The organism is Pseudomonas sp. DD1, assembly GCF_044510355.1.
Taxonomy (GTDB): Bacteria; Pseudomonadota; Gammaproteobacteria; order Pseudomonadales; family Pseudomonadaceae; genus Aquipseudomonas; species Aquipseudomonas shahriarae.
This window is the reverse complement of the sequence record NZ_MSAJ01000011.1, coordinates 115,344-346,029: the sequence shown is the minus strand read 5'-3', so window position 1 is coordinate 346,029 and position 230,686 is coordinate 115,344. Positions and strand designations below refer to the sequence as shown.

The 230,686-nt window shown below is 59.5% G+C and carries 182 protein-coding genes and 3 pseudogenes (2 of these 185 only partly in view); 84 read left to right on the top strand and 101 right to left on the bottom strand.

The annotated features are described in order from the left end of the window. The 4 genes from PSFL_RS09395 to PSFL_RS09380 form a co-directional block, all read right to left on the bottom strand. Nucleotides 1–657: the 5' portion of a hypothetical protein gene (locus PSFL_RS09395; protein WP_057436713.1), read on the bottom strand. Its footprint begins 99 nt before the window's first position; 657 of the gene's 756 nt are visible here — the first part of the coding sequence; the start codon lies at nucleotides 655–657; its stop codon lies beyond the left edge, outside the window. Between the two features lie 68 nt (nucleotides 658–725). Continuing rightward, entirely contained in the window at nucleotides 726–1,280 is a 555-nt protein-coding gene (locus PSFL_RS09390) for a hypothetical protein (RefSeq protein ID WP_057436711.1), read from the bottom strand. After that, complete coding sequence (locus PSFL_RS09385; RefSeq protein WP_057959431.1) at nucleotides 1,277–1,738, bottom strand: hypothetical protein; 462 nt, start codon at nucleotides 1,736–1,738, stop codon at nucleotides 1,277–1,279. The genes PSFL_RS09390 and PSFL_RS09385 overlap by 4 nt, the downstream gene beginning before the upstream one ends. A gap of 344 nt (nucleotides 1,739–2,082) precedes the next feature. After that, a complete protein-coding gene (locus tag PSFL_RS09380) occupies nucleotides 2,083–3,081 on the bottom strand; it encodes a FecR family protein (RefSeq protein ID WP_057436707.1) in 999 nt (332 codons plus the stop codon). Between the two features lie 151 nt (nucleotides 3,082–3,232). Here PSFL_RS09380 and PSFL_RS09375 point away from each other — a divergent pair, with 151 nt between their 5' ends. Both PSFL_RS09375 and PSFL_RS09370 read left to right on the top strand, forming a co-directional pair. Next, on the top strand, nucleotides 3,233–3,502 hold the full coding sequence (locus PSFL_RS09375; protein WP_057436705.1) for a PepSY domain-containing protein: 270 nt from the start codon (nucleotides 3,233–3,235) through the stop codon (nucleotides 3,500–3,502). Nucleotides 3,503–3,842: 340 nt separating this feature from the next. Beyond that, nucleotides 3,843–4,874, top strand: coding sequence for an Ldh family oxidoreductase (locus PSFL_RS09370; RefSeq protein ID WP_115128290.1), 1,032 nt, complete (start codon nucleotides 3,843–3,845; stop codon nucleotides 4,872–4,874). Nucleotides 4,875–4,913: 39 nt separating this feature from the next. On the opposite strand, the gene PSFL_RS09365 is transcribed toward PSFL_RS09370, so the two are convergent. After that, entirely contained in the window at nucleotides 4,914–5,234 is a 321-nt protein-coding gene (locus PSFL_RS09365; RefSeq protein WP_057436701.1) for a YqjD family protein, read from the bottom strand. A 164-nt stretch (nucleotides 5,235–5,398) separates the two neighbouring features. Here PSFL_RS09365 and PSFL_RS09360 point away from each other — a divergent pair, with 164 nt between their 5' ends. Further along, nucleotides 5,399–5,650: a hypothetical protein gene (locus tag PSFL_RS09360; RefSeq protein ID WP_038441493.1), complete on the top strand. Its 252-nt coding sequence runs from the start codon at nucleotides 5,399–5,401 to the stop codon at nucleotides 5,648–5,650. Between the two features lie 18 nt (nucleotides 5,651–5,668). On the opposite strand, the gene PSFL_RS09355 is transcribed toward PSFL_RS09360, so the two are convergent. The 3 genes from PSFL_RS09355 to PSFL_RS09345 are packed head-to-tail and all read right to left on the bottom strand — an operon-like array spanning nucleotide 5,669 to nucleotide 8,126. After that, on the bottom strand, nucleotides 5,669–6,217 hold the full coding sequence (locus PSFL_RS09355; RefSeq protein ID WP_397469944.1) for a GNAT family N-acetyltransferase: 549 nt from the start codon (nucleotides 6,215–6,217) through the stop codon (nucleotides 5,669–5,671). Nucleotides 6,218–6,222: 5 nt separating this feature from the next. Next, nucleotides 6,223–6,690: an LEA type 2 family protein gene (locus PSFL_RS09350; protein ID WP_115128288.1), complete on the bottom strand. Its 468-nt coding sequence runs from the start codon at nucleotides 6,688–6,690 to the stop codon at nucleotides 6,223–6,225. Nucleotides 6,691–6,698: 8 nt separating this feature from the next. Continuing rightward, entirely contained in the window at nucleotides 6,699–8,126 is a 1,428-nt protein-coding gene (locus PSFL_RS09345) for a nucleobase:cation symporter-2 family protein (protein WP_057444103.1), read from the bottom strand. A gap of 235 nt (nucleotides 8,127–8,361) precedes the next feature. Between PSFL_RS09345 and PSFL_RS09340 the strand changes: the two genes are divergently transcribed. After that, nucleotides 8,362–9,987, top strand: a complete 1,626-nt coding sequence (locus tag PSFL_RS09340; protein WP_120733202.1) for a methyl-accepting chemotaxis protein — start codon at nucleotides 8,362–8,364, stop codon at nucleotides 9,985–9,987. 595 nt (nucleotides 9,988–10,582) lie between these two features. On the opposite strand, the gene PSFL_RS09335 is transcribed toward PSFL_RS09340, so the two are convergent. From PSFL_RS09335 to PSFL_RS09315, 5 genes are all read right to left on the bottom strand, one after another. Continuing rightward, nucleotides 10,583–11,560, bottom strand: a complete 978-nt coding sequence (locus PSFL_RS09335) for a D-glycerate dehydrogenase (RefSeq protein ID WP_170059194.1) — start codon at nucleotides 11,558–11,560, stop codon at nucleotides 10,583–10,585. Continuing rightward, nucleotides 11,560–12,858 (bottom strand): MFS transporter, encoded by a 1,299-nt coding sequence (locus PSFL_RS09330; protein WP_057959438.1) that lies wholly within the window; start codon nucleotides 12,856–12,858, stop codon nucleotides 11,560–11,562. The genes PSFL_RS09335 and PSFL_RS09330 overlap by 1 nt, the downstream gene beginning before the upstream one ends. 57 nt (nucleotides 12,859–12,915) lie before the next feature. Then, nucleotides 12,916–13,860 carry a sugar kinase gene (locus tag PSFL_RS09325; RefSeq protein ID WP_115128284.1) on the bottom strand — a complete coding sequence of 315 codons (945 nt, stop codon included), beginning with the start codon at nucleotides 13,858–13,860 and terminating at the stop codon, nucleotides 12,916–12,918. Next, complete coding sequence (locus PSFL_RS09320) at nucleotides 13,853–14,635, bottom strand: sugar phosphate isomerase/epimerase (protein WP_115128283.1); 783 nt, start codon at nucleotides 14,633–14,635, stop codon at nucleotides 13,853–13,855. Before PSFL_RS09320 ends, PSFL_RS09325 begins: the two co-directional genes overlap by 8 nt. 64 nt (nucleotides 14,636–14,699) lie before the next feature. Beyond that, the gene (locus tag PSFL_RS09315; RefSeq protein ID WP_115128282.1) at nucleotides 14,700–15,719 is read right to left on the bottom strand and encodes a LacI family DNA-binding transcriptional regulator; all 1,020 of its coding nucleotides are present in this window, start codon (nucleotides 15,717–15,719) and stop codon (nucleotides 14,700–14,702) included. A 257-nt stretch (nucleotides 15,720–15,976) separates the two neighbouring features. On the opposite strand from PSFL_RS09315, the gene PSFL_RS09310 reads away from it, so the two are divergent. The 3 genes from PSFL_RS09310 to PSFL_RS09300 all read left to right on the top strand — a co-directional run bounded on the left by PSFL_RS09310 (nucleotide 15,977) and on the right by PSFL_RS09300 (nucleotide 21,994). Next, nucleotides 15,977–17,224, top strand: coding sequence for a hypothetical protein (locus PSFL_RS09310; protein WP_397469943.1), 1,248 nt, complete (start codon nucleotides 15,977–15,979; stop codon nucleotides 17,222–17,224). A 225-nt stretch (nucleotides 17,225–17,449) separates the two neighbouring features. Continuing rightward, nucleotides 17,450–19,441, top strand: a complete 1,992-nt coding sequence (locus PSFL_RS09305) for a hypothetical protein (protein ID WP_397469942.1) — start codon at nucleotides 17,450–17,452, stop codon at nucleotides 19,439–19,441. Between the two features lie 288 nt (nucleotides 19,442–19,729). Next, the gene (locus tag PSFL_RS09300; RefSeq protein ID WP_397469941.1) at nucleotides 19,730–21,994 is read left to right on the top strand and encodes an autotransporter outer membrane beta-barrel domain-containing protein; all 2,265 of its coding nucleotides are present in this window, start codon (nucleotides 19,730–19,732) and stop codon (nucleotides 21,992–21,994) included. Between the two features lie 65 nt (nucleotides 21,995–22,059). Here the strand turns inward: PSFL_RS09300 and PSFL_RS09295 are convergent, their stop codons facing one another. The 4 genes from PSFL_RS09295 to PSFL_RS09280 all read right to left on the bottom strand — a co-directional run bounded on the left by PSFL_RS09295 (nucleotide 22,060) and on the right by PSFL_RS09280 (nucleotide 27,772). Next, nucleotides 22,060–22,521, bottom strand: coding sequence for a hypothetical protein (locus PSFL_RS09295; protein ID WP_115128278.1), 462 nt, complete (start codon nucleotides 22,519–22,521; stop codon nucleotides 22,060–22,062). A gap of 260 nt (nucleotides 22,522–22,781) precedes the next feature. Beyond that, the gene (locus PSFL_RS09290) at nucleotides 22,782–23,423 is read right to left on the bottom strand and encodes a DUF1345 domain-containing protein (protein ID WP_120734430.1); all 642 of its coding nucleotides are present in this window, start codon (nucleotides 23,421–23,423) and stop codon (nucleotides 22,782–22,784) included. Nucleotides 23,424–23,503: 80 nt separating this feature from the next. Further along, on the bottom strand, nucleotides 23,504–26,596 hold the full coding sequence (locus PSFL_RS09285; protein WP_397469940.1) for a multidrug efflux RND transporter permease subunit: 3,093 nt from the start codon (nucleotides 26,594–26,596) through the stop codon (nucleotides 23,504–23,506). An 18-nt stretch (nucleotides 26,597–26,614) separates the two neighbouring features. Then, on the bottom strand, nucleotides 26,615–27,772 hold the full coding sequence (locus tag PSFL_RS09280) for an efflux RND transporter periplasmic adaptor subunit (RefSeq protein ID WP_057436667.1): 1,158 nt from the start codon (nucleotides 27,770–27,772) through the stop codon (nucleotides 26,615–26,617). A gap of 198 nt (nucleotides 27,773–27,970) precedes the next feature. Between PSFL_RS09280 and PSFL_RS09275 the strand changes: the two genes are divergently transcribed. From PSFL_RS09275 to nudC, 4 genes are all read left to right on the top strand, one after another. After that, complete coding sequence (locus PSFL_RS09275; RefSeq protein WP_057436665.1) at nucleotides 27,971–28,672, top strand: response regulator transcription factor; 702 nt, start codon at nucleotides 27,971–27,973, stop codon at nucleotides 28,670–28,672. A gap of 4 nt (nucleotides 28,673–28,676) precedes the next feature. Next, nucleotides 28,677–29,972, top strand: coding sequence for an ATP-binding protein (locus PSFL_RS09270; RefSeq protein ID WP_397469939.1), 1,296 nt, complete (start codon nucleotides 28,677–28,679; stop codon nucleotides 29,970–29,972). 138 nt (nucleotides 29,973–30,110) lie between these two features. Then, nucleotides 30,111–30,923, top strand: coding sequence for a crotonase/enoyl-CoA hydratase family protein (locus tag PSFL_RS09265; RefSeq protein ID WP_057959447.1), 813 nt, complete (start codon nucleotides 30,111–30,113; stop codon nucleotides 30,921–30,923). Nucleotides 30,924–30,929: 6 nt separating this feature from the next. Next, a complete protein-coding gene (gene nudC / locus PSFL_RS09260) occupies nucleotides 30,930–31,763 on the top strand; it encodes an NAD(+) diphosphatase (RefSeq protein ID WP_057436654.1) in 834 nt (277 codons plus the stop codon). Here nudC and PSFL_RS09255 read toward each other — a convergent pair. Beyond that, nucleotides 31,731–32,510 carry a TSUP family transporter gene (locus PSFL_RS09255; protein ID WP_057436653.1) on the bottom strand — a complete coding sequence of 260 codons (780 nt, stop codon included), beginning with the start codon at nucleotides 32,508–32,510 and terminating at the stop codon, nucleotides 31,731–31,733. The genes nudC and PSFL_RS09255 overlap by 33 nt on opposite strands. Nucleotides 32,511–32,777: 267 nt before the next feature. Here PSFL_RS09255 and sfnG point away from each other — a divergent pair, with 267 nt between their 5' ends. Beyond that, nucleotides 32,778–33,884 carry a dimethylsulfone monooxygenase SfnG gene (sfnG, locus tag PSFL_RS09250; protein WP_057436652.1) on the top strand — a complete coding sequence of 369 codons (1,107 nt, stop codon included), beginning with the start codon at nucleotides 32,778–32,780 and terminating at the stop codon, nucleotides 33,882–33,884. Here the strand turns inward: sfnG and PSFL_RS09245 are convergent. After that, a complete protein-coding gene (locus PSFL_RS09245) occupies nucleotides 33,873–34,964 on the bottom strand; it encodes a peptidase C39 family protein (protein WP_397469938.1) in 1,092 nt (363 codons plus the stop codon). The two genes, sfnG and PSFL_RS09245, sit on opposite strands and share 12 nt — an antisense overlap. A gap of 92 nt (nucleotides 34,965–35,056) precedes the next feature. On the opposite strand from PSFL_RS09245, the gene PSFL_RS09240 reads away from it, so the two are divergent. Both PSFL_RS09240 and PSFL_RS09235 read left to right on the top strand, forming a co-directional pair. Beyond that, entirely contained in the window at nucleotides 35,057–36,643 is a 1,587-nt protein-coding gene (locus PSFL_RS09240; protein ID WP_115128273.1) for a RimK family protein, read from the top strand. Beyond that, nucleotides 36,637–37,578, top strand: coding sequence for a magnesium transporter CorA family protein (locus PSFL_RS09235; protein WP_057959452.1), 942 nt, complete (start codon nucleotides 36,637–36,639; stop codon nucleotides 37,576–37,578). Before PSFL_RS09240 ends, PSFL_RS09235 begins: the two co-directional genes overlap by 7 nt. 33 nt (nucleotides 37,579–37,611) lie before the next feature. Here PSFL_RS09235 and map read toward each other — a convergent pair whose 3' ends face one another. Both map and PSFL_RS09225 read right to left on the bottom strand, forming a co-directional pair. Next, on the bottom strand, nucleotides 37,612–38,367 hold the full coding sequence (gene map / locus PSFL_RS09230) for a type I methionyl aminopeptidase (protein WP_057436952.1): 756 nt from the start codon (nucleotides 38,365–38,367) through the stop codon (nucleotides 37,612–37,614). After that, nucleotides 38,367–38,567 (bottom strand): ParD-like family protein, encoded by a 201-nt coding sequence (locus tag PSFL_RS09225; RefSeq protein ID WP_057436650.1) that lies wholly within the window; start codon nucleotides 38,565–38,567, stop codon nucleotides 38,367–38,369. The genes map and PSFL_RS09225 overlap by 1 nt, the downstream gene beginning before the upstream one ends. Nucleotides 38,568–38,819: 252 nt before the next feature. Here PSFL_RS09225 and ilvA point away from each other — a divergent pair, with 252 nt between their 5' ends. Continuing rightward, nucleotides 38,820–39,842, top strand: coding sequence for a threonine ammonia-lyase, biosynthetic (ilvA, locus tag PSFL_RS09220; RefSeq protein WP_397469937.1), 1,023 nt, complete (start codon nucleotides 38,820–38,822; stop codon nucleotides 39,840–39,842). 698 nt (nucleotides 39,843–40,540) lie between these two features. Here ilvA and eco read toward each other — a convergent pair. Beyond that, a complete protein-coding gene (eco, locus tag PSFL_RS09215; protein ID WP_289138739.1) occupies nucleotides 40,541–41,023 on the bottom strand; it encodes a serine protease inhibitor ecotin in 483 nt (160 codons plus the stop codon). A gap of 267 nt (nucleotides 41,024–41,290) precedes the next feature. Between eco and PSFL_RS09210 the strand changes: the two genes are divergently transcribed. Then, the gene (locus tag PSFL_RS09210) at nucleotides 41,291–41,548 is read left to right on the top strand and encodes a DUF1652 domain-containing protein (RefSeq protein WP_057436646.1); all 258 of its coding nucleotides are present in this window, start codon (nucleotides 41,291–41,293) and stop codon (nucleotides 41,546–41,548) included. On the opposite strand, the gene PSFL_RS09205 is transcribed toward PSFL_RS09210, so the two are convergent. Next, on the bottom strand, nucleotides 41,549–41,929 hold the full coding sequence (locus tag PSFL_RS09205) for a hypothetical protein (RefSeq protein ID WP_397469936.1): 381 nt from the start codon (nucleotides 41,927–41,929) through the stop codon (nucleotides 41,549–41,551). A gap of 134 nt (nucleotides 41,930–42,063) precedes the next feature. On the opposite strand from PSFL_RS09205, the gene aqpZ reads away from it, so the two are divergent. Continuing rightward, a complete protein-coding gene (gene aqpZ / locus PSFL_RS09200) occupies nucleotides 42,064–42,750 on the top strand; it encodes an aquaporin Z (RefSeq protein WP_170044949.1) in 687 nt (228 codons plus the stop codon). A gap of 6 nt (nucleotides 42,751–42,756) precedes the next feature. Here aqpZ and PSFL_RS09195 read toward each other — a convergent pair whose 3' ends face one another. From PSFL_RS09195 to PSFL_RS09165, 7 genes are all read right to left on the bottom strand, one after another. Next, the gene (locus PSFL_RS09195; protein WP_397469935.1) at nucleotides 42,757–43,698 is read right to left on the bottom strand and encodes a carbohydrate kinase; all 942 of its coding nucleotides are present in this window, start codon (nucleotides 43,696–43,698) and stop codon (nucleotides 42,757–42,759) included. Nucleotides 43,699–43,710: 12 nt separating this feature from the next. After that, nucleotides 43,711–45,192, bottom strand: a complete 1,482-nt coding sequence (gene xylB, locus PSFL_RS09190; protein WP_198830712.1) for a xylulokinase — start codon at nucleotides 45,190–45,192, stop codon at nucleotides 43,711–43,713. Between the two features lie 51 nt (nucleotides 45,193–45,243). Beyond that, on the bottom strand, nucleotides 45,244–46,716 hold the full coding sequence (locus PSFL_RS09185; protein ID WP_057436640.1) for a mannitol dehydrogenase family protein: 1,473 nt from the start codon (nucleotides 46,714–46,716) through the stop codon (nucleotides 45,244–45,246). Between the two features lie 17 nt (nucleotides 46,717–46,733). Beyond that, the gene (locus PSFL_RS09180; RefSeq protein ID WP_057436638.1) at nucleotides 46,734–47,837 is read right to left on the bottom strand and encodes an ABC transporter ATP-binding protein; all 1,104 of its coding nucleotides are present in this window, start codon (nucleotides 47,835–47,837) and stop codon (nucleotides 46,734–46,736) included. Between the two features lie 27 nt (nucleotides 47,838–47,864). Beyond that, nucleotides 47,865–48,695, bottom strand: a complete 831-nt coding sequence (locus PSFL_RS09175) for a carbohydrate ABC transporter permease (RefSeq protein ID WP_057436636.1) — start codon at nucleotides 48,693–48,695, stop codon at nucleotides 47,865–47,867. Nucleotides 48,696–48,705: 10 nt separating this feature from the next. Next, the gene (locus PSFL_RS09170) at nucleotides 48,706–49,593 is read right to left on the bottom strand and encodes a carbohydrate ABC transporter permease (protein WP_057436634.1); all 888 of its coding nucleotides are present in this window, start codon (nucleotides 49,591–49,593) and stop codon (nucleotides 48,706–48,708) included. A gap of 100 nt (nucleotides 49,594–49,693) precedes the next feature. Then, nucleotides 49,694–51,004, bottom strand: coding sequence for a sugar ABC transporter substrate-binding protein (locus tag PSFL_RS09165; RefSeq protein WP_120733176.1), 1,311 nt, complete (start codon nucleotides 51,002–51,004; stop codon nucleotides 49,694–49,696). Between the two features lie 260 nt (nucleotides 51,005–51,264). Here PSFL_RS09165 and PSFL_RS09160 point away from each other — a divergent pair, with 260 nt between their 5' ends. Then, entirely contained in the window at nucleotides 51,265–51,546 is a 282-nt protein-coding gene (locus PSFL_RS09160) for a chitin-binding domain-containing protein (RefSeq protein ID WP_081044227.1), read from the top strand. An 89-nt stretch (nucleotides 51,547–51,635) separates the two neighbouring features. On the opposite strand, the gene PSFL_RS09155 is transcribed toward PSFL_RS09160, so the two are convergent. From PSFL_RS09155 to PSFL_RS09145, 3 genes are all read right to left on the bottom strand, one after another. Beyond that, nucleotides 51,636–55,391: a hypothetical protein gene (locus tag PSFL_RS09155; protein ID WP_397469934.1), complete on the bottom strand. Its 3,756-nt coding sequence runs from the start codon at nucleotides 55,389–55,391 to the stop codon at nucleotides 51,636–51,638. Between the two features lie 121 nt (nucleotides 55,392–55,512). After that, a complete protein-coding gene (locus PSFL_RS09150) occupies nucleotides 55,513–56,418 on the bottom strand; it encodes an AraC family transcriptional regulator (RefSeq protein ID WP_057436628.1) in 906 nt (301 codons plus the stop codon). Between the two features lie 72 nt (nucleotides 56,419–56,490). Then, nucleotides 56,491–57,783, bottom strand: a complete 1,293-nt coding sequence (locus PSFL_RS09145) for a glycosyltransferase (RefSeq protein ID WP_397469933.1) — start codon at nucleotides 57,781–57,783, stop codon at nucleotides 56,491–56,493. A gap of 167 nt (nucleotides 57,784–57,950) precedes the next feature. On the opposite strand from PSFL_RS09145, the gene tpx reads away from it, so the two are divergent. The 7 genes from tpx (at nucleotide 57,951) to PSFL_RS09110 (ending at nucleotide 70,792) form a co-directional block, all read left to right on the top strand. Next, on the top strand, nucleotides 57,951–58,451 hold the full coding sequence (tpx, locus tag PSFL_RS09140; protein WP_057436626.1) for a thiol peroxidase: 501 nt from the start codon (nucleotides 57,951–57,953) through the stop codon (nucleotides 58,449–58,451). 233 nt (nucleotides 58,452–58,684) lie between these two features. After that, a complete protein-coding gene (locus PSFL_RS09135; RefSeq protein ID WP_397469932.1) occupies nucleotides 58,685–59,989 on the top strand; it encodes an MdtA/MuxA family multidrug efflux RND transporter periplasmic adaptor subunit in 1,305 nt (434 codons plus the stop codon). Further along, nucleotides 59,986–63,084 (top strand): MdtB/MuxB family multidrug efflux RND transporter permease subunit, encoded by a 3,099-nt coding sequence (locus PSFL_RS09130; RefSeq protein WP_057436624.1) that lies wholly within the window; start codon nucleotides 59,986–59,988, stop codon nucleotides 63,082–63,084. Before PSFL_RS09135 ends, PSFL_RS09130 begins: the two co-directional genes overlap by 4 nt. Further along, nucleotides 63,081–66,188: an efflux RND transporter permease subunit gene (locus PSFL_RS09125; RefSeq protein WP_057959463.1), complete on the top strand. Its 3,108-nt coding sequence runs from the start codon at nucleotides 63,081–63,083 to the stop codon at nucleotides 66,186–66,188. The genes PSFL_RS09130 and PSFL_RS09125 overlap by 4 nt, the downstream gene beginning before the upstream one ends. Further along, the gene (locus PSFL_RS09120; RefSeq protein ID WP_169960340.1) at nucleotides 66,185–67,636 is read left to right on the top strand and encodes an efflux transporter outer membrane subunit; all 1,452 of its coding nucleotides are present in this window, start codon (nucleotides 66,185–66,187) and stop codon (nucleotides 67,634–67,636) included. The genes PSFL_RS09125 and PSFL_RS09120 overlap by 4 nt, the downstream gene beginning before the upstream one ends. Nucleotides 67,637–67,876: 240 nt before the next feature. Beyond that, nucleotides 67,877–69,958: a bifunctional diguanylate cyclase/phosphodiesterase gene (locus PSFL_RS09115; protein ID WP_120733163.1), complete on the top strand. Its 2,082-nt coding sequence runs from the start codon at nucleotides 67,877–67,879 to the stop codon at nucleotides 69,956–69,958. An 87-nt stretch (nucleotides 69,959–70,045) separates the two neighbouring features. Continuing rightward, the gene (locus PSFL_RS09110) at nucleotides 70,046–70,792 is read left to right on the top strand and encodes an SDR family oxidoreductase (RefSeq protein ID WP_057959466.1); all 747 of its coding nucleotides are present in this window, start codon (nucleotides 70,046–70,048) and stop codon (nucleotides 70,790–70,792) included. Nucleotides 70,793–70,810: 18 nt separating this feature from the next. Here the strand turns inward: PSFL_RS09110 and PSFL_RS09105 are convergent, their stop codons facing one another. From PSFL_RS09105 to PSFL_RS09090, 4 genes are all read right to left on the bottom strand, one after another. After that, nucleotides 70,811–71,170, bottom strand: a complete 360-nt coding sequence (locus PSFL_RS09105) for a hypothetical protein (protein ID WP_232544754.1) — start codon at nucleotides 71,168–71,170, stop codon at nucleotides 70,811–70,813. A 198-nt stretch (nucleotides 71,171–71,368) separates the two neighbouring features. After that, nucleotides 71,369–72,778: a GntR family transcriptional regulator MpaR gene (gene mapR, locus PSFL_RS09100; RefSeq protein ID WP_057436622.1), complete on the bottom strand. Its 1,410-nt coding sequence runs from the start codon at nucleotides 72,776–72,778 to the stop codon at nucleotides 71,369–71,371. Nucleotides 72,779–72,851: 73 nt separating this feature from the next. Continuing rightward, entirely contained in the window at nucleotides 72,852–74,267 is a 1,416-nt protein-coding gene (gene ccoG / locus PSFL_RS09095; RefSeq protein WP_057436620.1) for a cytochrome c oxidase accessory protein CcoG, read from the bottom strand. Between the two features lie 195 nt (nucleotides 74,268–74,462). Then, on the bottom strand, nucleotides 74,463–74,702 hold the full coding sequence (locus tag PSFL_RS09090; protein WP_057436618.1) for a DUF3203 family protein: 240 nt from the start codon (nucleotides 74,700–74,702) through the stop codon (nucleotides 74,463–74,465). Nucleotides 74,703–74,821: 119 nt separating this feature from the next. Between PSFL_RS09090 and PSFL_RS09085 the strand changes: the two genes are divergently transcribed. Then, nucleotides 74,822–75,316, top strand: coding sequence for an MgtC/SapB family protein (locus tag PSFL_RS09085; protein WP_057444089.1), 495 nt, complete (start codon nucleotides 74,822–74,824; stop codon nucleotides 75,314–75,316). Nucleotides 75,317–75,326: 10 nt separating this feature from the next. Here the strand turns inward: PSFL_RS09085 and PSFL_RS09080 are convergent, their stop codons facing one another. Both PSFL_RS09080 and PSFL_RS09075 read right to left on the bottom strand, forming a co-directional pair. Then, a complete protein-coding gene (locus PSFL_RS09080; RefSeq protein WP_162947732.1) occupies nucleotides 75,327–75,485 on the bottom strand; it encodes a hypothetical protein in 159 nt (52 codons plus the stop codon). Between the two features lie 321 nt (nucleotides 75,486–75,806). Then, the gene (locus tag PSFL_RS09075; protein WP_397469931.1) at nucleotides 75,807–76,976 is read right to left on the bottom strand and encodes a M10 family metallopeptidase C-terminal domain-containing protein; all 1,170 of its coding nucleotides are present in this window, start codon (nucleotides 76,974–76,976) and stop codon (nucleotides 75,807–75,809) included. 468 nt (nucleotides 76,977–77,444) lie between these two features. Here PSFL_RS09075 and PSFL_RS09070 point away from each other — a divergent pair, with 468 nt between their 5' ends. From PSFL_RS09070 to PSFL_RS09055, 4 genes are all read left to right on the top strand, one after another. Further along, nucleotides 77,445–79,418, top strand: a complete 1,974-nt coding sequence (locus PSFL_RS09070; protein WP_397469930.1) for an alpha-1,4-glucan--maltose-1-phosphate maltosyltransferase — start codon at nucleotides 77,445–77,447, stop codon at nucleotides 79,416–79,418. 153 nt (nucleotides 79,419–79,571) lie between these two features. Further along, the gene (gene treS, locus PSFL_RS09065) at nucleotides 79,572–82,886 is read left to right on the top strand and encodes a maltose alpha-D-glucosyltransferase (RefSeq protein WP_397469929.1); all 3,315 of its coding nucleotides are present in this window, start codon (nucleotides 79,572–79,574) and stop codon (nucleotides 82,884–82,886) included. 146 nt (nucleotides 82,887–83,032) lie between these two features. Further along, complete coding sequence (glgB, locus tag PSFL_RS09060; RefSeq protein WP_057436609.1) at nucleotides 83,033–85,261, top strand: 1,4-alpha-glucan branching protein GlgB; 2,229 nt, start codon at nucleotides 83,033–83,035, stop codon at nucleotides 85,259–85,261. Between the two features lie 179 nt (nucleotides 85,262–85,440). Next, entirely contained in the window at nucleotides 85,441–89,607 is a 4,167-nt protein-coding gene (locus tag PSFL_RS09055) for a hypothetical protein (protein WP_397469928.1), read from the top strand. Nucleotides 89,608–89,616: 9 nt separating this feature from the next. Here PSFL_RS09055 and PSFL_RS09050 read toward each other — a convergent pair whose 3' ends face one another. The 16 genes from PSFL_RS09050 to PSFL_RS08975 form a co-directional block, all read right to left on the bottom strand. Further along, nucleotides 89,617–92,193, bottom strand: a complete 2,577-nt coding sequence (locus PSFL_RS09050; protein ID WP_397469927.1) for an autotransporter outer membrane beta-barrel domain-containing protein — start codon at nucleotides 92,191–92,193, stop codon at nucleotides 89,617–89,619. A 247-nt stretch (nucleotides 92,194–92,440) separates the two neighbouring features. After that, the gene (locus PSFL_RS09045; protein ID WP_057959509.1) at nucleotides 92,441–93,202 is read right to left on the bottom strand and encodes a PIG-L deacetylase family protein; all 762 of its coding nucleotides are present in this window, start codon (nucleotides 93,200–93,202) and stop codon (nucleotides 92,441–92,443) included. Nucleotides 93,203–93,385: 183 nt separating this feature from the next. Further along, the gene (locus tag PSFL_RS09040; protein ID WP_273865654.1) at nucleotides 93,386–94,045 is read right to left on the bottom strand and encodes a glycosyltransferase family 2 protein; all 660 of its coding nucleotides are present in this window, start codon (nucleotides 94,043–94,045) and stop codon (nucleotides 93,386–93,388) included. Further along, the gene (locus tag PSFL_RS09035) at nucleotides 94,042–94,641 is read right to left on the bottom strand and encodes an SAM-dependent methyltransferase (protein ID WP_170044935.1); all 600 of its coding nucleotides are present in this window, start codon (nucleotides 94,639–94,641) and stop codon (nucleotides 94,042–94,044) included. Before PSFL_RS09035 ends, PSFL_RS09040 begins: the two co-directional genes overlap by 4 nt. Further along, nucleotides 94,638–95,396 carry a PIG-L deacetylase family protein gene (locus tag PSFL_RS09030; protein ID WP_170044934.1) on the bottom strand — a complete coding sequence of 253 codons (759 nt, stop codon included), beginning with the start codon at nucleotides 95,394–95,396 and terminating at the stop codon, nucleotides 94,638–94,640. The genes PSFL_RS09035 and PSFL_RS09030 overlap by 4 nt, the downstream gene beginning before the upstream one ends. Continuing rightward, the gene (locus PSFL_RS09025) at nucleotides 95,393–96,394 is read right to left on the bottom strand and encodes an acyl-CoA dehydrogenase family protein (protein WP_170059170.1); all 1,002 of its coding nucleotides are present in this window, start codon (nucleotides 96,392–96,394) and stop codon (nucleotides 95,393–95,395) included. The genes PSFL_RS09030 and PSFL_RS09025 overlap by 4 nt, the downstream gene beginning before the upstream one ends. Nucleotide 96,395: 1 nt before the next feature. Further along, complete coding sequence (gene glgX, locus PSFL_RS09020; RefSeq protein ID WP_057436597.1) at nucleotides 96,396–98,537, bottom strand: glycogen debranching protein GlgX; 2,142 nt, start codon at nucleotides 98,535–98,537, stop codon at nucleotides 96,396–96,398. Between the two features lie 112 nt (nucleotides 98,538–98,649). Further along, a complete protein-coding gene (locus PSFL_RS09015; protein WP_057444084.1) occupies nucleotides 98,650–98,880 on the bottom strand; it encodes a DUF2934 domain-containing protein in 231 nt (76 codons plus the stop codon). Between the two features lie 23 nt (nucleotides 98,881–98,903). Then, a complete protein-coding gene (locus tag PSFL_RS09010; RefSeq protein ID WP_273872803.1) occupies nucleotides 98,904–101,657 on the bottom strand; it encodes a malto-oligosyltrehalose synthase in 2,754 nt (917 codons plus the stop codon). After that, nucleotides 101,654–103,738, bottom strand: a complete 2,085-nt coding sequence (gene malQ / locus PSFL_RS09005; RefSeq protein ID WP_169960329.1) for a 4-alpha-glucanotransferase — start codon at nucleotides 103,736–103,738, stop codon at nucleotides 101,654–101,656. Before malQ ends, PSFL_RS09010 begins: the two co-directional genes overlap by 4 nt. Continuing rightward, nucleotides 103,735–105,492, bottom strand: coding sequence for a malto-oligosyltrehalose trehalohydrolase (gene treZ / locus PSFL_RS09000; protein WP_397469926.1), 1,758 nt, complete (start codon nucleotides 105,490–105,492; stop codon nucleotides 103,735–103,737). The genes malQ and treZ overlap by 4 nt, the downstream gene beginning before the upstream one ends. Before the next feature lie 14 nt (nucleotides 105,493–105,506). Beyond that, nucleotides 105,507–107,066 carry a glycogen synthase GlgA gene (glgA, locus tag PSFL_RS08995; RefSeq protein ID WP_057436591.1) on the bottom strand — a complete coding sequence of 520 codons (1,560 nt, stop codon included), beginning with the start codon at nucleotides 107,064–107,066 and terminating at the stop codon, nucleotides 105,507–105,509. A gap of 558 nt (nucleotides 107,067–107,624) precedes the next feature. Next, nucleotides 107,625–108,578, bottom strand: coding sequence for a D-2-hydroxyacid dehydrogenase family protein (locus PSFL_RS08990; RefSeq protein WP_397469925.1), 954 nt, complete (start codon nucleotides 108,576–108,578; stop codon nucleotides 107,625–107,627). Between the two features lie 34 nt (nucleotides 108,579–108,612). Next, entirely contained in the window at nucleotides 108,613–109,041 is a 429-nt protein-coding gene (locus tag PSFL_RS08985; protein ID WP_057436587.1) for a YqaA family protein, read from the bottom strand. 3 nt (nucleotides 109,042–109,044) lie between these two features. After that, the gene (locus PSFL_RS08980; RefSeq protein ID WP_057959482.1) at nucleotides 109,045–109,491 is read right to left on the bottom strand and encodes a DUF411 domain-containing protein; all 447 of its coding nucleotides are present in this window, start codon (nucleotides 109,489–109,491) and stop codon (nucleotides 109,045–109,047) included. A 172-nt stretch (nucleotides 109,492–109,663) separates the two neighbouring features. Further along, nucleotides 109,664–110,107, bottom strand: a complete 444-nt coding sequence (locus PSFL_RS08975; protein ID WP_397469924.1) for an SRPBCC family protein — start codon at nucleotides 110,105–110,107, stop codon at nucleotides 109,664–109,666. Nucleotides 110,108–110,370: 263 nt separating this feature from the next. On the opposite strand from PSFL_RS08975, the gene PSFL_RS08970 reads away from it, so the two are divergent. Continuing rightward, nucleotides 110,371–110,796 (top strand): hypothetical protein, encoded by a 426-nt coding sequence (locus tag PSFL_RS08970; protein WP_170059165.1) that lies wholly within the window; start codon nucleotides 110,371–110,373, stop codon nucleotides 110,794–110,796. A gap of 51 nt (nucleotides 110,797–110,847) precedes the next feature. Here PSFL_RS08970 and PSFL_RS08965 read toward each other — a convergent pair whose 3' ends face one another. From PSFL_RS08965 to arnC, 12 genes are all read right to left on the bottom strand, one after another. Next, complete coding sequence (locus tag PSFL_RS08965) at nucleotides 110,848–111,999, bottom strand: acyl-CoA dehydrogenase family protein (RefSeq protein WP_057436580.1); 1,152 nt, start codon at nucleotides 111,997–111,999, stop codon at nucleotides 110,848–110,850. A gap of 3 nt (nucleotides 112,000–112,002) precedes the next feature. After that, nucleotides 112,003–113,109: an enoyl-CoA hydratase/isomerase family protein gene (locus PSFL_RS08960; RefSeq protein WP_057436579.1), complete on the bottom strand. Its 1,107-nt coding sequence runs from the start codon at nucleotides 113,107–113,109 to the stop codon at nucleotides 112,003–112,005. A gap of 158 nt (nucleotides 113,110–113,267) precedes the next feature. Next, nucleotides 113,268–113,972, bottom strand: a complete 705-nt coding sequence (locus PSFL_RS08955) for an HPP family protein (RefSeq protein ID WP_057436577.1) — start codon at nucleotides 113,970–113,972, stop codon at nucleotides 113,268–113,270. 188 nt (nucleotides 113,973–114,160) lie between these two features. Continuing rightward, nucleotides 114,161–114,379 carry a type VI secretion system contractile sheath small subunit gene (locus PSFL_RS08950; protein ID WP_057436575.1) on the bottom strand — a complete coding sequence of 73 codons (219 nt, stop codon included), beginning with the start codon at nucleotides 114,377–114,379 and terminating at the stop codon, nucleotides 114,161–114,163. A 190-nt stretch (nucleotides 114,380–114,569) separates the two neighbouring features. Then, nucleotides 114,570–116,177, bottom strand: a complete 1,608-nt coding sequence (locus PSFL_RS08945; RefSeq protein WP_397469923.1) for an ArnT family glycosyltransferase — start codon at nucleotides 116,175–116,177, stop codon at nucleotides 114,570–114,572. Nucleotides 116,178–116,180: 3 nt separating this feature from the next. Next, on the bottom strand, nucleotides 116,181–117,554 hold the full coding sequence (locus tag PSFL_RS08940; protein WP_057436571.1) for a UDP-glucose/GDP-mannose dehydrogenase family protein: 1,374 nt from the start codon (nucleotides 117,552–117,554) through the stop codon (nucleotides 116,181–116,183). After that, nucleotides 117,551–117,955: a 4-amino-4-deoxy-L-arabinose-phosphoundecaprenol flippase subunit ArnF gene (gene arnF / locus PSFL_RS08935; protein WP_057436569.1), complete on the bottom strand. Its 405-nt coding sequence runs from the start codon at nucleotides 117,953–117,955 to the stop codon at nucleotides 117,551–117,553. The genes PSFL_RS08940 and arnF overlap by 4 nt, the downstream gene beginning before the upstream one ends. Next, nucleotides 117,952–118,299, bottom strand: coding sequence for a 4-amino-4-deoxy-L-arabinose-phosphoundecaprenol flippase subunit ArnE (arnE, locus tag PSFL_RS08930; RefSeq protein ID WP_057436567.1), 348 nt, complete (start codon nucleotides 118,297–118,299; stop codon nucleotides 117,952–117,954). Before arnE ends, arnF begins: the two co-directional genes overlap by 4 nt. After that, the gene (arnT, locus tag PSFL_RS08925; protein WP_057959491.1) at nucleotides 118,296–119,951 is read right to left on the bottom strand and encodes a lipid IV(A) 4-amino-4-deoxy-L-arabinosyltransferase; all 1,656 of its coding nucleotides are present in this window, start codon (nucleotides 119,949–119,951) and stop codon (nucleotides 118,296–118,298) included. Before arnT ends, arnE begins: the two co-directional genes overlap by 4 nt. Beyond that, entirely contained in the window at nucleotides 119,948–120,835 is an 888-nt protein-coding gene (gene arnD, locus PSFL_RS08920) for a 4-deoxy-4-formamido-L-arabinose-phosphoundecaprenol deformylase (RefSeq protein WP_170059307.1), read from the bottom strand. The genes arnT and arnD overlap by 4 nt, the downstream gene beginning before the upstream one ends. Beyond that, nucleotides 120,832–122,835 carry a bifunctional UDP-4-amino-4-deoxy-L-arabinose formyltransferase/UDP-glucuronic acid oxidase ArnA gene (arnA, locus tag PSFL_RS08915; protein WP_120733132.1) on the bottom strand — a complete coding sequence of 668 codons (2,004 nt, stop codon included), beginning with the start codon at nucleotides 122,833–122,835 and terminating at the stop codon, nucleotides 120,832–120,834. Before arnA ends, arnD begins: the two co-directional genes overlap by 4 nt. Continuing rightward, on the bottom strand, nucleotides 122,832–123,866 hold the full coding sequence (gene arnC / locus PSFL_RS08910; protein WP_057436554.1) for an undecaprenyl-phosphate 4-deoxy-4-formamido-L-arabinose transferase: 1,035 nt from the start codon (nucleotides 123,864–123,866) through the stop codon (nucleotides 122,832–122,834). The genes arnA and arnC overlap by 4 nt, the downstream gene beginning before the upstream one ends. Before the next feature lie 453 nt (nucleotides 123,867–124,319). On the opposite strand from arnC, the gene PSFL_RS08905 reads away from it, so the two are divergent. Both PSFL_RS08905 and xerC read left to right on the top strand, forming a co-directional pair. Continuing rightward, a complete protein-coding gene (locus tag PSFL_RS08905; protein WP_220172233.1) occupies nucleotides 124,320–125,105 on the top strand; it encodes a M949_RS01915 family surface polysaccharide biosynthesis protein in 786 nt (261 codons plus the stop codon). Between the two features lie 108 nt (nucleotides 125,106–125,213). Then, nucleotides 125,214–126,128: a tyrosine recombinase XerC gene (gene xerC, locus PSFL_RS08900; RefSeq protein WP_397469922.1), complete on the top strand. Its 915-nt coding sequence runs from the start codon at nucleotides 125,214–125,216 to the stop codon at nucleotides 126,126–126,128. On the opposite strand, the gene PSFL_RS08895 is transcribed toward xerC, so the two are convergent. The 9 genes from PSFL_RS08895 to PSFL_RS08855 all read right to left on the bottom strand — a co-directional run bounded on the left by PSFL_RS08895 (nucleotide 126,129) and on the right by PSFL_RS08855 (nucleotide 140,144). Next, entirely contained in the window at nucleotides 126,129–128,609 is a 2,481-nt protein-coding gene (locus PSFL_RS08895) for a fimbria/pilus outer membrane usher protein (protein ID WP_397469921.1), read from the bottom strand. It lies immediately after the preceding gene. A 181-nt stretch (nucleotides 128,610–128,790) separates the two neighbouring features. Then, entirely contained in the window at nucleotides 128,791–129,537 is a 747-nt protein-coding gene (locus PSFL_RS08890; RefSeq protein ID WP_115128233.1) for a molecular chaperone, read from the bottom strand. Nucleotides 129,538–129,610: 73 nt separating this feature from the next. Then, complete coding sequence (locus PSFL_RS08885; protein ID WP_057436544.1) at nucleotides 129,611–130,213, bottom strand: fimbrial protein; 603 nt, start codon at nucleotides 130,211–130,213, stop codon at nucleotides 129,611–129,613. A gap of 148 nt (nucleotides 130,214–130,361) precedes the next feature. Further along, entirely contained in the window at nucleotides 130,362–131,009 is a 648-nt protein-coding gene (locus PSFL_RS08880; protein ID WP_057436542.1) for a response regulator, read from the bottom strand. 73 nt (nucleotides 131,010–131,082) lie between these two features. Then, a complete protein-coding gene (locus tag PSFL_RS08875) occupies nucleotides 131,083–134,271 on the bottom strand; it encodes a response regulator (protein WP_397469920.1) in 3,189 nt (1,062 codons plus the stop codon). 82 nt (nucleotides 134,272–134,353) lie between these two features. After that, nucleotides 134,354–135,547, bottom strand: a complete 1,194-nt coding sequence (locus PSFL_RS08870; RefSeq protein ID WP_057959499.1) for an EAL domain-containing protein — start codon at nucleotides 135,545–135,547, stop codon at nucleotides 134,354–134,356. Beyond that, a complete protein-coding gene (locus tag PSFL_RS08865; protein ID WP_170059154.1) occupies nucleotides 135,534–138,344 on the bottom strand; it encodes an ATP-binding protein in 2,811 nt (936 codons plus the stop codon). Before PSFL_RS08865 ends, PSFL_RS08870 begins: the two co-directional genes overlap by 14 nt. Nucleotides 138,345–138,408: 64 nt before the next feature. Beyond that, nucleotides 138,409–139,395, bottom strand: coding sequence for a hypothetical protein (locus PSFL_RS08860; protein WP_397469919.1), 987 nt, complete (start codon nucleotides 139,393–139,395; stop codon nucleotides 138,409–138,411). A gap of 23 nt (nucleotides 139,396–139,418) precedes the next feature. Continuing rightward, the gene (locus PSFL_RS08855) at nucleotides 139,419–140,144 is read right to left on the bottom strand and encodes a molecular chaperone (RefSeq protein WP_057436537.1); all 726 of its coding nucleotides are present in this window, start codon (nucleotides 140,142–140,144) and stop codon (nucleotides 139,419–139,421) included. A 113-nt stretch (nucleotides 140,145–140,257) separates the two neighbouring features. Between PSFL_RS08855 and PSFL_RS08850 the strand changes: the two are divergent. Next, nucleotides 140,258–140,431: pseudogene (locus PSFL_RS08850) on the top strand (plasmid replication region); the annotation flags it as partial. A 124-nt stretch (nucleotides 140,432–140,555) separates the two neighbouring features. On the opposite strand, the gene PSFL_RS08845 reads toward PSFL_RS08850, so the two are convergent. Both PSFL_RS08845 and gspG read right to left on the bottom strand, forming a co-directional pair. Beyond that, on the bottom strand, nucleotides 140,556–141,743 hold the full coding sequence (locus tag PSFL_RS08845) for a type II secretion system F family protein (protein WP_057436535.1): 1,188 nt from the start codon (nucleotides 141,741–141,743) through the stop codon (nucleotides 140,556–140,558). A gap of 14 nt (nucleotides 141,744–141,757) precedes the next feature. Continuing rightward, nucleotides 141,758–142,192 (bottom strand): type II secretion system major pseudopilin GspG, encoded by a 435-nt coding sequence (gspG, locus tag PSFL_RS08840; RefSeq protein ID WP_057436533.1) that lies wholly within the window; start codon nucleotides 142,190–142,192, stop codon nucleotides 141,758–141,760. A 196-nt stretch (nucleotides 142,193–142,388) separates the two neighbouring features. Here gspG and PSFL_RS08835 point away from each other — a divergent pair, with 196 nt between their 5' ends. The 20 genes from PSFL_RS08835 to PSFL_RS08740 all read left to right on the top strand — a co-directional run bounded on the left by PSFL_RS08835 (nucleotide 142,389) and on the right by PSFL_RS08740 (nucleotide 164,587). Beyond that, entirely contained in the window at nucleotides 142,389–142,997 is a 609-nt protein-coding gene (locus PSFL_RS08835; protein ID WP_170059152.1) for a lytic transglycosylase domain-containing protein, read from the top strand. 204 nt (nucleotides 142,998–143,201) lie between these two features. Beyond that, nucleotides 143,202–148,991: a manganese-oxidizing multicopper oxidase MnxG gene (mnxG, locus tag PSFL_RS08830; protein ID WP_273879701.1), complete on the top strand. Its 5,790-nt coding sequence runs from the start codon at nucleotides 143,202–143,204 to the stop codon at nucleotides 148,989–148,991. A gap of 32 nt (nucleotides 148,992–149,023) precedes the next feature. Beyond that, nucleotides 149,024–150,976, top strand: a complete 1,953-nt coding sequence (locus PSFL_RS08825) for a cytochrome D1 domain-containing protein (RefSeq protein WP_315492275.1) — start codon at nucleotides 149,024–149,026, stop codon at nucleotides 150,974–150,976. A 13-nt stretch (nucleotides 150,977–150,989) separates the two neighbouring features. Next, a complete protein-coding gene (locus PSFL_RS08820) occupies nucleotides 150,990–151,643 on the top strand; it encodes an SCO family protein (protein WP_057436529.1) in 654 nt (217 codons plus the stop codon). After that, entirely contained in the window at nucleotides 151,640–152,257 is a 618-nt protein-coding gene (locus PSFL_RS08815) for an SCO family protein (protein ID WP_057436527.1), read from the top strand. The genes PSFL_RS08820 and PSFL_RS08815 overlap by 4 nt, the downstream gene beginning before the upstream one ends. A gap of 9 nt (nucleotides 152,258–152,266) precedes the next feature. Further along, nucleotides 152,267–153,808, top strand: a complete 1,542-nt coding sequence (locus PSFL_RS08810; protein WP_397469918.1) for an ABC transporter substrate-binding protein — start codon at nucleotides 152,267–152,269, stop codon at nucleotides 153,806–153,808. 15 nt (nucleotides 153,809–153,823) lie between these two features. Further along, a complete protein-coding gene (locus PSFL_RS08805) occupies nucleotides 153,824–154,774 on the top strand; it encodes a peptidylprolyl isomerase (RefSeq protein WP_170059148.1) in 951 nt (316 codons plus the stop codon). A gap of 221 nt (nucleotides 154,775–154,995) precedes the next feature. Beyond that, nucleotides 154,996–155,526 carry a response regulator gene (locus PSFL_RS08800; RefSeq protein ID WP_057436522.1) on the top strand — a complete coding sequence of 177 codons (531 nt, stop codon included), beginning with the start codon at nucleotides 154,996–154,998 and terminating at the stop codon, nucleotides 155,524–155,526. 84 nt (nucleotides 155,527–155,610) lie between these two features. Next, nucleotides 155,611–157,317 carry a GspE/PulE family protein gene (locus PSFL_RS08795; RefSeq protein WP_170059147.1) on the top strand — a complete coding sequence of 569 codons (1,707 nt, stop codon included), beginning with the start codon at nucleotides 155,611–155,613 and terminating at the stop codon, nucleotides 157,315–157,317. Further along, nucleotides 157,298–158,101: a hypothetical protein gene (locus PSFL_RS08790; protein ID WP_198848774.1), complete on the top strand. Its 804-nt coding sequence runs from the start codon at nucleotides 157,298–157,300 to the stop codon at nucleotides 158,099–158,101. The genes PSFL_RS08795 and PSFL_RS08790 overlap by 20 nt, the downstream gene beginning before the upstream one ends. A gap of 1 nt (nucleotide 158,102) precedes the next feature. After that, complete coding sequence (locus PSFL_RS08785) at nucleotides 158,103–158,648, top strand: PilN domain-containing protein (protein ID WP_273872822.1); 546 nt, start codon at nucleotides 158,103–158,105, stop codon at nucleotides 158,646–158,648. Beyond that, the gene (locus tag PSFL_RS08780) at nucleotides 158,635–159,183 is read left to right on the top strand and encodes a pilus assembly protein PilO (protein ID WP_315492278.1); all 549 of its coding nucleotides are present in this window, start codon (nucleotides 158,635–158,637) and stop codon (nucleotides 159,181–159,183) included. Before PSFL_RS08785 ends, PSFL_RS08780 begins: the two co-directional genes overlap by 14 nt. Beyond that, nucleotides 159,183–159,695 carry a hypothetical protein gene (locus PSFL_RS08775; RefSeq protein ID WP_057436513.1) on the top strand — a complete coding sequence of 171 codons (513 nt, stop codon included), beginning with the start codon at nucleotides 159,183–159,185 and terminating at the stop codon, nucleotides 159,693–159,695. The genes PSFL_RS08780 and PSFL_RS08775 overlap by 1 nt, the downstream gene beginning before the upstream one ends. Beyond that, complete coding sequence (locus PSFL_RS08770; RefSeq protein WP_397469917.1) at nucleotides 159,692–161,524, top strand: secretin N-terminal domain-containing protein; 1,833 nt, start codon at nucleotides 159,692–159,694, stop codon at nucleotides 161,522–161,524. Before PSFL_RS08775 ends, PSFL_RS08770 begins: the two co-directional genes overlap by 4 nt. A 2-nt stretch (nucleotides 161,525–161,526) precedes the next feature. Continuing rightward, nucleotides 161,527–162,000 carry a type II secretion system protein gene (locus tag PSFL_RS08765; protein WP_057436510.1) on the top strand — a complete coding sequence of 158 codons (474 nt, stop codon included), beginning with the start codon at nucleotides 161,527–161,529 and terminating at the stop codon, nucleotides 161,998–162,000. A 4-nt stretch (nucleotides 162,001–162,004) separates the two neighbouring features. Next, nucleotides 162,005–162,379 carry a type II secretion system protein gene (locus PSFL_RS08760; RefSeq protein ID WP_315492280.1) on the top strand — a complete coding sequence of 125 codons (375 nt, stop codon included), beginning with the start codon at nucleotides 162,005–162,007 and terminating at the stop codon, nucleotides 162,377–162,379. Continuing rightward, nucleotides 162,354–162,893 carry a type II secretion system protein gene (locus tag PSFL_RS08755; protein ID WP_315492281.1) on the top strand — a complete coding sequence of 180 codons (540 nt, stop codon included), beginning with the start codon at nucleotides 162,354–162,356 and terminating at the stop codon, nucleotides 162,891–162,893. The genes PSFL_RS08760 and PSFL_RS08755 overlap by 26 nt, the downstream gene beginning before the upstream one ends. Further along, a complete protein-coding gene (gene csgE, locus PSFL_RS08750) occupies nucleotides 162,890–163,279 on the top strand; it encodes a curli production assembly/transport protein CsgE (RefSeq protein ID WP_057436504.1) in 390 nt (129 codons plus the stop codon). The genes PSFL_RS08755 and csgE overlap by 4 nt, the downstream gene beginning before the upstream one ends. Then, the gene (locus PSFL_RS08745) at nucleotides 163,276–163,695 is read left to right on the top strand and encodes a curli assembly protein CsgF (protein WP_057436502.1); all 420 of its coding nucleotides are present in this window, start codon (nucleotides 163,276–163,278) and stop codon (nucleotides 163,693–163,695) included. The genes csgE and PSFL_RS08745 overlap by 4 nt, the downstream gene beginning before the upstream one ends. A gap of 31 nt (nucleotides 163,696–163,726) precedes the next feature. After that, the gene (locus PSFL_RS08740; RefSeq protein WP_057436500.1) at nucleotides 163,727–164,587 is read left to right on the top strand and encodes a CsgG/HfaB family protein; all 861 of its coding nucleotides are present in this window, start codon (nucleotides 163,727–163,729) and stop codon (nucleotides 164,585–164,587) included. A gap of 54 nt (nucleotides 164,588–164,641) precedes the next feature. Here the strand turns inward: PSFL_RS08740 and PSFL_RS08735 are convergent, their stop codons facing one another. The 4 genes from PSFL_RS08735 to PSFL_RS08720 are packed head-to-tail and all read right to left on the bottom strand — an operon-like array spanning nucleotide 164,642 to nucleotide 170,265. Beyond that, complete coding sequence (locus PSFL_RS08735) at nucleotides 164,642–166,090, bottom strand: curlin (protein WP_273872827.1); 1,449 nt, start codon at nucleotides 166,088–166,090, stop codon at nucleotides 164,642–164,644. A gap of 27 nt (nucleotides 166,091–166,117) precedes the next feature. Then, on the bottom strand, nucleotides 166,118–166,579 hold the full coding sequence (locus tag PSFL_RS08730; RefSeq protein ID WP_057436496.1) for a curlin: 462 nt from the start codon (nucleotides 166,577–166,579) through the stop codon (nucleotides 166,118–166,120). Nucleotides 166,580–166,639: 60 nt separating this feature from the next. After that, nucleotides 166,640–168,883 carry an Ig-like domain-containing protein gene (locus PSFL_RS08725; RefSeq protein WP_315492282.1) on the bottom strand — a complete coding sequence of 748 codons (2,244 nt, stop codon included), beginning with the start codon at nucleotides 168,881–168,883 and terminating at the stop codon, nucleotides 166,640–166,642. A 35-nt stretch (nucleotides 168,884–168,918) separates the two neighbouring features. Then, a complete protein-coding gene (locus PSFL_RS08720; RefSeq protein ID WP_273872829.1) occupies nucleotides 168,919–170,265 on the bottom strand; it encodes a hypothetical protein in 1,347 nt (448 codons plus the stop codon). A gap of 250 nt (nucleotides 170,266–170,515) precedes the next feature. Here PSFL_RS08720 and PSFL_RS08715 point away from each other — a divergent pair, with 250 nt between their 5' ends. From PSFL_RS08715 to PSFL_RS08695, 5 genes are all read left to right on the top strand, one after another. After that, nucleotides 170,516–171,964 (top strand): ATP-binding protein, encoded by a 1,449-nt coding sequence (locus tag PSFL_RS08715; protein ID WP_057436494.1) that lies wholly within the window; start codon nucleotides 170,516–170,518, stop codon nucleotides 171,962–171,964. A gap of 197 nt (nucleotides 171,965–172,161) precedes the next feature. Continuing rightward, nucleotides 172,162–174,957, top strand: coding sequence for a multicopper oxidase domain-containing protein (locus tag PSFL_RS08710; RefSeq protein ID WP_233092045.1), 2,796 nt, complete (start codon nucleotides 172,162–172,164; stop codon nucleotides 174,955–174,957). 53 nt (nucleotides 174,958–175,010) lie between these two features. Then, the gene (locus PSFL_RS08705) at nucleotides 175,011–175,994 is read left to right on the top strand and encodes an SCO family protein (protein ID WP_198848766.1); all 984 of its coding nucleotides are present in this window, start codon (nucleotides 175,011–175,013) and stop codon (nucleotides 175,992–175,994) included. A 101-nt stretch (nucleotides 175,995–176,095) separates the two neighbouring features. Then, nucleotides 176,096–177,580, top strand: coding sequence for a sensor histidine kinase (locus tag PSFL_RS08700; protein ID WP_057436482.1), 1,485 nt, complete (start codon nucleotides 176,096–176,098; stop codon nucleotides 177,578–177,580). Beyond that, the gene (locus PSFL_RS08695) at nucleotides 177,555–178,979 is read left to right on the top strand and encodes a sigma-54 dependent transcriptional regulator (protein ID WP_198848765.1); all 1,425 of its coding nucleotides are present in this window, start codon (nucleotides 177,555–177,557) and stop codon (nucleotides 178,977–178,979) included. The genes PSFL_RS08700 and PSFL_RS08695 overlap by 26 nt, the downstream gene beginning before the upstream one ends. 5 nt (nucleotides 178,980–178,984) lie before the next feature. Here PSFL_RS08695 and PSFL_RS08690 read toward each other — a convergent pair whose 3' ends face one another. After that, entirely contained in the window at nucleotides 178,985–179,371 is a 387-nt protein-coding gene (locus PSFL_RS08690; protein ID WP_057436478.1) for a hypothetical protein, read from the bottom strand. 141 nt (nucleotides 179,372–179,512) lie between these two features. Continuing rightward, entirely contained in the window at nucleotides 179,513–179,935 is a 423-nt protein-coding gene (locus PSFL_RS08685; RefSeq protein ID WP_397469916.1) for a response regulator, read from the bottom strand. 321 nt (nucleotides 179,936–180,256) lie between these two features. Here PSFL_RS08685 and PSFL_RS08680 point away from each other — a divergent pair, with 321 nt between their 5' ends. The 5 genes from PSFL_RS08680 to PSFL_RS08660 all read left to right on the top strand — a co-directional run bounded on the left by PSFL_RS08680 (nucleotide 180,257) and on the right by PSFL_RS08660 (nucleotide 184,297). Then, complete coding sequence (locus tag PSFL_RS08680; protein WP_057436476.1) at nucleotides 180,257–181,036, top strand: EAL domain-containing protein; 780 nt, start codon at nucleotides 180,257–180,259, stop codon at nucleotides 181,034–181,036. Between the two features lie 162 nt (nucleotides 181,037–181,198). Further along, nucleotides 181,199–181,564 (top strand): hypothetical protein, encoded by a 366-nt coding sequence (locus PSFL_RS08675; RefSeq protein WP_057436473.1) that lies wholly within the window; start codon nucleotides 181,199–181,201, stop codon nucleotides 181,562–181,564. Then, nucleotides 181,561–182,859: a sensor domain-containing diguanylate cyclase gene (locus PSFL_RS08670; protein ID WP_273879720.1), complete on the top strand. Its 1,299-nt coding sequence runs from the start codon at nucleotides 181,561–181,563 to the stop codon at nucleotides 182,857–182,859. Before PSFL_RS08675 ends, PSFL_RS08670 begins: the two co-directional genes overlap by 4 nt. A 977-nt stretch (nucleotides 182,860–183,836) precedes the next feature. Beyond that, nucleotides 183,837–184,157, top strand: a complete 321-nt coding sequence (locus PSFL_RS08665; protein ID WP_315492285.1) for a hypothetical protein — start codon at nucleotides 183,837–183,839, stop codon at nucleotides 184,155–184,157. 8 nt (nucleotides 184,158–184,165) lie between these two features. Then, complete coding sequence (locus tag PSFL_RS08660; protein WP_269835556.1) at nucleotides 184,166–184,297, top strand: hypothetical protein; 132 nt, start codon at nucleotides 184,166–184,168, stop codon at nucleotides 184,295–184,297. A 480-nt stretch (nucleotides 184,298–184,777) separates the two neighbouring features. Here the strand turns inward: PSFL_RS08660 and PSFL_RS08655 are convergent, their stop codons facing one another. Next, nucleotides 184,778–185,302, bottom strand: coding sequence for a DUF3833 domain-containing protein (locus PSFL_RS08655; RefSeq protein WP_128593075.1), 525 nt, complete (start codon nucleotides 185,300–185,302; stop codon nucleotides 184,778–184,780). Nucleotides 185,303–185,662: 360 nt separating this feature from the next. On the opposite strand from PSFL_RS08655, the gene folE reads away from it, so the two are divergent. The 3 genes from folE to PSFL_RS08640 all read left to right on the top strand — a co-directional run bounded on the left by folE (nucleotide 185,663) and on the right by PSFL_RS08640 (nucleotide 188,101). Further along, nucleotides 185,663–186,223, top strand: coding sequence for a GTP cyclohydrolase I FolE (gene folE / locus PSFL_RS08650; protein ID WP_057436461.1), 561 nt, complete (start codon nucleotides 185,663–185,665; stop codon nucleotides 186,221–186,223). Nucleotides 186,224–186,425: 202 nt separating this feature from the next. Further along, complete coding sequence (locus PSFL_RS08645; protein ID WP_397469915.1) at nucleotides 186,426–187,964, top strand: cryptochrome/photolyase family protein; 1,539 nt, start codon at nucleotides 186,426–186,428, stop codon at nucleotides 187,962–187,964. Then, nucleotides 187,961–188,101: a DUF2256 domain-containing protein gene (locus tag PSFL_RS08640; protein ID WP_120733116.1), complete on the top strand. Its 141-nt coding sequence runs from the start codon at nucleotides 187,961–187,963 to the stop codon at nucleotides 188,099–188,101. The genes PSFL_RS08645 and PSFL_RS08640 overlap by 4 nt, the downstream gene beginning before the upstream one ends. A 147-nt stretch (nucleotides 188,102–188,248) precedes the next feature. Here PSFL_RS08640 and PSFL_RS08635 read toward each other — a convergent pair whose 3' ends face one another. The 9 genes and pseudogenes from PSFL_RS08635 to PSFL_RS08595 all read right to left on the bottom strand — a co-directional run bounded on the left by PSFL_RS08635 (nucleotide 188,249) and on the right by PSFL_RS08595 (nucleotide 204,650). Beyond that, nucleotides 188,249–189,028 carry an EAL domain-containing protein gene (locus PSFL_RS08635; RefSeq protein WP_169989717.1) on the bottom strand — a complete coding sequence of 260 codons (780 nt, stop codon included), beginning with the start codon at nucleotides 189,026–189,028 and terminating at the stop codon, nucleotides 188,249–188,251. Between the two features lie 119 nt (nucleotides 189,029–189,147). Further along, nucleotides 189,148–189,288: pseudogene (locus PSFL_RS08630) on the bottom strand (EamA/RhaT family transporter); the annotation flags it as partial. A gap of 72 nt (nucleotides 189,289–189,360) precedes the next feature. Continuing rightward, nucleotides 189,361–190,257: a hypothetical protein gene (locus PSFL_RS08625; protein ID WP_397469914.1), complete on the bottom strand. Its 897-nt coding sequence runs from the start codon at nucleotides 190,255–190,257 to the stop codon at nucleotides 189,361–189,363. Between the two features lie 51 nt (nucleotides 190,258–190,308). Further along, nucleotides 190,309–196,419 (bottom strand): YadA-like family protein, encoded by a 6,111-nt coding sequence (locus tag PSFL_RS08620; protein WP_397470070.1) that lies wholly within the window; start codon nucleotides 196,417–196,419, stop codon nucleotides 190,309–190,311. 348 nt (nucleotides 196,420–196,767) lie between these two features. After that, a pseudogene (locus PSFL_RS08615) lies at nucleotides 196,768–197,319 on the bottom strand (ESPR-type extended signal peptide-containing protein); the annotation flags it as partial. A 371-nt stretch (nucleotides 197,320–197,690) separates the two neighbouring features. Continuing rightward, nucleotides 197,691–198,890 carry an EAL domain-containing protein gene (locus PSFL_RS08610; protein WP_273872839.1) on the bottom strand — a complete coding sequence of 400 codons (1,200 nt, stop codon included), beginning with the start codon at nucleotides 198,888–198,890 and terminating at the stop codon, nucleotides 197,691–197,693. A gap of 111 nt (nucleotides 198,891–199,001) precedes the next feature. Then, nucleotides 199,002–202,679 carry a transporter substrate-binding domain-containing protein gene (locus PSFL_RS08605; protein ID WP_397469913.1) on the bottom strand — a complete coding sequence of 1,226 codons (3,678 nt, stop codon included), beginning with the start codon at nucleotides 202,677–202,679 and terminating at the stop codon, nucleotides 199,002–199,004. Continuing rightward, a complete protein-coding gene (locus PSFL_RS08600) occupies nucleotides 202,680–203,306 on the bottom strand; it encodes a response regulator transcription factor (RefSeq protein ID WP_170059131.1) in 627 nt (208 codons plus the stop codon). 153 nt (nucleotides 203,307–203,459) lie between these two features. After that, nucleotides 203,460–204,650 carry an EAL domain-containing protein gene (locus PSFL_RS08595; RefSeq protein WP_170059306.1) on the bottom strand — a complete coding sequence of 397 codons (1,191 nt, stop codon included), beginning with the start codon at nucleotides 204,648–204,650 and terminating at the stop codon, nucleotides 203,460–203,462. 942 nt (nucleotides 204,651–205,592) lie between these two features. Between PSFL_RS08595 and PSFL_RS08590 the strand changes: the two genes are divergently transcribed. The 10 genes from PSFL_RS08590 to PSFL_RS08545 all read left to right on the top strand — a co-directional run bounded on the left by PSFL_RS08590 (nucleotide 205,593) and on the right by PSFL_RS08545 (nucleotide 220,529). Next, nucleotides 205,593–206,120: a fimbrial protein gene (locus PSFL_RS08590; protein WP_273872841.1), complete on the top strand. Its 528-nt coding sequence runs from the start codon at nucleotides 205,593–205,595 to the stop codon at nucleotides 206,118–206,120. 105 nt (nucleotides 206,121–206,225) lie between these two features. After that, nucleotides 206,226–206,951 (top strand): molecular chaperone, encoded by a 726-nt coding sequence (locus tag PSFL_RS08585; RefSeq protein WP_397469912.1) that lies wholly within the window; start codon nucleotides 206,226–206,228, stop codon nucleotides 206,949–206,951. Between the two features lie 18 nt (nucleotides 206,952–206,969). Beyond that, entirely contained in the window at nucleotides 206,970–209,591 is a 2,622-nt protein-coding gene (locus PSFL_RS08580; RefSeq protein WP_397469911.1) for a fimbria/pilus outer membrane usher protein, read from the top strand. 60 nt (nucleotides 209,592–209,651) lie between these two features. Beyond that, entirely contained in the window at nucleotides 209,652–210,968 is a 1,317-nt protein-coding gene (locus tag PSFL_RS08575; RefSeq protein WP_397469910.1) for a fimbrial protein, read from the top strand. Continuing rightward, on the top strand, nucleotides 210,965–211,717 hold the full coding sequence (locus PSFL_RS08570) for a molecular chaperone (RefSeq protein WP_397469909.1): 753 nt from the start codon (nucleotides 210,965–210,967) through the stop codon (nucleotides 211,715–211,717). Before PSFL_RS08575 ends, PSFL_RS08570 begins: the two co-directional genes overlap by 4 nt. A gap of 218 nt (nucleotides 211,718–211,935) precedes the next feature. Beyond that, a complete protein-coding gene (locus PSFL_RS08565; protein ID WP_273872846.1) occupies nucleotides 211,936–212,409 on the top strand; it encodes a chemotaxis protein CheY in 474 nt (157 codons plus the stop codon). Between the two features lie 182 nt (nucleotides 212,410–212,591). After that, nucleotides 212,592–215,417, top strand: coding sequence for an ATP-binding protein (locus PSFL_RS08560; RefSeq protein WP_397469908.1), 2,826 nt, complete (start codon nucleotides 212,592–212,594; stop codon nucleotides 215,415–215,417). After that, nucleotides 215,414–216,622, top strand: coding sequence for an EAL domain-containing protein (locus tag PSFL_RS08555; RefSeq protein ID WP_397469907.1), 1,209 nt, complete (start codon nucleotides 215,414–215,416; stop codon nucleotides 216,620–216,622). The genes PSFL_RS08560 and PSFL_RS08555 overlap by 4 nt, the downstream gene beginning before the upstream one ends. 12 nt (nucleotides 216,623–216,634) lie before the next feature. Next, nucleotides 216,635–219,871, top strand: coding sequence for an ATP-binding protein (locus PSFL_RS08550; protein ID WP_397469906.1), 3,237 nt, complete (start codon nucleotides 216,635–216,637; stop codon nucleotides 219,869–219,871). After that, a complete protein-coding gene (locus PSFL_RS08545; RefSeq protein ID WP_258558624.1) occupies nucleotides 219,819–220,529 on the top strand; it encodes a response regulator transcription factor in 711 nt (236 codons plus the stop codon). Before PSFL_RS08550 ends, PSFL_RS08545 begins: the two co-directional genes overlap by 53 nt. Nucleotides 220,530–221,053: 524 nt before the next feature. On the opposite strand, the gene PSFL_RS08540 is transcribed toward PSFL_RS08545, so the two are convergent. Continuing rightward, a complete protein-coding gene (locus PSFL_RS08540; RefSeq protein ID WP_081044247.1) occupies nucleotides 221,054–221,614 on the bottom strand; it encodes a chalcone isomerase family protein in 561 nt (186 codons plus the stop codon). A gap of 168 nt (nucleotides 221,615–221,782) precedes the next feature. Between PSFL_RS08540 and PSFL_RS08535 the strand changes: the two genes are divergently transcribed. From PSFL_RS08535 to PSFL_RS08525, 3 genes are read left to right on the top strand one after another with little or no spacing between them, the layout of a single operon-like run. Beyond that, nucleotides 221,783–222,247, top strand: coding sequence for a thiol-disulfide oxidoreductase DCC family protein (locus tag PSFL_RS08535; protein ID WP_397469905.1), 465 nt, complete (start codon nucleotides 221,783–221,785; stop codon nucleotides 222,245–222,247). Between the two features lie 10 nt (nucleotides 222,248–222,257). Further along, a complete protein-coding gene (locus PSFL_RS08530) occupies nucleotides 222,258–222,968 on the top strand; it encodes an SDR family NAD(P)-dependent oxidoreductase (protein ID WP_397469904.1) in 711 nt (236 codons plus the stop codon). Nucleotides 222,969–222,982: 14 nt separating this feature from the next. After that, nucleotides 222,983–223,288 carry a DUF6482 family protein gene (locus PSFL_RS08525; protein ID WP_252117313.1) on the top strand — a complete coding sequence of 102 codons (306 nt, stop codon included), beginning with the start codon at nucleotides 222,983–222,985 and terminating at the stop codon, nucleotides 223,286–223,288. Here the strand turns inward: PSFL_RS08525 and PSFL_RS08520 are convergent. Both PSFL_RS08520 and PSFL_RS08515 read right to left on the bottom strand, forming a co-directional pair. Beyond that, the gene (locus tag PSFL_RS08520; RefSeq protein ID WP_397469903.1) at nucleotides 223,283–223,900 is read right to left on the bottom strand and encodes a dTMP kinase; all 618 of its coding nucleotides are present in this window, start codon (nucleotides 223,898–223,900) and stop codon (nucleotides 223,283–223,285) included. The genes PSFL_RS08525 and PSFL_RS08520 overlap by 6 nt on opposite strands. Next, on the bottom strand, nucleotides 223,897–224,226 hold the full coding sequence (locus PSFL_RS08515; RefSeq protein ID WP_397469902.1) for a lysozyme inhibitor LprI family protein: 330 nt from the start codon (nucleotides 224,224–224,226) through the stop codon (nucleotides 223,897–223,899). The genes PSFL_RS08520 and PSFL_RS08515 overlap by 4 nt, the downstream gene beginning before the upstream one ends. A 112-nt stretch (nucleotides 224,227–224,338) precedes the next feature. On the opposite strand from PSFL_RS08515, the gene PSFL_RS08510 reads away from it, so the two are divergent. Then, nucleotides 224,339–224,992, top strand: a complete 654-nt coding sequence (locus PSFL_RS08510; RefSeq protein ID WP_198792122.1) for a TetR/AcrR family transcriptional regulator — start codon at nucleotides 224,339–224,341, stop codon at nucleotides 224,990–224,992. 10 nt (nucleotides 224,993–225,002) lie between these two features. Here PSFL_RS08510 and PSFL_RS08505 read toward each other — a convergent pair whose 3' ends face one another. Genes PSFL_RS08505 through PSFL_RS08495 form a run of 3 tightly spaced genes read right to left on the bottom strand, consistent with a single transcriptional unit; the run spans nucleotide 225,003 to nucleotide 226,867 of the window. Then, nucleotides 225,003–225,470, bottom strand: coding sequence for an Atu1372/SO_1960 family protein (locus PSFL_RS08505; RefSeq protein WP_057438472.1), 468 nt, complete (start codon nucleotides 225,468–225,470; stop codon nucleotides 225,003–225,005). Nucleotides 225,471–225,494: 24 nt separating this feature from the next. Next, nucleotides 225,495–226,397: a glycine betaine ABC transporter substrate-binding protein gene (locus PSFL_RS08500; protein WP_397469901.1), complete on the bottom strand. Its 903-nt coding sequence runs from the start codon at nucleotides 226,395–226,397 to the stop codon at nucleotides 225,495–225,497. Continuing rightward, nucleotides 226,397–226,867, bottom strand: coding sequence for a VOC family protein (locus PSFL_RS08495; RefSeq protein ID WP_057438470.1), 471 nt, complete (start codon nucleotides 226,865–226,867; stop codon nucleotides 226,397–226,399). The genes PSFL_RS08500 and PSFL_RS08495 overlap by 1 nt, the downstream gene beginning before the upstream one ends. A 142-nt stretch (nucleotides 226,868–227,009) precedes the next feature. Here PSFL_RS08495 and PSFL_RS08490 point away from each other — a divergent pair, with 142 nt between their 5' ends. Both PSFL_RS08490 and PSFL_RS08485 read left to right on the top strand, forming a co-directional pair. After that, nucleotides 227,010–227,390 (top strand): RidA family protein, encoded by a 381-nt coding sequence (locus PSFL_RS08490; RefSeq protein WP_057438469.1) that lies wholly within the window; start codon nucleotides 227,010–227,012, stop codon nucleotides 227,388–227,390. 94 nt (nucleotides 227,391–227,484) lie between these two features. Then, on the top strand, nucleotides 227,485–229,488 hold the full coding sequence (locus PSFL_RS08485; RefSeq protein WP_170059127.1) for a U32 family peptidase: 2,004 nt from the start codon (nucleotides 227,485–227,487) through the stop codon (nucleotides 229,486–229,488). Between the two features lie 34 nt (nucleotides 229,489–229,522). Here the strand turns inward: PSFL_RS08485 and PSFL_RS08480 are convergent, their stop codons facing one another. Then, complete coding sequence (locus tag PSFL_RS08480; protein ID WP_170059126.1) at nucleotides 229,523–230,437, bottom strand: DMT family transporter; 915 nt, start codon at nucleotides 230,435–230,437, stop codon at nucleotides 229,523–229,525. A gap of 131 nt (nucleotides 230,438–230,568) precedes the next feature. Here PSFL_RS08480 and PSFL_RS08475 point away from each other — a divergent pair, with 131 nt between their 5' ends. Further along, nucleotides 230,569–230,686, top strand: the 5' portion of a protein-coding gene (locus PSFL_RS08475) for an Lrp/AsnC family transcriptional regulator (RefSeq protein ID WP_057438466.1). The gene runs 326 nt beyond the window's last position; only the first 118 of its 444 coding nucleotides appear in the window; its start codon is at nucleotides 230,569–230,571; the stop codon falls past the right edge of the window.

The window sequence follows — 230,686 nt, the reverse complement described above, 5'->3', positions numbered from 1 at the left end:
TCCGATGTTGCCGGAAGCATTGTTGCCCGAGTGGTTGATGGAGGCATCGTTGTTGACGTAGGTCTTGCCCCAGTTGCCGTAGCCTTTGCCAGCCGAAGCAGTGTTGAGGAAGGTGTTGTTCAACGATTCCTGGCTGGTGACGGCCGCAGCGCCAATGTTTTTGCCATCGGAGGTTACGATTGCCAGGTTGTTTTTCTGCTGGTTGCCTTGGCCTGCGGTGACGTTGACACCCACGTTACCCGAGCTGTTGTTCGCCGAGTTGTTCAGCGAAGCATCGTTTTGCGTGCCTTTGTTGGTGAACTTGTTGTCTTTGGATGTTTGCTCGACGTCTACGATCGCGAAAACCGCCAGGGCGTCCTTGGCAGCACTGCTGGTGATGGCAGCGCTGTTGTCTTGTTGGTTACCACTGCCTGCGGCAACGTTGGCGCCCAGGTTACCGTCGCTGCTGTTCAGCGAGCGGTTGGCCGAGGCGTCGTTGTTGGTTTTGGTGTCGTCGAACTTGTTGTCTTTGCTCAGTTGAGTGTCGGTCACGACGGCTGCCACGGTGCCGCTAGGGGCAGGGGTTGGCTTCCACTTATCTTCACTAGCTTGTGCAGCAACAGCCATGAGCGCAGCCAGAGCAAAAACCAGTGGTTTGAGAGCCATTGTAGGTTTCATGGTGTATCTCCTTGCTTCTAATTAGTTGGTTAAGTGTTGGTACGGCCTAACAAACACCTATCAAGCAGTTACTTGATAGTGATACCGAGGGTGTTAGCCATGCGGTTCCCCACCCCTGCACTCTGATTCACCTGTACCACTCCACGGCTGCCGGTGAAGGCCTGGTCGCTGGTAACGACCTGGCGGCTGCCAGTGGTAGAGGAGGATCGGGAGTCTGGTAGCAGCGTCATGTTCTGTTGCGACAGGACGCTGTCATCAATGCTTTGCGGGCCTGGGTTGATGCTGATCCGCACCGCATTGATTGTCTGGTTGTTGGCCCCGGCCGACTGGTTGACGCCCAGTACACCGTTGCCATTGCTGAAAGATGAACCCTGGATCGCCGCGCTGGCATTCAGGGACGGGTCGACCTGGCCATCGAGCCGCTGCACCAGTACGTCAGTGGATTGGCCACCGACCGTAATCGCACGGCTATTGATCTGTTGTTGCTGGTTGCCGGCGGCCTGGTTGATTGAAGCAACGCCGCTGTACTGCTGGCCGGAGCTGTCGATAAGCGCGTTGTTATTGCTGTCTGCCATCGCGGCGCAGCTACCCAGCACGGCGAGCATCAGCCACGAGCGCTTCATTGCTGGCCTCCCATCAGGCTGCCGATGTTGTTCAGCGGGGCCATGCCACGCTCAATCGTCCCGCTGATCTGTCCGCCCAGGCTGCTGCCACCGCTATGGCCCGCAGCCGCGCCGGCACCCAGCCCGGAGGCGCTGCTGCCATGGGTGGTGCTCAAGCCAGGGAGGGTGCCATTGGGCAGGATGGATCGAGTGATGCTGGAACCACTGCTGACCCCTGCGAAGTCGTTGTCGCTGAGTTCGCCGTTAGTCGTCGAGCGTAGAATCTGCGCGCCAGGATTGGCATTGGCCGTAGTGGGATAAGGATCCGGTCCGAAGGAAGAACGCCCGGCCATATGGCCTTGGACGTTGCGCCCGGTAACGATGACGCCGTTTTCGGCGAGGGCGGGCACGCTCACACTGGCGCTGAGTACACAGCTGATCAGCAGGAGGCTCAGTGAGCCTTGATTGAGAGTTGCCACGGCATCATTCCTTGTTCTGTGACGCTGACCCTAAACAGCGCTGTTAGGAATAGAGCAGGAGCTGTGCCGCTTTTTATATTGACTTGTTTTTCAATGACTTGGGGCTTCTGGCGGGGCGGGCGTAGGGCGAGGTGTATCAGGCCTGAGACGGGACACCGGGGAATGACCGGTACCTGGCATAAGCAGACTGGTGGGAAGAGGGTGTTTCAGCAATGCAACACTATTGATGACGAACCGATGAATCCACAGCCAGAGGGGCGTTGCGCGGTGATGGGTGTTTCAAAAGTGGACAGTGCGGCGCGCACAGTTGCCCGGCAATGCACGCCGTGCTGCCTTGGCGAAGGTCAGGTCTTGGGGACTTTGCGCGGTATCGAGTTGAGAACGGTGTTGCCATCCTGGTTCTGGGTCAGGTAGACCGGCAGTACCTTGGGCAGGGACGACACCAGGTGGGTGACTTCATGGATATCGTAGATCCCGCCAATACGGATATTGCCGGTACCGGTATCGGCCAGCATCACCGGTTTGCTCAGGTAACGGTTGATCAGGGGCAGGGCATCCACCAGTGCCAGGTTGTCGAGGATCAACTTGCCGGTGCGCCAGGCCAGCGCCGGATCATGGGGGTTGAATGCCTGTAGCTGTGGTTGCGCATCGCCCCCGTGGTAACTGGCCTGCATTCCGGGAGTGAGGCTCACGCCGCTGTGGCTGGCATCGCTGCTGATCTTCACCGAACCCTCCAGCAACATGACCCGCACCTGGTCGTCGTATTTCCAGACGTTGAACTGGGTGCCTGTCACTCGGATCTGCCCGGTACCGGCGCGCACCACAAACGGGTGTTCGCGGTCATGGCTGACCTTAAAGAACGCTTCACCTTTTTTCAGGGTGGCCCGGCGCTCATCTTTATAGTTGCTGTAGACCAGCTCGGTGCCCAGGTTCAGTTCCACTTCGCTGCCATCGGCCAGGGTCACCTGGCGCAAGCCGTCTTCGGCGAGGTAATGCTCATAGGAACTGGGCAGCCAACCCGCTTCCCAGCCCGTGAAAGCGGCCAGGGGCAGGGCCATCAACGAGATGGCGGCAGCCACTGCATAGGTGCGCCAGCGGCTGGGTGGCGGGACCTGCACCGGGGGCGGGGAGGGCACGTTGCTGCGTGGCAAATGGTCGGCCACATCCCAGATTTCCAGCATGGCCGCATATTCGAAAGCATGCAGGGGATGCGCGTCGTGCCACTCTTCGAACGCCTGGCGTTCGGCCGCCGTGCAATCAAAAGCATGCAGGCGCATACACCAATGCGCGGCAGCATCGGTGACGGCGTCATATTCGGCTTCTGAAAGGGGCTGCTGGGTCATTGGTGCTTCCTGATTTCCTACATTCTAACCTTCCGGGCAGGGTGCCGAGAACAGCCATCATGGCGAATGAGCATCAATGTGGAACTAATTCGTCCTGCAAACACCCTAAAAATCTGGATCTGTAAGTCATTCTCTATAACGGAGTAAGAAAATGCTGAAGAAAACCCTCACTGCCATGCTTGCCACTGCCACTTTGCTCGGTGCAGGCGCCGCTCTGGCCGACAAGCCGGGAGCCGGCTGGATTACCATCGAGAAAGCCATTGAAACCGCCAAGACCAAGGCCGGTTACATTGAGGTCTACCAGGCCGAAGCGGACGACAACGGTTACTGGGAAGTAAAAGGTCGCAAGGCGGACGGTGTTGTCTATGAGGTCCGCATCGACGGTGCTTCGGGCAATGTGTTGCGTGACCAGAAAGACTGACCCCCCACCGGATCAGTTCATCGAATCCCTTCGATTGAAGGCGTCGGGTCCCACTGACGTCCCGGGCGACTGATCATGAGCGCCGCCGAGTCAACATTCGCTTGCCAGGCGGCGAACTCAGCACATAGACGGAACCGTCGAGCACCCGCTTGACGGTTTCCCATCGTGCCTTTACGGCCTTTTTCCCATTGTGTGCTAACGCTCTCCGGCACTGCCCGGCGTTTGTTAAATAGCGCTGAAGCCGCGTCGGTGGTTGACAGCCCACTTGTCGCGCGTTGTTAATCAACGAGCGAAATCCAGCAGGCTGTTGCCCCCTCCAATAACAATTCCGGAGCTTCAGATGTCAGCCACACCCACCACTGCCGTGACTACTTCAATTGGCTTCACTGAGCTTGTGACGCTGCTCAAGGATATTTTCAGCCGGCATGGCGCCTCGCCTGAGGTTGCCCGCGTATTGGCCGACAACTGCGCCCGCGCCGAGCGGGATGGGGCGCACAGCCACGGGGTGTTTCGCATACCGGGCTATGTCTCGACCCTGGACAGCGGCTGGGTCAACGGCCAGGCGGTGCCAGTGGTCGAGGATGTGGCCTCGGGTTTCGTGCGTGTGGACGCCGCCAATGGTTTTGCCCAGCCGGCCCTGGCCGCCGCGCGCCCGTTATTGGTGGCCAAGGCCCGCAGCGCCGGTATCGCGGTACTGGCGATCCGTAACTCCCATCACTTTGCCGCGTTATGGCCGGATGTCGAACCGTTTGCCGAAGAAGGTCTGGTGGCCCTCAGCGTGGTCAATAGCATGACTTGCGTGGTGCCACATGGCGCCGATCGCCCGCTGTTCGGCACCAACCCCATCGCGTTCGCCGCACCACGTGCCGATGGGCCGCCGATTGTGTTTGACCTGGCCACCAGCGCCATCGCCCATGGCGATGTGCAGATTGCCGCCCGTCAGGGTGAGCGTGTGCCGCCGGGCACCGGGGTCGACAGCCTGGGGCAGCCGACCCAGGACCCCAAGGCGATCCTTGAAGGCGGCGCGCTGTTGCCGTTTGGCGGGCACAAGGGGTCGGCGTTGTCGATGATGGTGGAGTTGCTGGCGGCGGCCCTGACCGGGGGGAATTTCTCGTTTGAATTCGACTGGTCGAACCACCCGGGCGCCAAGACTCCCTGGACCGGCCAGCTACTGATTGTGATCGACCCCAGTAAAACTGCGGGGCAGGACTTTGCCCAGCGCAGCCAGGAACTGGTGCGACAGATGCATGCGGCAGGGTTGCGGCGCTTGCCCGGCGACCGGCGTCATCGCACACGGGCCAAGGCAGAACGGGAGGGGATTATGCTCGGTGGGGGCGAACTGGCCCGGTTGCGCGAATTAGCGCGGGGCTGAAGGGCGGTGCGGGCTGACCCGCACCGACCCAGGCATCCATCAGTTGCGACGGCCCAGCAGCAAGCCAACCACCAGGCCGAAGCCGGCGGAAATGGCTACGGTCTGCCAAGGGTGGCCACCGATATAGGTTTCGGTGGCATCCACCACCGGCTTGCTGCGCTCACGCACGTTGGACACCGAATCCAGGGCTTGCTTGAGTTTGATCGCGACCTGCTCGCGCAGGGTTTCACCTTCTTCTCCCACCAGCGACGCGCTGCTCTTGAGCAGTTTGTCGGACTCTTCGATCAGGGCCTGGAGTTCGCTGAACGCCTGGTCCTTGATTTGCTCTTCGACAGCTTGGGCGGCGGTTTTACGGGCCATTGAGTAGCTCCTTGCGGGTAAGTGGGCAGTGAACAATGGAGTCTTGCAGCAGGCTAAAAGTTGCAGTTTTTTTTCGCCCGGCATCGGGCCGATGAAAAATCCGAATTCGGACCTTTCGACCTACAGTGTAAGATGTCACCTATTTGTGCAGCAGGTAAATCCACATGAGCTTCAATCTGGCCAACAAGCCCCTCGCCGAGCGCGCCGCGCTTGAAGATGAAAAGTCCCGTCTGTATGACCTGTGGCAAAGCAACCTGGGCAAGGCCAAGGGCGAGGGCGCACGGTTGTTTGGCGAGCGCGCCAAGCGCAAGGGTAAATGGGCCGAATGGGTGCGTTCCGAGCTGGACGGCATGTCACCGCCGGAATTTGCCAACATGGTGCGCAGTGAAGTCAATCGCCTGATGGCCGCCAAGTAAGCACGGGCTGATCGGTGCCTACAGGGGTTGTTTCAACCATTCTTCGCGGGTGATTTCCCAGATGTCCTTGGGGAACGCCCCCTCCACGAACTGCCCTTCTTCCGTGCGGATCAAGCGCATCCCGGTTTTTTCGGAAAGCCTGCGTGAGCCCAGGTTCGGCGCTGCCTTGGGCACCCGCAGCACGGGGCGCCCAAGCACCGTGAACCAATACGCGGTCACTGCCGCGCTGGCTTCGCTCATCAATCCCTGGCCCTGCCATTGCGGCGCGAGCCAGAAGCCCCGGTTGTTGTCCAGCTCATCCATCAGGCTCACATTGCCGATCAACTGCCCGGGGGCCTCGCGCAGGCGGATCGACCAATGCCACTCGCGGCCCTGGGCCATGGCAGGCAAGACCACCTGTTCCAGGTAACTGCGCGCACCATCGGCCGGGTAGGGCCAGGGCACCAGGGCATTGAGGTAGCGCACCACTTCCCAGTGGGGAAACTGCTGCTGTATGCCCTCGGCGTCGTCCAGGGTCAGCGGTTGCAGGATCAGGCGTTCGGTGTACAGGGTGGGCAAGCTGTCCATGCTATTTACCAGGTCACGGTGTTGGGCAGGTCCAGGGTGCCACGATCGACAAAGCGCATCGTGCCAAACAACCCGCCCGCCAGCTTGCCGCGCAATACATAGGGCAGGTTGTTCAAACCCTGGGTCTGGCTCAGGCCCAGGGTCTGACGCAACACCGAAAACGCTGAAACGCTGACCGGGACGGTCAGAACGGTCTCGGAAAAGCGCGGGATGGATCCCTGTTGATCACTCACCCCAGCCGCCAGCGGCCGGCCATTGACCTCCAGGTCCAGCGCCACGCCGTTGTAGTCGATCGCGGTTTCGTTGGGGTTCTGCACCCGCAACTTGACCGCGAAGCGCACTTCCAGATCCTGGCTTTGCAGCGGCTCGATTCCCACCACATTGATATGCAGCGGGTCGCGGTTGGGGAACAAAGCGCAGGCGCTCAGGCTGAGCAATATCAGAGACAGGGTCAGGCCGATCAATCTGCGCATAAGGGTTCCTATTTCGTGGGTTCCGGATCCTGCATGACCTTGAGGGTAGAGGCTTCCGGGTCAAATTCATCTTCTTCCAGCTCTATGAACTCTTCAGGCAGGAAAATGTTCAGCAGGATCGCACAGAAGGCACCGACGGTAATCGGCGACTCGAAGATGTTGTGCAAGGCCTTGGGCAGCTCGCGCAGCACTTCCGGTACTGCCGCCACGCCCAGGCCCATCCCCAGGGAAATCGCCACGATCAGCACATTGCGCCGATGCAGGCCGGCTTCGGCAAGGATCTTGATCCCGGCCACCGCCACCGTGCCGAACATGATCAGGGTCGCGCCACCCAGCACCGGCTTAGGCATCAATTGCAGCACCGCGCCAATCATCGGAAACAGACCCAGCAATACCAGCAGCCCGGCAATGAAATACGCCACATAGCGGCTGGCCACGCCGGTCAACTGGATCACCCCGTTGTTCTGGGCGAAGGTCACCATCGGCAGGCTATTGAAAGTGGCGGCCATTACCGAGTTCAGGCCATCGGCCAGCAGGCCGGACTTGATGCGCTTGATATACAGCGGGCCCTTGACCGGTTGCTGGGAAATCATCGAGTTGGCGGTCAGGTCGCCGGCTGCTTCCAGGGGGGAAATCAGGAAGATCACCGCCACCGGAATAAACGCCACCCAGTCGAACGAGAACCCGTACTTGAACGGCACCGGCACGCTGACCAGCGGTACCTGGGGCAATGCCGCCAGATCGACACGCCCCAGCCACCAGGCCACCACAAAACCCAGGGTCAGGCCGATGACAATCGAGCCCAAACGCAGGAACGGGTTATTGAAGCGGTTAAGCACCACGATAGTCAGCAACACCAGGGCCGCCAGCCCCATATTGCCGGCTGCGCCCAGGTCTGCCGCGCCATAGCCGCCGGCCATGTCGGTCACGGCGACCTTGATCAGCGACAGCCCCATCAAGGTGATGATGGTGCCGGTGACCACCGGCGTGATCAGCTTGCGCAACTTGCCGATGAACTGGCTGAGCACCACTTCGATAAATGCGGCAAAAAAGCAGATGCCAAAGATCGTCGAGAGAATTTCATCGGTACCGCCGCCCCGGGCCTTGACCATGAAGCCGGCACTGAGGATCACGCTGATAAACGAGAAGCTCGTGCCTTGCAGGCACAGCAAGCCCGAACCCACGGGGCCGAAGCGCCGCGCCTGGACAAACGTGCCCAGGCCGGAGACGAACAGCGCCATGCTGACCAGGTAGGGCACTTCGCTTTCCAGGCCCAGCACACCACCGACGATCAGGGTCGGGGTAATGATCCCGACGAAGCTGGCGAGCACGTGCTGCAGGGCGGCAAATACCGCAGCGGTGAAGTGCGGGCGGTCTTCCAGACCGTAGATCAGGTCCGATTTATAACGGGGGCGGGGGGCTTGAGCGTCAGACAAGATACGTGCTCGGGTTAGAAAATGGACGCGCAGGATGCCAGAAAGCGTCCACTGTCAAAAGTGTGAAAAAATATTTCTCCAAGCCCCGCAAAAAAACCTCAAGTCTGCCGATACCTCCTATAGGCCCACACAACCTTTATAACAGTGGCGCCGAACCGTTATCTCCGCGCGTTGACGCTGAGTGACCGTGTCGCGGCAAGGACGCTCGCAGCCATCCCTTCTTGAGAGCTTTCCTATGTCCCTCCGTAATTTGAATATCGCACCTCGGGCGTTTCTCGGTTTTGCGTTTATTGCGTTGCTTGTGATTGTTCTGGGGGTGTTTGCCGTCAACCGTATGACGCTGATTCGCCAGGCCGCGCTGGATATGGGGGCTAACCAACTGCCGAGTGTCGGTTACCTGGCCAATATGACCGAGAACGTGTTGCGCCTGCGCATTCTGTCGTTTCGGGTCCTGGTCAATCGCGAACCGGTCGCCCTGCAGGAGGCCCAGGTGCGCATCGGCGTGCTGGTCGACAAGGCGCGCCAGGCCCAGGCGGGTTACGCCGCGCTGCCGGCCGGCGCTGAAGAAGCTGCGCTGTACAAGACTTTTGCCGCCACGCTGGACAACTACCTCAAGGCCCAGGCTGAAATGCTGACGCTGTCCCAGCAGAACAAAGTCGAGGAGATGCGGGCCCTGATCAATAGCCGGATCAAAGACGGTACGGATCAGATGGGCGAGCAACTCAATAAGCTGATTGCGATCAACGCCGCCAATGCCAAACAGGCCGGGGAAGACGCCGGGCGCAGCTACAGCGATGCCATCAGCGGAATTGTCGCGGTGTCGGTGGTGGCGGCGCTGATGACCGTATTGCTTGCCTGGTTGTTGACCCGCAGCATCGTCACACCGCTGCGCAAGGCGGTGGCCGCCGCCGAAACCATCTCCAGCGGCGACCTGAGCAAGGTCATTGCGGACGACGGCCAGGATGAGCCGGCGCGCCTGATCGGTGCCCTGGCTACCATGCAGAACAACCTGCGCCAGACCATCCAGCATATTGCCGGTTCAGCCACTCAACTGGCGTCGGCGGCCGAAGAGCTGAGCGCGGTGACCGAGGAAGCCTCCAAGGGCTTGCAGCAGCAAAACAATGAAATCGACCAGGCCGCCACTGCCGTCAATGAAATGACCGCGGCCGTGGAAGAAGTCGCGCGCAATGCGGTGTCCACCTCAGAAGCCTCGACCCAGTCGAACCAGGCCGCGCGGGAAGGGCGCGATCGTGTGGTGGAAACCGTGGGCGCGATCCAGACCATGACCCAGGACGTGCAGGATACTTCGGTGCTGATCGAAGGCCTGGCGACCCAGGGCCGGGATATCGGCAAGGTGCTGGACGTGATCCGCGCGATTGCCGAGCAGACCAACTTACTGGCCCTCAATGCCGCCATCGAAGCCGCACGTGCCGGTGAGGCCGGGCGCGGGTTTGCCGTGGTGGCCGACGAAGTGCGTGCCCTGGCCCATCGTACCCAGCAGTCGACCCAGGAGATCGAGAAAATGGTGGCCGGGATCCAGAACGGCACGGGGGAAGCGGTGCAGTCCATGCAGCAGAGCAACCAGCGCACCCAAAGCACCCTGGAAATGGCCCGCGCCGCCGGCGTGGCACTGGAGCAGATCACCCAGTCCATCAGCCTGATCAACGAGCGCAACCTGGTGATTGCCAGCGCGTCCGAAGAGCAGGCCCAAGTGTCCCGCGAAGTGGACCGTAACCTGGTGAATATCCGCGACCTGGCGACGCAGTCGGCGGCCGGGGCCAACCAGACCAGCGCCGCCAGTCATGAACTGTCGCGCCTGGCGGTGGATTTGAATGCGATGGTGGCGCGGTTTGTGATCTAAGCAGGGAGGACTTGGGTGGCTGGCATACCGCTATCGCAGGCAAGCCAGCTCCCACATTTGATTGATGGTGTGGCCCAGACTTCTGCCCCGCCGAACATCCCTGTGGGAGCGGGCTTGCCCGCGATAGCGGTATGCCAGCCACTGTTTTCGGTGGCTGACACACGGGCATTGGATCGGGCTGTCAGGCTCCCACATTTGATTGATGGTGTGGCCCAGACTTCTGCCCCGCCGAACATCCCTGTGGGAGCGGGCTTGCCCGCGATAGCGGTGGTCCGGTCACTGTTTTCGGTGGCCGACACACGGGCATTGGATCGGGCTGTCAGGCTCCCACATTTGATTGATGGTGTGGCCCAGACTTCTGCCCCGCCGAACATCTCTGTGGGAGCGGGCTTGCCCGCGATAGCGGTGGTCCGGTCACTGTTTTCGGTGGCCGACACACGGGCGTTGGGTCGGGCTGTCAGGCTCCCATATTTGATTGATGGTGTGGCCCAGACTTCTGCCCCGACGAACATCCCTGTGGGAGCGGGCTTGCCCGCGATAGCGGTGGTCCAGCCACTGTTTCCGGTGGCCGACACACGGGCGTTGGGTCGGGCTGTCAGGCTTTCCATACGCTGGAATTGACCAGGTTTTTCGGCCGCTCGCCCGCCAACGCCGCCAGCAGATTATCCACCGCACACCGCGCCATCGCTTCACGGGTCTCGTGGGTGGCCGAGCCGATATGCGGTGTCGCCACCACGTTGTTCAAACGCAGCAACGGCGAGTCGTGGTTCAACGGCTCACGCTCAAACACATCCAGCCCCGCCGCGCGGATCGTGCGCTGTTGCAGGGCTTCGATCAGTGCCGCCTCATCCACTACCTTGCCCCGGGAGATATTGATGAAAATCGTCTCCGGGCCCATCTGGGCGAATTCCTTGGCGCCAATCAACCCCTGAGTCTGTGCAGTCAACGGCAACGTCAGGCAAACAAAGTCAGCGTGTTGCAGCAACTCCGGCAAGCTGCAGTACCGCGCGCCGAAACGCTGCTCCACCAAAGGTTTGGGCGAATGGCTGTGGTAAATCACCGGCATGCCAAAGCCAAAGTGCCCACGCTGGGCCAGGGCTTCACCAATGCGCCCCATGCCAATGATGCCCAGGGTCTTGCCGTGCACATCGCTGCCAAAGTGCAGGGGGCCGATGTTCTGGTTCCAGTTGCCGGCGCGCACCATATTGGCCAGTTCCACCACGCGTCGGGCGGTGGCGAGGATCAGTGCAAAGCCGGTATCGGCCGTGGTTTCGGTGAGTACATCCGGAGTGTTGCTGAGCAAAATGCCGCGTTGGGTCAGGTAGTCGATGTCGTAGTTATCGACGCCCACCGAAACACTGGCCACGGCTTCCAGGCGCGGCGCCAGGTCCAGCAGTTGCGCATCCAGGCGCAAGCTGGCCCCCAGCAGGCCGTGGGCACTGGGCAGTGCCTCACGCAGTTGCGCCAGGCCCGCGGGGTCGAGGGATTCGATCAAGGTCACCTGGGCCGCTTCATGCAAACGGGCCATCAACGGTGCGGACAGTTTCTTGTACAGCACGACATGCTTTTTCATCAGGTTCTTACCTTCAAATCCAGGGAGTGCAACGGTGCTGCCGGGGACGGCTCCCGGGCACCGGTCTTGAGGAAAATCGTCAGCACCACCGACAGCAGCAACGCGCCGCTCATCAGCAGGTACGACGCACCGGGCGAGCCGGTGCTGCTATTGAGATAACCCACCAGGTAGGAGCCGCCAAACGAACCGAGGGCGCCCATGCTGTTGATCAAGGCCATGGCGCCGCCGGCGACGTTGGCCGGGAGGATTTCCGGGACGATGGCAAAAAACGGCCCGTAGGGCGCATACATGCAGGCGCCGGCGATCACCAGCAGGGTGTAGGACCACCAGAAATGCTCGGCCCCCAACAAGTAGGAACCATAAAACGCCACGGAGGCGATCAGCAGCGGTGGCCATACAAAGCGCTTACGCTTTTGCAGCTTGTCCGAGCCCCAGGACACCACCAGCATGCCGATCACCGCCGCCAGGTAGGGCAGCGCCGACAACCAGCCGGCTTCGACCATGTCCATTTTCAGGCCGGCCTTGAGGATCGACGGCAGCCACAGCACAAAGCCGTAGACGCCGATGCTCCAGCAAAAGAATTGCAGCGCGAGGATGATCACCTTGGGCGAACGGAAGGCTTCGGCATAGTTCTTCACAGCCTTGAGCCCGACCTGTTCGGCGGCCAGGGCGGTTTCCAGGTCGTGTTTCTCGCCAGCGCTCAGCCACTTGGCATCGGCTGGGCGCTCATCGGCCAGGCGCCACCAGATAAAGGCCCAGAACACCGCCGGCAGGCCTTCGATGATAAACATCCAGCGCCAGCTGTAATGCTGTACCAGGTAGCCGGATACCACCGACATCCACAGCATGGTCACCGGGTTGCCGAGGATCAGGAAGGTGTTGGCCCGCGAGCGTTCGGCACGGGTAAACCAGTGGCACAGGTACACCAGCATCGCCGGCATCACGGCGGCCTCGACCACCCCGAGCATAAAGCGGATGGCGATCAACATATAGGCGTTGGACACCACGCCGGTGAGGGTCGCCAGGCCGCCCCAGAGGATCAGGCTGACGAAAATCAGTTTCTTCACGCTACGCCGCTGGGCATAGATCGCCCCCGGTACCTGGAAGAAAAAGTAGCCGAGGAAGAACAGCGCGCCGAGCAGCGAGGACATGCCCGGGGTGATCATCAGGTCTTCGGCCATCCCGGAGGCGGCGGCGAAGCCGTAGTTGGCACGGTCCAGGTACGCCAGGCTGTAGGTGATAAACACGATGGGCATGATGTACCACCAACGGCGGGTGGCGAGTTTCAGGTTGTTCATGGGGTTGCTCCTGAGCTTGTTGTAGTTGTGGCAACAGGTAACGGTTGTCGGTCCAGATCAGCCGGCTTTTTGCCAGGCGGGCAGGTCGGCGCGCAGGGGCAGGCCTTCCATATCGCCGCGACTCTGTACTGCGCGGCTGCCGATCCAGTTGGCGCGCTGTACCGCCTGGGCCAGGCTGAGGTTTTCCAGGAGGGCGCTGATCAGGCCCACCGCAAAGCCGTCGCCGGCCCCCACCGTATCCACCACCTTGGCCACCGGCACGGCGGCGACAAAGCCCTGGTCCAGTTGGCTGCGGTAGTAGGCACCGTGGGGGCCGAGCTTGATGGCTACGGCTTCCACGCCCAGGTCGAGGTAGAAGGCGGCAATATCCCCGGGATCTTCGAAACCGGTCAGCAGCCGACCTTCACTCAGGCCCGGCAATACCCAATGCGCCAGGCCGGCCAGGGCGTTGACGTCGCGGATCATTTTTTGCTCGCTGGGCCATAGCGAAGGGCGCAGGTTCGGGTCAAAGGACACACTGCGGCCGGCCGCGCGCATCTGACTCATCAACTCGCGCGACAGTTCGGCGGTGGCGTCCGACAGCGCCGGCGGAATCCCGGTGGCGTGCAGATGGCGCGCCGTTAGCAATTCTGGAGTGATTGCGGCGCTGGACAAGTGACTGGCCGCCGAGCCACGCCGGAAATACTCGACCTGGGGATCGTCGCCGCTCTCTTCCCGGGACTTGAGCTGAAAGCCGGTGGGGTGCGCGGGATCCACCGCCACATGCCGGCAATCCAGGCCTTCACGCTCCAGGGCCGCGACCACAAACCGCCCCAATGAGTCATGACCGACCCGGCTCAGCCAGGCGACGTTGAAGCCCAGGCGTGACAACCCGATCGCCACGTTACTGTCGGCCCCGGCGATGCGCTTTTCGAAGTGGCCGACCTGGGCCAGGTCGCCGGTTTGTTCGGCGACAAACATCGCCATGGTTTCGCCGAACGAGAGGATATCGATCTCAGACATGGGCATTCTCCACACGCGGTTGGCCAAGGTGGGCGAGGGCGGCGACCTGCTCGGCGGTGACCGCCACCAAGTCGTCGCCTTGCAGCGGGAATTCCACCGCGCGGCTGATACCTTGGGGCATCAACTGCAGCAATTGTTCCCATAGATGCAGGTCGGCGCTGCCGGGCGGCAGGGCTACCAACTTGCCGTCGGCGCGGCGGGCCACGGCCTTGCAATGCAGGTAATCCACATGCCGGCCCAGCAAGCGTGCGGCGGTACGTGCGGACTGGTCTTGCCAGTGCCAGTTGCCGATATCGAAGGTCATTTTCACCGGCACCGCCAGGCGCTCGGCTTCATCGAAGAAGCGTTGCATCGGCTCGATGCGCCCGCCGTGCAGGGTCTGGTCGTTCTCCACCAGTAAGCGCACCGGGTGGCGGTTGAGCAGGGCGCTGAGGCTGTGCAGGTCGTTGGTGTCGGTGAAGTAACCCAGCGAAACCTTCAACCAGCGCGCACCGAACGCCTGGGCCCGGTCGAGGGTGGCGGCCAGCTCCGAATTGGCTTGGGCACGCCCGGCGACCCACAGCTCCAGGGGCGACGAAAACACACACTCCAGATCTTGCGCGGCGGCGGCCTGGGCCAGTTCGCCGGGTTGTTCGCTGGTCAGCAGTTCTTCACGCCATTCAATACGCCTGGCCCCGGCAGCGGCCAGCAGCTCGACGAAACTCAGCTGGCCGCGCTGGCGAACCAGGTCGGCGCCGTAGCTGGAAAGGCTGATGGAAACGGGATATCTATGCATTTTTATTGATCTCTGAAACCGGTTTCATTTGTAGATAAAAAAATGCCCGTGCAGGCGGTTATGCCTACACGGGTTGGGTTGAGCCTCGCACGATCAGTTGCGGGGAAAAATCCAGGGAACGGGTCGCCGAGGTATCGCCGCGCAACCGCTTGAGCAAGCACTCAAAAGCGCTGGCGCCAATGGCTTCGGTCGGCTGGGCCAGGGCGGTGATGCCGCTGCCTACCAGTGGGTACCACTCCAGGTCATCCAGAGCGATCAAGCCAACGTCCTCGAACAATCGGCAACCCAACTCGCGCAGGGCTTTGCTACAGGCCAGCGCGGCAATGCCGTTGGCACAGAACAAGGCTTTGGGCCCGGCTTGGCCTGCGCCCAGAAACGTCTGCAAACGCTGGGGCAGGTCGAGGTCTATCTCCAGTACAGCGCCGTGCATTTTTTTGCGACGGCTGATCTGGGCCTGGAAACTGTCCATGCGCTCAATCCGCGAGCTGGTGCCATCGGCGGCCTCGCTGATCAGCAAAATATCCCGATAGCCCTGTTGCTCCAGGTGATCCAGGGCCATGCCCACGGCCAGTGGGTTATCCAGGCCCACCAGGTCGCTGTGCAGCGCCTCGACCTTACGGTCCACCAGCACCAGGGGCATTTCCCGTTGCAGCTCCAGTAACTGGTCGCGGTGATGGCCCAGGGTATTCACGATCAGGCCTTCGATGTTATAGGCGCGCAACGCCGCCAGGTGCTGGCGCTCCTGCTCGTCATCGCGGTCGGTGTTGCACACCACCAGGCTATAGCCGTGCTGTCGGCAGGCGGTTTCCACGCCATGCATCACGGCAATCGAATAGGGGTTGCGGATATCCGCTACCAGCATGCCGATCAGGCGCGTGCGTCCACGTTTCAGACCACGGGCCATCTGGTTGGGGCGGTAGCCCAGGTCATCAATAGCCTGTTCGATACGTTGGGCGATGGCGTCGGACAGCAGGGCGCGGTCGTCGCCGATAAAGCGCGACACGCTGGCCTTGGATACGCCGGCGCGCTGGGCTACATCAAGCATGGTCACGCGGCTGCGCTGGGCGGCGGAGAATGAAGTCACGGCGGGGCCTTTCTTATTAGTGTGAGGTGGCAGTGCGCTGGGCATTGAAACCGGTTTCAGAAAACACCAGTCAGCCAGTCTCGTCAAGAAAATATTTGTTGGGATCGGTATGAAGTCAGGCCGCTCAAACCGACGAGCGGGGAGCGCACCTGTTAGTTCTGACAGTATCCGCAGCACCACAGGAGGTGTTCAATTGCCCCAACAGAGCCGCAAGCGCCGTGATCAGGTGATGCATAGGCGTGTAAAGGGAGGTTTGGATGAGCACCCACAATGCTGGCCAATCGAGCGCGAATGGCCCCCAAGGCCCAGGAGGCAGCCTGGCGATTGACGCGCCCATCGTCGTCGACGCGCTGCCTGATGGGTTGGTGCCGGTGCAATTTTACTTCTCTGATCTACAGCTTTTGATTCCCACTCCCTGGGCGTTTCTACCGGGTCCGGGCAGAGACCAATATGTCGTGTTCGAGTGGAGCGTCCGCGGTGCCCGCCCGGTCGACACGCCACCGGTGTTGCTGCCTAACCCGATGACGGCCGCCGACTTTCCCTACCCGATGCAGATACCCCAGGCATTTTTGCTGAACAGTGCAATTATTGATCTGACGTTTCGCATCCATAACGGCACGCCGAACAGCCCCAGCGTCGATAGCTCTGAGGTTGTGACGATCAGGATCGACCGCGATGCGCCCGGTGGTGGCGCGTTGCTGCCACCGGCCATTTTCCCCATTGATCCGATTACCGAGGCCTACCTGGTCGCCAACCCCCTGGTGCCCATGGAAATCCCGCAGGGATATTTGGGGCGTGAGGTCGGTGATCAGGTGCCGATGTATTTTTCAGACATGAATATCTTGCCAACCGGCGCGCCGACCCTGGTTTCTGCACCGTTGGCCAGCGCCACCGGCGGCATATTCGTGGACGTGCCCAGCGAGGTGTTCCGTCGTTTTCCGGGGGCGCTCTGGATCTTCTGCTTCTATCGCCTGCAAGACCGTGCCGGCAACATCAATCCGATGTTTTCACTGGTGGCGCAAGTCAGGCTGCAAACCGACCTTCCGCCCTCCAACTACCCTCGGCCCCGTTTCCCGCAATCGGAGTTGCATCCTAATGGCTACCTGACCTGCAGCACCCAGCCTCCGATCTGGTTCGGTGTCGAGGTGTTCATAGCCCCTCACGCGGACATCCGTTCTGGTGATCTGATTACGCTGCGGTTCCAGGGGTACGGGCTGTACCCGGATGTCAATCCAGACCCCAATATCGTGGAAACCCTCACGCATTACTGGGATGAGGTCAGCGATGCGTCCGGCTATGCCTTCTGGATACTCGATGTCGAGCGCTTGATTCGGCCCCTGAAAAAAAACGCCGGAGGAGAAGCTCATTACACGGTGTCCAGGGGAGGCGTGATCATTGGCCGGTCTGCTTCTAGGTATGTGCCGTTCGATCGGGTAGTGAATACCTCGCCCCCCCCGCCAAACCCCATCTACTGCTGGATTGACGGCAATGGCCCAGAACCCTGATTGCGAGTGCTTTGCGTCATGAGTGTTGGAACACCGCGTACGTTTCACTGAACTTCTGACGGGTAAATCCAAAGTTGGTTTGTTTGGCCGCATGTCATACGGCTGGGAAGAGTGTTGCTGCGATTTCAGTCACCTGGCAGTCACTCAAGCAGCGGGGCGATGGCCGTCCGGCCACTTCATGAGTGTTTGTGCGATGCCTACATTAAGTACTAAGGAGAGACTGATATGAGCAGCACCCCTGACGTCACCATTACATCCGAACCTTTGGTTATTGATGCGCCCACGATTGCCGAGGCACTGGATAATGCAACGGGTCTTATTCCAGCGTCCGTTGCTCGTGCGGGTATCACCGTGGAGTGTCGAACCGGGCGGATCTCGGTACCGACCGACTGGCTGGGTATTCAAATTCGCACAACCACCGATCCGGTGCCCACTTGGCGGCCCTTTCTGGAACCATTCCAGATCAACTTGGACCCCGTGCCTGCAATCATCGATAGATACATTCCGGCGCCGTCTCCCGAGTTTGAGTTCCCGCATGGCTTTTATGAGATCAAAGTCGTGCAATACCGCAATTCCAGTGGCGCACCAGGTGCTGCGCGGGACGAGTCCAACCCTGCCGCGTTTCGCGTCGATCTGATTGCGCCCTACGCTGTAGCGTCGTCACGTGAACAACCCACCGTTCCGATGCTGGCTAATGCGCCAGCGGGGACCATTATCGACAATGCGTTCCTGATAAATCATGGCGGCGTGGAGATTGTTATTCCCCGCAACACCTTCAGTCCCCAGCCTGGGCGATTCGAAGCGGGGGACATAGCTAACGTTTACTTCAGCCCGGTAATGGACCCACGACCAGAGTATCTGGTGAGCGGCCCAGGTGTGCCTTTGCTACCACCACCCGACAACAGCACCTTCTTCCTGCCCGCCAGCCAGATCATCTTGAGTGGGCTTTATTATTTTTTCTACACCATGGTTGACCGGGCAGGGAATATCAGTCGCCCATCGTTCAATGAGTTTCGCACGGTCTCGTTACTGACCGACCCCGTACTATTGGAGCCATTCCTACCGCTTGCGCCGGCCCCACGTGACGGTAGCACTGATGATGTGCTCAGCATTGCGGACTTTGTGCTGAGCATTAATCTCCATATCGAACAGTATCTTAATTTCGCTACAGGACTGGACAAGTTCGAGACGCAATGGGAAAGCCAGCCCTTTGGCCCACAAACCACTGAACTCACGGGCTTCCCGGTAGTTTTCAGGAATATGAATGATGCGATCAAGGCCGCCTATACCGCGACGCTAGGTCCTCAGACGGTAAGCGTGCGTTACCGGACTGATCGCAACGGTGTGTTCTTCCTCTCACCCGCTAAAAACGTCCGGCTCGACTTGTCGGTAGAAGGGCCTGTACTGCCGGGCACACTGGAACCAGGCGATATGAACCCTGGGCTGAACCCGGCACAAGTGTTTGGCGAGGACTCACAGGAGTTGAATACCCTGCGCATTGGCGATGCGGACCGACCTGTGACTATTGTGATTCGACTCTGGACCATTGCGGCACTGCCTCACCCAGGCAATCAGTTTTACTTGTATTGGGGCGCCTCCAAAGAGCGTGTCGGGCCTTTCCCTTTAAGCACTACGGTTCCTGGCGAGGACGCGAGGTTTATCATTCCCTGGGCGGTGGTTGCCCGCCACGGGAACAATCTGCAGCCTGTCAGTTATTCTGTCATTGGCCCCGGCACTATCAATGAGAACCCGTCGCCCCTTACCACGGTTAATGTGATCGATGCCGTGACGGTGGAACTGGCGCCGGCAAGGTATGAGAATCTCATCGCTGGCGAATGGACCTGTCAGTCGCTGGTACAACGGATGCCTGGCTCGCCGCCGGTCCTGGCTGCCATGCTTTTCATTCCGGGCGATGTCAGGCTGGTAGTGGGCAATACTGTGGAGGTTACGGTCACTATCACCAACCAGTACCCCCAGCTCCCACCGGGCCCCTTTGTAGAGCCTATTACAACTGGGCCCTTGACCGCTGCCGATGTGGCCAACGGTTTTTATGTCGATATCATTTACCGTCCATTCCTGGCTCAAGCGCCGTTCGGCCCTTGCGAGGTCACCTACACCACGAACGTGGCGGGTGGAGGCATCGGTCGAGGGCGGTTGGCCGAAGTATTCACGATATTCTCCAACCCTGACTCTTTCTGTGATGGCATACCTGCTTAACCTACGAATCAACGCCTCCAAGTCTACAAACTGCTGAAAGCACAAAAGGGAAGCATGGCTTCCCTTTTGTGCATCTGGTAGCAATGGACTACGGCTTGTGGACGGATCAGTTTGCCAGTTGTGCAGTTTTCCATACCACTGCGGTGCCTATACCTAAGCTTTGCTCGGATTAGTCCTACAGTCATCAGTACGTTCACTACGTAACCTCTGCGCCTTACAGGTGAGGCTTCATTCCGCGGGAACGAGCCAAGCCGTTTTTACAGGCGCTACCCAGAGAGTGAACCCCCGATGTCATTACCTACCAGATTCGAGCTCAAGCCCTTGAGCAAGATGATGCATGTTTCAGCCATTAGCGTGCTTCTGCTTGCAGCGATGCACACCAGCGTCCAAGCGGATCAACTGATCGGTGAGTCAAGGACCATTGGCCCCCATGAGATGAAAAATGATTGGCAGTTGGATCATAAGTCCGAGCTGACCGTCAACGGTGCTCGCGCCGGAAATATCCTGGCCAACGACTCGACGCTGAATGTCAATACCGGCAGCCGGATCGAAGATATCCGTGCGACGCAGGGCTCCACCGTCAACGTTGACGGCGCCACTGTTGAATCCAACCACTCGATATGGGGGGCGGTGCGCCTGGATGACAGTGCGGCCATCATTCGCAACAGTGCCATCATCAGCCACACAACTTTCGGTTTGCAGGCGTACCAGAGTTTCAATTCCGACAAGGGCGGCATTGCCCAGGTGTTCAACAGCATCATCCGGGGGGAAAAGAGCGGGGCAATAGCCACGGGCAATGCTGAGTTGCACTTCAATCAGAACACTGTGGTCGAAGGCACCGGCGCCGATAGTGATGGCGTGTGGCTCGACGGTGCAACCGCGACTGCCAGCCAAAGCAGCATCATCGGCGGCAAGAATGGCGTGTTGTTTACCAACGAAGCTGGCAGCAGCGATGCCGGCAAACTGGTGCTGGATAACTCCAGCGTCGAAGGGCGCAACGGCTCGGCCATTGTCGTGGAAGGTCACCCTGGCGCGGAGATGGAAGTTGAAATCGACGTGCGCAACGGCTCAACCCTGACCGGTGGCAATGGCGTGCTGCTGGAAGTCAACGGCGGTGCCCAGGCGAGCATGAATGTCGATAGCAGCCGGTTGAAAGGCGACGTCATTGTCGAAGATGGCAGCACGGCACATTTGAACCTGGAAAACAGCTCCGGGCTCAAAGGCCAGCTGCAGAATGTCACCAGCTTGAACGTAGGCAATGGGTCGTACTGGGAGTTGACCGCCGACAGCCAGGTGGGTGCCTTGAACCTGGTGGACGGTACGGTGATATTCGGCCACACCGATGCGTTTTATCAGTTGGACCTGGACAGTCTCGACGGCAACGGCACCTTCGTCATGGGTACCGATTTTGCCAACGGCATCACGGACTTCCTGAACATCAGCGGCGAAGCCAACGGCAGTCACAGCCTGTTGCTCGCAGCCAGCGGTACAGAGCCGGTCAGCCCCGAAGCGATTCGTATCGTGCATACCGGCGGGGGTGACGCGCAGTTCTCACTGGCGGGCGATGTCGTCGACGTGGGTGCCTATTCCTATGGTCTGAAAAAGGATGGCACCGATTGGTTCCTCGACCCGAACAACCGCGTGATCAGCCCGGCTACTCGCTCGGTCATGGCGTTGTTCAATACCGCCCCCACGGTCTGGTACGGCGAGGCGACTTCCCTGCGTACGCGCATGGGCGAGCTGCGTTTCGAGCCTGGTCAGGCGGGTGTGTGGATGCGTGGTTATGGCAACAAGTACAAGGTGGCCGAGAGCACTGGGGTTGGCTACAACCAGAACCAGCAGGGCTTTACCCTGGGTGCTGACACGCCGTTGGCCGACAGCCAGTGGCTGGTGGGTGTGATGGCCGGCCATAGTACTTCGGGCTTGAACCTCAAGCGCGGTACGTCGGGCACAGTGAAGAGCTACTACGTGGGTGCTTACGCAACCTGGCTGGATGAAGAGAGCGGTCTGTATTTCGACGCCGTGGCCAAGCTCAACCGTTTCCATAACGAGTCCAAGGTCGGCTTGAGTGACGGCACCAAGTCCAAGGGTAAGTACGCCAACACCGGCGGTGGCCTGTCGGCAGAGTTCGGTCGCAACATCAAGCTGGACGACGGTTACTTCGTCGAGCCGTATGCCCAGCTGTCCACCGTGGTGATCCAGGGCGCCAACTACAACATGAAAAATGGCCTGCACGCCGATGGCGAGCGCACCCGCTCGATCATGGCCAAGGCCGGTGCGACGGTGGGGCGTGACATCCAGCTCGACAGTGGCAGCGTACTCCAGCCTTACCTGCGGGCGGCGATGGTGCATGAGTTTGCCAACAACAATAAGGTCGCGGTGAACAACCATGAGTTCAACAACGACCTATCGGGTTCACGCGCCGAGTTCGGTGCGGGCGTCGCAGTTAAGTTGTCGCAAAACCTGCAACTGCACGCCGACCTAGAGCACAGCAGTGGTGGCCGGGTCGAGCAGCCATGGGGCGCCAACGTAGGTGTGCGCTACAGTTGGTAAAGACTTGACGCTTATTAACGCCCGTATCGAAAGATACGGGCGTTTTTTTGCTCTTGCATAATCGATCAACTGGTTACGTCGAAACCGACTTCCAGTGTGTGTGGGTTCCCGTTGACATCTTCATCGGTGGTGCCATTCAGCGTGCCGCTGATTTTGATGATGCCGGCTTCCAGGTTGTTAATGATCAACGTTCCTGAGGAGCAGCGCACGACGTAATGAATCGTAGGCGACTTGACGGCATACCAGACATTGACCTTATTGGACTGCCACTTATCCAGCTCTAATACCTGCCCATTGCGAATGGTGTCGGGCAGTTCAATCGTGATTTTTTCCACGGTGACTGCATTATCAGCATGTCGTGCTAGAAGGCGGTAGATGGCCGCGTCATGGTCATGCACCAGGGTCAAAGTCTGAAAGTGGACCGATATCGTATCGATAAATGCGTCGAATGTACCGGTGGCGCTGAGGGCCTTGGGGTACAGTGCTTTTTGTTGCGCAGGGGACAACTGTTGCGCTTGTACGCTCATGATCGCTTCTCCATCGCTGATGATTGTGCGAATAACAGAGGTTTCGAGGGCTCTGTTCGAGTCATGAAATAGCAGTGCGCGTGGGCTGTAAACTGTCAGAACTAACAGTATACGAAGGCAGCGACTCATGAGTGATGCGTGGCCTGACTCGGCACCTGGCCTGAAAGCATTAGACGCCTTTGCACGGGATTTTCTACTGTGAGGAATGACAGTCTAATAACCTGCCATTAATACGCTTTAGTTCTAAGCCCGATGCAACTTCAAGCGAAAAGCCCCGCCGCAATATTGATCGAGAACCCCAATATCGCCGTATTGAACAGAAACCCGATCAACGACTGCCCCAGTACCACTTTGCGCATGGCGCGGGTAGCCACTCCCACATCCGAGGTCTGCACGGCGACGCCGATGGTGAAGGAGAAATACAGAAAGTCCCAGTAGTTGGGGGTCAGCAACCCCTCGGCAAAGCGCAACGCCGGCTCCTTGCCCTCCCAGGTGTAATACAGGCGAGCATAGTGCACGCTGAAAATCACCCCGATCAGCAGCCACGAACCAATCACCGTCACCCCGGTAAAGCCGTAATGCAGCAGGCGTTCGGCAGTGTCCAGGTCCTTGCTGCCGGCCAGGCCAACGGCAATCGTCGCCAGGCTGGCAATCGCCGCAATGCACACCATAAATAACACCAGGCCGGCGTTTTCATCCTCGACCTCGGCGATGCGCTTGACGTCCTCGGCCTTGGCACGGATGGTCAGGCGCAGCATCAGCACCAGGTAGGTCCAGACCCCGACGTTCCAGCCGATCAGGATTTTGCTGAGGATTGAATCGAAGGGCGCCAGGATGCCGATTGCCAGGCCCAGGACGGCGGCAGCGGACAGGCGAGGGTGGGTTCGGGCGAGGAAGGGCATAGTGCTCACAAATGCAGGATGTTTGAGCACCATAGCCTATTCCTGCAGGAGCCGGCTTGCAGGCTCCTGCAGAGGGCTGATCAATCTTTGCGTTTGCGCACCAGTTTCATGACGACCACAAAGAACACCGGCACAAACACCACCGCCAGTGTCGCCGTGATCATGCCGCCAATCACCCCGGTCCCAATCGCCTGCTGGCTCGCCGAACTGGCGCCGGTGGCAATCGCCAACGGCACCACGCCCAGAATGAACGCCAGCGAAGTCATGATGATCGGTCGCAGACGCAAGCGTGCGGCCTTCAATGTCGCGTCAATCAGGTCTTCGCCCTGGTCATACAGGTCCTTGGCGAACTCGATGATCAGGATCGCGTTTTTCGCCGACAGCCCGATGATCGTGATCAAGCCGACCTTGAAGAACACGTCGTTGGGCATGCCGCGCAGCGACACCGCCATGACCGCGCCCAACACGCCCAACGGCACCACCAGCAGTACCGAAGTGGGGATCGACCAGCTCTCATACAGCGCCGCCAGGCACAGGAACACCACCAGCAGCGACAGCATCAACAGCAGCGGCGCCTGGGAGCCTGACAAGCGCTCCTGCAAGGACAACCCGGTCCATTCCTGGCCCAGGCCGGCTGGCAATTGGCTGACCAGACGCTGGATTTCTTCCATCGCCTCGCCAGTGCTATGACCGGGTGAGGCTTCACCCGAAATAGCGATGGCCGGGTAACCGTTGTAACGGGTCAACTGCGCCGGGCCCTGGACCCAGCGCGCTTCGACAAACGCCGACAGCGGCACCATCTTCCCGGCGTTGTTGCGCACATGGATCTTCATCAGGTCTTCGACCTGGCTGCGCTGGTCGCCTTCGGCCTGTACCACCACGCGCTGCATGCGGCCCTGGTTGGGGAAGTCGTTGATGTAGGCCGAGCCAACGGCCGAGGACAGGATATTGCCCACATCGGCAAACGACACGCCCAGGGCATTGGCCCGCTTGCGGTCCACCTCCAACTGCACTTGCGGCGCCTCGGCCAGGGCACTTTCGCGCACATTGGCCAGGATCGGGCTTTTTTCCGCAGCCGCCAGCAGTTCGGTACGGGCTGCCATCAACGCGGCATGGCCGACGCCGCCCCGGTCCTGCAAGCGGAACTCAAAGCCGCTGGAGGTACCCAGGCCATCCACCGGTGGTGGCAGCACGGCATAGGCCATCGCATCCTTGAGTTCGGTAAAGGCCATGTTGGCGCGATCGGCAATCGAGGCCGCCGAATCGTCGCTGCTGCGCTCGGACCAATCCTTGAGCGTGGTAAACGCCAGCGCCGCGTTCTGCCCGGAACCGGAGAAGCTGAACCCCATGATCATCGTCGTATCACCGACGCCCGGCTCGGTGGCGTTATGCGCTTCGATCTGCTCGGCCACCAGCACCGTACGGTTCTTGCTCGCGCCCGGCGGCAACTGGATATCGGTGATGGTGTAGCCCTGGTCTTCCACCGGCAGGAACGAGGCGGGCAGGCGGCTGAACAGGAAGCCCATGCCCACCAGCAGGACCAGGTAGATCAGCAGGTAGCGGCCGCTGCGCTTGAGGGCATAGGCAACCCAGCCTTCGTAGCGGTCGGTCAGTTGTTCAAAGCGCCGGTTGAACCAGCCGAAGAACCCACCCTTGGTATGGTGCTCACCCTTGGCAATCGGCTTGAGCAACGTGGCGCACAGGGCCGGGGTCAAGGACAGGGCGAGAAACGCCGAGAACAGGATCGAGGTGGCCATCGACAGCGAGAACTGCTGGTAGATCACCCCCACCGAACCCGACATAAAGGCCATCGGCAGGAACACTGCCACCAGCACCAGGGTAATGCCGATGATCGCCCCGGTAATCTGGCCCATGGCCTTGCGTGTGGCTTCCTTGGGCGACAGGCCCTCAGTCACCATGATCCGCTCGACGTTCTCCACCACCACAATCGCATCGTCCACCAGGATGCCGATGGCCAGCACCATGCCGAACATGGTCAGCACGTTGATCGAGAAACCCAGCAACAGCATGGTGGCGAAGGTGCCCATCAGTGCAATCGGCACCACCAGCGTCGGGATCAGGGTGTAGCGGATGTTTTGCAGGAACAGGAACATCACCGCAAACACCAGCGCCATCGCCTCCAGCAGGGTGTAGATCACCTTGGTAATCGAGACCTTGACGAACGGCGAGGTGTCGTAAGGGATCTTGTACTCGACATTGGTCGGGAAGTAGCGCGACAGCTCATCCATCTTTGCCCGCACCAGGGTCGCGGTGCTCAAGGCATTGGCGCCGGGCGACAGTTGCACGCTGACGGCGGTGGAGGGCTTGCCGTTCAGGCGCGTGGAGAACTGGTATTCCTGGCTGCCGATCTCGACCCGCGCCACATCACCAATACGCACGGTGGAACCGTCCGGGTTGGCCTTGAGCACAATGTCGGCAAACTCGGCCGGCGTGGAGAGCTGGCCCTTGACCAGAATCGACGCGGTGATTTCCTGGGTATTGGTGCCCGGCAGATCACCGATGCTGCCGGCCGAGACCTGGGCGTTCTGCGCGGTAATCGCCGCATTGACGTCGGCCGGGGTCAGGTTGAAACCGATGAGCTTTTGCGGGTCGATCCAGATCCGCATCGCCCGCTCGGCGCCGTACAGCTGGGCCTTGCCCACGCCGTCGAGGCGCTTGAGCTCGTTCATCACGTTGCGCGCCAGGTAATCGCTGAGCGCCACGTCGTCGAGCTTGCCGTCGCTGGAGGTCAAAGTCACCAGCAGCAGGAAGCCGGCGGACACCTTCTCCACCTGCAAGCCTTGCTGGGTCACGGCCTGCGGCAGGCGCGGCTCCACGGCCTTGAGGCGGTTCTGCACATCGACCTGGGCCATTTCCGGGTCGGTGCCCGGCTGGAAGGTCGCGGTGATGGTGGCCGAGCCGAGGCTGCTCTGGGATTCGAAATACAGCAGGTGGTCGGCGCCGTTGAGCTCCTGCTCGATCAGGCTGACCACGCTTTCATCCAGGGTTTGCGCCGAAGCGCCCGGGTACACCGCGTAGATTTCCACTTTCGGCGGCGCGACGTTGGGGTACTGCGCCACCGGCAACTGCGGGATGGCGAGGGCGCCGGCCAGCAGGATAAACAGGGCGACCACCCAGGCGAAGATCGGGCGGTCAATAAAGAACTGCGGCATTGTCTCTGATCCCTTTGATTACTGGCCGGCTGCCTGGGCGACAGGCGCGACGCTGGCATCCACTTCGACTTTTTCGCCGGGGCGTGCGTGTTGCAAGCCTTCGACGATGATGCGGTCCCCGGTCTTCAGGCCGCTGTTGACCACCCAGCGATCATTGATCGCCGCGCCCAACTCCACCGGCTGCTGGCTGACGTTCTGCTCGGCGTCCACGAGCAACACCATGGGGATGCCGGCGCTGTCACGGGTGATTGCGCGCTGCGGCACGCTCAGGCCTTGCTGGTCGACCGCTTGCTCCAGGCGTACGCGGATAAAGCTGCCGGGCAACAGGTCGAGGTCCGGGTTGGGGAATTCGCTGCGCAGGATGATCTGCCCGGTACCGGGGTCTACGGAAATCTCCGCGAACAGCAACTTGCCCGGCAGCGGGTAGAGGCTGCCGTCATCCTGGATCAGCGTGGCCTTGGCCTGGTCCTGGCCCACTTGCTTCAAATGCCCGGCGCGGAAAGCGCGGCGCAGGTCATTGAGTTCGCGGGTGGATTGGGTCAGGTCGGCGTGGATCGGGTCCAGTTGCTGGATCAGCGCCATGGGCGTGGCTTCGTTCTGTCCCACCAGGGCGCCTTCGGTCACCAGCGCGCGGCCGATACGCCCGGAGATCGGCGCGGTCACGGTGGCATAGCCAAGGTTGAGCTTGGCGCGTTGCACCGCTGCCTGGTTGGCCGCGACATCCGCGGCGGTTTGCCGGGCGGCGGCGCGGGCGTTGTCGTAGTCCTGGGCGCTGATGGCATTGCCTTCGACCAACTGGCTGTAGCGCTGCTCTTGCAGGCGCGCCTGGAAGGCATTGGCCTCGGCCTTGCGCAGGCTGGCCTGGGCGCTGTCGAGGTCGGCCTTGAACGGCGCCGGGTCAATACGGAACAGCACGTCGCCCTGTTTGACGTCATGGCCTTCCTTGAACACCCGTTGAAGCACCACGCCCGCAACCCGGGCGCGCACTTCGGCGATGCGCGGTGCGACGATCCGCCCACTCAGCTCGCTGCTGATGGACAGGGGCTTGGCTTCGAGTGTTTCGATCCGCACCTTGGCCAGGGGCATTTCGGGGGTGTCGCCTGCGGAGTTGCCACACGCACCCAGGGCCAGGGTCAGTGCCAGCAGGCAAAACGGCGCAAACAGATTCTTTGACATGCTCTTATCCCAATATTGACTGGCGCATCCTACGGGCGCCCCCGACTCGGTGCTGTGAAGCTGTGTAGGTGGTCTGTGAAGAAATGTAAGGTACGGCGCACGCCGAGGCGCGTGCGTATATCCTTCACGGCTGTGGATCCTAACAAGCTCTTCTGATCAATGACGATCTAATGTGAAACTGTATTATTTGGAAACACCATGCCCAACATCCTCCTGGTCGAAGACGACGCCGCGCTGTCCGAGCTGATTGCCAGTTACCTTGAGCGCAATGGCTATCACGTCAATGTGCTCAGCCGTGGCGACCATGTGCGCGAACGGGCGAGGCTCAACCCACCAGACCTGGTGATCCTCGACCTGATGCTGCCCGGCCTCGATGGCCTGCAAGTCTGCCGCCTGCTGCGCGCCGATTCGGCCGGCCTGCCGATCCTGATGCTCACCGCCCGCGATGACAGCCATGACCAGGTGCTGGGCCTGGAAATGGGCGCCGACGACTACGTGACCAAACCCTGCGAGCCACGGGTGCTGCTGGCCCGGGTGCGCACCCTGTTGCGCCGCAGCAGCCTCAGCGAGCCACAGGCGGCCAACGACCAGATCCTGATGGGCAACCTGTGCATTGACCTGTCGGAACGCGCCGTGACTTGGCGCGAGCAGACGGTGGAGCTGTCCAGCGGCGAATACAACCTGTTGGTGGTGCTGGCCCGGCATGCCGGCGAAGTACTCAGTCGCGACCAGATCCTGCAGCGCCTGCGGGGCATCGAGTTCAACGGCACCGACCGCTCGGTGGATGTGGCCATCTCCAAGCTGCGCCGCAAGTTCGACGACCATGCCGGCGAGGCGCGCAAGATCAAGACGGTATGGGGCAAAGGCTATCTGTTCAGCCGCTCCGAGTGGGAATGCTGACACCATGTTCCGCGCCCTGATCCGTCTCTACCTGCTGACCATCGTGACCTACAGCGCAGCGATCTACTTGATCCCCATGGGCATCATCGAGGTCTTCCACGACCGCTACATGAACTACAACATCGAACAGTCTCGTGGCTTGCAGAGCCTGATCGTGCGCCAGTACCACAGCCGGCCGGTGGAGCGCTGGTCCGAGGTCACCGACCAATTGGCACGGGATTTTGCGCCGCTGAAGGTGCAACTGATGCATCGCCAGGACGCCCGCTACACACCCGACGAGGAGCGACTGCTGGAGCAGGGCAAGCCGGTGATCCGCCTGGGGGAGTGGGGCTTGATGGAGGAGATCAGCTCGCCGCTCAATGGGCAGTTGGCGGTTAAATTGACCATCCCCCCCGACCCGCTGGACATGAACCTGCTGTACTGGACCATGAACGTACTGATCGGCGCGGCGTTGCTGGGCGGCCTGTTGATCTGGCTGCGCCCGCATTGGCGCGACCTGGAGCGCCTCAAGGTCACCGCCGCGCAGTTGGGCCGGGGCCGCCTGGAGGAGCGTACGCATATTCCCCCCAGCTCCAACATCGGCAGCCTGGCGGCGGTATTCGACACCATGGCCAACGACATCGAGCACCTGCTCAACCAGCAGCGGGACTTGCTCAATGCGGTGTCCCACGAACTGCGCACACCGCTGACCCGTCTGGATTTCGGCCTGGCCCTGGCGTTGTCCGAAGACCAGCCGGCCGCCAGCCGCGAGCGCCTGCAAGGCCTGGTGGCGCATATCCGCGAGTTGGATGAGCTGGTGCTGGAGCTGCTGTCCTACAGCCGCCTGCAAAACCCGGCGCATCTGCCCGAGCGGGTGGAGGTGGTGCTCGATGAGTTTATCGACAGCATCCTGGGCAGCATCGACGACGAGCTGGAGAACCCGGAGATCGTGATTGATGTGGTACTGGAGTGCGCCGTGGAGCGTTTTACCCTCGACCCACGCCTCACCGCCCGCGCCCTGCAAAACCTGCTGCGCAATGCCATGCGCTATTGCGAACGACGGATCCAGATCGGCGTCAAGGTCTGCGCCAAGGGCTGTGAAATCTGGGTGGATGACGATGGCATCGGCATCCCCGAAGAGCAGCGCGCCCGGATCTTCGAGCCGTTCTACCGCCTGGACCGCAGCCGCGACCGCGCCACCGGCGGCTTCGGCCTGGGCCTGGCGATCAGCCGCCGGGCGGTGGAAGCACAAGGCGGCACACTCACGGTCCAGGCCTCGCCACTGGGCGGCGCACGCCTGCGGCTATGGTTGCCCACCTGAAAACACCGGCAACTGTCTGTCTAGAGCGGGTTTGTGTTTTTATGCAGTCCTGCTTTTGGCACATGCACAGCCTTACCGGCCCTGATACACCCTTGCTATAGTTCGGCCCTTATCAGCCGCCAGTCAAGGATCACTGCCATGTCCGAATACCAAGCCTTTGTCGTCGAACTGCACGGCAACGTCGCCCATGTGCAGATTAATCGCCCGGAAAAGATCAACGCCATGAACGCGGCGTTCTGGAGCGAAATCGTCGAGATTTTCCAATGGATCGACGACACCGACGCTGTACGCGCCGTGGTGTTGAGCGGCGCCGGCAAGCATTTTTCCTCGGGCATCGACCTGATGATGCTGGCCTCGGTGGCCAACGAATTTGGCAAGGACGTGGGACGCAATGCGCGCCTGCTGCGGCGCAAGATCCTGCAACTGCAGGCCTCGTTCAATGCCGTGGATAATTGCCGCAAGCCGGTACTGGCGGCGATCCAGGGCTATTGCATCGGCGGCGCCATCGACCTGATCAGCGCCTGCGACATGCGTTACGCCGCTGACGACGCGCAATTCTCGATCAAGGAAATCGATATTGGTATGGCCGCCGACGTCGGCACCCTGCAACGCCTGCCTCGCATCATCGGTGACGGCATGCTGCGCGAACTGGCCTACACCGGGCGCACCTTCGGCGCCGAAGAAGCGCGCAGCATCGGCCTGGTCAACCGCACCTTTGCCGACCACGCCAGCCTACTGGCCGGGGTGATGGACCTTGCCGCGCAAATCGCCGCCAAATCGCCGATTGCCGTGACCGGCACCAAGGCCATGATCAGCTATATGCGTGACCACAGCATCAACGACGGCCTGGAATACGTTGCCACCTGGAACGCTGCTATGTTGCAATCCAACGACCTGCGCGTGGCCATTGCGGCCCATATGAGCAAGCAGAAACCCGAATTCGTGGATTGACTGAATATGACCCCAGGCTGGATCACCACAACGCTGCTGGACAACGACGCCCCCGGCGGCTGGGCTGTGGCCCGTAGTCGCGAAGGTTTTTTACTCGATGACAACGGGCCGCTGTTTCCCCGGGAATGGCTCAAGCGCCAGGACCTGTCGGTGATGGCCGAACATGGCATCGGCCATCTGGACGGCGAGCCGGTGTACCTGCTGGAGCTGAACAGCCCTGGCGATGTGCCGGGTTGCCGCTGGCAGGGCCTGCGGGCGTTTATGCTGCAGGGCGATCACCGTCTGTACAAAGTCCTGGGTTATGCCGCGCAAATCGGTACCTGGGCCCGCGAGCACCGCTTTTGCGGCAGTTGCGGCCAGGCGATGGTGCAGGTGCCCCGCGAGCGCGCAATGTTCTGCCAGGCCTGCGACCTGCGCAGTTACCCGCGCATCTCACCGAGCATGATTGTGCTGATCACCCGTGGCGATGAGATTCTGCTGGCGCGTTCGCCGCGTTTCGTCACTGGGGTCTACAGCACCCTGGCCGGGTTTGCCGAGCCTGGGGAATCTGCCGAAGACTGCCTGATCCGCGAAGTGCACGAGGAAGTGCAGGTGCAGGTGCAGAACATCCAGTACGTGGGCAGCCAGTGCTGGCCGTTCCCGCACTCCATGATGCTGGGCTTTCACGCCGAGTATGCCGGTGGCGAAATCGTGCCCCAGGCCGACGAGATTGAAGATGCGCAGTGGTTCAATATCCACCAGTTGCCACCGTTGCCGGCCTCGCGCTCGATTGCCCGCTACCTTATCGACCTGTATGTGGCGCGCCGTCTAGGCCACGCTGAACCAGTGCTGCCAGGCTAGGCGCACGGTCAGGCCGAGGACCACGGTGATAAACACCGGGCGAATGAATTTGGCGCCGCCGCTGATGGCACTGCGTGCGCCAAAGAACGCGCCCACCATCACCGACAGGCCCATGCTCAGGCCGACAATCCAGTCCACCGAACCGTTGAAGATAAACACCGACAGCGCCGCCGCGTTGCTGACGAAGTTCATGCTGCGCGCCACGCCGCTGGCCTTGACCAGGTCCACGGGGTACATCAGCAGGGTGCTGACGGTCCAGAATGCGCCGGTGCCGGGACCGGCCACGCCATCGTAGAAGCCCAGGGCCAAACCCTGGGTCGACTGCCACTTCTTCTTGATCGGCGCATCGGCGTCCAGCGGCGCCTTGGGCGTACCGCCAAACAACAGGTAGATACCGCAGGCGAAGACGATCACCGGCAGCATCTTGTTCAGCCATTCGGCGGGCAGGTAATGGGCGACGATGGCCCCCAGCAGCGCGCCGACCAGGGTGCCCACGATCGCGTGGACCCACTGGCGCGGATGGAACAGCTTGCGCCGGTAGAAGGTAAAACTGGCGGTGGCCGAACCGAAGGTCGAACTCAGTTTATTGGTGCCCAGTACCAAATGGGGCGGCATACCGGCGGTGAGCAGGGCCGGGGTGGTGAGCAAACCACCGCCGCCGGCAATGGCGTCGATAAAACCGGCAATAAAGGCAACCACGGCCAGAATGGCCAGGGTGGTGAGGTCAACGCTGAGTTCAAAAGGCATGGAGGCGACTTATTTTCGGCGAGGCGCAGAAGGGGCTGCGCTAAAGTCCGATAGCTTACCTATAACCGAATGTTACGGCGACTGTTGCACACGCTCCATCCCTCGCCACGGTGTTGCGCTACCAACAGTGATCCAACAAATAGCCCGCCCGGGCAACATGGCCGATAGGTCGGTCGGCACGCAAACGCCCCAGCCCAGGGGCTTTGCCAACCCTGGCACGTTTGCTGCTCTACCCCTGTACATTCCCTGTGTGCGAGGTGCCGAACGATGACTCAGCAAGCCGTGAAATTTGCCTATTGGGTGCCCAATGTCAGTGGTGGCCTGGTGGTCAGCAAGGTTGAACAACGTACCGACTGGGGCATCGACTACAACCGCAAGCTGGCCCAGTTGGCCGAGGCGGCGGGGTTTGAGTATGCCCTGACGCAAATCCGTTTCACCGCCGGCTATGGTGCTGAATACCAACATGAATCCGTGGCCTTCAGCCATGCGTTGCTGGCGGCCACGACCCAACTCAAGGTGATCGCCGCGATCCTGCCGGGGCCCTGGCAACCGGCGCTGGCGGCCAAGCAATTGGCGACCATTGATCAACTGACCCAAGGCCGGGTGGCGGTGAACATCGTCAGCGGCTGGTTCAAGGGCGAGTTCCAGGCCATTGGCGAGCACTGGCTGGAGCATGACGAGCGCTATCGGCGCTCCGAAGAGTTTATCCGCGCGTTAAAAGGCATCTGGACCCAGGACGATTTCACCTTCAAGGGTGACTTCTACCGGTTCAACCATTACAGCCTCAAGCCCAAGCCCCTGACTCAGCCGCACCCGGAAATTTTCCAGGGTGGCAGCTCCCGGGCTGCGCGGGACATGGCGGCGCGGGTGTCGGACTGGTATTTCACCAACGGCAACACGCCCGAGGGGATCAAGGCCCAGGTCGATGATATCCGCGCCAAGGCTGCGGCCAATCACCATTCGGTAAAAGTCGGGGTCAACGCGTTTGTGATCGCCCGCGACACCGAGCAAGAGGCCCAGGCGGTGTTGGCCGAGATCATCGACAAGGCCGACCCGCAGGCCGTCAACGCCTTTGGTGATGCCGCCAGGCAGGCGGGCAAGGCCTCGCCCGAAGGTGAGGGCAACTGGGCCAAGTCCAGCTTCGCCGATCTGGTGCAGTACAACGACGGCTTCAAGACCAACCTGATCGGCACCCCTCGGCAGATTGCCGAGCGCATCGTCGCGCTCAAGGCGGTGGGGGTGGACCTGGTGCTGGCGGGCTTCCTGCACTTCCAGGAGGAGGTGGAATATTTCGGCCAGCGCGTATTGCCCCTGGTGCGCGAACTCGAAGCCAAGGCCGCGGCGACCGGCAGCGCCAGGGCGTTACCGGTATAGCACCACCGCCGCCCGCAGCTGACGGCTGCCAAAACGGCACATCCGCTCGAACTCCCCGTGGCTGACCGGCAAATGCTGGCAGTCCATGGGGCGGCGATGCTGGCTATGGTCCACGTCGGGATCATGCAGGTAGACAAACTCTTGATCACAGTCAGTCACGATCACCCAGTGCGGTGACTTGGAGCGCGTCAGCCGGTAGCTGCTGATCAGCACCAGTGGCTGGCCGCCATCACCGAGGACCTGCGCCAGGTCCAACGCACCGCCGAATACCTGCTGCACATCACTGTTGGCCAAATCCTCCTCGAACCCCTCATGCACCAGGCGCATCACCTCTTTTTTATGCGGGTCGCGCACCCCATCGAGAAACAGCGGCCCGCGCACGTTGACCTGCATGCGCACCTTAAACCCCCGGCGCCAGGCAGCCAGGGCCAGACCTTGGGGGCTGCAGCCGCCGTGGCCGGCGGTCATGAACACGGTGGTTGCTTCGCGCCAGATCTGCAGCTCTTCGCGGCGCAGAGACTCACGCCCAGGTAACAGGGCGCCCATGGCCATCAACAGGCAGGCTGCGCCGCAGGTGAAGTCGGTGGTCTGCTGGTAGTAGGGCACTCTCAAGGCCCGCGCGTCAGTGTGCTGGAGGATGCGTTTTTCCAGGCGCAGGGCGTCGGTATGGTCGGCGTAATAGTCGTTGATCAGGGCAAAGCGCCGGTAGCCACTGTGTTCATACAGGGCAATAGCGCCAGGGTTGTCGGTGCGCACCTCAAGGCGCAGGTACGCACAGTCGTGCGCCACGGCGCAGGCCTCGATGCGCGCCAGCAATTGCTTGCCCAGGCCCATGCCCCGGGCCGGCGCGGCAATGGCCAGGGAGTACAGGCGCGCCAGCGAGGTGCCGCGATGGAACAGCACCAAGGCATAACCCAGCAATTGCCCGGTATTTTCGGCCACCAGCAGCTGCGCATGGGCGCGGCTGATCATCCACTGGAAACTGCGGGCAGACAGCCGGTCTGTGGTGAAACAGTGCTGTTCCAGGGCCACCAGTGCTGGCAGGTCATCCAGGGTTGCAACGCGAAAGAAAAGAGTCATATAACCGCCGTAAAAGTTGCGTAACTAAACGAGACTTCCGTGAAAGATCGTGCTTAATAGAAAAGGTCAAGTTCTCTAGCGGATCAATCAATATGTCAGCGGTACAAAGTCATTGGCGAGAAGTATCCGAGCAAACCGTCGCGGCGACAATAACTTCCGGCGGATATTTTTCTACACCGCCCAAGAGTGCAAGCCAAGTTGTGATTATTGTAGAACGCAAGGAAGACTGGGCCTCGTACTTCCCCAGTGAAGATATTGTCACTGCCCAGGAATACCTCGAACACCCCCGGGAGAACGAGGCCGGCAAACGGGTCCAGGTCATCAACCTGTGCCGCAGCTACAAGTACCTGGGGCATGGCTATTACTGCTCGCTGCTGGCCGAGGCGCGGGGGCACAAGGTGATTCCGTCGGTGCGCACCATCAGCGAATTGACGAAAAAATCCTTGTATGGCCTGGCCCTGGATGACCTGGATAAAACCCTCGACAAAGCATTGAGTCATCACCTCTACAGTAATACCGAAGGTTTTACCCTGACCCTTTATTTTGGTCGAACCAATATTGAGCCGTTGCAGGATTTGGCCCGGCAGTTGTTTGAAGCGTTTCCTTGTCCGATCTTGTTAGTTGAGTTTCGCAAGAATAACGGCTGGCATATCGAAGGCATCAAGTCCGGGGTGCTGCATAAGTTGCGCGATGATCAGGAAGATCAATTCGCCCACGCCCTGGACAACTTCAGCCGCAGGATCTGGCGTCAACCGCGCTCCCGGCGCCTGGCCCGTTATGACCTGGCAATCCTGCATGATCCCCAGGAGCAGCTGCCGCCGTCCAATGCCAAGGCCCTGGAAAATTTCGTGCGGGTGGGCAGGGGCTTGGGGATTGATGTCGAGCTGATTGAGCGCAAGGACTACGCGCGACTGGCCGAATACGACGCCTTGTTGATCCGCGAAACCACCAGTGTCGACAACCACACCTATCGCTTCGCCAAAAAGGCCGAGAGTGAAGGGCTGGTGGTGATGGACGACCCGGCGTCGATCCTGCGTTGTACCAATAAGGTCTACCTCACGGATCTGCTCAACAGCCATCAATTGGGCATGCCCGCTACCGAAATTCTGTACAAGGAACGACCGGAAGATTTCGAACGGGTTGGCGAGCGCCTGGGCTTCCCCCTGGTGCTGAAAATCCCCGACGGTTGTTTCTCCCGAGGGGTGATCAAAGTGGAAAGCCAGGAGGCGCTGCTGGCCGCCACGGCAGAGTTGTTCGAACACTCGGTGTTGCTGCTGGCCCAGGAGTTTTTCTATACCGAGTACGACTGGCGCATCGGCGTACTCAACCGCAAGCCGATCTTTGCCTGCCAATACTTTATGTCCAAGGGCCATTGGCAGATCTACAACCACAAGGCCATCGGCCAGGATATCAACGGCGAGTGCCGGACCCTGGCGGTGCACGAGGCGCCCAAGGCCGTGGTGGAACTGGCGGTCAAGACCGCTAACCTGATCGGTGATGGGTTGTACGGCGTGGATCTGAAGCAGTCCGGCGACAAGGTGGTGGTGATCGAGGTCAACGACAACCCGAACATGGACGCCGGGATCGAAGACGCCTACTTGCAGGACGACTTGTACTCCCTGGTGCTGGAGGAGTTCGTGCGCCGCCTGGAGCTCAAACGCCAGGGCCAGGTCTGGTGATCTGCTTTGAGCTCAATGAGGGCGCGCTGCGCCGCACCGAGCGCGAAAGTGCCGAGGTCCTGCTGTTCAGCAACCCCGACAGCGATGAGCGTGAATTGCTGCGCGAGCGCTACAAGGTCGATGAGCACGCGCTGGCGTCGGCACTGGATCCGGACGAGGTGTCGCGTATCGAGTTCCATCCAGACAACCTGTTTCTGATCTGGAAGCGCCCGCAAAACTACTCCGGGGGCAGCAACCTGGTGTTTGAAGTGTCGTCCTGTGGCTTGCTGTTTTCACCGGACCGCCTGCTGGTGATCGCCACCGACGACAGCCAACTGTCCGGCCTGGGCGCGCGCCGGCCGCTGCATACACCGTTGGATGTACTGCTGGACCTGCTGCTGAACAACATTCACCACTATCTGGGCCACCTCAAGGTGATCAAGCTGGTCGCCCGGGAATTGCAGCAGCAGTTCAACGCCTCCATGAGTAACCGCCACCTGATGCAAATGTTCAGCCTCAGCGAGAGCCTGATCTATTACATCAACGCGCTGCACAGCAACGGCGCGGTCTTGACGCGTTTGCGCAACCATGGCGAGAAGGAGCATTTCAGCCCGCAGACCCTGGGCTTGATCGACGACCTGATCATCGAGAACAACCAGTGCTACAAGCAGGCGGAGATTTATTCCAATGTGTTCTCCGGGCTGATCGACGCCCGGGGCAACCTGATGAACAACAGCATGAACAACCTGCTGCGCAAGCTGACACTGATCAACGTGGTGTTCCTGCCGCTGAACCTGATCGCCAGCATTGGCGGCATGTCCGAGTTCAGCATGATGACGGCCGGCACGCCGTGGTGGGTGGCGTACCCGCTGTTTTTGCTGGCGATGGCGTTGGGCGCCGCAGGGATGGTGCTGGGGCTCAGGCGGATTGCCAGGGGCGGCGACAAAGCAGGGTGACTGGGCCCCACTTTGCTGCCGGTGTGGGAGGCTTCAGGCACCCGCCTGCAGCGTCAGCACTTCAAAGCCATCCGCAGTGACCGCCACCGTATGTTCCCACTGGGCCGACAGGCTGTTGTCGCGGGTCACCACGGTCCAGCCGTCCTTGAGGCTGCGCACTTTGGCGCTGCCCTGGTTGAGCATCGGCTCGATGGTGAACACCATGCCTTCGCGCAGGGTGAGGCCGGTGCCCGGGCGGCCGAAGTGCAGGATTTGCGGCTCTTCATGCATTTCCCGGCCAATCCCGTGGCCGCAATACTCGCGCACCACGCTGTAGCCATTGGCCTGGGCATGGCTTTGAATCGCATGGCCGATATCCCCCAGGCGCGCGCCGGGTTTGACCTGGCGAATACCGGCCCACATGGCCTCGAACGTCTGCTCCACCAGGCGCCGCGCCTTGGGCGCGACAGCGCCGACCATGTACATCTTGCTGGAGTCGGCGATAAACCCGCCTTTTTCCAGGGTGATGTCGATATTGACGATATCGCCGTCCTTCAACACATCCTTGGCATTTGGCATGCCGTGGCACACCACTTCATTGATGGAGGTGTTGATGCAGAAGGGGTAGTCATACTGCCCGAGGCTGGCGGGGCGGGCCTGCAGGTCCTGGCGGATAAACGCCTCGACGGCCGCATCCAGTTCCAGGGTGGTCTGGCCGGCCGCGACCCGGCTGTCGAGCATCGTGAACACCTGGCCCAGCAGGCGCCCGGCTTCGCGCATCACGGCGATCTGTGCAGGGGTCTTGATCATCAGCTGCGCCCCCGGATCAGGTCGGGTTTGTCGAGCAACAGCTTGTTGATCAGATCGTTGTAGGCCAGGTGTGGATTGAGTTCGGCCAACAGGCCGATCTTGATCCAGAACTCCGCCTGGGCGTTGATGGAACGGTCCATGGCGGCGCTGGCCAGACGCAGTTGTTCATGCAGTTGATCGGTGATCTTGACGATGCCCATGAGCTTCACTGTGTAGTGATTGATATACAAAGCGTATATGTTTCGTATATCGCCCGTAAAGCCCTGCAGTTGACTTGCCACAAAGCGCCGGTTAGTTTTGCGCCATGACCGTTCAAACCTATCGTTCCCAGCCAAGCATTATTACCGCCATTCCTCATTTGGCGGGATAGCGTTCGGCTGTACCCAAACCCGCCCTAGAGGCGGGTTTTGTTTTTCCGTCTCCAGGGCCCCGTAAAACGCCAGGAGACACCCATGAGTAGCCCCTTGCTGCTTGAGCAATACGTGAAGAAGATCCTCGCCGCGCCGGTCTACGACCTGGCGGTGCGCACCCCCTTGCAGGCGGCCCCGGCACTCTCGGCGCTGCTCGGCAATCAGATCCTGCTCAAGCGTGAAGATCTGCAGCCGACGTTCTCCTTCAAGATCCGTGGCGCCTACAACAAACTGGTGCAACTGAGCGATGAGCAAAAAGCCCGCGGCGTGATCACGGCCTCGGCGGGCAACCATGCCCAGGGTGTGGCGCTGGCGGCGCGTGAGTTGGGAATCAAGGCGACGATAGTCATGCCCAGCACCACGCCTGAATTGAAAGTGCTGGGCGTGCGCTCACGAGGCGCTGAGGCGGTGTTGCAGGGCGCGAGCTTCCCGTTTGCCCTGGCCCATGCATTGCAGTTGGCTGAACAGTCGGGGGGCACCTTTGTATCGCCCTTCGACGATCCCGACGTGATCGCCGGGCAGGGTACCGTGGCCATGGAAATCCTGCGCCAGCAGCAAGGTGCGCTGGACGCGATCTTTGTCCCGGTCGGCGGGGGTGGGTTGATCGCCGGCATCGCGGCCTACATCAAGTATTTGCGCCCGCAAGTGCGGGTGATTGGCGTGGAACCTGAAGGCTCCAGCTGCCTGCTGGCGGCCCTGGATGCCGGTGAGCGGGTGATACTGCCCAGCGTGGACAGCTTTGCCGATGGCACCGCAGTGGCGCAGATCGGTGCCCACGGTTTTGAAATCTGCCGTCATTATGTTGATGAGGTCATCACCGTCAGCAATGATGAACTGTGCAGTGCGATCAAGCTGATCTACGACGACACCCGCGCCATCACCGAACCCTCCGGCGCCCTGGCGGTGGCCGGTATCCGCCGCTACGTGACACGTACCGGGGCCCAGGGGCAGACACTGGTGGCGATCAACTCCGGGGCTAATATCAACTTCGACAGTTTGCGCCACGTGGCCGAGCGGGTGGCGGCGCGAGAGCACCGATTGAATGTGGAAGTTGCCGAGCTTTAGCAAAGTCGCCCCCTATGGGAGCGGGCTTGCCCGCGATGGCGGTGGTTCAGTCACTATTCTCGGCGGCTGACAGACCGCCATCGCAGGCAAGCCAGCTCCCACATTTGATTTGTGGTGTGGCCATACTTTCCGGCTCGCAGAGCCCCCAGTGGGATGGTTCAGTCATTATTTTCGGGGGCTGACAGACCACCATCGCAGGCTAGCCAGCTCCCACATTGGGTTTGTGGTGGGGCCATACTTTCCTGCTCGCAGAGCCCCCAGTGGGGTGGTTCAGTCACTATTTTCGGGGCTGACAGATCGCCATCGCAGGCAAGCCAGCTCCCACATTGGGTTTGTGGTGGGGCCATACTTTCCTGCTCGCAGAGCCCCCAGTGGGATGGTTCAGTCATTATTTTCGGGGGCTGACAGACCGCCATCGCAGGCTAGCCAGCTCCCACATTGGATTTGTGGTGTGGCCATACTTTCCTGCTCGCAGAGCCCCCAGTGGGATGGTTCAGTCATTATTTTCGGGGGCTGACAGACCGCCATCGCAGGCTAGCCAGCTCCCACATTGGGTTTGTGGTGGGGCCATACTTTTCTGCCCGCTGAGTTCTCCCTGTGGGAGCGGGCTTGCCCGCGATGGCGGTGGTTCAGTCACAGCAACTGGTGGCTGACGCAGCGCTGTAGCAGGCAAGCCCACACATATTCAGGCTGTGGTGTTACTGCGCGCTTGCCTTCTCGACGGTAGGCGATGCCGACCAGATGCGGTAACGCACTTCGACATCTTTTGGAACATATAAAACGATGGGTAATTTGCTGTTGTAACGCAGCACAAAACCGTCACCGACCACCGGCACAAAACCCTCGTGGGTCTTGCCTTCGGGGCAGGCCATCAGGGTGCTCATGGGGCCGCTGACCTTCTCCAGGCGGTAGAACGGGTAGCCCCAGCCTTCGAGGTTTTTCTCTTCCAGCACACCACCGAGCCGTTGCTGGTTGCAGTCCACCGGCAAGGTTTTACCGGCGAGGATTTCAACCTTGAAGTCCTGTTCCTGGGGCTTTGCCGGCAAGTGGATGACCTGGCGAACCTGGCCGGCATCGGCCTTGGGGTAGGGCGCGATATCTTCCAGCTTGGCGGCATTGGCCTGGGCGGCCAGCACGCTCATGGCCAAAACGGAAAACAGAGTGGAGGGCGAAGAAGTCATGGGACGTCCTTATCTTGGGGTCAATAAAACAGTCGCGGCCACGATGCACGCCAACGTCCGGCAATGCAAACCAGCAGCAACGCATATAAGGGTAGCGGGTGCTTATGAGGAAAGGATCCTACGCCGACAGGCACAAGGAGTAGGCTTTGCAGTTGAACGCGCCTGCCAGGGTTGGCAAGGCGTGCAGTCAACCGTCCTGACGCGGCGGTCAGACTATTGATAGCTATAAAAATTCATTGGCGGTCTCAAAAAAGGAGAGGTTTAGCCATGTTTTCGGAATTGGAGTTACGCGGCCTTATTGAAGGAAGCTTCCTGCCCAGACGTTGTGAATGCATCAAGGCCCAGGATGCGTCGTTGACCATCAAAATCTACGACGACGATGGTACCGACCTGACTGTCACCGGCATCCAGGCCAATAAACTCGACAGCAGTCGTGCCATCTGCAATCTGATCACCGAGTTGCGTGAGGATCTCAAACACGCCCATGCACCCGCCCCGCGCAGGGCGGGCGCCAGGCTCTACTGATCAGCCCACGGTTGGTTTGCGGGCCTGGATAAACCCCAGGCCCAGCAGTAACTCCGTGCCCACGGCCAGCAGAATTCCCGGGCCGGCATGGCCATTGAGCCATTCGCCAATCCCTAGCGCGGCCAATCCCAGGCAACCGACAATAAACCCCGATACCAGCGCGCTGCGCGTGGGTGACGGGGCGGTATGGCGCAAGCGATAAAACATGATGCCGATTGCGAGGAACAGCATGGCATTGCGTCGCGCCACCAGGCCGCTGGCATCGGTGTATTCCACTCCCCAGAGCCACAGTAGCAGGTCGGGCCGCACTCCCCAGGCAATCGCAAGGGCCAGGCACAGCACGGCGGTGAAGGTGGAGAGTGCGTGGAAACTGATGCGCATGGCGAGTCCTTTCGGCCGTTTCAGAAGGGCCCAAGCCTACGCTGTGAGGTAAGCCTCAGACAAATCCGATACGGCAGCTTCCCTTCTCACTGCTAGTGTTTCGCCACATTTTTCGCCAGTGGCTGAGGTAGTGCGTGCAGCAAAAAATCGCAGCAGAATTTCTCGGCACCTTTTGGTTAACCTTTGGCGGCTGTGGCAGCGCCATCCTGTCGGCCGCGTTTCCGGGCCTGGGTATTGGGTTTAGCGGGGTCGCCCTGGCGTTTGGCCTGAGCGTGTTGAGCATGTCCTATGCAGTGGGCAGCATCAGTGGCGCGCATTTCAACCCGGCGGTGACTGTCGGCCTGTGGGTCGGTGGGCGGTTGCCGGGGCTGGATGTGCTGCCCTATATCATTGCCCAGGTCGCCGGGGCGACGGTGGCGGCGGCGATTCTCGCACTGGTCGCCAGTGGCCGGCCGGGCTTTGAAATCGGCGAGTTTGCCGCCAATGGCTATGGCGCGTTAAGCCCGGGGCAGTACAGCCTGCTGGCCGCCGTGGTGGTGGAAAGTGTGGGCACCTTCTTCCTGGTGTTTATCGTGATGCGGGTGACTGCACCCGGTGTGGCGCCGGGGTTTGCGCCGATTGCCATCGGCCTGACGCTGACCCTGATTCACCTGGTGTCGATTCCCGTGACCAATACCTCGGTCAACCCGGCCCGCAGCACCGGGCCGGCATTGTTTGCCGGGCCTGATTACCTTATGCAGCTCTGGCTGTTCTGGCTCGCGCCCCTGGTTGGCGGTGTGATCGGCGCGTGGGTGGCCCGGGCAATACGGGAGCGCCCCTAATCGCGATTACCCGTGCAATTGATGGCGGTAGGGCAGGTCTGGCCCGGTCTTGCCGCAGGTCAGCGCCGCGGCGCTGATGGCAAACCTGAGCATTGTGTCGATCTGTTCCCTGGTCAGGCTGCGCACACCCTCCACGCAATCCAACTGCTGTTCGGTGAGCCAGGCAATCAGGGCGGCCTGGAAGGTATCGCCGGCGCCCACCGTATCAGCCATCACCACCTTGAGCGCCGGCGTCGACCAGTTGCCATGCTGGCGACTAAACACACTCGCGCCATCGCCGCCACGGGTCAGGAAAACCAGCTGGCAACGGTGCTGCAACCAGTCTTGCAGCACGCTTTCGGGGGCCTGGCCTGGGTAGAGCAGGTGCAGGTCTTCATCGCTGACCTTGATCAGGTCGGCATGCTGTACCCACTCGGCCACGCGCTGGCGCCATAGTTCGATATCCGGCTGCGGGTTCAGGCGCACATTCGGATCGAGGCTGATCAAGCGCTTGCCGCTTTCCCGGCGGACCAGGGCCAGCAGGCTGTCGGCGACCGGCTGCACCACCAGGGAAAACGAACCAAAATGCAGGCCGCGTACCCGAGTATCGAGGGCGGGCAGATGCTCGAGCTGCAACTGCCGATCGGCACAGCCTTCACCCCGGAAGCTGTATTGCGGCGAGCCATTGGCCCCCAGGGCGACCATCGCCAGGGTGGTCGGTGCGGCAAACTCCACCAGGTACTCGTCGCTGACCCCTTCATCCCTGAGCACCTGGCGCAGGCGTTGGCCCAGGTAGTCGCTGGACAACCCGGCGAACAGCCCGGCCTCGATCCCCAGGCGGCGCAAACCTACGGCCACATTGAACGGCGAGCCGCCGGCAATCGCCTTGAAATCGACTTTGGAAGCCTGCCCGCCGGCGTCCTCCTGGCTGAAAAAATCAAACAGCGCTTCGCCACACACCAGATACATAGTTACTCGCTCTTAAAGGGTTGCCACATGCTGTTGATAGCGTTCATAGGCCTGCTGGTTAGCCTTGACGCTGGCGGCCACAGGCTGGGTGCGGCTGGCCGGGTCGAGACTGACGCAGCGTGCACACAGTGCCTGCAGGCTTTCGCCGGACTGGCACCACGCGGCCTGGATCGCCGCGCCCAGGGCTGCCGCTTCGCTTTGTTCGGTACAGATCACTTCGGTGTCCATGATATCGGCGACCATCTGCCGCCACACCGGGCTTTTCGAGCCGCCACCGATCAGGCGGATACTGTGGCTTTGCAGGCCGGTCTGGCGCAACAGGTCCAGGCCCTGGCGCAAGCCGAAGGTGGTGCCTTCGACCACCGCGCGGCACAGGTTGGCACGGGTCAGGTTGGTCATGGTCAGGCCGTGCAGGCTGCCGGTTGCGTGGGGCAGGGCGGGCACGCGCTCGCCATTGAGAAACGGCAGCATGCTCACGCCCTCGGCGCCAATCGGCGCCTGGGCCACCAGGGTATTGAATGCCACCAGGTCCAGTTCGAACAGTTCGCGGATGACCCCGGTGGCATTGGTCAGGTTCATGGTGCAGATCAGCGGCAGCCAGCCGCCGCTGGAGGAACAGAATGTCGCCACTGCAGCCTGGGCGCTGACATTCGGTTGGTCGGCAAACGCGTACACGGTGCCCGACGAACCGAGGCTCATGGTAATCACCCCAGGAGCAATATTGCCGGTGCCAATCGCTCCCATCATATTGTCGCCGCCGCCACTGGACACAATGGCACCGGGGTTGATCCCCAGGCGCTCGGCGATCGCCGGCAGCACAGTGCCCAGTGCCTGATTGGCTTCGATCAGGGTTGGCAACGCCGCTTCCAAGCACCCGCTGGGGTCGATATGCCGCAGCAACGGCAAATCCCATTGCCGGGTGCGCACATTGAAATAACCGGTACCCGAGGCGTCGCCATACTCGGCGCAGGCACGGCCGGTGAGCCAATAGTTGAGGTAGTCGTGGGGCAACAGGAGATGGGCGATCCGCGCAAACACCTCCGGGTGTTGCTCCAGGGTCCATAACAGCTTGGACACGGTGTAGCCCGGTGCGATCGCTACGCCAAGCCGCTCCAGGGCGCCGCTTTCACCGCCCAGGTGTTGCAGCAGCCGGGCGTTTTCCGCGCTGGTTTCGGTGTCGCACCACAGCTTGGCCGGGCGCAACACCTGGCCCTGATCGTCGAGCAGCACCAGGCCATGTTGCTGCCCGGAAACGCCGATGCCGAGAATGTCCTGGCCGTCCACGCCGGCTTGCTGCAAGGCGCGGTGGGTGGACTCGGTCAAGGCGTCCAGCCATTCCTGGGGGTGTTGCTCGCGACGGCCGTTGGCGCCGCTGATCAGGCTGTGTGCAGCCGCGCCCAGGCCCAGCACCTTGCCGCTGGCGGCATCGAGGACGATGGCTTTGGTGCCTTGGGTGCCGCAGTCGATGCCCAGAAACAGAGATTGGCGAGTCATGGTGGTTACTCAGCAGGCAGTAGGGTGAAAACCCGATCAATGTGGGTTTCTTCAGTGGGTAAGTCGTTTCAGGGTCTCTGTGACACCGTTATCGCGCAAACTGGCAAAACACCGCTCAAACGCTGCCACAAATTCCGCCGAGTTGGGAATCGCCGTGCCAAAAATCTCTTCTACACCCAGCAACCGCTGACTGATCAATGCGTCATCCGCCACCAGCTCCTGGCAGAAATCGGCGCGGGGGTCGGGGATTCGGTAGCGCACGCCGTTCTCATCCACGCCCTGCAGGTACAAGGCCCAGGCCGCCACCACCAGTGCCGCCCGCTCGGTGTCGCGGCCCTCGGCAATCAGGCGATTGATGGTCGGTACGGTGAATTTGGGAAACTTCGACGAACCATCGGAACACACCCGCTCCAACTGATCGGCAATCGCCTGGTTGGAAAAACGCTGCACCAGGGTCTGCTTGTACTCGGTCAGGTCAATGCCCGGCACCGGCGCCAGGTGGGGGGTCACGTCCAGGTCCATGTAGGCACGCATATAGGCGACAAACAGCGGGTCGTTCATGGTCTCGTGGACAAACCGATAGCCCTTGAGAAACCCCAGGTAGGTCAGGGCCAGGTGGCTACCGTTGAGCAGGCCGATCTTCATTTCTTCATAGGGCGTGACGTCATCGGTGAACTGCACGCCCACCTGTTCCCAGGCCGGGCGGCCGTTGACGAACTTGTCTTCCAGCACCCATTGCACAAAGGGTTCGCACACCACCGGCCAGGCATCGTCGACGCCGTGTTCATCATGCAATTGCAGGCGGTGCGCGGTGCTGGTCATCGGTGTGATGCGGTCGACCATGGCGTTGGGAAAACTCACATTGGCCTGGATCCAGTCATGCAGGTCGGCGTCGCGCAGCGCAGCGAAGGCCAGCAGCGCCTTGCGGGTCACGGCGCCGTTGTGCGGCAGGTTATCGCAGGACATCACCGTGAACGCCGGGATGCCTGCAGCACGGCGCTGGGTCAGGGCTGCGCAGATAAAGCCGAACACCGTGGTGGGGGTGTCGGGGTGGGCCAGGTCGTGCTGGACCTGCGGCAGATGGGCCATAAACTCGCCGTTGCTGTCGTCGATGCAGTAGCCGCCCTCGGTGATGGTCAGCGAGACGATGCGAATCTGTGGGCTGGCCAGTTTGTCGATCAGCGCCTGGGCCCCGTCTTGGGCCAGCAGCATGTCGCTGATGGCACCGATTACACGCACTTCGGTGTCGTCGGTATCGCCCAGTTCGTACAGGGTGAACAGATAGTCCTGGCCGGCCAGGTCATCCCGCGCCTTGCGGTCTTCGGCGCGCAAGCCAACGCCGCAGATGCTCCAGTCGAGGCCGACCCCAGTGTTCATCAGGGCGTCGGTGTAGTACGCCTGGTGCGCGCGATGGAAACCGCCGACGCCGATATGGGCGATGCCCTGGCGCGTATCGGCGAGGGTGTAGGCGGGCAGGCGCACTTCGGGCGCCAGTTGCGTGAGGTTTTGCTTATTGAGTTTCATCAACGGTTCTCGCGAAATCAGGCGGCGGCGCGCAGTGGGCGAGCCACGGCAACACCGTCGGTGTCGAACAGATGGCAGTGTGCCGGGTTCAGGTGCAGTTGCAGGGTCTCGCCATACTGGCTGGCCATATCGCCACGGATCCGCAGGGTCAGCGGCTCGCCATTGGCGGTGAGCACATGGCAGAAGGTGTCACTGCCCAGGCGTTCGCCAACGTCGGCGGTGACGGTCAGGGTGGTATCGCCCGGTGCGGCCAGCTCCAGGTGTTCGGGGCGAATGCCCAGGGTCACTGCGCTGCCGACGCTCAAACTGGCGCTGCTCAATGGCAGGCTGATCAGGGTCCCGGCCTCCAGCTGCACGTCGCAGCCCTGGCCGTCGACACGGGTCACCTGGCCCTTGAGAAAGCCCATTTTCGGCGTCCCCAGAAAGCCCGCGACAAACAGGTTGGCCGGCTGGTGATACAGCTCCAGCGGCGAGCCGACCTGTTCGATGCGCCCGCTATTGAGCACCACCACCTTGTCCGCCAGGGTCATGGCTTCGACCTGGTCGTGGGTCACGTAAATCATGGTGGCCTGCAGTTCTTTATGCAGGCGCGCCAGTTCCAGGCGCATTTGCACGCGCAAGGCGGCGTCGAGGTTGGACAGCGGCTCGTCGAACAGGAAGATCTTCGGGTTGCGCACAATCGCCCGACCGATGGCCACGCGCTGGCGCTGGCCGCCGGACAGCTGCTTGGGCTTGCGCTCCAGCAGCGGCCCCAGCTCGAGGATGCGTGCCGCTTCACTGACTTTGCTGTCGACGATCTGTTTGTCCACACCGGCCAGGTCCAGGGCAAACGACATGTTCTTGCGCACGCTCATATGCGGGTACAGCGCGTAGGTCTGGAACACCATGGCCAGGTCGCGCTTGGCCGGGGTCACTTCGGTGATATCGCGGCCATCGAGCTCGATGGTGCCTTCAGTCACTTCCTCAAGGCCGGCAATCAGGCGCAGCAGGGTTGACTTGCCACAGCCCGACGGCCCGACGAACACCACGAACTCCTTGTCGTTCACTTGCAGGTCGATGCCCTTGATGATGGAGAAGCCTTCGAAGCCTTTTTGCAGATTCTTGATTTTCAGGTTGGCCATGATGGGCCTCCTCTTTATAAGGGGTCGTTATTTCACTGCGCCAAAGGACAGGCCGCGCACCAGTTGCTTCTGGCTGATCCAGCCGAAGATCAGGATCGGCGCGCAGGCCAGGGTCGAGACGGCGGACAATTTGGCCCAGAACAAACCTTCGGGGCTGGAGTAGGAGGCGATCAATGCGGTCAACGGCGCGGCATTCGAGGAGGTCAGGTTCAGCGACCAGAACGCCTCGTTCCAGCACAGGATCAGCGACAGCAACACGGTGGAGGCCAGGCCGCCCTTGGCGATGGGCAGCAGCACCCGCACCATTTCCTGCCACAGGGTGGCGCCGTCCAGGCGGGCGGCTTCGAGGATGTCCTTGGGGATGTCCTTGAAGTAGGTGTAAACCATCCACACCACAATCGGCAGGTTGATCAGGGTGTAGATGATGATCAGCGCGATGCGCGTATCCAGAAGGCCCATGCTCTTGGCCAGCAGGTAGATGGGCATCAGCACGCCCACCGGGGGCAGCATCTTGGTCGACAGCATCCACAGCAGCGTGCCCTTGGTGCGCTGGGTTTCGTAGAACGCCATGGAGTAGGCCGCCGGCACCGCAATCAGCAGGCACAAGGCGGTGGCGCTGAAGGAAATCACCACCGAGTTCCATGCGAAGCTTGCGTAGTTGCTGCGCTCGTTGATGTGCAGGTAGTTCTCAAGGGTGGGCGTGAATATAAATTGCGGCGGCGTGGCAAAGGCGTCGATTTCGGTCTTGAAACTGGTGAGCACCATCCAGAAGATCGGGAAGAAAATCACGATCGCGATGGCCCAGGCCAGGGTGCCGAGCAACAGGCTTTGCAGGCGGCGGGATTGTTGAAGTGTCATGGCGCGGCCCTCAAGGCTTGTCAGTCAGGTTTTTGCCGAGCATCCGCACCAGGATGATCGCCGCGATATTGGCAATGACCACGGCAATCAAGCCGCCGGCCGAGGCCATGCCCACATCGAACTGCACCAGCGCCTGGTTGTAGATCAGGTAGGCGAGGTTGGTCGAGGCGTAGCCGGGGCCGCCGTTGGTGGTGGTGAAGATTTCGGCGAACACCGAGAGCAGGAAGATGGTTTCGATCATCACCACCACGGCGATGGGCCGGGCCAGGTGCGGCAGGGTCAGGTGCCAGAAGATCGCAATCGGGCCGGCACCGTCCAGGCGCGCCGCTTCTTTCTGTTCTTGGTCCAGGGACTGCATGGCAGTCATCAGAATCAGGATGGCGAAGGGCAGCCATTGCCAGGACACGATGATGATGATCGAGAGCAGCGGGTAGTGCGCCAGCCAGTCCACCGGCTGCGCGCCAAACAGCTTCCACAGCGCCGCCAGCACGCCGGACACCGGGTGGAAAATCAGGTTCTTCCAGATCAGCGCACCGACGGTGGGCATGATGAAGAACGGCGAGATCAGCAGCACCCGTACCAGCCCGCGGCCGAAAAACTCACTGGCCTCCAGTAAGGCGCTGATCAACACCCCCAGCACCACGCTGATCAGCAGTACGCTGCCAACCAGCAACAAGGTATTGGTGGCGCCGGGCAGAAAGCCCGAGTCGGTGATGAAGTAAGTGAAGTTCTCCAGGCCCACGAATTGGTTTTCGCCGGGGTAGAGCAGGTTGTAGCGGATCAGCGAAAAGTACAGGGTCATGCCCAGCGGCACGATCATCCACAGCAGCAACAGGGCCACCGAGGGGCTGACCAGGAACCAGCCGGGGTTGCGCAGGCGGCTTTTAGACGTATTCATGACAATCAGAACCCATTGGAGGCAAACAGAATCGGCCTTGGAATGCGGTCAATGTAGGCGCTGGCTTGCCAGCTCCCACATTGACGGTGGTGAGCCTGAGCTATTTGGGGTAGCCGGCGCGCTTCATTTCCCGCTCGGTGGTGGTTTGCGCCGCCGCCAGGGCCTGGTCCACGCTCTGCTGGCCGGTCAGGGCGCCGGAGAAGAACTTGCCCACCTGGGTACCAATGGCCTGGAACTCGGGAATGGTCACCAACTGGATACCGATATAGGGCACGGGCTTGACGGTCGGTTTGGTCGGGTCCGCGACTTTCAACGACTCCAGCGTCACCTTGGCAAAGGGGGCGGCCTGCATGTATTGCTCGCTGTAAGTTGAGGCGCGGGTGCCTGGCGGCACATTGGCGATGCCATCGGTCTTGGCCACCAGCGCGCCGTACTCCTTGGACGTCGCCCAGGCACTGAAGACCTTGGCGGCGTCCTTGGCCTTGGAGCTGGCCGGGATCGCCAGGGACCAGGAATACAGCCACGAGGTGCCTTTGTCGGTGACCTGCTGCGGGGCAAAGGTGAAACCCACGTGGTCGGCGACTTTGCTCTGGGTCTTGTCGGTGACAAACGAGCCGGCGACGCTGGCATCCACCCAGATCGCGCATTTGCCGCTGTTGAACAGCGCCAGGTTTTCATTGAAGCCGTTACTCGAGGCGCCGGGTGGGCCGGACTTCTTCATGTTGTCGACATAGAAGTTCAGCGCGTCCTTCCACTCAGGACCATTGAATTCGGGTTGCCACTTCTCATCGAACCAACGCGCGCCATAGCCATTGGCCAGGGTGGTGATCAGGGCCATGTTCTCACCCCAGCCGGCCTTGCCGCGCAGGCACAGGCCGTACTGCTCCTTGCTCTTGTCGGTGAGCTTTTGCGCAAACTCGCCAATCTGCACCCAGGTCGGATGCGCTGGCATGTTTAGCCCGGCAGCCCTGAACAGGTCAGTGCGGTAGTAGGTGATGGAGCTTTCGGCATAGAACGGCAGGGCGTACAGCGAGCCCTTGACCGAAAGGCCGTCGCGCACCGAAGGGAACACGTCGTCCAGGTCGTAGGAGGCCGGCAGATCCTTCATCGGCTCCAGCCAGCCCTTGGCGCCCCAGAGTGCGGCTTCGTACATGCCGATGGTCAGCACATCGAACTGCCCGCCCTGGGTCGCAATGTCAGTCGTCAGGCGTTGGCGCAGCACATTCTCTTCGAGCACCACCCAGTTCAACGTGATGTCCGGATGCTCGGCCTCGAAGGTTTTCGAGAGCTTTTGCATGCGGATCATGTCGCTGTTGTTGACGGTGGCAATGGTCAGGGTTTGCGCGCCAAGGCTGACGGCGCTGAGGGTCATGCAGGTACAGGCAAGCAGAGCTTTTGCTGAGAAATTCATCGCGCACTCCATTTCTGCGCCCAGGGGCTGCAGAAGGACAGTTTTTGTTGTTGTGTCTTCCCAGGCGGCAGGAAGAGTGTGCGTCGATTACAGCCTTCTGCAGGCGCGGTGACAAATCCTTGGGAGCACTTGAAGTGATACTTTTTTGCACTGGGCTGCAAAGCGTTCAATATCTAGCAGGGGAGCGGCGACCTGTTATTTCTGACAGTAGACGGGAAAGAACAGGAGAGGGTTAATAGTTTGGTAAACCTAACCAGGAGATGTTTATGAACTGCTCTCGCGTCAATCCCCAAGGCCACACCCTCTATAAAATCGCATTGGGCTTACTTATGGCGGTTTTTATCGGGGGCTGTAAAACACCACCTCCGGAACCACGCGAACCTCCTTGTACTCAGGCGGGGTATTTTAAAAGTACTGACAGAGTCGGGGGGTTCTACCGATGTGTGTATGACAAAGAGATCCAGCGTTGGATTCAGTATCCTTTTACATGTCCCGTCGGGCTGGAGTTTGACGAGCGTGTGACCGCATGTGTGAGGCCCTGATATTTTCGGAAAGCACTGTCTGTTGGGTGAGCCAACGCATAAAAACCAGGGGATAAGTGCTTTGCACCTATCCCCTGGTTTGCGGTAGCTCAACCCGGAAAGTGTCGCTGTTGGATCCAGACGTCATCTATATCGTAGACCCCGCCAGTTGTCGGATTCATAACCGCGATTGAGGCTTGAAAATTACCGCCTTTCCAATAACCCATGTACTCATCGACATAGTTCCATGTATTAAGGTTTGTTACGGTAATGTTGCGCGTCAAATTAGCCAGGTGAATATACATGCTGGTTGGCCCGCCAATGCTTGCAAACTTGTTGACCCTGTATTTGAACCTGACTCGATAATACCCATAGTCGACCGGGGTATATATTTTGTAGATTCTGACACCATCCCCTGTCATGGGTCCGTGCCGCAGGTAATAGTTGCCGTCCGCCTCGCGCTGGATGCTTTTCTGTTCGGGGTACTGGCTGATCCAGCCATTCATGAACCCACCGGTAAAGGGCGTTTTGTCTGAGATCAGCAGGCTCAATATGGAATACGTAACCGCGGGAAACTCAAGTGCTTGCCACTCATCAGTACTGTGATTGAGGGCCACTTTGAACTGCATTGTCAGTCGAGTGCCGTTCCCCAGGTCTCTCAGGTAGGTATTGAGTACCGTCAGCAATTGATACCCTTGATTCAACCACCCATCACTCACCCGTGCACCCTGGGTACCATCCAGCAGGGTCAAGTTGTGTGCCGTGCCGTCGGGTTTGTTACCGATCAGGCGCAGCCATACGGGCTGGTTCCTGGCAATGAACGGCCAAGTCCCCAACCTTGCTGTTGCATCACCGATCAACTCGTCCACATTGAGTACGCCGTTAGCTGCTTCATCAATACGGATCACGGTTTTGTTCAGTTCGGCCGCAGGAATAGCCTTCAGCGTAACGGTCAACACTGCAGACGAACGGAGTTCGCCATTGCGCCAGACCGTATATTTCAAGGTCAAGGTGGTGTCATGGTTGCCAATATTGGCTGCAATCAGCGCCGCCGGCAGGTCGAAGGTGACCGTCCCATCCGTTTCTCCGTCTTTTGGTCCGATCAGCCCTGAGCCTGCTCCCGGCGCGCCGACCACCTCCAGGGTGAGTCTGTCGGAGGTATACATCGGGCTATACGTCGCGTTTACCTTGGCCCCGTACTGTGCGACGAGTGGCAACAGGGTCACCGAGCTGCCAGAGCCGGTAGCCCCCACCAATTCGGGTAGCGGAAACTGCGCCGGGACGGCCTGGACGGTATACCTGCGTTCCGGGAACCACAGGGCATTGGACTTGTTGTTGGTTTGGTCGAACGTCGCGCCAAAACGCATGAGAAATTGCGAGCCATCCTTGAGCTGGCGCAGTTCAAGTACCGGTGCCGGTGACTGGATACCGTTCTGTTCGCCGGTATAGGTCACCAGGTCGCCGTCGAACAGCACAGCGTAGAACGGTGTGTCATTGGCATACGTGCCACTGAGTTCAAACCACATCCGTTGATAGCGACTGATAAAGCTCCAGCGTTCGACCATGGCGCGTTCGGTACCGATCAACCGGCTGATGTCCAGCACGCTGGTGGTATGGCCTTCGAGGTAGGGCAGGGGCAGCACAGGCGCCAGCAGGTACAGGCTCAGCACCGGCGAAGGTTTTTGATGGACACCTAACAAGACGAAGTACTGCACCTCGATGTAGCGCCCGTAGCCATTGAGGTTGGCCCCAATCACCTCTGGGGGCACCTCAAAGTGCACGGTCTTGGAGGTATTGCCATCCTTCGTTTCACAATGGGTCCCAATCTCCGGGATACCGGTCCAACACGCGAGTACCCGATGGCTGGACAGCATCTGCGGGTAGGTGACGGCAATGGTCGCCCCGTGCAGCGCGGCCTCGGGCACCAGTTGGTCGGGATAGCGCTGGGCTTGCAACACTTCCGGCCGCAGCAGGTCCAGGGCTTCACCGACGGTGACGGTCAACACTTCCGAGTAGCGCGTGGCACCGCCACTGGCAGGCACCAGCGAATAGCTGAAGCGAATTTCGCCATTCCTGCTGGCAACGATCAGCGCCTCATCCAGGTTGAACAACACGGGTTTGCCCGCCGTTGCGGAGTTGAGGGAAATCTCGTCACTGGCCGAACCGTTGCTGGTAGCCCCCAGCAAGGTCCACTTGAAGACATCGCCTGGGATTGTTCGTGTGTACGGCAGGGTCGCCTGGACCAGGCCGCCTTTTATGCGCGCCGGGTCCAGATTGTTGAACTCGTCCACATATTGCATCTGCGGCGATGGGAGATCGGCATAGCGCAGGCCAAAGGTCACTTCCAGTACCTCGGACTTGCGTATGGCCTGGATGGCGGGGTTCATGACCTGTGTCGTGCCGTTATCGACGAGGTAGAACACCCGGACGGGGCCAAGCCCGACGAAACGTTCGAATTTTTCCTGGAGGACAATCCGATACCGCTCTGGCGGCGGCTCGGCGCCTGCCAATAAGGTCTCTTCATAAAACACCAGGCCGCCTCCTGACCGCACCGCCTCCATACGCAGTGTCACGTTGTAGTTGCGGTCGTAAGGGGTGTAGCGCGGAAAGATGACTTTGATATAGGGATGTTCAGGGTCAATGTTGCCGCCTTCGTTCTGCTCGATGGTCATCGCCGGCATCGTGCTTTTCGTACCATGAACCGTAATGTTCCGGCGCTGGGAGCGGGCGAGGAACACGCCACCGGCTGTTGTCAGGGTGTATTCGAACTGCATGTGCCCATTGAGCACTGCTTCGAGGTCTTTCAGGTCTATCGGGACGGTGGACGACAGCTCGATTCGCGCTGGAAACGGCGCCAGGGTCCTCTCAAAGGACGCGCCCGCAGCATCGGCCCCGCTCAACGTCACGACAATCAAGGCCCCGGCCGGTGTCAGCGTGCCATCAGGCAGCCTTCTGGGCACCACCATTTCCAAGAAGAAGCCTGAACTATGGATATCGAGATTGACGTCAATGACGGAGTACCCGCCTACCACGAAGTGCGCTGCCGGGAGCAGTTTACGATCCAGATTGCTCACCACCGTGACGGCCTGCGACCACTGCTGCAGCTCACCGGAATAGTTGAACACCTTGTCATACAGCCGGAAGCGAATAATGACCTCGCCACTGCCGCCCAAATAGATGGTTGACTCAGGGATCACCACGGTAATGGGCTTGATGCCGGCGACATGCTCGTCATCAATCCGCAGCTTCGTCGGATGGCCGTTCCAATGCACTTCGGCAGTGTCACCTACCGTGATATTGGGGTAGGGGTCGATTGTCAGTTCCACGTTCTCCTTGGCGCGTTCGGGGTCAAGATCATTGCCCACCAGGTCGGGCGGCAGGTGTATCACCAGCTCGGTGTGATAGGACAATGCAGGATCTTTACTGACCCCGCCCGGGCGAGTGGTCTTGACATACCAGGTCTCACGAGGGGAAGTACTGGGGATGTCAGTACCTCTGCGAGTGACCTCGACAAAACAGGGATAGATAAAGTTTTCCGGAATAAGCTCCGGAAAGATGACCAACTGCAAAAGATGTTTGTCCAGATCCTCATCCCTGACCTGATCCGAGGCGATGGCAAAGTGATCGCTGCCCATATAGAACTTGTAGGAGTCACCTACCTCGAGTTTGGTCCAGCGCTGTAAATGCAAGGTCATCCAAGGCCGGGTTGAGCTGATGCCGAGCCCACGCGCAGCTCCCGGCAGCGGGATCACCTGGTCGCTGACAAAGGGTGGGGCCAACTCGTCTGCATCAGTCGGTTGCCCAGGTTCGGGGTTATGCGGCAGGCGAGGCAAAGCGGGCGGAGTAGGTGGCGCGGGCTTCTTCATCGAGGGTGCTCCTTGTGCAGGAAAACTGGACAAAGACATCACACACCCAAGGTGGTCGTGCAGGTAACTGTCAAAATTGACAGTGGCGACGGGCGGTTGTGAATGAAGCGTTCTCAGCCGCTCAGGCCAGGTTCTGCTCGGTCAGGCGCTGTACCGCCAGGCGTCGGTAATGCGACGGCGTCATGCCTTTGAGCTGCTGGAAGCGCCGGTTGAAATTGGAGATGTTGTTGAAGCCCGACTCGAAGCACACATCGGTCACGGCCTTATCGCCATCGGCCAGCAGTTCGCAGGACTTGCTGATCCGCAGGCGATTGACGAACTCGATGAAGGTGCGGCCGGTGGCTTGCTTGAACACCCGGGAAAAGTAGGTGGGTTTCATCCCCAGGTAATGTGCGACTTCTTCCAGGGACAACTCCCGCGCGTAATGGGCAAAAATGTAGTCCACCGCACGGTTGGTCCTGTCGATGCTGTGCTCATCGGCCAACTGCGCGGTGGCTCCTCCCGACAGCACTTGGTAGTCCTCGCAGGCACAGAGCGCCTCCAGCAGCACAAAAAAATGCCCCAGCCGCGCCATCCCATGGGTGTCTTCGATGCGCTGCATCAAGGTCAACGCCTGGGCGATGGTCTTTTGGCAGCGGAACTCAATGCCGTATTGTGCCCGCTCCAACAGCGGCGAGAGGCTCTTGAGTTCAGTGAAGACCTGGCTGCCGCCTTCCAGCAACTCATCGGTGAAATTCACCAACATGTCGCGCTTGGGCACCACTTCGTCTTCCTCCACCTGGCTGATCCAGTTGTGAGGCAAGTTGGGGCCGGTAAGGAACAGGCTTTGCGGGTGGAAGTTGCCGATATAGTCGCCGATAAACACCTTGCCGGAGCTGGCAACAATCAGGTGCAACTCGTACTCCTTGTGGAAGTGCCAGCGCACCAGCGGGCAGGGGAAGCCGTGCTGGCGGTAGATGATGGACAGGCCGTTGTGATCGTCCATCAACTCGTAGGAAGGGTCGGTGATGCGCGTTGCTCGGCTCATGCTGGCGTCGCTTTTATTGTGGTTGCGCAGCCGATAATGCCCCGTTGCGCGCCACCTCGCCAGCGTCGGTGTTTAAAGAGCGCGGTTTTTTGCCTCGATCCACTGCGCCATGTACTGGGTACTTTTATGCAGGTGGTGGCGCAACATGCTGCCGGTAAAGTTGTTGCGCCGGTGCTGCGCCAGTTCGCCCAGGCAATGTTGCAGGCGTTCAACCAGTGCGCGCCCGTGGACCTGCGGGGCAAAGCGACGGGCCAGCAGCGCACGGCCATTGGCCTGGGCCTCGGTCCAGGCTTGCCGATCCTCGTATAGCGCCACGGCAGCGGCGGCCAGGGCCGTGGCGCTCTGGGCGACCGTCCCGGGCCAGGGCTGCCCGTCGGTCATGCCTTCGGCACCGATGGGGGTGGTAATGCTCGGGGTGCCGCAGAGCATGCCATCGGCCAGCTTGCCCTTGATCCCGGCACCGAAGCGCAACGGGGCCAGGCAGATGCGCGCAGCCGACATCACTTGCAGGGCGTCCTCGGCCCAGTTCATCACATGAAAACCCTGGGCCGGATTGTGCAGCGCGGTGGCCTTGGGGGGGGTGTAGGCACCATAGATGTGCAACTGGGCGCCGGGGAGCTGCTGGCGAATCAACGGCCAGAGGCTGTTTTTCATCCAGAGCACGGCATCCCAGTTGGGGGCGTGGCGGAAGTTACCGATGCTCAGGAAATGCGCGCGGTCCTCATAGGGGATAAACCCCTCGCTGGGCGCGTCGATCATCAACGGGCACCAGTGGAGCAGGGCGGCGGGCACCTTGAACTGTTCGGTGAGCAGTTGGATCTCCACATCGGAAATCATCAGGCTGATATCGCAGCGGTAGATCGCCGCGATCTCGCGCTTGGCCAGGTCGGTATCGGCCATCCTCTGGAACTCTTCGTCCAGGGCCGGGGCGAACACGGGGCTGAAGTCATCCGCGTGTGGCTGCTGCTTCAGGTAGTCTTTCAGGCGCTGCTGGCGGGCATCGCGCAGGCTTTGCAAGTCCGAGGTTTCCAGGACGCGCAGGGCATCCGGGCAATGCTTCTCCACCCGCCAGCCGAACTGCTCCTCCATCATAAAGCGATCGAACAACACGATATCCGGGGCCAGCTCACGGATAAATTCGTCGAAACTGCAGTTGTTGAGCTCGATGGCGCATTCGCGGATACCCAGTGCCGCCAGGTCAGCCTTGTGCTCACCGATAGCGGCCGGGCTGCTGAAGGTGATGGCCCAGCCTTGCGCCAGAAAACTTTCCAGGATCTGCATCATATGCCCGCCGGCGGCCGAGGAGCGGGGCTCCGGCCAGACGTAACCGATAACCAGGACGTGGGTGGCAGGCTGACTTTTCAACGGTGAATTCCTTCAAGGGCAGGCAAACGCGGCGCAATTAAACCACAGCAGCCCGGCGCGGGCGCAGTCATGACATTTTGTGTTCGGCCATAGGTGTCATTCGCACTTTGTGGTTAACTTCCGCCTCTCGAATTCGTTTCATCTAACCCAGCATAAGGATTCCGTTCATGGCTCAAGTCACCCTCAAAGGCAACCCGGTCCAGGTTGAAGGCCAGTTGCCGCAAATCGGTAGCCAGGCCCTCGACTTTTCCCTGACCGCAGGCGATCTGTCGGACGTCACCCTGGCGACTTTCGCCGGCAAGCGCAAAGTACTGAACATCTTTCCAAGCGTTGACACCCCGACCTGCGCCACGTCGGTACGCAAGTTCAATGCCCAGGCCAACGAGCTGAACAACACCGTTGTACTGTGCATCTCCACCGACCTGCCATTTGCCCAGGCGCGTTTCTGCGGCGCCGAAGGCCTGGAAAACGTGAAGAGCCTGTCGGACTTCCGCAGCGCCGATTTTGCCGTTGACTACGGTGTATCCATTGCCGACGGCGCCCTCAAGGGCCTGACCGCCCGCGCCGTGGTGGTACTGGACGAAAACGACAAGGTGCTGCACAGCGAGCTGGTTGGCGAAATCGCCGAAGAGCCAAACTACGAAGCGGCCCTGGCTGTACTGAAGTAATTGCGGCAGCGCGTTACTGTCGCTTTGCAGTAACACGTATGATGCATGCTTGCGGCCTGGCCTAGTCCAGGCCGTTTTTATTTGTGCTTCAGCGGTTTAGGCCAAATAGCTGATGTTGCCCCACGAAAAGTAAATGTTTGTAAGCCTGAAGGTAAATAGCCGGTAAAGGCGCTTTTCTAAACGCGCCCCAGTGCTTATCTTTCAGCCTCCCACAGTAGAAGCCCTCGCCTCCAATGGTTGATCAATCCATGCAATCGTCCCCCCGTAGTTCCCGCCGCTGGCTGTTTGGCTTGCTCGTCCTGTTGGTTGTTGCCTTCCTGTGCTGGAAATTCTGGCCGACCGGCGCCGCCCAGAAGGAGGCCCCGGCAGCCAGGACCAGCAAGACCGGGATGATGCGTCCCGGCTTCGGCGGCTCGGGTGCGGCGGTGCCGGTACGCGTCGCACCCGCGGTCGCAGGGGATTTTCCGGTGTACTACAAGGCACTGGGCACGGTGACGGCCTTGAACACCATCAATGTGCGCAGCCGGGTCGGGGGAGAACTGGTCAAGATCGCCTTTGAAGAGGGGCAGATGGTCAAGGCCGGCGACCTGCTGGCGGAAATCGACCCGCGCAGTTATCAGAATGCCTTGCTCCAGGCCCAGGGCACGCTGATGCAAAACCAGGCGCAGTTGAAAAACGCCCAGGTTGACCTTGAGCGTTATCGCGGCCTCTACGAACAGGACAGCATCGCCAAGCAGACCCTGGACACCGCTGCCGCGCTGGTCCTGCAATACCAGGGCACGGTCAAGACCAACCAGGGGGCGGTGGATGACGCCAGGCTCAACCTTGAGTTCACCAAGATCCGTGCGCCTATTTCCGGGCGCGTTGGCTTGCGCCAGTTGGACGTCGGTAACCTGGTGGCGGCCAATGACACCACCGCCCTGGCGATCATCACCCAGACCCAGCCAATCAGCGTGGCGTTCACCTTGCCGGAAAACACCCTGCAAACCGTACTGGCCCGCTATCGCGGTGGCAACAAGCTGCCGGTGCAGGCCTGGGACCGTGGCGACCTGCAACTGCAAGCCACCGGTGTGCTGCAAAGCCTGGACAACCAGATCGACGTTACCACCGGCACCCTGAAATTCAAGGCGCGCTTCGATAATCACGACCAGGTGCTGTTCCCCAACCAGTTCGTCAACGTGCGGCTGCTGGCCGACACCCTGAAAAACGTGGTGCTGGTACCTTCGGCCGCGATCCAGTTCGGCACCAATGGCACCTTTGTCTACGCCCTGGACGGTGACAAGAAGGTCAAGATTCGCACCCTGGTGATTGGTGAGACCGATGGCCAGAACACCGTGGTCAAGGAAGGCCTGGCCGCCGGCGACCGCGTGGTACTGGAAGGCACTGATCGCCTGAAAGATGGCACCGATGTGGAAGTGGTCAACGACAGCAACCAGGTGCCCACCGGCCCGACCGAACACTTGCAGGGCAAACCCGCGGCACAAGGCGAAGGCAGCCCGGCGGCTGACGCCGGCAAGGCGCAAAAGGCCGGCGCATGAACCTGTCACGGCTGTTTATCCTCAGGCCCGTTGCCACCACCCTGAGCATGCTGGCCATTGTCCTGGCTGGCCTGATCGCCTATCGCTTGATGCCGGTGTCGGCCTTGCCCCAGGTGGATTACCCGACCATCCGCGTCATGACCCTGTACCCCGGCGCCAGCCCGGACGTGATGACCAGCGCGGTCACCGCGCCCCTGGAACGGCAGTTCGGGCAAATGCCGGGCCTGACGCAGATGGCCTCCACCAGTTCCGGCGGGGCCTCGGTCCTGACCCTGCGCTTCAACCTCGACGTCAATATGGACGTGGCCGAGCAACAGGTGCAGGCGGCGATCAACGCGGCCAGCAACCTGTTGCCCTCGGACCTGCCGGCGCCGCCGGTGTACAACAAGGTTAACCCGGCCGATACCCCGGTACTGACCCTGGCCGTCACCTCCAAGACCATGCTGTTGCCCAAGCTCAATGACCTGGTCGATACGCGCATGGCGCAAAAGATCGCGCAGATCAGCGGCGTGGGCATGGTCAGCATCGCCGGCGGCCAGCGCCAGGCCGTGCGGATCAAGGTCAACCCCGAGGCCCTGGCGGCCAATGGCTTGAATCTGGCCGACGTACGCAGCCTGATTGCCGCCTCCAACGTCAACCAGCCCAAGGGCAACTTCGACGGCCCGACACGGGTGTCGATGCTCGATGCCAACGACCAGTTGGTATCGCCCGAGCAGTACGCCGAACTGATCCTGGCCTACAGCAACGGTGCACCGCTGCGCCTCAAAGACGTCGCGCAAATCGTCGATGGCGCAGAAAATGAACGCCTAGCCGCCTGGGCCAATGAAAACCAGGCCGTATTGCTCAATATCCAGCGCCAGCCGGGCGCCAACGTGATCGAGGTGGTGGACCGGATCAAGGCGCTGCTGCCGAGCATCACCGACAACCTGCCAGCCGGCCTCGACGTGACGGTACTCACCGACCGCACCCAGACCATCCGCGCCTCGGTCACCGATGTGCAGCATGAACTGCTGATCGCCATTGCGTTGGTGGTAATGGTGACGTTCCTGTTCCTGCGCCGTTTCAGCGCCACCATCATCCCGTCGATTGCCGTGCCGCTGTCGCTGATCGGCACCTTTGGCGTGATGTACCTGGCTGGCTTCTCCATCAATAACCTGACGCTGATGGCCCTGACCATCGCCACTGGGTTTGTGGTGGACGATGCCATCGTGATGCTGGAGAACATTTCCCGCTATATCGAGGAAGGCGAGACGCCGATGGCGGCCGCGCTCAAGGGCGCCAAGCAGATCGGCTTCACCCTGATTTCCCTGACCCTGTCGCTGATCGCGGTCTTGATCCCGCTGCTGTTCATGGCCGATGTGGTCGGGCGGCTGTTCCGCGAATTTGCCATCACCCTGGCGGTGGCGATCCTGATTTCCCTGGTGGTGTCCCTGACTCTGACGCCGATGATGTGCGCACGCCTGCTCAAACGCGAACCCAAGGAAGCAGAACAAGGGCGTTTCTACAAGGCCAGTGGCGCGTGGATCGACTGGCTGGTTGCCGCCTACGGGCGCAAGCTGCAATGGGTGCTCAAGCATCAGCCGCTGACCCTGTTGGTGGCCATTGCCACCCTGGGCCTGACGGTGGTGTTGTACCTGGTGGTGCCCAAGGGCTTCTTCCCGGTGCAGGACACCGGGGTGATCCAGGGCATTTCCGAGGCACCCCAGTCGATATCCTTTGCGGCCATGAGCCAGCGCCAGCAGGAGCTGGCGAAGATCATCCTCGAAGATCCCGCAGTGGAAAGTCTTTCTTCCTACATTGGCGTCGATGGCGATAACGCCACCCTCAATAGCGGCCGCCTGCTGATCAACCTCAAGCCCCATAAAGAGCGGGACTTGAGCGCCGTCGAGGTGATTGCACGCCTGCAACCGACACTGGACAAACTGGTGGGCATCCGCCTGTTTATGCAGCCGGTGCAGGACCTGACCATCGAAGACCGTGTCAGCCGCACCCAGTACCAATTCAGCATGTCCTCCCCGGATGCCGACCTGCTGGCCCTGTGGAGCGGCAAGCTGGTACAGGCCCTGAGCCAGTACCCGGAACTCACCGATGTGGCCAGCGACCTGCAGGACAAAGGCTTGCAGGTGTACATGGTGATCGACCGCGACGCGGCCTCGCGCCTGGGCGTGTCGGTAGCCAATATCACCGACGCCCTGTACGACGCCTTCGGCCAGCGGCAGATTTCCACGATCTACACCCAGGCCAGCCAGTACCGCGTGGTGCTGCAGGCCCAGTCCGGCGAAAGCCTGGGGCCGGACGCGCTGAACCAGATCCATGTGAAAACCACCGATGGCGGCCAGGTGCGCCTGTCCAGCCTGGCCCGCATCGAGCAGCGCCAGGCGCAGTTGGCGATTACCCATATCGGCCAGTTCCCCGCAGTAATGATGTCATTCAACCTGGCCCCCGGCGTGGCCCTGGGCAAGGGTGTGGAGCTGATCAACCAGGTGCAGAAGGACATTGGCATGCCGGTCGGCGTGCAGACCCAGTTCCAGGGCGCCGCCCAGGCGTTCGAAGCCTCGCTGTCGAGTACGTTGCTGCTGATCCTGGCGGCAGTGGTGACCATGTATATCGTGCTGGGCGTGCTGTACGAGAGCTATATCCACCCGATCACTATCCTGTCGACCTTGCCATCGGCAGCGGTGGGGGCTTTGCTGGCGTTGCTGCTCACGGGCAATGACCTGGGGATGATCGCGATCATCGGCATCATCCTGCTGATCGGCATCGTGAAGAAGAACGCGATCATGATGATTGACTTCGCCCTCGACGCCGAACGCAACCAGGGCCTGGACCCGCAGACCGCAATCTACCAGGCGGCGTTGTTGCGTTTCAGGCCGATCCTGATGACCACCCTGGCGGCGCTGTTCGGTGCGGTGCCCTTGATGCTGGCCACTGGCTCCGGCGCAGAGTTGCGCCAACCCCTGGGCCTGGTGATGGTCGGTGGCTTGCTGTTGAGTCAGATCCTCACGCTGTTTACCACGCCGGTGATCTATCTGTACTTCGACCGCCTTGGCCGTCGCTGGCGCAAGTCCGAAGCGCTGGAGCCGGTTGAGCCATGAACCTGTCCGGACCTTTTATCCGCCGGCCGGTAGCCACCATGCTGCTGAGCCTGGCGATCATGTTGCTGGGTGGTGTCAGTTTCAGCCTGCTGCCAGTGTCGCCGTTGCCGCAGATCGACTTCCCGGTGATTGTGGTCTCTGCCAGCCTGCCTGGCGCGAGCCCGGAAGTGATGGCGTCTACCGTGGCCACGCCGCTGGAACGGTCCTTTGGCGCGATTGCCGGGGTCACCACCCTCAGCAGTTCGTCCAGCCAGGGCTCGACCCGGGTGATTCTGGCGTTTGACTCCGACCGTGATATCAACGGCGCGGCGCGGGAAGTGCAGGCGGCAATCAACGCCTCGCGCAACCTGTTGCCCAGCGGCATGCGCAGCATGCCCACCTACAGGAAGATTAACCCGTCCCAGGCACCGATCATGGTGCTGTCGCTGACCTCGGACGTGTTGCCCAAGGGCCAGCTCTACGACCTGGCGTCCACCATCCTCTCGCAAAGCCTGTCCCAGGTACCGGGCGTGGGCGAAGTGCAGATCGGCGGCAGCTCCCTGCCGGCGGTGCGCATCGAGCTGGAGCCCAAGGCCCTCGACCAGTACGGCGTGTCCCTGGATGAAGTGCGCGACACCATTGCCAATGCCAACGTGCGCCGGCCCAAGGGCTCGGTGGAAGATGGCGAGCGCAACTGGCAGATCCAGGCCAATGACCAGCTGGAAAAGGCCAAGGATTATGAGCCGCTGCTGATCCGCTACCAGGACGGTGCCGCCTTGCGCCTGAGCGATGTGGCGAAGATCAGCGATGGCGTCGAAGACCGCTACAACAGCGGTTTTTTCAACAATGATGCGGCGGTGTTGCTGGTGATCAACCGCCAGTCCGGCGCCAACATCATCGAGACCGTCAAGCAGATCAAGGCCCAGTTGCCGGCGTTGCAGGCGGTTTTGCCGTCCAGCGTCAAGCTCAACCTGGCCATGGATCGTTCGCCGGTGATCACCGCCACCCTGCATGAGGCAGAAATGACCCTGCTGATTGCCGTGGCCCTGGTGATCCTGGTGGTGTACCTGTTCCTCGGCAACTTCCGCGCCTCACTGATCCCGACCCTGGCGGTACCGGTGTCGCTGGTGGGCACCTTTGCGATCATGTACCTCTATGGGTTTTCCCTGAACAACCTGTCGCTGATGGCCCTGATCCTCGCCACCGGCCTGGTGGTGGACGATGCCATCGTGGTGCTGGAGAACATTTCCCGGCATATCGACAACGGTATAGCGCCAATGAAGGCAGCGTACCTGGGGGCCAAGGAGGTCGGTTTTACCCTGCTGTCGATGAACGTGTCGCTGGTGGCGGTGTTCCTGTCGATCCTGTTTATGGGTGGGATTGTCACCAGCCTGTTCCGTGAGTTTTCCATCACCCTGGCGGCGGCGATCATCGTCTCGCTGGTGGTTTCGCTGACCCTGACCCCGATGCTCTGCGCGCGCTGGCTCAAGCCCCATGTCAAAGGGCAGGAGACCGGTTTGCAGCGCTGGAGCCAGAAGGTCAACGACCATATGGTCGCGGGTTACGCCCGTAGCCTGGACTGGGTGCTGCGGCACAAGCGCCTGACCCTGCTCAGCCTGTTCGTGACCATCGGGGTGAATATCGCGCTGTATGTGGTGGTGCCCAAAACCTTTATGCCGCAACAGGACACCGGGCAATTGATCGGTTTTGTGCGCGGCGATGACGGCCTGTCATTCAGCGTCATGCAGCCGAAGATGGAGATCTTCCGCAAAGCCGTGTTGCAAGACCCGGCAGTGGAAAGCGTGGCGGGTTTTATCGGTGGCAGCAATGGCACCAACAACGCGGTGATGCTGGTGCGCCTCAAGCCGATCAAGGAACGCCAGCTGTCGGCCCAGGCGGTGATCGAGCGCTTGCGCAAGAACGTGCCCCTGGTACCCGGTGGCCGCTTGATGCTGATGGCCGACCAGGACCTGCAATTTGGTGGTGGCCGCGACCAGACGTCTTCGCAATATTCCTACATCCTGCAAAGTGGCGACCTGGCGGCCTTGCGCCTGTGGTACCCGAAAGTGGTCGCCGCGCTGCGCGAGCTGCCGGAACTGACCGCCATCGACGCCCGCGAAGGGCGGGGTGCGCAACAAGTGACGCTGATTGTCGATCGCGATCAGGCCAAGCGCCTGGGCGTAGACATGAACATGGTTACCTCGGTGCTGAACAACGCCTACAGCCAGCGGCAGATTTCCACCATTTATGACAGCCTCAACCAGTACCGGGTGGTGATGGAGGTCAATCCGAAATACGCCCAGGACCCGATCACCCTCAATCAGGTGCAGGTGATTACCGCTGACGGCGCGCGAATTCCGCTGTCGACCATTGCCCACTACGAAAACAGCCTGGCCGACGACCGCGTCAGCCACGAAGGGCAGTTTGCCTCCGAAGACATTGCCTTCGACATGGCCCCCGGGGTCACGGTGGAGCAGGGCACGGCCGCCATCGAGCGGGCGATTGCCAAGGTCGGCTTGCCGGAAGACGTGATCGCCAAGATGGCCGGCACCGCCGATGCCTTCGCCGCCACCCAGAAAAGCCAGCCGTTCATGATCCTCGGCGCATTGGTCGCGGTGTACCTGGTGCTGGGGATTCTCTATGAAAGCTACATTCACCCACTGACCATCCTCTCGACCCTGCCCTCGGCCGGGGTCGGCGCGCTGTTGTCGATCTACGTGCTGGGCGGCGAGTTCAGCCTGATCTCGCTGTTGGGCCTGTTCCTGCTGATTGGCGTGGTGAAGAAAAACGCGATCCTGATGATCGACCTGGCCCTGCAGCTGGAGCGCAAGGAAGGCATGCAGCCCCTGGAATCCATACGCAGTGCTTGTTTGCTGCGCTTGCGGCCGATCCTGATGACCACCCTGGCGGCGATCCTCGGGGCTTTGCCGTTGCTGCTGAGCACCGCCGAAGGCGCGGAAATGCGCCAGCCCCTGGGCTTGACCATTATCGGCGGGCTGGTCTTCAGCCAGATCCTGACCCTTTACACCACCCCGGTGGTTTACCTCTATCTCGACCGCCTGCGCCACCGTTTCAACGGCTGGCGCGGGGTGCGTACCGACGCTGCCCTGGACACTCCGCTATGACCGAATCAATTGTTTTCCGGGCCCCTGCACTGACGATGATGTTTTGCGCCGTGTTCCTCAGCGCCTGCGCCATCGGCCCCGATTACCAGCGCCCGCAAGTTGCCGAGCCGGCGCAGTACAAAGAAGCCCAGGGCTGGCGCCAGGCCGCCCCTAGCGATGCCCTGGCCCGTGGCGCCTGGTGGGAGCTGTATGGCGACCAGCAACTCAACAGCCTGGTGGACAAGCTCAACAACGCCAACCAGACCGTGGCCCAGGCCGAAGCCCGCTACCGCCAGGCCCAGGCCACGGCACGCAGCTCCCGTGGCGCGTTCTTTCCGACCGTCGACCTGAGCGCCGGGAAAACCCGCGCCAGCCAGGGCACGGGTAGCAGTAATGCGAGCTTGAGCAGCTCCAGCAGTGGTATCCGCGACACCCTCAACACTCAGTTGGGGGTGAGCTGGGAAGCCGATATCTGGGGCAAATTACGCCGAGGCCTGGAAGCCAGCGACGCCAGCGCCCAAGCCAGCGCCGCCGACCTGGCGGCCATGCGCCTGAGCCAGCAGTCGGAACTGGTGCAGAACTACCTGCAATTGCGGGTCATGGACGAACAGACGCGCTTGCTGCAAACCACCGTCGAGACCTATCAGCGCTCGCTGCAAATGACCCAGAACCAGTACCGCGCCGGTGTCTCAGGCAAGGACGCCGTCGCCCAGGCCCAGACCCAGCTCAAGAGTACCCAGGCCAGCCTGATCGACCTGATCTGGCAACGGGCGCAACTGGAAAACGCCATCGCGGTGTTGATCGGCGAACCTCCCGCCATGTTCAACCTGGCGGTGAGCAAGGACATACCGGCACTGCCGCAGATTCCTGCCAACCTGCCATCGCAACTGCTGGAGCGCCGCCCGGATATTGCCTCGGCGGAGCGCGCAGTGATTGCCGCCAACGCCAATATTGGCGTGGCGAAAACCGCCTACTACCCCGACCTGACCCTGAGTCTGGCCGGTGGTTACTCCAGCAGCACCTATGCCGACTGGATCAGCCTGCCCAACCGCTTCTGGTCGGTGGGGCCGAAACTGGCGATGACCCTGTTCGACGGTGGGCAGCGCTCGGCAGAAGTTGACCGCGCCGAAGCGTCCTACGACGAAACCGTGGCCAAGTACCGCCAGACCGTACTCGACGGTTTCCGCGAGGTGGAAAACTACATGGTCCAGCTCAAGGTTCTGGAAGACGAGGCGGGCGTGAGCAACGAGGCCCTGGAGTCCGCACGGGAATCCCTGCGCCTGACCCAGAACCAGTACAAGGCCGGCCTGATTGCCTACCTGGATGTGGTCAACGTCCAGGCGACGGCGTTGAGCAACGAACGTACCGTGCTGACCTTGCTGCAAACCCGGCTGGTGGCCAGCGTGCAACTGATTGCGGCGTTGGGCGGTGGTTGGGATGGCCAGTTGGAGCCAAACAAAAAACCCTGACCCTGTCGGCGATGGTCGTCAACGATAACGGATGAACAGCTGATAAACCCTCAGGGGGGTATTACTGACGCCATCGCGGGCAAGCCCTCTCCCAAAGGGCGTATTTTGCCTCCCCAGGCCGTACATTTTCAGTAATGGCCTTGTGACAATATTCCACCTGTACGAGAATTACTCTCGCTACAATCCCCCGACTTTTCCCCGGCACGGACGCCGTTCGCATTGTCATCCATGAGACGTCACATGCTTACCGGCAGTTATTCCCCCGCGTTGGTCCTGATCTCCCTGTTTGTGGCCATCCTGGCGTCTTATACCGCCCTGGACCTGACCGGTCGGATTGCCACCGCCAAGGGCCGGGCTGTGTACCTGTGGATGGCCGGCGGCGCCCTGGCCATGGGGATTGGCGTGTGGTCGATGCACTTTATCGGGATGTTGGCGTTTAGCCTGCCCATTGCCCTGGGCTACGACATGGGCATAACGGCGCTGTCGCTGTTGATCGCCGTCCTGTCCAGTGGCTTCGCCCTGTGGCTGGTCAACCAACCGCGTCTGCCGGCCTGGCAACTGGGGTTTGGCGCCTTGATCATGGGGGCGGGGATCAGCACCATGCACTACACCGGCATGGCCGCCATGCGCATGATGCCGGGCATCGACTACGACCCCACCTTGTTCACCGCCTCATTGCTGATTGCCGTGGGGGCCTCGGCCGCCGCCTTATGGATTGCCTTCAAACTGCGGCGCAACACCCCCTATGTACGCCTGGCACGGAGCGCTGCGGCGGTGGTGATGGGCGTGGCCATCGTCGGCATGCATTACACCGGCATGGCGGCGGCGCGTTTTGCCGATGGCAGTTTTTGCGGGGCGTCGGTGGATGGCCTGAGCGGCACCGGCCTGGACAATCTAGTGTTGGTGACCACCCTGGCAATCCTGGCCTTCGCGCTATTGACCTCCTTGCTCGATGCGCGCCTGGAAGCACGCACCGCCGTGTTGGCCGACTCCTTGAGCCTGGCCAACCAGGAACTCACCCACCTGGCCCTGCACGACACGCTGACCGGCCTGCCAAACCGTACGCTGCTGGCCGATCGCATTCAGCAGGCCACCCAGTTGGTCGCGGAGCAAGGTGGGTGTTTTGCTCTGATGTTTATCGACCTCGACGGTTTTAAACCGGTCAATGACGCCTTTGGCCATCATCTGGGTGACCAATTGCTGCGCGAGGTGGGCCTGCGCCTGCGCGAAGACCTGCGCAGCCAGGACACCCTGGCGCGGATCGGCGGCGATGAGTTCGTATTGCTGGTGCAGTTGAGCCAGCCCGACGATGCGCTGCGTCTGGCCGAACGCCAGGTGGGATTGATCAACCAATCGTTCCGCGTAGCCGAGCATGACCTGAGCATCTCCGCCAGTGTCGGCATTGCCCTGTTCCCCGGTAACGGCGCGACGCCCCAGGAACTGTTGATGAATGCCGATGCGGCGATGTATCACGCCAAGAGCATGGGCAAGAACGGCTACAGCTTTTTTGATGTGTCAATGAACACCAATGCGCGCAAGCAACTGCAACTGTTGCAGGATTTGCGCAAGGCGGTTGAGCAACAGCAGTTGCGCCTGTACTACCAGCCCAAGTTCGACGCCCTCAGCGGTCGCGCCATCGGTGCCGAAGCCCTGTTGCGCTGGGAGCACCCACAACACGGTCTGTTGCTGCCGGACAAGTTTATCGAGTTGGCGGAAAAAACCGGGGTGATCATCGCCATCGGCGATTGGGTGCTCAACGAAGCGTGCCGGCAAATGCAGGTGTGGTTTGCCCAGGGGTACCGGGACTGGCGTATTGCGGTGAACCTGTCGGCCCTGCAGTTCTGCCATGCCGGGCTGGTCACCAGTGTGGCCAACGCCCTGCAGCGCCACCAGTTGCCGGCCAATAGCCTGACCCTGGAAATCACCGAAACCACGGCCATGAGCGATGCCGATGCGAGCATGCGGGTGTTGCAGGAACTCTCGAAAATGGGCGTGGATTTGTCCATTGACGACTTTGGCACCGGCTACTCGAGCCTGATGTACCTCAAGCGCCTGCCGGCCAATGAGCTGAAAATCGACCGTGGCTTTGTGCGCGACCTGGAGCACGACAGCGACGATGCCGCCATCGTCTCGGCAATTGTCGCCCTGGGCCAGGCCCTGGGCCTGCGCATCGTTGCCGAGGGGGTCGAGACCGACATGCAGCAGGATTTCCTCACGCGCCTGGGCTGTAACTCGCTGCAAGGCTACCTGCTGGGCCACCCACTGCCGGCGGATACCTTTATGAGCGCCATCGTGGCCAGGGAGCGCTTGACCCCACCGTGAGATCAATTGACCCCGGTCCATGCAAAACCTGACAGGCGCAGGTATTCTTGGATCCAACAGCTCAGGTTGAATGGGGAGTCACTACGCATGGACAAAGTCGTCATCATCACCGGTGGCAGTCGTGGGATCGGCGCCGCCACAGCCTTGCTGGCGGCCCGACAGGGCTATCGCATCTGCATCAATTTCCAGTCCGATGAAGCCGCCGCGCTGCGGGTACTGGAGCAAGTGCGCGCACTCGGTGCCCAGGCCATTGCGGTGCGCGCCGATGTCAGCATCGAAGACGAAGTGATCAGCCTGTTCAACCGCGTCGACACCGAACTGGGGCGCGTCACCGCGCTGGTCAACAATGCCGGGACCGTCGGGCATAAATCACGGGTCGATGAGATGTCCGAATTCCGTATCCTGAAAGTCCTCAAGACCAACGTGCTGGGGCCGATCCTGTGTGCCAAGCATGCGCTGCTGCGTATGTCGCCCAAACATGGCGGGCAGGGTGGCAGCATCGTCAACGTCTCGTCGGTGGCCTCGCGCATTGGCGCGCCCGGTGAGTATGTGGACTATGCGGCGTCCAAGGGCGCGCTGGACAGCTTCACCGTTGGCCTGTCCAAGGAAGTGGCGGGCGAGGGGATTCGTGTCAATGCCGTGCGCCCCGGCTACATCTACACCGAGTTCCATGCCCTGAGCGGCGACCCGGATCGGGTCAGCAAGCTTGAGTCCGGCATTCCCATGGCCCGCGGCGGGCGCCCGGATGAAGTGGCGGAAGCGATTGTCTGGCTGTTGTCGGACAAGGCGTCCTACGCCACCGGGACGTTTATTGACCTGGGGGGCGGCCGCTAGCAGGCCTGCCGTAACGCGTCAAAAGGTGGGCAGCACCGAGTAGCCTTTGCGGGCGAACTGGTCCAGGCGGTCAGCCTCGGAGTTGTGCAGGATGACCACACCCCTTTCGGAAAACCCGTCTATCTTGCCGTTGCGCTCCTCACTACCGTCGAGCTTGCACTCGTCCAGGTTATCAATGAAGCGCAACACCTTATCCAGATCGTAGGCGGCGTTGGCGCGAGCGTCCGGGTCCGGGTTGGCTTGTGTCCAGTCGCCCAGATGCCGCTTGAGATCCCGGTCCAATTGCCAGCGATCGTTACCGTCGACGTAGTCCTTCAACACTGCACTCTGTTCGATAATCCTTTCCGCCGAACGGTGATCCCCTGCAGGGCGCCCCATGGGGCCAGTCAGTCGGCGAACTGCGCGCTGTTCTGCGACCCGCATGTAGTTAGGTGGGATGGGCAATGGAAAATGAAAAAATGGTGGTAGGACATTGTTCATGGCACCTCTCTTTTTTGAGTGAAAAGAGGCGAATGTTAAACCGCGCAATCACGCGGTCCAACGGCACCGTTGAGCTGATCTATTTCAAGGCGTTTTTCAAAACGAACGCACAATCCGCCCCAGCGTCTCCATGGCCTTTTCCGCTGTTTCATCCCAGGGGCTGCCGTAATTCAGACGGATACAGTTACGAAAACGCTGGGTCGGCGAAAAGATCGGCCCCGGTGCAATGCTGATGCCCTGGGCCAGGGCCATCTGGAACAGTTTCAGCGAGTCGGTCTGCTCCGGCAGCTCCAGCCACAGGAAATACCCGCCGGCGGGCTGGCTGACTCGGGTCTGCGCCGGAAAGTAACGGGCGATGGCCGCGAGCATGGCACTTTGCTGTTCTTCCAGGGCATAACGCAGTTTGCGCAGGTGGCGGTCGTAGCCGCCGTGTTGCAGGTAATCGGCAATGGCCGCCTGGGCCGGCATCGAGGCGCAGAGCGAGGTCATCAGCTTCAGACGTTCAATCTTTTGCGCGTAGCGGCCTGCCGCAACCCAGCCCACGCGATAGCCCGGGGCCAGGCTCTTGGCGAAGGAGCCGCAGTGCATCACCAGGCCTTCAGTGTCGAAGGCCTTGGCCGGCTTGGGCGCCTGTTGGCCGTAGTACAGTTCGGCGTACACATCGTCTTCAATCAGCGGCACCTGGTGCCCGCGCAACAACTCGACCAGCTCCTGCTTCTTGGCCTCGGGCATGGTCGCACCCATGGGGTTCTGGAAACTGGTCATACACCAGCAGGCCTTGATCGGGTAGCGCTCCAGGGTCTGGGCCAGCACCTTCAGGTCAATGCCATCACGCGGATGCACCGGAATTTCCACGGCCTTGAGCTTCAAGCGCTCCAACACTTGCAGGCAGGCATAAAACGCCGGGGCTTCGATGGCCACCAGATCGCCAGGCTCAGTCACCGCTTGCAGGCACAGGTTCAGCGCTTCCAGGGCGCCGTTGGTGATCAGCAGCTCTTCCATGGGCAGCATCAAGCCACCGACCATGTAGCGCAGGGCGATTTGCCGGCGCAGTTGCGGATTGCCCGGCGACATGTCCGTGACCACCATGCGCGGGTCCATTTCGCGGCTGGCGCTGGCCATGGAGCGGGCCAGGCGTTGCAGGGGGAACAGCGTCGGGCTGGGGAAGGCCGAGCCGAAGGGCACGGTCTGCGGATCCTTGATCGAATCCAGTACCGAGAACACCAGCTCACTGACGTCCACCTCGGTGGATTCGTGAACATGGGCGCTGACTGCCGGCTCCGAAAACGGGCTGGGCGCGTGGGTGTTGACGAAATACCCGGAGCGCGGCCGCGCCCGGATCAGGCCGCGGCGCTCCAGCAGGTAATAGGCCTGGAACACCGTGGAGGGGCTGACGCCATAGGTCTGGCTGGCATAGCGCACCGACGGCACCCGCTGGCCCGGCCCGAGGACGCCGGAGCGGATCAGTTCAGCGATGTCGTCGGCAAATTTCTCGTAGCGTTTCATCGTGATCCTAATGTTCTACAGCGGTCAAAATGTGGGAGAGGGCTAGCCTGCTCCCACAGGGGGATTGCGTGGGTCAGCGGTTCAGCGGCGCGACAAAACGGCTGTCGGCGACACTATAAACACTTGGCTCGTCGATATCCGTTACCTTGAAACGGATGGTTTGCGAGCTGCTGGTCGGCTTGTCACGGGTCAGCGCCACAGACACCGGCACATCCGTGATCTCTCCGGGCGCCAGGCTGATCTCGGTCTTGCCCTGTAGCTGGAAGCCTTCACCATCCACCAGTTGCACGCGGTAATCCTGACGTTGCTGGGTCTTGTTGATGATCTTCAAACTGTAGATGTTCTCGATCAACCCCTGGCTGTTCTCCCGGAACATGCCACGGTCCTTGGTGACGTCCAGCGAGACCATGGGCCGTTGCACCAGTGCCATCACCAGGGCGGCGATCATCACCAGCAGCACGGCACTGTAGCCGATCAGGCGTGGCCGCAGCAGGTGGGTCTTGCCACCCTGCAACTGATGTTCGGAGGTGTAACTGATCAAGCCCCGGGCATAACCCATTTTATCCATGATCGAATCGCAGGCGTCGATGCAGGCGGCGCAGCCGATGCACTCCATCTGCAGGCCATCGCGGATGTCGATGCCGGTGGGGCAGACCTGCACGCACAAGTGGCAGTCGATGCAGTCGCCCAGGCCCACATCGGCCGGGTTCACATCGCGTTTGCGCGGGCCACGGCTTTCGCCACGGGCGGCGTCGTAGGAAATGGTCAGGGTGTCCTTGTCGAACATCACGCTCTGGAACCGTGCATACGGGCACATATGCATGCACACCGCTTCCCGCAGCCAGCCGGCGTTGATGTAGGTGGCGCCGGTAAAGAACAGCACCCAGAACAGGCTGACACCGCCCATCTGCCAGGTCAACAGCTCCTCGGCCAGGGGCCGGATCGGGGTGAAATAGCCGACAAAGGTCAAGCCGGTCAGCACACTGATTGCCAGCCACAGGGTGTGTTTGGCGGCGCGGCGCGCCAGTTTATTCACGCTCCAGGGCGCGGCCTGCAGCTTGATCCGCTGGTTTCGCTCACCTTCGGTGACTTTCTCGCACCACATGAACAGCCAGGTAAACGAGCTTTGCGGGCAGGTGTAGCCACACCAGACGCGGCCGGCAAATACCGTAATGGCAAACAGCCCGAAGGCACAGATGATCAACAACGCCGACAACAGGATGAAATCCTGGGGCCAGAAGGTTGCGCCAAAAATATGGAACTTGCTTTCAGCCAGGTCCCACAACACCGCCTGGCGTGAGTCCCAGTTCAGCCACACGGTGCCAAAAAACGCCAGGAACAGAAAGCCTGCACCGCTTATGCGCAAGGTCCGGAACAGGCCGGTGAAACTGCGGGTGTGAATCAGGTTGTCGCTGGATTTGGCCTTCATCTTCTTTGGATGTGCAGGCTCGAAATTTTCTACTAATCGGACGGGGATTCTATCGCTCATGGTCTTTCGCTCATCAGCCTCCATCAGGCGGATGAACTATGGGCCGCGATCTGTTTGCATAACAGACTCAGGTAAAACCATAAAAAGCGGATCAGATGAGTTTTTAGCGCGCCGCTGCGACAATGTGCAGCACCCCGCAAGCCGCGGGGCCGGTGCCTGGATCAACAGCACGCAAGGCATGCTGATCCAGGTCAATCAAATCACCGAATCACCGGTGCTGGCCTTGAGGTGCTTGCGCCCGTCAATGGCACCTGCGACGGTCAAGGCGTCGGCCTCGGCTTCGGTGATGTAGATCCGTTGGCCGTCGATCTCGACCGCCGACATGGATTTGTCGCTGTCGGTAATCACCGTCACCTCCAAAACGCTGCAGCGTTGTTCTTCACCGTTGTCGTCGGTCTTGAAATAGCAGGTCTGGTTTTCGATACGTACGGGCATGGTCTTCTCCTGGTTGTTCGGTGCTGTTCATTAGGTGATGCACGCGGGCCAATGGTTCGGCGCAACTGACTGGCGGTCGTTGCTGTCCATCTTCTATCTCCCATGAAAAGGACAGGACCATGGACGCCTGGTGGCAAGAAGTCTGGCAAACCCTGCAAAGCGAATTCGCCGATATCGGCGATGCGCGGCAACTGACGCAAATCACCCTACGCCTGCTGATCGCCGCGATTCTGGGTGGCATCCTGGGCTTTGAGCGCGAACAGAAAGGCAAGGCCGCCGGTGTGCGCACCCATATGCTGGTGGCGATGGGCGCAGCCTTGTTTGTGCTGGTGCCACAGATGTCCGGCTCCCAGGCAGACGCCATGAGCCGGGTGGTGCAGGGGGTGATCGCCGGTATCGGTTTCCTCGGCGCGGGGACGATTCTCAAGGGCAAGGAGGAGGACACTGGCCAGCACGTCAAGGGCTTGACCACCGCAGCCGGCCTATGGATGACCGCCGCCATCGGGGTGGCGGCGGGGTTGGGCAAGGAGTCCACTGCGGTACTGAGCACCGTGCTGGCGCTACTGGTGTTCAGCGTGATGCCAAGGATTGTGAAACTACTAGACAAGCCTTAGCTACGGGCTCCTACACGATAACCGGCGGCATAGTCGTAGGCGGTTCTTCCTTTGCCGGCGGCACGCTTTCCGGCGGTTCCTGTTCGGGAATCGGCGCAGGCTCGGTCGGCGGCAAGGTCGGTGTATCAATATTCGGGTCGGGTGTTTCAGCAGGAATCGGGATGTTCATCGCGGTGGTCTCGTTTGTGTTTTGCTCAATCGGTGGACAACCGCCACGGCCGATTGATTCCCGCCCGGTGGTGGCACACCCCTCTGAACGTTCCTTCGGCCATCGGGCTCGGACCTTATGTGGCCGGTTCAGGAAGAGCCCGCCTGCATCACTGACAATCACGCACAAGAGCGTTCTACCCGGATTAACTCATGGTCTTTCGCTCATCAGCCCCCGCAAGCCGCGGGGCCGGTGCCTGGATCAACAGCACGCAGGGCATGCTGATCCAGGTCAGTCAAATCACCGAATCACCTGTGCGGCCCTTTAATCACCGCCGCCTGCTCAGGTCACCAGATCGCTGTAGGTCACTTCACCAAACACCTTGACCACGAACGGTGGCTTCCCGGGATCGCCGGCGATCATCACCACGCTTGTGTGGGTACCCGGCAGGTAGTGAATCTGCATTTCACCGCTGGCGCCTGAGAAGTTCTCTACCAGGTTAAGGGGTTTATTACCCAGTTGGGCACGAACTCCCGAGACATCGAGCTTGTCACGGCCGTGGGCAAAGTTCATGACTTCGCTCGGCGCTGCCAGGATCGATTCGCCAATATTGCCGAAGGTGAAGGTTTGGCTGTTGCCTTGGGCAGGTGGATTGTCCCTGGGCTGGGGTGTCTGGGTTGTCTGTATCGGCGGGTTATTCTCCGGTATTGGCTTTGCCTGGGACGGTGTCTCATCCGTTGGCGTGTCCTGGGGGAGTGCGTTCAATGATTGGCCGAGGCCGGAAAGGGCCTTGGCGGTGCCTGCGCTATCGCGCTTGCGCTGCTTGATATTCACTTCCTCCAGACGCAACTCTTGCTCGACTTCCTGGCTGGCCCTGAAATCCGCCTCGGGGTCGCCGGTGTTCATGCGTGATCTGATTTCATTCTTACTCAACCCAGGGACCTCCACGGCTGCCGCAGTATCTTGCAGGTGCTCGAGGTTTGTTTGGCTCAAGAGTGTCTTGAATTCGTTGAGTTGCCTGATCGTTCCGGCGGCATTGGGGCCATTCTGCATCGTGCGGATATTGGCCGGGCTCAACAACGTGCGCAGTTCGCTGAGACGGCTCCTGGTCTCCATGGAAAACGGCTCGCGCAACATTTGTATGACACTGTCGCGGTTCAATAACTTGCCAACTTTGTCGGCTATTACAGAGCCTGCGTCAGGCGTTTGTGGGCGAGGCTTGGCCTGTGCAGTGGCCGCCTCGGACTGCCGGGAGGGATAGCCACGCTCGGCAGGCTTTGCGTCAGGCTGGCGCGTGGTTTTGAACTGTGAGGTAGGCGTTGGCTGCTGACGCGGTCTGTCAGGCGCTTTTGTTCGTGGGAGGGCACTTGGGCCGGCCTTGAGCAAGCGCAGAATCTCTTGAGAATGATTAAGTGGCACTTTTTCAGGAAGCGACGTGATAGGTCGGTACGGCGGATGATTAGCGGGTTGAATTGACATGATGAGCCCTCGCATGGGTTTGACGTGATGCATGCGCAAGTCAGCCTATCTTCGGGCGAGGGCGATCGACTTCAGTGCTTTCGGGCTGGTTGGTAGGACGTATCTCTAATGCTTGCCCGATCGCGGGCAAGCAGCGACGCTTTTCAGGCGACGACCGGTGGCGCGGTTTGCGGTGGGTCCTCCATCGGTGGTGGCTGGTTTTCAGGTGGCTCCTGCTCGGGAATCGGCACTGGCTCAGTGGGCGGCAGTGGTGGCTTGTCTATATTGGGCTCTGGGGTTCGTGCGGGATCGGGATACTCATCGGTATGGCCTCCTTTGTGCTTTGTTGTATCGGGGACAATCGGCACGACCGATTGATTCCCGCCCGGCGGGCGGCACATCCATCTGAACTTTCCGCGAGCCACCGGGCTCGGACCTTATGTGGCCGGCTCAGGAAGAGCCCGCCTGCAGCACTGACAATCAAGCACAAGAGCGTCCATGGGGCGTAAGGGGAGATGCTCGATGACGGCTGAAATACCCGGATTACCACTGTCCCAGGCACTGTTGCTGCCCAGGATCGCCATTGAAGACACGATGCCGGTGATTGATGCCGGCGCATTCGCCGTCAAGGCCGTGCAAGGGCAATCCATCCACGTTACCAGCAAGGTGTTCGCCGACGGCCATGACCAGTTGGCCGTGTTGATTCGCTGGCGGTCGCTGAGTGAAGACAACTGGCATCGCGAGGTCATGGCAGACAAGGGCAACAACACCTGTGAAGGCACTTTCGACGTCACCCTGCAGGGCCCGCACCAATATTGCATCGAGGCGTGGATCGACCATTTCGCCAGTTTCTGCTACGAACTGGGCAAGAAACACACCGCCGGGGTTCCCGTCAGCCTGGAGCTGCAGGAAGGTCGCCAGCAGGTCTTGCAAGCCGCTGAACGCAGTGAAGGTGAGCTGCAGGAGCACTTGCAGCAATTGCATCAACAATTGTCCGGGCTGCTGGAAACCGAGCAGGTCGCGTTGTTTCTGCACGAACACAGTGCACAGCTGATGGCCGAGGCCGATTTGCGCCCCTACCTGAGTATCAGCCCAGTGTATCCACTGGATGTGGAACGGCCCCAGGCGTTGTTTGCCAGTTGGTACGAGCTGTTTCCGCGCTCGATCACCGACGATGCGGCGCGTCATGGCACTTTCAATGACGTGCATGGGCGCCTGGCGATGATCCACGACATGGGCTTTGACGTGCTGTACTTCCCGCCGATCCACCCGATCGGCCGCAGTCACCGCAAGGGCAAGAACAACTCACTGACCGCCGGCCCCGAGGATCCCGGCAGCCCGTATGCCATCGGCAGCGAGGAGGGCGGCCACGACGCCATCCATTCGCAACTGGGCACCCGCGAGGATTTCCGCCGCCTGGTAGCGGCCGCCGCCGAGCACGGCCTGGAGATCGCCCTGGACTTTGCCATCCAGTGTTCCCAGGACCACCCCTGGCTCAAGCAGCATCCCGGCTGGTTCAACTGGCGCCCGGACGGCACGATCAAATATGCGGAAAACCCGCCGAAGAAATACCAGGACATCGTCAACGTCGACTTCTATGCCGCCGATGCGATCCCCAGCCTGTGGCTGGAGTTGCGCGATGTCGTGCTGGGCTGGGTCGAGGAGGGGGTCAAGACCTTCCGCGTCGACAACCCTCACACCAAGCCGCTGCCATTTTGGCAATGGTTGATCAGCGACGTACGGGCCCAGCACCCCGAAGTGATCTTCCTCGCCGAGGCCTTCACCACCCCGGCGATGATGGCGCGGCTGGGCAAGGTCGGTTATTCCCAGAGCTACACCTATTTCACCTGGCGCAACACCAAGGCCGAATTGAGTGAGTACTTCACCCAGTTGAACCAGTCGCCCTGGCGTGAATGCTACCGGCCGAACTTTTTCGTCAACACGCCGGACATCAACCCGGGCTTTCTGCATGAGTCCGGGCGCCCCGGCTTTTTGATCCGTGCCGCGCTGGCCACCATGGGCTCGGGCCTATGGGGCATGTATTCGGGTTTTGAGCTGTGTGAAAGCGCGCCGGTGCCGGGCAAGGAAGAGTACCTGGACTCGGAAAAGTACGAGATCCGCCCCCGGGACTTCAGCGCCCCCGGCAACATCATTGCCGAGATTGCCCAACTCAACCGCATCCGCCGGCAAAACCCGGCGCTGCAGACACACCTGGGCCTGACGCTCTACAACGCGTTCAACGACCACATCTTGTACTTCGGCAAGCGCAGCGAGGATGGCAGCAACTTCATCCTGGTCGCCGTCAACCTCGACCCGTTCAACGCCCAGGAGGCGCATTTCGAGCTGCCGCTGTGGGAGATGGGCCTGCCGGACGACGCCCAGGTGCAGGGCGAAGACCTGATGAACGGCCATCGCTGGACCTGGTACGGCAAGACCCAATGGATGCGCATCGAGCCCCATATGCCATTTGGCATCTGGCGCGTAACCCAGCCTTGAGTCGGATGCAGATCAGCTGTGGGAGCGGGCTTGCCCGCGATAGCAGTGTGCCAGTCAAGTATCCATCAACTGATCCAGCGCTATCGCGGGCAAGCCCGCATACATTGATCAAGCCCAGTCTATAAGTTTTCTTGAATTTTCCAGGAGTTTCCAATGGCGAAGAAACCCAAGGCTGCCACCTTTATCAAAGACCCGCTCTGGTACAAGGACGCGGTGATTTACCAGGTTCACGTCAAATCCTATTTCGACTCCAATAACGACGGCATAGGGGATTTCCCCGGGCTGATCGCCAAACTCGACTACATCGCCGACCTGGGCGTGAACACCATCTGGCTGCTGCCGTTCTACCCATCGCCACGCCGTGACGACGGCTATGACATTGCCGAATACCGTGGTGTGCACAGCGACTACGGGACCATGGCCGACGCCAAGCGTTTTATCGCCGAGGCGCACAAGCGCGGGCTGCGGGTGATTACGGAGCTGGTGATCAACCACACCTCGGACCAGCATCCGTGGTTCCAGCGCGCGCGCAAGGCCAAGCCTGGCTCCAGTGCCCGGGACTTCTACGTGTGGTCCGATGACGACCAGAAATACGACGGCACCCGCATCATTTTCCTCGACACCGAAAAGTCCAACTGGACCTGGGACCCGGTCGCCGGCCAGTACTTCTGGCACCGCTTCTATTCCCACCAGCCGGACCTCAACTTCGACAACCCGCAAGTCATGAAGGCCGTGCTGTCGGTGATGTGCTACTGGCTGGACATGGGCATCGACGGCCTGCGCCTGGACGCGATTCCTTACCTGATCGAGCGCGACGGCACCAACAACGAAAACCTTCCCGAAACCCACGATGTGCTCAAGCAGATCCGTGCCGAGATCGACGCCAACTACCCCGACCGCATGCTGCTGGCCGAAGCCAACCAATGGCCGGAAGATACCCAGCTGTACTTTGGTGACCAGAAGGGCGACGACGGCGACGAATGCCATATGGCCTTCCACTTCCCGCTGATGCCGCGCATGTACATGGCCCTGGCCCAGGAAGATCGCTTCCCGATCACCGATATTCTGCGCCAGACCCCGGAAATTCCCGCGAACTGCCAATGGGCGATTTTCCTGCGCAACCATGATGAGCTGACCCTGGAAATGGTCACCGACAAGGAGCGCGATTACCTGTGGAACTACTACGCCGCCGATCGCCGCGCGCGCATCAACCTGGGGATTCGCCGACGCCTGGCGCCCTTGATGGAGCGCGACCGCCGCCGCATCGAGCTGCTCAACAGCCTGTTGCTGTCCATGCCTGGCACACCGACCCTGTATTACGGTGATGAAATTGGCATGGGCGACAATATCTACCTGGGCGACCGCGACGGCGTGCGCACGCCGATGCAATGGTCCATCGACCGTAACGGTGGTTTTTCCCGCGCCGACCCGGCCAGCCTGGTGCTGCCGCCGATCATGGACCCGCTCTACGGCTACCAGTCGGTCAACGTCGAAACCCAGGCCCAGGACCCCCATTCCCTCCTGAACTGGACGCGGCGCATGCTGGCGATCCGCAAGCAGTCCAAGGCGTTCGGGCGCGGCACCCTGAAAATGCTCTCGCCGAGCAACCGCCGGATCCTCGCTTACACCCGCGAGTACACCGGCGTCGACGGCAAACAGGAGATCATCCTGTGTGTGGCCAACGTGTCGCGTACGGCCCAGGCGGCGGAGTTGGACCTGTCGGCCTTTGCCGGTATGGTTCCGGTGGAAATGCTCGGCGGCAATGCCTTCCCGCCCATCGGTCAGCTGAATTTTCTGCTGACCCTGGCACCCTACGGCTTCTATTGGTTTGTGTTGGCCGCGGAAAACCAGATGCCCAGCTGGCATGTGGAGCCGGCCCAGAGTCTGCCGGACTTCACCACCCTGGTCCTGAAAAAACGCCTCGAAGAATTGCTCGAAGCGCCGTGCCGCACCACTCTGGAGCAGACTTCACTGCCCAGCTGGCTGGCCAATCGGCGTTGGTTCGCCAATAAGGACTCAACCATCGACCGCGTGCATATCGCCTATGGCGTGCGCTTTGGCGATGCCCAGCATCCGGTGCTTCTCAGTGAGATTGAAGTGACCAGCGGCGGGCAGACCAGCCGTTATCAGTTGCCCTTCGGCCTGCTGGGCGAAGATCAGTTCAGCAGCGCCTTGCCGCAGCAACTGGCCCTGGCGCGGGTACGCCGGGTGCGCCAGGTGGGCCTGATCACCGATGCGTTCAGCCTCGACAGCTTCATCCGCGCAGTGATCGAGGGCTTGCGCGCCGAGACCGTGCTTACCAGCAGCGATGGGGAGATCCGTTTCGAGCCAACCCCACAATTGCCCGACTTGCCCCTGGGCGATCAGTTGCAAGTGCGTTACCTGGCGGCCGAGCAGTCCAACAGTTCGGTGGTGGTCGGCGAAAGCCTGGTGCTGAAGTTGATCCGCAAGGTCAGCACCGGGATTCATCCGGAACTGGAAATGGGCGCCTACCTGACCGCCGCCGGCTACGCGCATATCTCGCCGTTGCTGGGTTCGGTGATCCGCCGCGATGCCGAAGGCCAGGACAACCTGTTGATGATTGCCCAGGGCTATCTCAGCAATCAGGGCGATGCCTGGGGCTGGACCCAGAACAACCTGGAGCGGGCGATTCGCGATGAATTGGCCGAAGCGATTTCCGAACAGGAACAGCACTACAACGCCCTCGGCGAACTGGCGGATTTCGCCGGGCTGCTCGGGCAACGGCTGGGGGAAATGCACAACGTGCTGGCCGCGCCAACCACCAACCCGGACTTCCTGCCCGAAGTCACTACCGTCAAGGACAGCCAGGGCTGGGCCAAGCAGGTGGGCGCGCAGATCGAGCGTGCATTGCAACTGCTCAAACAGCATCAAAACCAATTGAACCCCGCCGACCAGGGGTTGGTCACTCAACTGCTGGCACAGAAAAAGGCGATTGCCAGCCATGTGCAGGCCTTGGCAAAAGCCACGGTGGGCGGCTTGCGCATCCGGGTCCATGGGGATTTGCACCTGGGCCAGGTCCTGGTGGTCAAGGGCGATGCCTATCTGATCGACTTCGAGGGCGAGCCCGCGCGGCCGTTGCACGAGCGTCGGGGCAAGCACAGCCCGTACAAGGACGTCAGCGGCGTACTGCGTTCGTTCGACTACGCCGCCGCCATGGCCCTGAATGTGCAAGGGCAAGGGCTGGATCACTCGGCCGATACCGATGCCTCGCGCCAACGCGTGGTAGATCGCTACCTGACTGAAGCGCGCCAGGCATTTATCCAGGCGTATCAACAGGCTACGTCTACACTGGCGCATGACTGGCAGGATGCCAAAGGGGCAGAAGCGGCTCTCGCATTGTTCAGCCTGGAGAAGGCGGCGTATGAAGTGGCCTACGAGGCAGAGAACCGCCCGACCTGGCTGGCAGTGCCATTGCGCGGATTGCACGGGTTGCTGGACGGGCGTTAAAGGCGTACGTCAAAACAAAGCAGATCGAATGTAGGAGTTGTCGAGCTGTCGCCAGGCTACGATGGCGGCGTTAGCTGACACTGCGCCAGCGCTGGCAAGCCAGCTCCCACATTTGATCCTTAGTGTCACAAGCGGTGGGAGAAATCATGAGCTTTACACATAAAGAACCGCTGCAATCGAAATTCGCGGTCATGCCGGCACCCAAGGATATTGAAGCCCTGGTGCGCGCCGAACATCCGGATCCGTTTGCGCTCCTCGGCCCCCACGACGACGAGCAGGGCGGCCAGGTTATCCGCGCATTCCTGCCTGAGGCCTTGAGTGTCGAGGTGCTGGCCCGTGACAGCGGCGACGGGCTTGGCAGCCTGGATGCCACCCCGGTTCCCGGCTTGTTTATCGGGCATTTCTCTACCCGCCAAAGCTACCTGCTGAAGATCCAGTGGGCCGGCGGCGAGCAAATCACCGAAGACCCCTACAGCTTCGGCCAGTTGCTCGGGGAAATGGACCTGTACCTGTTTGCCGAAGGCAATCACCGCGAGTTGAGCAATTGCCTGGGCGCCCAAGTGACGAGCGTCGATGGCATCCAGGGCGTGCGCTTTGCCGTGTGGGCGCCGAATGCCCGGCGGGTCTCGGTGGTGGGCGACTTCAATATCTGGGACGGGCGCCGCCACCCGATGCGCCTGCGGCATCCCGCCGGGGTCTGGGAGATCTTTATCCCGCGCCTGCAACCGGGCGCGGCCTACAAATACGAAATTCTCGGCGCCACCGGGATCCTGCCGCTCAAGGCCGATCCCATGGCCCTGGCCACCCAGTTACCGCCCGACACGGCGTCGAAGGTCGCCGCGCCATTGCAAGTGGCGTGGTCGGACGAAGCCTGGATGCAGGCCCGGGGCGAACGCCAGGCGCCGAGTGCGCCCCTGTCAATCTACGAACTGCACGTCGGTTCCTGGCAATGCGAGCTGGACGAGTTGGGCGAAGTGTCGCGCCAATACGGCTGGCGCGAGCTGGGGGAGCGGCTGATTCCCTATGTGCAGCAACTGGGTTTTACCCATATCGAACTGATGCCGATCATGGAGCACCCGTTCGGTGGTTCCTGGGGTTACCAGCCGTTGTCGCAATTTGCACCCAGCGCACGCTTTGGTTCGCCCGACGAATTTGGCGCGTTCGTCAACGCCTGCCATCAGGCGGACATCGGCATCATTCTCGACTGGGTGCCGGCGCATTTTCCTACCGATACCCACGGCCTGGCCCAGTTCGACGGCACCGCGCTGTACGAATACGGCAACCCGCTGGAAGGCTTTCATCAGGACTGGGACACGCTGATCTACAACCTGGGGCGTACCGAGGTCCATGGTTTTATGCTGGCGTCGGCATTGCACTGGCTCAAGCACTTCCATATTGATGGCCTGCGGGTGGATGCGGTGGCGTCGATGCTGTATCGCGACTACTCACGCAAGGCCGGGGAGTGGGTGCCTAACCGCCACGGTGGGCGCGAAAACCTCGAAGCCATAGAGTTCCTGCGCCACCTCAACGATGTAGTGGCTCTGGAAGCTCCCGGCGCCCTGGTAATCGCCGAGGAATCCACCGCCTGGCCTGGCGTCAGCCAGCCGACCCAGCAGGGCGGCCTGGGGTTCAACTACAAGTGGAACATGGGCTGGATGCACGATTCGCTGCATTACATCCAGCAGGACCCGGTGTACCGCGCCCATCATCACAATGAGCTGAGTTTCGGCCTGGTGTATGCCTGGTCCGAGCGTTTTGTGCTGCCGATCTCCCATGATGAGGTGGTGCATGGCAAACACTCGCTGATCGACAAAATGCCCGGCGACAGGTGGCAAAAATTCGCCAACCTGCGAGCCTACCTGAGCTTTATGTGGATGCATCCGGGCAAGAAGCTGCTGTTTATGGGCTGCGAGTTTGGTCAATGGCGTGAGTGGAACCACGACCAGCAACTGGATTGGTACCTGCTGCAGTACCCGGAACACCGGGGTGTGCAGAAACTGGTGGGCGACCTCAATCGCCTGTACCGCGAAGAGCCGGCCCTGCACGAGCAAGACGACGCACCGCAAGGCTTCCAGTGGTTGATTGGCGACGATGCAATCAACAGCGTGTATGCCTGGCTGCGCTGGAGCAAGGACGGCAAGCCGGTGCTGGTGGTGGCCAACTTCACCCCGGTGCCCCGCGAGGCGTACAAGGTGGGGGTGCCATTTGCCGGCAGTTGGAAGGAGGTGATCAATAGCGATGCCGACACCTATTCCGGTTCCAACTACGGCAACGGCGGTGAAGTGTTCACCCTCGACGAGCCGCACCATGGGCAGCCGGTGTCGCTGGCGTTGAATCTGCCGCCACTGGGGGTCCTGATTCTGCGCCAGGAGTAAAGGCGCGTCGCATGGCCATCGTGGCTTGACCACGGTGGCCTGACCAACGCTGTTACCAAACCGTCTGGAACATTTTCTTACGTGTGCGCCACACAAGGATGTCAGCGATCAGGCGCAGTTTCCCAGTCCCCCTTCGTTTCGTCGCTGTGCCTGTGTATCACTGCCAGAGACGAACCATCATGACGCCTGTCCACCTCAACACACGATTTGCGCCTGCTGCTCCCACCTTGTCACGCTCCGACACGCCACCACCCAGCGAAGGCAGTGCCGGCCTGACGCTGGTGCAACCGCCTGCGCAAGCGACTCCCTCACACCAGGCGCAAGTGCGGGGAAAGCTCGGTGATCTGGACGAAATACTACGGGTGCTGCACGCGCTGCAAACCCCGAATGCCGTCGTCAATAAAAGCTTGTTTCTCAACAAAGACTCGCCGCTGATACCCGCCAATGGCTCGACCCAACCGGGGACCAATCGGCTGGATAACATGCTCGCGTTTTACGGGATAGTACCCTCCAACCCCAAGACACCCGAGCAGGTGCAAGCGGCGATTGACGCTGCGCAAGATGCGCGTAGCGAAATCAGCCTGGGCCTGGATGATCCGTCCAGTGATATGGATGGCTTGCTGGACAAGCGCAATGAGCCCGCTATCCAGGCCTGGGTTGCCGAGCAAGAGGCCAAGTACAAAAAACCGTTGCTCAGCCAGCTGACCGAAGACCTCCCACCCCAGGCCCTGAAAAAAGCCCAGGGCACGCCGGCCGCCGTGCTGGAGCTGCTACTCAAATCGCCCAAGGCCAATGAACGGGTTCAGCAGTTGTTAAAAACCCTGGGCGGGGCCGAGTTCCCCCTCGATGGCGTCATAACGCCCGAAGTCAAGGTCAAGCTGTTGCTCAAGGCCCTGGCCTTGAGTCTGGACCCGCTGCAGACGCGCCAACCCGGGCAGGTTGCCGGCTTTAATCTGGCCTCGAGTGACCAGTGGGGCCAAAGCTACCCGTCGATAAAGTCCGCGTTCAGGAACCACCTGGTCGATTCACGGCAGCTTTCCGGGGATCAGGCCCATCTGGCGGCCTATATTCTGCAACCCCAGTTCCCGCCCGACTTTGCCGTGCGTGATACGCCAGCGGATCTACCTTACCGAGGGTCGGCGGTGTGGGTGAACTTCCAGCAAGGCGTCAGTCTGGCTGAAACGATCGCGCCGGGCTCGTCGCGGCGCATGGGCTTTCAACAACTGGTCGATCTGCCTGGCAAGCTCAGCGAGCAAGCTACAACGGACGGTGAGTGGGCGCTCATAACCTCGACCCGTACCCCGGCGGTTCTGGCGTGGGCGGTGACGCAAGGGGTGCTCCCACAGAAGGAAAGCTATTCGCAGGAAGATATAAATAAGGCAGCCACTGCACTGGACGCCCATATCGATAGCGTGGTCGCGGCAACCCAACAGATGGCGGCCGATGTGCCGATGCGCAAAGACTATTTCGAACGGATGCAGAAGGGCACTTCCCGGACCGAGGTGCTGAGCCTGATCAGTCCTGTTTTTGCCCTGTACAGGCACATGAGTGGTGAGAAAATCACCCCCTCGGACGTCAACTATCAATACCCTGTTTATGATGAAGGCCAGTTCCAGGGGGCGTTTGACAAATACCTGGCCGATACCAAGGTCGCCTACGGAACGCTTATCCGCAGCCAGTTGACCCAGTTGCCGCTAAAGGACCGCGAGGCGATTGAACGGGGTGACGTAACGCTGTATGCCCTGCGGACAAAACCCGGCAGCCCCAATGAAACCGCCGAGGAGAAAAAGGCCGCTGTCACACGCCCGGCGTTTATTCTCAAAGCCAAATACAAGGGCGAGACAAACTACTACGAAGTGAATCCGGTCAAGGGTATCGCCCGGCGGCGCGACGACTTGAAGCCGATCCTGGAGTCCTACAACCCCACCGATAAACGCTATGGCAAGGATTTCATTTCAATTGACCATTCCGCTGAGGGTGAGCCTTCTGAAGAATTAGTCGTCCGCCACACCCGCCCCGACAGCAAGGCCGAGTTCAAGCAACAGTGGGCGGATTACAAGGCCGGCAAAGGCCCCAAACCCAAGAGCTTTTCCATCGTAGTACCGCAACAGCTCGCGCATTTTTCAGCGGCGAGCAATCCATCAACAGGTGCGGTGCCGCACACCCTGGCGTCCGAACGCTCAGTGGAGATCGCCAAGGCCATTACCACGGATCTGTTTTATGTCGATGAAACCACGCTCAAGCAGTGGGCGGAGTCGGACCCGGCCCGGGAAAGCGCGGCCCATAAAAACGACGACGCCTTTTGGGATCGGGTCAAAGGCGTCGGTCAGATGGTTGTTCCGTTCTGGAGTGGCATCGAAAACCTGGTCAAAGGCAATACCAAGGAGGGCATCAAGGATCTGGTGGTCGACGGCCTGCTGACCTTCGCCGGGCCGGCGGGCAAGTTTGCCGCGGGCTCGGTGCGCCTCCTGTCCACGGCCGGCAAGATTGGCGTAAGGGCACTGCTGCCAAAATTTCTGCCCCTGGTGAAGAAGTTCGCGGTTTCCGTGGCGCACAATCTCAACCCGCTTGACCCGGTGATGCCCGCGATCAATGGCCTGGGGGGCAGGCTGCTGAAGTCTGGGCGCACGGGCCTGAGCAATCTCCAGGCCGGTATTGCCAAGGTCAAGCAATCCGGCTTCCTTAAACTGCCCGGCAGAGGCCGCTACGACATTACCCCGAAGATCCCCCTGACCCCCAGGCCCGTCGCGCAGGGCCTAACCTTGCGGGTCCCCGAAGGCCTCTCCAGTGACCAGGTCCGAGTCCTGCATCGGCACACGTACAGCGACCTGGTTATCGGTGATGATGTCTATCGCTACAACCCGAAAAAGCCCGACAGCCTGATCAAACTGGGCGGCCCGGAGGATACCGAGCCGCTTGAAGGGTTGGTGATGACCTGTGGCGGCGGGGGCCGGCGATCCAAGCGGGACCTGAATGACCTGTGCTACACCAAACAGATCGAGCCAGGAGGCACGCCGGTCTTCCAGGACGCACAAGCACTCGAGCATCGACGACTGATCCCACGGGCCGGCCCAGGAAAAGGGCCGCGCACGGTCATCCATGAGCACCGTCGTTACCGCGTCAATGAGGCGGGCAACCAGGAGCTGCTACCGATGGCGAGTGTAGGACCTGTGACCTACAAACCTCGCACGACCGGCAGCGTGGTCAACGAAGCGGATTTTGGCTATGACGATTTTGGTGTGCCCCGGGCGATCAACCAGGAAACGGTGGTGGTCAAGATGGATGCGATCAGCGACCTGAGTAATGACCAGCGTGTCATCAGGGGGGTCAAGGTCAACCATAATGGCCACCAGTACGTGGTGGTCGAGGCTGATACCGGCGTGCACTATTACGCTGAGCTGACAGGCAACGGGCAACTGGATTTTCACCGGATGACCCGCAGTGATGCGCTGGATGTCGAATTCATCAAGTTCTACGACCAATACAAGGATATCTACGGTTTCGCGGCGCAGGGGCTCCCGGACAATCAGTTGGTGGTACTGCCCAGCCTGGAGACGCTGATCAAGAAAATCGTCGCCGACGAGCCTATGTCACCTGCCGAAATCAACCATCTTGCCAGCGTACTGCAAGGCCTGTCCCCCGAGAAACAACGCGAAGTCCTGATGGCGGTGTACGCATCGGGAAACAACCCCGGACATGTGGTAGTGGCGGCCAAACCGATCCGCCTGGCGCCGATCAACAAGCCTGCTGACTTCGCCCAGTTGCCGGCTGAACAACAGAACCGCGTGTATGCAGAAGGTGCGAGAAAAGCGGTAGACGAGCAGTTCCAGGCCACGGGCATTCGCTCAGCCAATCAACAGGTGCCCGGGCTTGCCGGCGAGGCCACGCGCAACGCCACGGCCACAGAAGTGGTGGGTTGGCTGTACACCCGCACGGGGGCGCCCAATTATTCCGAAATGGTCCTGAAGACCGGCGCCGGCAATTGTGACCAGATGGCCAAGGTCGCCGTTGATACGATCAATGCCAGTGGCGGCGATGCCCGTATCGCGCAAGTCAAAGGACATACCTTCGCAGTCGTCGGCGGGCCCCCGGGCCAGCCCCGCAGTAAAGGGTTTGTGGGGCCGGAGTGGGATCAGGCATGGGTCGTCGACCCCTGGGCCGGTATCACCTGCCGGGCGGCAGACTACCCGGCCCAGTTCAAGGCGCGGATGCAGGAGTGGAGCCAGTCTGGCAGGCGCATCCTGATCAGCGATGGAGGAACGCCGCCGCGCTCGGTGTGGAGCGACCCCATGGACCCACGCTGGATAAGCGCCACCGTCGATGGTGAAGCCCAGGTGTTCCAATAATCCGTTGCGCTAGAACTCCATCCTGAGGCCCAGGGTGCCCTTGCGCCCATCCAGTGCGTTGCTGTCGAGGTTGCGCGCATAACCCACCTCGCCATACACGCTGACACTGCTGGAAACCTGCAGCGTTGCGCCGGCACTCAGGTCCAGGGTGGTGGATTTCTGCTCGGTATCAATGTCCGTGGCGTCATTGAATCGCACACGATGGGTCCCGGATGCCCCGTGCCAGAGGTTGGTGCGGATATAGGGCTGGACCGGCATCGCGGCCAGGGTATAGCTGCCGCGCAATCGGGCCCCGAGCCGGGTGGTGATGGCGGTGTCCGCGGAAAACCCGACCTTGGACACCCCATCATTCTGGCTATCAAACCTGGTTTTATTGGCGATCAGTTGCACCTGCGGCTCCAACACCCAGTGTTGCCCGACCTGCAGCGGTATGCCGGCTTCCACCGAGCCCAGCACATCGTGACCTTTGGTCCTGAGCTTGAGCCCCCGATCGGATTCGCTGCTGCCATTGAGGCGGGTGCCCATCAGCACCACATCGACGTACCAGCCATACGGGTCGAGCAACGTCCAATACAGGCCCAGGCTGTCGCCGCGTAATGTGGTGTTGCCAGCATCCAGGTGCTGCCATCCGCGGTTGAACCCATCGACATTACCCCTCAGTCGGCTATGCCCGACGAAGAAGCCCAGCCGCTGGGTCTGGCCATTGCCAGTGGTCCAGGCATGGACATCGCTGCCCACCTGGAAGCCGCTGACCGAACCGTCCAACCGAGGGGCGACGGTACCGGCGTAGGCCTGGCGGCTACTGCTGCCGTAAACCCGGCCCCAGCCTGCCGGGAATGAGCCGGTGGCGGTCTGGCGACTCTGATCGCCCATGCGTTCGTGGTAGGTCCCGAGCATGGCCCGGACGGTCTGCTGCGCCGCCGGAAACAGCGTCGAATACACCGGTACCTCGGGGCGGTAGATCGGGATCGGCGGTTCACCGGGCACCGGCGTTGGCAAGTCAACCGGCGTTCCTTCGCCAGGCACCGGCAACGGCACCGGGGGCTGCTCCGGCTCGGGCAGGGGAGGCGCGACAATGGCTGAGCGCAGGTACCACTGTTGTTCGGAGCCGGCACTGACACCGCCCTTGAACAGGAAGTACTCAAAGGCCCCGGCGGACACCGAACCGCCTGCCAGGCTGAAGGCCCGGTCGCTGCCCGTCGCACCGTTGCGCGCTTCGACCACCTGGATGCCGTCGCTCAAGGTCTCGGCGCCGGCCCCGCCCAGATTGCTGACGTTGAGGGTCGTGGTGCCCAGTAGCGAGCCCTGGTTCACCACCAGTTTGTCACTGGCGGCACCATCGCCGGCCAACACACTTTGCAGCACCATCTGCCCGTTGTTGCCGGTGTAGGTGCCATTTACCGTCAGGCTGTCGGTAGCGCCGGTGCTACCAGTTGTCATGTCGATCAGGCCGCTGTTGTTGAGGCTCGCCAACTGGCCGGCCGTGAATGGGCTGATGGCCCCCTGGCTGACCAGCAGCACACTGCTGCCGTCGATGTTCAAGCTGCCGGTACCGCTGCCGCTATCCCCCAGTTTGAAATCCTGCGCCAAGGTAAAGCGCGAGCCGTTGTCCAGGTTGACCGTTTCCCAGTTGACGTAGCGTTCTGCGGTGGCTGCCTGGGTGTTATCGAAGACCAGGGTGTCGGTGCCCACGCCGCCATCGACCAGGGGCGTGGAAGAGAGCAGGGCCTGTGTCAGGTTTTGCAGCAATGCCCTGTCGTTATCCGCGCCCATATTGACCGCTGAATTGATCGTGCCTGCCTCGATCCAGTTGAACTGATCGTTGCCGAAGCTCATCAGCACCTGCCCATTGACCACGCCGCCGGTCAGGGTGAACAGGTCATCGCCACCACTGACACTGACGTTGCCGCCGATATACCCCCCGGAAACAGCGATGGTGTCCAAGCCAAAGCCAGTCACCAGGTTGCCGTTGATCCGTCCGCCGAGCAGGGTGTAGAAGTTGTTGTCGAGCTTCATATCCACCCGGCCGATGGTGCCGGCGGATTGGGTGGCCACGTCGCCATCCTCGAATGCCCCGACGATCTCGCCACCGCTCATATAGAACGTATCGCGGCCATCGCCCTGGGCCACGCTGGCCACGCGCCCGCCGCTTTGCGCATAGTTGTCGATGCCGTTGCCCTGGTTGATCGCGCCCACGGTGCCGCCGCTGATCTGCACCGTGTCGGCACCATCGCCTTGGGTCACTGCGCCCACCACCGCATTGAGGTCCGCGCGGAAAATGTTCGCGCCATGGCCCATGTTCAAGGCGCCCATGCTGCCTGACTGGGCTTGCACCTGATCATGGCCGTCGCCAAACGTGACAGTGCCGGTGATCGCGCCATTACCACCGCTGGGAAGACTGAGGGTGTTATTACCATTGAGGTCGGTAAAACCGGGTGCTGTGCCACTGTCGCAGAGGGTGGTGTCGTCCCCCGCAGTGATCACCGGGGTACAGGCCGCATAGGTGGCTGGCGGGAAGGTCCCCATCAGGGCCGCGCTGGTTAGCCAGGCGCCCAGGTACCGCCGCACATATCGCCGTGTGCTCATGATCTATCCTCGCTCGATGGAAGATGACGTCCCGCCGCCCCCAAGGGCAGGCACGGTCCGGACCATGACAACGCAAAAAAGCACGATAACGATAAGGGACAACCGGTTTCCTGTTTCGTAAAACATCGCCAATGCAAGGGGTTGGCATGGCTATCTCGACTGCACTTGAACCTGTGCAGTGCTTGTTCCACGTTAGCAACCGCCGGGAGGGGCCGCCACTGTCAGAATTAACAGGTATAGACCTGTGTCACAGGAACACGATCTCATAGGGCTCACGCATACGCTCCAGCAACACCGGTGGCAGCATGGGCGCCAGGCCGATCAGCGGGTCGCCGAGCAACTGACTGGCGTAGGCGTGGGCGGCATGGCGTTTGCGCGCCACGCTCCAGGTGTCGAGGCGCACCTTGCGCGCGCACTGCCAGGGCATGCGCCCGGCTTCGCGGGCGGGCCAGTGCCAGGCCCAGATTGGCAACTCCAGCAGGCGCGCGCCCGTCAGCGCACAGGCGATGGCGGTGGCACGACCAACCGCATCGTGGTCGTCATTGCCATCATTGCGCCAGGTGGTAAACACCACATCGCCGGGTTGCAGGTAACGCGCAATAAACTGGCTCAAGGGCTGTTCGTGGGCGGCCAAAGCGTTGTCGCAAAAGCCACCACGGATCCATTTCAGGCTGTGCAAGGGTAAGCCCAGACGGCGCAGGGCCTCGACACTTTCCTGGGGCCGGAACACGCTCAGGCGTTGCGCCGACCATTGGTTGGAGCCCGGATGGCTGGCACTGCCGTCGGTGATCGAGATCAACTTCAGAGGGTAATCCAGGGCACTGAACAGTTGCAGCAAACCGCCGCAGGCCAGCACTTCGTCCCCAGGATGCGGAGCAACTACCACCACGCGTGAGCCAGGGGGCACCAGTAGAGAAGGGCTGATGGTCGGGATTTGCGCCAGCTGCGGCGCACTGTTCCAGATTTGCGCCGGCACGCGGCGCCCGTCGTGCAGGGGGGCGGGTTTGATCAATGTCACGTCCTTGTCCGTTTGATGCAGGTCGTATCCCGTTGACGGGTCGACTCTCCTTTTTGTCGCGCAGGCGCCAGGCCCGTACGGCACGCTGGCGTTCCGAATCCTGGATTGCCATATCTGAGTATTGTTCATTGGCGGGGATTCGTCGCGCTCCGGCCGGGTAAAATCGTATTTATTTCAGGAAGGCTGCATCAGCCCCTTCAAATAGTCGCCAAATCCGCCTTGCGCACGGCACTCCAGGCGCGCACTGGTGATGACCTGGGGCGCGTGGCTCCAGGCAATGGTTGCGCCGCAACGCTCCAACTGGCGTACCAGTTGCACATCTTCATGACAGGGCAGGGGCTCGAACCCGCCAGCCCGCACATAGGCGCCGGCGCTGACCCCCAGATTGGCCCCATGGATGTGCCGATGCCCGTCACAGGTCTGGTAGGACTGGTGATAGCGGATCTGCGCCGCCTGGTCGAAACCATCGCTCCAGGCGTCCACCGTGACGGTGCCGCACACCGCATCCACGCCCAGCGCCAGTTGCGCCACCAGCCAATCGGTGGCAACACGACTGTCGGCATCGGTACAGGAGATCCAGCGGGCGCCATTGTTAAGCAGGTGCCGAGCGCCCATGCCCCGCACCTGGCCGACATTGCGCGCCTCGACGCTCAGGCTGTGTACGCCGAACGTCTCGGCAATGGCCGCACTGCGGTCGGTACAACTGTCGAGCACCACCAGTATCTGCACTTCTTCACCGAGCAACCCGGGATGGCTGGCGGCGATCAACGCGGCCTTCAGACATTCAGGCAGCAGCGCCTCTTCGTTATGCACCGGGATCAGAATGCCGATCATCGCAAGCCCTCGAGATGGGCGACCGAGGCGCTTTCGCGAGACCACAGGTCGAGTAGGAAATCACTGTCAGCCACCTGCGCCAGGCGCGACATACCCAGGCGTTGGTGCAACACCTGGTGGACCTGTTCCGCAGTTTGCGGGCAACCGTCGATAGCCGGGCGCCAGTGACAGGCCAGGACCTGGCCATCGTCGGTCAGCGCGGCCAGGATCTGCTCGACGAGCAGGCACAGGTCGTCATGGTCGAGGTAATAGCACCACTCGCTCAGCACGATCAGTTCGAACCTGCCGCCTGGCCATTGGGCAGGCAAGCGACGTTGCTCGACCTGGGCATGGGCGAACCCTTGCAGGCGCGTTTGCGCCAGGCTCACTGCGGCAGCGGCGGTGTCGCAGCACAGCAGGCGCGCGCAACGTGGCGCCAGTTCGGCGCTCAACTCGCCATTGGCGCAGCCGGGTTCGAAAATCGAGGCATAGCGGGGCTTGGTCAGCAGTCCCAGGGTCAAGGCGCGCTTGCGCTGCTCGTACCAGCGCTGGCGGAAGGCCCAGGGATCGTCGCTATCCACAAACAATTGGTCGAAGTAAGCCGTGGCCACACTCATACAAACACCACTTCAAAAGGTTGTAACAGCCGCTCCAGCACGTGGGGCGGCAAGACGGGCGGTAAGTCGATCTGGGGGTCGCCTTCCAGCTGGCTGGTGAAGGCGTGCAGGGCATGACGCTTGCGCGCGACGGCGGCGGGCGCCAGGGCAATCTTGCGTGCGCGCTGCCATGGCACCCGTGGGTCTTCGGGGGTTGCCCAATGCCACGTCCACACCGGCAGTTCAATCAAGCGCGCACCGACCGCCAAGGCTGCCTGGGCACTGGCACGGCCCACCGCTTCGTGGTCGCAATGCCCGTCTTCGCGCCAGGTGGTGAACACCACATCGTCCGGTTGCAGGTGCCGCTGGATAAATTCAGTCAGCGCCGATTCCCGGGCCTGCACCTGACTGTCGCTAAAACCGCCGCGCAGCCAGGTCAGGCGTTGCTGATGCCAACCCAGGCGTTGCAAGGCCTCGGCCGACTCCTGCGGGCGCACCTCGCGCAAACGCTGCTGCGGCCAACGGGGCGAGCCGGGGTGGCTGGCACAGCCATCCGTCACCGAGATCAGCAGCAGTTCGCGGCCCAGCGCGGCCAAGCCTTGCAACAGGCCGCCGCAGCCGAGCACTTCATCATCCGGATGGGGCGCGATTATCACGGCGCGGCAACCATCAGGCACCAATTGCTCCACATTGACCTCGGGCAGGCCGGCGACCCGGGCTGAACCTTGCCAGGCCCGCAGCGGGGTGCCTTGGCCGACAATGGGGTTGGCTTTCATAATTGCCACGTCCCTCCGGACTGGATCGCCACCTTCTTGCCAAGGGCCGCCAGGTCACGCTCGGCATGGCTTTGGCGCAAGTACACCGGCAAGTCGGCCATCAACCGGGCGAAGTGTTCATCCTTGCAGTAAGGCCCGGCGCCCAAAGCCCGGCCTGTGTGATGGATGACCTGGTTGGCGGCCGCCTCAATCACCGCCCGCGCGCGGCGTGCCAGCAGTTGGGCATTGGCCTGGGGCTGATCGTCGATTTGCCGGGCAGCCGTGCGCAGCACCGTAGCGGCCGCGTACAAGGCCATGTCCACCGCGCCCAGATGCGCCAGCGCATGGGGCTCTTCGCGTTGATCGCAGTGTTCACGCAGGGCCTCGGCCAAGCGCTGCGCCGCGCCGTACCAACAGGCGGCAATACCAACCCCGCCGTGCCAGAAGCCGGGGCGTTGCAGGTAATCCCCTGGGGCGCCTACGGCCAGCGCCACGGCGTTCTCGAACGTCACATCGACACTCGCGCAAGCGCCCATGCCCACGGCGTTCCAGCCTTCGGCGGTCACAGTTACCCCCGGCTGGTCCATTGGCACCGCGACCAACTGCTGGCGCTCCTGCGCATCCCATGCGGTCAATAACCCGTGGCTGACCACCCCGGCCCCGGAACACCAGGCCTTGCGGCCATGCAGCAGGTACTGCGAGCCCTCACGCCTGACCTGCACCCGTGCCGTCGGCGGTTCGGCGGCCCACATGCCCCAGGTGCTGCCCGCCGGCGGCGCCGCGCTGTTGAGGTCGGCCATGATTGCCAGCGCGTCGGTGTGCCCTTCGAACAGCTTGCACAGGCTCAGGTTGTGCCCGGCCACCTGAGCCAGCAGGCTGAAGCGCAGCAGGGTCTGCCCGCCACCCGGCAATGGCAATTGATCCAGGCCAGCCGCCACCATGGCGCTCAGGGTCTGACCAAGGCCCTCGGTATCGGCCAGACCCTGACGATTGCGTTGCAGAAAACCGTGTAAATCCATTTCACACCTCTTCCTCGTGTTGCAGCTCGAACAGCAGCAGCGAGCGCCCGGTCACGGCATATTCATGGTCAAAATCGAAACGTTCCTGGCCGCGCACGGCCGGCTGGTTGGTATCGACCATGCAGGTCCAGAAACCGCCATCCGGCACCTGGGGCAAGCGGAAGTTCACCAGGTCATGGTGCGCATTGACCACCAACAGCAGCGTAGCATCGGCCCCCGGCCGGCGGATCCCGGTTTCCTGGGCGCGCCCATCCATCAACATGCCCAGGCAACGGCCCTGGCTGTCTTCCCATTGCTCGATGGTCATTTCATTGCCATCGGGGGCCAGCCAGGTCACGTCCTTGACCCCGATGTCCTCGTTATAGTCGCCCACCAGGAAGCGCCCGCGACGCAGGATGGGGTAGGCCAGGCGCAACTTGATCAGGCGTTTGACGAACTTGAGCAGGGACTTGCCATCCTCATCCAGCTCCCAGTTGACCCAGCCGATTTCGCTGTCCTGGCAGTAGGCGTTGTTATTGCCGTGTTGGGTGCGGGCGAACTCATCCCCGGCCACCAGCATCGGCGTGCCCTGGGCCAGCAGCAGGGTGGCGAAGAAGTTGCGCATCTGGCGCAGGCGCAGCGCGTTGATCTCCGGGTCTTCGGTCGGGCCTTCGACGCCGTGGTTCCACGACAGGTTGTTATTGCTGCCGTCCTGGTTGTTCTCGTCGTTGGCTTCGTTGTGCTTGTCGTTGTAGGACACCAGGTCATGCAGGGTGAAGCCGTCGTGGGCGGTGATGAAGTTCACCGAGCTATAGGGGCGGCGCCCGCGCTGGTTGAACATCTCGCCGGAGGCGGTCATGCGCCCGGCAAAGTCCGCCAACTGGCCGTCATCGCCTTTCCAGAACGCGCGCACGGTGTCGCGGAAACGGTCATTCCACTCCACCCAGCCCGGCGGGAAGTTGCCCACCTGATAACCGCCGGGGCCCACATCCCAAGGCTCGGCGATCATTTTTACCTGGCGCAGCACCGGGTCCTGGCGGCAGGCCACAAGGAAGCTGTGACGCTCGTCGAAACCGTCGTGATAACGCCCGAGGATGGTCGCCAGGTCAAAGCGAAAGCCATCCACATGCATCTCGGTGGCCCAGTAACGCAGGGAGTCGGTGACCATTTGCAGTACACAAGGGTGGCTCAGGTCCAGGGTGTTGCCGGTGCCCGAGTCATTGATATAGAAGCGCTTGTCGTCAGGCATCAGGCGGTAGTAGGAGGCGTTGTCGATGCCGCGCATCGACAGGGTCGGGCCTTGCTCGTTGCCTTCGGCGGTATGGTTGTAGACCACATCGAGGATCACTTCCAGCTTGGCCTCGTGCAGGTGCGCGACCATTTCCTTGAACTCGGCGATCTTGCCGCTGGCCAGGTAGCGCGGGTCGGGGGCAAAGAAGGCGATGCTGTTGTAACCCCAGTAGTTGGTCATGCCTTTTTGCAGCAAATGCTGGTCATTGACGAAGGCATGCACCGGCAGCAACTCCACCGAGGACACCCCCAGTTGGCGGATGTGCTTGAGCACATCGTCCACCATCAACCCGGCGCAGGTACCGCGCACCGCTTCAGGGACCGAAGGATGGCGCATGCTGATGCCGCGCAGATGGGTTTCGTAGATGATCGTGCGGTCCCACGGGGTGCGCACCGGCTGGTCGTTGCCCCAGGTATGGGCCGGGTCGATGACTTTGCATTTGGGCACGAAGGGCGCGCTGTCGCGCTCATCGAAACTCAGGTCGGCGTCCGGGTGGCCGATGGTGTAGCCAAACAACGCTTCGGACCATTTGAGCTCGCCCACCAATTGCTTGGCATAGGGGTCGATCAGCAATTTATGGTGGTTGAAGCGATGGCCGTTGGCGGGATCGTAGGCCCCGTATACCCGGTAGCCATAGATCAGCCCGGGGTGGGCATCGGGCAAGTAGCCGTGGAAGGTCTCGTCGGTGTATTCCGGCAGTTCGATACGTTCCAGCTCGACTTCGCCGGTATCGTCGAACAGGCACAACTCAACCTTGGTGGCGTTGGCCGAGAACAGCGCGAAATTGACCCCCAGACCATCCCAGGTCGCGCCGAGGGGGAAGGGCAAGCCTTCACGAATGCGCGATGGCTCGGTAGCGGGTGTCTTGCTCATGGTGTTGCTCCTGCAGGGTTTTTCAGGCCGAACGGGGCCGTGCTGACATCAGGTCAGATCAATCGTTGAGTGTGCTGCAGGAGCCGGTGGCCGGCTCCTGTGGGAAGGTGGATCAGCCGGCAGGCTTACGCGCCGCCCGTGGTTTTTTGGCGACCGCCGGTTTTTCCGCAGCCGGCTTTGCCTTGGCCTTGGTGCCTGTCTTGGGTTTACTCGGGGTCAGGGCCTCGGCTTCGGCCAGCTTGCGGGCCATTTCCCAATGACGGGCTTCCTGGCCCTCAGGTTTACCTTCGGACTCCCATATCTGATACGCGAATTCACGAACGCGTTTGTCTTCGGTGCTCATCGCAATGCTCCTCACAGAAAATTTCAGCTTTCTTGATCGTCAGAATGGATAAAGACATTTACCGGGAGTACCCCCAGGGCAGCGCTGATCAGTAGCTCCTTGTTGGGTGTGACTGCGCCTGTTTGCAAAAGTCCCTTCCAATTTTGCTGCGTGGCGTCGAACGGTAATGTGATCCGGGTATCGCCCCAAACCTGCGCATCCACCCGGGGCTGGGCGCTGTTTTCAAGCAGAGCGTGGGTCCAGCGTGGCACCACCACCAACAGCCACTGGCCTTGATATTCGCGGCTGAAGGCGACAATCCGTTGGGCATGCCGGCCCAGCACTTGCAGCGGTACATAGCGTCCCCTGGCGAACAACAACGGGTAGGCCTTGCGCAGGTTCAACACCTGGGCAATCAGCGCCTGCTTCAAGTGCCCGTCACGCCAGCGCTCAAGCAAGGCGCCGGGTGCTGCCGCCAATGCCTGTTGCCGGGCATTGAAATCCACCGGCCGCCGGTTGTCCGGATCCACCAGGCTCAAGTCCCAGAATTCGTCGCCCTGGTACAGGTCCGGCACGCCTGGCACGGTGTTGCGCAGCAAGGATTGCGCCAGTCCGTTCAACGCGCCGGCGGGGGCGATGGCCTCGGCCGCCGCGTGGATCGCGGTGCGCAAGGTCAGACCGGCGGGCTCGAGCAGCAAGCGCCTGAGGAAGGCTTCGACACCTTGCTCATACACATCGTTGGGGGCGCTCCAGCTGCTGTGTAGTTTGGCTTCGCGCAGGGCTTTTTGCTGCCATTGCCAGAGGCGCTGCTGATAGTCGTCGGTGTTCTCAATGCCCAGGTCCAGGGGCCAACTGCCCAGCAGCACCTGATACAGGATCAGCTCATCACCGGCCGAGGGGATGGCCGGATCATCGCGCAAGGGCGCCGCCAGCCTGCGCCACTGTTGCACCTGCTCGGCATACCAGGGCGCGCACTCGCTGAGCACCGCCAGGCGCGCACGGCTGTCTTCACCGCGTTTGTGGTCATGGGTGGCGGTGGCCAGCAGGTTATCGGGGAAGGCCTGCAGGCGCTGCTGGTTGGCGGCATGGAACTCGGCCAGGGGCGCGCTGAACTGTTCGGTACTGAAGCCCACGTCATTGCGCGAGAGCAGCACTGCCGAGCGATAGAAAGCGGTGTCTTCCACGGCCTTGGCGGCTGCCGGCGAGGTCAGTTGCTGGAAGCGCACGCAGGCATGCTTGAGGATCTTGCGCGGCTGCCCCACCGGGCGTTCGCGCCAGAGTTGGCCGCCGAGCCACTGTTGCAGGTAGTCGAGCACTGGCCAGTCGGCTTCGCTCAAAGTCCCACGGGCACCGGCCAGCGCCTGCTGGAACAGCGCCTCGTCAGCGGCGCTGCGGCCACAGGCGCTGATGTAGGTGCGGTACACCGGGAAGTGCACGATCAGCTCCTGCAAGGCGCGGCGGATCGCGCCCAGGGTCAGGTCACGGCTCATCACATCTGCGCGGGCCACTTGCAGCAGGGCCTGGGCCACGCTCTCAAAATCCCCGGCCAGGGAGCCGTTGAGGATTTGTTGCCGGGCCAGCCAGGCTTCCTCGATAAACGCCGACGGCCGCTCGCTGGCCTCGCTCCACAGCTGGGCCAACGCCTCGAACCCCTGGGGGTCGTGCTGTACCAGCGACACCTGGTTCATGAACTCATAGCCGGTGGTGCCATCCACCCGCCAGTCTTCGCGCAGGGTTTCCCCGGTGCCGAGGATTTTCTCGACAAAGATCGGCAAGTGCCGGCTCGGCGACAATCCATCCACCCGGCGCCGCAACTTGCGGCAGTAGCCACGGGGATCGGCCAGGCCGTCGATATGGTCGATGCGCAGGCCATCCACCAGGCCCTCGCTGATCAGCTGGAAAATCTTGCGGTGGGTGGCCTCGAAGACCGTGGCCCGCTCCACCCGCAGGCCGCCCAACTCGTTGACGTCGAAAAAGCGCCGCCAGTTGATGTCATCCGCCGCCGTGCGCCAACTGGCGAGGCGGTAGGCTTGCTGCTCCAGCAGTTGGTGCAACCGGGAAAACCCCTCGGGCTGGCGCGCATCAAACAGCGCCAGGATGTGCTCGATGGCTGTCAGGTTCAGGGGCTCGCGCGCCTGTACGGCCAGTTCCTGTTTCAGGCTGGCGGCCAGGGGCCAGGCATCAGCCTGATAGGCCAGGGCGCTGAAGCGGTCGGCCAGCTCTTTGAGGGGCGGATGCAGGCGCAGGATATCGCCGTAGTCCCTGGGGCAGATCGGGAAGCGGTGCTCGTAGTGCTCGACAAAGAAGCTGCCCTGGGCCGGGTCAAACCGCAGGGGCAGGTTGCCGCTTTGCAAGGCCTCGCCGTAATCGCTGCCGAGGAAGGGCATCAGCAGTTGGCCCTTGAGCAGCGGGTCGGGGGAGTGCCACTGGATATCGAAGAATTCGCAGTAAGGGCTCAGGCGCCCCCATTCCAGCAGATCCAGCCACCAGGGGTTGTCGCTGCCACCGACGGCCATGTGGTTGGACACGATATCCAGAATCAGCCCCATCTCATGGGCGCGCAGGGCCGCCACCAGGCGACGCAAGGCGGGTTCGCCGCCCAGTTCCGGGTTGACGGTGGTCGGGTCGACCACGTCGTAGCCATGCATTGAACCGGCGCGGGCCTTGAGCAGGGGCGACGCATACAGGTGGCTGATGCCCAGGCGGGCAAAATACGGCACCAGCGGCACCGCATCGTCGAGGGTAAAGCCTTTGTGAAATTGCAGGCGCTGGGTGGCTCGTAGCAAGACGCTGTTCATCGGTCACGCTCTAGGGCTTGATTACGGGCGACCGCCAGTAACTCCAGGCGGCGCGCAGCGTTTTCATCGTCGAGCAGGTGCGCGGCGTCCCCCGGCAAGCGCCGTCGCCAGTTGGGATGGGTGTCGGTGGTGCCAGGCAGGTTGGCTTGCTCTTCGACGCCCAGGGCATCTTCCAGAGGCAGCAACACCAGCGGCGCACGGGTGTGGCCGAGGTAGCGCACGCTGGCATCGAGCATGTGGTCGGTTTCGTTGCGCAGTTCATCGAGGAAGTTCTGCGGGTCTTGAACCAGGGCCTGGCGCAGTGCTTCACGCTCGCGCTGGCGGTGCTCGCTCCATTGCTCCACCGTCGGCGCGTCGATCAACCCCAGTTGCACATTCCAGTCGATATCGCGGCTGTGCCACCAGCCATTGAGCGTCGGCAGGTCATGGGTACTGGTGGTGGCCAGGGCGTTATCCGGCCAGTCGAGGATCGGCGTGAAGCGCCCGCCGTGGTCCTGTTCGAACAGCAATACGCGCATGCCCAGCATGGCCCGGGCGCTGAGCTTTTCCCGCAGGCCCTCGGGCACCGTGCCCAGGTCTTCGCCGAGCACAATCGCTTGGTGTCGGCTGGATTCCAGGGCCAGCAGGCGCAGCAGGTCGTCCACCGGGTAATACAGATAAGCGCCTTGTTTGGGCGAAGCGTCCCTGGGGATCACCCACAGCCGTTGCAGGCCCATCACATGGTCGATACGCAAGCCGCCAGCATGGGCGAAGTTGGCCCGCAGCATTTCGATAAAGGCGCGAAAACCGTTGCGTTTCAGGCCTTCGGGGGAGAACGCGGAGATGCCCCAGCCCTGGCCGGCACGGTTGAGGATATCCGGTGGCGCACCCACCGTCAGGTCGGCCAGCAGTTCATCCTGACGGCTCCAGGCCTGGCTGCCGGCGCCATCGGCACCCACGGCCAGGTCGGCAATCAGGCCGATGCCCATGCCACTGCCGCGGGCGGCTTGTTGCGCACGTTCAAGGCAGCGGGCGATCAGCCATTGGTTGAAGGCATAAAAGCCAATGGCCTCGCCTTGCTCGGCGGCGAATTGTGCCAGCGCGGCGCTGCCCGGATCGCGCCACTCCTCGGGCCACTGGCGCCAGTCGAGGCTTTCGCCGGTGGCGGCGCGCTCGGCCTGGATGGCTTCGAAGCGGCAGTGGTTTTCCAGGGCCTCACCGCCGGCTTGGCGAAAGCTCAGGAAGTCCGCCTGCTGCGGGTGCTCGCCCTGGCGGAAGTCCTCATACAGGGCACGCAGCAGGCGTTGCTTGGCCTTGGCGGCGGCAGGCCAGTCGATCAGGCTTTGTTGTTCCAGTTCGTGCAGCTCATCGGCCAACCCGGTGGACTCGATAGCGCTGCGCACTGCGCGCTCGCCGAGGATGCACCCCGGCGAGGCGTACAAGCTATTGAGGAACAGCCGGCTGGACGGCGAGTAGGGGCTGTAGCGCGTGGTATCGGCGCTGAACATCGCGTGCAGCGGGCTGATGGCCAGGGCATCGACGCCCCGTTCCGCGGCGGCGCGGGCCAGTTGTTCCAGGGCCTGGGTGTCGCCAAAACCGCCGTCGCCGCTACGGCGCAACGCATACAACTGGGCGCTCAGGCCCCACGCACGGGCAGGCTGGCTGTCCACCGCCTCGGCCACGCTGAAACAGCGCAGGGGCGCGACAGCCAGGGTGAAGGACTGGCCGCCGATCTGCACCCGCTGGTAGCCCACGGGCAGGGTACCGGGCAGGTTGGCCTCGGCGTCCAGCTCGAGGCTCTGGGTACTGCCATCCTCCAGGTAAACCTGGCACGGCGTGCCGGGAGCAAAGTATGCGGCCAGGTCGAGGCTGCTGCCGACGTCCACCGTCAGCAGTGGCGCCAGATGGCGGTCTTGTTGCACACGCTCCAGGTCTTGCAGGCTGGCAGCGATGGCTTCATCGGTGTCGGCGGGGTGGCCAAGACCATTGAGCACGGCGCGCAAGGCGTCGGCGCTGACATGTTGCGGGCGGCCATTGGCGTCGATCCAATCCACCGCTAGGCCCGCGCGGCTGGCGAGTATTTCCAATTGCGCTTCGCTCAAGGGTGCTCTCCAACAGGTGATGAGGTGTCGCCCGGCGTCAGGCTGACGCGGGCGCAGAAGGGCGTGAGTGACCCAGGGTCGCTGCTGGTGCTGAACAGCTCAGTGATGCCGGCCGGATGATGCAGGGTGGCCGCACTCAGGTTGAGGTCGATCTGCAGGATGCTGCCATTGCCCATCCGCCAGCGGGCCGATACCGCGCCCTGGCCCAGGACCTGCGCGCCGAGGGCCATGCTGCCGGGCAGGTGGGGCACGATATGTTGCCGGCGCAGGCCCAGCAGCTGGCGATACAGCGCCGCAGGCGCCTGGCTAAACTGCGGGATGCAGCGTTCGAAGGTCTGCAGCGCGTTGGGGTCGGGAATCTGCGCGCGGCGCTCGGGGTCGCTGAAGGCGGCGAAGTCAGCAAACTCATTGCGTCGGCCTTCGCGCACGGCCTCGGCCAGTTCGCCGTGATGGTCGGTAAAGAACAGGAAGGGCTGCTCGGCGGCGATCTCATCGCCCATGAACAGCAGCGGGATCATCGGCGACATCAGCAACAAGGTGGTCGCCGCCTGCAACGCCTGGGGCGAACACAGTTGATGCAAGCGCTCGCCAAGGGCGCGGTTGCCGATCTGGTCGTGGTTCTGCAAAAACAGCACAAAGGCACTGGGCGGCAAGTGCTCGCTGGATTCGCCACGCCGGGTACCGTGGCGCGTGGTCTCACCCTGATAGATAAAGCCTTCGCCCAGGCAGCGCGCCAGTTTGGCGGTGGGTTCGTCGGCAAAGTCGGCGTAATAGGCGTCGGTCTCGCCGGTCAACAGCACGTGCAGGGCGTTATGCCCGTCGTCGTTCCATTGCGCATCGAAACCCTGCTGCAACAGGCTGGCCTGGTTGAATTCGTTTTCCAGCACCAGCCACACATGGCGGTCCGGGTCCACCTGCTCACGCACCCGTCGGGCCAGCTCCTTGAGGAACGACGGGTCGTCGATGGCATGCACCGCATCCAGGCGCAGGCCGTCGAAGCGGTATTCGAGGAGCCACATCAGCGCATTGTCGATAAAGAAGTCGCGCACCTCGCGGCGGCGAAAGTCGATCCCGGCGCCCCAGGGGGTGTGGGTGTCTTCGCGGAAAAAGCCTTTGGCGTACTGGCCCAGGTAGTTACCGTCGGGGCCGAAGTGGTTGTAGACCACATCCAGAATCACCGCCAGGCCATGCTCATGGGCCCTGTCGATCAGCTGTTTCAACTGCTCCGGCGTGCCCAGGGACGCTTGCGGCGCGTAGGGCAGCACCCCGTCGTAGCCCCAGTTACGCTCGCCGGGGCACTGCGCCAGCGGCATCAGCTCAATGGCGGTGATGCCCAACTCGGCCAAGCGTGGCAGGTGTTGCTCTACAGCGGTGTAGCCTCCCAGGACCCCCACATGCAGCTCGTAGATCACCGCTTCATGCCAGGGTCGGCCCTGCCAGGCGCTGTGGCGCCAGGGGTAGGCCAAGGGATCGACCACCACGCTGTCGCCATGTACATCCGCGTGCTGGAGGCGCGATGCCGGGTCCGGCACATCGCGCTCGCCATCAATATTAAAGTGGTAGCGGGTACCGGCCCCACAGCGCACGTCAGCCACAAACCAGCCTGCTGCCTGTGGCAGCATGGGCACCGACTGCCCCCCTTGCAGCTCGACGCTGACATAAAACGCATCAGGCGCCCACAGGGCGAAGCGGGTGTGTTGCGCATCCTGCATGATCGCGCCGTGGGGCCATGTTTCCAGAGTCCGTGACGGCATCTATCCTAACCTCTTTATACTTTTCCTGATTTTCCCAGCGCTTTCGCTACCAGTTGTTCGTAAAGTTCGGCATAGGGCTCCACCGCCTGGCACCAGTTGAATGGCGCGGACATGGCCCGGCAGCGCATGGCGTTGAGCAGGCCGGGGAAGGCAAACACCTTGAAGGCACGGGCGAGGGCGGCTTCGTAACTTTCGACGGTAGATTCGTCGAACAAAAAGCCGGTCACGCCATCTTCGATGGTGTCAGCCAGGCCGCCGGTGTTGCGCGCCACCGGCAGCGAACCGAAGCGCTGGGCGTACATCTGGCTCAGGCCGCAGGGCTCGTAGCGCGAGGGCATCAATAAAAAGTCGCTGCCGGCAAACATGCGGCGGGCGTCGGTTTCGTTAAAGCCGATCCGCACGCCGATGCGGCCGGGGAAGCGCAGGGCCAAAGCGCGCATGGCTTGTTCTTCTTCCGGCTCGCCACGGCCGATAATGGCAATTTGCCCACCGTTTTCAACGATAAAGCCGGCGACGGCTTCGGTCAGGTCCAGGCCTTTTTGGTAGACCAGGCGAGACACCACGGCAAACAGCGGGCCGCTGGACGCGTCCAGGCCGAACAGCTTGCGCACGTGGCTGGCGTTGACCGCCTTGCCTTGCCAGTCGCCGATATTGAATGGGTGGTCCAGGTGTGGGTCGGTGGACGACTCCCAGCTTTCATCAATGCCGTTGGGGATGCCACTGAGCAGGCCTTGCTGGGTCTTGCTGGCAAGGAAACCATCCAGGCCGCAGCCGAACTCGGGGGTGGTGATCTCCCTCGCGTAGGTGGCGCTGACCGTGGTGATATGGCTGGAATAGGCCATGCCGGCCTTGAGGAACGACATCTTGCCGTAGAACTCCATGCCTTCCTGTTGCAAGGCATGTTCGGGAATCCCCAGCTCCGGGCACGAGGCCAGGCTGACCACGCCCTGATAGGCCAGGTTATGGATGGTAAACAGCGTGGGGGTGCGCGAACCCCGCCAGTGCATGTAGGCCGGCGCCAGGCCGGCTGGCCAGTCGTGGGCATGCACCAGGTCCGGGCACCAGTGGATTTGCGCGAGGTTGGCGGCGATATCGGCGGCGGCCAGGCCCAGGCGGGCGAAGCGGATATGGTTGTCGGGCCAGTCGCGGCCGTTGTTGGCGCCATAGGGCGTGCCTTCACGCTCGTACAGTTCGGGGCAGATCAGCACATAGATGACCAGGCCGTCCTTGAGGTCCATGCGCCCGATCTTGCACGGTGGCAGCGCGGCATGCCCGCCCAGTTCGCCGATGATATGGATCGGGTTGTCGCTGTCCAACACCTGGCGGTAGCCCGGAATCAGCACCCGTACATCGTGCAGGTGGGCCATGGCTCGGGGCAGGGCAGCGGACACATCCCCCAGGCCGCCGGTTTTCACCAGATCAGCCAGCTCCGAGGTCACAAACAGTACTTTCTTACGATTGGGATTTTGCGACGACACCGACCGCACTGGGCCGGGAAGGTCAACCAAGGTGGTTGGTCCATCGACCGGCTGACTAAAACGCTGTCCCTGAGTTCCCGAAGCGGCACTTATCATTGTTCTCTCCCATGTGTTGGTCAACTGAGCGCCTGAGGCCCCAGCGAAAATCAACCGCGTCCTGCGGTCACGCGCACTAGCACTGCACAGACTGGCAAGGCTTATGCCAATTGCACCGAACTGATAAATAGATTGGATGGGCGGACGTCCGGCTGGCGCCGGTGGCGTGCGTCCTACCTTAAACCTGACCTACGGCAGAGTTGGAAAGTTTCGATTTATTGCGGGGGCTTTTGTTCTGATCGTGACCCATCGGTCATCAGTCTAGGACACAGCCCAGAGCCTGCAAGGGTTGTGGGAAAAATTTGTAGGACAATATCTTTTTTGCGGCGGTGTGGTGGGTGGGCATCGTATCGATGGCTGGGTGTGTAGAGGCACGAGAGGGGGACTGCTGCGCAGTCCAACGCGGGCAAGCCCGCTCGCCACAGGGGATGGGTGCCTCTTGGCGGGGCGCCGAGGCAGTGCTGCTCGATAGTGGTGCGTGGTCGTACTTAAAGTGATTTATTAAGACTTAATATGGTTATATATCAATGATTTATAAGCTACTTCTAATGTTTAATCTCAATTCAGGCCGCGCCGTATCTCCCCCGCAGCCCACGCCTGGATGTCTTCAATCATCTGCCCATAGAACTGCCGGTAGTTCTGCTCGCTGACGTAGCCCACATGGGGTGTGGCCAATACATTGGGCAGATGGCGGAATTCATGGTCCGCCGGCAATGGCTCCTGCCCGAACACATCCAGCGCTGCGCCGGCCAATCGGCCATGGCGCAGTGCATCGACCAGCGCCGCTTTATCAACGATCGGTCCGCGTGCGGTGTTGACCAGGCGTGCACTGGGCTTCATCCAGCCCAGGGCCTGGGCATCCACCAGTCCACGGCTGCGCTCGCTGAGCACCAGGTGAATCGACAGCACATCGGCCTGCTCGAACAATTGGCGCTTGCTGACCCAGGTGACCCCCACGGCGGCGGCGCGTTCCGGGGTAAGGTTTTCGCTCCAGGCAATCACGCGCATGCCAAACACCTGGCCAAACTGCGCCACGCGCTGGCCAATACTGCCCAGGCCGAGGATGCCCAGGGTCTTGCCATGCAGATCGCCGCCCAGCCCTTGTTGCCACTGGCCGGCGCGCAGGGCGTTGGCTTCAGCCAGCAGATTGCGCGTGGATGCCATGATCAACGCCCAGGTCAGCTCCGGCGCCGCGTGCTTGTAGCTGTCGGTGCCGCACACCTGGATGCCCAGGGCCTTGGCCGCGGCCAGGTCGATGGCCGCATTGCGCATACCACCGGTGACCAGCAGTTTAAGCGCCGGCAACCCATGCAACAGCGCCTGATCGAAAAGCGTGCGCTCGCGCATCACGCAAATCACCTCAAACCCCTGCAAGCGAGCGATCAGGGTGGCGGTATCGGCCGGATAGTCGTGCAGGAAATGCACCTGGCCGACCGCCTCCAGCACGGACCAATCCACCACGTCCCGCGCGACGTCTTGCCAATCATCTATGACTGCGATCTGTACGGACATACACACCTGCCTTGCGTTAACTGGGGATTGACCGTTACACCCAATGCACAGCCATTGCCACCACCGCGTAACGGGCCGCCTTGGCCAGGCTGACGATCAATATAAAACGCCAGAGCGGCTCCCGCATCACGCCGGCCACCAGGGTCAGTGGGTCGCCGATGATCGGCAGCCAACTGAGCAGCAGTGACCAATGGCCCCAACGACGATAATGGCCGCGGGACTTTTCCAACTGTGCAGCGCTCACAGGAAACCAGCGACGGTCCTTGAACAGCTCGACCGAACGGCCCAGCAACCAATTGACCAACGAGCCCAATACGTTGCCCAGGGTCGCGATGCCGAGCAGTAGCCACAGCGAGTAGCTGCCATTGAGCAGCAGCGCCACCAGCACCGCTTCCGATTGCAGCGGTAACAGCGTAGCCGCCCCGAAAGCGCTGAGAAACAGCCCGGCATAGCCTGCAAACATAGATCAGTGGGCCGGGTATTCGGCTACCACCACATCTTTGCCGGCGCGGGTCAGGCCAATGACTTGATAGGCATCGCTCATGCCCTGGGTTTCCATCCCTGGCGAGCCCATGGGCATGCCTGGTGCGGCGATGCCCAACAGATCGTCGCGCTTGCGCAGGGCCAACACTTGATCAGCCGGTACATGGCCTTCGACGAACTTGCCGTCGATCACCGCGGTATGGCAGGACGCCAGGCGCGGAGCCACGCCCAGGCGCTGCTTGACCGAGCTCATGTCGGCTTCCACATGATCGTTGACCTTGAACCCGTTGGCTTCGAGGTGGCTGATCCATTTTTTGCAGCAGCCGCAGTTGGCATCGCGATGCACGTCAATTGGGATCAGTTCGGCGGCCTGGGCCAGGCTGGTCATGAACAGGGCGGACAGTAAAGTCAGGCGCAGGGTGGTTTTCATAGACAGGTCCCATCGGTTACGGAGTGCGCAAAGAGCGCGCATTGTCCGCGCTTTTGCGAAGCAGGTGAGGTGGTTATGTTTCGAAATTATACGCGCACGCGACAGTCTCGGAGCTTAGCGTCCGCTGCTGTCAGCAAACTGAGAGAAAGATGACAAGTTTGTCAGCTCAGAACTATTCCAGGCGTTGCTTGAGTTGGTCCATGGCCTGGTTCGACAGCGCCACCATGCGCGCTTGCAAGGTATCGAGCTGCAGCTCGGTCTCATAGCTGAGCACCCGGGTAAACAGGGTGCCGCTGCCGCGCGTCTGGAGAAAGTAGTGAATGCTGCCATCCACGGCGAGGGAGGTGAACACGGTCTTGAACTCCCGGGGCGGCACGGCGATCTGCACCCGGTAGCTCATGGGCACTCGTACCCCCAGCAGGTCGATCATTTCGGTGAAGCGCTGGCCAACGGGCAGTGAGCCGCTGGTACCGGTGTCTGCGCTCAACGAGGTTGGGTGCCATTCGTGCCAGCGGTCGGGCTGGGTCACATAGTCGTAGACGGTTTCGATGGGGGCTTGGATGTAGCGCTCCTGGCTGATCCGCTCGGCGCGGATCCGGTGATCGACGACACTCATGACACACCTCCTGTGTGGTGAGAACGGGCACTAGGAGCTAGATAGATTAGTCGGACTTACGGGCATTGCACTGGGTGATCAATCTTATAAGCAGGCTAACCACTGGGCATCACCCGCAGAGGGACCGTCATGCACTCATTACACGGGGTAAAAAGAAATAAAAGCCAACGTTTTAGACTGTCAGATTTGACAGTTTTTTATATTCACGACTCGTTATCTAATGAGCACGCAACTTATTAATCAGTCATTTGGATGGCGAGAAAATGTCTAACGATACGCGCACAAGAATTGTGAAAGGCAATGCCCGCTCAACCGGCACCATGCAAGCGACAGTCACCATAGACAATACGCCCGGCACAGACTTTGTTGCGGACTTTGTTTGGTATGGCCGCCTCCAGGATTCAGTTCACCTATACGGTGACCAGGGGACTGCACCCAACCCCACGGCCATCGAAGCGGCTTTGCAGGCTGGCACTCCCTCCGGTAAGTATCAGCTTGGAGACGCGGAGCTGCGCGTCCTGGACTTTTACACGCTGGATTCATCCACGCCATGGATCACAAGAGAGGGCCACGTTGATGTTACGTTTTCTCCAGACGGAAAACGTGCTGAAGGAACGATGTTTATCAAGGCCATACGTGAAAGAAAAACACTGACGGCGTCTGTGAAGTTCGACATGAAAAACCTATGACAGTCTCTTGTTTGCCGATTGCTCCCCTACAAAGGGAGCAATCGTTAGTGATCAGAGCTGATAGTGCTTCAGTTCCCGTGCAATCACCATGCGCTGGATCTCACTGGTACCCTCATAAATCTGCGTAATCCGCGCATCCCGGTAGTAGCGTTCCACAGGGTAGTCTTCCAGGTAGCCATAGCCGCCATGGATCTGCATCGCCGAAGAGCAGACTTTCTCGGCCATTTCCGAAGCAAACAGCTTGGCCTGGGAGGCTTCGGACAGGCACGGCTTGCCCGCACTGCGCAACCGTGCGGCATGCAGGATCAGCAAGCGTGCGGCATTGAGGCGGGTCTGCATGTCGGCCAGCAGGTTGGCCACGCTCTGGTGCTCAATAATGGCCTTGTCGAACTGCACCCGGTCACGGGCGTAGGCCAATGCCGCTTCAAAGGCCGCGCGGGCAATGCCCAGGGCCTGGGCGGCGATACCGATGCGCCCACCCTCCAGGTTGGACAGGGCAATGGCCAGACCCTTGCCGCGTTCGCCCAGCAGGTTGGCTTCCGGCACGCTGCACTGGCTGAGGGTCACGGCGCAGGTGTCCGAGGCGCGGATGCCCATCTTGTGTTCGGTACGGTCCACGGTAAAACCTGGGGTGTCGGTGGGCACCAGGAACGCCGAAATGCCCTTTTTGCCCAACTCCGGGTCGGTCACTGCAAACACAATCGCTAATTTGGCCCGTTTGCCATTGCTGACAAACTGCTTGGCGCCGTTGATCACCCACTGGCCATCACGCAATTCGGCGCGGGTGCGCAGGTTGTGGGCTTCGGAGCCGGCCTGGGGCTCGGTCAGGCAAAAGCAGCCGATGGCCTGGCCGCTGGCCAGTTCAGCCAGCCAGGTTTCTTTCTGTGCCTGTGTGCCGTAGTTGAGGATCGGCCCGCAACCCACTGAATTATGGATACTCATCAGCGCGCCTACCGCGCCGTCACCCGCAGAAATCTCCTCGACGGCCAGGGCGTAGGCCACGTAATCCACATAGGTGCCCCCCCATTCTTCCGGCACTACCATGCCCAGCAGGCCCAGTTCTCCCATCTTGGCGACCAGGCCGTCGTCGATCCAGCCGGCCTTTTCCCAGGCCTGGGCATGGGGCGCGATTTCGCCACGGGCAAAGTCGCGCGCCATGTCGCGAATCATGACTTGTTCTTCTGTAAATTCAATATCTTGCATGAGTTAGTTCCCGTTCTTCGCGAAGTCTTGGAAGAAGCTGTCGACGTGGTGCTGGTCCAATGCCGAGAGCGTTGGCGGGTTCCAGCGCGGGGCTTTGTCCTTGTCGATCAACAACGCGCGCACGCCTTCGATCAGGTCGCCCCGGGCGAACCACTGGCGGTCCAGGTGCAGCTCCAGGGCGAAGCAGTCTTCCAGTGCCAGGTGGCGACCGCGTCGCAGCATCTGCAGGGTGACGGCCATGGCCAAGGGGGAGCGGGTCTGCATCAACTGCGCGGTGCTCAGCGCCCATTCATGGCTATCGGCAACGGTCACTTGTTGCAGTTGTTCGACAATGCTCGGCACATCCGGCTGGGCAAAGAAGTGGTCGATGGCCGGGCGCAGGGCGGCCAGTGGCGCATCCGGCAATTGTTGCACCGCAAGCTTGGCCAGCAAGCCTTGCAGGTCCTTGAGTGGCGAATCGTGCCATTGCAGGTGGTTGAGTTTCTGATCCAGTTCCGCCAGCCTGGCGCTGTCCAGGTACCAGTCGGCGAGCCCGCAGTACAGGGCGTCGGCGGCGCGGATCTGCACCCCGGTCACCCCCAGGTAAATCCCCAGCTCGCCAGGAATGCGCGGCAGGAAGTAACTGCCGCCCACATCCGGGAAGTAACCGATGGCCACTTCCGGCATGGCCAGGCGGCTGCGTTCGGTGACAACCCGCAGGTCGGCCCCCTGGACCAGGCCCATGCCGCCGCCCAGGACAAAGCCGTCCATCAGGGCGAGGACCGGCTTGCGGTAATGATGAATGGCCAGATCGAGGGCGTATTCTTCGACGAAGAAGTCTTCATGCAGGGTGTCGCCACCCTTGAAGCTGTCGTATAGCGAGCGGATATCGCCACCGGCGCAGAAGGCTTTCTCGCCGGCGCCGCGCAACACCACGGCATGCACCTGGGCATCCTCGGCCCAGGCGCGCAAATGCGCCGAAAGGCTGCGGACCATGTCCAGGGTGATGGCATTGAGGCCGGCGGGGCGGTTGAGGGTCAGGTGGCCGATATGGTTGCGTACTTCGGCCAGGACGCTGTCCTGGGAGGACTGGGTGCTGCATGTCGCCTGGGACTGAGCCTGAGCAGTCATCTGTAACTCCCTGCTTTTATTGTTCTTTATCAAAATGTTCGCGGGCGAACCATCTCCGGATCGTACCAGTGCAAATTTGCCCAGTACAAGCCGGAATCCTGCAGGTCATCTTTGCATTTATGCAGGGGGTATTCGATAAAAAACCAGGGTGGGCGCGCCTACACCCGGCTGGCCAGCACTTGGCCAATGCTGCGGCGGCGCGCATGGTCTTCGGCGATGTGGATCAGCTCTTCCAGTTCGCTGGGGGTGACGTCGAAAAACTGCTCCATTTGCGCCAACGCCTGCTCCAGGTCCACGGCGGTGATTTTGGCGTCCACCTCCCGAGCGTGCGGTTGCACCATCACCGGCACCTCGGCGGGGCCCTTGGGGTAACGGGTGCGGGTGAGGTTGTTATAGGCCAGTGCCGAGAGCAGCAGGGTGCCAGCCCCCAGCATGACCGGCCCGACCTCCTGCCAACCCAGGGCGATGCTGGCCGGGTCGGCAAGGACCAGGGTCATGGCCAGGCCACCCGAGGGCGGGTGCAGGCAACGCAGCCAGCACATCAGCATCAACGCCATGCCCGCCGCAAGGCAGGCGCTGCCCAGGGTCCGGCCCAAGACCCGGGCTACCAGCAAGGCCACCACACTGGCGCATAAATAGCTGCCAATAATCGACCATGGCTGGGCGAGGGCCCCCGATGACACCGCAAACAACAGCACGGCAGAGGCCCCCAGCGGACCCAGCAGGTGCATGGCCACTTCCAGGCCATACACCTGGGCGCAGAGCCATACGCTAAACAGAGTGCCCAGGGCCATGCCGATGGCGGCGCGGCTCCATTCGGCGGGACGGGTATTGATATCAGCGGGTAACCAACGAGCGAGCATTGCGGGGCAGTCCAATCTTCAAAGGCGAGTAGGAAATAATGCGGGATCAGGCAAAAAGAAGGGCTTTGCGGTTTCCCGCAAAGCCCAACGAAAGTTCCAACATTTGGGGGAGGAACCGGCGCAGTGTGCCGATCAATCAAAACCCTCGCCAATGCATATTAATGCAGGTTAAGTGCAGTATTTTTGCATCAACACCGCTCATACCCCAGGCTGACCTTGCCCAGCACCCGCTCGTGGTTCTCGGCATTGATCAACGACTTCTGCACACTTTCCCGCAGCCGTGGGTCATTGGCCAGCGGCCCCTTGAGCGCGACCAGGGCGTCGCGCAGCTCCATCAGCCGATCAAGGGTGGGCATGGGGATATAGCCGACATGTACCTGCTCAATAGGCAATTGCTCTTTAACCATGGCGGCGATCCTCTGAGGCGTCTTTTGAACGTTTGGCGGTAACTATGCAGCACAGATGTAAAACCAGTTTAGCGCCGGGGTTATGGGGCTGATAGGGGCGCTGGTACCGGCATTTACGGATACAAACGTAGGAGCTTTCTTGATAGTGCGTGTGGCGCTTATGACCACCCCACAGGGCTTTAAATGCCTGCTATGGCCCAGCCCGCTCCAGACGCAGCAGCACATAGGTGTTTTTATCGAATGACCCCGTCAGTACCGGCGTCAACCCGCGCCAGCGTGGTTCATCGAGGCGCTGGAAATCAGCCTGGTCCATCACCAGCCACGCCGGCGTCGGCAACGAGGCCAGGTCGGCAGGTGCCTGGGTAAACAGCGGCACCCGGTCACATTCCACATTGACCATGAACTTAATGGCCTTGGCGTCTTTACCCAAGCCATGCAATACCAGCGGCGCCGGGTCCTGCTGGATCAGCGCATGGGCCTCGCGGGCAAAGGTGCGGGTGTCGTAGAGGCGGCGCTCCACGGGTTCGACCACCAGGATGTACAGGCCCCATACCGCCAGCACCGCGCAAAACGCCGGCCCCACCGGGCGCCAGCGCCACTTGAGGAGCATCCCCACACTCAGGAGCTGCAAGCCGATCAACAGGCCCAACACGCCCTGGAAATGCTCCAGCTGCGCAGCAAAGCGCTGGCGCGCCACCAGCAGCGCGCCGATTAACAGCCCCGGGGTCAGCGCCCACAGCCCCAGCATCAAGCCCCGCAGCCCCTTGAACAGCCGCCCGTCCACCCTGTGGAACGGGTACGCGGCGATAATCGCCACCATCGGCATCATCGGTAACACATAGCGGGCTTTTTTCGCCTCGGGGATCGACAGGCCAAGCAGCACGATCAAACCCGCAGCCGTGCACCCCAGCAACAACTGCCATGCGCTATCAGCGGGGCGCCGGGCACTGAACAGCACCGCCAGTAGCGCCAGCAGGGCCAACGGGTAGGCCGGGGCGTAGTTGCCCAGGGAGCTGCTGAAGTAATACCAGACGCTGCTGGAGCCTTCGCGGCCGTCCATGCGCCCGAGGAACTGCATGCGGATCACGTCCTGCATAAAGCTTTCGCCACCACTGACCTTGGCCAGCAACAGCAGCAAGCCGACACACGCCAGCAGCAGCGCCAAGGCCAGCACGCCGAAGCTGAACAACCGGCGCCACTGACGGTTGAGCAGGTAATAGCTGCACAACACCCCGGTGGGGATGACCAGGCCGATGGGCCCGCGAATCGCAAAGCCGAGCAATAACAGGAGCAATAGCCAGGGCAGGCGCCGAGGACTGGCGAAGTGATCGTGGGCGTAGCCCAGGTAAAACAGCGCCAGGGTCACCGCCGCCAGCATCTGATCCAGGGAAACCGCGCGGGTTTCGCTGATAAATGTGCTGCTGAGCAACAACAACGCGATGCTCAGCAGCGCCCAGCGCTGGGAGTAGGGCGCGGTCAGGCGGTAGACCAGGGCGACGATGACCGCTGAGGCAACGGCGGTCGGCAGCCAGGCACTGAAGCTGGTGACCCGCCCCAGGGGCAGCGACAACAGCCAGGTCAGCAGGGTTGAGGTCGACAGGTAATCGGCATACGGCTGGCCATAGGTGGTGGGGAAAAACCCCGGCCCGTGGCGCAACATCTCCTGGGCGAACAGCACAAAGCGTGAGTCAAAACCGATAATTGCCTGGTCCCAGTTGCCGGCGACAAACAGCAGCAGCGCCAGGAGCCCGACGCCCCAGGATTGGCGGTGCAGGGCCGGGCTGGCTAGCGTGTCCACGCCTCAGGCCTCCAGCAGCCGGGGTACCCACTGTTGCTGGGGGATCGGCAAGTCGCAGGACTGCCCACGCCCTATCGGGAAGTAGTGGAAGCCCTTGCGCGCCAGGCGCTCGGCGTCATACAGGTTGCGCCCGTCAAAGATCACCGGCGCCTTGAGGCGTGCGTGCAGCAGGTCGAAATCCGGGGCTTTGAACTGCTGCCACTCAGTGCAGATGATCAAGGCATCGGCGCCGCCCAGGGTCGATTCCGGGGTGCCCATCAGCATCAGGCGCGGGTCATCGCCGTACAGCTTCTGGGTTTCCTGCATGGCCTCAGGGTCGAAGGCCCGCACGTTGGCCCCGGCGGCCCACAGCGACTCCATCAGCACCCGGCTGGGGGCGTCGCGCATGTCGTCGGTGTTGGGCTTGAACGCCAGGCCCCACAAGGCGAAGGTCTTGCCACGCAGTTCGCCTTTGTAGAAGGCCCGGATCCGCTCGAACAGTTTGCTTTTCTGCCGCTGGTTGATGGCTTCCACCGCTTCGAGCAGGTCACTGGAGCAATTGGCTTGGCGAGCGCTGTGGATCAGCGCGCGCATGTCCTTGGGGAAGCACGAGCCGCCGTAGCCGCAGCCCGGGTAGATGAAGTGGTAGCCGATCCGCGAGTCGGCGCCGATGCCCAGGCGCACCGATTCGATATCGGCCCCCAAGTGCTCGGCCAGCTCGGCGATCTGGTTGATAAAGCTGATCTTGGTCGCCAGCATGCAGTTGGCGGCGTACTTGGTCAGCTCGGCGCTGCGCACATCCATAAAGATAATGCGGTCGTGGTTGCGGTTGAACGGCGCGTACAGGTCGCGCATCACCTCACGCACTTCTTCGCGCTCGCAACCGATGATGATCCGGTCGGGGCGTCGGCAGTCGGCCACCGCAGAGCCCTCCTTGAGGAATTCCGGGTTGGAGACAATATCGAACACCAGGCTGCGACCGGCCAGGGCCTTGTCGATATGGGCGCGCAGGGTGTCGCCGGTGCCCACCGGGACCGTGGATTTTTCCACCAGGATTACCGGCTCTACGCGATGGCGGGCCACCGCATCGCCCACCGACAGCACATACTTCAAGTCCGCCGAGCCGTCTTCGTCAGAAGGCGTGCCAACCGCAATAAACAACACTTCGCCATGCTCGACCGCGAGTTTTTCCTGGCTGGTAAAGGTCAACCGGCCGTTTTCCAGGTTTTCCCGGACCAGGCTGGCAAGGCCCGGCTCGAAAATGCTCACATGGCCCTGTTGCAGCAGGCGCACCTTGTTTTCGTCAACGTCCATGCAGATCACATCGTGACCGACCTCGGCCAATACGGTGGCCTGTACCAGGCCAACGTAACCACTACCAAATACGCTGATTTTCATGGGGTATTCCTAGGGCTTGTGTTGCCGATACGACGGGAGTTGATGGTCAGCACACCCAGGATGACCAGAGCCACCCCCAAGGTCCGTGACAGGGAAAAGGGTTCGTTGAAGCCCGGCAGGCTGGCCGCCAGCAGGTACACCAGGACGTAGCTGATACTCAGCAACGAATAGGCGCGACCCAGGGGCAGGTGCTGCAGCGCGCCGAGCCAGCACAGCATCGACAGGCCGTAGGCCACGATGGCCAGGGCGACCACGCCCAAGGCCACGGGATCAACCATGGGCACGGCGAGCCACTCCGCCGGCAATGGCAGGCGCGTCATGCTCCAGCGCATGCCCAACTGGGCCGCGCTGACCAGTGCCACGCTGGATAACGCCAGGGTGAAACCGCGCAACCGGCTCATACCTGGCCTCCCAGCAGCAGCACGCCGGCCATCACCAGGGCCACGCCCACCCAGTGGCGGCGATCCACCGGCTCATGGAACACAAAGCGCGCCACCAGGGTGATCAATACAAAATTCAGGCTGAGCATCGGGTAGGCAATCCCCACTTCCAGGCGTTGCAGCACCAGCAGCCACACCAGCAGGCCCAGGCCCAGGCACATCAGGGCCGACCAGAGCCAGGGCGAGCGCAGTTTCAACGCCCAGCCCGCCGGCTGGCCACGCCAGCCTTCCACGGCATACTTTTGTGCGATCTGGCCCATGCAGGTCAGCAGGCACGCGGCCAGGAGCAGCAGGAGGGTGATCAAGGTGCCACCTGCGGGAACAGCAGAATCACCATATTGCCTTGCTCGTAGCGCTTGCCGTCTGCGGGCAGCAATGCCAGTTCGCGTTGCTCAGATGCGCCCTTCACGCGCATTACCACGCCCACCGAACCCTGTTTGCGCGCGTCGCCCAGCCACTGCTGGACGCTTGCGAGGTCGACCCGGCGGGCGGTGCTGTCGGCATAGGCCAGGCCGTATTTGACTTCACCGATGGTGTTGTACAGCGCCACGTCCGGGCGCTTGAGCCGCCACGCCAGGGCCGAGGCTGCGCCCAGGTCGTTGCTCAGCAGGCGCTGGGTAGCCGCCAGTTCAACGGCGTGGTCGATAATGAACTGGTCCGGAGTCTTGTTATTGACCACCGAGTGCGGCAACGCCGCCGGCACCAGGGCCACCAGTAACCAACTGCCCAGTGCCGGCGCCGCCCACAAACGCAACGGGCGTACCGCCTGCAGCAGGTTGGCGATGATCCAGCCCAGCAGCACGCTGAACACCAGCACCAGGCTCAGCAGTTCCTGCTGCGGGGCATAAATCGGCTTCTTCAACTGGAAGTACACGATTGCCAGCAGGCCCAGCACTCCGATAATCAGGTTGAGCCAGCCATTGACTTGCAGCACCCGGCCACGGGCCTGGGCCAGCTTGTCGGTCAGGGTATGGCCCATCAGCAATGCCAAAGGCAGCAGGCACGGCAGGATATAGGCCGGCAGCTTGCCCTTGCTCAGGCTGAAAAACGCCAGGGGCATCAGCAGCCACAACAACAGGAAGCCGATCTTGTGCGTGCGTTTTTCCTGCCACGCCTGTTTCAGGGTGGAGGGCAGCAGGGCCAGCCACGGCAAGCTGAACGCGGCCAGCAACGGCAGGTAGTACCACCAGGCTTCTTCGTGCTGGGCATCTTCACCGGCAAAACGCTGGATGTGTTCGTGCCAGAAGAAGAAGTTCCAGTAGTCGGGCTCCTGCGCATGCACCATCAGCGCCCAGGGCAGGCTGACCGCAATCGCCACCGCCACGGCAACCAGGCCATAGGCCAACAGTTCACGCAAACGCTTTTGCCAGACCATATAGGGCAGGGCGATCAATACCGGCAGCAGCCACGCCAGAAAACCCTTGGTCATGAAGCCCATGGCGCAGGCAAACCCCAGCAAGGCCCAGGCCGCCAGGCGGGCGCGTCGGGTCTGGCTGTCGATACATAGCCACAAGGCCACGCCGCTGAGGTTGACCCAGAAACTGAACTGCGGGTCGAGGTTGGCGTAGCCACCGGACATCGCCACGCTGATAAAACTCATGTACAGCACGCTGCTGACCAGGCTCTTGCGCGGATCGTTCCACAGGCGCCGGGCCATGAAGTACACCAGCAATATGCTCAAGCCCGTGGCCAGCGCAGAGGCTACGCGCACGCCGAACAGGTTCTGCCCGAACAGCGCCTGGCCGAGGGCGATCATCCAGTAGCCGGCCGCCGGTTTTTCGAAATAACGGATGCCCATAAAGTGCGGCGACGCCCATTTGCCGGTCAGCAGCATTTCCTGGCTGATTTGCGCATAGCGGGTTTCGTCCGGGATCCACAGGCCATGGGTGACCATCGGCAACAGATAGCACAGGCCGAAGACCAACAGGAGCAGGGGCAGGGCCCAACGTCGGATCATGCCTGTTGCACTCCCAGCCAGCCTTCGCGGCCGCCGAGTACGCCGCGTGTCAGATGCGCCAGGGGCAGGCTGGCCGGATCGGCCGGCAGCAGGTTGCCCAAGGGTTGGAACTGGATGCCGCGCTGTCCTGCCTGGGCGAGCAGTTGGCGAAATTCATTGGCCATCAGAATCCCTTCTACTTCTGCGTGGATCGTATAGACGTTGAGTGTCGATTCGGTGAACCGATCAAGAATGAAGCGATTGAAGTCCTTGGCCGCGACCTGTGGCCCGACCACCTCGTCGAAGGTCGGCAGGTCCACCGGGACCTGTGGCGTGCCAGCGCTGCCATCGGCGAGGACCGGGCGGAACAGGCTGGTGCCACGACAATCGCTGTTGTAGCGCAAGCCAAAGCCTTGCTTGGCCTGCACCACACGCTCATCGGCCCGCCAGCCGGCGGCGGCAGAACACTGCACCGGGGCGCCGAGGATATCGCCCAGGGTGTCGAGCCCACGGCGTACCTGCTCCACCAACTGCGCATCGCTCCAGCGCCCGGCATTGGCTTGCCAGCCATGGTGATCCCAGGCGTGCAGGCCCACTTCGTGCCCGGCGGCCTTGGCCTGGCGCATCAGGTGCCCCAGGTCGCGGCCAATCGGCTTGCCCGGCCAGGCAGTGCCGGCCAGCAGAATGTCCCAGCCATACAGCCCGGCAGCGTTGGAGCGCAGCATCTTCCACAGGAACTGCGGGCGGATCAGGCGCCACAAGTGGCGGCCCATGTTGTCCGGGCCGACACTGAAGAAGAACGTCGCCTTGATACCGGCCTCATCCAGCAACTCCAGCAACCGTGGCACGCCATCACGGGTGCCGCGGTAGGTGTCGACGTCGATGCGCAGACCTGCCTTCATTATTTGCCTGCTTCGCTGGACTGGGCGATTTCCAGCATCGCTTCACGCAGGAAGAAGTCCAGGGTGTTGCCGATGGTTTCGCTCATCGCCACGCTCGGCTCCCAGTTCAACAGGCGCTTGGCGTTGGCAATGCTCGGCTTGCGGTGCGCCACATCCTGATAACCGGCGCCGTAGAACGCCTTGCTTTCCACTTCGCGAAAGCCCGCGAATGGCGGGAAGTTACCGCGCAACGGGTGGGCCTCGAACTGACGCAGCAGCTCTTCGCCCAATTGGCGGATGCTGGCTTCGTTGTCCGGGTTGCCGATATTGATGATCTGGCCGTTGCACGCGTCGTTATCGTTGTCGATGATCCGCGCCAGGGCCTCGATGCCGTCGGCAATGTCGGTGAAGCAGCGCTTCTGCTCGCCGCCGTCAAACAGGCGGATCGGCGTGCCTTCCACCAGGTTGAGGATCAACTGGGTAATGGCCCGGGAACTGCCGATGCGTGCCGAGTCCAGGCGATCCAGGCGCGGGCCCATCCAGTTGAATGGGCGGAACAGGGTGAAATTCAGACCCTTGGCGCCATAGGCCCAGATCACCCGGTCCAGCAACTGCTTGGAGACCGAGTAGATCCAGCGCTGTTTATTGATCGGGCCGACCACCAGGTTGGAGGTGTCTTCGTCGAAGTTCTGGTCCTGGCACATGCCATAGACTTCAGAGGTCGACGGGAAAATCACGCGTTTGTTGTACTTGACGCAGTAGCGCACCAGCTTGAGGTTTTCTTCGAAGTCCAGCTCGAACACGCGCAGCGGGTTGCGGGTGTATTCGATGGGCGTGGCGATGGCCACCAGCGGCAGGACCACGTCGCATTTCTTGATGTGGTACTCGATCCACTCCGAGTGAATGCTGATATCGCCTTCCACATAATGGAAGTTGGGGTGGCTGCGCAGGCGCTCGATGGCGTCGGAGCCGATATCCAGGCCGTAGACTTCGTAGCGATCGTCGCGCAACAGGCGCTCGGACAGGTGGTTGCCGATAAAGCCGTTGACCCCCAGGATCAGCACGCGGGTACGCCGTGGTTTACCGCCCGATTCGGCACCGCGCAGGATCGAGCCATCCACCAGGCCCAGCTCATCGGCCAGGGCCGGGCCGGTCAGGTACAGGCCATGGTCATTGCGCTGGCCGAAGTGGATGACCAGAGAGTCTTCACCGCAGGCAATGCGCAGCGGGTTGACGCTGATCACACGGCCGGGCGCCTGGCCTTCGTTGCCCTTGAGTACTTCGGCTTGCCATACGATCAGCTTGTGTTCGCCCACGGCACAGAAGGCGCCAGGGTACGGCTGGGTCACGGCCCGCACCAGGTTGAACAGCTGTTCTGCAGGTTTGCTCCAGACGAGCTTGCCGTCCGCCGGGGTACGGCGGCCAAAGCAGGTGGCCTGGCTTTCGTCCTGGGCGGTTTCGCTCAACGTGCCCTTGGCCAGTTGCGGCAGCGCGTCACGCAGCAACTGGGTGGCCGCCTCGCGCAGCTTGGCGTGGAGTGTCAGGCCGGTGTCGCTGCGTTCGATCATGACTTTTTGCTGGGCGAGAATCGCGCCGGCGTCGGCACGCTTGACCATACGGTGCAGGGTCACGCCGGTTTCGGTTTCGCCGTTGACCAGCACCCAGTTGGCCGGCGCGCGGCCACGGTATTTGGGCAGCAGCGAACCGTGCAGGTTGAACGCGCCCTGGCGCGCGGTGGCCAACAACGCCTCGCCCAGCAGGTTGCGGTAGTAGAACGAGAAGATGAAGTCCGGGTTCAGCTTGGCCACACGCTCGACCCACAGCGGGTGGTTGGCGTCTTCCGGCGCGTGCACCGGGATGCCGTGGCGGGCGCACAGCTGGGCGACCGAGCCGTAGAAGGTGTTTTCCTTGGGGTCATCGGCATGGGTGAACACGGCAGCAATCTGGTAGCCCGTAGCGAGCAGGGCTTCGATGCCTGCACAGCCAATGTCGTGGTAAGCAAAAACAACAGCTTTAGAACTCATGACGAAACCTGACTGGAAGAGGAAGTGGACGATTGGGAAGAGGGCAGGCCATCGACGATGACCGCTGGCGCTGGGGCTGTCGGCTCGTTGCGCAGCACCTTTTCAATAAAAAAGCGGGGGCGGGCACGCACATCGCTGTACATCCGCCCGAGGTATTCGCCCAACAGGCCCATGCCGATGAACTGCCCGCCAGTAAACACAAACAGCACGGCGAACAGTACGAACAGGCCATCGCCGGCCCAATCGGCACCAAAGGCCAGGCGCAGCACGATCAAGGCAAACGCAAACAGCATGCCCAGGGCCGCCAGGCTGAAGCCGACGATGGACAACAGGCGCAGGGGCGTGGTGGTCATGCAGGTCAAGAGGTCGAACATCAGGCTGATCAGGCGCATGGCGCTGTATTTGGATTCGCCGTGTTCGCGCTCGGCGTGGTGCACCAGAATCTCCGTGGTATGCCGCGCAAAGCCGTTGGCCAGGATCGGGATAAAGGTGCTGCGCTCACGGCAGGCGAGCATGGCATCGACGATGGTGCGCCGGTAAGCGCGCAGCATGCAGCCATAGTCGGTCATGGCCACGCCGGTGGAGCGCTGCACGGCCAGGTTGATCAGGCGTGAAGGCCAGCGGCGAAAGGCCGAGTCCTGGCGGTTGTTACGCACGGTGGCGACCACGTCGTAGCCCAGGGCGGCTTGCTCGACCAGGCGTGGAATCTCTTCGGGCGGGTTTTGCAGGTCGGCATCGAGGGTAATCACCACCTCGCCCCGGCATTGTTCGAAACCGGCCATGATTGCCGCGTGCTGGCCGTAGTTACGGTTGAGGATCACGGCCACCACATGGCTGCCGGCCTCGCTTGCCGCGTCTTCGAGCAGTTGGGCGGAACTGTCGCGGCTGCCGTCGTCTACCAGGATGATTTCATACTCATAGGCCAACTGCTCGCACGCCGCACGGGTACGGCGCAGCAGTTCGGGCAGGCTCTGTTCTTCGTTGTAGACCGGGATAACGATCGACACGCAATGAATAGGGTAGGGTTTCAAAGATTCATGACCTCGGATTAGAGCAACTTTGAGCGTAGAGATGACAACAAACATGGGATTAAAGTGCAGGCGACTCAATAAAAAATGGCCGATAGCATACCCATCCTGAGTAAAGCCCATTACGGCCAAAGATAAAGCATTATCAAGGGGTTAGTCAGCAAAGCAGGGCATTCCCTCAAGTATTGCGGCCAAGATTAAGCGCAAATTTGTCCAGCGAATATGAAAGGCGGATGAAAAACTCGTTTATTTGGTGGGCAGACAGCTAGTGTTCAGCTAGACAATAAGGAACGCAGACAAACGATAACTGTTTGCGCTGTAGTCATTATCTGTAAGTGCTTTAGTGCGTATTCACGCTGAATCACCCCGTTTGTTAATCCGTGGCGCCTGAAGAATCTTCTCTGCAACCCTCTGCAAGTCCCGGTAAAGTAAGCGATCTCTTGCCTGGGTAGTCGGATGAACAGCGTGCAGATACGGCCAGTCTTGATGATGTTGTGGATGACGCTAGGCGCGGCCCATGCCGCCCGGGCGGACGAGGGGCTGAGCCTGACGCCGGTCGTTCAGGTTCCTGCCGGGGTCGAAGTCAGGGGCCGGCAGGTCGCCGCGTATAGCTGGGATGACCGGCAGGGCCACAACCTGTTGGTGTTGGCCGAGCAGGAAGCCGGCGAGCGCGATGACGACGGCACACAATCGGCGGCGATCTATGCTGCGCAGTACCTGCTGGAGGGTGACCGGCCCAAGCGTCTGTGGATGCTGCATGACGATGTGCAGCGTTGCGAATTCGACGCCGGCCTGCATTTCGATAGCGCCGCGACTCACGTCACCGACCTGCTGGGGGATGGCCCCAGCCAAGTGACCGTGGGCTATTCGCGCACCTGCACCAGTGATGTCAGCCCCCGTGAATTCAAGCTGATCATGCATATCGGCAAATCACACAAATACGGACTGCGCGGGGTTGACCGCTATGGCGCCAGTTGGTGGGACGAGGAAGCCGGCGCCCTGCGCGGCATGCCGCTGCCCACCGATTGCAGTGTTGCCGGGCAGCAGGCGTTGCTCAGTCAATACCAGGAGCAGGGCACCGACCTGCCATTGCCAGGCTGCTACAACGACGAGCAGGACTTCGCCAAGGCGCCCACCAAGCTGTTGGCTTTCATGCGTCAGCAATGGTTTGCGTTGATGCAAAAACAGAACGCCGACTGGAGCCAGCAGCAAAGCCCGGCACCCGCCGAGGATGAGCCCTAGTTTGGTATGCAGCGCCGACCTGGGTTAGACTCGGCGCTCGCCAAACCACTAAATACTGAGATTAAACATAGGCTTAGTCTCTATATTTAATCTCAAGGCTGATCTATTTTGACCGAGATTTCCCGCAACCCCCTGACCCTGTATCTCGCGCGCCTGGCGCCTTCCAGCCAACTGACCATGCGCTACGTGCTGCAAGATGCCGCCGACCGCCTGGGGTTCGAAGAGATCAACCTCGAAGATATCGACTGGCATCTGTTGCAACCGGAACACGTAATGGCCCTGGTCGCCGTGTTGCGCGAAGACGGGTATGCACCCAACACCTCATCGCTGTACGTCAACGCCGTGCGCGGGGTAATGAACGAAGCCTGGCGCATCAGCCTGATCAGCCAGGAACACCTGCTGAAGATGCGTTCGGTCAAAGCCACCGCCGGCACGCGCTTGAGCCAGGGGCGTAACCTGCGTCGCACCTTGATTCGCGAACTGATGGATGTCTGCGCCGCCGACCCACGGCCACAGGGCCTGCGGGACGCGGCGGTGATCGGGATCCTCTACGGTTCGGGGATGCGCAAGTCAGAGTCGGTCAACCTCGACCTGGCCCAGGTGAACTTTGCCGAACGCAGCCTGCGGGTGACGGGCAAGGGCAACAAGGAACTGCTCAAGTACGCACCGGCCTGGGCATTTGCCAAATTGCAGGCATGGCTGGAGTTTCGCCGCGGGCAGTTAAAGGAAGGGGAGCAGGACGACAGCTTCCTGTTCAACCGCATCCGCCGCGGCAGCCATATCACCCGCGAACGCATCACCAAACATGCGATTTACTACATCGCCCGCCAGCGTGGTGAACAGGTCGGTGTGAAGATCATGCCCCATGATTTCCGCCGCTCGTTTATTACCCGGGTGATTGAAGAACATGACTTGTCCATTGCGCAGAAACTGGCGCACCACACCAATATCCAGACCACCGCCAGCTACGACGTGCGCGATGACAACGAGCGGCGGCGGGCGATTGATCGGTTTGATCTTTGATCAACGGTCACCATCGGGTTCGCTGCTACACACCAACGCCTGGCGCTCGTAGTTCAGCGCCTTGTCTTGCGCGGGCAGTGCATACGATGCAGTGCATTGCCGGCCCCCCCACTTGATCGTCAGGCTGCCCTGGTCCTCTTCAACCAGTACCAAGGCGTTACCGCTGGGGTCGGCGATGGCCAACTGCTTGCCGCTGGCGTCTTCCAGTGAGGCGCCAAACGTCAGGCGCTGGTGCTGTGCATCAAACAGCTCAAACAGCACGCGACGCCCGGTTTTGCCGCTGTAGCGGGCCAATACCACCGCCCCACGGCGCGGCACCACTTGCTGTGTGGCCTGGGTGATTTCTACATCACCGCCCAGGTCACGGGTGTCGAGGCTGATCCAGTTCACTCGATAAGGTTGCGCCGAGGGGATGACGGCATAGCCGTTGCGCCCGGTTTCGACGCCGCTGTAGCTGCTGATTTTTGCCCCACTGATGCCCGGTACCTGTACCAGGGCGAAGGTCTCGCTGACGGTCTGCCCCAAGTTGATGCCACCCGCATGCGCCACTACCGAGCCGGAAACGTTGAGGTTTTGTGAGTCATAACCACGCCCCTGGCTGTACCCCAGGCTGATATCGGCCATGGAGGTGCGGCTGTTGATGTTGGCCGATCCCGATTGGCCGCCGGTGCTGCTATGGCCGGCCTGGACTGAATAGAACACATCGCTGGTATCTGCCACATAACCGTTGATACCGGCCTGGGTGCTGGTGTCGCCTTGCTGCGTACTGGTGGTGACAAAAGCGCGGGGTGCCCGAGGCTGGCTGCCCAAGGGAAACGAAACAGACAGGTTGAACTGGGTGTCGGAGTCGGGTGCGCCCCAACTGGCGATCTGCTTGGTGCGTGTCACCCCCAGGTTGTAGCTCAGGTCCCCCCAGTTGTTGTTATAGCCGGCCGAAAAGCTCTGGGAGCCGCCACGGTTCCAATAGCGCTGATCGCTGGCGTTCACATACAGGCTGCCGAACTCACGGTTGCGCCCGAGACTTTGGTTGATCGTCAGGTCGGTACGGGTTTTCGAGTTACCGGTACGTTTGACTGCATCTTCGCTGGTGTCCTCGACGTGGTCGGTCAGGGTGCGGTAACCCTCGGTCGAATACCGATACGCCGCCAGCGTAAAGTTGGTGTCGGTGCCAGCAAAGGTCTTGGCATACAACGCACGCACACTGTTGCCCTGGGTGGTTTGCCCCTGGGCGGCGCTCGACGAGTGCGTGACGTCCATGGACACGGCACCCAGCGATGTGTTGCGGCCCACCCCGAGGGAGAACGCCTTGTAGTCTTCACTGACTTGCAGGCCGACAATCCCGCTGAGGTTGCTGGTGAGGCCGTAGGCGAGGGTGCTGCTGACAAATTGCGGGCTCGCCAAACCGTCAGCATTGCTGCTGAATTTACCGGCCGAAACGCTGTATTTGACCTGCCCTTCACGCACCATGATCGGCAGGCTGGAGAACGCCTGCGTGGTCACACGCCGACGGCCATCGGCCTCGATGATGGTGATTTCCAGGTCGCCGTTCGAACCGCTGGGGTAGATATCGTTGATCTCGAAAGGCCCGGGTGCGACGTTGGCGGTGTACAGGATGTAGTCGTTCTGGCGGATTTCCACCGTGGCGTTGGTCTGCGCCACGCCACGAATCACTGGCGCATAACCACGCTCGCTGTCGGCGCGCATGCCTTCGTCGGACGCCAGCTTCAGGCCCCGGTAGCGCACGCTGTCGAACAGGTCGGTATCGGAAAAAATCTCGCCGGCACTGAACTGCCCCTTAAGCGCGGTCACGTCATGCTGCACGTAGCTGCGGTTGCTGGTGAAGGTGCTCGGCCGACCGGTGCCGCTACTCAGGTTCGACTCATTGCGCAGCCGCCAGGCGCCCAGGTTAATGCCGTTGCGCAGCCCCAGGTTGTTGTTGATGCGCGTTTCATAGTCGCCGGCAGTGCGGCTGCTGTTGAGTTGATAGTTGATAAACGCCGCCGGCACACCATCCTCCCACAGCTGGGGATCGACATAGCCACGCATGCCACGTTGCATCGCGACCTGCGGAATGCTCGCCGCCAGGCGCAGGCGACTGGCGTCATAGCGCAAGGTCGCCTGGTCGATCAGTGTCGGCAGGTCGTAGCAGTCCTGGGGCTGGTTGGGGTCGAGCTTGCCCTGGGCCTGCAACAGGCTCATGTCGATGCCCAGTTGCTTGAGCAGGTCCAGGGTCAGGCACGGATCGACCCGGCCGGTCTGTGGGTTGCGCTTGAAGTCGATGTCGCGCCGGCCCACCAGGACCTCGTTGCTGTACAGGTCGACCCGGTAGTTGCCGGGCAGCACGCTGTTGGCCGAGAGCAATTGCTGCAGGTCTACCGACGATTGCGCACCCTGCAAGAAGGTGGTGTTGAAGACGTTCACGGCGGGCTCATCGGCAATCGCCAAAGACGGCGAACCGGCAAGCATGGCCAGTGATAGCATGCTCAACTTGAGTGATGTGCAAGTTGTCGACACGCGTGAAGTGCGCTCGCTTGATATGTAATGATTGGGCCTGCTGCCTAAAAGAAAAAACATGCAAAGAACCTATATCATTCCTGTTTATCGAACAGGCGAGGCACGCGAGTACGCACTCGAATCGAACCTGAGGGTTTAAGGGAGCTACTTATGGCTTGGCGCGAGTACCCGTAGCCTTGGCCGCCAAGTGCGGTACAAGTTGGGCACTGTATTTATCTTGTGCGCCATAGTCGTTAATACTGGAAAAAGACAGTTGTACTGAATCCTGGCGACTCAGTTGTTTAATGCTGAACTGTTTCTCGGCACCTGGCGCAATCATTGTCGAGTCGGCAGCCAGTTCCGTTTGTTGGCCGGCCTGTAGTTTTATATCGGCCATGGACACGTGATACAGCGTCGGGTTTTTTACCGTCAGTACTGACCCGGCATCGCGCTTGACCAGTTGCCACTCCAATTGCGCGGGTGCTGACAGGGCATCGCCAGGCAACCCGGATGGGCGGAAGAAAATCTTGATGCGCTGGCGTACGGCCAGTTGCAACGTGTTGTCGGAGGCGGCGGCTTGTGGGATCTCCTGCACATTGAGCCAGACCACGGACTCACGATCCGTTGGCATTCCGGCACCCTGGTAGAGAACTCGCAGTAACTGCTGCTCCTTGGCAAAAATGCGTGCCAGTGGCGGGGTTACGGCGAACGGCGCGGCACTGTCTTGTGCATCGCTGGTATCGACCCAAGACTGAATCAAGACGTCCTGATTACCGTTGCGCACGGTGATATTGGCCTCCTTGTGATCGCCATCGAAGACGATACGGGTGGCACTCAGTGAAATGCTGGCGGCAGCCTGGGTCGCCATAAGCAGGGTCAGCAGCCCCAGGCCTGTGGCAATGGAACGAGGTAACATGATGTCTACCGTTTAGTGGTCGGATAAGTGGCGAGGTCCGAAGACCTCGCACGTGACAGGCGCTGCGTGTCGTTTATTCGTATTGCAGGATGAACGGCAGGGTAGCGTCACCGCGACCCGCGGTGGAGGCGCCGGCTGCACCGGTGGTGACGTAGGCTGCGGCAAAGCTCAAGGTTGCATCGCCGCCGTCGCTGCCTTGGCCGTGCATGGCGCTTTCGATACGGGCGGTGGCCGGGGAGCTGAGGTCGATCAGCGCGCCAGTGCTGTCGAGCAGGGCGATACCGACGTTGCTTGCGCTGCCGTTACCAGGGGTCAGGGCGAGGACTTTTTTACCGGTAACCAGGCCTGAACCGCCACTTTTGGCGTCAAAGATCATTGCCACTTTAGTGCCCAGGTTGCAGTTCACGCTGAGGTTGAAGTCCTTGGCGGTCACACGGCCCGAAGCTGGGTTTTCAGCGGTGCCCATGTCTTTGATAGAGACAGTGCCCATGTCGACGGAGATCACGCGATCGGCGTTGGCACCATCAACCGAGCAAGCGTCGTTGTTGATCAAACCGGTGAAGGTAATTTTGCCGCCGCCGCCCGGGGTACCCGTACCCGGGGTAGTTTCGGCAAACGCACTGCTGCTGGCGGCGATAACTGACACAGCGATAAGGGCCAGGGAAAACTTCTTCATGATGATGTCCGTTAGTGTTGGTTGTGGTGATGGGTTGAAACTGCCAACGAACAATAGTTAATCTGGGCTTTATAGAGAATAAGACGATTCTTATAAAGCACTTAAAGTGAGGGGTAATCGGTTTTATAGCGGACTGAATAAAAGGAGCTTAGTTAAAAATATTGTATTCCAGGCAGTAGGCCAACAAGTCCTGATCGCTGCTTACTTCAAGTTTTCGCATGGCGGAAATCTTCTGTGCGCTGATAGTTTTTGAACTTCTATTTTGGCTGCGCGCGATATCACTGACACTTTTTCCTGAAATAAATAAGCGCAATATTTCAAATTCTTTGGGCGACAGCGTAGAGAAGCGTTCATCAATAGCGGTCAACGACTCGATAACCGAGGTCTTGGCCGGCTCCAGGCTCCGGTAATGCGCCTGCTGGGCAATGGACTTGAGGGCGACCTGGATTTCCGTATGCAACTGGCTTTTCTGGATCACGCCCACCACGCCCAATTCCTGCAGACGGGTAAGAATCAGGTGATTGGAGATCATGGTCAGAATCAGGATCTGCACGTCGGGGAAATGCCGCTTCAGGTACTCCACCAGCTTCAAGCCATCGCCGTAGGGCGAATCACCGGGCATGTTGTAATCGGTGATCACAATGTCGATGGGCTGCTGCTCAAGCAATTTGATGAGGCCCGCCGAACAGATCGCTTCGCCGATGACTTGAAAACGCTCGTCTCTCTCGACGAGTTCACGTACCCCCAGAAGCACGATGGGGTGATCGTCTGCAATTACCACAGTGAATGTCTTCATAGGGGGGAGCCGTAATCCTGGTTCAGTAAGTGAGGTGATCCCATGCGCGTGTACACAAGGGCGTGCGGTGCGCTCATAGCTGCGCCCCGAGCAAGGCCGACAGCCTGCCGATAACCTGCTTTATCCGCAGTTCCAGCCCGGCATTGAGCCGACCGAGTGCCAACTGGCTTTCCAGTTCGATGCACGCCTGGGCCAGGTCGAGTGCCTGCACGGCACCCAATGCGCCGGCAACCGAGTGCAGGGTTTCAGCCAGGCACCGGCAATCACGCTGCTCAAGAGCGGCACTGATGCGCTGCAAGTCTTGCTGCACGCTGCTGATAAACAACGGGCGCATTTTGTCCGACAGCTGCACCGTGTCAATCACCAGCAGCTCGGCGCGCAATGTCGGTTTGCACAGTTTGATCAATTGCGCACGCAGGGTTTGCAGGCTCAAGGGTTTTACCAACCAGGCATTCATCCCGACCGCCAGACAACGAATGCCTTCCTCGCGCATGGCATTGGCGGTGACACCGATGATAGGCAATTGGGGGTCATGCTCCCTGAGGGTGCGGGCCAGTTCATAGCCGTTCATCAACGGCATATTGATGTCCGTCAGCACCAGGTCAAAGGCCTGGGGTTGCCACAGGTGCATCGCTTGCTCGCCATTGTCTGCCAGCGTCACCGTGCAGCCGAGGGCCTCGAGTTGCTCCTTGATGATTTCCTGGTTCACCGGATTGTCTTCGGCGACCAGAATGCGCAGCTCCAACTGCCCCGCGCTCTGTTGCTCGACACGCAGCGCTGACGCCTGTTTACCTTGCTGTCCCAGCGCAACCACCGACGCAATGGCGCGCACATCATGCATATCCACTTCCCAGCCCTGCGCGGTGCACAGAGGCGGGCTATGCGCGCCCGGCACACACAGCACCCGCGGTCCAGCCCATGGCTGCAGGGGGCCGGCAGGCAGCATATCCACCAGCACCGCCTGCGCACTCTGTTGCTCCAGGGGCAGTGCCGCCAACGTGGCCTGGATACCCAAGCGGTTGAGCCAGTCGCACAGGGACTCCGCCAACTCGCGCACGGGTGCCTGCACATACACAGGTGAAGTACTCGGTTCAATGGGCGTGAGGCCCGGCAGCTCGCTGGTGCCGAGCGGCAAGCGCATCTTCAGGGTAAAACTGCTGCCCAGGCCGGGTTCGCTGACGACCTTGATCTGGCCGTCCATCATCTCGGCCAGCCAGCGACAAATTGGCAGCCCCAACCCTGCGCCGCCTTGGCCGGCGGTGTCCGGGGCCTGGTAGAACAAATCGAACAACTTGGCTTGCTGCGCCTGGCTGATGCCCACGCCAGAATCGGTCACCTGCCATTCGAGGTCGACGCGATCGTCGCCGCGACGCACGGCCCTGGCCCGAATCACCACGCGCCCGATGTCGGTGAACTTGACGGCATTGCTCACCAGATTGTTGAGGATCTGGCGGATACGCATGGGGTCGCCGACTACGCAGTCCGGCAGTTGCGCGTCAATGCAGCCATACAGTTGCAGGCCCTTGCGCTGGGCGAAGGCGGTGTAGGTGTGCAGCGTGTCTTCCAACATGTCCAGGGGGCAGAACTCGATGGACTCGATTGCCATTTGCCCGGATTCTATTTTCGACACATCCAGCACGTCGCTGATCAGTTGGAACAACGTCGCAGATGAGCGCTGGATCGTGTGCAGGTAGGTTTTCTGGCGTGGGTCCAGGGGCGTCAAACCGAGCAATTCCAGGGTGCCCAGCACGCCATACAAGGGCGTGCGAATTTCATGGCTCATGGTCGCCAGGAACAGCGTCTTGGCTTCGTTGGCCGCGTCGGCGGCCCGCCTGGCATCTTCCAGGGCCAAGGCATCCTCGATATGACGGGTGACGTCGCTGAACGCATACAGGCGCACATCCTGGCCCTGGTAACGGGTCGAGACAAAGCCAACCTGCAAATGCCGGCCCTCGATCTCCAGGTAGGTTTCGCCGCTCTCTGCACTCTCTTGGATGCGGCTGAGGGCAGCCACCAGCCTGGTCGTGCCCGGCCATTGCTGCGCCCGCTGGTTCTCGATCAACACCTGGCCATCTGCGCGGCCCACCACACACAGCCCAATGGGCGCGGTGTCGATGATCACCCGGCTAAAGGCCACGCTCTCTGCGATGCGTTCATGGGCCTGGCGCGCCGGGCGAATGACTTGCTTGCGATACCAGCGGGTGCCGGCCCAGGAGATCGCCAGCACCGCACAGATAAACAGCGCCAGGCTGGTCAACGGCCAAAAGGCATAGCGAAAAAAATGCTTGTAGCTGATCCCATAGATCGCGGTCCACTGCTGCTCGGTGTCGTGGGTAATTTTGAACTCCAGGCCGGTGGCCCGAAAGTTGAGCCCCTCACTCAGCGAAGAGGCCAGGACAGAGGGCCCCGCCAGCGTCTGGCCGCTGGGTGAGAGCAGGGTGAAGCGGTCGTAGACGGACGACTCGATCGTGCGCTCCACATCGTTGACTTGCGCCATATCCAGCAGGGTGGCCACCAGCACCTGTTTATTGCCTTCATGCCTGCGCATCACCTGGGGGTTCAGGGTAATGCCGATGTAGGCCAGCAGACGCGGAGGCGCAGGGTCTTCGCCGGACGTGACGTAGGCTTCCCAGTAAAGCTGATTGTCCGCCAGAGGCTGAGGCAGTTGCCCCAGCCTTTGTTGCACGGCGTCGGCCCGCTCGGCGGAGGGGCCGTTGTAGGCGGTCTTCCCACCGCGCTGGTAGCCGACCGCCGGCACCGTTATGTAGTAGTTGACGAGCCTATTGAAGACAAACGCATGGGGTGAAGGGTAGGGCGACGATGACCAGAATGCGCTGTAGTAACTGGCCAGGTGGGTCCCCAGGGCAAATATCTTCTGCTGCTCGCCAGCGCTGACTCGTTGCTCATCGAATCGGCTGCTGAAGGGCACCGAAAAGGCGAACTCGCGGCCTTCAAAACGCGTGTTGTACGCATCCAGCCTTTGCCCCTTGAGGCTGGCCTGGGTGTTTTTGTCACTGATCAGATCGCGCTGGATAGCGGGCTGCGCCAGGGTTCTCAAGAACGTTTCCTGTTCCTGGATATTTTCCATCAGCCGGGCAAAATGAAAACGCACGGCGGCGTACTGCTCGTCGATCACTCGCTGCAGTGCCCAGTAACTGGTGCCCGCCAACAGCAATGCGAGACCGAGCACCACCATCAGCCCTTTATTCAGGCGCAGTGAGCTGCGGGTGAATGCTTCAAGGATGGCGTCGTTGTGCTTCATTAAGGGTTTTCGCAGGCGGATGAGAAATCGGCACTGAATGGAGCTTACTCCTGATAGAGGTTAGACAAAATCGGGCCGCAGGCTAATGAGATGTCGCGGGGCCATCATTGTTCAACAGTTGCTGAAATTGTTCCGAGGAGACTGCCTGAGAGATCAGGAAACCCTGAACTTGAGTGCAATCAATTTTGCGCAGAAGGGCCAGTTGCTGGGGCGTTTCGACGCCTTCGGCAACCACGGTCAGCCCCAGTTTACGGCCCAGTGCGATGATACTGGCCAGGGCCGACGTCATGCCTTCGTTATCGTGGCAGCCTTGTACCAGCGCCTGGTCGATCTTGAGCTCGGTAAAAGGGGTCGAGACCAGGTTCAGGTATGAGCTGTAGCCTTTGCCGAAATCGTCCTGGGACAAGCCAAACCCCTTGATACGCAGGCGGCAAGCTCCGGCATAGAAGTTACTGATGTCCTGGGGCACCGAGCACTCCATCAGTTCGAAGCAGATCATTCCCGGAATACCCTGGTTATCCAGGACAAAATCCAGCAGGCGGTCTGCCAAGTCATGGCTATTGAGCAGATGGGTCGGCAGGTTGATCGACACTGGAACATCGTATCCGCGCTGACGCCATCGCTCCTGCGCATGAATGGCCTGCTTGAGCACCAGCCACAGCAAGCGCTCCTCCAGTTCGAAGGTCTTGATTGCCGGCAAAAACGCCGCGGGCAACATTAGCCCTTGTTCGGGGTGCATCCAGCGCACCAGCGCTTCAGCGGCGACGATACGGCCGTTGGCCAAGGATTTCTTGGGTTGGAACCACGCCTGGATTTGCCCGTTACCCATGGCCTGGAGCAGCGTATGCCGGCCAATTTCCGCTGCGGCGGGGAGCGACGGGTCAGGGCTGCGATCCTTGTGATTGAGTTGGCCGACCAGGCTGCGCAGCGCGTCGGCGGCGACGGGTTTTGAAATCAGACCGATGACTTTCACATCAAGGTTTTTCGCCACCAGGCTGGCCGCCATCAACATGCGCCGCGACGCGGCACTCATAATGGCCAGGGCGGGCTTGCAGCGCAGGGTTGCCAGGCTCTGGATAAACTGCACGCCATCCATGCCGGGCATCAGCAGATCAGTCAGCACCAGGTCGAAATCCCGCTGGCGCAAACGCTCCAGTGCCTCGTTCCCATCCTGGGCGGCTTCAAGCATGAAGTCTCCCAATTCATTGAGCAGGTTCTGCAGGTACAAGTGCTGCAGAGGATGGTCCTCGACGATCAAAATACTATAGCGCTTCATGGGGGATCCGTGCGTAAGGCTCCAGGTAATTAAAGAGGGCCCGCAACGCAAAGGGTTTGACCAGGCAATAGTTCATACCTGCGGCCAGGCACAAGTCGGCCTCGCCGCGCATGGCGTTGGCGGTAGCCCCGATGATGGGCAGCGAGCAACCTTGGCTGCGTAACTCCCTGGCTAATTCATAGCCGTTGACTCTGGGCATATTCACATCCGTCAGTACCACATCGAAGTGTGAGGCCTTGCACAGCAGCAGCGCTTCATGACCATCGCAGGCCAGCTCCACGGTGCAGCCAAGTTCCTCAAGCTGATCGCGCAAAATCAATTGATTGATAACGTTGTCCTCGGCCACCAGCACATGCAGGTTGAGCTTGCGCAGTTCACGCTTGTGCGCCTGCTCGTCGACCCTGGCCACCCACAACCCTTGCGCCTGGCTGACAGCCTGGTGAATCGCGCTCAACTGATTGAGGTTGGCATGCCACGCGCCGGTCTCGCTCTGCTGGCCATTGCTGCTGTTGCTGCTCACCAGGATTACCGGCCCCGGCCAGGCGGGCACCAGTGGCTGTTCGAAACTGCCTGGATGCAGTTCCAACAGTAACTGGCCCTCGGGGTGGGTCGGCTGGCCGATCTGTGCGCGGGCGCCCCAACGGCGCAACCAGCCGCCGATGGATTGAGCGAGTTCGGGGATCGGCGAAACCACATAGATCGTCTCTGCCAACAGGCTACTCATGGGCGTACAGGGCGCCTCTTCCAGAGGCAGGGTCAGGCTGAAACTGCTGCCCAGGCCCAGTTCGCTGACCATACGGATATGCCCGTTCATCAATTGCGTCAGGCGCTGGCAAATCGGCAAGCCGAGCCCGGTCCCGGCCACCACGTTGGTGTTGCCTTCGGTTTGGTAGAAAGGTTCGAAAATCATCGCCTGGTCTTCCTGGGCAATCCCTTTGCCGGTGTCGGACACTTGCCACAGAACGCTGGAGCGCTCGTCGTCGCGGTCCAGCAACTTGACCCTTAGCACCACGCGCCCGTAGTCGGTGAACTTCACGGCGTTGTTCAGCAGGTTATTGAGGATCTGGCGAATGCGCGTGACATCCCCGATCAACCGCTCGGGCAACTTGGGGTCAAAGCAGGCGTAGAGCTGCAAGCCCTTGCCCATGGCAGCGGCGGCATAGCCCTGGATGATTTCATTGACCAGGTCCAGCGGCGAGAACTCACTCAGTTCCAGAGCCAGTTGCCCGGCCTCGATCTTCGACACGTCGAGTACGTCGCAGATCAGTTGCAACAAGGTGGCCGAAGAGCCTTCTATTGCATGCAGATAGTCTTTTTGCTGGTTGTCGAGCTGGGTGCGGGCCAACAGCTCCAGGGTGCCCAGTACGCCATACAGCGGCGTGCGTATTTCATGGCTCATGGTCGCCAGAAACAGGGTTTTCGCGGCATTCGCTGCGTCGGCCGACTGCCGGGCCTCTTCCAGGGCGGCTTCAACTTGCTTGCGCGCACTGATATCACTGAAGGCGCAAAACAGCACGTCCTCGCCTCTATAGCGGGTAGGCGCGCTGCTGAGGTAAAGGTGGCGGCCGTCGAGGGTCTCGAAGTAGTCGCAATGCCCGGACGGAGCGCTATCGAACGCCTGGCGGATCCAGCCGGTGCACAGCGTTTCGCGCTCCAGGCCGTTACCCAGCCAATGCTGGGCCAGGGTGTTTTCCAGCACAACCTGGCCGTCGGTGCGACGCAGCACGCACAAGGCGACCGGCGCGGTCTGGATCACATCGCGACTGAAGGCCTCGCTTTCAATCAATGCCTGAATCCCGTTGATCGAGGGGATGATGAAGCGCTGGTTGACCCGGCGCATCACCAGCCAGATCAGCGTCACACTGAACAGGCAAAACACCAGCGAACCGAGCAGTTCGCGCCACAATCCGCGGACCACATCCCGCAGGTTGATCGAGTACATCAGTTGCCAGTCCGACGACTTGAGTTGCTTGCGAATGACCAGATGATCCGGCACCAGGCCACTGCCGACAAAACCGAAAAAGTTCGCACCCTGGGGCTCGAGCAATGACTGGTTCAGCTGGGGTTCGTGGCTATTGGTAAAGACCAGCATGCCCTTGGAATTGAGCATCATGAACTCGCCCGCACTCTGGTCATTGAGGGTCATGGACACTTCGTGGCTTTCCATTTCCAGGCCCAGCCAGCCGGAATTGGGGTCACGCTCATCCAGCAGAATGAATAGATACAAATGTGAATGCCCTTCGCTCTGGTCACTCAGCCAGAGTTCGCCTGGGTCCACTGGGTTGCGTTTCTTCAGCGTCCTGAGGCGATTGAGCATGCATTGGGAGAACGGTAATACCTGCGCCGTCGAATCGTAGAGTCGGGTTAATTGCGGGTTGGGGCCGGCGGTCACGTAAAGCAGGTTGACCTGTTTGACCTTCAGGTAGTTGCGCATGCGTGAGGTCAGCCAGATGCTCCACTGGTTGCCCGGTGTACTGCCCAACTGCAGGCGCTGCTCTTCGCTGGAAGCCGGGTACGCTTGCGCTTTGGCCTGCATGGATTTGCGCACCGCCGACAGGCTCAGGCTTTCGAGCAAGGCTTCGCGGGTAGTGAAAAACGTATGGGCTTCGGCAATCGCGCTGCTCATGTAGCCGCGCCGCTGAGAGATGTCATTGTTGAACGTGGACAGCAGAAACGTGTAGACACCGCTAAAGATGCCAATCAACAACACGATGGCGAAAAGACGAAGCAGCCTTCTGGCTGCTTCGGGTCGGGACAGGACGGGATTGATCTGGAGCAGATAACTTTTAAATCGCATCGGCGGATTTTAATGAGCCATCCGCCGCCTGGGCATAAGACGATCCTTAAAAGCGCCCATGGGCTTACTTGTAGAACATATCGACGACCACCGCTGCAGCGAACGCGCCAGGCTGAGGCAGGGCGCGCCACTTCAAATCAGCCCTGAAGTCTTGGCGGAAGGTCTGGTTGGCACCATTCATTTTGGCCAAGGGGAACCATTCATTGAATGGCAGGTTTTGATGGGTGTAGTCCCAGGATAACGCGATGCCCACGGAGCTGTTATTAGCGGGCACCAACAAACCATTGATCACGCTCCCGCCGCCCGGTGTCGTGGCGAAGCGAGCGCTCACCGTGTACGGAGTGTCACAGGCTTTGCGCAGGCTCAGATTGAAGGTAGCGGTGCTCGCCACTTCACCGACCTTTGCCAGGCGCGAGGGTTTGGGAAAGTTGACGACACTGGGGGTAATCGTCAGGTCTGGCGTGCAGGGCACAAAGCGGATGTCGTTCACGCCGGTGACAATGTAGTTGAGGTTGCTGTTGGGCCGGCTGTTGAGCCCCGTAATCCCGTCCAGTTGAAAGACCCGGTATTGCGACAGGGTGCTGGCCTGGCCGTTTTGCGGCGTGCTACCAAACTTCTCGATAAACACGCTGAAGTTGAGGGTGAACCGGGCCTTGTCCCAACCGACGCAATTTGACAGGTTGCAACCGCGGTCGGAGTAGAACCCCGTACCGTACTTGCCACTGCTTTGGGTGATGGGCACTGAGTTATAGCGGATCCCGGCGCGAATGCCCTTGCCGATACTGACGCTTGCCGGGTTCAGGTAAAAAAACACTTCTTCGCGGCCGTGCTCAAAGTCATCCTTGCAAATCACGTTGACCGAGCGTGGGCCCGACTCCCAGATAATCGTGCCATCCGGCGCATCGGCCGCCACCGCCAATGCGGTACCCAGCGGTGCGGTGTCGGCGACCGAGCCGCTACCGTCCACCCGGCAGGCCAGCGCATAGCTGGTAGCGGGGAGGGCAGCGCAGGCAAGCAGGCTGGCCACGAGCAGGTATTTAAGGTGTGACATAGGTCGGTATTCCCCGCGTTCCATCACTTGAGAACCGCGCGATGGCGGGCCTGCAAGCCGATATCGGTGATTTCGGTAAAGTTGATTTGGCTCCCGACGCTGATGGGGGCCTGGGTGCTGAAGACTTTGCGCTCACCGGGCTTGAGCAATAGGTAGTCATCCAGCATTTGAACCTGGCCGCCTTTGTCGACTTGCACATCCACCAGGGACAGATGAAACGCACTGGGATTGGTGACGGTCAGGGTTTGCCCATCGGTCCGGCTCCATACCAGTTGCGGCACGGCCTCTGACGAACTGCCTGCCAGCCCGGCCGGGCGATAGAACAGCTTGAGGCGCTGGCGCACGGCAAATTGCACACTGTCGGCGGCTTCCGGCTTCAGCGGGATTTCCATGACGTTAAGCAAGAACATCGACTCCACATCGCTGGGCAAGCCTGCGCCGGCGTACAGAATGCGCAGCAGGTGATGCTGTTGAGCATCCAGGCGAACCAGCGGCTGAACCACGGCAAAGGGCACCGGCGAAGTTGCATCATCGTCCTCGCGGGTGACCCAGCTTTGCACCGCCAGTTCGCTGGAGGACTGATTGACGATATTGATGCTGGCTTCTTTATATTGGCCAAAGTAGATCAGGCGCGTGCCTTCAATCTTGACCGTCGCCTGCGCACAGGGCGCCAGGGCCAGCAACGCTGCAATCAGCGCACTGATCCAGAGCAGGGAGCGGCAGAATGGCAAGTGGTTGAGAGGTGACATGAGGGCCCGTAGCTTTCCTGGGTGTGTTGGAGTGGCTTCGGGGTCCATGGTAGGAGGTGGGTGTCAGGGATTCTCTCAGGCGATTCTTAAAAGGGAAAATTGCAGGCTCAGGGTTGGGGCGAGGTGGCCCGGCGCGAGTCGGTGGACTGTTGGATATTTGGTGGCCACGTTTGGCCGAACGCTTGAGCGGCGAGACCCGTTTACCAACATTGCCGGCGGAAGTTTCGCAGGCTTTCGTCGCGGTATGGCAACAAACCATCCTTCTGGCCCAAGGTGTGGCTGAACAAACTGAATCGACCCGCGTTTCGTAGGCACTTCTAGGGGGCCGCTCTTGGCCGATTTCTGCCGGTGACGACCGACTGAAAACGGCCAAGAGCGGTCATTCCTTTTGTCTACGGAGCCAGGGGCGATTCAATGAATGCTTGAGGCTAGTTCGAAAATCGGGATGTACATCAGGATTACGATGACCCCGATCAGCAGGCCGATGAAGGTCATCAGCAGCGGTTCGAACAGTCGCACAAACCACTCGATCCAGCGGCTGATTTCTTCGTCGTAGAAGTCGGCGCTGCGCTCCATCATTTGCCCGAGGTTGCCGGACTGTTCGCCAGCGCGCAGCAGCCGCAGGGAGACGGGCGTCACCAGATGATTGAGCTCCAGCGCGACCGACAACGATTGTCCCTCGCGCACCCGTTCACAGGCTTGGTCCAGGCGTGTACGCGACGCGACGGTGAGCAGGCCCCGAACCATCCCCATGGCCGTGACGAGGGGGATGCCACCTTGCAGCAAAATCCCCAGGGAGCGATAGAAACGCGCCAGTTCATACATAAAGATCCGTTGATGCACCGCCGGGAGTTTTTCGATTACCCGATCCACGCCCCGGCGAAAGGCAGGTTGGCGCTGCAAGGCGGCGAGGGCGGTGATGGTCGCCGCCAATACGCCGAAAAACTCAAGCTGATGAGCGTGCAGAAACATGCCGCTGCTCATCAGGATCTGTGATAACCATGGCAGGTTCGACCCGAGGCCTTCGAACACCAGGCTGAAGCGCGGCACCACGTATCCCATCAAGAACAGCACCACGCCACTGCCGACAATCAGTAACAGCATTGGGTAGATCGAGGCGCTGACGATCTTTTGTCGCACTTCATCCATGCGCTGGCGATAGCTGACGTAGCGCCCCAAGGCCTCGCCCACGCCGCCGGTCTTTTCACTCGATTGCACCAGCGCCACGTAGAGCGGTGCAAACACCTCCGACAATTGGCCCAACGCTTGGGAGAACGACTTGCCCTCATAGAGCAGGCGCACCAGTTCGTTCAGGGTTTTGCGGGCCTGGGGGGCGGTTTCTTTTTCCGCCAGGCTTTCCAGCGCATCGATCAACGGCAATCCGGCGTTGAGCAAGGTCGTCAGTTCCTGGCTGAACAACACCAGGTTGAATGTCTCGCGCTGTCGCAGGCGCAAGGCTCTCCAGGGCCGTTCTGCCTGCAGGCTGATCACGCGCAGGCCCTGGTCTTCGACGATGCGTCGGGCTTCGCTGTGGCCGGGGGCCTCGACGGTCATCGAAACCACGCTGGCCTTGCCGAATGCTTTGAGATGAAAGCGCATTAGGATCGCTCCGCTCATTGCCAGTTGGTGACTTCAGCGTTTTCGCCGTCGCCACCGGGTTGCCCGTCCTTGCCCATCGACAGCAGGTCGTACTCGCTGTTTTCCCCGGGATAGCGGTAGGCGTAGTTGCGGCCCCAGGGATCCTGGGGCAACTTCTTCTGCAAATAAGGGCCGGTCCAGCGGGTTTCGTCGCTTGGTGCGGTGACCAGCGCCTGCAATCCCTGCTCGGTAGACGGGTAGTGGCCGACCTCCAGTCGATACAGATCCAGCGCCTTGCCCAGACCTTCGATTTGCGCCTTGGCGACCTTCACTTCCGAGCGGCCCAACTGGGCGAAATACTTCGGCGCGACGATGCCGGCCAACAACCCCAGCACCACCAACACCACCAACAGTTCGAGCAAGGTGAACCCGCTTTGAGTGCGCGGGGCGGAACACGGACGCTGATTCATGATGACCTCATCCAGTCGACAGCAGGGTCGCTATGAGGGTCTATGCAATTGCCGCGCCCATGATCGAAGAGCCCGCTGCATCCCTTGTAATACGGCCCTTTGCGCCGACGGCACAGTGCTTGCGTATGGCCACTTGACTACTGGCCATTGGGGCATAAGCCCCGTTTTTCGGGGCCAGCCAGGGGAGGTACGAAACATGAAAGCACTCACCGCAGGACTGCTCGGCACGCTGCTGCTGACCGGCGTCGCCCAGGCCGATGTCTTCGTTTCCATGGATGCCAAGGGCAGTTACGTTCTGTCAAATGTACACCGCCCCGGACGGCACTATGAACGGGTGATTCACGAGCCCGAATCCGCCCAGATGAGCATGGATCAGCAACCCCAGATGATTGCCCGCCAGCCTTATGCCGAGCTGGTTTCGGCGGCCGCCACGGCCAATCAGTTGCCGGAAGCGCTGCTGCACGCGTTGATTCAAACCGAGTCCCACTACAACGCCGAGGCTACGTCGGCTAAGGGGGCCGGTGGCCTGATGCAACTGATGCCCGACACCGCCCGGGAGCTGGGGGTGACTGACGTCTACGACCCCAGGGCCAATATCCAGGGCGGCGCCCGCTATCTGAAGCGCCTGATGACCTTGTTCGATAACGATATCAGCCTCGCCGTAGCGGCCTATAACGCCGGCCCGCAAGCGGTGCTCAGCCGTGGTGGAGTGATCCCGCCGTTCGCCGAAACCCAACGTTACGTGCCCAGCGTTTTGCGCCAATACCGACGTTTGCAAGGCCTGGCTATCGATGCGCCGCTGTGAACCACCGTGCGGGGCAGGCTGCCCCAAATGTGGGGAAACCCAGGGCGAACGAAATGGGGGGAATGGGTGGGGGATTTTCCCCGGCTTATCAAATAGAACGACCCAAGCTACTGATATATAAACAAATTATTTATGGCATGCGGATTGCTCCAGAGGATTTATCGAGAATTGTTCTTGTGAATACCTACAGCGAGGCCAGTAATCATGACCGGCATACTTCACTTCCCGTCCTTGTTTCAGTTGTCGCTGTTGGTGGCATCGATGCTTGGCATTGAGTTGGCCGAAGCGGCCGTACGTTGTGAACGCAACCTTGTGGCCAACGTCGTGGCACTCGATCAGCCGCTGATGTTCAACCGCCTCGGTGCGCAGAACGCCAACGGCATGATGTTCGCCCTGCGTCGCGATGTGGTCGACGATCATGAGCGGTCATTGGCCCAGGGAGGTTCGGCGGTGCCTGGCAACGTATCGCTGCGCCCAGACAAGCGTCCGCGGCCCCTGGTGCTGCGCGTTGCTGCAGGTGAATGCCTGACGGTGAACCTGCAAAACCTGCTGGCCTACTCGGCCAATCCCGCCAGCCACGAAAGCGGCGGAGTGGGTGAGATTGAGGGCTCAGCAGAGATCGGTAACGCCGCCAACTTCAAGGTCGATGAGCAAGTCTCCGACCGTTATGTCGGCTTCCAGATTAACGGTATGCAGGCGGTCAACAGCATCGACGACATTTCGTCTTACAGCGGACGCAATGCCAACACCCTGATCGCGCCCGGCGCCACGCGCTCCTACACGTTGTACGCCGAGCGCGAAGGTGCATTTGCCGTCAGCAGCCGCGGAGCGACCTTCGGCGGTGAGGGCGACGCAGGCAACGTGGCTAACGGTTTGTTCGGCGAAGTAGTGGTGGTGCCAAAAGGCGGGCGCAGTTACCGCAATACCGTGACTGAAGAAGAGATGCGTCTGGCCAGCAGCGGTCGAACCCCGGCCGGTCAACCGATTGTCGACTATCAAACCCGCTACCCGCAGCGCGAACCGTGGATACGCGAAGGCAAAGCCGGCACGCCGATCATCAGCATGGTCGACGGCAATGAAATCATTTCCAGCGAGAGCGATGCGATTGTGATGGGCAGCAATGCTGACGGCAGCTTCCCGCCGTCGACCTATCCGCTGGAGGCCATCGGCAAACGCAACCCCGCCATACCGAACAGGCTGGAACCGTTCCGCGATTTCGCCTCGCAGTTCCAGGATGAAACCGCTGCCACTCAAGCGTTCCCGGCGTACTGGGCCGACCCGGTGATGGCCCACGTGCTGGAGCCGACCCGCGACTCATTCATGATCAACTATGGCTCCGGCGGCATGGGTGCCGAGGTGGTCGCCAACCGCTTGGGCGTGGGGCCAATGCACGATTGCCTGTCCTGCGCCTATGAAGAGTTCTTCCTCAGCTCCCATGTCGTCGGCGATGTGGCGATGCTAGTGGATGTACCGGCCAACGTAGGCCTGGAAAATATTCGCCCCGGTGAAACGCCGCGCGCCGATCAGGTCGGAGTCAAGGCGACCATGGCGTTGTATCCGTCCGAGCCGTCCAACGTCAATCACAGCTACATCGGCGACTTCGTTAAATTCCGCAATACCCATAACGGCCATGAGCAGCACATTTTCCACCTGCACGGGCACCAGTGGCTGTTCAACCCCAACGACGATAACTCCGACTACGTGGACGCCCAAGGCATTGGCCCGGGCGCTGGTTACACCTACGAAATCGCTAACGGTGGTTCGGGCAACCGCAACCGCGTAGCAGGCGATGCCATTTATCACTGCCACTTCTACCCGCATTTTGCCCAGGGTATGTGGAGCATGTGGCGGATCCACGATGTGTTCGAGGAAGGCACCCAACTTGAGGTTTCCCTGCAGGGCGCCGATGGCTTCCACCGCGAGCCGTATGCCTTGCGCAGTGGTAAACCGGCTTCCGGCGCACGGGCTCTGCCGGATGGCGAGATCATCGCCGGGACGCCGATTCCAGCGGTCGTGCCATTACCAGGCAAAGCCATGGCACCGATGCCAGGCAAGGTCGCAGTGGTGCCTAAAATCGGCGCAACCCTTGTGGCCGGGGATGATGAGCAGCATCACAGCGGCACCCAAGCCATCGGCTCCCTGGCGCTAGTGGATCGCAGCGAAGCCAACCGAAATACCGACGGCAGCCTGAAAAACCCGGGTTACCCGTTCTGGATCGGCGGCATGGAAAGTTCAGTCGGCCAGCGTCCGACAACGCCACCGCTGGACATGCTTGACGCCGCTACAGCCCAAGCCCTGAAAGGCAGCGGCAAAGCGCTGTGGGCCAATCTCGACCCGGCTCAGTCCGGTGGCTGGGATGGCGGTTTGGGACGCCATACCCTGGACGGTTTCTCTTCTGGTGGTACGGCGCACACCATCACCACGTCGCTGGATTTCTCCAAGGAAGTAACCCGGGCCAAACCGATTTACATGCCGGAGGAGGGCACCGAAGTCGAACAGGCCGCGATGGCGTTCCACGCAAAAAAAGACCACCCAAGCTTCGCTGTGCTACCCGGTAATCAAGTGGTAGCACGTAACTTCCGTACCAACGGGGCACTGCCGATCGCGGGGGCGCCGTACTACGAACCGTGCATGGACGATCGGCAAAAACGCCTGACCGCCAGCGCCGGCACCGGTGAGTTCAACAGCGGCGAGCGGGTCGACGGCCTATCCGTCACGGGGTCCTCGACCTTTACCGCAGAACGTCCGCGCATCTATAAAGCCGCCAATATCCAGTTCGACGCGGTGTACAACAAGGTCGGCTATCACTTCCCTCAAGCGCGCATCCTTGCCCTGTGGGAGGACGCCTGGCCGGTGATCACCAAACAACGCCCGCCAGAGCCTCTGGTTATGCGCATGAATACATTTGACTGCGTGCAATACCAGCAAACCAACCTGATTCCGGCCACCTATGAAATGGACGACTATCAGGTGCGCACGCCCACTGACGTAATCGGCCAGCACATTCACCTGCCGAAATGGGACCTGACAGCTGCCGATGGTTCGGCCAACGGTTGGAACTACGAAGACGGCGTGCTTTCCCCCGGTGCCGTGCAAGAACGCGTCCACGCGATTCGCGAGTTCAACCAGTGCGAAGGCACTGACCCGCGTGATGGCACGCCGGCTTGCCCAAAAGCCAAGGCGCACCCGTTCTTCGGTCAATATGGTCGTGCCGACTGGATGGGCGCCCGCACGGCGATGCAGCGCTGGTTTGTGGACCCGGTCGTGAATACCAAAGGCGTCGACCGTGGGCTGGGGACCATTTTCACCCACGATCACTTAGGCCCATCGACTCACCAGCAAATTGGTTTGTACGCCACGGTGCTGGCGGAACCGGCTGGTTCGACCTGGTTCCACGCCGAAACCGGCGAGCCGTTGTATAGCGGCGCTCGGCAGGACGGCGGGCCGACGTCGTGGCAAGCGGTGGTGTCCACCGGTGATCTGGACGGTGACGGCAAGAACGACAGCTTCCGTGAGTTCTTCCTTGAGTACAGCGACTTCCAGCATGCCTATGAAGCCGGTGTGTATGTCGGTGCTGGCCCGAATGGAGTTCCTGACCCACAAGCCTTCCCGGCCACAGCAGACAGCTTCCGCTACGCGATCAACCCTCCAATGCGCAAGGAAGCCGCGGCCCCGCTTGAACAAGTGGTCGAAGTGCGTGGCGGAATGACGCCCGGCTGTCCAAGCAGGCCGTGCCCGCAAGCCATCTCGGTGGATGACCCTGGCATGTTCGTGGTCAATTACCGCAACGAACCGCTTGCCCTGCGTGTGTACGACCCCAACAAGGTAGGCCCGGATGGTAAGCGTGGCATGCAGGCTGATGGTCTGGGTGGCGATCTGGCGTATGCCATGCAAAGCCGCACCGATCGTGCAATTGCGGCGATGAACATGGCGCCGAACCTGGTTACAGCCGCGAGAGGTCCTACCGGCGGCACAACGCTGTTCCCGCCACACATCAATCGGGGCGGGTCTGAACCGGGTGACCCGTTCACCCCGATGCTGCGTACCTACACGGGTGACAACGTGCGGCTGCGGGTGCATGCCGGTGGCCACGAGGAAGAGCACAATGTGACCCTGCACGGCGTGAAGTGGCTGCAAAGCGGTTCCGGCTTCGGCAACAGCTCCAACTCCGGCTGGCGCTCGTCGCAGATGATCGGGATCTCAGAGCAGATGGGCTTTCTTGCGCCGGTCTCGATGCTCTCCAGTTCGGCTGCATCTACAGGTGACTACCTGTACTCGATGGACGCGTCACTGGAAGGCTACTGGAGCGGAATCTGGGGGGTGATGCGCAACTACACCGCCCAGCGCAACGACCTGTTTGCGCTGCCGAACAACCCGAAACCGGCTGGCATGCGCAACACTGTGGCGTTCGACGGCACCTGCCCACGAATCGGCGCCAACCCCAATGGCATCGGCACCCGGCCGACCCCACAGCGTAACTACGAAGTGGTCGCGGCACTGGCCAACGACATTCTCGGCAACCCGCTGAACCTGTCCATGGCCGATCCGGCAGGGCTGGGGCAACACGTCGGCGGGCCTTTGAGCCCGGCAGGCGGCACCCTGGTGTACAACTCACGGGCTGTGAGTATTGCGCAAGTCACGGTGAACGACCCCGAGGACGGGACGACCTTCACCATCGGCGGGCAGAGCGGGCCGCTGCATGACCCGACAGCGATCCTCTATGTGCGCAAGGCTGACCTCGATCCGATCACCGGCAAGCTCAAGCCCGGAGTGCCTGTGGAACCGCTGGTACTGCGGGCAGCAGCTGGCGACTGTATCAACATCACCCTGGAGAACCGGTTGCCCCTGGTGATGCCGGACCTGACCCAGACAGCCTCGGTAATGGGCATGGTCAAGCGTGACCGCAACGGTGGCGAAGGCTCGACCACCTTCAGCAATAACCTGATGCGGCCGTCCAGCCATGTCGGCCTGCATGCCCAGCTGCTGACGTACGACATCACCAAATCCGATGGGACCAACGTTGGCACCAACCCGATCCAGACGGTGCCACCGCGTGCCGGCAGTACCGGGGCTTACCCTACCCGGTCCTATCAGTACTACGCCGGACATCTGGAGCGCGAAGGCAAACCGGTCTCGCAACTGGGCCGCAGCGTCGACAACATCAACGCCACGGCGGTGGAGTTCGGCGGGTTGAATTTTACGCCGGCGGATGTCATCAAGCAGCCGCAAAAAGGCCTGGGCGGGGCGATGAGCATCCTGCCGATCGGCGCGACCTGGGTTGACGACAAACGCAAAGTGTCGGCAACCGTTACCGCAGCGGGGCAAACCACCTACCGCGACTTTGCGATGGTCTGGCAGAAGGCGCTGAACATGCGCTGGGCCAATGGTCGCCCAGTGGAAGGGATTGCATCGGAGGCCGGAGTACCGACCGACCCGCAGGACAACTCGAGCATGGCCATCAACTATAAAACCGAACCGATGTGGTACCGCTTCGGCCTGGCACCGGATGCGCCATTCGGCCACGCCGATGGCCATGGTTACGGCGACGTGCCAAACGCACACATGGCCTACAGCAATGCGTTGGTTGGCGGCGACCCACAGACACCAGTGTTGTATGTAAAACCGGGGCAACCGTTCCGCACCCACATCCTGATGCCCACCGGTGGCAGCCGTGGTTCGACCTTCCAGCTCGATGGCCACGTCTGGTCTGTCAACCCGTTCCAGTCGGAGAAAAGCGATCCGGGTGGCTACCCAATGAGTTCGCCGGGAGTGGGCTCGGTGCGGTTCGGCTACAACCCGATGTCGATGTACATCGGCGCCCACGAAAGCATTCTGCCAGCGGCACATTTCAGCTTCATGCACCCAAGCGCCGGGGGCAGCAATGCGGTACCGGGCGATTACCTGTTCCGTGACTACGCCGCCTACGGCAACACCGCAGGGCTCTGGGGGTTGCTGCGGGTGACCAACGAACCTGAACCGGCTCCGGCACCTTGAGCCACGGCAGACACTGTAAGGGGGAAAGCATCATGAACAGGAGCGCCAATGTGGTCGGGTGTGTGCTGGTTGTCGGCATGGCACTGGTCTGGCTGGGCGTCTGGCGCACGGCGCCGTCCACGCTGCCCGCTGAGGTTGCGCTGGCGAATGCCCACAGCGGCCAGACGTTGGCGCGTGACGGTGTGTGGGTGGACTTCAAGGTTCAGCCGCTGGCCGAGGACGGTGTGCTGCGCGAAGGCAGTTTCGCCGACGTGCAGTTTCGGGTCCGCGACAGCCACTCGGGCCAGCCGCTCTCGGGGGTGAATCCCGGCGCCTGGCTGGACCCGGAAACTGTCGCTGCCGACCAGGCCCAGGGCCGTGAGAAGAGCTGCAAGTCCCGGGTCGGGGTGTTCCTCAAGTCGAGTATCGGGGCGCGGCCCATGCTCGATATGAACAGCTATTTCCTGCTGGTGATGAACCGCGACGCCAGCGTTTCGGTGGTCGACCCTTCGGTGTCTGTCGGCGGGATCACCAGCACAATGGCACGGGTCGATCTCAAGCAACCCGCTGTGGATTGGGTCTCCACACGGGACAACAAACGAGTGTTCCTCTCGATGCCGACTGCTGGGGAAGTGGCGGTGCTCGACAGTGAACAATTCAAACTGATTGATTCGGTCACCGCCGGCAGCCAGCCGACGCGGGTAGCGCTGCAACCGGATGAGCGCTTGCTGTGGATCGGCAACAATGCAAACACATCGCAGGCGTCCGGCGTCACGGTGATAGATAGCCATAGCCTCAAAACCCTCAAGCACCTCGCAACAGGCAACGGCCACCACGAAATCGCTTTCAGCAAGGACAGTCGTTACGCCTTCGTCACCAACCGTGACGACGGCACCCTGAGCATCATCGACATCACCACCCTGACCATCAGCCGGCAACTCAAGACCGGCACGCACCCTTTGTCAGTGGCTTATTCGGCGCTGTCCGAGGCGGTGTATGTCGCCGACGGCAATGATGGCACTGTGACCGTGATCGATGCTGCCAGCCTGGCGGTACGGCGGGTGATCAAGATGAGCCGGGGGCTGGGCCCGATGGGTTTCAGTGCGGATGGGCGTTTCGGCATGGTGCTTAACACCCTGGAGAACCGCGCCGAGGTGATCGACGCCGCGACCGATTCACTGATCCATGCCATTGATGTCTCCGCCGAGCCCTTCCAAGTGCTGTTCAGCAAGGCTTATGCCTACGTGCGCGGCCTGGCCTCCGCCAAGGTGACGATGATCAACCTGGCGTCTCTCGGCGAAGGTCGCACGCCGATCAGCCAGGGTTTCGAAGCCGGGCCCCAGGCGCCTCGGCTAGCCGGTGATTTGCCGTTGGCCTCCAGCATGGCGGTGTCGCGGGACGACAACGCGGTGTTTGTGGTCAACCCGACGGACAACACCACCTACTTCTACGCCGAAGGCATGAACGCGCCTATGTCCGGTTACCCCAATCGCGGGCAAATGGCCCGAGCGGCGATGGTCATCGACCGCAGCCTGCGCGAAGTGGAGCCGGGGTTGTACAGCACACGGATCAAACTGCCAGCTGCCGGGCGTTTCGACGTGGCCTTCCTGCTCAATCAACCGAACATCATCCATTGCTTCACCACCCAGGTGGAGCCGGACAAAAACCTCAATCTGGCGTCCGACGCACCCAAGGTGGAATTCATGCTCGACCACTCCACGGTGGTGCTCGGCAGTCCTTATGTCGTGCGCTTTCGCATCGTCCAGGGCACTCCAAAAGCGCCACGCAGTGGGGTGGAGGACGTGCACGTACGTTACTTCCGCGCACCGACTTCAAGAGCGCAAGAGGTGGCGGCACTCGACGTCGGTGACGGCATTTACGAAGTGCCGGTGACCCTCGCCCAGAGCGGCGCGTGGTACCTGCATGTGCGCGCCGCATCACTGGGCGCGAGTTTCGATGACAAAACGTTTGCCAGCGTTCGGGTATTGCCCGGCGAGGCTTTTTGAAGAGGAAATCCACATGAAACAATTTGCATACCGTACCCTGCTGACGATTGGCCTGTTGACCACTGGCGTCGGCCAGGCCCTCGCGCACTCGGCGGATGAGCATGCAGGGCACAGCGCGCCACCGGCCAATACTCAGGAAAGTGCCGAGGTGAAATTCGCCGATGTGGAGCTGCTGGACCAGAACGGTAAACCGGTGCGACTGGAAAAGGACCTGGTGACCAACAAAATCGTGGTCATGAGTTTCATCTACACCCATTGCACTACGGTGTGCCCGGTGGTGTCGTCGATCATGGGCAAGGTGCAAAAACAACTCGGCGCCCGGGTCGGCAACGAGGTGCAACTGGTGTCAATCAGCATTGACCCCCAGCGTGATGACCCCCAACGCCTGAATGACTACGCCCGCGGTTTCCGGGAGGGGCCGGGCTGGAGCTGGCTCACCGGTTCCACACAATCGGTGAGCGAAACCCTCAAAGGCCTGGGCACCTTCAGCGGCGACTTCAAAAAGCATGCGCCGCTGATCATGGTCGGTGACGGAAACAGTCGTCACTGGACCCGTTACTACGGTTTCACCGATCCGACAGTACTGACCCGCGAAGTGGAACAGCTCAGCAGACAACGCAGTATCCACGTCAAACACTCTGCGATCGCGATGGAGAGTCAGCCATGAAACGGTTCGACTGGATCCTCCTGATGCTCAGCTTGTGCCTGTCGAGTTCGATGACGTTGGCCCACGAGGGGCATTCGTCCACTCCCCAGGCTCCTGCCGTACAAACTGCCGGCGGTACTTACGATGGGCAAACCTGGTTCACCGATACGCCGTTGCAGGACCAGAACGGCAATACCCTGCGGTTCTACAGCGACGTGCTGCAAAATCGGGTGGTGCTGCTGAATGTGATATTTACCAGTTGCAACGATGCGTGCCCACTGATCACCCGCAAGCTCAAGGAGGTTCGTGAGGTGTTGGGCGACAAGGCCGATGGCATTACCTTTATTTCCCTGACCAGTGATCCGCTTCGGGACACTCCGGCCGTACTCAAGGCCTATACCTTGAAGCAAGGGGTCGATGGCCCCCACTGGTATTTTCTCACCGGCGACAAGGCACAAATGGACTTGGTGTTGGGCCGTATCGGTCAGATCGTACCGACCCCCGAGCAACACTCCACACAACTGATCGTCGGTGACGTGGCCAACAAACGCTGGAGCAAGATTCGCCCCGATGCCCCGGCCGCTGCCATTGCCCAGCGCTTGCAATTGCTGACAATGCCCGTGGTCGGTCGGTGAGTCCGGGTCATGAAAATTGCCTTCCTGGTCTTCCTCGCCAGCATCAGCCTGAGCGCCAGCGCGCTGCCACTGACGCCCAGCGAAAGTGCCGGCAAACGGTTGTACCGTGAAGGTTTATCGGTCAGCGGTGAGCCTGTCATGGCGCGGGTTGGTGCGGCGGACATAGTCCTTCCCGCCAGCAGCCTGCCGTGCGCCAACTGCCATGGTGCCGATGGCCAGGGCCGCGTGGAGGGTGGAGTACGCCCGCCAGACCTGAGCTGGTCGCGGCTCAGCAACGTTTACGGTCAGCGGCAGATCAATGGCCGCAATTACCCGGCTTACACTGACGGCGGCCTGGCTCGTGCGGTCCAGGAAGGACGCGACCCCGGCAACAATCGGCTGGACCCGGCCATGCCTCGATTCGTGCTGTCGATGAATGATCAACGCAATCTCGGCGCCTACCTCAAGCGTCTCGCCGATGACCGTGATCCGGGCCTGGGCAGGGATAGTCTGCACCTGGGCACGTTGTTGCCGAGTCACGGACCATTGAGCGAGGAGGGTGCGACGGTGGCGGCGATACTCCAGGGCAGCGTGGCACATATCAACGAGGCGGGAGGGATTCATGGCCGGTTTTTGCGCCTGACAATCCTCGATCCAGGCCCGGATCGCATCAGTGCTGTGCAGGCTCTTGACCGATTGATTGAACAGGAACAGGTGTTCGCCTTGATCGCGCCACTGGCACCGGCACTGGATGCGGAATTAGCCGTGCGTCTGGAGCGCGCCGGGGTTCCATTGATCGGGACACTGTCGCGGCTGGGCGCCACCCCAAGCAGTCGGCAGATATTTGAACCGTTGCCAGGTTTGCGCGAGCAATTGATCGCCTTGGCCGACTATGCCACTGACAGTTTACAGGTGCTTCAGGGGCCGACGCTGATCGTCTACACCGGTGACCCCGATCAGCAATCGGCGGCACAAAACCTCGGTCAATATTTACAGGAACACGCTTGGCAAGACGTTCGGTTACACGCCTACAACTCGGCTCAGGACGCATTGCCACCGGATTCACGCTCGGTGTTTTACCTGGGCAGTAGTGACGGTTTGATCGGTATGGCCGAGCGCTTGCAGGGGACGGGGCAGGGACCGTACTTGTTCGCTGCGTCGAACCAGGTGACGGGGGATTTTTGGCGGCTACCCCGCGAGTTTTCCCGGCGAGTGTTCCTCGCGTATCCGTTCATACCCAGCGACTGTACGCAGGCAGGGCGCGTGGCGCTTATCAGACTGCGCGAACATCAAGGCTTGGGCGGAGAACATGCGGTGCTGCAGGTCGGCGCGTTTAGCTCGATGCTGCTGTTCAGTGAAAGCATGAAGCAGGCTGGGCGCGACGCCAGCCGCGAGAAGCTGATCAGCGCCCTCGAAGGGCTGCACGACTTCGACACCGGGCTGACCCCGCCAATCAGCTTTGGCCCTGGCCGGCGTCTGGGCCTGAGCGGCGCGCATATCGTCACGGTGGACTTGCCAGACCAGCGCTTTTACCTGGTGGCCCCCTACAAACCCATTACCGCCACACCCTGATTGGAGACCTCGACCATGACGCTCAAAACTCCACTCCTGCTGCTGATGCTTTGGGTGCCCGTGGCCTTCAGCAATAACGAACCGGCTGCCGCACGGGTCAACGGCGAGGAGATCTCCGAATTCCGTCTGGAGCGTTATTTCGTCGAATACCTGCAAGACCAGGGTCGGGCTGTGGGCAGCATTCGCAATCCCAAGGCCTATAAGGAACTGCGTCAGGCTGCCCTGGACGCTTTGATCAATAAGGAATTGCTGTGGCAGGAGGCGCTCAAACGCGGGGTGCTGATCAGCGACGCCACGGTGCAACGCCAGGTCGAACAGACCCGCCAGGCCATGGGGGGTAGCGAAGTGTTTGCCCGCCGGCTGCTCGATGGCGGTTTCGATGAGGCGAGTTTCACCGAGTACACCCGCCGCGAACTGGCCGCGCAACAAGTCTTCGCCGACCTGACGCAAATGGCTGAGCCGGACGAACAACAGGTCAGGGCGTTGTTCCAATTGCACCGCGCTGAAATGGGCGTGCCGGAGCAAATCGAGGCACGGCACATCCTGATCAAAGTCCCTCAAAACGCCGATGCCGCCACAGTTGAAGTTGCGCGACTACGCTTAGAGGGTATGCGCGTACAAATCGCCCAAGGCGCAGACTTCGCCAGCGTCGCCCGTACCGGCTCCGAGGATGATTCGGCCAGCGCAGGTGGAGCTTTGGGCTACTTTGCGCGCGGACGCATGATGCCTGAATTCGAAGCGGCGGCGTTTGCTTTGAAACCTGGGCAAGTCAGCCAGCCGGTACGCACACCGGTCGGTTGGCATTTGATCTACTTACAGAACCATCAGGCGGCGGTCGATGTCATAGAACAGCAGGGGCTTGAAGCCGTTCGGGCATATCTTACCCGGCAGCAAAAGGCTCAGGCTCGTCGAGATGTCCTGGTGCAATTACGATCTCGTAATCGCATCGAGCAGAATGATGAATAAGCCTTCCCCCCAATAGTGGGGAAAAGCTTCAAAGCTAATCCAATCGCTTCCCCGTCTTTGGGGGGAGGTGGGTTAGGACAAAATATCATTGCTTTATAATTCAACGATATGAAGCGATAAAAACACCGCTGATCGGCCTGGCATGAAGTGTGCGTTAGTCCTCATAAGGCACGCACTCTGCCAGGTTCGGTACTCGGACTTGCGCGCTCAGGGAGTGGACCTTGTTAAACAAAGTACTGGTTGTCGAAGACGAACAGCTTCTTGCTGAAAACCTCAAGGTCTACCTTCAGGCGCAAGCGCTGGAAGTCCGGATAGCTCACGACGGTGCCAGGGCAATCGGCGAAGCCGAACGTTTTGCACCCGATGTGATGGTGTTCGATTACCGCTTGCCGGATATGGAAGGCTTTGAGGTGCTCGATGCCGTCCGCCAGAACAGGAAGTGTCATTTTGTGCTGATTACCGGGCACCCAACCGCTGAAGTCTGTGAGCGGGCCCGGCAACTGGGCGTCAGCCATATCCTGTTCAAACCGTTTCCATTGGCGGAATTGGCCCGTGCAGTCTGTGACCTTCTAGGGATGGTGCGCGAAGCCAAAGTTGGCGCGAGCACCTCCGAAGGCTACGTCGAACGACGCCAGAACAGGATCGAGAGTTTCCCGCTGCAGTTGTACGACGGTAGTTGGGTGCTGGCGGATCGCCGACGAACATCGGCCTCCACAGCACAGGACGACGGACAATTGCTCACCGGGGAGTAGTGGCGCGACACGACGTTCCGGCTCCCACCGTGATGGCTTGCCGCGCCGACAGGGCGTTAAGCCCCGGGCGTTGGAGAGCAAGTCATGGAACGTTTATCCCTTGCCGCCGTACCGGCACCGTTGGACTGTGTACCCTCACGTTTTTCCAGTGAACAGTTGGTCCAGGCACGATTGCTGGCCGCGAGTTCCGGTGAACGAGTGCTGGACGCCCTAGGGGTGTTGTGCGAGCTGGCACCCATGCCCTTTGTTCAATGCCTCGGCGCAACCCTGCATTATCCGGTGCTGGACACCGATACCCTGTTTGATTCTCCCCCCGTGTTCGATCGGGTCACCCTGGCCCAATGCCTCAAGCGCGAGTTCATCCTGCTGCGCCATGACGACGCGGTTATCGGCGTGTTCGCCGACCCCTTCGACGCTGCGCGCCTGGCCTGGATCGACGATTGCCTGCATGGCGCGCCGCTGTACCTGGTACACGTCGATGACCTCAAAGTCTATCTGGCCCGTCATGAGGAAAGCTTCCACGCGGTGGAATCGCTCAACCCCCAGGCCGCTGCGAATGTGCAGGTCGACAACCTGCAAAGCCTGTCCCTGACCAGCATCAGCGAAGACGCCAGTGTCGTCGTCAAGCTGGTCAACTCCACTCTCTACGATGCGTTGAAGATGCATGCCAGCGACATCCATTTGGGCACGACTGGCAGTGGCCTGGTCATCAAATACCGCATTGATGGGGTACTGAATAACATCAGCAAGATCCAGGGTAGCGAGTTCGCCGAACAGGTAATTTCTCGGGTCAAGGTCATCGCCGAACTGGACATTGGCGAAAAGCGCGTGCCTCAGGACGGACGCTTCAAAATCGGTATCAGCGGCCGGCAGATCGACTTTCGGGTGTCGATCATGCCGAGCATTTTCGGTGAAGACGCGGTGCTGCGGGTGCTGGACAAACAGGACTTGGCTGACAAAGTCAGCGGCGTCCAATTGCAGGCCCTGGGCTTTGAGGATGAAACCTTGCGCCAATTGCGTCGCCTGGCTGCCGAACCCTACGGCATGGTGCTGGTGACCGGCCCGACCGGCAGCGGCAAAACCACCACGCTCTACGCGATGATCACCGAGATCAATCACGGCGTGGACAAGATCATCACCATCGAAGACCCGGTGGAATACCAACTGCCAGGCGTGCTGCAAATTCCGGTCAACGAGAAAAAAGGCCTGACCTTCGCCCGTGGGTTGCGCTCGATCCTGCGCCACGACCCGGACAAGATCATGGTCGGTGAAATACGCGACCCCGACACCGCTCAGATCGCCGTGCAATCGGCGCTTACAGGACACTTGGTGTTCACCACGATTCACGCTAACAACGTGTTTGACGTGATTGGCCGCTTCACCCAGATGGAAATTGACCCGTACAGCCTGGTCTCGGCACTCAACGCAGTGCTGGCACAGCGTTTGATACGGCTGGTCTGTGCCAGTTGCAGTGCGCCAAGCCATCCGACTGACGAAGAACTACAAGCCTCCGGGCTCGACCCGCAGAACGTGGGTCACTACCACTTCGTCCACGGCAAGGGTTGCGGCCATTGCCGTGGTACCGGTTACCGCGGGCGTACGGCGATTGCCGAACTGCTGCACCTGGACGATGAACTGCGGCAAATGATCGTCGAGCGCCAACCCATTTCGAAAATCAAGGCCCTGGCCTGTGGCCGTGGCTTGCGCTTGTTGCGCGAGTCGGCGCTGGTGCTGGTGCAAACGGGGCGGACCACGCTCGAGGAGATCAATCGTGTCACTTTTGTCTCGTGATCGTTATGTCGCCGTACTCGGCGCCGGTGGTGTCGGGCTCGGCCAGCGCCATGGCAGTGAAACTCGCTGGCTGGGCAGCGTCGGTTTTATCGACGAGGGTTTCCACTCCTGGACGGTTGCACTGGAAACCCTCGATTGCTTGCTCGGTGAGCATGCCCGTGCCGGTTCAGAATTGCGCGTGGTGATCTCTGGGCACTTCAGTCGGTTTTGCCTGGTGCCATGGAGCGACCAGATCAGCAGCCCCGACGAATTGCAGGGCTTCGCTCAACTGTGCTTCGAAGACCTTTATGGCGTACCCGCCCAACCCTGGAGTCTGGTGCTGTCGGCGGAGCCCGCCGGTTACGACCGGATTGCTGCCGCCTTACCGCAAGACTTGCTGGACCGTCTGCGCACGCTGGTCAGTGGTCGCAGGTTGCGCTTGCGGTCGGTGCAACCGTACCTGATGGCGGCGTTCAACCACTTCGATCAAACGTTCGACGTCGGGGACTTTCTGTTCGTTCTCGCCGAACCGGTACGCAGTGTGTTGCTGCTGGCCCGGGAAGGACACTGGACGTCGGTGCGCTCGGTGGGCACCAGTGACAGCGATGCGGCACTCACTGCGCTGATTGGCCGGGAGAGCCAGTTGCAGGCATCTACCAGCGAACGGCCGTTGAGTGTCTACCTGCATGCCCCCGCACGCATTGACTCGCCGCCCGAGGTGCCAGGGGTGCAGTTGAGAACCCTCGAACAAGACCGGACCTGCGTACGCGATGCTTTGTACGTTATGTCCAGGGCGGTGGCCTGACATGCGCGCCCTGACGCTCGACTTCCAGCCCTGCCGGCGCTCGGGTCCTTTGGGCTGGAGCCTGTTGGCCGGTGGCGTGGTGCTGACCCTGGCGTGCTTTTTCGGCCAGCAACAACTCAACCAACAATCCTCGCAACAACAAGGCCATCTGCAACATGCCCAGCGGGCACTCACTGGAGACAATAACGCCAAGGTCGGGCTGACCTCGGCCGAAACCCGAGAGCAAGCGCAAAACCTGGCCGAGATGCGCAAGGTTTCCCAGCAACTGCGTCGGCCGTGGGAACGCCTGTTCACCACGCTTGAAGCCATACCCCATGACGATGTCGCCTTGCTGACCCTGACGCCCGATGCTCGCAAGGGCCAGGTACGGATCAGCGCCGAGGCACGGAACCTGGAAACAATGCTCGAGTTTCACCAGCGTCTGGAAGCCAGCGACGAACTGTCGGACGTGTCACTGCTAAGCCACGAAATCGTCGCCAACGTGCCGGAACACCCGGTGCAATTCAACCTGTCGGCTACTTGGGAGATTGGCGATGCGAATCCCTAGACTCATTATTCACGAATACCTCCAAGGCATTGGCATTCCTGGTCTGGCGGGCATGACGCTGGTGTCGCTGGCGCTGGTGTATGCCCTGGCCGGGTTGATACCTGACTGGCAGTCGCTGCAAACCCTCAGCCAGCAAACCCGTGAAGCGGGCGAATACCTGGCCAAGGTTGAAGACGGCAGCGTCACACCGCCGATGGTGCCGCAGCGGCAACTGGATGACTTTCGCAGCAAGTTGCCGTCTCAGCCTCAGGCCACCGTGGCCATCGACAAGATCTACGCCTTGGCTGCTCTGGAGCATATCACCCTGGCGCGGGGCGAATACTCGCTGGGCATAGACCCGAAGACCCATTTGGCCCGCTACCAGATTTTGCTGCCGGTACGCGGTAGCTACCCGCAACTGCGTCGGTTCCTGCACGCCTTGCTCGGCCAGTTGCCGGCGGTGGTGTTGGAAGACGTGGAGTTCCAGCGTAAGAAGATCGCCGACACCGACCTGACAGGGCGGATCCGCATGACCCTTTACCTGTCGAGGTCATGATGAATACCAAACGCGTAGCCGGTTGGGCGGCGTTCTTCGGCGTTGCGGCGGTGCTGGTCTGGTTGCCGGAACATTTCCAGCAGCCGGACGACTCTGCGGTCGCCGTGATGGCCGCCCCGGCCAACCGCAAAACGGGCGGAACGCTGCCCGACGCTTCGGCCAGCGCGACACTGGCACAGGTCAAGGACTTGGCCCCCGCGGGCGACCTGTTCGCCGCCAGCAGCTGGAAGGCCACGCCGCAGCTTGCCAGCGTCACTGAACAACCGGTCAACCTGATCCCGGTGGTGCAACCTCCCAGCGCACCACCGATGCCTTTCCAGTTCGTCGGCAAACTCGCTGACCGTTCCGACCTGCAAGTGTTTTTGCAGAGTGGTGAAAAAATATACGTCGTGCGCAAAGGGGATGTAATCGACGACACCTGGCGGATCGAGGGCATTTCCGATGTGGAATTGAGCCTGGTCTACCTGCCTCTGCATTTGTCCCAGACCTTGTCTGTGGGGAGCACGCAATGAACAGTTCCCGTTTGCTGATTAGCCTGTGTCTGATCACCGCACTGGCCGCCTGCAATTCCAAGCAAGTCGCCAACCAGGAGGCGACGGACCTGATCGAACACGGACAGTACGAAGCCGGGCTGGCGAGAATCGAAGAAGGGCTGCGCGAAGAGCCCCGGGATACCGGGCTGCACTTGCTGCTCAACAGCGGCCGCGCCAAAGCGATTACCGCATTGTTGACGGCGGGTGATACCGACCGGGCGCGCCGGGATTTCCCTTCGGCGCGCGTGGCTTACGGCCGCGTGCTGGCCATTGAACCGAACAACCGCCGCGCCCAGGATGCCCTGCGCCAACTCGATTACCTGCGCAGCCAGGATGAAAAACTCGAACTGGCGCGGGGCGATCTGCGCCGTGGTGATATCTACGGCGCCGACCGCCAGGTGAAACAGATCCTCGAACTCGATCCGAAAAACGACGGTGCCCTGGAATTGCAAGGCAGCATCCGCCTGGTCCAGAGCCGCAATGTGATTGCCTATCCACAACTGCGTACCCGCATGGAACGGCCGGTGACCCTGGAGTTTCGCGATGCCAACCTGAAAACCATCTTCGAAGTGCTGTCTCAGGTAGCGGGGCTGAATTTCATCTTTGATAAAGACCTGCGCCCGGACATGAAAGCCACAATTTTCGTGCGCGATGTGCGCATAGAAGACGCCGTGGAACTGCTGCTGCAACAGAACCAGTTGCACCAGAAAGTGGTGAACGAAAACACCGTGCTGATCTACCCGGACACACCGCAGAAGCTCAAGGATTATCAGGAACTGGTGATGCGCACCTTCTACCTGACCAGCGTCGATGCGACTACCGCACTGAACATGATCAAAACCATGCTCAAGACCCGCGACGTGTTCGTTGATGAGCGCCTCAACACCCTGACCATGCGCGACACCGAAGACGCCGTGCGCATGGCCGAAAAACTTCTGCAATCGCAAGACCAGTCCGACCCCGAAGTGGTGTTGGAAGTGGAGGTGATGGAGGTCGCGACCCAGCGGATTCTCGACCTTGGCCTGCAATGGCCGAGCACCTTCGGCCTGGTCAACAGCGACGGTTCGGCAGTGACGCTGCTTAATCAACTGAAGGGCATCAACTCCGGCCGAATATCCATTTCGCCATCGCCCCAGGCAAAGATTAACGCTCAGGACAACGACATTAACACCCTGGCCAGCCCGGTGATTCGCGTGAGCAATCGGCAACAGGCGCGCATCCACATTGGTCAGCGTGTGCCGATCATCAGTGCCACCTCGGTGCCTTCGACTCAAGGCCCGGTGATCACCGAAAGCGTCACTTATCTTGACGTTGGTTTGAAGCTGGAAGTACAGCCGACGGTGTACCTGAACAACGAGGTGGCGATCAAGATTGCGCTTGAGGTGAGTAACGCGACGCCGCTGGAACCTACCCGTCAGGGCACGATCCCGGTACAGGTCGATACCCGCAACGCCCAAACCACGCTTCGTCTGCATGATGGCGAAACTCAGATCCTTGCAGGCCTGGTGCGCAACGACCATGGCGCCACCGGCAACAAGATCCCGGGCCTTGGCGACATTCCCGGGCTGGGCCGCTTGTTCGGCAGCAACAAGGACACGGTCGGCAAGTCGGAACTGGTGCTGTCGATCACCCCACGCATCGTGCGCAATTTGCCATACCAGAGCCCCTCGGACATGGAGTTCCCGACCGGCACGGAAACCAGCATGCGCATCAAGGCGCCCGAACGCGGCGTGGCAACGTCAATTCCTGCGGAGGGCATGACCACGCCGGTCGCGTCTGCCGCCCACGTTGTCGTTCAGAAACCTTGACCATGAAAACCTGCCAGCGTGGTTTTACCTTAATCGAAGTCGTGGTGACGCTGGCCCTGATCGGCCTGTTGGCCGGCATGGCCGCACCCTTGACCGAAACCGTTGTGCGCCGTGGCAAGGAGCAGGACATGCGGGCGGCGCTATACCAGGTTCGTGATGCCATAGACGCCTACAAACGTGCCTTTGACGCCGGCTATATCGAGAAGTCGCTGAACAGCAGCGGCTACCCGCCAAGCCTGCAAGTGTTGGTGGATGGCGTGCGCGATGTACGCAGTGCCAAGGGGGCTAAATTCTACTTTTTGCGCCGGGTGCCTCATGACCCGCTGCTGCCGGTCAAGCGTAACGATGACGGTGGCTGGGGCCTGCGCGCCTACGACAGTACCGCTCAAAACCCGCGGGAAGGTGAGGACGTGTTTGACGTCTACTCCAAAGCCCCGGGCAAGGGCCTCAACGGCATTGCCTACCGCGAGTGGTGAATCTATGCGCCGGGAAAAAGGCTTTACCCTGCTGGAGTTGATGGTGGTCATGGCAATCATCGCGACCCTTATGACGATTGCCTTGCCACGCTACTTCGCCAGCCTGGAGGCCTCGAAAGAGACCACCCTGCACCAAAGTCTGTCAGTGATGCGTGAAGCACTGGATCACTACTACGGTGATACCGGGCGTTATCCCGACTCCGTCGAGCAACTGGTGGAGAAGCGCTACCTGCGCAACCTTCCGATGGACCCGATTGCCGAGCGCAAAGATCTCTGGGTGCTGGTGGCGCCGCCGGATGGCGTGTCCGGCTCTGTCGCCGATATCAAAAGTGGTGCTAGCGGGAGGGCGCGTGATGGCAGTCTTTATTCCGAGTGGTAAACCTCCCAGTCAAGCGGGTTTCACCTACCTGGGCGTGCTGTTGATGATTGCCTTGATGGGCATGGGGCTGACGAGCGTCGGTGAGTTGTGGTCCAGCGCCTCAAGGCGTGACCGCGAACGGCAGTTGTTGTGGGTCGGCACGCAATACGCACAGGCGCTGCGTAGCTATTACCGCAGTTCTCCGGGGGTGGCGCAGTACCCCAAAGCACTCGAAGACCTGCTGCAGGATGAGCGTTTTCCAACTCCCGCACACCATCTGCGGCAGTTGTATCCGGACCCGATTGGCGGTGGAGAGTGGACGCTGATGCGCGGCTTTGACGGGCGCATCACCGGCCTCTACAGCCCGGCTACGGACCTGCCGCTCAAACAGGCTGACTTCCCGCCCCAGTGGTCAGACTTCGTTGGCATGGCGAGCTACCAGGATTGGCAGTTCGTGGCCGAAAAGGCGTTTCTCGATGGTGCGTCCGGCCCGGCGCAAACCCGGTCTGCGGCCCCTAAGGCGATCACGCCATGAACAGACATTGCCTGGGGTTGCTGCTGATGTTGATGACGTCTTTCACGTCGGCCAGTGAAGAGGACGAAATGATGGGGTTCATCGTTGACGACACGATTTCCCACATCGGCCATGACTTTTATTACTCGTTCAGTGATCGCCTGCGCGCCACCAGTCCCATGGATTTCAACCTCGTGGTGCGGGAGCGGCCCTCGGCCCGCTGGGGCAGCCTGGTGACCGTGGAATATCAACAACGCTTGGTTTACCGGCGCTTCCTGCCGCCCAACACCGTGGAACTCAAAGACGAGGCATACGCCGCCGCCGACTGGGTCCGGGTGCAGATTGTCCAGCGCAAGCTGGAAGTCTTATTGCAGGACACCACCGACCTGGAGAAGGACGAATTATGAACAAGAAGACGTTCTCACAGCGCACCGGCGTCTGGGTTCTTGGACTGGGCAGTTGCTGCCTGGTGCATGCGACCGAGCTGGTCTACACGCCGGTCAACCCATCGTTCGGCGGTAACCCGCTAAACGGCACATGGCTGCTCAACAACGCACAGTCGCAAAACGACTACGACGATCCTGACCTGAAAAGCCGCACTGCGTTGGCAGGAACCTCGGCCCTTGAACGTTTCACCAGTCAGCTGGAGTCGCGGTTGCTGGGGCAATTGCTGGACAACATCTCCACGGGCAATACCGGGAGTCTGTCCACCGACAGTTTTATCGTCAACGTCATCGACGACTCCGGCGCACTGAGCATTCAAGTGACTGATCGTGCAACGGGTGAAGTTTCGGACATTCAGGTGAATGGCCTCAACCCTTGATCGGGATTCGGGCTGCCGGGGAGTGAAGAACATGAAGAATATACTGGCGCTAGGGCTGATGCTGGCGGCAATACAGGGCTGCAGTTTGCGCGACACGATGCCGGCCGAGCAGGACTCCGAATCACCGACGCTCACACCACGGGCCTCGACCTACTACGACCTTTTGAACATGCCGCGGCCCAAAGGCCGTTTGATGGCCGTGGTGTACGGTTTTCGCGACCAGACCGGGCAATATAAACCAACCCCGGCCAGCTCGTTTTCCACCAGCGTGACTCAAGGCGCAGCGAGCATGTTGATGGACGCGTTGCAGGTCAGTGGCTGGTTTGTGGTGCTGGAGCGCGAAGGGCTGCAGAACCTGCTGACCGAACGCAAAATCATTCGTGCTTCGCAAAAAAAACCGAATACGCCGCTGAACATCCAAGGCGAGCTGCCACCGTTACAGGCGGCGAATTTGATGCTGGAGGGCGGGATTATCGCTTATGACACTAACGTGCGCAGCGGCGGGGAGGGTGCGCGGTACCTGGGGATCGATATCTCCCGGGAGTATCGGGTGGACCAGGTGTCGGTGAACCTGCGGGCCGTGGATGTGCGCAGTGGGCAGGTATTGGCCAACGTAATGACCAGTAAGACTATCTACTCGGTAGGGCGCAGCGCCGGAGTGTTCAAGTTTATCGAGTTCAAAAAGTTGCTTGAAGCTGAAGTGGGTTATACAACCAACGAGCCGGCGCAGTTGTGTGTGTTGTCGGCGATTGAGTCTGCGGTGGGACATTTGCTGGCCCAGGGGATTGAGCGGCGTTTGTGGCAGGTCGCGGGAGACAATGCTTCTCTTGTGCAGGATGAGACGCTGGGCCGGTATTTGAGTCAGAACAAGGTTGATCCCGACGCTGAATAAACAATGATAAAAAACCGCGACCCCGCAAAGGGCCGCGGTTTTTTTACGTCGCGACTATTGCTGCAGAACGCTCGCCTGGTTCGCGGTACCGAACTGTTGCACCGTCGCCATTTGTGTCATGCCACTCTGATCAACGTTGGCAATGTTCCCGGTCCCGCCCTGGGTCACGTACGAGACGTTCATGCTGCCCGCTTGCTTGACAGAGATCTGGTTATCACTGCCATACATTTGCGCGGTATACGCCCGGTTCCCCGTGTCGGACTGGTCAAACTCGGTGCTGTTCCCCGAGCCGGAAGAATACCCCTGTGCGAGGTTAGTCGTGCCGCGCTGATCGGCGACGAGGATGTTGTCACTGCCGTTCTGGTCGAAATACAGTTCGTTGTAGCTGTCGGCCTGGCTGACGGTGGTCTTGTTGCCTGTACCGTTTTGATGGGTGGTCATGATGTGGCCGATGCCATCCTGGGTGAAACTCGCCACGTTCTGAGTGCCGTTCTGGTTGATGGTAGCTCGCTGGTTACTGCCGAACTGGCCGCCCAACTGCGGACCTTTCCAGTTGCTGGCGTAGACCTTGTTGCCATTCCCCACCGACGTGGCGTTGAGCACGTGGCTGTCGCCGCTCTGGTAGGTGAAGTGCACATTGCCCGTACCTTGCTGATACAACGCAAGTGTTGAGCCCATGGACTCGAATTGGTCGGCATAGATCGCGTTGAGGTCGCCGACTTGCAGCACCTGCGCCACGTTGTTTTCGCCAAAACTTTGATCGACCACGGTTTCGTTGGTCTGCCCGTATTGGTTAACGGTGGCCAGGCTGGCGGTTTGCGCGTCTTGCCAGACTTCGCTGGCGTTGAAGCCGCCGAACTGGTTAATGGTCAGATTGCCGCCGTGGCCGTTGCGCTGGTCGCCATAGGCATAGTTGCCTTCGCCGTACTGGTTGATGCCGAGTTGGCCGCTCATGTGACTGATCTGTTCGGCGGTCGCATCGTTGGTGCTGCCGTACTGAATGATTAGCGCATTGTTGGCAATGCCATACTGGATCTGTTCGATGTTGGCCTCGTTGTTATCACCGAACTGGAAAGTTTTACCGGACGTGCCTTCTTGAGTGTCCTGATAGACGAACGAGAAATTGCCACTGCCTTGCTGCTGTTGAAGCACCTCGTTGGCAGTGCTGCCGATCGACTGACTGGCATGGCTGATGTTGAAGCTGCCGACCTGTTGCTGGGTAATGGTGCTGCCATTTTCGTAGAGCTGCTCAGCGTAGCCGGCGTTGTAATCGCCGAGCTGAGTCTGGTCGATGCTGCTGGTGGCGTTGTCTTGCAGGGCGGCCGCGTCGTTGCCCTGGCCGAGTTGTTGTTGGGCGGCGGTGCTGAACGGGGCCACGCGTTGCGTTACATCGGCGATGTTGGCAGTGCCGACCTGGTTCTGCGTTGAAACGCTGTCGTCGGCCAAAGCCTGAGCACTGATAATGACCAGTATGGCGGCGGTGAGGGGCGTCAATTTAAACATGATGAAACCTCCAGGGTGTTGCAGTGCTTAGCGATATTGTTTGACCGAAACGCTCATGCCGTTTCCCGACTGGGTCACGGCGCTCGAAAGCCCCGCGCCCGCCTGATCAATGCTGGCGTCGTTGTTATTACCGTTCTGGGTAATCTGCGCGCGGTTGTGGCTGCCGTTTTGGGTGATGGATGCGGCGTTGCCAGAACCTTGCTGGGTGATCTGTGCCATCAGGTCGCTGCCCTGTTGCAGGATGAATGCTTCCTGGTTGCTGCCCGACTGGACGATGCGCCCGAGTAACGATTGACCGGTCTGTTGCAGCAGTGCCGCGTTGGCCTGGCCGTTCTGGTCGATCAGCACGTGCTGGCCAATCGGGGACGGCAGTTCGCCGAGGTCGGCACTGGGGGCCAGGTCGTCGTTGTCCATTAAGTCGTCGGCTCGGGTGCCTGCGCCGCAGCAGAGAAAAAACAGGCAGAGCAGGGCGGCGGTCGGCGTTTGCATGGCGTTGTCCTTAGGAGTTGGGCCAGCCCCACCGACCTTGACGGTCAATGGGGCAAGGGCTCAGAGCGAGGTCACCGACACCGTGCGCACGGTGCCCTGGGACGACCGGATGGTCGCCGTCGGGTTGGCTGACGGGATCACGTTGGTGACGTTGCTTACTGTCAGCCGCCAGCGACCGGTCACCGGTACCGTGGTGGTGCCCAGGGTGACCAGTCCGGTCGGGGTGGTCACCTGGACAGTGATGGTGTTGCCGGTAGTCACCGATGAGGTCCCCGCAAAGTCCCAGTTGAAGCGGTTGTTGGAGCGGGCCTGGACCGTGGCGGTGGTCACGGTGAAGGTTTCCGTCGCAGGGCGTGGCGAGACTTGCACCGTGACGGTGGCCGGCGTCGACAGGGCGCCGAAGCTGTCCCGGGCGATGTAGGTGAAGGTCGTGGTGAATGCCGTTGTGACGGTAGCCGGCGGGGTGTAGGTGATCACTGTGCCGTTACTGCTGACGGTACCGCGACCCGCCGCCGGCTGGGTAAGGCTGGCGACGCCGAGCGGCACGTTGCCTTCAGGATCAGTGTCGTTGGCCAACACGTTGATCGGGATCGCCACGCCCAGGGTCGCAATGCTATCGGCAACCGCCACCGGTGGCCGGTTAGGCGCCACGGTAATGGTCACGGTCGCAGCGGTAGCCGAAACCAGGCCTTTGACGTCCTGGGCCTTGTAAGTGAAGGTCGTGGTCAACGGGGTAGCGACCACGGCTGGCGGGGTGTAGACCACTGCGGTGGTACCGTTCAAGGCGACGGTGCCTTGGCCGGCAGCGGGTTGGGTCAGTGCGCTGATGCTCAGCGGTACGTTGGCGTCCGGGTCGCTGTCGTTGGCCAGCAGGTTAAGGGTGATCGGCACCCCAAAACTGGTGCTGCCCGTGTCTGCCACGGCGACCGGCGCCTGGTTCTCGCCAGTTGATGGCGCGGTGCCGACGACGACAACAAGCTCCGTGTCACTGCCGCCCGCCGCGGATTTTACCGTAACGCTGGCCGGTGGTTGGGTCAGGTCGGCCACGGTCAAGCGTTGCAAAGTGCCGGATTTCGACAGGCGTCCGTAGCCCTGGGCAACCATGTCCGGCACTGCCACTTCGTCGGTGGAGGTGGCTTCGATCAGCAGGCTGTGATTGCTCCAGCTGTAGCGCGCGGTCTGGATTTTTACCAGGTCTGTGAGCTTGCTCGATACCGCCGTAGGGCGCGTGGTGCCGGTCGGATTAGTGGCAGTAACCACCAACACCGAAGGCCGGGCGCCACTGACCAGATCTTGGCCAAAGAACAAGCCATTGTTGTCACCCAAAAGGCTCTTCAGGCACGGCGACACAGGTGGGCCTGCTACAAGGGCGAGGGTTTCACGCAAGCACAAGGTTGAGCTGTTAGCCGATTTGGCAAACACTTCAACCTGGGTAGTGCCCACACCGGAGCCGGTGCGTCGGTAGGTTGCGCGGCTGATCTCCACGGGTGTTTGGGCCCGGTTGTCGAGAATTTTTCCGGACACGTTGAACAGGCTGGTCTGAATAGTTCCGGCCGGCCCCTGGATGCGGACGAAGTTAGTGTTGTTAGGGCTACCGGTGACTTGTTCGGTGAGGTTTGGATCGCCGATGAAGGTGTCGATGCCGCCGTTGTCCGGGTTTACCTCGGTGTAAGGGCCGTTGACGCTGCGCAGAAACGGTCCGATATTGCCCGCCAGCACGCCGTTGAACACGCCAGGCACACTGATGCCGATGTCCCGGGTGATGTTGATGGCACGACGGCCAGGCGTGGTGACGTTGATGGTTTCCACCCCGTAAGGATGGGTGATGGTATAGGTCCCGGCGGTTGGCACCGAAACGCGCAAACGGATCCGCGCGAAGCTTTGCTGATCCCCATCGACCGGATTTTCGTTGGCAAATGCCGCCTCAATCCCGGCTACATAAACCTCCAGTTCATACCCGCTGTTACCGATTTGCGGGATAGCCGTTTCGGCGTGAAACCAGAACGCTTCCGGTGGCCAGTTGTCGGGAAAGATCATCGGCAGTGTGTCGTCGTATACACCTGGCTCGACCCCAAGGATGCACATGTACGACGGTGGCACCGTGGCCGGAGTCCGAGAGCTTACGGCCAGGGACTGGCACAGCTCCATCTTCAGTTGATTGTTGTCCTCATACCACATCGGAAATTTCCCGGTGGCAAAGGTATAAGGGCCGGGGTCGAAATCGGCGAGTTGCGCGAAAGCATTGCCGGACAGCAAGAGAGTCAGTCCCAGGGCATTGAGCGCCAGGCGTGGCCAATTGTTCATGATGCCTCCTGATGAGGATCTGGGCATGAGAGTGTTCATTGCACGATGACCACTTCTTCGGTATCGCTGCCGCCATTGGATGACGTCACGCTTACCTTGGCGGGTGGAATTGGCGAGATCCCGGTGGTCAGGGTTTTCACTGCGCCATCGCCACTGAGGGCGCCGATGGCGGTACCGTTGGCGGACGACGCTGTGAGTACAGGCGGTGAGGTTTCATCACTGGTCGAAGCTACAAGCGTGAGTTGCCCGGAGCTGAGGCTGTATTCGGCGCGCGAAACCACCACCAGGTCGGTCAGGGCCATCGGCAGAGTGATCGGCGTGCTGGCCGCAATGGCCATATGGTTGTCGGCCGTCACCTGTAAGGTGCTTGGCAAGGTCGGGTTGGTGGAGGACTGGGCATACCAGCTTCCGGTGGTATCGGCTTCGGTCAGGCTCAGCTCCGGGCTGCTGCTGGTCAGTGCTACGGTGGCCGGCGGTGGTGGCGCCATCACAAAAACGTCTTGCTGGGCCACCGGTGCGCTGATGCCAGCGTGTCGGGAGTACGTGCTGCGCTGGGTGATCATCGGGGTCGGCCGGACCACCGTGGACAACATGCCGGAGATGGCAAACACCGTCGTGCGAATATCCAGTCCGTTGGGCCCTTCGATGCGGATGAAGTTGGTGTTGAACGGGCTGCCGGTCACCGCTTCCGAAATATTCGGGTCACCGATGAATTTTTCAGCGGCACCAGTCACCGGATTGGTTTCGGTGTAGGGGCCGTTGACACTGCGCAGGAACGGTCCGACGTCACCCTTGAGCGCACCGTTAAAGGTGTTCGGTACCCCAATACCGATGTCTCGGGTCATGTTGATCGCACGCCGTCCAGGCACATCGACGTTGAACACGTCGATGCCATAAGGGTGGGTGATGACATAGGTGCCGGCGGTGGGCACATCGACGCGAATGCGAATGCGGGCGAAGCTGACCTGGTCACCTTCAATCGGCTCTCCGCCGGCAAATGCCGCTTCGATGGCGCTGCCATACCCCAGATCGATACCCCTGGCAGCATCGACGATGGCGGCATCGGCAGTGAACCAGAAAGCTTCATCGGGAAAGTTGGTGGGGAAGACGACAGGTTGCGCATCGTCGAAGACACCGGGGGTCGGCAACAGGTTGCACATGTACGACGGTGCGCCCGGTGCACTGGGTACCCGTGAGCTGGTGGTTTTGGACAGACACAGGTCGAGGGTTCGGCCATGAGTGTCTTGATACCAGGCGGCGAACGAGCCATTGGCCGGCACGTAGGGACCGGGGTCGACGGCAAACAACGTGGCGTGTGCGGCGCTTTGGGCCAGAGCGCTAACGACCAGAGCGGCCGCCGTTTTGGACAGTAAAGGGTGCATGAGTAATCCCTCTATCGGAGTGCCTGTCCCTAGGTAGCGGGCCAGTTGAGGGGGGCAGCGCAACTTCCATACCAACCGGGTGTAACCGCCGGCAAAGCCCCGGTGCCACGGGCGTGCAGCATTACCGGAGAGATCGAGGGGCAGCAGTCGGAATGGGCCAGTGTCCCCAGCATTGGGGAGAGATGGGGAAACGGACAAAGCGGGCACAGTGGGCTATAACCCTATAGGTGAATCGCCTGGATCAATGTTCATGACCATGCACGCAGACATACACCCACCAGCGGAAGGCAACATTCGCTTAAGCATGCTTAAGCGACCGTTCAACCTGCTGCGCTGGTTTTCACTCATCAGCATGGCCGTGATAGCGACGGTGGCGGTTGCCCTGGGTGCGGTGTCTACCCAGTTCGTGATCAGCGAGAGCGTACAGCGCGATGCATTGTTGACGTCGCAGTTCATTCAAGCGATCGCCTCGGCCGAGGTGCGCCATGTGTCGATCCCAAACGTGCGGACCATGGGCGAGTTACTCGACCCACGCCAGGACAAGAACTTTCCCGACGTTGATCCTGCGGCGCGGGCCAAGGCCCGGGGCGAATTCCTCGACCATATTGCCAACCTGCCGGACGTTATCCTGGCCAATATCTACGCCCCTGACCGCCTGGTGATCTGGTCCACCAACCCGGCACTGATGGGCACCACGATTCACACCGACGAGGACCTGGATCAGGCCTTCGATTTGAAGACCCCGGTCTCGGCCAGTTATCACGATGTTGATACCGCGCGAATGGAGCAAAAATTTGTCACGCCTCCGGATTACATCTTTATTGAAAATTACATTCCGCTGTTTGATGCCGAGGGCAAGAATGTCACGGCGATGGTCGAGATCTACAAGGAGCCCCAGGACCTGATCAGCCGTATAGGGCGCGGCCTGGCGCTGATCTGGCTGGCGACCGCGCTGGGTGGCGGGTTGATTTACCTGGGTTTGTACTGGATTGTGCGGCGGGCAGCGATTCTGCTGGCGCAACAACAAAAACAACTGATCACCAACGAAACCTTAGTCGCCTTGGGCGAAATGTCTTCAGCCGTCGCTCATAGTTTGCGCAATCCGTTGGCGACTATTCGTTCCAGCGCGGAATTGGCCCTGGAGTTCGACGGAGGCCCGGCACGCAAGAATATCAGCGACATCATCGGCCAAGTCGATCGCATGTCGACGTGGGTCAGCGAACTGCTGCAATCTTTGCGACCGCTCAACGACGATCCCGAGCCGGTGAACCTGGTGGCGGCAGTCCACGACAGCCTCATGGCGCTCGAGCAGAAAATTGCTCGGGCGGGGGTTCATGTGGTGTTCAACCCGCGACAAACACCGATGGTCCTGAGCCAGCAGGTGCAGTTGATGCAGATCCTCAACAGGCTGATGGCAAATGCCCTGGAGGCGATGGATAAGGGCGGTACGCTGACCGTCACCCTGGAACCGACCGATGCCCGATGCGTCTGCCTGGTGCTGAGCGACACCGGTAAAGGCATGAACGAAGAGCAGCGCAACCTGGCCTTCCGGCCGTTCTTCTCCACCAAGCAGGCCGGGCTTGGTGTCGGGCTGGTGCTGGTGAAGCGGATCATGGAGCGTTTTGACGGCGCGGTGACCCTCGACAGTCGTGAAGGCGAGGGCACTTTTGTTCGCCTGTCTTTCAAATTAATCCCCTGAAAACGGGGATGACCTTTACCCGTTAGCGGGTGCCATTCCCCAGTCACTGAGCCGTGAGCGGCCTAATGATACGAGTAACTCGTTGCTTTATAAGGTACTAATGCTTTTGTGCAAGGCCGTTAAAAGTCTGGCGAGGTAATTGCAAAACACCATTACCCCCCTTCACAACTTCGAGGCGGCTGGTAATGGACACAAAAATGCGCTGCACCTGTAAGTGGTCCGGCCTGTTGACCCCACTGGGCATTCTTCTAGCGATAACGCTGGGCACAACCCCGCTGCGCGCCAGCCCGATTGACGATGAGCGTCAGCCCGAGCCTTCCGACCCCTCGGCGTACCTGGACGAACCGGCTGATAAGCCGGCCGCCCTGAACGGCATTCTGAGCCTGCCGGATGCCAACGAAGACGCCTTCGATCTACCCGATGGCATCAAAGGCTCACGGGACACCACCCGGGTGGAAAACCTGCTGCCGCTTAGCGCGCAGACCCGTTTCAACTATCCCACCAATGGCAAACCGAGCCCGCTGTACGGCGCCCAACCGTTCACTCAGCAGTTGGTGTTGTTCGAAGAGTTCGGCCCCGAAAAGCTCGACGCCGCCACGCCTGCAGCCCTGTTGGGGTTTCCTCCGCCCGCCGTTGGCCCGTTGCCCCAGCAGGACCCTAGCAATGCGGCCCGCAGTGCACCACCGGGCCCAGCGCTCGATGCCTTTTTGCGGCAGACCGGGCTGACGCCATTCCCCAGCCAATTCTCCAACGTGGTTGATCGCAACCCGTGGCAGCCACAGATTGAGCTGTACCTCAATCGCCATATCGGCTCCTCTGCTGAAGGTCGTCCACCTGGAAAGGGTTGGTCGCACCAGCGCTGGAACGAGTTCTACCCGCAAGTGGCCTACAAAACCGTGCAAACCGGTGCCCGGCTCAACAGCGGTTGGCGTGACGCTCGACAGATGCACGGCTATGCCCTGGGCGAGTTCGGTCCAGGTGGTCTCTATCACAATGTTGCCGGTGTGCCGGCAACGGATGGCACCGCCAAGGGTGTCGATCCGCGCTTTCACCCCAACATGCCGGTACAGAATCACAACTCGGTCTGGACGTTCGACGGCACCTTGCCGCCCAAACTGCTGATGGTGCGTTACGGTCAGCCTGTGCTGATGCGCCATTACAACGGTCTGCCGATTGATCCGTCGGCCAACATGGGTTTTGGCCTGCATACCATCAGTACCCACGAACACAACGGCCATGCGCCGGCGGAAAGCGACGGCTATGCCAACGCCTTTTTCTTTCCGGGCCAGTATTACGACTATCGCTGGCCGATCCAACTGGCCGGTTATGACAGCATCAACACCGACGCCCATGATCCGCGCGCAGCATTCCCCTGCGCGCCGGGCGAAACCCTGTGGACCAACGACCTCAACCCCAGCCGCAAAACCTGCGACCACGGCACCATCAAGATTCGTGGCGACTGGCGCGAAACCATGAGTACCCACTGGTTCCACGACCACATGCTCGATTTCACCGCGCAGAACGTCTACAAGGGCAACGCGGCAATGATGAACTACTACAGCGCCCTGGACCGTGGCAACGAATCGGTGAACGACGGCGTCAACCTGCGTCTCCCCAGCGGCAGGGCTTTACCGTGGGGTAATCGCGACTATGACGTTAATCTGGTATTCGCTGACAAGGCGTGGGATCAGGCTGGCCAGCTATGGTTCAACCCGTTCAACACCGACGGCTTCCTCGGTGATCAAGTACTGGTCAACTGGCAGTGGAAACCGACGCTGGATGTTCGTGCCCGCAGCTATCGGTTTCGCATCCTGAATGGGTCGGTGTCGCGTTACTTCAAGTTCGCCGTGGTTCGTGAGATCAAGGGCAGCAGTGGTGAATTTCAAGGGCCGAAAAACGCTGGCGTTTCTTATGCCCGCGTACCGTTCCACATGATTGCGAACGACGGCAACATCATGGAACACAGCGTGCCGTTCGACGGCAGCATGGACCTCGATGCAGACGGCGATAAACAGAACCATAACGCGATCCTCCCTACACAGGGCATCGCCGAGCGCTTCGACATCCTCATCAATTTCGCCAAGAACGGCATAAAGCCTGGCGACAAGCTGTTCTTGGTCAACCTGATGGCCCACGACGACGGAAAAGGTCCGAAGGAGCCGATTGCCCTAGGCGACGTATTGTCGGAAAAGTATCTGGCGGTGATCAAACAGGGTAGCCAGGGACCGCAGTGGGACAAGGGCGACCCGGGCGTAGGGAAGGTCTTGCAGCTCAACGTCAAGGCCTACACGGGGCAGGACCTGGCCATGGACCCGGCAGCGTACGAGCCCGCCAAACCCGGTAAGGCCGAGGGCATGGTGATGATTCCTCTAAAAATTCACCGCGACAACGCCGCCGACAAAGTGCTGCTGGCCAACGCCCGTCACCGCACCTTCACCTTCGGCCGTTCCGACGGCACCGATGAAGCACCGTGGACAGTCAAGACCGATGGGGGCTTTGGCTTCCATATGGACCCGCGCCGCCTGAACACCGCGACCAAATTGGCCTCAGGCCCCACCGATGCTGGCGTCAGTGGTTTTGGCACCCTGGAAGTGTGGAACATCAAGGCCGGCGGAAAGGGCTGGAGCCACCCGGTGCATGTGCACTTCGAGGAGGGAATCATCCTCAGTCGCGGGGGTAAGGCACCACCGGAATGGGAAAAGTGGGCGCGCAAAGACGTGTACCGTATCGGTTCGGAAAACGACGGTCTGGACAGCGTCGAGATGGCGATCCACTTCCGCGAATTCGCCGGGACGTACATGGAGCATTGTCACAACACCCAGCATGAGGACAATTCGATGCTGCTGCGTTGGGATATTGAGAAACCCGGGCAATTCCAGTTGATGCCCACACCCTTGCCGAGCTGGGATGGCGTGCGCTACGTCAACTCTGCGGCGTTGCCAACCTTCCGCACCGGTGATGGCTTCGGCCCGCAAGTGCAGGTCCAGAAGTGAACCGCGTAGGCGTCGACAGGCCTTTGTATACGCCACGCTCCCAGGCGCGGGGCATGCACATGGTGTTGATGCTGGTCACCTGCCTGCTGGGCAGCCAGGTGCTGGTGGCACACGAGACGAATCCGCCGGCGCCGACCGAGTCCGCCACTCCTTGGGGTGGTGACTACTTCCCCAATACCTTGCTGACCGACCAGGACGGTCGGCAGGTACACTTTTTCGACGACCTGATCAAAGGCAAAGTGGTGGTGATCAACTTCATCTTCACCTCATGCAGCGACTCCTGCCCACTGGAAACCGCACGCCTGCGCCAGGTCCAGAAGTTGCTGGGGGACCGGGTCGGCCAGGACATTTTCTTCTACTCCATCAGCATCGATCCGCTCAGCGATACCCCCGAGGTGCTGAACGCTTATGCACAACGCTTTAAGGTGGGGCCGGGCTGGAAGTTCCTGACGGGCGAGTTTGCAGACGTCACCCAACTGCGCAAAAAACTCGGGTTGTTTATCGACGGCGTCGACAACGGCCGCAGCAAGGACCACAACCTGAGCCTGATCGTCGGCAACCAGGCCAGCGGGCGCTGGATGAAAGCTTCACCGTTTGAAAATCCGTGGATTCTCGCCGACCAATTGGCTAACACCTTGCAGAACTGGAAACAGCCCAGCATAGAAGAAAGCTACGCTGATGCGCCTGAAATTCGCCCGCCGAGCAATGGTGAAGAATTGTTCCGCACCCGTTGCGCCTCGTGTCACAGCCTGGGCCCGCAAGACGGGCAAGGCATCGGCATGCGGGGCATCGGTCCAGACCTGCTCGGCGTGACTCGTCAGCGCGAACCCGCCTGGCTCAACCGCTGGATTCGCGAGCCGGACCGCATGCTCGCGGAAAAAGATCCGGTTGCTGTTGAGCTTTACCAACGGTTCGACAAGATCCCGATGCCCAACCTGCGCCTGGACGACCAAGCGGCGCGGGCCATCATCGGCTTCTTGCAGGAGGAGACCGACCGTCAGCAGCCTCTGGCCACTCCTTTGACGCAGATCAACTAACGTGAAATAAAACGATTGGCCCGTCGATCATGATCAATGCAGCCTACACTCTTCGTGACAACGGCCAGATAGGTTTGAAGCGAGCATCCAGGACAATTCCCATGCAGCTATCAGAACAAAAAGTACCTGCGCCCCCTATGGCAGCAGCAAAACGCAAGGGGTGGGGCGGCCAGTTCAATCTGCTGCGCTGGTTCTCGCTGGTCAGTTTTTTCTTCATCGCCGCCGTGGCGCTGGGCCTCGGCTACATTTCCACGCGTTTTGTGGTCAACGAAAGTATTGAACGCGATGCTCTGCTGACCGCGCAATTTGTCCAGGCAATCGGTGATGCCGAAATTCGCCACGCCGGGATCAGCCCGAACAGAACCATGGGCGAAATGCTTGATCCGCGCCAGGACCCTCTCTATCCCGATGTGGACGCGGCGGTGCGCGCCGCTGCCCGCATCGAATTCCTCGACCATGTGGAGCACTTGCCGGATATCCTCCTGGCCACGGTTTATGCCCTGGACCGTACGGTAATTTGGTCGACCAACCCACAACTGGTCGGGAAGCACATTGAGAATGACGAGGAGCTGGATGAATCCTTCGAGATGAAGGTGCCGGTGTCCTCCAGCTATCACAAGATCGACGAAGAACGCCCTGAGCAAATGCTGTTGCGGGAGCCGCAATTGCTGTTCATCGAGAACTACATTCCGATGTTCAACGCGGAGAAGAGCAAAGTGATTGCCATGGTGGAGATCTACAAGGAACCAGGGGATCTGGTGGAGCGTATCCAGCGCGGCTTCAAGGCGATCTGGATCGCAACGCTGCTCGGCGGAGCGGTGATTTACCTGGCGTTGTTCTCGATCGTCCGGCGGGCCGCTACGCTACTGCAAAGCCAGCAGAAGCAATTGATCAGCAACGAAACCTTTGTCGCTCTGGGGGAAATGTCCACGGCAGTCGCCCACAGCTTGCGCAACCCTTTGGCGACCATCCGCACCAGCGCCGAACTGGCCCAGGAGGTTGCCTGCCAGAACGCTCAAAAGAATATCGGCGACATCATCAATCAGGTCGACCGCATGTCCCGATGGGTGCGCGAATTGCTGGTGTCGTTGCGGCCAATGAACGACGACTTTGAGTCTGTGGACCTGGTGCTGGCCATCGACGATACGTTGAGTGCCTTCGACCCCCTGATCAAACGTTCCAACGTCGAGGTACGTTTTAACCCACAGAGCGTTCCGCCGGTGGTTTGCCAGCAGGTCTTGCTCACACAAATTCTCAATAGCCTGTTCGCCAATGCGCTCGAAGCCATGCCCAAGGGCGGCGTGATGAGTGTCGACATCCATTCGCCCAGCCCGGGGCAGCTGACCATGACTCTCGGCGATACCGGAAAAGGCATGACCAAGCAGCAGCAACAGATGGTCTTCAAGCCGTTTTTCACCACCAAACAGGGCGGGCTGGGCGTTGGCCTGGCCTTGGTCAAAAGAATAATGGAACGCTTCCATGGCTCGGTCGTGCTGACCAGTCAGGAGCAGGAAGGAACCCGTGTTTGTCTGAATTTTAAAGTGGCAACGGGAGTGGAATATGGAGCACAGCATACTACTGGTTGAGGATGATGAACTCCTCGCCGCAAACATCCAGACCTACCTCGAGCGCAAGGATTTCGAGGTGACGATCTGCCACTCGGCTGAGGAAGCACTGGAGCAACTGAACACCTTCGTTCCCGACGTGGTGCTGACCGACAACTCGTTGCCAGGCATGAGCGGTCATGACCTGATCCAGAAGTTGCGCATCAGCGCGCCGCAACTGAAAGTGATCATGATGACGGGCTACGGCAACGTCGAAGACGCTGTGGTGGCGATGAAAGAAGGCGCCTTCCACTACGTCACCAAACCGGTGGCGCTGCCGGAACTCAAGCTGCTGCTGGACAAGGCATTGGCCACCGACCGCATGGAGCGCACGCTGTCGTTCTATCAGGAACGCGAAGCGCAGAAGTCCGGTGTGCAGGCGTTAATCGGTGATTCAGCACCGATGGTCTACTTGAAAGGCACCATCGGACAATTGCTCGACGCCGAGCGCCGGATGGCAAACACCGACTTGCCGCCAGTGCTGGTGGAAGGCGAAACCGGCACTGGCAAGGAACTGGTGGCCAGGGCTCTGCACTTCGACGGCCCGCGTGCCAAGGGACCGTTCATCGAATTCAACTGTGCGTCGATTCCGTCCAACTTGGTGGAATCGGAATTGTTCGGCCACGAGAAGGGGGCTTTCACCGACGCCAAGGATCGCCGGGTCGGGCTGGTCGAAGCCGCCGACGGCGGGACGCTGTTTCTCGATGAAGTCGGTGAGATGGACCTGTTACTGCAAGCCAAACTGCTAAAACTGCTGGAGGACCGAACCATTCGTCGAGTGGGTTCGGTGAAAGAGCGCAAAGTCGATTTGCGGGTGATCAGCGCGACCAATTGCAACCTTGAGCAAATGGTCCAGCAAGGTAAGTTTCGGCGCGACCTGTTCTTCCGCCTGCGGATTATCTCGATCAACGTACCGCGTCTGCACGCCCGAGGCGCTGATGTATTACTACTGGCTCGGCATTTCCTGGCAATCCACGGCAAACGCTATGGTAAACCGCACTTGTATTTCAGCGATCAAGCCGAAGAGTTGCTGCTCAGCTACACGTGGCCAGGCAACGTGCGCGAGCTTCGCAACATGCTTGAGCAGACCGTTTTGCTGGCGCAGAGCGATTCCATTGCGCCGCACCAATTGAACGTATGCCTGAGCCTGATGGATGAGCCGATGGTCCTGCGGGACCTGCAATACATCGAACCTCGACCCGGCAACGGGGTTGAATCGATGAACCTGCCGGAGGTCGAGCGCGACATGGTCCGCAAGATGCTCGACAAGACCGACTGGAACGTCACCAAGTCTGCGCGATTGCTGGGCTTGAGCCGCGACATGCTGCGTTACCGGATCGAAAAACTGAACCTTGCACGTCCGGAAAAGCGTCCGTGGTAAATGTATTAAGGAGTCACCTGGCCTTTAAGGGCAAGGCAGGCCAGCAGGCAGGAGGGGGTGAGCACCTCGTCGTTGACGTACACCCCGCGTACAGGATCATAGGAGCGGATAAAGACCCGCACGCTGGCATCCGCCACCGTGGGTAATTGTGAGTCATAGAACACATGCCTGCTTGCGATCGGTACGAAGTCCTGGGGTTCGCTCGGGATATAGGAGCCTAGTGGCACGGGATCCAGCGTCGGCGGGGCAGGGTGGGCAAAGGGTTGGTTTGGCCCGTAGTAGAGCAGCGTACTGCTCGAAGCGGCAGTTTGCATGGGGCTGTGGTCCGCATGTACGGCACTGGCAACCGTGATAAATACGATGAAGAGCACCGTCAGATCGATTTGTTTCATGGCAGCACCTGCGAAGTCGGTTTGCTCGCGTTTCCCCAAGGCCTTTAACTATAGCTGTCGTAAAGCGAAGTGTTCGCGACCAGGCTGTCGTCTTGGTGAAGCGTGCGTCACGGGAACTGCTTTAATGCATGGGCAGCCATTTTATGGCTCGCTCACTTCCCTAAAAGAGGCGGCACAGCGGAGTTGCGTTACAGCTTCCGCACAGGGATGCGGATAGTGATAACACCTCATCTTAATCGTAGGGGTGCGAGGAAACTCATCAAGAGGAAGGAGTACGTTCAGGCATTCTACGACCCGTGAAACTTGAAATGGCTTAGTAAAAAACGCACTGATTTTCAGCGATTTGACTGCTAGTACACTGTCTCGATCAGCACGCCCGGTGATCATGATCAGCGGCGTATCCTGGTCGTTTTCGCGGATTCTCTGCAGCAAGTTGACGCCGGGGGCATCCGGTAGATTCCAGTCAGCTGGAGTAATTGCACGAGCTATTAACAGAAGGTTTCTAAAGTGGTCTATTTTGGCCCCTAAAATGCACTGATTTGTAAGGCCTTCTGAATTATTCAACTCTTGAATATCGGACTGAGCTGAAAGTCAATGCATATTAATCATGCTGTTGATTTAAAAAAATATCAAAAAAGCTGGGTGGCATGAAACAAGGATAAGCCCATAATCTATAAGCGTTTTTGACGGCGCTCCATTATTTTAAAGGCTGAGAGTAGTAAATTTATCAGCCGGAAAGAAGTAATGTATTTATAAAGTGCTATCATCCAAGCTCCCTACCAAGTCACACAACTTCCTTCATAAGTTAATTCATTATTTATTCCAATACTCAAGCGTTGCCTGGAATAGCTATCATAAAAATATTATTAATTTTTGGAGTCCGGCGTGACAATTTTTCCTCGCTCATTGAAGTCACCTACTGGTTGCCAAGGTTGCAAAACCAATAGCGAGCCGGATTTAGAATTTAGTTTCGCTTTTCAACCAATCGTGGACGTGCGTGATCAGTCTGTTTTTGCACATGAGGCGTTGGTGAGAGGTATCAATGGTGAAAATGCGCTGTCAGTGCTGGAAAAAGTAAACGACCACAACCGTTATCGATTCGATCAGCTTTGCCGCATGCGTGCCATCTCCACGGCTGCGCAACTTGGAATGACGCAGAGTCTATCGATTAATTTTTTACCCAACGCGGTTTACCGGCCAGAACTATGCATTAGAAGCACATTGGAAGCGGCGCAAATTCATAATTTTCGGCTCGACCGACTGATTTTTGAAACAGTCGAAAGCGAGTATGTTGAAAACAATCATCACCTTGCCAATATTCTACGTGAGTACCGAGAGCTTGGCTTCAAAACAGCAATTGATGACTTTGGCTCAGGTTATTCAGGGCTCACACTATTGGCAGATTTTCAACCAGATTTTATAAAGATCGACATAGCGTTAGTACGTAACATCCATCGTGATCGCTCCCGTCAGGCTATTGTCCGTGGTGTTGTGATCATTTGTGCGGAACTGGGCATTGAAATAATTGCAGAGGGAATCGAACATGCCGAGGAGCGTGATTTCTTCATCGACTGCGGAGTTTATCTAATGCAGGGTTTTTGGTTTTCGAGGCCTGCATTTCAAGCTATGGCTCTGGTAGCTCCCCGGGCGTGGGATAAAGCGTAGATTGGATAGGCCCGCGTCGAGGCGCCAATGATTTTTTAGCTAAAACGCGCCTTTGGCGAAGCGTTAAGTTTCCTGCCTTTGTATCATTGCTATTTAGCAGGTTGAATGCAGTCAGGCTGAGGTGTTCAATATTTAATATTTTACTTTGCGAGTGAGCAAAAAATGAATCTTACATTCGAAGGCGCATCTATCAAAGATTTGTTGAGTTCATCGGATCAGTTGGATGCGCTGAACTTCGGCATCATTGGCTTCAATGACGCTTCAGAAGTGCTAATCTATAATACTATTGAAGCTGTAAGCGCGGGCTTACGGCAGGCACGTGTTCTAGGTAAAAATTTATTCCTGGAGATTGCACCCTGCATGAATAATGCAATCGTCGCTCACAGGTTCGAGAATGAGCCAGAGTTAGACGTAATCATTTCATACGTTCTAGCGCTTAGAATGCGGCCAATACCCGTGAAATTAAGACTACTTAAAAAAACTGATAACAATACCCGCTTCTTGCTGGTTGAGTGGGCACTAAAATGAGTAGTATCGAGGAGTGCAATGATTCAATCGAGTCAGAATATGAAGCATTACTTTCATTTATGTACCTATCGCCAGTAGGACTGGTAAGAACCGACCCCAGCGGAAAAATTGACATGCTTAATCCTATGGCGACACAATTGCTGATGCCATTGGTTAAGTTTGTGGGGCTTGAAAATCTATTTGAAACGCTTTCTTCCGTGGCCCCTGAGTTACGTAACCTTGTAACGAGTTTCAAAGAGTCGTGCGGATCAATATGCGTAAATCACAGAGTCCATGTGTCATCCGCGGCCGACGGCGGGATTGTTCTTGCCTGTACAATTGTAAAAGTCAATGCCGAGGTTTTGATAACAGTTCTGACTGATATCTCATTCCAAGTTGCAACGGAAAGGAGGCTAAGGCAGACCGATTCATGGTTGGACGCCATCTACACTATCGTTAACGATTTCGCAGTCCTCGGTCTAGATAAGCAGGGAGTAATTAATAGCTGGAGCCCTTCGGCAGAGCGTTTAACAGGTTACACCGAGGCTGAGGCAATCGGGGAAACGTTGCGCCGGTTCTGTAATTTGACGGCATTGGAAGTAAATGTTTTGGATGAGCTTCTCACATTCGCGCGTGAGGAAGGTTGGCATTCAAGAGACTACCTTTGCCAACACAAATCAGGACAGATTTTTTTTGCTCAAACAATGATCGCCGTTCTGCGCGAAGAACATGACGAGTTTTCTGGGTATACCGTTGTGTTTCGCGATATCACCGAGAGAAAGGTGTCGAGTGATAATCTGGCCAACTTACTTACTAAAGATCACCTCACAGGCGCATTCAATCGTGCTCACTTTTTCAACGTGGCAGAGAAAGAGTTTGCGCGGGCAAATCGATACGGGCACTCCATTTCGATAATCATGCTAGATGCAGATCACTTTAAGCATGTTAATGATCGTTATGGGCATCCTGTTGGTGATGAAGTTCTTAAGTCTATAGTAAAAGTTGCCGAGGGAGTACTTCGCCCTGGAGATACTATAGCCAGATTTGGAGGTGAGGAATTTGTCGTTATGTTGCCTAAGAGCAATAGCCTTGAGGCCTCGGTTATTGCAGAGCGACTCAGGAGCAGTATTGAAGCATCTAGTGTCGATGCTGGTGGTGAGGAAATCAAAGTCACGGTCAGTATTGGATGTGCCTCGATGAGTGAATCGCGATCTACTCTCAAGCAGTTGTTGACCTCCGCAGATAGCGCGCTCTATCACGCAAAATCCATGGGTAGAAACTGCATAGTTGATATTGATGAGTTCGATTGTAAATAATGCGCAGTGTTATATTCGAGAAATGTTCACTTTTTTACTGCGCCGGCAGCGCTCCGAGCAGTAAAATCTCGGCAGCCAAGCCCAAGGTAATCACTTACATTTCACGCAGCACCGTATTTGAATCCGCGCCATCTGAGCGTTACAGGTGCCAGGCCTTAAGCTTGCAGGTAAAACTGATCTCCGAACTCGAGACCACCGTTTCAACGATTTACTTCCCGAAATTTCAAAGTTTACTTCCGAGCGCTGATTTTTCACGTAAGATTTCTATTGCTGCTCCACCGGCAATGGTTACGTGCTTTGCTGTGTTGTGGAGTGGAGTCAATGAAGAGGTCGCCTCTTCGGGCCATAGAGGCGGGTGCTGCAAGGTCGATCATTGTGGGCCCATAATCTGCTTTCTAAAGGCGCCTAAGTTCGCCACCCAGTTACCGACAATAGAAACGATCGAATAAATACTGGCTGAGGAGGGTAGATCTACCCTTAATCCAGAACATGCTAGCCCTAGAGCTCAAGCTTTTTCAGGAATCTGTGGAGGGGATGGATCTGGATGGTCTCTATTTTTAGCCAGCAGATTAGCTCAGTCTGTAGATGGTAATCGCTGTTCAGTTCGTTACTTTAGCTACTATTCAGCCCAGGATACGCAGCAAATCGATTTTACAATTTAAGGTCCGCATCACTAAAGCCGTTCAATATAACTCAACTAAATAGTCATTTAGCTTAGTTATAATTATCCGTTATTGATGGAGGAGGGTAGCGCATTAATGAACTAGGGGTCGTTCATCCTTGGTCACTATCTTCCAAGGGTGTGCTGTATCTTTCAAAGCTGCAAGCAGACACGCGTAATCGGTAACAAGCCACCTAAATCAAGGGCTCCAGCGTTGCGAAGCTCCTGGCTTTGGTGTCTAAGCACTGACCGAAAACGAGTGAAAGGACTGTTGTAATGACAAATTTGTCGCCCTGGATGGTTGAAAGCGCTTGGCATGGAAATGCTGCTCAAAAGCTTCGTGTCAAAGCCCAATGACAACCTTGGCCAAGTCAATGAAACTTACGAACTGGACATGGGCGCAATAAAAACTGCGCATGAGCATTTGAAAGCGACAGACAGAATCCCGGCTTATCGGAAAGACAGAGGCCCTAACAAGCACGATTTGCTTACGTTGTTTCATGCGATACCTGAACCGATCAGGCAACGTATTCGGCTTGATCGTCACGAGCATTGGATCGAGAAGGATCGTGAAGTTTCACCAATGCGCGTTATCGATATGAAGCCGGAGCTCCTGGAGGTTACGACGATATTCTGATCGGCGTCTTGGACGAACTGATTGAGGACGTTGTGCACTGGTATCGTGAGCTGGGCAGCAAAGATGTGTTCATCGTGTTTTATAGAATGCCGCCGCTTGAATTGCCGCCTGATCTCGATCAGGAAGCGGAGCCCATGTGAGCCAGGCTTTAAATCTGACCACCAGACGCTCTCACGTCCGTATAGGACGATTCGCATAATGTATATTATGTTAAACTACAGGTCATGTCATAGATGTTCATGAGCTGTCTAGCCACTGATTCGACAAATCCGTTTCTGACGTCCACTCTCTCAACGGGCCATGTTCTTCGTGTTCATGACGAGTCATTCAATGTGGTGGCTGCCGATGAAGCTGATTCAGTGCCGTTTCTCTTCAGGTCAGCGTGTTCCGCTGCTCGTGCACGCTGGTAACGCGGAGCCGTTGCCCATACTCGTTCCGTTCATCTACGTCCAACTCAGACTCAGGCACCGGGCTTACAATACGGCGGCGGCACATCTGCGCGCGATCCTCGCTTTCTACTCCTATGCCAGAACCCGAGATCTGGATCAGGCTGGAGTTACTTCCACAGTGGGTTGAACACCGGAAACGTGGAGGATGTACCTGCCGCCGGCCCTGACTACTCAAGGTTGCTTACGGAAGAACAAAGTGATCTGGCCTACCTCCACTCCGAATTTGGTCATGAACGAGCGATTGATCATGGTGTTCTTGTCCATAAGGTACATCCAGTCGTCTAATTCAACCTGATACTCCTTACCATCCACAGGAAGGCTAAGTACGTATTTCCAGCGCAGGGTATTGCCTGCCATCTCACCACGCGCCTCCCCCACCACGTCGGCAGCGGTTCCGCGCCATTGGTTATGACCAACTGGCGTTAGCGTCCATACCCGTTTTTGTTTAGTGCCATCGCTGTAAGTAAATGACTCATCGAGTATTAACTTATTGCCTTCGGACTGGCCATTGATCTCCACGTGGAAGCGCTTGACCACCTCACCTGATCGCTTTTGAAACATGCCCCAAGCTTCGACCCGCCCCTCGAAAAAATCGCGTAGCTCAAGGGTGGGCATCTCCTGGCGGTAAGTATGCACATCTACCCGGCTGCAACTCGCGAGACCAATGCTTAGCAGAACTATCAATACCTTTAACATGTGCAACTCCTCAACGGTCTCAGGGGTTTAGAACCGCCCAGCAATTGGGATCGCAGCTGCGGGCACGCCAAAAGCTATACAAAACAATTAATTTGTACAGCCGAATCCTCAGGTCGGCGTTACAGCCACACAAACGGACTCCGACGGTCTGTCCAGGGGGGGGCACGCGCATCGCGCAGAAATGGTGCCTGCGCCAGCCACCCCATACGCATCACGCCTAGGAATGGCGCACATTGTCAGGTGGTTTTTTTAGGCCTACCCTATACAGAACCTGTACAGCGCATTAGATAATGTACAATAAAAATTGACCACTGGCGCTGCAATTTGACGGTGAGAGCAGCATGGCTTCGAGGAATCTTAATGAACACATCAATAGCCGAGCATTACCGTGAAATTCTCGTCGGCGTCGGCGAGAACCCTGAGCGTGAAGGACTGCTGGATACTCCCAAGCGTGCAGCCAAAGCGATGCAGTACCTGTGCAATGGCTACACGATCAGTCTAGAGGATTTGATCAACGGCGCATTGTTCGAATCGCAAAACGATGAAATGGTCATCGTGCGCGACATCGAACTGTATTCTTTGTGTGAGCATCACCTGCTCCCCTTCATCGGCAAGGCTCATGTTGCCTACATCCCCACTGGGCGGGTGCTGGGCCTGTCGAAAGTCGCCCGGGTCGTCGATATGTTCGCCCGCCGCTTACAGATCCAGGAAAACCTTACAAAGCAAATTGCCGACGCTATTGCGCACATCACTGATGCGGCCGGCGTGGCCGTGGTCATTGAGGCAAAGCACATGTGCATGATGATGCGGGGCGTGGAGAAACAAAACTCGGTGATGACCACCTCAGTGATGCTGGGCGCCTTTCGTGAGTCGTCCGCTACGCGGCTGGAGTTCCTGCAACTGATTGGGCAACGCAGTTAACGCTCGGAGCTCGCGCAGGCTTGCAGGAGAGACTCAATGAACAGTTCCTTTGAAATGAACGCCTTGGTGATAGGCGCCAGCGGTGCGCTTGGCGCAGCGTTTGGAATGGCTGAAAGCAGATCCATGACGATATCGAGTCGTTACGCATTCCTTTCTCGCTGGCGGCACCCTGGTGAGTCACGTTGCGCCGGGGGCCTGGCAAATGAGTAAGATTCGCCGACTGTGCCTGGTGCTGGGCGACCAACTGTCTTGGGACTTGGCTTCATTGCAGGGGCTGGATCCCCAGCGCGATGCGGTGTTGCTGGTCGAGGTGATGGAGGAAGCAAGCCATGTGCCCCATCACCCACAAAAAATCGCGTTGATCTTCAGTGCGATGCGCCATTTTGCCGAGGCGTTGAAGCAGCGCGGTATCCGCGTGCACTACGTCAGCCTGGATGATCCGCACAACAGTGGATCGGTGCCCGGCGAGTTACGGCGCTGGCACTCACGGCTTCAACCACAGCAACTGCACCTGACTGAGTGCGGTGACTGGCGCCTGGAGCAGTCGCTCAAGGACTGTCGCTTAACAATCCACTGGCATAGCGATAGCCGTTTTCTCTGCACCCGCGGCGAATTTTCGTCTTGGGCCGAGGGCAAAAAGCAGCTGCGCATGGAGTTCTTCTACCGCGAGATGCGGCGCAAAAGTGGCTTGTTGCTTAATGGCGACCGCAGCCCGGTCGGTGGCGCCTGGAACTTTGATGCCGAAAACCGCAAGGCGTTGCCCAAAGGTGCGAGAGCGCCCTCACCCATGCGCTTTTCGGCCGATGCCATCACCCAGGAAGTGCTGGCGCTGGTGGCAAAAAACTTCTCCGGCCACTATGGCGCCCTAGACACCTTCGACTACCCGGTAACCCACGCCGATGCCCAAGCCTTGTGGGATTACTTTCTCGATTGGGGCCTGGCTGCGTTCGGCGACTACCAGGATGCGATGGCCAGTGACGAACCCTTCCTGTTTCATGCGCGGATCAGCGCCGCGCTAAATATCGGCCTGCTGGATCTTCGCCAGTTGTGCAGCGACGTCGAAGCCGCGTACTGGGCGCAGCGGATTCCGCTGAACGCTGCCGAAGGCTTCATTCGTCAACTGATCGGTTGGCGGGAATACGTCCGAGGCATCTACTGGTTGAAGATGCCTGAATATGCCGACGGAAATGAATTCAGCAACACAAGGTTGCTTCCAGAGTTCTACTGGACAGGCGAAACGAAGATGAACTGCATGCGCCAAGCCATTAACCAAAGCCTTAAGCATGCCTACGCTCATCACATCCAACGGCTAATGGTTACCGGCAATTTCGCTTTGCTCGCAGGTATCGCGCCGAGTCAAATATGTGAGTGGTACCTGGCAATCTACATGGACGCGTTCGACTGGGTGGAGTTGCCCAACACACTTGGTATGGTCATGCATGCAGACGGCGGCTACATAGGATCTAAGCCTTACTGTGCGAGCGGCCAATACATCAAGCGCATGTCCGATTATTGTCGTGGCTGCGCATACAAGGTGAGCGAAAGCACCACAGATGACGCCTGCCCTTTCAATGCGCTTTATTGGCACTTCCTGATACGTCACAGCGACCGCCTGCGCAGCAATCACCGTATGGGCATGCAGTATAAAAACCTCGACCGAATGCCTGAATCAAAGCAGCAAGCGCTCTGGCAACGTGGTCAATTGTTGCTCGCAAACTTAGATGACGGTGAATCACTTTGAAAAAGAGTGAACTCCCGGTCAAAACCTGCATGACTTGCGGCCTTCCCTTCCTATGGAGGAAAAAATGGGCACGCTGCTGGGAAGAAGTTCGTTACTGTTCTGAGCGCTGCCGGCGTAGTAAACCTGCCCAGTGCTGAGCCAAAAAATGGCGATCACAGGCCCTTTTGTACTCAAGCCAAAATCACTTGCTTAGCCAGGAGGTCGATGTGATGTTAGGCGTTTTAGAACGTTACACCAAAAATCACAACCTGAGCCTACAACGATGTGCGCTATGAAATTTTCAGTTAGGAATAAATTGGAAGCGGTAGTAGAAATGTATCAGGTCGTGCGAAGAGGTACCCTTGCATAAGATCTATGCCTAAGCGGAGTAATGCATCACTCTCATCACGGGTTTCAATCCCTTCGGCCACAACCACTATATTTAAACGGTTTGCGACTAAAACAATACCTTCGACTATTGCAGTTTTAACCGGGTCTTTGTCAATGTTTCTTGTGAGAGCCATGTCAATTTTTAGCACATGAGGTTGGAACATCGCCAATAAATTCAACCCCGAGTAACCCGAGCCGAAATCGTCGATAGATGTAGTGAAACCTTGACGCTTGTACTCTTCGAAAATCCCCTTTAGATGCATAGGGTCATCAACACGTTCTCCTTCGGTTACTTCGAACATTAGTCTCTCTGGAGGGAACCCAAACAGCCTGGCAGCCTCCAGAGTGGCTCGAATGCAGGTTTCGGGTCGATACACAGCATTTGGCAAAAAATTGATACTGAGCTTGCAGTCTGGAATGCCCAGCAAACCTAGTTCCGTCGCTCTCTCGATAGCCTTGACTCGGCATGCTTGGTCAAAGCGGTATCGGTTGTCGTCATTAACCTGATCCAAGATGCTCGCCGCCGACTCACCGTTCACCCCACGTACAAGGGCTTCATAGGCGAAGGTTGTGCGCGTTCTTACGTTAACGATTGGCTGGAATGCCATTATGAAATCGAACCCCAACCCTTCTAGATTTCGGCACTCTGCGCAGCCGACTGATACGAACGTAGAGAACGCAATATTACGGGGCATGGCTGATCCTCCAGATTTTTAGCAACCCTACCCTATAATTTTCGAGCTTTCAGTATGTATCGGCACTGATCTGGCTTCGTTGAAGGCGCATGTTCATCGCGTGCAACGCGCCAGCCTGATAATGCCAGTTTTCGCCACGCCAATATCTTGTTTTGCGCATTTCCAAGCAGAGCCAGCATCACTACCCGCGCGATGAATGCCGGCGTCAGGACGGGGCCGCTGACCTTAACACCGCATGCAATGCAGACGCTGTACCCTACTGTCGACGGCTTCAGCCATCATCCACCTCCATGCAATATACGTTTCGATAGTTAATGCGTGTCTACGCGTGCTCACTGGATTGAGGTGGACAGTGGCGACGCGGGAGATGTCAGCAAGGGTTCGACGGATGCGGGAAAGTACTCCACCTGCAGCGGGTATTCCTGCCCCATCAACCGCCCCTTGCCATACCAGACGATACCGCCCTGACTGAGGATCAGACCATTGCGGCCAAACTCGAAAACGCTGCCGACAGAACTACTGAACATGAAGCGGCTTTCATCCATTTGCAGCAGCGTGTACTGCGTGTTCGCAGGCGGCAGTTGTTCCTTGATGCGTTGCAGGTAAGTCTGGGCCAGGCGGGCAAACAGCTGCCCAGCCTGTTCACGGTATTGTGGAATCGTTAGACCCGGCCTGTGCTGCAACTCGACGGCGATCAAGGCGAAGATATCGGCGTTGGCCCGCGCTATGGCCAACTTGATCGACAGCGCCGACGTCAGCAATGGGTTATCAATCTGCAACGACGACTTTTCTGGCTGACCGTTGGCGGCCGGTGCAATGACGGGGAGCATGAACTCGCCCACGTTGACGGTCGACAGCACGCTCGTCGCCAAATATGCCGCACAGGCAGTGGCTTGACCCGGCTGATCACCATTGATCAACAACGAAAACGGGCTGCCCTCTCGAGGCAAAGTCTGCGCGTCAATCCCCTGCTGTTTGAGGAAGGTGTTGACCTCTTCCTGTTTCACTTCGCCTCGGGCCAATGCACAGAGCTGCTTCATAATCGGGGCTTTGTTCGCCTCGTTGAACCTGGGCGACATTTGCAAAATCGCGTCTTGGATTACAGCCAATGCCGGAACACGCAGCCAGGTATGCGGGGTATCCGTAGGTCGGTCTGCCAGGAATTTCTCGTAACCGGCCCAGGCCGCCAACATGATTAGGATGGCGACGGAAATGGTTTTTATATTCATGTTTTTTGCCTGAAAAAGTTGGATTAGGGCTGTGCAATATTTGCCAGCAGGTCACCACTGATAACCGACACCCACCGCCATCCCGATATTGCGCTGGGTGTCGGTACTGCCCTGTAACTTGGTCACCCAGCGACCGTTGGCTGACATGTGCGATACGCCGAAGGCCAGCGACGATTGACCGCGATAGGTGGCCGCTGCAACCGTCGTCATGCTCGAGCCCGGCGAATAAGACTGCGGCAGGCTGGACATGGCCATCGCGCCGGCGATACCTGCACTGAGAACTTCGTCCTGATACTTGAGGTCTTTTTTCAACTCCGTGTAGCGCTGATCGGTGTAGGCATTGGCATTCGTGGTGATGCCCTCCACGCTTCGGTTCAACTGGTCGACGTTCACTGCATCCGTACCGCTTGTACCCGCCGCGAGATTGGTGAGCTGCCGCTCATTGCCAGCACTGCCGACCGAGACACTGTTGTCGCGGTCAGCCACCGAATTGGTCCCCAGTGCCGTGGCATTCTTGGCCGAAGCCTTGGCCCCGTTACCCAGCGCGACCGAGTTTTCCCCGGTCGCCTGAGCCCGCGTACCGACCGCCGCGCTGTTGTTACCCGACGCCTGCGCCCCTGCCCCACCCGCGATCGCATCGGCACCCGTGGCTTTGGGCTTAGATGCGGCACTGCTGTTGTTCACCTGGAACATGCCGTCGGTACCGTTTTTGAGGTTGCTGACATCTCCTTCGACGGCGGTGATGCGCCCCGCCTGCTGACCCGCTTCGGCGTTCAGATTGGCAATCGAATCGTCGGTGTATTGCTTGGCTTCGGCCACTGCACCGTCGAGCTGGCGCACATTGACCGCATCATTGGCGTTCTTGCCGTCGGCAACGTTGCTGATCGTTCGGGTTGCGCCGGTGGTCGAATTGCCCACCGAAACCGTGCCCGAGGTCACGTTGTTCTCACCCGAATACTTGCCGCTGTAGGTTTCGGCACCCCGACCGGCATCGCTGGAGTCACTGCCGATCGCCACGCTGCCACTGGCAGACGCCGTGGCGCCGCTGCCCAACGCCACCGAGCCACTGCCCGAAGCCTGGGCCTGGGGCCCCAGCGCCATGGCATCGGTACCAGTGGCGGCGGAGTCAGCCCTGGTCGAGTTGACGTGCAGATACTTGATGCCACCGCCCGAGCCGATCAGTGTTTCAAGCCCCCCTACCCGACCGTCGAGGTTAGTAATGTCCGAGGTGTTCTGATCCACCTGTGTGCCGAGCACTTTGAGTTGCGCCACGTTGACCGCGTCGGTGTCCTGCGTGCCGGCTGCCAGCCCGGTCAGCTTGCGACTGCCCTGCGCCGTACCAATGCCGATCTCGCCGACTGACGTCTGCGATGCAGCTAATCGATAGGCGCTGTAGCCGGTCTCGGCACCGACGGTGGTCAGCGAGCTTGAGCCGAGCGCCACGCTCATGGCGTGGCTGGCATTAGCACCAGCACCCAGTGCAACCGATTGTTCGGCTGCGGCCTGCGCGGCGCTACCCAGGGCGATGCCGGACGCCAACAACACTTGGGCATTGCGACCAATGGCAATACCACCGGCGGCGGCCTGACTGACAGACGCCTGATTGCCCAGACCAATGCCGTTATCACCGTTGACCACGGTGCCCGGGCCGACTGCGATCGACTCGCTACCGCTGGCGAGCGAGTCCGTCGGGTTGGTCGAGTTGGCGTGGAAATACAGCGTGCCGGTAGAACTCAACGAGCCCATCGCCCCGGTCAATTGACGCAGGGTCACGGCGTCGTGAGCGTCGGTAGCATCCGCCACGTTAGTGATCTGGCGGTAGCTGCCGGCCTTGCCCACCGACACCGACCCCAGCAAAGTGGCATCCGAAGTGTCGTAGATAATCGTCCCGCTCCCAGCAGCGATAGAACCGGTGGTGGGTGCCAGGGCACGGTCGGCGACCGAACCTTCGCCCAGTGCGATACCGCCCGCTACCTGAGCTTGGCTCAGACGTCCCAGCGCGAGGGCGCCAGCAGCCGTCGCAGTGGCCCCCGAGCCGGCCGCGAATGAATTGGCACCTGCGGCAATGGACTGTGGCCCGATCGCGATGCTGTCCAGACCGTTGGCTTGGGAGTCGGCCAGTGTCGAGTTGCTGTGGAAATACTTGATGCCGGTGCCGTTATTGACGAGGTTATCGACGGTCTGATTGGTCGCGAATAGCTGCGAGCCATTCACTGCGTCGGTGCTGGTCGCGTTCAAGGTGCCGGCCGCAACGTTAGTCAACTTCACCGCGGTACCTGCGGGGTTGAATGTCACCTGGGTTTTGGCCGCAGCATCGTCGTATTTCACTGCCACCGACGCAGTATTGGTCACACTGGTGTTGAGGTCGGTGAGTGCCGCGCCAACGTTGTTGCTGAGCAAAGGCCCGGTGTTGGCACCGGTTGCGCTGATACTATTGGTGGAATAGCTGGGGGCTGTCCATGTCCCGGCAACCGTATCAAGCGCTGCGCCGCTGCCCAGAGCGGTCGCCGTGTCCTGGCCGACCTGGTTCAGTTGGCTGACGTTGACAGCGTCTGTCGCCGAGCTGCCTGCCGCCAGGCCGGTAATGCGACGGCCATTAGCGCCGTTGGCGATGTTCACTTCGCCCCCCGCCGTCGCTGCGCCGCCGACACCATAAGCCGCATTGGCCAATGTCGTGCCCGTGGCGGACGAGTTGGCGCCCAGCGCCACTCCATTGGCAAGGGTTGCGCTGGCGAGCGGGCCAATGGCTACGCTGTCCTGGCCGGTTGCGCTGCTATCGGCCAGTGTCGAGTTGCTATGGAAATACTTGATGCCGGTGCCGTTGTTGACGAGGTTGTCGACAGTCTGATTGGTTGCGAACAGCTGCGAGCCATTCACTGCGTCTGTGCTGGTGGCGTTCAAGTTTCCGGCCGCGACATTGGTCAATCTCACCGCAGTGCCGGCGGGGTTGAAGGTCACCTGGTTTTTGGTCGTCGCATCGTCGTATTTCACGGCTACTGCGGCTGCGTTGGTCAGGCTTGTATTGAGATTCGTCAGTGCCGTGCCAACGTTGTTGCTGACCAGAGGCCCGGTGTTGCTGCCAGTCGCGCTGATGCTGTTGGTGGAATAGCTCGGCGCGGTCCATACGCCTGTAGTCGCATCAAGCGCTGCGCCGCCGCCCAAAGCGGTCGCGGTGTCCTGCCCTGCTCTGTTCAGTTGGTCGACGTTGACAGCATCTGTGGCCGAGCTGCCTGCTGCCAGACCGGTAATGCGGCGGCCATTGCCGCCATTGGCGATGTTGACTTCGCCACCCGTTGCCGCGCCCCCCACACCATAAGCTGCGTTAGCCAGTGTTACGCCGGTGGTGGATGAACCCGAGCCCAACGCAACGCTGTTGGCGAAACCGGCCGTGGCACCATTGCCCAGGGCAACGCTGTTGACACCGGTGGACACAGCAGCAGGCCCCATCGCCACGCTGTCCTGACCCGTGGCGCTGCTGTCGGCGAGGGTCGAGTTGCTGTGGAAATACTTGATACCGGTACCGTTATTGACGAGGTTGTCGACCGTCTGGTTAGTCGCGAACAGCTGCGAGCCATTCACTGCGTCGGTGCTGGTGGCGTTCAAGGCGCCGGCCGCAACGTTGGTCAACTTTACTGCGGTGCCTGCGGGGTTGAAGGTCACCTGGGTTTTGGTCGCGGCGTCGTCGTATTTCACGGCTACGGCGGCTGTGTTGGTCAGGCTGGTGTCGAGATTCGTCAGTGCCGCGCCCACGTTGTTGCTGACCAGAGGCCCGGTATTGGCACCGTTTGCGCTAATGCTGTTGGTGGAATAGCTCGGCGTGGTCCATACGCCCGTAGTCGCATCAAGCGTAGCGCCGCCGCCCAAGGCTGCCGCCGTATCCTGGCCGGTTTTATTCAGCTGACTGACATTGACTGCGTCGGTGGCCGAGGCACCCGCGGCAAGGCCGGTGATGCGCCGACCGTTGGCGCCGTTGGCCACGTTGACTTCCCCGCCAGTAGTGGCAGTGCCGCCGACGCCATAGGCAGCGGTGCCCAGGGTCGTGCCAGTAGCGGAAGCGCCGCTGCCCAGGGCCACAGAGTTAGCCGTGCCTGCCGCAGCGCCATTGCCCAGGGCTAACGCGTTGGTGGCGGTTGCGCTGGCGGCAGGTCCCACTGCAACGCTGTCGGTGCCAGTGGCGGTGCTGTCTGCCAAAGTGGAGTTGGCGTGGAAATATTTGATGCCCGCGCCGGTAACGATGTTATTCACCGTAGCGCCCAAACTGTTCACGGCGGTATTGGTGGAGAATAACTGGCTGCCGTTCACAGCATCGGTGCTGGTGGCAGTGACCTGGCCTGCGGCGACGTTGCTCAGTTGGCGTTCGTTACCCAGGCTACCCAGGCTCAAAACACCAACAGGCGCTGCACCCGCGTAGGTGTAAGTGGTGCCATTGATTACCCCGCTGGCCGTGGCGGTCGCGGCAGCAGTTGTCGCGCCGCTGCCCAAGGCGACTGAGTTAGCCGTCCCAGCCGTCGCGCCATTGCCCAGAGCTACAGCGTTAGTGGCAGTAGAGCTGGCGGTGGGTCCCACTGCGACGCTATCGACACCGGTGGCGGTGCTGTCGGCCAAGGTCGAATTGGCGTGGAAGTATTTGATACCCGCGCCGTTGTTGATGTTGTTAACGGTGGTGTTGGTGGCAAACAGCTGCGCCCCGTTTACCGCATCACTGCTGGTGGCGTTCAACGCACCCGGTGCCACGTTGGTCAGCGTCGTCGCCGCACCACTTGGGTTGAGGGTAATTTGAGTTTTTGTAGCCGCATCGTCGTATTTCACAGCAACCGCTGCGGTGTTGGTCAACCCGGTATTGAGGTTGCCCAGGGCTGCACCGACGTTGTTACTGGTCAGTGCGCCAGTGTTGGTACCGCTGGTATTGATGCTGTTAGTGGCATAGTTGGGTGCGGTCCAGGTACCGGTCGTAGGGTCGAGCGCTGCGCCGCCGCCCAAGGCGGTGGCAGTGTCCTGCCCTGCCTTGTTCAACTGACTGACGTTGACCGCGTCGGTGGCCGAAGCACCCGCGGCAAGGCCGGTGATGCGCCGACCGTTAGCGCCGTTGGCCACGTTGACTTCCCCGCCAGTGGTGGCAGTGCCGCCGACACCATAGGCAGCGGTGCCCAGCGTCGCGCCAGTGGCGGAAGACCCGCTGCCCAGGGCTACAGAGTTATCCGATCCTGCTGTCGCGCCATTGCCCAGGGCTACAGCGTTAGTGGCAGTGGCGCTGGCGGTGGGTCCCACTGCGACGCTATCGACACCGGTGGCGGTGCTGTCAGCCAAAGTCGAATTGGCGTGGAAGTATTTGATACCCGCGCCGTTATTGATGTTATTGACCGTGGTGTTGGTGGCAAACAGCTGCGACCCGTTCACCGCATCCGTACTGGTGGCATTCAACGTCGCCGGTGCCACGTTAGTGATCGTCACCGGAGCACCTGCTCCGGCGCCACCCGTCGCACCCAAAGTGATCTTGGTACCGCCGGCGGCATCGTATTTGACGGCGATATTGGCCGTGTTATCAACGTTGGTGTTGAGCGCTGTCAGGGCAGCGGTAACCGTGGTCTGCGCTGTAGGCCCGGCCACAGCCCCGGTAGCGCTGACACTATTGATCGGCTGGCTAAAGCCGGTGATATTCCCCGTCGCCGGACTGTAGGTCGCGCCACCGCCCAGCGTGCTGGCTGTTGTGGTGCCCAGGTTGTTGACGCCGGTGACGACCGAATTCAGCTGAGAGCCGTTAATAGCATCGGTGCTGGTGGCTGAAATCACGCCTGCCGCAACGTTCTGGATCTGGCGCTCAGTACCTGCCGCACCCACCGACACCACACCATTGGTCGAAGCCGCTGCTTGCACGCCCGCTGCAGTAGCACCAAATTGCGCAGTAGTGCCGGTATGCGGAGCAGCTGTCGTTGACTTCGAACCTAACGCCACATCGTTGGTATTGTTAGCCACTGCGGTATCGCCCAGCGCCACGGCGCCTGCTGCAGCCGCATTGCTAGTATTTCCCAGTGCTACCGAACCTTGGCCAGTGGCCGTATTGGTGTTACCCAGCGCGACAGCCCCTTGGCCGTTCGCAGTGTTGTCGGCCCCCATAGCGACAGCCCCCGTGCCCGTGGCGACGTTCGGATCCCCGATAGCCACTGCACCGTTCCCTGTCGCAGTGTTTCCGGCACCGATCGATACGGCTTTGCCACCCTGGGCCAGCGCGCTGTCACCGATTGCCACGGCCGAGGCCGAGCTGGTGGTTGCCCCCTTACCTATAGCCACGCTGTTGGTGGCGCTGTTGGTTACGGATGCTAGAAGCCCGATTGCAACACCGGAAGTAGCAGTCGCCGACACCGTCGATTGGCCACCCAGAGCGATAGAATCGGCGGCCCCGGCCTGGGCCCCACGGGTGGTGTTACTACCAATGGCAACGGCACCCGCGCCGGACGCTGTAGTGGACTGTACTGCTGTAAGCGAAGTAGTGCCGGTCCCAGCGGAACCACCGATGGCCACGCTATTAGTCTGATTCGAAACGCTACCGTAGCCCAAAGCGACACTTGCAGTACCCGACGCATTGGCTTCCAACCCTATCGCAGTGGCCCATTTGACGGCTTTGGCAGAATATCCGACTACTGTTCCACCGAGCCCGGTCACGGTAGAGAAGCTGCCAAAAATAGTGGCTCCATCGAAGCTTCCAGCGGATGAACTGCAACCGGCAACGTTTATATAAGCACCACTGCCGGCAGTCGGTTCTGCAATCGCCCCCGAGACGGCAGTCCGACCCACAGTACCACTAGCGGTACCGGCACAGCTGCCAGCAGAAGAGTTAGCAAAATACAGCCATGCGTACCCTGGCTCAGACCATCCAACAGTCAGACCCAAAGCCACCGCGAGCACACTCAGCGCTCGCGATTTCCCCTTAAGTGCAAGAAGTGGGTTAACCCCCTGCTTACGCTGCCCCGCCGACCCACTCTTTGTCTTCTTGCTGGCAAGTTCCGAAGCCACTACCCAGCAGCGTAAAGAAGTATTCCATACAACCGAAAAGACTTTATTCATAACTGAACTGGCATCAGGCCAGCCTCCGATATCCGAGTCATCCATTGCGTGATGACTTCCGCCTTCAATTCGATTGCGGATACAGAGCCTCGTCGACAGACATCGAATCCCCTCTACAAACGACGAGAATCGAACTTCGCTGACGTAGCGAGCAGGCAGCACAATGGAATTAAGTAAGCGTATTTTCTCGACTGCCTGCGCGGATTAAGTCAGGAAATTTCCTGCTATTTGTAGGAAATTTCCCAGCAAACAAACATGAATAACGCCCTTCCAAACGCAAAAAAAAACGCCAAAGAACAGGTAATAAAGGTTCTTTGGCGTTATGCGTTTTCTGAATAAGTTCAAGCAGTGCGCATTGAGTGACGCGCTCACTAACTTGCTGTTATCCCTCGCTGAAGTTCCAGCCAATTCAATAAACTGGCCGCCGACATCGGCCGTGCACACAAGTAGCCCTGCCCTTGCTTACACCCCAGTTCCAGCAGCACTTTGCGTTGTTCTTCGGTTTCGATCCCTTCGACCACCACCGACATGCCCAGCGCCTCACCCAGGGCCAGCGTGCTACTGATCACAGCGCGACGACGCGGTTCATGTTCAAGCCCGCGCACGAACTCGCCGTCGAGTTTGATTTCGTTGAACGGCAACTGGCACAGCCGCTGCAACGAAGAAAACCCCGCACCGAAATCATCGATCGACAAGCTGCAGCCCATCATTCGCAGACGCACCAGGCTTTCCAGGCTGATCGCCGGCTCTTCGAGCAATCCCGTTTCGGTCAACTCAAAGGTCAACCCCGACCCCGGTAGATCATGTGCCATCAAGGCGCTCTGAATCTGGCCCGTGAGTTCCGGTTTGACCAGTTGCTCCGCGTGCAGATTGAGCGCGACATTCAGGGCAAAGCCCTGATTGATTGCTTGGCGCTGGAGCCTCAAGCAGTGCTCCAGCTGCTGGAACAGCAACTCATCGAGTAATCCGCACCGTTCGATAACCGGCATGAACACCGACGGTGGCAAGACCCCTTTGAACGGATGGTGCCAACGCGCCAAGGCTTCGATACTGCACACCTCACCTGTCTGCAGATTGAACTTAGGCTGAAAGTAGGTGTGCAGTTGATGGCCGGCGAGCGCTCGACGCACTTCTTCCTCGGTGGCAGGCACGACAGGCAGCACACCCGATTCGTTAATAGGCTCGTTCAAGTGTTTGGCCCGTAAAAGCTGTAACGCCTCAGGTTGCAAAGGCTTACTGATATCGTCCAGCAGCGCCATGCCGAGCAGCGAAATCAGTTGCCCCTGCATACTGCGCGTATCGGCCGACAGCGTACGGCTGATGATAATCGGCCCTGTCAGCCCGGATCGGCCCATGGTCTGCAGAAGATCCTGTGCGCCCGCACTTTCCATAGGCAAATCGCACAGCGTGATATCCACTGAACCGTTCTGCTCGAGGAACGCGAGAGCTGGCGCGCTCTGGGTGGCCACAAAGACTTCCTGGCACCCGGCCTGGCGCAGGCGGTTAGCCAACTTTGAGCCACTGCAAGGCGTGTCGACAAGAACCAGAATGCGAAGAGGGAGCATGTGCATGGAAGCCGCTCACTTTGAAAGGAATGAGCCTATTGTCCGTGCCGAGCCAGCAGGTATCGTTAGGAAACGTCCCTGCAGATGTAGGAATTTTCCCAGTGGCACGACCAGCTTCTAATCGACGTCGACGCTGCCCCCCTTCTCGATCGCTTCCGGATCAGCTATGTGCTGCTCCAACGTATGCCCCAATCGCTCCATCGCTTGTTGCAACGCATCCACGGTTTCTGTCAGCGCAGCATTGTCAGCCCTCCTGCAGACCTCCTCCAACCGCTCGCAACACTGAATCAGAATGCCTGCCTTGATAATCCGCGCCCCGCCCTTGACCCGGTGGGCGAGCGCGGAAAGGCCTAACAAGTCGTGCTCGCCGAACAGCTTGATGAGCCGCAGCATGTCCTCTTCGTTGCTGCTGGCCAGATTCCTCAGCAGCCTCCTGACTGCGGTTTGATCGCCGTGGTTCAGTTGCTGCAGGCTGCTCAGGTCGATGTCGCCCTCGACAACAGGGCCCACAGCGCCCTTCATCGGTGAATCCGCCTTAGGCTGTACGCAGGCGAACCGGGCACTCAGATCACTCAGGCTGATCGGCTTAAACAGGCAGTCATCCATCCCTTCTGCCAGGCAGCGGTCTTTTTCCTGTGGCTGTGCATTGGCGGTAAGACCGAGGATCAGACAAGGTTGCGCCGCCGATGAGCGTTCTTCGTCACGGATGGCCCGCGTCAATTCATAACCGTTCATGACTGGCATGCTGCAGTCAGTGATCACCACATCGAAATGGCCATTTCGCCAGGCACGCAGGCCATGGGCGCCGTCCTCGGCGTCGCTGACGCTGTGACCAAGGTAGGATAATTGCTGCGAGAGCAGCAATCGGTTGGCCGGGTAATCGTCGATCACCAGGATGTTCAGTACGCTCATCTGGTCCGGGATTTTAGCGACCGAGCGCTCGGTAGCAGGCACGGGTTGCAGGATCATAAGGTCGAGGCAGATATCAATCTGCGTGCCCTTGCCGGGCAGACTGGTCAGATGCAAATGCCCGTCCATCATTTCACACAAGGTACGGCTGATGAGCAGCCCCAACCCCGAGCCCCCCCGCGCCGACTGATGATTATTGCGGGCCTGGCCGAACGGGTTGAACAACAGCGCTTGATCCTCGGCGCAAATACCGATGCCGGTATCATTCACCTGAATATGAATCGCCAGGCGCTCACCACACGCGCTCAGTATCGCCTGAACGCTCAAGCGTACCTCGCCCTCGTCAGTGAACTTGATCGCGTTGCTCAACAAGTTGGACAGTATCTGTTTGAAACGCAGCGGGTCGATTAATACATCGCGACAGGCCTTGAGGTCGAAATCCAACAATAGTCGAACACCCTTTTGCCGTGCCACGCCGTCGAACATGCGCACCACCGACTCGACCAGCTCACGCAGGCTGGCCCGCTCCGGCGTCAGGGACAGGCGGCCGGATTCAATCCGAGCAATGTCGAGAATATCGCCGATCAGGTCCAGCAACCCCTGGGCTGCGCCTGAGGCCACTTCGATGGCGAAGCGATCCATGACGCCTTGATCGGCCTTCTTCATCGCCAGTTCGAGCATGCCGATCACGGCATTCATCGGCGTGCGGATTTCATGGCTCATGGTCGCCAGAAAGGTCGTTTTTGCCCGATTGGCGTCGTCTGCACTTTGCTTGGCGCTCTGCAGTTGATCCATCAGGCGTTGACGGTCGCTGATGTCGATCCAGCCGGCAATAATGCCCATCACCACACCTTCACTGGTGTGATACGGCAGCATCCAGTGATACACCGTGTGCACCACTCCATCGCTGTGGACATAGGTGCGGTCTTTAATCCATCGCGTGCCGCTCTCCATGACCTGGATGTATTCGGCCTGGAATGTCTCAGCATCGGCGCGGCCAACGACCGTGCTCTCGGTCAGTCGCTTACCGATCACGGCTTCGCGGGGCAGGCCCAGCGCGTCAAGGTAAGCCAAGTTGCAACTGATCAGTCGCCCTTCACAGTCGCGCACGTAAATCGGATGGGGCGTGCCATCGATCAAGGCACGCATGAATTCCATCTGGTCATTGAGCGCCAGTTCGGCCTTTTCCCGGGTGGACTCCCGTTTGCGCAGACGGACAATCCAGACCAGCGCCAGCAGCAAAAACAGCGCGAAGATGACAAATCCCTGGATGACCGCCGAGCGGTAATGCAGCCAACTGTCGTTATCGATCACCACGTCGTGGCGCCAACGTCTCGTCAGCTCATCCAGTTCCTCCGGAGGAATGCTTTGCAGAACTTTGTCCAGAATCGAGTACAGCTCCAGCGCCCCGCGATCGGTGGCGAACCCGGTCGGTGCCGACACAGGACCGACAAGACAGGCCACACGCAGACGATCGCGGTATTCACGCAGAATCATGTAACGCCCGTTGATCAGCGAGTTGAGGGCGCCGTCCGCATCACCCTTGTCCACCAACGCCAACGCCTGCGCCGACGTCGGTGTCTCGATCAACTGGATGCCCGGGAATGTCTCACGAATGTAATCCTGCAGCGGATTGCCGCTACGCATGGCCAGTCGTTTGCCCACCATGCCTTCCAGCGATTGCGGTGTGTCCGGGCCGTCCTGCGTGATTAGCACAAACGGGCTCGTCAGATAAGGCCGAGTGAACCGCAGCTGCCCTTCACGGGCGCTACTGGGGGTGAAGGCGACGATCAGATCCGCTTCACCGGACCGGATCTTATCGACCAGCTTCTGCATGGAGCTGCTGCGCACGACATCAAATTTCAGACCGGTGCGCTGGCTGACCTTGGCCAGCACTTCGGCGCCGATCCCCCGGAACTCCCCCTGCCCATCAAAAAAGGAGACAGGCGGAAGACCGTCGTTGACGGCCACAGTCAGGCGAGGATGGTTCTGCAACCAGCGCTGCTCGGTTTCTGTGAACTGGAGCGGGTCGAGGCTGGCAACATTCAGGTCCCCCGCTCCCCACCGATGCAGAATCGTCACGCGCTCGCTGATAGGGATCACCTCCAGCGCAGCATTGATGATGTGCAAGAGCCGACTGTTGCGCTGATTCAGGGCGAATGAGAACTGCGTGGACACACCCGACAACGTCGTCAGGTAGACATCATTGAGGAAGTACTTGCCGACCAGATAGTGGGTACTGACGGCATCGCCCAGATAAGCATCCGCCTTGTTGAAGGCTACTGCGCCGATAGCGCTTTGGGCCGATGGGTGAGGCTGCAGCGCAGCCTTGGGATAGTTCGCGGTGATCGCATCCGCTGGCAGAGCGTGATCAACGATAGCAAGGCGGTTGCCTGCGAGGTCGGGCGGCAACACCTTGCTGGTGCCACTGCGCGTCACCAGCACTAACGGGGCCTGCACATAGGCACTGGTGAGCGCCAGATCCGGATCTGTCCCATCGAAGCTATTGACAGTGCCCAGCAGGTCCAGCTCGCCGTTCCTGAGTGCCTGCATCGCCTCGGCGCTGGAATCATAACGAAGCACTACGATCTTTATGTGCAACATGCCGGCAAGCAGCGCAGCATAATCGGCCGTGATGCCCTCGTAATCCTGGCCACCTGTGATCATGCCGAAGGGCGCGTTGTCCGGCAGCGATACCCCCAGACGCAGTGAGTCCTTGTCGCGCAACCAGCGCCAGTCCTCTTCATCCAGAACGACCGAAGAACGTTCGCCATTCGAGCGACCGAAGAGGTTAAGGATTTGCACCTCAGCCTGTACCGGCGAAACACTCCCCAACTGGCAGAGCAGACAGACGGCCAGTCCAAAGCAACGCAGGAGAGTTTTCATCTAGATCAGGTTATTGCGCTTGGCAAAATCAGCCAGATACACCACCGACCTCACATTGAGCTTTTCAATTAAGCGGGTTTTATACGTGCTGACCGTCTTGTTACTCAACAACATGGCATCACCGATTTCTTTGTTGCTCATGCCTTTGGCCAGTTGCTGCAAGATGATCAGTTCTCGATCGGACAGGCCTCTGATCATCTCCAGCTCGGTGGAGTCGATATCACTGCGCCGTACAGAGTTTCCTGCAAGGTTGGGAAAAAAGGTATATCCGGCCATCAGCGCCTTGATCGCTTTGCTCAGCTCGCTCAATTCATCGGTTTTCGAGATATAACCGGCAGCGCCAGCCTTTATGCAGCGCATGGCATAGAACGCCGCAGACTGAGAGGTCAACACCAGGATCTTGCTTGACAGTTTCAGCGCACCGATCCGGTTGATGACTTCCAGACCGTCGAGGCTGGGCATGGCGATGTCCAGCAAAATCAGTTCCGGCTCGTACTTGCGAGCCATTTGCACGGCATCGGCGCCGTTGTCCGCCTCAGCAACGACTTCGAATTGCTCACGTTCAAGCAGTGCCCTCACTGTCGCCCGAATGAAGGGGTGATCGTCTACAACCAGCGCTTTATGCATTTGGAACCTCACAGCTATACCCACAGGAACTACCAGTGATAAGCGGTCCATGCATCACAAAAGTATGGAACAAAACACTGGCCTATGCTGCCCGATCAGACTCATTAATCAGGCAGTTATATCGGTCTATTTCAGGACTGGAGAGTGACGTGCTCACGTGGGCGAGTCAGGTGCCTGCAACCACCCCAGGAACCTCTCGGCGTCCATCGGGCGCCCAAGATGGAAACCCTGGCCGAATGAACACCCCATCGCTACCAATCCGTCGCGGATAAGCTGGCTGCCGACGCCTTCGATCACCAGGCTCATATTCAGCGCCCGGGCCAGCGCCACGGTACTCGTGACCATCGCATGGGTACGCGGATCCTCGATGGCGCGAACAAGCTGGCCGTCGAGCTTGAGCTGGTTGAACGGCAGTTGGCAGAGCAAACTCAGCGATGAAAAGCCCATACCGAAATCATCGATCGACAGGCCGCACCCCATCATCCGCAGGCGCGATAGGTTTTCCCGGGTAGTGCGAGGCAAATTCAGCAAGCCGTTTTCAGCCACCTCGAACAACAACGTCCCAACCGGGAAGTCGTGACGTTTCAACAGATGGTCAATGTGCTCAATCAGGTCATTGTGGGCCAATTGCGAAGCGTGAAGATTGAATGCCAACTCCAAGCTGTGACCGGATCCACGTAAAGTATTGAGCAGGCTCACCCCTTGTTCGAGCATTTGCTTGAGCATTTCGTCGATCAGGTCATAGGCCAACACAGCGGCCAGAAAGTGTCTGGGCAACAACAGGCCTCTGATCGGGTGTCGCCAACGCACCAACGCCTCAGCCCCGGCCACCGCAGAAGTATTTAAATCGAATTTGGGTTGGAACCAAGCCTTGAACTCTCCCTGAGCCAGGCCCCGCCGCACGTCCTCCTCACTCGGGAGCCTGGAGAGGGATGCCGACTCGACGTCCGATGCCATCTGCTGGCGGGAGTAGCGACCAAGGATTTCATGCAACGTATACAACTGCGTGCGCTTGCCCACGACACCGAGCATCTGCAACCCCGAGAGACACGTCAACTGTTCGACTGCACGACGCAGTTCCGGCTTTAGTTCGCTACACAGTGCAACTGCGCGCGCCATTCCGCCTTCCCCAATCCGGGTCAAAACGTCCATCCAGTCGACAGCGCTGCTGCTCAGGTCACAAATCACGATATCGACGCCACCTTCCCGGCTTATCTGCGCCATCGCCCATTCGCTGTCGCCCGCCTGCAGGATGTCGTTGACGCCCAAATGCTGGAGCGCCTTCACCAACATTTCGCGCTGAAACGATTGATCATCTAAAACCAGAACACTGGGTATGCACATCTCGCCCACTACTCGCTAATGACTTTAAGTCAAAATTCTGGCGACTCTACATTACCGGGAGCGAAGGATTTATCTCGGCAACCTGTAGGAAATTTCCCAGCGACAGTCCAGGCGAGCTTGCAAGGTGTCTAGAGAATCGTAGGAAATTCAGCTAGGGCGAGCGGGAGAAATGAAGTCTCTGAACATTAATAGATGAACATCCGTATTCATTTCAGAAGCATTAAGTCAGTAGCAGTAGACCCGCAAGCGGCTAATGAACATTAGACATCGCCCACTTATTCAATACAGGACGTTCCGTAAGCGTTGCATTTTCACCCACTGGTTTGCCCTGCCTTGTCTCAGACTACGATCACCCGATACGTCCACAGCCCTTGACTGCTGGGTTTTAGTGGATTCCTTAGAAAAGCCGAGATATTGGCCCACCATATAGGCTGACGTTCTTCGCGCTGGATTTGAGGACAGCACGCGTTGCCGCCATTTTTACGCGATAGATCGCTTGTACCTGCATTGAGCTACGCAACACTTTAGAAGTAAGAGTTCTCAGGTTTGAAAGACTCTATGCACAGTTAACACCCTGTAAACCAAGACCTCCCGCTCCAATAAAGGCTCTACAACCTATTGTGATTGATGATCCCTATCGAACATTTGACCCTCTACCCAATGAAATCCTTCATTTGACGTGGCGCATTTAATTTTGATCCATGTCAATTTTTATGTGCTAGGCAACAGACAAGCCTACCCAAATCCATTAAAAAACAGGTAGTTCCTAATAGATAGTGCTGCGTTACAGAAAAAGAAATATTGCGGTAATTTAAGAAAATTCTAATGAAACGGATCGGTACGGCTTCATACAATTCAACTGTCCGGGCAAAAGAGGTTTTGAGCCCTGACTGGCGCTCATGCTCGACGGCGCGTTCTTACTCTACCTAAAGGAACTTAATTGTGAAGCGTTTCGCACTGATTCTCACCCTGACTGCTGCCCCTGTTATGGCCTTTGCTGCTGCAAATAACACCATTACGTTCAAGGGCCAAGTTTCCGACCAGACCTGTCAAGTCTCAATCAATGGTAATGCCGCAAACCCGGTTGTCTTACTGCCTACAGTTTCTGCTGCTGAACTGAACGGCGTAGGCAGCACCGCTGGCGAAACCCCGTTTACTATTCAAGTCAGCGGTTGCACTGTGCCGGCTTCGGATACCCCTATCCAGACCGCGTTCTTGGGCAATGACGTGACGTCGGCTGGCAACATGGGTAACACGGGTACCGCCGGCAACGTGCAAATACAGATGTTGACCGGCGCCGCAGGCACCCCGGTAGTTCTGAACGGTCTCACTTCTGTGCCTGGCTTGGTACTGCCTGCCGCTCAATCTAGCGCTAGCCATGACTTTGCGGTGCGTTACATCAGTGAAGCCGGCGGTGCCGCAGCGGGTACTGTTTCGGCATCGGCTGTTTACGCACTCGACTACCTGTAAGACGTAAAAAGGGGGGCGCTGGCATCTAGCATCAAGCAGCAGCCCCGCTTCGCCCCCCCCTCCTCTTCCCGCAATATTCACTCCGCACTCTGGAAGGAGATTGCCATGACTCGCCTGAAGAAAATTGCATTCGCTGTAGGCCTGCTAATCGGCGCCACGTTCACAAGTCAGGCATTCGCCAGCGTCGTGATGACTGGTACTCGGGTAATCTACCCGGCTTCGGCTCGAGAAAAAGCGATACAACTGACCAACCAAAGCGCCTCTCCCTATCTTGTGCAATTATGGCTCGACAAGGGAAACAAAAACTCCACCGTTCAAACAGCAGACGCGCCATTCATCACCAGCCCTCAAATTTTCCGGGTCAATGCCAACAGTGGCCAAGTGGTTCGCCTGATATATAGCGGAGATAACCTACCGACAGATCGCGAGTCTATTTTTTATCTCAATTTCGTGCAAATGCCTGCTGTCAAGGCGAGTGAACAGACGGCTAATAAACTCCTGTTAGTTTTTAAAAACCGCCTTAAGGTGTTTTACCGTCCCAACAATTTGGCGGGCAACCCCGATGCATTGAGCAACTCGCTGACCTTGACGCTGCAAGGAAAAGAAATTGTTGTCAACAATAACAGCGGTTACTACGCCACCATTCGTAATGCTGCCATCGTCAGCTCTGGCAGGCACCGTCCCCTAATCGTGGATGAGATGATCGCCCCCAAATCCAAAACGCATTGGTCAATCGCTAACACCGCTCGGCCTGTTAAAGGGAACACCGTGAGTGTGACCTTAATCAACGATTTCGGTGCCGACGTTTCCTCCGAACTCACCCTTCAATAACAGATCTGGATCTCAGTCATGTCTTTAGACCGTGTACTGTCGGCTCAATCCAATCTAAGTCTGGTAGGAGGCCGCTGGGTCAACTTTGCTTCGCTTTGTTGGTTATTCATTATCGCCCCATTGGCTTCCTCCGTCTTAGCCTCGGAAGAAATGCAAACTCAACCCGTTGGTGAAGTTTATATATTCGACGACAACATGATATTTGGTGGCGGTTCGCTTTCCCGGTTCAACCGTCTGAATGCCATCGAGCCTGGACAATATAAAGTCGACCTATTCATCAATAGCCGCTTTGTTGAGCGTGTTGATTTGCAATTCGTCGATCAAGGTCAAGGAGATGTGCAACCATGTCTTTCCAGCATGTTGTTGGAGCAAGCTGGAGTACTTAAAGATGCTATCAAAAGCCCAGGCGACGAATCGTGTCTGATCCTGGCGAGTGCGGTTGAAGGTGCAAGAACGGCATTCGACTTTTCGCTGCTGCGGCTGGATCTGAGCGTTCCCCAGAGTCTCATGCTGCAACGCCCACGCGGCTATGTGGCACCGGAAAATCTGGAGGGCGGCGATACTATTGGGTTTGTGAACTACAGCGCCAGCCAATACCACGTAACCCGTACTGGGGCTTATTCTAGCAATTCGGACTCTAGCTACCTTGCACTTAACACCGGGCTGAACATGGGGCTTTGGCGGCTCCGTCAGCAGGGTAATCTACGTTATGACAGTAACAACGGCGCCGACTGGAATACCACACGCAGCTATGTCCAGCGAGCATTGCCTTCCATTGAGGGTGAAATGACCCTGGGCCAGGGTTTTACCAGCGGCCGATTCTTTTCGGGGTTGAGTTACACCGGTGTCGAAATAGCTTCTGATGACAGGATGTTGCCCGAATCAGTGCGCGGTTATGCCCCTACAGTGCGCGGCATTGCCAAGACAAATGCCCAAGTGATCGTGCGTCAGAACGGCAAAGATATTTATCAGGCAACCGTGGCGCCGGGCCCCTTTGAGATAAAAGACCTTTATTCGACCAGCTATAACGGCGACTTGGAGGTGTCGGTAAGTGAAGCAGATGGCACTGTCAGCACCTTCACTGTGCCGTTCTCGGCGATTCCAGAGTCCTTGCGGGCCGGGAACTCCCGTTATAGCGTGGCGCTGGGTAAGAGCAGAGATATTGGCAGCAGCGATCCGTTTACCGAAGCCACCTATCAACGTGGTCTGACGAACAGTGTCACCGCCAACAGTGGCTTACGACTGGCGGACAATTATCAGGCGCTGGTCGTCGGTGGTGTCTACTCCAGCAGGTTGGGTGCATTCGGATTCGACACAACTTATTCGCGGGCTGACATGCCGAGTGAAGGACAACTCGATGGCTGGATGGCAAGACTCTCCTATAGCCGTACGTTTCAACCGACCAACACGACACTGTCGATTGCCGGCTATCGTTACTCTACTGAGGGTTACCGTGACCTCGGTGATGTTCTGGGCGTGCGTGAAGCCACTCGTAACGGAGAAATCTGGCAATCGAGCAGCTACCTGCAGCGATCGCGTGCTGAGGTCACGATCAATCAAAGCCTGCAATCGTATGGCACTTTATTCTTTTCTGGCTCGACCCAAGACTATCGCAAGGGTCGCGAGCGTGATAGCCAACTGCAGGTTGGCTATGCCAATACAATTTTCAGTAACGTCAACATCAATCTTTCCGTCGCTCGACAGACTACCGGTAGCTATCTGAATCTGGGCACTGCCAACAGCTACACCGATCAAGACCACTTTAATAAGCCCCGCAACAACGGCAGTAGCGAAACAGTCACTCTTTTGTCGGTGTCATTCCCACTGGGCAGTACTGCAAAGAGTAACGTTCCTTATGTCAGTAGTTCAGTGAGCCACAGTGCATCGTCGGGTAGCGTCTATCAAACATCATTATCGGGCACTCAGGGTGAGGACCAGAGCCTCAGTTATGGCGCCGATTTTTCTCGAGATGCGGACCAGAAACAAAATATCTGGAGTGGCAATTTGCAGAAGCGTCTGCACAATGCGTCATTAAGCTCCAGCGCATCGAAAGGCCAGGATTACTGGCAGGCTTCGGGCAGCGCTCGTGGTGCCGTGGCAGTGCATAGCGGCGGAATAACCTTTGGCCCTTACCTTAGCGACACCTTTGCATTGGTTGAAGCCAAGGGAGCCAGCGGTGCTACTGTGATGAATGGGATGGGCGCGAAAATTGACGGTAACGGTTACGCTCTTGTGCCGTCGTTGACACCTTATCGCTATAACACCATCGCGCTGAATCCCGAGGGGATGAACGAAAAAGCTGAGCTGGATGATGGCCAAAAACGTGTGGCGCCATTTGCAGGCGCCACAGTGAAGGTCGATTTCAAGACCCGGGCTGGTAACGCGATCCTACTCAAGGCTTTGCGGACTAACGGTCAGGCGGTCCCTATGGGGGCGGATGTTCTGGACGAAAACGCTAGTGTTATCGGCATGGTCGGTCAGGGCAGCCAAGCATACCTGCGTACCGAGAAACTCAAGGGTACATTGACAGTGCGCTGGGGCGATGCCAAAGCAGATAGCTGCAACATGAATTTCAACCTGGTTGAGCTTGACGTGAGTCAGGCGCTCATCAAGCTTGACGCGGCATGCGTCACACCCTGATCAAGTCGTCACCAGGGTCTGCGCCCTGGATTGAATCTTTCTCTTTGTTCGAGGTTTTCAATGTCCATTGCTCGCCCTCTTCTCAGTCTGTCAGCTTTTGTACTAAGCATGATCATGCTACCAGCCGCCCAAGCCAGCTGTAAGCGCATCTACAACGGTTACAATGTGCTGGATAGTTACTCGGCACAAATACCCTTCGGCCGGGTCAATTTGACAAGCACCTATCTGCAGCCGGTAGGAGTACCGATGGGGAGCGTCGTTGTATCGGCAGGCAGCGCACCTGGCCTGACGGCTGAGACGGTGTTGTGGGAGTGCGACCAGGCAGATGCAAACGATCTTTATGAAGTTTTCGCTACCAATGGTGATGACCGTGTCGGTGGCTATTGGGAAATCGGTAATGGCAAAGGAACAACGGTCAATGACGGACTGCCGAACTACTATGCAACCTGGTTTCCCTACGTTGCCGTCAAATTAACCCATTTGAACTCGGGGCTGCCGTTCACTCGATACTGGCAAGAGAGCAAAATCTCTCAATACGACACTGTTGGCAGCAAAATTCAAATCAAAGCCAAGCACCTTAGTCTTGTCCAGGCCGATCTAGCGCGGGTTTCAAGCCTCCCCCCCACTTCTGGAGCGGGTAGTAACTACTGCGGCGGCATGGCGGCATCCAGCGGTAGTGGCACCTACAGCTACACCTGCACACAGCCTAATGGATATATCCAGTTTCGCGGCGGCGGAATCAAGTCCGACGTGGTCGGCTCCGACTCCAATACCAACTTCATCTTCTGGGGGGCTTACAACGGAGTTGGTTTCGGCATGCGCGCGGCCGCATCCATCAGTTACACGGCGACGTGTGTAGCGCGCAACACCACACCTGTGGTGACTTTCACGCCAGTGACTGCATCCGAACTCAATCAGGGCCATACCCGAGAAGCCGACTTCACAATTAATCTAGAGTGCAGCGACACCGCCAGCTCCGGCACAGCCACCAATCAAACCGCCCTGGGTATCCAGGTTGCCTATGCCTCTTACGTCAAGGCCCAACAGCTCAACCTGTTAACCAGCGGCGCCGGTGTCCGATACTTGGTTTCAAACGGATACGGAACTGACCCCTCGGTGGCAACAGGAGTAGGTATCAGTCTGCGAAACAGCAGCACGGGTACCGCTATGAACTTTCTGGGCTGGTCGGCCACCGGTACCGGCGCGTCGGGAGGCTGGTATCCGGTTAAGGCCGGCGCAAGCATCGCAGGAAGCTCCGCCTCGGGTTACACGAACTATGTCCAGACGATTACCGCGATTCTCAGCACTCTGCCTGGCCTGAAAGCGACGCCGGGGAAAGTTGATGCCACTGCATACGTATTGGTTAAAGTGCAATGAAAACACTCAGAGTTGTAACGCTGGCCTTGTGCTTTGGGCTGCTACTGGCGTCTGAACAAAATGCCCTGGCCGGGGTGATGCCTGAACGGACCCGATTGATCTTTACAGAAGGGCAAAGTCAACGTTCGCTGATGCTCGCCAATACCAATTCCTACCCGGTGGTGGTGCAAACGTGGATCGATAACGGAGAGGGTGACCGTGCTCCGGAAAACGCCGTCGCGCCCATGATTGTTCTGCCTTCGGTATTTCGTTTGCAGCCGGGTGCGTTGCAAGGACTCCGAATCATCTACAACGGTGAACCTATGCCAAAAGACCGTGAGTCGGTCTTTTGGCTAAACCTTTACGAAATCCCACCTACCAAGGCCGATACGGCGGACACATCCCAGGTCGCCGTGGCGATGAACACTCAAATGAAAATCTTCTACCGTCCCAGGGTATTGCCGTCATTACCGGAGCACGTCGCGGATGAACTGACTTTCCTCCTGGAAAAGCAGGACTCAAAGTGGGTGCTGGTGTGCCGTAATGGTAGCCCATATCATGCCTCGTTTTCTTCACTTCAAGTCGTCGCGGCGACGAGCAAACACCCCGTCGCAAAAACCGTCGATATGATGACCCCTCCTTTGAGCGAAAAACGCTACGACTTGGACTTAACCGCGGCCATGGGTAGTGAGGCTACACAAGTAAACTACACCCTGATTGATGACAATGGACATTACGCGGATGGGAAAGCAACACTGCTGCGGCATTGAATTGTTACGAACAAACTAGCGCCTTACAGGGGAATTTAAGAACAACCAATTCAAGTATTTAAATAGTGATCCACCCGATTTTGAGAAAATTCTGGTGTAGGGATAGGCATTTTAAACCAAAATAAACTCTATCGTCGGTTCATTAAAATTGGTGCGCACCCTCCCCGAGGGTACGCAACAGGTGGACGATGAATAATGCTTATATAGAGGAATTTAAGATGACCAAAAAAAACACCCGCATCTTGATTGCCGACCAACAACATTGTCGCCGCCTGCATATTGAAAAAATGCTCAATCAACTGGGCTACTACAGAATCGCTCCACTTGACTCTTTTGAAGAGGTCATGGCTGCAACCCGGTTTGCAGGGCCTGCGTTTGACCTGGTAATTATCAACATCAAAGACAACTTAAAACATAAAAACATTAAGGAGTACTGCAGAAAAAGCCCATTAATACGTAATGCATTATACTACAACGATCAGTTCGCAGAATGCGAAGCCTGGCAACAAAACAAGATTGCTGGTACTTACAGCATAAGCTCGAACATTCCGGAGTTAGAATCAATTCAAAAATTCATGAACTGTACAGTTCATCCTGCGCGCAGAGTGCTTCCGGGTCGCAATCGGGGGAGAACAATGAACGCTCCACTCACGAGTCGACTTACCCCTTCTGGAGAGATATTGCTGGGGTGAATGCAAACGCCTTTGAAAAAAACGTTGTCAAAAACTGAAAACAACCCGCACAACCAAACTAAGCAAGCCACAATACAAGCAACGTTTAACCCTCAGTTCATGACTAAGAATTTTCTTAATTTTATTCCCTATTCAGATATTTCTTAAAATAAAACAGGTCGCAGCTCTTTAAGATCTGCTCCATGACAACCCAATATGACCTCCTGCCAGCCGACAACTCCTTTCCCGGTCTTCGCATACCTGTCACTTTACTACGCTTCCTGACGATCAGCCTGTCTTCTTGCTTCATAATCATAGCTAGCTTTATTATTTACTGGTCGCTCGCTGATACGCTTTCAAACTATCGCAGGCAGATGAATGATGCGGCATTTAAAGCTCAATACTATGTTACCCAACAGGACAGCTTATTGAAGTCTATTTCATCTTCAGTCGTGCGCATCACCCGCAATAAGCCTGCATTGCATGCACCACAAAGCAGCTCTACTTACGGCCAGTTACGCCAAGTCTCGTTAGGAAATAATAGTTCAAACTATCACGCGACACTGATTTTAACCGAGCGCGAAGTTATAGAGATTGATAGTAGCGATAGCAAATTGATCTATCTGCCGCCTCACGAAAACCTGATGCAGGAACTTAATGCGTCAGATGAGCTTCACCTCAAACTTATCGCGAGCAATACATTTAAAGGACAGTGGGATCAGAGTGCGGCTCATACTTTGTTGAACCAACATCGTGGACCTAATGCGCTGTGGCTCTCAGCAACGAGTGAAAATCTTAAACATATATACTTATTGCGTACTGTCAATAATTTTGACGCAAGCGATGGCTGGCTCGGCCTGGAGGTTAATCAGTTCGAGCAGGCTTTTATCCCCTCGAACCTGCATCAAGGTCGATATGCCCTTTATGACACCAGTGGTTCCTTGGTACTGCACAGTTCATTCTGGCAGGTTCCAGAGGAATTGACGCAATTCCAAGCCTCTCAAGACACCTTCAATGTAATGTGGAAGCACGGCTTACCCACCTATGTTTCGCTCAACAAATCTGTGGGGAGCGCAGGATGGCGACTTGTCTACTACATCCCAGCGACCCAATTGCTGAACGACACACTATTCCCCGTTTACATTACAACCTTGTCGACCATTTTGCTGTTTATCGCGACTTTCTTAGGGGCGCGTTACATTCGCCTACACTTGGTAGAGCCTGTGGCAAACTACCATCGCGCACTTACCGAAAGCGTCTCTCTTAATAGCCGTATCATTGAGATAGCCCCCGTAGGCGTCTGCCTAATTCGGTGCGATGAAGGCTCCGTGATCCTATCCAACGAGTCTGCTCGTCAATGGCTTGACTCTGTACCTCTACTCCGAGAGCAAATCCTGGGAGCTCGTCACGATGACATCATCTCTATGGAACACGAATTACCGGATGGAAGGTTTATCCAGCTGACGTGTGTAACGACAGGATACGACGATACCGCTGCGATACTGTGTTGCATAAACGATGTGACGGATTTCAAGCGGGCAGAACAGTCGATGCTCGTGGCCAAAAACCTGTCTGACCAGGCCAGTGATGAAAAGACGCTGTTCCTGAGTACCTTGAGCCACGAGATCCGCACCCCGATGTACGGCATCCTTGGCTCTTTGGAAATGCTGCGCACAACTCAACTGGATATCCAGCAAAACGATTATCTAGAAGCGTCGCAGCAAGCTTCTTCAGCTCTGATGCGCACTATCAATGACAGCCTAGATATGACCTTAATCGAGTCAGGCCGATTGGTACTGAGCCATGAATCATTTTCTCCTACGGACCTGGTGGAGGAAGTGGCCTTCAACTACTCGGCACGCGCTCGAAGCAAAGGGCTTACGCTATATATCATCCTGGACCCAAACACCCCGGGCAAGGTAACGGGAGACCGCGGACATATTCGCCAGATACTGAACAATCTGGTGAGCAACGCAATCAAGTTCACCGAATCAGGACATGTGATTCTACGTCTGCACTGCGAGCACATGGCTGAGGACAATTGGCAACTGGGTTTTCAGGTTGTCGATACCGGACCAGGTATTGCTCCAGAGTTCCATAAGAGCATATTTGAGCCTTATTACCGCGTCCCTGGCAGGATAAGCCAAAACACTTCAGGTACCGGGTTGGGTCTCGCCATATGCGCTCGGCTAGCGGATAGGATGTGCGGCAGTTTGTCGGTATTCAGCGAACGGGGGTTAGGCTCAAGCTTCAACTTGAATCTGACGTTCGCGCATTGTTACAGCGCCCAGAAAACAGCGGGGCTGTGCCCGGAAGCCAAAACGATCTATGTATATGGTGATGTGCCGGAGGTGGTAGAAAATCTCTGTCACTGGCTTCGTCGTTGGGGCTACATGGCTGCGCCCTATACGCGGCACAACGGTACACCGTCGAGTAAATCGGTCCTGGTTGAAGTGTTTTTCGGGGTAGCTAAACCCGTAAGCTGGGATGGCCCAAGAGTGATTATGCATGCTGTCGGCACTCACCATTCCCAGTTGCCGAGTAATAGCTGGGTCGCCCGTATCTTCAGTCTCGATAGCCTGCGCGACGTCGTGGCTCAGGCGCAGGCAGGGATAGTCACAGAGACGCGCTTCTCCTCGCACAGCAATTTAGCCCTGAAGATGAATCTGAAGTTGCTGACGGTAGACGACAGCCCTTTAGCTTTAGATGTAATCCTCCAGCAAGCCAGATATTTGGGTAACGACGTAGTGGCTATTGCAAACCCGATAGACGCCTTGGCGCGTATTGACTTGTTGTCATTCGATGCAGTGCTGACCGATTTGCAAATGCACCACATGGATGGTCTTTCGTTCGCCCGCGCTTTGCGTGAACAGGGTTTTGAGGGGCCGATCATCGGCATCACCGGAGAAAAGTCTCCTGAACTAAGAGCCTACTGTGAATCAGTGGGTATTCGTCCACTACTAGTCAAACCCGTACCTCTCGACGCGCTTTCCGAGGTACTTCAAACAGTAAAGGGAAAAGTGACATGACCATGCCTAAGACCGTTCGTATCCTAGTGTTGGACGACCATCCAATTCAATGCCTCCAGGCCAAGAGATTGTTGGAAGGTACCGGGGTAAGTACGGTGGATACTGCTCCGGATGCACGTCAAGCGCTAACAATGCTTCAGCAACAAGAATACGATCTGGTGCTGCTGGATTTGCAAATGCCCAAAATGGACGGTGTGCAGTTCATCGACGCCCTGACCAGTATCGGACGGGTACCGATACTGGTAATTGTCTCCTCCTGCTCCCGGCGCCTCATGAATAGTGTCAGTATGATGGCAAAAGAAAAAGGATTGGCCGTTTTGGGGACTTTCTCCAAGCCTCTAAACGACTCACACGTTCGTCAGATTTGCACAGCCATGAGCACAGGGCTGAACGAAAAAATGCGTATTAGCTCAGTAGATGAACCGATGTTCGATCATGAGACACTGGAACTCGCCATCTCCCGCCGTGAACTACAGGCCCGATTTCAGCCTCGCAAATCTCTGTCTAGCGGAGAAACAATCGGCGCAGAAGCTCTGGTACGCTGGAAAAGTCCTTCTTTCGGACTGCTAATGCCAGGTTCATTTCTAACGTCGATTACCCGACATGGACTGGATCGCGCCCTGTTGTTTCTGATGCTGGATGACGCAATCCAGGCACAAAAATGCTGGCATGCATTAGGCTACCGAATCACGGTTTCGGTGAACTTACCGACAGGTCTGCTAGACGACCCTGAGTTACCTGACCAATTGCATCGTGTAACGTCCAACGCAGGTCTAGCCGCCAGCGATATTTGCTTTGAATTGCTGGAAACCGAGATGCCGCTGTCCGCGGGGCAATATCACATGGGGGCAAGCCGCCTGCGTCTTAAAGGGTTTGGTTTGGCACAGGATGACTTCGGTATGGGCTATAGTTCAATGTACAGTCTGATTTCGACGCCCTTTACCGAAATGAAGATCGACCGACACTTCGTAAATGGTGCTGCGAATGACGAAACCCGCTCTGCTGCGCTGGTGGCCGCAGTGCAACTGGGGCGTCAGTTGGGGCTTGAAGTCGTCGCCGAAGGCGTGGAAACGGGGCGCGATCTTGAGTTTCTCCAAAGCATTGGCTGCGACAGCGTACAAGGGTTCCTTATTTCTCCAGCACTGGAGTTTGATGCGTTCACTCAATTTCTAGCGAGCAGTGTCAACCCCCTCAACCCTGACTAGGCCTCCTCTCTAATGCAATCACCCCCACTAACACGCATTGCACGGAACTCCCGCCGACTGAACATCATACTGTTCGGAGTGCTGCCATTAGTGCTGGTGATGGGGGGCATTTTGTATGCGGGTTTTCAGCGAATCATTGATCAGGAACAGGAGCGCATTGCCGTCGACTTCTCCCTCCTGACTCTTTACATGGCTGAGCAGGAGATTCTGCTCAAGCGTCTTGACCAGAAGCGCATTATTGAGCTCGGCAATACGAAGGAGAAGTCGACAGGAAATTTCCGGGTGATGGATCAACAGCTTGCCCAAGGAGCAACCCTCTTTCGGGGCTCCAACTCGTCGGAAGAAACGCCCTTCAGCCTCGTTTGCGAAGATATCTCCTCTTGCCCTCTCGAGAGCGCCGGCGCGGCAAGTCTGGGCCGCTACCTTGCAGATCTATATTCCAGTTTTTGGGTAGAGTCAGGCTATCCTGCATCGACGCTAATAATAGTAGATACCGACAAGAGCGCCACTTATACCGTCCCCTTCATCGATAGTGCGAGGCCAAGGATGCCCGCATCCCTGATAATGGCGAGCATTGCTGCGATACGTGCAAATGCGACGGTCGGCGACGAAATCCGCTGGGTGGGATTGAAAGGTTTTCCAGATTACATGATCGCCTACACCCTCATTCATGGTGCAGATATCAAGAAAAGCACGAGTAAAACCTTCGCAGCCACCCTCGCCTATCGTAACCGCGTCAACATTTTCTCTACGCCACTAAAACGCAGTTTCTACGATGACTATTGGCTGGAAAGTAAGCATGACGGTCTGTTACTCGGAAACAGGCCGCTACCGGATGTTACTAAGGAAGTTACCTACGGCGCAGACGGATTGGTCTTCAAAATCGATGACGAAAGCGCAAAATGGACCGGCTACTACCTGCTGTCATACGGGAACTTACTCAGAGGCTACTACTGGCTGATGATTTTCATCGCGGTGATACTCCTCTTAAGTCCGGTGGCCGGCTGGTTTTACGTCCTGTGGTACCAGCGACGGGTGATCCTGCCTGCGCAACGAGCCCATATAGCACTCGTAGAAAGCGATGAGTTTAGTCGCACTCTGCTAGAAACATCTCCGATTGCCCTTTGCGTGCTAGACCGGGGAAACAGTCAAATCATCTTCGCTAATGGCACCGCACTCAAATGGTTCGATATCCATGTAGGCGGCAGTCTGCAGGATATTGGCCTTGATAGATCGCTCTTGGACCAAATCGTCCAGGCCAAGGAACAAGGTGTCATTGAGCACTTCAAGAGCGCCGATGGCCGTTCTTTTTACGCAGCCTTCACTCCGGCCCGCTACCGTAATCAGAACGTAGTGATAAGTGCCTTTGTCGACCTGAGTGTTAGGCGTCGGCTGGAGCAGGAGTTGACCGAAGCGAAACTGACTGCTGACAAAGCCAGCGGGGCAAAATCAGTATTCCTCGCTACCATGAGCCACGAAATTCGAACGCCGCTCTATGGTGTACTCGGATCGCTGGAGTTGATGGGGCTCACCAACCTCGACCATGAACAGCAACAGTTACTCGAGCGAATCCAGGTTTCTTCCGGGCTGCTCTTACAGATTATCAGTGACATTTTGGACATTACGAAGATCGAGTCCGACCAACTTGCACTTGGAGAACAGGTATTCGACCCTGTGAGCCTAGTACAGAGCTGTACCGCCGCGCATATCGATTTGGCCCAGAAAAAAGAACTGCTTCTGTTTTCGTCCATTGAGCCCGACGTGCCTACGGCCTTGCGAGGAGACCCAGGGCGTATTAGACAAATTCTGACCAACCTTATCAGCAATGCCATCAAGTTCACTCTTTCAGGTCATATTATCGTTCGCCTGCGGATTGCCCGGAGCCGTAGTGGTCATGTCACGTTATTGCTGCAAGTCTCTGACACCGGGGTTGGCATAAGCAAAGAGGAACAGAAATCGTTGTTTAGCCCGTTCTATCAGATCGACGCTAACACGCACAGCGTAAATGGTGCAGGTCTTGGTCTGTCGATAAGTGCAAAATTAGCTGTATTAATGGGTAGTGAAATCTGTGTAACCAGTGAGAAGGGCTTAGGTAGTAGCTTTTCTCTGCATTTGGAACTGCCGATCGTTACTGACGCACCCATTACCCCGCTGCCAGACCTAAGAAATGCTCGAATCTATGTACAAAGCCCGCACCACGAATTGACCGACAATCTATGCCAGTGGCTGATCAAATGGGGGGCTCAAGCCAGCACGTTTGAAGAAGCTGCAATTGAATCCCCAAATGCCATTCTCGTTTGTCTAAACGGCTATAGCTCCACCCCTCCGCTGCCAAAAGACTCTGGCATGACGCGATTGAATCTGGGCAGCGTCCACGGAGAACGTAATATTAATGTCACCAACATCTGCGATTTCACCGCCATTGGTTTTCTCATCGAGCGGACTCTAAAAGGTGAACATAACAACCAGCAGGTTAATTCCTCGCAGAATGTGCTTGATAAGTACCTCCCGCCCTTGCGCCTTAATTTGCTGATTGCGGAGGATAACGAGATTAACCAAGCGACCTTGTGTCATCAACTCAAACAGTTGGGCTGCACAACTACGCTCGCCAACGATGGGGTTGAAGCCCTTGAAATCTGGAGGCTCGGCAATTTCGACCTGCTGCTGACTGACGTCAATATGCCTCGTATGAATGGATATGATCTGGCCGTTGCTATTCGCGCCGAGGAGGATGATCGGCCAATTATAGGTATCACTGCCAATGCGATGAGCGATGAGGAGGACCGTTGCAAGGCCGCAGGAATGGATACATGGCTAGTCAAGCCGGTACAACTGCGTACGTTGTGGGACAGTCTGGCCCGTCTTTCCGCCTTTGATGCCACAGAATCCGAGGAAGCATTGCAAAATTTTCCGGCGCAGACGAATGGGCCGGATGCTCTGCCAGATGATTTCAGAGAAATCTTTATCAATACGATGAAGATGGACTTAGAGAAGTTACAACAGGCGATTGATGAAAAACAATACGATTATATATTCCATCTACTCCACCGCATCCGTGGCTCACTCGCGATTGCCGGCTACGAACAACTTATCGAGCAAATTGAGAACTTTAGTAAAAACCTCCGCAAGGACGGCTTAACAGAAGCAACATACGCACAAAGCGCGGCGTTACTGTCAATTCTGCAGGACATTAGTCGTGCCGAAAAATGCTTCCAGCATCTCCCTCAAGGCAACCTCCGAAATGGATAAGCACCCGATGAAAAGTATTCGCGTGTTGCTCGCTGATGACCACCCACTGGTGCTTGCGGCCGTCGGCAGCTTATTGAACCAATCCCGTGATTATGAGGTCGCGGGCGCCCTAACGACCCCGAGCGCCCTGATTGACAACCTGTTAGCTGACCCCTCGATTGACGTGGTGATCACGGATTATTTTATGGCCGGCGACGAAAAATTCGGAGACGGCATACGGCTGATAGCGTACCTGATTCGTAATTTTCCACATGTTCACATCATCGTTTTAACGATGATGTCTAATACAATGATCATCAATAAGCTCTACGAAATAGGTGTGCGCTCTGTATTACTTAAACGGCATGACATGCGCGAGGTTCTCATCGCGCTAAACAGTGTCACTCGCGGACGCATATATCACCCACCGGTTATAGAAAACGGTGAGCAGCCCACGACTGTGGTTCGTTCGGCAGATAGCATCAGCAAACTCACACCTAAGGAATACGAGGTATTGCGTCACTTCGTGCGCGGCGAGTCAATGACTCAAATCGCGGAAAACCTCAAACGCAGTGTAAAAACAGTCAGTGCTCAGAAAATTTCGGCGATACGCAAACTTAATTTAGAGAGTGATCAAGCGCTAGTAGCTTTTTGTATCGAGTCGGGGGAATTTCAATAAACACAAGCTTGAATTCGAACAATTATAATGCATTTATTTCGCTCATGTACGTGTGGCTGGCATAATGTAGTTTCTTGCCTGAAAAGCTAAGTTTCTTGCCTGCCAATCTGATGTTGCAGTCGATTGTTTTATCAGACCAGCAGGAGGGGCGTAGATATATGAGAGCTCTGAATTAGAGACGCTACAGTGTCTCAAAATCTGGTTTCCGCATATTGAGAATCGGGCCCAGCAAACTATGACACATCGCCTCATTGTATGCGGCAGCTTCTTTCATTAAGAGATGGCTGAAAGTCTTCGTTGCTGGAACGACCAGAAATGGTCGTTCCAGAGTAGTGAATCAACAAGAATTTAGTAGACACCGCCAACCTTAAAGCGCTATTTCTAGAAACTAGGCATCCTTACTTCCTCGCGGCTAATGAACATCTGACATCACCCACTTGTTAAATGAGATGCTAGGTCTGTTCTGTTCATGAGCTGCCTAACCACCGATTCGACAAACCCGGCTTATTCAATTGTGCAATGCCTCAACGTCCCCTGGGTTTGGATCCACCCAGCAACTGGGCTCGCAGTTCCGGGTTGCGTGTTCGGGGGTCAAGCCAGATCGCAAAAAAGGCTTTGGCGAAAGCTTCATCCCTCACCACGCGCCTTAGGTTGTCGCCGAAGTAAAACCGCACGCCCTCTCCAGGAACATAAACGCCCGTGATGCGGTCGCCTGCGCGCACATTGACGAACGCGTGCTGCATTTCCCGCTCCCAGCGGCCCATCAGCTCTGAGTTCAGGCCGTAGGGTGACAAGCGACGGATTTCCTTGATGCTGGCCTCGACTAGATCATCGCGGCTAATAGCGCGGCTGTAGGTGAGTTCAAGCGCAAAAGGTGCATCTGCAACCAGCGGCTCACCGGCAATCAGGCGTGGGCTCCAGAACTGCGCGCTGTAGACCGAGAAACCGAATACTCGCATATCCCCGCTGCCCAACAGATGGGCATTGGGGACCGCCTCACGCCAATCGGCAAATATGTCCGCGCTCTGGAGCATAAGAGCAATACAAATAAGGTGGCGGACCAAGCTATCGTTGCGCGTAGCCATGCAAATACCTCGATAAGACTCTTGGATACCTATGCGCTCGCCACGCGTCAATTGCGGGCGCGTAGTCGGATGGCATTGGCCCGTGGTTAACACGCATAAGCATTGCGCACATTGTCAGGTGGTTACTTTAGGCCTATCTTAGATAAAACCTATACAAGGTATAGTGCAATGTACAACAAAAATCCTTGGCCACTGACGCTGTACTTTGACGGTAACTGTCCATTGTGCGCGCGGGAAATCAAGATCCTGCGCCGACACGCCACAGAGGGCCGACTGCTATTTATTGACTTAAACAGCGCTGAATTTGACGCCAAGACCCTTGGCTTTACGTTCGAGCACATGCAGTCCGTACTTCACGCCCGCTTCGCCGACGGCCGCTGGGTTGAAGGCTTGGACGCCACCCTATGGAGCTGGCGTGCCGCCGGCCTGGGATTCTGGGCCAGCCCCCTGACCTGGCGTGCACTTCGACCGCTGCTGGCGTTCGGTTATCAGCTGTTCTGCCGCTTGCGCCCCCATTTGGCGTGGTTGCCTCACCCGGATGGGCGACGTCGATGTGTCGATAACCGTTGCGCAGTGCCGGAATCACAACACGCACCCGACGACTCGGACACCTTGAAAACAAGGCAGCCTTAGAGCGCTACTCATGAACAGCCCCCTCGAGATGAACTCACTTGGCGACGGCTATCGCGCCTTAGTGATAGGCGCCAGTGGAGCCCTTGGCACGGCGTTTTGTCAGTTGCTCAAAGAAGATCCACGCTGCTCGGTTGTTCGCGAACTGACGCGTCATAGTCTTCCGGGGTTGGACCTGGAAGAGCCCGAAAGTATCGCCAAAGCCGCCGCCGAATTAGCTGAAGAAGCCCCGTACCAATTAATCCTGCATGCTGCGGGCCTGCTCCATCGCAAAGAAATCAAGCCGGAAAAGAGTTACTCCACCATTGAGGCGGATGCGTTTCAGGCAGTGTTCCAGGTCAACACCCTGGGACCAGCGCTTGTTTTGCGTCACTTTTTGCCACTGCTCGACCCTCGTGGCGCGATGGCGGTGCTTTCGGCCAAGGTTGGCAGCATCGGCGATAACCGTTTAGGCGGCTGGTATGCGTATCGCGCCTCCAAGGCCGCGTTGAACATGTTGATTAAAACCGCGGCGATCGAACTGGCGCGAACCCGCCCGCAAACCCGCTTGCTGAGCCTGCATCCAGGCACCGTTATTTCAGGCCTTTCACAGCCCTTTCGTGGTGCCTCGGCAGCCAGGCCGGCACACATTGCTGCCCGCGAGTTGTTATCGCTGATTGACCGTCTGACTGCTGCCGACAGCGGCAATTTTTTTGCTTATAACGGCGAGCGCCTACCCTGGTAGGCAAGGAGTAAACCTTGAATTTGCAAGCACTGACCGAACGGGCCGCGAAGGGCGAAATACGCGAGCTGGAGTTGCTGTCACTCGAAGGTGGTTTTTATCTGGCACGAATCCGCCTGGATCACGGCCAGTTCACCCTGCTTGATGATGCGGCCAAGCCGATGCGCCTGCGGTCGACCACCCACCTGCGCGACTTGCTGCAGACCGTGCCGGCATTTCCTTGCGTGCTGGTGCAGCAATGCGCGCACGACGAAATGTGCGGCCGGGATTCAGGGCCTGTCGAGGCGCTGCGTATCCCGTTTTCGCTCACCACGCCATTATGAGCAGGCAAGCACGCGATAAATCTCAGAAACCACCTGCAATGTTGCCTCTTCAAGCGTTCCCTCGTTGCGGCATAAAACCCAGCCTTGATCTGCAACCGCCCGCTCGAACGCCTGGGTACAGGCAACATGTTCTTCCAGCGTATGCATCACAGTACTGCTCAGCCCGCGCCGTCGTGCTGCGGCCCTCGCCCATGAAATTTCAGGGGCGGTGACGATCCCGACGTGCAGGTCTGGCACTTGCACGTTGCGATCAATGTTCAACTGGAGAATGTCTGCAAACGGGACTATGCGCCGAAACGCGGCATCAGACGGGTACCAGCGATCAATCAACACAATGCTGCCCGGAGGTTGTTTAGTCAGCACCTGTCGGGAAATCCATGCACGGCTATCCGCAAGGCGTTCACACACCTGCAACTCCAGATCCCGGCAGGGATTTCTGACCAGCTTGTTAACGAGGGTCATTGTTTCCCGTCTAAAGGGATCGCTTTTTTTCTCGCAAAGTCGGATTACCGTTTTGTCGTCTGCCCTCAGTACTTTCGTAACGGCTTCCAACAGTGTGGTTTTGCCGGTGCCCTTGGGCCCATCCAGAGAAACAAACAGCGGAAGATTCATTGTTGCAGTTCAACCAACCGCTGCTTGTAACTGTCACGAATGCAGGCCTGTTTGTCGTCAGCCTTCCAGCAGTCGTTGCGCCCCTTGATCCAGCCACGTTGCTCGGCCTTGAGCATCTTGGCCTGGCTGCCGGCCTTTTTCAGCACGGTGTTGTAGGTGCTCGCCATCTGGCGATCCAGGGCGGAAAGCGCTTCGCTGCCGCAAATCAGCGTCTCCACGGAACTGGCCATGTTTGCGCTGCACTTGAACGAAGGTCCGGTCTGGGCGTGTGCGCTGATGGCGAAAATGGCCACTGGCAACAGCGCCGCGCGGATGAATGAATGCATAGGAGTCTTCCTGTAAAGGTGCCGATGGCCACATCGATGCGGGCCCACGTTGACCGCTGCAACGCGTATGATTCTGTCACGCTTTCTAGATGTGGCACTGCATAGGTCAACAATGGCAAAAATCAGCGTTAGCAACAAGGCGACCACGCCAGGCCGAAAAAATCTCACGGCCGCCGATCGTCAGCAGCAGATGGTCGAACGGGCGATCACCCTCTTCGCCCAGAAAGGCTTTGCGCTGACTACCCGCGAGCTGGCCGAGGGGCTGCAGGTCACCCAGCCCCTGCTCTACCGCTACTTTCCCAGTAAGCAATTACTCATCGAACAGGTGTACCAACAGGTGTTCATGAACCGCTGGGACCCTGAGCTGGAGCAGCAGCTCAAGGACCGCACGCGTCCTTTAAGGGAACGGCTGATTGATTACTTTATCGGTTATACCCGCACCATCCTGAGCAATGAATGGGTGCGGATATTCCTCTACGCCGGCCTGCAGGACCCGGAGTTGAACCAGCGCTATCTCAAACAATTACACGAGACGGTGTTCCTGACGATCATCGAAGAGCTGCGTCATCAGAAGCAACTGACCGCCCCGCTGGATAAACACGCGCTGAGTCTTGAGATCGAAGTGCTGTGGGGCTTCCACAGCAGCTTCTTTTACCTGGGGGTGCGCAAGTGGGTGTATCAGATGCCCGTCCCTGAGAACCTGACCGAACTGATTACCCTGCGGGTCAATGCCTTCCTCGATGGCGCCCTGCATAACGAGGCGTAGTGAAGGCCGTTTACGGGGCGTCGATTTCCGCAAAGAGATACACCAGGCAAAAGCCATCCATGGGTATGACCGGATTGGTCCAGATCATGCGCGAATGCCGGGCCTGTTCGGCGAAGACTTCGACCAGCACGTCAGACGCGCCATCCAGGGCTTTGGGGTGCTCATGGAAATCCTCCGCCACATTCAGTACGCCTTCCAGCCGATAGACCTGGCGGATACGGCTCAAATCCCCCACCGCATCCTTGAGCTGGGCAATTGCATTCAATGCCGCCAGGCGACAGGCCGCATACCCTTGCTCCAGGTTCAGGTCGCGGCCCAGGCGCCCACGGTACAGCAGCCGGCCATCAATCCAGGGGAATTGCCCGGAGGTCATCAAGGTATTGCCAACAATGCTCCAGGGCACGTAGTTACCCAGGGCCGGGGCGGGAACAGGCAAGGTGATGCCGGCGGCCTGCAGACGCGATTCAGGGGTGGTCATGATCGGTTCCTGTTTTGATTGTGTTCAGGCCAATGGCGCCAGCCAGGAGGCGAGAGTCTGCGGGTTGTTCAGTAGCCAGCCCTCAGCCGCCTGGTCCGCACTTTTACCCTGGCGATTGAGGGCGTAATCCAACTCGGCGACAATCGCATTGCTCAGACGGATGTTATCGAGCACCTGCAATTGCGCCTCGCTGAACCGCCCCAGGCGATCAACCCGCGCCAACAGCACCGCACGGTCGACACTGCCCAGCAGCCCCTTGGGATCCTTGAGATCACGGATACGATGGCGGAAATGCAGGAACTGCGGATGCCAAAGTGGCACCACGCCCCATCTGCCCTCCTCGACCAGCGCCTCGAACGCCGCCACGCATTGTTCCTGGGTGCCGGTGCGAAACTGGTAGCCCGCCGCCGCAAGGCCGTAGTCCTCCATCATCCGCAGCGAAAACCGGGTAATCCCGGCGCCCGGGCCAATCCCCTGGATCAGCGTGTGCATACGGGCGAGAATCTCCGGCTTGCGCAGGTCATCCACGGAGTCCACCTGCGACACCGGCACATAGTCGGGCACACCCCACAACGCATACGGGGTGTAATGCAGGCCCAATTCGCGGGTGGCGACCACCTCTTCCACCCGGGCTTTGTACATCCCATGGCTGGACGGGATCCATGCGGAGGCAATCATGTCGATGCTGCCAGCACGCAACTGCTCGAAATTGGCCTCGTGCAGCGCATACGAACGCTCCACCCCAAAGCCCATGCGCTGCAATACCGAAGCAACCACCGCGGCTGTCGCACGATGAAAGGACAGATCAGTCACACCGAGTCGTACCATGGTTGGGCTCCTCTCAGGGTTATTGCCACGGGCCAGCAGCGGCGCCAATAACGCTGCGCTGCCCAGGGCTTGAATCACACGTCGACGTTTGAAGTCCATCAGCGACCTTCCACAGACGGGCCAATGGCAAGGCTCGCCATGGCCTCGCCGACAATCCGGGTTCCCGGCACATAGTCAAAGATCATTTCGATGGTGATGCCGTTGGGGTCTTCAAGAAACAGTTGGTGCTCGCCAATCTGCGGAATCACCCGTTCGCGAAAGGCGATGCCCAGGGATTGCAGGCGGTTCTGCACGGTTTCCAGCCCTTCACAACGCAGCGAGACATGGTCAAGGGCGCCCGACCCGTAGCCGCCTGGCTTCTCGCCCAGATAGGCCTGCAGATCCTTGTCACCGCCCACGATACTGGCGATGTGCAAGAGCGGACGGCCGCCGGCGTACATCCAGCAGCCAGGGAAACGAAAATCCGGGCGCGGCCCAGGTGACAGGCCAACCACTTGTTCAAAAAACTCGGCGGTCTTGCCCCATTGTTCGGTGCGAATGGTGAAATGGTCGAGCGCTAGGACTCCCATGTTCTCTCCTGACAGTGCGGATTAGAGACGGTACAGCTGCATATTTTATCATTCGATAATTTATTTCAAGGGATAATTTATCGACCGATAACTAGTGCGTAGCGTTTACTATCCACGCTGTTCCATTCACCTAGGGCTCCCCATGAGCAACCACGACCTCAGCTTCACCCCCGACCTCGACCCGGATTCGATTTCCTCCGACGTCATCGGCTTCAACGGCATCCTGGTCTCCACACAAATCCCGGTACGCGCCGATGGCAGCCTGGAATTGGGCGATGTCACTGCGCAAAGCGAATGCACCCTGCAAGCCCTCAAAGTCGCCCTCGAACGCGCCGGCAGCAGCATGGACCGGGTCATGCACTTGACCATCTACCTCACTGACATGGCCGACCGCGCCGCATTCAACGAGGTGTACAAGCGCTTCTTCGCCAAACCCTGGCCGGTACGCGCGGCGGTTGGCGTGGCGTCGTTGGCGGTCGAAGGCATGCGGGTTGAAGTCACGGCGATGGCCGCCAAGGGCTGAGCCCGGCGCGTCATTGGGCATCCAGCGGGTGCCCGCCAGGCGATTCACGGCTACAATGCGCGCCTCAACCGTGACAAGCCTGACTAAAAAAACTATGTCCTTGCCCAAGCATCACCTGGAATTGCTCAGCCCTGCCCGCGATGTCGCCATCGCGCGCGAGGCCATCCTGCACGGCGCCGACGCCGTGTACATCGGCGGCCCAAGCTTCGGTGCGCGCCACAACGCCTGCAACGACGTGAGCGAAATCGCCCAACTGGTGGAATTCGCCCGTCGTTACCACGCCCGGGTGTTCACCACCATCAACACCATCCTGCACGACGACGAACTGGAGCCGGCCCGCAAGCTGATCCACCAGTTGTACGATGCCGGCGTTGATGCGCTGATCGTCCAGGACCTGGGGGTGATGGAGCTGGATATCCCGCCCATCGAGCTGCATGCCAGCACCCAGACCGACATCCGCACCTTGAACCGGGCCAAGTTCCTCGACCAGGCCGGGTTCTCCCAACTGGTGCTGGCCCGCGAGCTGAACCTCCAGGAAATCCGCGCGATTGCCGATGAAACCGATGCCGCCATCGAGTTCTTCATCCATGGCGCGTTGTGCGTAGCGTTCTCCGGGCAATGCAATATTTCCCACGCGCAAAACGGCCGCAGCGCCAACCGTGGCGACTGCTCCCAGGCCTGCCGCCTGCCCTACACCCTCAAGGATGACCAGGGCCGCGTCGTGGCCTTTGAAAAGCACCTGCTGTCGATGAAAGACAACAACCAGAGCGCCAACCTGCGCGCTTTGGTAGACGCCGGCGTGCGCTCGTTCAAGATCGAGGGCCGCTACAAAGACATGGGTTATGTGAAGAACATCACCGCCTATTACCGCCAGCGCCTGGACGAGATCCTCGAAGACCGCCCGGACCTGGCTCGTGCTTCCAGCGGGCGTACCGCGCATTTCTTCCTGCCAGACCCGGAAAAAACCTTCCACCGTGGCAGCACCGACTACTTCGTCAGTGACCGCAAGATTGATATCGGCGCCTTCGACACCCCAACCTTTACCGGCCTGCCGGTAGGCGTCGTGGAAAAAGCCGGCAAGCGCGACTTGCAGGTGATCACCCATGAGCCGCTGTCCAACGGCGATGGCCTCAACGTGCTGATCAAGCGTGAAGTCGTGGGTTTTCGCGCCAATATCGCCGAGCCTAAAGGTGAGTTCGAAGAAGACGGCGAAAAGCGCTACCGCTACCGTGTCGAGCCCAACGAAATGCCGGCGGGCCTGCACCAACTACGACCGAATCACCCGCTCAACCGCAACCTCGACCATAACTGGCAGCAAGCGTTGCTCAAGACCTCCGCCGAGCGGCGGGTTGGCGTGTCGTGGCAGGCCACCCTGCGCGAAGACCAATTGCAACTGACCGCCACCAGTGAAGAAGGCGTGAGTGTCAGCACCACCCTGCCCGGCCCATTCGGCGTGGCCAACAAGCCGGAACAGGCGCTGGACACCTTGCGCGACCTGCTTGGCCAACTGGGCACCACCCAGTATCACGCCACCGCAATCGAGCTGGACGCCCCCCAGGCGTTTTTCATTCCCAATTCGCAACTCAAGGCACTGCGCCGCGACTTAATCGAAGCGCTGACGGTTGCGCGTGTCGAGGCCCACCCCCGTGGTGGTCGCAAGGCCGAAACCACACCGCCGCCGGTGTACCCGGAGTCGCACCTGTCGTTCCTGGCCAACGTCTACAACCAGAAGGCCCGCGACTTCTACCATCGCCATGGCGTGAAGTTGATCGATGCGGCCTACGAGGCCCACGAAGAAACCGGTGAAGTGCCGGTGATGATCACCAAGCACTGCCTGCGTTTCTCCTTCAACCTGTGCCCCAAGCAGGCCAAGGGCGTGACCGGCGTACGCACCAAGGTCGCACCGATGCAGTTGATTCACGGCGATGAAGTACTGACCCTGAAATTCGACTGCAAACCGTGCGAAATGCATGTGGTGGGCAAGATCAAGGGGCATATCCTCGATCTGCCGCTGCCGGGCAGTGGTGTACAACAGCAAGTCGTAGGGCATATCAGCCCGGCGGACTTGCTCAAGACCATTCCCCGCGCACCGCACTGAGTCCCCCTCTGTAGGAGCTGGCTTTGGCTGGCTCCTACAAGGGGCGCTTAGCATGAGAGGGCGAAACATCCGACCTCCAGCGCCACCACCATCCCCGCTGCAACCCCGCCGCCGCCAGCAGAATCGCCGCAACACCCAGCCATTGCGTCCAACCCAGACGATGCCCATAGGCCATCCAATCAACCAGGATCGCCGCAATCGGGTAGATGAACGACAACGCCCCAGTCAATGCCGTCGGCAGTTTTTGGATCGCGCCATACAGCAGCACATACATCAGGCCGGTGTGCACCATACCCAGTGTCAACAGCGCCGCCCAGGCATCAACCGGCGCTGAAAGGCTGTGCCATGAAACCAGTGGCACCAACAGCACCGCACCGGTACTCACTTGAATCAGCGCCAGCAGATGGGGCGGCACAGCCTTCAGGCGCTTGATAATCAGTGCAGCGATGGCATACAAAAGAGCCGCGCCCAGCGCCTGAGCCACGCCCCACAGGTATTGATCACCGCTGCCCTGCTGCTCGCCATGGGCGGTGACGATAGCCAACATGCCCATGAATGACACGCTCAGCCACGCCAGCTTCTGTACGGTGATTTTCTCGCCAAGCAACAGCGCCGCGAGGATCACCAGCATAAATGGCTGAACGTTATAGACCGCCGTGCTGATGGCAATCGACGCTTTTGAATAGGACGCAAACAGCAACAGCCAGTTACCCACGATGGCCACGCCGCTCAACATGGCCCAGCCGAGTGTCGAATAACTCAACCAGGCACTGCGCAGATACCCCAGGTGCCAGCACACCAGCAACAGGGTCAAGGCGCCAATGACGCAACGCCAGAACACCACCTCAATGACCGGCACCCCAGACACCAGCACAAACCAGCCGATCGTGCCGGAGATCAGCATGGCGCCAACCATTTCCCATGAGCCGCGACGTATGGATTTGTCCATGATTAAGCTCCTCGAATGAGGCTAAATTATGGCAATCTGCGTCGATCAGGCTCCAGCGCCTGAGAAAGGCCAATGGCGGTGTTTGCCTATTCTTATTAGGCAAAAATTCAGGTTTACCTAAGGAGCCCAGGATGATTGACGTTATCGACCAGCAACTGCTCGCTGCCTTGATGGACGACTCGCGTTGCTCGCTCAAGACCTTGGCCGGCATAACCGGCCTGTCCTCGCCCAGTGTCGGCGAACGCTTGC

Coding starts and splice junctions, on each gene's coding strand:
- PSFL_RS08665 (WP_315492285.1), top strand. CDS start 183,837: ATGGAAATGCTGCTCAAAAGCTTCGTGTCAAAGCCCAATGACAACCTT.
- PSFL_RS09075 (WP_397469931.1), bottom strand. CDS start 76,976: ATGCATCACGTCAAACCCATGCGAGGGCTCATCATGTCAATTCAACCC.
- PSFL_RS08880 (WP_057436542.1), bottom strand. CDS start 131,009: ATGAAGACATTCACTGTGGTAATTGCAGACGATCACCCCATCGTGCTT.
- PSFL_RS09115 (WP_120733163.1), top strand. CDS start 67,877: ATGCTTACCGGCAGTTATTCCCCCGCGTTGGTCCTGATCTCCCTGTTT.
- folE (WP_057436461.1), top strand. CDS start 185,663: ATGAACACATCAATAGCCGAGCATTACCGTGAAATTCTCGTCGGCGTC.
- PSFL_RS08585 (WP_397469912.1), top strand. CDS start 206,226: ATGACTCGCCTGAAGAAAATTGCATTCGCTGTAGGCCTGCTAATCGGC.
- PSFL_RS08815 (WP_057436527.1), top strand. CDS start 151,640: ATGAAACGGTTCGACTGGATCCTCCTGATGCTCAGCTTGTGCCTGTCG.
- PSFL_RS08865 (WP_170059154.1), bottom strand. CDS start 138,344: ATGCGATTTAAAAGTTATCTGCTCCAGATCAATCCCGTCCTGTCCCGA.
- PSFL_RS09155 (WP_397469934.1), bottom strand. CDS start 55,391: ATGAAGAAGCCCGCGCCACCTACTCCGCCCGCTTTGCCTCGCCTGCCG.
- PSFL_RS08825 (WP_315492275.1), top strand. CDS start 149,024: ATGAACAGGAGCGCCAATGTGGTCGGGTGTGTGCTGGTTGTCGGCATG.
- PSFL_RS08735 (WP_273872827.1), bottom strand. CDS start 166,090: ATGTTTAAATTGACGCCCCTCACCGCCGCCATACTGGTCATTATCAGT.
- PSFL_RS08675 (WP_057436473.1), top strand. CDS start 181,199: ATGAATCTTACATTCGAAGGCGCATCTATCAAAGATTTGTTGAGTTCA.
- PSFL_RS09350 (WP_115128288.1), bottom strand. CDS start 6,690: ATGCGCAGATTGATCGGCCTGACCCTGTCTCTGATATTGCTCAGCCTG.
- PSFL_RS08580 (WP_397469911.1), top strand. CDS start 206,970: ATGTCTTTAGACCGTGTACTGTCGGCTCAATCCAATCTAAGTCTGGTA.
- PSFL_RS08600 (WP_170059131.1), bottom strand. CDS start 203,306: ATGCATAAAGCGCTGGTTGTAGACGATCACCCCTTCATTCGGGCGACA.
- PSFL_RS09195 (WP_397469935.1), bottom strand. CDS start 43,698: ATGTATCTGGTGTGTGGCGAAGCGCTGTTTGATTTTTTCAGCCAGGAG.
- PSFL_RS09085 (WP_057444089.1), top strand. CDS start 74,822: ATGGACGCCTGGTGGCAAGAAGTCTGGCAAACCCTGCAAAGCGAATTC.
- PSFL_RS09130 (WP_057436624.1), top strand. CDS start 59,986: ATGAACCTGTCACGGCTGTTTATCCTCAGGCCCGTTGCCACCACCCTG.
- PSFL_RS09010 (WP_273872803.1), bottom strand. CDS start 101,657: ATGAACAGCGTCTTGCTACGAGCCACCCAGCGCCTGCAATTTCACAAA.
- PSFL_RS09070 (WP_397469930.1), top strand. CDS start 77,445: ATGACGGCTGAAATACCCGGATTACCACTGTCCCAGGCACTGTTGCTG.
- arnA (WP_120733132.1), bottom strand. CDS start 122,835: ATGAGTTCTAAAGCTGTTGTTTTTGCTTACCACGACATTGGCTGTGCA.
- arnT (WP_057959491.1), bottom strand. CDS start 119,951: ATGATCCGACGTTGGGCCCTGCCCCTGCTCCTGTTGGTCTTCGGCCTG.
- PSFL_RS08510 (WP_198792122.1), top strand. CDS start 224,339: ATGGCAAAAATCAGCGTTAGCAACAAGGCGACCACGCCAGGCCGAAAA.
- glgB (WP_057436609.1), top strand. CDS start 83,033: ATGAGCTTTACACATAAAGAACCGCTGCAATCGAAATTCGCGGTCATG.
- PSFL_RS09125 (WP_057959463.1), top strand. CDS start 63,081: ATGAACCTGTCCGGACCTTTTATCCGCCGGCCGGTAGCCACCATGCTG.
- PSFL_RS08575 (WP_397469910.1), top strand. CDS start 209,652: ATGTCCATTGCTCGCCCTCTTCTCAGTCTGTCAGCTTTTGTACTAAGC.
- PSFL_RS09305 (WP_397469942.1), top strand. CDS start 17,450: ATGAGCAGCACCCCTGACGTCACCATTACATCCGAACCTTTGGTTATT.
- PSFL_RS08980 (WP_057959482.1), bottom strand. CDS start 109,491: ATGAAAACCACCCTGCGCCTGACTTTACTGTCCGCCCTGTTCATGACC.
- PSFL_RS09360 (WP_038441493.1), top strand. CDS start 5,399: ATGAGCTTCAATCTGGCCAACAAGCCCCTCGCCGAGCGCGCCGCGCTT.
- PSFL_RS08745 (WP_057436502.1), top strand. CDS start 163,276: ATGAACAAGAAGACGTTCTCACAGCGCACCGGCGTCTGGGTTCTTGGA.
- PSFL_RS09380 (WP_057436707.1), bottom strand. CDS start 3,081: ATGACCCAGCAGCCCCTTTCAGAAGCCGAATATGACGCCGTCACCGAT.
- PSFL_RS09365 (WP_057436701.1), bottom strand. CDS start 5,234: ATGGCCCGTAAAACCGCCGCCCAAGCTGTCGAAGAGCAAATCAAGGAC.
- PSFL_RS09310 (WP_397469943.1), top strand. CDS start 15,977: ATGAGCACCCACAATGCTGGCCAATCGAGCGCGAATGGCCCCCAAGGC.
- PSFL_RS08705 (WP_198848766.1), top strand. CDS start 175,011: ATGCACATGGTGTTGATGCTGGTCACCTGCCTGCTGGGCAGCCAGGTG.
- PSFL_RS09295 (WP_115128278.1), bottom strand. CDS start 22,521: ATGAGCGTACAAGCGCAACAGTTGTCCCCTGCGCAACAAAAAGCACTG.
- PSFL_RS09035 (WP_170044935.1), bottom strand. CDS start 94,641: ATGAGTGTGGCCACGGCTTACTTCGACCAATTGTTTGTGGATAGCGAC.
- PSFL_RS08770 (WP_397469917.1), top strand. CDS start 159,692: ATGAACAGTTCCCGTTTGCTGATTAGCCTGTGTCTGATCACCGCACTG.
- ilvA (WP_397469937.1), top strand. CDS start 38,820: ATGAGTAGCCCCTTGCTGCTTGAGCAATACGTGAAGAAGATCCTCGCC.
- PSFL_RS08955 (WP_057436577.1), bottom strand. CDS start 113,972: ATGCTCGCTCGTTGGTTACCCGCTGATATCAATACCCGTCCCGCCGAA.
- PSFL_RS09055 (WP_397469928.1), top strand. CDS start 85,441: ATGACGCCTGTCCACCTCAACACACGATTTGCGCCTGCTGCTCCCACC.
- PSFL_RS09105 (WP_232544754.1), bottom strand. CDS start 71,170: ATGGGGCGCCCTGCAGGGGATCACCGTTCGGCGGAAAGGATTATCGAA.
- PSFL_RS08810 (WP_397469918.1), top strand. CDS start 152,267: ATGAAAATTGCCTTCCTGGTCTTCCTCGCCAGCATCAGCCTGAGCGCC.
- PSFL_RS09025 (WP_170059170.1), bottom strand. CDS start 96,394: ATGGATTTACACGGTTTTCTGCAACGCAATCGTCAGGGTCTGGCCGAT.
- PSFL_RS08495 (WP_057438470.1), bottom strand. CDS start 226,867: ATGGGAGTCCTAGCGCTCGACCATTTCACCATTCGCACCGAACAATGG.
- PSFL_RS08485 (WP_170059127.1), top strand. CDS start 227,485: ATGTCCTTGCCCAAGCATCACCTGGAATTGCTCAGCCCTGCCCGCGAT.
- treS (WP_397469929.1), top strand. CDS start 79,572: ATGGCGAAGAAACCCAAGGCTGCCACCTTTATCAAAGACCCGCTCTGG.
- PSFL_RS09240 (WP_115128273.1), top strand. CDS start 35,057: ATGTCAGCGGTACAAAGTCATTGGCGAGAAGTATCCGAGCAAACCGTC.
- PSFL_RS08780 (WP_315492278.1), top strand. CDS start 158,635: ATGCGAATCCCTAGACTCATTATTCACGAATACCTCCAAGGCATTGGC.
- PSFL_RS08595 (WP_170059306.1), bottom strand. CDS start 204,650: ATGTGCATACCCAGTGTTCTGGTTTTAGATGATCAATCGTTTCAGCGC.
- PSFL_RS08875 (WP_397469920.1), bottom strand. CDS start 134,271: ATGAAGCACAACGACGCCATCCTTGAAGCATTCACCCGCAGCTCACTG.
- mapR (WP_057436622.1), bottom strand. CDS start 72,778: ATGAAACGCTACGAGAAATTTGCCGACGACATCGCTGAACTGATCCGC.
- PSFL_RS09245 (WP_397469938.1), bottom strand. CDS start 34,964: ATGACTCTTTTCTTTCGCGTTGCAACCCTGGATGACCTGCCAGCACTG.
- PSFL_RS08720 (WP_273872829.1), bottom strand. CDS start 170,265: ATGCACCCTTTACTGTCCAAAACGGCGGCCGCTCTGGTCGTTAGCGCT.
- PSFL_RS08905 (WP_220172233.1), top strand. CDS start 124,320: ATGAACAGCGTGCAGATACGGCCAGTCTTGATGATGTTGTGGATGACG.
- PSFL_RS09165 (WP_120733176.1), bottom strand. CDS start 51,004: ATGAATTTCTCAGCAAAAGCTCTGCTTGCCTGTACCTGCATGACCCTC.
- PSFL_RS08760 (WP_315492280.1), top strand. CDS start 162,005: ATGCGCCGGGAAAAAGGCTTTACCCTGCTGGAGTTGATGGTGGTCATG.
- PSFL_RS08755 (WP_315492281.1), top strand. CDS start 162,354: ATGGCAGTCTTTATTCCGAGTGGTAAACCTCCCAGTCAAGCGGGTTTC.
- PSFL_RS09340 (WP_120733202.1), top strand. CDS start 8,362: ATGTCCCTCCGTAATTTGAATATCGCACCTCGGGCGTTTCTCGGTTTT.
- PSFL_RS08555 (WP_397469907.1), top strand. CDS start 215,414: ATGACCATGCCTAAGACCGTTCGTATCCTAGTGTTGGACGACCATCCA.
- PSFL_RS08570 (WP_397469909.1), top strand. CDS start 210,965: ATGAAAACACTCAGAGTTGTAACGCTGGCCTTGTGCTTTGGGCTGCTA.
- PSFL_RS08960 (WP_057436579.1), bottom strand. CDS start 113,109: ATGACTGCTCAGGCTCAGTCCCAGGCGACATGCAGCACCCAGTCCTCC.
- PSFL_RS08835 (WP_170059152.1), top strand. CDS start 142,389: ATGAAAGCACTCACCGCAGGACTGCTCGGCACGCTGCTGCTGACCGGC.
- PSFL_RS08805 (WP_170059148.1), top strand. CDS start 153,824: ATGACGCTCAAAACTCCACTCCTGCTGCTGATGCTTTGGGTGCCCGTG.
- PSFL_RS09090 (WP_057436618.1), bottom strand. CDS start 74,702: ATGCCCGTACGTATCGAAAACCAGACCTGCTATTTCAAGACCGACGAC.
- PSFL_RS08870 (WP_057959499.1), bottom strand. CDS start 135,547: ATGAAGCGCTATAGTATTTTGATCGTCGAGGACCATCCTCTGCAGCAC.
- csgE (WP_057436504.1), top strand. CDS start 162,890: ATGAACAGACATTGCCTGGGGTTGCTGCTGATGTTGATGACGTCTTTC.
- PSFL_RS08715 (WP_057436494.1), top strand. CDS start 170,516: ATGACCATGCACGCAGACATACACCCACCAGCGGAAGGCAACATTCGC.
- PSFL_RS09180 (WP_057436638.1), bottom strand. CDS start 47,837: ATGGCCAACCTGAAAATCAAGAATCTGCAAAAAGGCTTCGAAGGCTTC.
- PSFL_RS08860 (WP_397469919.1), bottom strand. CDS start 139,395: ATGTCACACCTTAAATACCTGCTCGTGGCCAGCCTGCTTGCCTGCGCT.
- PSFL_RS09175 (WP_057436636.1), bottom strand. CDS start 48,695: ATGACACTTCAACAATCCCGCCGCCTGCAAAGCCTGTTGCTCGGCACC.
- PSFL_RS08795 (WP_170059147.1), top strand. CDS start 155,611: ATGGAACGTTTATCCCTTGCCGCCGTACCGGCACCGTTGGACTGTGTA.
- PSFL_RS08670 (WP_273879720.1), top strand. CDS start 181,561: ATGAGTAGTATCGAGGAGTGCAATGATTCAATCGAGTCAGAATATGAA.
- PSFL_RS08730 (WP_057436496.1), bottom strand. CDS start 166,579: ATGCAAACGCCGACCGCCGCCCTGCTCTGCCTGTTTTTTCTCTGCTGC.
- PSFL_RS09205 (WP_397469936.1), bottom strand. CDS start 41,929: ATGCGCATCAGTTTCCACGCACTCTCCACCTTCACCGCCGTGCTGTGC.
- PSFL_RS09280 (WP_057436667.1), bottom strand. CDS start 27,772: ATGTCAAAGAATCTGTTTGCGCCGTTTTGCCTGCTGGCACTGACCCTG.
- nudC (WP_057436654.1), top strand. CDS start 30,930: ATGACCCCAGGCTGGATCACCACAACGCTGCTGGACAACGACGCCCCC.
- PSFL_RS08940 (WP_057436571.1), bottom strand. CDS start 117,554: ATGAAAATCAGCGTATTTGGTAGTGGTTACGTTGGCCTGGTACAGGCC.
- xylB (WP_198830712.1), bottom strand. CDS start 45,192: ATGACTCGCCAATCTCTGTTTCTGGGCATCGACTGCGGCACCCAAGGC.
- PSFL_RS09040 (WP_273865654.1), bottom strand. CDS start 94,045: ATGATCGGCATTCTGATCCCGGTGCATAACGAAGAGGCGCTGCTGCCT.
- glgA (WP_057436591.1), bottom strand. CDS start 107,066: ATGATAAGTGCCGCTTCGGGAACTCAGGGACAGCGTTTTAGTCAGCCG.
- PSFL_RS08975 (WP_397469924.1), bottom strand. CDS start 110,107: ATGAGTGTCGTCGATCACCGGATCCGCGCCGAGCGGATCAGCCAGGAG.
- PSFL_RS09170 (WP_057436634.1), bottom strand. CDS start 49,593: ATGAATACGTCTAAAAGCCGCCTGCGCAACCCCGGCTGGTTCCTGGTC.
- map (WP_057436952.1), bottom strand. CDS start 38,367: ATGATCAAGACCCCTGCACAGATCGCCGTGATGCGCGAAGCCGGGCGC.
- PSFL_RS08785 (WP_273872822.1), top strand. CDS start 158,103: ATGCGCGCCCTGACGCTCGACTTCCAGCCCTGCCGGCGCTCGGGTCCT.
- PSFL_RS08690 (WP_057436478.1), bottom strand. CDS start 179,371: ATGAAACAAATCGATCTGACGGTGCTCTTCATCGTATTTATCACGGTT.
- PSFL_RS08535 (WP_397469905.1), top strand. CDS start 221,783: ATGTACAACAAAAATCCTTGGCCACTGACGCTGTACTTTGACGGTAAC.
- PSFL_RS08700 (WP_057436482.1), top strand. CDS start 176,096: ATGCAGCTATCAGAACAAAAAGTACCTGCGCCCCCTATGGCAGCAGCA.
- PSFL_RS09375 (WP_057436705.1), top strand. CDS start 3,233: ATGCTGAAGAAAACCCTCACTGCCATGCTTGCCACTGCCACTTTGCTC.
- PSFL_RS08565 (WP_273872846.1), top strand. CDS start 211,936: ATGACCAAAAAAAACACCCGCATCTTGATTGCCGACCAACAACATTGT.
- glgX (WP_057436597.1), bottom strand. CDS start 98,537: ATGAGCAAGACACCCGCTACCGAGCCATCGCGCATTCGTGAAGGCTTG.
- PSFL_RS09110 (WP_057959466.1), top strand. CDS start 70,046: ATGGACAAAGTCGTCATCATCACCGGTGGCAGTCGTGGGATCGGCGCC.
- PSFL_RS08605 (WP_397469913.1), bottom strand. CDS start 202,679: ATGAAAACTCTCCTGCGTTGCTTTGGACTGGCCGTCTGTCTGCTCTGC.
- PSFL_RS09080 (WP_162947732.1), bottom strand. CDS start 75,485: ATGAACATCCCGATTCCTGCTGAAACACCCGACCCGAATATTGATACA.
- sfnG (WP_057436652.1), top strand. CDS start 32,778: ATGACTCAGCAAGCCGTGAAATTTGCCTATTGGGTGCCCAATGTCAGT.
- treZ (WP_397469926.1), bottom strand. CDS start 105,492: ATGCCGTCACGGACTCTGGAAACATGGCCCCACGGCGCGATCATGCAG.
- PSFL_RS09370 (WP_115128290.1), top strand. CDS start 3,843: ATGTCAGCCACACCCACCACTGCCGTGACTACTTCAATTGGCTTCACT.
- ccoG (WP_057436620.1), bottom strand. CDS start 74,267: ATGAGCGATAGAATCCCCGTCCGATTAGTAGAAAATTTCGAGCCTGCA.
- PSFL_RS08965 (WP_057436580.1), bottom strand. CDS start 111,999: ATGCAAGATATTGAATTTACAGAAGAACAAGTCATGATTCGCGACATG.
- PSFL_RS08710 (WP_233092045.1), top strand. CDS start 172,162: ATGCGCTGCACCTGTAAGTGGTCCGGCCTGTTGACCCCACTGGGCATT.
- PSFL_RS08490 (WP_057438469.1), top strand. CDS start 227,010: ATGAGCAACCACGACCTCAGCTTCACCCCCGACCTCGACCCGGATTCG.
- PSFL_RS08540 (WP_081044247.1), bottom strand. CDS start 221,614: ATGGCTACGCGCAACGATAGCTTGGTCCGCCACCTTATTTGTATTGCT.
- PSFL_RS08550 (WP_397469906.1), top strand. CDS start 216,635: ATGCAATCACCCCCACTAACACGCATTGCACGGAACTCCCGCCGACTG.
- PSFL_RS08520 (WP_397469903.1), bottom strand. CDS start 223,900: ATGAATCTTCCGCTGTTTGTTTCTCTGGATGGGCCCAAGGGCACCGGC.
- PSFL_RS08845 (WP_057436535.1), bottom strand. CDS start 141,743: ATGCGCTTTCATCTCAAAGCATTCGGCAAGGCCAGCGTGGTTTCGATG.
- PSFL_RS09325 (WP_115128284.1), bottom strand. CDS start 13,860: ATGTCTGAGATCGATATCCTCTCGTTCGGCGAAACCATGGCGATGTTT.
- PSFL_RS08500 (WP_397469901.1), bottom strand. CDS start 226,397: ATGGACTTCAAACGTCGACGTGTGATTCAAGCCCTGGGCAGCGCAGCG.
- PSFL_RS08765 (WP_057436510.1), top strand. CDS start 161,527: ATGAAAACCTGCCAGCGTGGTTTTACCTTAATCGAAGTCGTGGTGACG.
- PSFL_RS09050 (WP_397469927.1), bottom strand. CDS start 92,193: ATGAGCACACGGCGATATGTGCGGCGGTACCTGGGCGCCTGGCTAACC.
- PSFL_RS09270 (WP_397469939.1), top strand. CDS start 28,677: ATGTTCCGCGCCCTGATCCGTCTCTACCTGCTGACCATCGTGACCTAC.
- PSFL_RS08645 (WP_397469915.1), top strand. CDS start 186,426: ATGAGTAAGATTCGCCGACTGTGCCTGGTGCTGGGCGACCAACTGTCT.
- PSFL_RS09285 (WP_397469940.1), bottom strand. CDS start 26,596: ATGCCGCAGTTCTTTATTGACCGCCCGATCTTCGCCTGGGTGGTCGCC.
- PSFL_RS08515 (WP_397469902.1), bottom strand. CDS start 224,226: ATGCATTCATTCATCCGCGCGGCGCTGTTGCCAGTGGCCATTTTCGCC.
- PSFL_RS08610 (WP_273872839.1), bottom strand. CDS start 198,890: ATGCACATGCTCCCTCTTCGCATTCTGGTTCTTGTCGACACGCCTTGC.
- PSFL_RS09135 (WP_397469932.1), top strand. CDS start 58,685: ATGGTTGATCAATCCATGCAATCGTCCCCCCGTAGTTCCCGCCGCTGG.
- gspG (WP_057436533.1), bottom strand. CDS start 142,192: ATGAATCAGCGTCCGTGTTCCGCCCCGCGCACTCAAAGCGGGTTCACC.
- PSFL_RS09210 (WP_057436646.1), top strand. CDS start 41,291: ATGTTTTCGGAATTGGAGTTACGCGGCCTTATTGAAGGAAGCTTCCTG.
- PSFL_RS09300 (WP_397469941.1), top strand. CDS start 19,730: ATGTCATTACCTACCAGATTCGAGCTCAAGCCCTTGAGCAAGATGATG.
- PSFL_RS08740 (WP_057436500.1), top strand. CDS start 163,727: ATGAAGAATATACTGGCGCTAGGGCTGATGCTGGCGGCAATACAGGGC.
- PSFL_RS09330 (WP_057959438.1), bottom strand. CDS start 12,858: ATGAACAACCTGAAACTCGCCACCCGCCGTTGGTGGTACATCATGCCC.
- PSFL_RS09120 (WP_169960340.1), top strand. CDS start 66,185: ATGACCGAATCAATTGTTTTCCGGGCCCCTGCACTGACGATGATGTTT.
- PSFL_RS09390 (WP_057436711.1), bottom strand. CDS start 1,280: ATGAAGCGCTCGTGGCTGATGCTCGCCGTGCTGGGTAGCTGCGCCGCG.
- PSFL_RS08885 (WP_057436544.1), bottom strand. CDS start 130,213: ATGAAGAAGTTTTCCCTGGCCCTTATCGCTGTGTCAGTTATCGCCGCC.
- PSFL_RS09335 (WP_170059194.1), bottom strand. CDS start 11,560: ATGAAAAAGCATGTCGTGCTGTACAAGAAACTGTCCGCACCGTTGATG.
- PSFL_RS08695 (WP_198848765.1), top strand. CDS start 177,555: ATGGAGCACAGCATACTACTGGTTGAGGATGATGAACTCCTCGCCGCA.
- PSFL_RS08635 (WP_169989717.1), bottom strand. CDS start 189,028: ATGCCCCGTAATATTGCGTTCTCTACGTTCGTATCAGTCGGCTGCGCA.
- arnF (WP_057436569.1), bottom strand. CDS start 117,955: ATGAGCCGGTTGCGCGGTTTCACCCTGGCGTTATCCAGCGTGGCACTG.
- PSFL_RS09275 (WP_057436665.1), top strand. CDS start 27,971: ATGCCCAACATCCTCCTGGTCGAAGACGACGCCGCGCTGTCCGAGCTG.
- PSFL_RS09150 (WP_057436628.1), bottom strand. CDS start 56,418: ATGAGCCGAGCAACGCGCATCACCGACCCTTCCTACGAGTTGATGGAC.
- PSFL_RS08775 (WP_057436513.1), top strand. CDS start 159,183: ATGAATACCAAACGCGTAGCCGGTTGGGCGGCGTTCTTCGGCGTTGCG.
- PSFL_RS08895 (WP_397469921.1), bottom strand. CDS start 128,609: ATGCTATCACTGGCCATGCTTGCCGGTTCGCCGTCTTTGGCGATTGCC.
- PSFL_RS08950 (WP_057436575.1), bottom strand. CDS start 114,379: ATGGTTAAAGAGCAATTGCCTATTGAGCAGGTACATGTCGGCTATATC.
- PSFL_RS08820 (WP_057436529.1), top strand. CDS start 150,990: ATGAAACAATTTGCATACCGTACCCTGCTGACGATTGGCCTGTTGACC.
- PSFL_RS09255 (WP_057436653.1), bottom strand. CDS start 32,510: ATGCCTTTTGAACTCAGCGTTGACCTCACCACCCTGGCCATTCTGGCC.
- PSFL_RS08505 (WP_057438472.1), bottom strand. CDS start 225,470: ATGACCACCCCTGAATCGCGTCTGCAGGCCGCCGGCATCACCTTGCCT.
- PSFL_RS09160 (WP_081044227.1), top strand. CDS start 51,265: ATGTTTATGAACTGCTCTCGCGTCAATCCCCAAGGCCACACCCTCTAT.
- tpx (WP_057436626.1), top strand. CDS start 57,951: ATGGCTCAAGTCACCCTCAAAGGCAACCCGGTCCAGGTTGAAGGCCAG.
- PSFL_RS08530 (WP_397469904.1), top strand. CDS start 222,258: ATGAACAGCCCCCTCGAGATGAACTCACTTGGCGACGGCTATCGCGCC.
- PSFL_RS08725 (WP_315492282.1), bottom strand. CDS start 168,883: ATGAACAATTGGCCACGCCTGGCGCTCAATGCCCTGGGACTGACTCTC.
- PSFL_RS09015 (WP_057444084.1), bottom strand. CDS start 98,880: ATGAGCACCGAAGACAAACGCGTTCGTGAATTCGCGTATCAGATATGG.
- PSFL_RS08985 (WP_057436587.1), bottom strand. CDS start 109,041: ATGTTTGCAGGCTATGCCGGGCTGTTTCTCAGCGCTTTCGGGGCGGCT.
- PSFL_RS09030 (WP_170044934.1), bottom strand. CDS start 95,396: ATGAAAGCCAACCCCATTGTCGGCCAAGGCACCCCGCTGCGGGCCTGG.
- PSFL_RS08970 (WP_170059165.1), top strand. CDS start 110,371: ATGTCTAACGATACGCGCACAAGAATTGTGAAAGGCAATGCCCGCTCA.
- eco (WP_289138739.1), bottom strand. CDS start 41,023: ATGACTTCTTCGCCCTCCACTCTGTTTTCCGTTTTGGCCATGAGCGTG.
- PSFL_RS09355 (WP_397469944.1), bottom strand. CDS start 6,217: ATGGACAGCTTGCCCACCCTGTACACCGAACGCCTGATCCTGCAACCG.
- PSFL_RS09225 (WP_057436650.1), bottom strand. CDS start 38,567: ATGGGCATCGTCAAGATCACCGATCAACTGCATGAACAACTGCGTCTG.
- PSFL_RS08480 (WP_170059126.1), bottom strand. CDS start 230,437: ATGGACAAATCCATACGTCGCGGCTCATGGGAAATGGTTGGCGCCATG.
- PSFL_RS09265 (WP_057959447.1), top strand. CDS start 30,111: ATGTCCGAATACCAAGCCTTTGTCGTCGAACTGCACGGCAACGTCGCC.
- PSFL_RS09290 (WP_120734430.1), bottom strand. CDS start 23,423: ATGCCCTTCCTCGCCCGAACCCACCCTCGCCTGTCCGCTGCCGCCGTC.
- mnxG (WP_273879701.1), top strand. CDS start 143,202: ATGACCGGCATACTTCACTTCCCGTCCTTGTTTCAGTTGTCGCTGTTG.
- PSFL_RS08890 (WP_115128233.1), bottom strand. CDS start 129,537: ATGTTACCTCGTTCCATTGCCACAGGCCTGGGGCTGCTGACCCTGCTT.
- PSFL_RS08625 (WP_397469914.1), bottom strand. CDS start 190,257: ATGAATATAAAAACCATTTCCGTCGCCATCCTAATCATGTTGGCGGCC.
- PSFL_RS09185 (WP_057436640.1), bottom strand. CDS start 46,716: ATGAAACTCAATAAGCAAAACCTCACGCAACTGGCGCCCGAAGTGCGC.
- PSFL_RS08855 (WP_057436537.1), bottom strand. CDS start 140,144: ATGTCACCTCTCAACCACTTGCCATTCTGCCGCTCCCTGCTCTGGATC.
- PSFL_RS09320 (WP_115128283.1), bottom strand. CDS start 14,635: ATGCATAGATATCCCGTTTCCATCAGCCTTTCCAGCTACGGCGCCGAC.
- PSFL_RS08560 (WP_397469908.1), top strand. CDS start 212,592: ATGACAACCCAATATGACCTCCTGCCAGCCGACAACTCCTTTCCCGGT.
- PSFL_RS08655 (WP_128593075.1), bottom strand. CDS start 185,302: ATGTTAAAGGTATTGATAGTTCTGCTAAGCATTGGTCTCGCGAGTTGC.
- PSFL_RS08990 (WP_397469925.1), bottom strand. CDS start 108,578: ATGTCCGTACAGATCGCAGTCATAGATGATTGGCAAGACGTCGCGCGG.